212 protein-coding genes and 1 tRNA gene (2 of these 213 cut by a window edge) are annotated in these 230686 nt (G+C 43.1%); 123 read left to right on the top strand and 90 right to left on the bottom strand.

Annotated features, from left to right (window positions below; genetic code table 11):
* On the top strand, positions 1-211 hold the 3' portion of the coding sequence (dacB, locus tag GPM24_RS12415; protein WP_233268819.1) for a D-alanyl-D-alanine carboxypeptidase/D-alanyl-D-alanine endopeptidase. Its footprint begins 1238 nt before the window's first position; the window shows 211 of its 1449 coding nt (coding positions 1239-1449); the start codon falls outside the window, past its left edge; it ends in the stop codon at positions 209-211.
* Between the two features lie 16 nt (positions 212-227).
* Positions 228-866 (top strand): hypothetical protein, encoded by a 639-nt coding sequence (locus GPM24_RS12410; protein WP_158827064.1) that lies wholly within the window; start codon positions 228-230, stop codon positions 864-866.
* Positions 867-987: 121 nt separating this feature from the next.
* Here the strand turns inward: GPM24_RS12410 and GPM24_RS12405 are convergent, their stop codons facing one another.
* From GPM24_RS12405 to guaA, 3 genes are read right to left on the bottom strand one after another with little or no spacing between them, the layout of a single operon-like run.
* Positions 988-2172 carry an RsmB/NOP family class I SAM-dependent RNA methyltransferase gene (locus GPM24_RS12405; RefSeq protein ID WP_158827063.1) on the bottom strand — a complete coding sequence of 395 codons (1185 nt, stop codon included), beginning with the start codon at positions 2170-2172 and terminating at the stop codon, positions 988-990.
* Positions 2169-3437, bottom strand: a complete 1269-nt coding sequence (locus tag GPM24_RS12400) for an ABC transporter substrate-binding protein (RefSeq protein WP_158827062.1) — start codon at positions 3435-3437, stop codon at positions 2169-2171. Before GPM24_RS12400 ends, GPM24_RS12405 begins: the two co-directional genes overlap by 4 nt.
* Positions 3394-4923 carry a glutamine-hydrolyzing GMP synthase gene (gene guaA / locus GPM24_RS12395; protein ID WP_158827061.1) on the bottom strand — a complete coding sequence of 510 codons (1530 nt, stop codon included), beginning with the start codon at positions 4921-4923 and terminating at the stop codon, positions 3394-3396. Before guaA ends, GPM24_RS12400 begins: the two co-directional genes overlap by 44 nt.
* 135 nt (positions 4924-5058) lie before the next feature.
* Between guaA and GPM24_RS12390 the strand changes: the two genes are divergently transcribed.
* Positions 5059-5655, top strand: coding sequence for a tetratricopeptide repeat protein (locus GPM24_RS12390; protein ID WP_158827060.1), 597 nt, complete (start codon positions 5059-5061; stop codon positions 5653-5655).
* A 495-nt stretch (positions 5656-6150) separates the two neighbouring features.
* On the opposite strand, the gene GPM24_RS12385 is transcribed toward GPM24_RS12390, so the two are convergent.
* Positions 6151-7110, bottom strand: coding sequence for an MBL fold metallo-hydrolase (locus GPM24_RS12385; RefSeq protein ID WP_158827059.1), 960 nt, complete (start codon positions 7108-7110; stop codon positions 6151-6153).
* A gap of 76 nt (positions 7111-7186) precedes the next feature.
* Here GPM24_RS12385 and GPM24_RS12380 point away from each other — a divergent pair, with 76 nt between their 5' ends.
* Positions 7187-7495 (top strand): hypothetical protein, encoded by a 309-nt coding sequence (locus GPM24_RS12380; protein ID WP_158827058.1) that lies wholly within the window; start codon positions 7187-7189, stop codon positions 7493-7495.
* A gap of 6 nt (positions 7496-7501) precedes the next feature.
* Here GPM24_RS12380 and GPM24_RS12375 read toward each other — a convergent pair whose 3' ends face one another.
* Positions 7502-8602 carry an AI-2E family transporter gene (locus GPM24_RS12375; protein WP_158827057.1) on the bottom strand — a complete coding sequence of 367 codons (1101 nt, stop codon included), beginning with the start codon at positions 8600-8602 and terminating at the stop codon, positions 7502-7504.
* Positions 8603-8696: 94 nt separating this feature from the next.
* Positions 8697-9575, bottom strand: coding sequence for a nucleoside phosphorylase (locus GPM24_RS12370; protein WP_158827056.1), 879 nt, complete (start codon positions 9573-9575; stop codon positions 8697-8699).
* Between the two features lie 207 nt (positions 9576-9782).
* Between GPM24_RS12370 and GPM24_RS12365 the strand changes: the two genes are divergently transcribed.
* Both GPM24_RS12365 and GPM24_RS12360 read left to right on the top strand, forming a co-directional pair.
* Entirely contained in the window at positions 9783-10445 is a 663-nt protein-coding gene (locus GPM24_RS12365) for a CatB-related O-acetyltransferase (RefSeq protein ID WP_158827055.1), read from the top strand.
* A gap of 54 nt (positions 10446-10499) precedes the next feature.
* On the top strand, positions 10500-10679 hold the full coding sequence (locus GPM24_RS12360) for a DUF6496 domain-containing protein (RefSeq protein ID WP_158827054.1): 180 nt from the start codon (positions 10500-10502) through the stop codon (positions 10677-10679).
* 52 nt (positions 10680-10731) lie between these two features.
* On the opposite strand, the gene GPM24_RS12355 is transcribed toward GPM24_RS12360, so the two are convergent.
* The 6 genes from GPM24_RS12355 to GPM24_RS12330 form a co-directional block, all read right to left on the bottom strand.
* Positions 10732-11250 (bottom strand): DUF2911 domain-containing protein, encoded by a 519-nt coding sequence (locus tag GPM24_RS12355; RefSeq protein WP_158827053.1) that lies wholly within the window; start codon positions 11248-11250, stop codon positions 10732-10734.
* Between the two features lie 23 nt (positions 11251-11273).
* Complete coding sequence (locus tag GPM24_RS12350) at positions 11274-12257, bottom strand: Gfo/Idh/MocA family protein (RefSeq protein WP_158827052.1); 984 nt, start codon at positions 12255-12257, stop codon at positions 11274-11276.
* Positions 12257-13255 carry an L-glyceraldehyde 3-phosphate reductase gene (mgrA, locus tag GPM24_RS12345; protein WP_199269733.1) on the bottom strand — a complete coding sequence of 333 codons (999 nt, stop codon included), beginning with the start codon at positions 13253-13255 and terminating at the stop codon, positions 12257-12259. Before mgrA ends, GPM24_RS12350 begins: the two co-directional genes overlap by 1 nt.
* 64 nt (positions 13256-13319) lie before the next feature.
* The gene (locus GPM24_RS12340) at positions 13320-14630 is read right to left on the bottom strand and encodes a bifunctional folylpolyglutamate synthase/dihydrofolate synthase (protein WP_158827350.1); all 1311 of its coding nucleotides are present in this window, start codon (positions 14628-14630) and stop codon (positions 13320-13322) included.
* An 84-nt stretch (positions 14631-14714) separates the two neighbouring features.
* Positions 14715-15047 (bottom strand): hypothetical protein, encoded by a 333-nt coding sequence (locus GPM24_RS12335; protein ID WP_158827051.1) that lies wholly within the window; start codon positions 15045-15047, stop codon positions 14715-14717.
* 441 nt (positions 15048-15488) lie between these two features.
* Complete coding sequence (locus GPM24_RS12330) at positions 15489-16166, bottom strand: class I SAM-dependent methyltransferase (RefSeq protein ID WP_158827050.1); 678 nt, start codon at positions 16164-16166, stop codon at positions 15489-15491.
* A 160-nt stretch (positions 16167-16326) separates the two neighbouring features.
* On the opposite strand from GPM24_RS12330, the gene fabG reads away from it, so the two are divergent.
* From fabG to GPM24_RS12315, 3 genes are read left to right on the top strand one after another with little or no spacing between them, the layout of a single operon-like run.
* Positions 16327-17070 carry a 3-oxoacyl-[acyl-carrier-protein] reductase gene (gene fabG / locus GPM24_RS12325; protein ID WP_158827049.1) on the top strand — a complete coding sequence of 248 codons (744 nt, stop codon included), beginning with the start codon at positions 16327-16329 and terminating at the stop codon, positions 17068-17070.
* A 24-nt stretch (positions 17071-17094) separates the two neighbouring features.
* Entirely contained in the window at positions 17095-17337 is a 243-nt protein-coding gene (locus tag GPM24_RS12320; protein WP_158827048.1) for a DUF3253 domain-containing protein, read from the top strand.
* Between the two features lie 56 nt (positions 17338-17393).
* Positions 17394-19484 (top strand): vWA domain-containing protein, encoded by a 2091-nt coding sequence (locus tag GPM24_RS12315; protein ID WP_158827047.1) that lies wholly within the window; start codon positions 17394-17396, stop codon positions 19482-19484.
* Positions 19485-19984: 500 nt separating this feature from the next.
* Here GPM24_RS12315 and GPM24_RS12310 read toward each other — a convergent pair whose 3' ends face one another.
* Together GPM24_RS12310 and GPM24_RS12305 are read right to left on the bottom strand one after the other, a co-directional pair.
* Positions 19985-20314, bottom strand: coding sequence for an FtsB family cell division protein (locus GPM24_RS12310; RefSeq protein ID WP_369409685.1), 330 nt, complete (start codon positions 20312-20314; stop codon positions 19985-19987).
* Between the two features lie 31 nt (positions 20315-20345).
* Complete coding sequence (locus GPM24_RS12305) at positions 20346-21647, bottom strand: DEAD/DEAH box helicase (RefSeq protein ID WP_158827046.1); 1302 nt, start codon at positions 21645-21647, stop codon at positions 20346-20348.
* Between the two features lie 233 nt (positions 21648-21880).
* Here GPM24_RS12305 and GPM24_RS12300 point away from each other — a divergent pair, with 233 nt between their 5' ends.
* On the top strand, positions 21881-22810 hold the full coding sequence (locus tag GPM24_RS12300; protein WP_158827045.1) for a hypothetical protein: 930 nt from the start codon (positions 21881-21883) through the stop codon (positions 22808-22810).
* A gap of 37 nt (positions 22811-22847) precedes the next feature.
* On the opposite strand, the gene eno is transcribed toward GPM24_RS12300, so the two are convergent.
* From eno to GPM24_RS12275, 5 genes are all read right to left on the bottom strand, one after another.
* Positions 22848-24146, bottom strand: a complete 1299-nt coding sequence (gene eno / locus GPM24_RS12295; RefSeq protein ID WP_158827044.1) for a phosphopyruvate hydratase — start codon at positions 24144-24146, stop codon at positions 22848-22850.
* Positions 24147-24301: 155 nt separating this feature from the next.
* Entirely contained in the window at positions 24302-24994 is a 693-nt protein-coding gene (locus GPM24_RS12290; RefSeq protein WP_158827043.1) for a DUF2490 domain-containing protein, read from the bottom strand.
* Positions 24995-25065: 71 nt separating this feature from the next.
* Entirely contained in the window at positions 25066-25266 is a 201-nt protein-coding gene (locus GPM24_RS22140; RefSeq protein WP_199269732.1) for a hypothetical protein, read from the bottom strand.
* 102 nt (positions 25267-25368) lie between these two features.
* Positions 25369-25581: a hypervirulence associated TUDOR domain-containing protein gene (locus tag GPM24_RS12280; RefSeq protein ID WP_158827042.1), complete on the bottom strand. Its 213-nt coding sequence runs from the start codon at positions 25579-25581 to the stop codon at positions 25369-25371.
* 96 nt (positions 25582-25677) lie between these two features.
* The gene (locus GPM24_RS12275; RefSeq protein WP_158827041.1) at positions 25678-26091 is read right to left on the bottom strand and encodes a hypothetical protein; all 414 of its coding nucleotides are present in this window, start codon (positions 26089-26091) and stop codon (positions 25678-25680) included.
* A 229-nt stretch (positions 26092-26320) separates the two neighbouring features.
* Here GPM24_RS12275 and GPM24_RS12270 point away from each other — a divergent pair, with 229 nt between their 5' ends.
* Positions 26321-27091, top strand: a complete 771-nt coding sequence (locus GPM24_RS12270) for a hypothetical protein (protein WP_158827040.1) — start codon at positions 26321-26323, stop codon at positions 27089-27091.
* 50 nt (positions 27092-27141) lie between these two features.
* Here the strand turns inward: GPM24_RS12270 and carA are convergent, their stop codons facing one another.
* Positions 27142-28248 (bottom strand): glutamine-hydrolyzing carbamoyl-phosphate synthase small subunit, encoded by a 1107-nt coding sequence (gene carA, locus GPM24_RS12265; protein WP_158827039.1) that lies wholly within the window; start codon positions 28246-28248, stop codon positions 27142-27144.
* Positions 28249-28533: 285 nt separating this feature from the next.
* Between carA and panB the strand changes: the two genes are divergently transcribed.
* A complete protein-coding gene (panB, locus tag GPM24_RS12260) occupies positions 28534-29349 on the top strand; it encodes a 3-methyl-2-oxobutanoate hydroxymethyltransferase (protein WP_158827038.1) in 816 nt (271 codons plus the stop codon).
* Positions 29350-29586: 237 nt separating this feature from the next.
* On the top strand, positions 29587-30333 hold the full coding sequence (locus tag GPM24_RS12255) for an RluA family pseudouridine synthase (RefSeq protein ID WP_158827037.1): 747 nt from the start codon (positions 29587-29589) through the stop codon (positions 30331-30333).
* A 6-nt stretch (positions 30334-30339) separates the two neighbouring features.
* Here GPM24_RS12255 and GPM24_RS12250 read toward each other — a convergent pair whose 3' ends face one another.
* The 6 genes from GPM24_RS12250 to yiaK form a co-directional block, all read right to left on the bottom strand.
* Positions 30340-30810: a hypothetical protein gene (locus tag GPM24_RS12250; protein WP_158827036.1), complete on the bottom strand. Its 471-nt coding sequence runs from the start codon at positions 30808-30810 to the stop codon at positions 30340-30342.
* Entirely contained in the window at positions 30807-31229 is a 423-nt protein-coding gene (locus GPM24_RS12245) for a DUF6010 family protein (RefSeq protein WP_158827035.1), read from the bottom strand. Before GPM24_RS12245 ends, GPM24_RS12250 begins: the two co-directional genes overlap by 4 nt.
* Before the next feature lie 158 nt (positions 31230-31387).
* A complete protein-coding gene (locus GPM24_RS12240; RefSeq protein WP_158827034.1) occupies positions 31388-31777 on the bottom strand; it encodes a RidA family protein in 390 nt (129 codons plus the stop codon).
* A 124-nt stretch (positions 31778-31901) separates the two neighbouring features.
* Positions 31902-32465: a Crp/Fnr family transcriptional regulator gene (locus GPM24_RS12235; RefSeq protein ID WP_158827033.1), complete on the bottom strand. Its 564-nt coding sequence runs from the start codon at positions 32463-32465 to the stop codon at positions 31902-31904.
* 24 nt (positions 32466-32489) lie between these two features.
* Positions 32490-33146 carry a TetR/AcrR family transcriptional regulator gene (locus tag GPM24_RS12230; RefSeq protein WP_233268818.1) on the bottom strand — a complete coding sequence of 219 codons (657 nt, stop codon included), beginning with the start codon at positions 33144-33146 and terminating at the stop codon, positions 32490-32492.
* On the bottom strand, positions 33122-34111 hold the full coding sequence (gene yiaK, locus GPM24_RS12225; RefSeq protein ID WP_158827032.1) for a 3-dehydro-L-gulonate 2-dehydrogenase: 990 nt from the start codon (positions 34109-34111) through the stop codon (positions 33122-33124). Before yiaK ends, GPM24_RS12230 begins: the two co-directional genes overlap by 25 nt.
* 147 nt (positions 34112-34258) lie before the next feature.
* Between yiaK and GPM24_RS12220 the strand changes: the two genes are divergently transcribed.
* The 10 genes from GPM24_RS12220 to rodA all read left to right on the top strand — a co-directional run bounded on the left by GPM24_RS12220 (position 34259) and on the right by rodA (position 45442).
* Positions 34259-35854 (top strand): FAD-dependent oxidoreductase, encoded by a 1596-nt coding sequence (locus tag GPM24_RS12220; protein ID WP_158827031.1) that lies wholly within the window; start codon positions 34259-34261, stop codon positions 35852-35854.
* Between the two features lie 109 nt (positions 35855-35963).
* Complete coding sequence (locus GPM24_RS12215; RefSeq protein WP_158827030.1) at positions 35964-36446, top strand: lipocalin family protein; 483 nt, start codon at positions 35964-35966, stop codon at positions 36444-36446.
* Between the two features lie 74 nt (positions 36447-36520).
* The gene (gene purN, locus GPM24_RS12210; RefSeq protein WP_158827029.1) at positions 36521-37099 is read left to right on the top strand and encodes a phosphoribosylglycinamide formyltransferase; all 579 of its coding nucleotides are present in this window, start codon (positions 36521-36523) and stop codon (positions 37097-37099) included.
* 19 nt (positions 37100-37118) lie between these two features.
* On the top strand, positions 37119-37961 hold the full coding sequence (locus GPM24_RS12205) for an alpha/beta hydrolase family protein (protein WP_158827028.1): 843 nt from the start codon (positions 37119-37121) through the stop codon (positions 37959-37961).
* 96 nt (positions 37962-38057) lie between these two features.
* A complete protein-coding gene (gene purH / locus GPM24_RS12200; RefSeq protein WP_158827027.1) occupies positions 38058-39584 on the top strand; it encodes a bifunctional phosphoribosylaminoimidazolecarboxamide formyltransferase/IMP cyclohydrolase in 1527 nt (508 codons plus the stop codon).
* A gap of 119 nt (positions 39585-39703) precedes the next feature.
* Positions 39704-40726, top strand: coding sequence for a rod shape-determining protein (locus tag GPM24_RS12195; protein ID WP_158827026.1), 1023 nt, complete (start codon positions 39704-39706; stop codon positions 40724-40726).
* An 85-nt stretch (positions 40727-40811) separates the two neighbouring features.
* Positions 40812-41645 carry a rod shape-determining protein MreC gene (gene mreC / locus GPM24_RS12190; RefSeq protein WP_158827025.1) on the top strand — a complete coding sequence of 278 codons (834 nt, stop codon included), beginning with the start codon at positions 40812-40814 and terminating at the stop codon, positions 41643-41645.
* The gene (locus GPM24_RS12185) at positions 41638-42153 is read left to right on the top strand and encodes a rod shape-determining protein MreD (RefSeq protein WP_158827024.1); all 516 of its coding nucleotides are present in this window, start codon (positions 41638-41640) and stop codon (positions 42151-42153) included. The genes mreC and GPM24_RS12185 overlap by 8 nt, the downstream gene beginning before the upstream one ends.
* Positions 42154-44184 carry a penicillin-binding protein 2 gene (gene mrdA, locus GPM24_RS12180; RefSeq protein WP_158827023.1) on the top strand — a complete coding sequence of 677 codons (2031 nt, stop codon included), beginning with the start codon at positions 42154-42156 and terminating at the stop codon, positions 44182-44184. It abuts the gene before it with no gap.
* Complete coding sequence (rodA, locus tag GPM24_RS12175; RefSeq protein ID WP_158827022.1) at positions 44177-45442, top strand: rod shape-determining protein RodA; 1266 nt, start codon at positions 44177-44179, stop codon at positions 45440-45442. The genes mrdA and rodA overlap by 8 nt, the downstream gene beginning before the upstream one ends.
* Before the next feature lie 73 nt (positions 45443-45515).
* Here the strand turns inward: rodA and mtgA are convergent, their stop codons facing one another.
* The 4 genes from mtgA to rpsF form a co-directional block, all read right to left on the bottom strand.
* Positions 45516-46202: a monofunctional biosynthetic peptidoglycan transglycosylase gene (mtgA, locus tag GPM24_RS12170; RefSeq protein ID WP_158827021.1), complete on the bottom strand. Its 687-nt coding sequence runs from the start codon at positions 46200-46202 to the stop codon at positions 45516-45518.
* A 105-nt stretch (positions 46203-46307) separates the two neighbouring features.
* Positions 46308-46751, bottom strand: coding sequence for a 50S ribosomal protein L9 (rplI, locus tag GPM24_RS12165; protein ID WP_158827020.1), 444 nt, complete (start codon positions 46749-46751; stop codon positions 46308-46310).
* A gap of 15 nt (positions 46752-46766) precedes the next feature.
* Entirely contained in the window at positions 46767-47030 is a 264-nt protein-coding gene (gene rpsR / locus GPM24_RS12160; RefSeq protein ID WP_158827019.1) for a 30S ribosomal protein S18, read from the bottom strand.
* 2 nt (positions 47031-47032) lie between these two features.
* Positions 47033-47395 (bottom strand): 30S ribosomal protein S6, encoded by a 363-nt coding sequence (gene rpsF / locus GPM24_RS12155; protein ID WP_158827018.1) that lies wholly within the window; start codon positions 47393-47395, stop codon positions 47033-47035.
* 243 nt (positions 47396-47638) lie between these two features.
* Here rpsF and GPM24_RS12150 point away from each other — a divergent pair, with 243 nt between their 5' ends.
* Together GPM24_RS12150 and GPM24_RS12145 are read left to right on the top strand one after the other, a co-directional pair.
* On the top strand, positions 47639-48622 hold the full coding sequence (locus GPM24_RS12150; protein ID WP_158827017.1) for a Kelch repeat-containing protein: 984 nt from the start codon (positions 47639-47641) through the stop codon (positions 48620-48622).
* Positions 48623-48744: 122 nt separating this feature from the next.
* Entirely contained in the window at positions 48745-50619 is a 1875-nt protein-coding gene (locus tag GPM24_RS12145) for a DNA polymerase III subunit gamma/tau (RefSeq protein WP_158827016.1), read from the top strand.
* A gap of 54 nt (positions 50620-50673) precedes the next feature.
* On the opposite strand, the gene GPM24_RS12140 is transcribed toward GPM24_RS12145, so the two are convergent.
* From GPM24_RS12140 to GPM24_RS12130, 3 genes are all read right to left on the bottom strand, one after another.
* Positions 50674-51135, bottom strand: coding sequence for a hypothetical protein (locus GPM24_RS12140; RefSeq protein WP_158827015.1), 462 nt, complete (start codon positions 51133-51135; stop codon positions 50674-50676).
* 171 nt (positions 51136-51306) lie between these two features.
* Positions 51307-52011, bottom strand: coding sequence for a hypothetical protein (locus tag GPM24_RS12135; protein ID WP_158827014.1), 705 nt, complete (start codon positions 52009-52011; stop codon positions 51307-51309).
* Positions 52012-52025: 14 nt separating this feature from the next.
* Positions 52026-52484, bottom strand: a complete 459-nt coding sequence (locus GPM24_RS12130; protein ID WP_158827013.1) for a lipocalin family protein — start codon at positions 52482-52484, stop codon at positions 52026-52028.
* Positions 52485-52658: 174 nt separating this feature from the next.
* Here GPM24_RS12130 and GPM24_RS12125 point away from each other — a divergent pair, with 174 nt between their 5' ends.
* The gene (locus GPM24_RS12125; protein WP_158827012.1) at positions 52659-53888 is read left to right on the top strand and encodes an NADP-dependent isocitrate dehydrogenase; all 1230 of its coding nucleotides are present in this window, start codon (positions 52659-52661) and stop codon (positions 53886-53888) included.
* A 186-nt stretch (positions 53889-54074) separates the two neighbouring features.
* Complete coding sequence (locus GPM24_RS12120) at positions 54075-55055, top strand: type I phosphomannose isomerase catalytic subunit (RefSeq protein ID WP_158827011.1); 981 nt, start codon at positions 54075-54077, stop codon at positions 55053-55055.
* A 53-nt stretch (positions 55056-55108) separates the two neighbouring features.
* On the opposite strand, the gene GPM24_RS12115 is transcribed toward GPM24_RS12120, so the two are convergent.
* The gene (locus GPM24_RS12115; protein ID WP_158827010.1) at positions 55109-55600 is read right to left on the bottom strand and encodes an ABC transporter ATPase; all 492 of its coding nucleotides are present in this window, start codon (positions 55598-55600) and stop codon (positions 55109-55111) included.
* Between the two features lie 48 nt (positions 55601-55648).
* On the opposite strand from GPM24_RS12115, the gene GPM24_RS12110 reads away from it, so the two are divergent.
* From GPM24_RS12110 to GPM24_RS12060, 11 genes are all read left to right on the top strand, one after another.
* On the top strand, positions 55649-56131 hold the full coding sequence (locus GPM24_RS12110) for a hypothetical protein (RefSeq protein WP_158827009.1): 483 nt from the start codon (positions 55649-55651) through the stop codon (positions 56129-56131).
* A 138-nt stretch (positions 56132-56269) separates the two neighbouring features.
* Positions 56270-56342 (top strand) — tRNA-Phe (locus GPM24_RS12105).
* A 196-nt stretch (positions 56343-56538) separates the two neighbouring features.
* Positions 56539-57846, top strand: a complete 1308-nt coding sequence (locus GPM24_RS12100; protein ID WP_158827008.1) for a phage integrase SAM-like domain-containing protein — start codon at positions 56539-56541, stop codon at positions 57844-57846.
* Positions 57847-58271: 425 nt separating this feature from the next.
* Complete coding sequence (locus tag GPM24_RS12095) at positions 58272-58601, top strand: ArsR/SmtB family transcription factor (protein WP_158827007.1); 330 nt, start codon at positions 58272-58274, stop codon at positions 58599-58601.
* A 55-nt stretch (positions 58602-58656) separates the two neighbouring features.
* Positions 58657-59214 carry a DUF6428 family protein gene (locus GPM24_RS12090; RefSeq protein WP_158827006.1) on the top strand — a complete coding sequence of 186 codons (558 nt, stop codon included), beginning with the start codon at positions 58657-58659 and terminating at the stop codon, positions 59212-59214.
* Positions 59215-59224: 10 nt separating this feature from the next.
* Positions 59225-59722 carry a GNAT family N-acetyltransferase gene (locus GPM24_RS12085; protein ID WP_158827005.1) on the top strand — a complete coding sequence of 166 codons (498 nt, stop codon included), beginning with the start codon at positions 59225-59227 and terminating at the stop codon, positions 59720-59722.
* A gap of 31 nt (positions 59723-59753) precedes the next feature.
* Complete coding sequence (locus GPM24_RS12080; RefSeq protein ID WP_158827004.1) at positions 59754-60173, top strand: arsenate reductase ArsC; 420 nt, start codon at positions 59754-59756, stop codon at positions 60171-60173.
* A gap of 2 nt (positions 60174-60175) precedes the next feature.
* Positions 60176-61261, top strand: coding sequence for an ACR3 family arsenite efflux transporter (gene arsB, locus GPM24_RS12075; protein ID WP_158827003.1), 1086 nt, complete (start codon positions 60176-60178; stop codon positions 61259-61261).
* Positions 61261-62019, top strand: coding sequence for a metallophosphoesterase family protein (locus tag GPM24_RS12070; protein ID WP_158827002.1), 759 nt, complete (start codon positions 61261-61263; stop codon positions 62017-62019). The genes arsB and GPM24_RS12070 overlap by 1 nt, the downstream gene beginning before the upstream one ends.
* A 1-nt stretch (position 62020) precedes the next feature.
* On the top strand, positions 62021-62701 hold the full coding sequence (locus GPM24_RS12065) for a metallophosphoesterase family protein (protein ID WP_158827001.1): 681 nt from the start codon (positions 62021-62023) through the stop codon (positions 62699-62701).
* 55 nt (positions 62702-62756) lie between these two features.
* Positions 62757-62951: a hypothetical protein gene (locus GPM24_RS12060; RefSeq protein WP_158827000.1), complete on the top strand. Its 195-nt coding sequence runs from the start codon at positions 62757-62759 to the stop codon at positions 62949-62951.
* 438 nt (positions 62952-63389) lie between these two features.
* Here the strand turns inward: GPM24_RS12060 and GPM24_RS12055 are convergent, their stop codons facing one another.
* The 23 genes from GPM24_RS12055 to GPM24_RS11945 form a co-directional block, all read right to left on the bottom strand.
* Positions 63390-63704 (bottom strand): YnfA family protein, encoded by a 315-nt coding sequence (locus GPM24_RS12055; RefSeq protein ID WP_233268816.1) that lies wholly within the window; start codon positions 63702-63704, stop codon positions 63390-63392.
* 43 nt (positions 63705-63747) lie between these two features.
* Positions 63748-65748: a heavy metal translocating P-type ATPase gene (locus tag GPM24_RS12050; RefSeq protein WP_158826998.1), complete on the bottom strand. Its 2001-nt coding sequence runs from the start codon at positions 65746-65748 to the stop codon at positions 63748-63750.
* Positions 65749-65790: 42 nt separating this feature from the next.
* Complete coding sequence (gene rseP / locus GPM24_RS12045; protein WP_158826997.1) at positions 65791-66990, bottom strand: RIP metalloprotease RseP; 1200 nt, start codon at positions 66988-66990, stop codon at positions 65791-65793.
* Positions 66968-67120, bottom strand: coding sequence for a site-2 protease family protein (locus GPM24_RS22295; RefSeq protein ID WP_158826996.1), 153 nt, complete (start codon positions 67118-67120; stop codon positions 66968-66970). The genes rseP and GPM24_RS22295 overlap by 23 nt, the downstream gene beginning before the upstream one ends.
* A 17-nt stretch (positions 67121-67137) precedes the next feature.
* Entirely contained in the window at positions 67138-68373 is a 1236-nt protein-coding gene (locus GPM24_RS12035) for an efflux RND transporter periplasmic adaptor subunit (RefSeq protein ID WP_158826995.1), read from the bottom strand.
* Positions 68374-68375: 2 nt separating this feature from the next.
* Positions 68376-72767: a CusA/CzcA family heavy metal efflux RND transporter gene (locus tag GPM24_RS12030; RefSeq protein ID WP_158826994.1), complete on the bottom strand. Its 4392-nt coding sequence runs from the start codon at positions 72765-72767 to the stop codon at positions 68376-68378.
* A 94-nt stretch (positions 72768-72861) separates the two neighbouring features.
* Complete coding sequence (locus tag GPM24_RS12025; RefSeq protein WP_369409684.1) at positions 72862-73182, bottom strand: DUF6660 family protein; 321 nt, start codon at positions 73180-73182, stop codon at positions 72862-72864.
* Between the two features lie 425 nt (positions 73183-73607).
* Positions 73608-73838: a hypothetical protein gene (locus tag GPM24_RS12020; protein ID WP_158826992.1), complete on the bottom strand. Its 231-nt coding sequence runs from the start codon at positions 73836-73838 to the stop codon at positions 73608-73610.
* A 14-nt stretch (positions 73839-73852) separates the two neighbouring features.
* On the bottom strand, positions 73853-75922 hold the full coding sequence (locus GPM24_RS12015; protein WP_158826991.1) for a copper-translocating P-type ATPase: 2070 nt from the start codon (positions 75920-75922) through the stop codon (positions 73853-73855).
* Positions 75923-75970: 48 nt separating this feature from the next.
* On the bottom strand, positions 75971-78163 hold the full coding sequence (locus tag GPM24_RS12010) for a multicopper oxidase domain-containing protein (RefSeq protein ID WP_199269731.1): 2193 nt from the start codon (positions 78161-78163) through the stop codon (positions 75971-75973).
* A gap of 41 nt (positions 78164-78204) precedes the next feature.
* Positions 78205-78687, bottom strand: a complete 483-nt coding sequence (locus tag GPM24_RS12005; protein WP_158826990.1) for a DUF3347 domain-containing protein — start codon at positions 78685-78687, stop codon at positions 78205-78207.
* Positions 78688-78814: 127 nt separating this feature from the next.
* A complete protein-coding gene (locus GPM24_RS12000) occupies positions 78815-79216 on the bottom strand; it encodes an HYC_CC_PP family protein (RefSeq protein ID WP_439650776.1) in 402 nt (133 codons plus the stop codon).
* Between the two features lie 219 nt (positions 79217-79435).
* Entirely contained in the window at positions 79436-80686 is a 1251-nt protein-coding gene (locus GPM24_RS11995; protein ID WP_158826988.1) for a type II restriction enzyme NmeDI-related protein, read from the bottom strand.
* Positions 80687-80776: 90 nt separating this feature from the next.
* Positions 80777-81235 carry a DUF305 domain-containing protein gene (locus GPM24_RS11990; RefSeq protein ID WP_158826987.1) on the bottom strand — a complete coding sequence of 153 codons (459 nt, stop codon included), beginning with the start codon at positions 81233-81235 and terminating at the stop codon, positions 80777-80779.
* Positions 81236-81308: 73 nt separating this feature from the next.
* Complete coding sequence (locus GPM24_RS22420) at positions 81309-81644, bottom strand: four-helix bundle copper-binding protein (RefSeq protein WP_158826986.1); 336 nt, start codon at positions 81642-81644, stop codon at positions 81309-81311.
* A 32-nt stretch (positions 81645-81676) separates the two neighbouring features.
* Entirely contained in the window at positions 81677-82294 is a 618-nt protein-coding gene (locus GPM24_RS11980) for a DUF305 domain-containing protein (protein ID WP_158826985.1), read from the bottom strand.
* Positions 82295-82322: 28 nt separating this feature from the next.
* Complete coding sequence (locus GPM24_RS11975; RefSeq protein ID WP_158826984.1) at positions 82323-82583, bottom strand: DUF305 domain-containing protein; 261 nt, start codon at positions 82581-82583, stop codon at positions 82323-82325.
* Positions 82550-82966, bottom strand: a complete 417-nt coding sequence (locus tag GPM24_RS11970) for a DUF305 domain-containing protein (RefSeq protein ID WP_199269730.1) — start codon at positions 82964-82966, stop codon at positions 82550-82552. The genes GPM24_RS11975 and GPM24_RS11970 overlap by 34 nt, the downstream gene beginning before the upstream one ends.
* Positions 82967-82987: 21 nt before the next feature.
* Positions 82988-84466 carry a hypothetical protein gene (locus GPM24_RS11965; protein WP_158826983.1) on the bottom strand — a complete coding sequence of 493 codons (1479 nt, stop codon included), beginning with the start codon at positions 84464-84466 and terminating at the stop codon, positions 82988-82990.
* Between the two features lie 25 nt (positions 84467-84491).
* A complete protein-coding gene (locus GPM24_RS11960) occupies positions 84492-85055 on the bottom strand; it encodes a helix-turn-helix domain-containing protein (RefSeq protein WP_158826982.1) in 564 nt (187 codons plus the stop codon).
* 73 nt (positions 85056-85128) lie between these two features.
* Positions 85129-85593, bottom strand: a complete 465-nt coding sequence (locus GPM24_RS11955; protein WP_158826981.1) for an HYC_CC_PP family protein — start codon at positions 85591-85593, stop codon at positions 85129-85131.
* 131 nt (positions 85594-85724) lie between these two features.
* A complete protein-coding gene (locus GPM24_RS11950) occupies positions 85725-85937 on the bottom strand; it encodes a heavy-metal-associated domain-containing protein (protein WP_158826980.1) in 213 nt (70 codons plus the stop codon).
* A 31-nt stretch (positions 85938-85968) separates the two neighbouring features.
* Positions 85969-88191 carry a heavy metal translocating P-type ATPase gene (locus tag GPM24_RS11945; RefSeq protein WP_158826979.1) on the bottom strand — a complete coding sequence of 741 codons (2223 nt, stop codon included), beginning with the start codon at positions 88189-88191 and terminating at the stop codon, positions 85969-85971.
* Positions 88192-88680: 489 nt separating this feature from the next.
* Between GPM24_RS11945 and GPM24_RS11940 the strand changes: the two genes are divergently transcribed.
* Both GPM24_RS11940 and GPM24_RS11935 read left to right on the top strand, forming a co-directional pair.
* A complete protein-coding gene (locus GPM24_RS11940; RefSeq protein ID WP_158826978.1) occupies positions 88681-89832 on the top strand; it encodes a DNA polymerase Y family protein in 1152 nt (383 codons plus the stop codon).
* A gap of 4 nt (positions 89833-89836) precedes the next feature.
* A complete protein-coding gene (locus GPM24_RS11935; protein ID WP_158826977.1) occupies positions 89837-92833 on the top strand; it encodes a helix-hairpin-helix domain-containing protein in 2997 nt (998 codons plus the stop codon).
* Positions 92834-92843: 10 nt separating this feature from the next.
* Here GPM24_RS11935 and GPM24_RS11930 read toward each other — a convergent pair whose 3' ends face one another.
* The 4 genes from GPM24_RS11930 to GPM24_RS11915 form a co-directional block, all read right to left on the bottom strand.
* Positions 92844-93851 carry an FRG domain-containing protein gene (locus GPM24_RS11930; protein ID WP_158826976.1) on the bottom strand — a complete coding sequence of 336 codons (1008 nt, stop codon included), beginning with the start codon at positions 93849-93851 and terminating at the stop codon, positions 92844-92846.
* A gap of 66 nt (positions 93852-93917) precedes the next feature.
* Positions 93918-94613 (bottom strand): SOS response-associated peptidase, encoded by a 696-nt coding sequence (locus GPM24_RS11925; RefSeq protein WP_158826975.1) that lies wholly within the window; start codon positions 94611-94613, stop codon positions 93918-93920.
* A gap of 128 nt (positions 94614-94741) precedes the next feature.
* Positions 94742-94993, bottom strand: a complete 252-nt coding sequence (locus GPM24_RS11920) for a hypothetical protein (RefSeq protein WP_158826974.1) — start codon at positions 94991-94993, stop codon at positions 94742-94744.
* A 30-nt stretch (positions 94994-95023) separates the two neighbouring features.
* Positions 95024-95404, bottom strand: coding sequence for a hypothetical protein (locus GPM24_RS11915; RefSeq protein WP_158826973.1), 381 nt, complete (start codon positions 95402-95404; stop codon positions 95024-95026).
* A gap of 324 nt (positions 95405-95728) precedes the next feature.
* Between GPM24_RS11915 and GPM24_RS11910 the strand changes: the two genes are divergently transcribed.
* Positions 95729-96997, top strand: a complete 1269-nt coding sequence (locus tag GPM24_RS11910; protein WP_158826972.1) for an aminotransferase class I/II-fold pyridoxal phosphate-dependent enzyme — start codon at positions 95729-95731, stop codon at positions 96995-96997.
* Positions 96998-97012: 15 nt separating this feature from the next.
* A complete protein-coding gene (locus GPM24_RS11905) occupies positions 97013-97678 on the top strand; it encodes a TetR/AcrR family transcriptional regulator (RefSeq protein WP_158826971.1) in 666 nt (221 codons plus the stop codon).
* A 90-nt stretch (positions 97679-97768) separates the two neighbouring features.
* Here the strand turns inward: GPM24_RS11905 and GPM24_RS11900 are convergent, their stop codons facing one another.
* Entirely contained in the window at positions 97769-98173 is a 405-nt protein-coding gene (locus tag GPM24_RS11900; RefSeq protein ID WP_158826970.1) for a helix-turn-helix domain-containing protein, read from the bottom strand.
* Between the two features lie 18 nt (positions 98174-98191).
* On the bottom strand, positions 98192-98581 hold the full coding sequence (locus tag GPM24_RS11895) for a helix-turn-helix domain-containing protein (RefSeq protein ID WP_158826969.1): 390 nt from the start codon (positions 98579-98581) through the stop codon (positions 98192-98194).
* Positions 98582-99003: 422 nt separating this feature from the next.
* On the opposite strand from GPM24_RS11895, the gene GPM24_RS11890 reads away from it, so the two are divergent.
* From GPM24_RS11890 to GPM24_RS11880, 3 genes are read left to right on the top strand one after another with little or no spacing between them, the layout of a single operon-like run.
* On the top strand, positions 99004-102330 hold the full coding sequence (locus GPM24_RS11890) for a SusC/RagA family TonB-linked outer membrane protein (protein ID WP_158826968.1): 3327 nt from the start codon (positions 99004-99006) through the stop codon (positions 102328-102330).
* Positions 102331-102352: 22 nt separating this feature from the next.
* A complete protein-coding gene (locus tag GPM24_RS11885; RefSeq protein ID WP_158826967.1) occupies positions 102353-103699 on the top strand; it encodes a RagB/SusD family nutrient uptake outer membrane protein in 1347 nt (448 codons plus the stop codon).
* A gap of 2 nt (positions 103700-103701) precedes the next feature.
* Positions 103702-105126 (top strand): TlpA family protein disulfide reductase, encoded by a 1425-nt coding sequence (locus GPM24_RS11880; RefSeq protein ID WP_158826966.1) that lies wholly within the window; start codon positions 103702-103704, stop codon positions 105124-105126.
* A 114-nt stretch (positions 105127-105240) separates the two neighbouring features.
* Here GPM24_RS11880 and GPM24_RS11875 read toward each other — a convergent pair whose 3' ends face one another.
* The 4 genes from GPM24_RS11875 to GPM24_RS11860 form a co-directional block, all read right to left on the bottom strand.
* On the bottom strand, positions 105241-105510 hold the full coding sequence (locus GPM24_RS11875; RefSeq protein ID WP_158826965.1) for a DUF6520 family protein: 270 nt from the start codon (positions 105508-105510) through the stop codon (positions 105241-105243).
* Between the two features lie 78 nt (positions 105511-105588).
* Positions 105589-106029, bottom strand: coding sequence for a MauE/DoxX family redox-associated membrane protein (locus GPM24_RS11870; RefSeq protein WP_158826964.1), 441 nt, complete (start codon positions 106027-106029; stop codon positions 105589-105591).
* A 5-nt stretch (positions 106030-106034) separates the two neighbouring features.
* Entirely contained in the window at positions 106035-108656 is a 2622-nt protein-coding gene (locus tag GPM24_RS11865) for a lanthionine synthetase LanC family protein (protein ID WP_158826963.1), read from the bottom strand.
* Positions 108657-108938: 282 nt separating this feature from the next.
* On the bottom strand, positions 108939-109424 hold the full coding sequence (locus tag GPM24_RS11860) for a Crp/Fnr family transcriptional regulator (RefSeq protein ID WP_158826962.1): 486 nt from the start codon (positions 109422-109424) through the stop codon (positions 108939-108941).
* 13 nt (positions 109425-109437) lie between these two features.
* Here GPM24_RS11860 and GPM24_RS11855 point away from each other — a divergent pair, with 13 nt between their 5' ends.
* Positions 109438-109620, top strand: coding sequence for a hypothetical protein (locus GPM24_RS11855; protein ID WP_158826961.1), 183 nt, complete (start codon positions 109438-109440; stop codon positions 109618-109620).
* Between the two features lie 124 nt (positions 109621-109744).
* Positions 109745-110926: a hypothetical protein gene (locus GPM24_RS11850; RefSeq protein WP_158826960.1), complete on the top strand. Its 1182-nt coding sequence runs from the start codon at positions 109745-109747 to the stop codon at positions 110924-110926.
* 12 nt (positions 110927-110938) lie between these two features.
* On the opposite strand, the gene GPM24_RS11845 is transcribed toward GPM24_RS11850, so the two are convergent.
* Positions 110939-111232 carry a hypothetical protein gene (locus tag GPM24_RS11845; RefSeq protein ID WP_158826959.1) on the bottom strand — a complete coding sequence of 98 codons (294 nt, stop codon included), beginning with the start codon at positions 111230-111232 and terminating at the stop codon, positions 110939-110941.
* A 432-nt stretch (positions 111233-111664) separates the two neighbouring features.
* On the opposite strand from GPM24_RS11845, the gene GPM24_RS11840 reads away from it, so the two are divergent.
* The 23 genes from GPM24_RS11840 to traN all read left to right on the top strand — a co-directional run bounded on the left by GPM24_RS11840 (position 111665) and on the right by traN (position 129563).
* The gene (locus GPM24_RS11840; RefSeq protein ID WP_158826958.1) at positions 111665-112561 is read left to right on the top strand and encodes an RteC domain-containing protein; all 897 of its coding nucleotides are present in this window, start codon (positions 111665-111667) and stop codon (positions 112559-112561) included.
* A gap of 76 nt (positions 112562-112637) precedes the next feature.
* Positions 112638-112943, top strand: a complete 306-nt coding sequence (locus GPM24_RS11835; RefSeq protein WP_158826957.1) for a hypothetical protein — start codon at positions 112638-112640, stop codon at positions 112941-112943.
* A 146-nt stretch (positions 112944-113089) separates the two neighbouring features.
* Entirely contained in the window at positions 113090-113467 is a 378-nt protein-coding gene (locus GPM24_RS11830; RefSeq protein ID WP_233268814.1) for a hypothetical protein, read from the top strand.
* A 35-nt stretch (positions 113468-113502) separates the two neighbouring features.
* A complete protein-coding gene (locus GPM24_RS11825; protein ID WP_158826956.1) occupies positions 113503-114477 on the top strand; it encodes a DUF8464 domain-containing protein in 975 nt (324 codons plus the stop codon).
* Positions 114478-115035: 558 nt separating this feature from the next.
* Positions 115036-115635, top strand: coding sequence for a hypothetical protein (locus tag GPM24_RS11820; protein WP_158826955.1), 600 nt, complete (start codon positions 115036-115038; stop codon positions 115633-115635).
* 194 nt (positions 115636-115829) lie between these two features.
* Complete coding sequence (locus GPM24_RS11815; protein WP_158826954.1) at positions 115830-116240, top strand: plasmid mobilization protein; 411 nt, start codon at positions 115830-115832, stop codon at positions 116238-116240.
* Positions 116241-116244: 4 nt separating this feature from the next.
* Positions 116245-117462 (top strand): relaxase/mobilization nuclease domain-containing protein, encoded by a 1218-nt coding sequence (locus tag GPM24_RS11810; RefSeq protein ID WP_158826953.1) that lies wholly within the window; start codon positions 116245-116247, stop codon positions 117460-117462.
* A 16-nt stretch (positions 117463-117478) separates the two neighbouring features.
* A complete protein-coding gene (locus GPM24_RS11805) occupies positions 117479-118114 on the top strand; it encodes a ParA family protein (protein ID WP_158826952.1) in 636 nt (211 codons plus the stop codon).
* Positions 118111-118500 (top strand): hypothetical protein, encoded by a 390-nt coding sequence (locus tag GPM24_RS11800; RefSeq protein ID WP_158826951.1) that lies wholly within the window; start codon positions 118111-118113, stop codon positions 118498-118500. Before GPM24_RS11805 ends, GPM24_RS11800 begins: the two co-directional genes overlap by 4 nt.
* Positions 118497-118844: a hypothetical protein gene (locus tag GPM24_RS11795; protein WP_158826950.1), complete on the top strand. Its 348-nt coding sequence runs from the start codon at positions 118497-118499 to the stop codon at positions 118842-118844. Before GPM24_RS11800 ends, GPM24_RS11795 begins: the two co-directional genes overlap by 4 nt.
* Position 118845: 1 nt before the next feature.
* Positions 118846-119175 (top strand): DUF4134 family protein, encoded by a 330-nt coding sequence (locus tag GPM24_RS11790; protein ID WP_158826949.1) that lies wholly within the window; start codon positions 118846-118848, stop codon positions 119173-119175.
* Positions 119176-119217: 42 nt separating this feature from the next.
* Positions 119218-119532, top strand: coding sequence for a DUF4134 domain-containing protein (locus GPM24_RS11785; protein ID WP_158826948.1), 315 nt, complete (start codon positions 119218-119220; stop codon positions 119530-119532).
* Positions 119529-119834: a DUF4133 domain-containing protein gene (locus tag GPM24_RS11780; protein ID WP_158826947.1), complete on the top strand. Its 306-nt coding sequence runs from the start codon at positions 119529-119531 to the stop codon at positions 119832-119834. The genes GPM24_RS11785 and GPM24_RS11780 overlap by 4 nt, the downstream gene beginning before the upstream one ends.
* Positions 119806-122274 carry a TraG family conjugative transposon ATPase gene (locus tag GPM24_RS11775; RefSeq protein WP_158826946.1) on the top strand — a complete coding sequence of 823 codons (2469 nt, stop codon included), beginning with the start codon at positions 119806-119808 and terminating at the stop codon, positions 122272-122274. The genes GPM24_RS11780 and GPM24_RS11775 overlap by 29 nt, the downstream gene beginning before the upstream one ends.
* 156 nt (positions 122275-122430) lie before the next feature.
* Entirely contained in the window at positions 122431-123126 is a 696-nt protein-coding gene (locus GPM24_RS11770) for a hypothetical protein (RefSeq protein WP_233268813.1), read from the top strand.
* Positions 123123-123779 carry a hypothetical protein gene (locus GPM24_RS11765; RefSeq protein ID WP_158826945.1) on the top strand — a complete coding sequence of 219 codons (657 nt, stop codon included), beginning with the start codon at positions 123123-123125 and terminating at the stop codon, positions 123777-123779. The genes GPM24_RS11770 and GPM24_RS11765 overlap by 4 nt, the downstream gene beginning before the upstream one ends.
* A 2-nt stretch (positions 123780-123781) precedes the next feature.
* Positions 123782-124453: a hypothetical protein gene (locus GPM24_RS11760; protein WP_158826944.1), complete on the top strand. Its 672-nt coding sequence runs from the start codon at positions 123782-123784 to the stop codon at positions 124451-124453.
* 5 nt (positions 124454-124458) lie between these two features.
* On the top strand, positions 124459-125250 hold the full coding sequence (locus GPM24_RS11755; protein ID WP_158826943.1) for a hypothetical protein: 792 nt from the start codon (positions 124459-124461) through the stop codon (positions 125248-125250).
* A gap of 12 nt (positions 125251-125262) precedes the next feature.
* Positions 125263-126378 (top strand): TraJ family protein, encoded by a 1116-nt coding sequence (locus GPM24_RS11750; RefSeq protein ID WP_158826942.1) that lies wholly within the window; start codon positions 125263-125265, stop codon positions 126376-126378.
* Between the two features lie 63 nt (positions 126379-126441).
* Complete coding sequence (gene traK, locus GPM24_RS11745; protein WP_158826941.1) at positions 126442-127062, top strand: conjugative transposon protein TraK; 621 nt, start codon at positions 126442-126444, stop codon at positions 127060-127062.
* Complete coding sequence (locus GPM24_RS11740) at positions 127040-127477, top strand: hypothetical protein (protein WP_158826940.1); 438 nt, start codon at positions 127040-127042, stop codon at positions 127475-127477. The genes traK and GPM24_RS11740 overlap by 23 nt, the downstream gene beginning before the upstream one ends.
* Before the next feature lie 20 nt (positions 127478-127497).
* Entirely contained in the window at positions 127498-128718 is a 1221-nt protein-coding gene (gene traM / locus GPM24_RS11735; protein ID WP_158826939.1) for a conjugative transposon protein TraM, read from the top strand.
* Between the two features lie 5 nt (positions 128719-128723).
* Entirely contained in the window at positions 128724-129563 is an 840-nt protein-coding gene (gene traN, locus GPM24_RS11730) for a conjugative transposon protein TraN (protein WP_158826938.1), read from the top strand.
* Here traN and GPM24_RS11725 read toward each other — a convergent pair.
* Positions 129543-130103, bottom strand: coding sequence for a hypothetical protein (locus tag GPM24_RS11725; RefSeq protein ID WP_158826937.1), 561 nt, complete (start codon positions 130101-130103; stop codon positions 129543-129545). The two genes, traN and GPM24_RS11725, sit on opposite strands and share 21 nt — an antisense overlap.
* Before the next feature lie 56 nt (positions 130104-130159).
* Between GPM24_RS11725 and GPM24_RS11720 the strand changes: the two genes are divergently transcribed.
* The 12 genes from GPM24_RS11720 to GPM24_RS11665 all read left to right on the top strand — a co-directional run bounded on the left by GPM24_RS11720 (position 130160) and on the right by GPM24_RS11665 (position 140226).
* Entirely contained in the window at positions 130160-132190 is a 2031-nt protein-coding gene (locus tag GPM24_RS11720; protein ID WP_158826936.1) for a TraM recognition domain-containing protein, read from the top strand.
* Between the two features lie 18 nt (positions 132191-132208).
* Entirely contained in the window at positions 132209-132643 is a 435-nt protein-coding gene (locus GPM24_RS11715; protein WP_158826935.1) for a hypothetical protein, read from the top strand.
* Between the two features lie 52 nt (positions 132644-132695).
* Positions 132696-133094 carry a hypothetical protein gene (locus GPM24_RS11710; protein WP_158826934.1) on the top strand — a complete coding sequence of 133 codons (399 nt, stop codon included), beginning with the start codon at positions 132696-132698 and terminating at the stop codon, positions 133092-133094.
* A 2-nt stretch (positions 133095-133096) separates the two neighbouring features.
* Positions 133097-133588, top strand: a complete 492-nt coding sequence (locus GPM24_RS11705; RefSeq protein WP_255459118.1) for a M23 family metallopeptidase — start codon at positions 133097-133099, stop codon at positions 133586-133588.
* Positions 133589-133601: 13 nt separating this feature from the next.
* Entirely contained in the window at positions 133602-133781 is a 180-nt protein-coding gene (locus GPM24_RS11700) for a hypothetical protein (protein ID WP_158826932.1), read from the top strand.
* Positions 133768-134982, top strand: coding sequence for an ArdC family protein (locus GPM24_RS11695; protein ID WP_233268811.1), 1215 nt, complete (start codon positions 133768-133770; stop codon positions 134980-134982). Before GPM24_RS11700 ends, GPM24_RS11695 begins: the two co-directional genes overlap by 14 nt.
* A gap of 10 nt (positions 134983-134992) precedes the next feature.
* The gene (locus GPM24_RS11690) at positions 134993-135772 is read left to right on the top strand and encodes a DUF4099 domain-containing protein (RefSeq protein ID WP_158826931.1); all 780 of its coding nucleotides are present in this window, start codon (positions 134993-134995) and stop codon (positions 135770-135772) included.
* Between the two features lie 8 nt (positions 135773-135780).
* Positions 135781-136392 carry a hypothetical protein gene (locus GPM24_RS11685; RefSeq protein ID WP_158826930.1) on the top strand — a complete coding sequence of 204 codons (612 nt, stop codon included), beginning with the start codon at positions 135781-135783 and terminating at the stop codon, positions 136390-136392.
* Positions 136393-136651: 259 nt separating this feature from the next.
* Positions 136652-137509, top strand: coding sequence for a hypothetical protein (locus GPM24_RS11680; RefSeq protein ID WP_158826929.1), 858 nt, complete (start codon positions 136652-136654; stop codon positions 137507-137509).
* 306 nt (positions 137510-137815) lie between these two features.
* Positions 137816-138016: a hypothetical protein gene (locus GPM24_RS11675; protein ID WP_158826928.1), complete on the top strand. Its 201-nt coding sequence runs from the start codon at positions 137816-137818 to the stop codon at positions 138014-138016.
* A 21-nt stretch (positions 138017-138037) separates the two neighbouring features.
* Positions 138038-138871, top strand: coding sequence for a DNA adenine methylase (locus tag GPM24_RS11670; protein WP_158826927.1), 834 nt, complete (start codon positions 138038-138040; stop codon positions 138869-138871).
* 119 nt (positions 138872-138990) lie between these two features.
* On the top strand, positions 138991-140226 hold the full coding sequence (locus tag GPM24_RS11665; RefSeq protein ID WP_158826926.1) for an IS110 family RNA-guided transposase: 1236 nt from the start codon (positions 138991-138993) through the stop codon (positions 140224-140226).
* A 145-nt stretch (positions 140227-140371) separates the two neighbouring features.
* Here the strand turns inward: GPM24_RS11665 and GPM24_RS22350 are convergent, their stop codons facing one another.
* From GPM24_RS22350 to GPM24_RS11645, 4 genes are all read right to left on the bottom strand, one after another.
* Positions 140372-140587, bottom strand: a complete 216-nt coding sequence (locus GPM24_RS22350; RefSeq protein WP_158826925.1) for a GDCCVxC domain-containing (seleno)protein — start codon at positions 140585-140587, stop codon at positions 140372-140374.
* A gap of 1 nt (position 140588) precedes the next feature.
* Positions 140589-141197 (bottom strand): mercuric transport protein MerTP, encoded by a 609-nt coding sequence (gene merTP / locus GPM24_RS11655; protein WP_158826924.1) that lies wholly within the window; start codon positions 141195-141197, stop codon positions 140589-140591.
* The gene (locus tag GPM24_RS11650; RefSeq protein ID WP_158826923.1) at positions 141194-141556 is read right to left on the bottom strand and encodes an ArsR/SmtB family transcription factor; all 363 of its coding nucleotides are present in this window, start codon (positions 141554-141556) and stop codon (positions 141194-141196) included. Before GPM24_RS11650 ends, merTP begins: the two co-directional genes overlap by 4 nt.
* A 62-nt stretch (positions 141557-141618) precedes the next feature.
* Positions 141619-142266 (bottom strand): ankyrin repeat domain-containing protein, encoded by a 648-nt coding sequence (locus GPM24_RS11645; protein ID WP_158826922.1) that lies wholly within the window; start codon positions 142264-142266, stop codon positions 141619-141621.
* 297 nt (positions 142267-142563) lie between these two features.
* Here GPM24_RS11645 and GPM24_RS11640 point away from each other — a divergent pair, with 297 nt between their 5' ends.
* Positions 142564-142818 (top strand): hypothetical protein, encoded by a 255-nt coding sequence (locus GPM24_RS11640; RefSeq protein ID WP_158826921.1) that lies wholly within the window; start codon positions 142564-142566, stop codon positions 142816-142818.
* A gap of 237 nt (positions 142819-143055) precedes the next feature.
* On the opposite strand, the gene GPM24_RS11635 is transcribed toward GPM24_RS11640, so the two are convergent.
* Genes GPM24_RS11635 through GPM24_RS22290 form a run of 4 tightly spaced genes read right to left on the bottom strand, consistent with a single transcriptional unit; the run spans position 143056 to position 147926 of the window.
* Positions 143056-144363: a patatin-like phospholipase family protein gene (locus GPM24_RS11635; protein ID WP_158826920.1), complete on the bottom strand. Its 1308-nt coding sequence runs from the start codon at positions 144361-144363 to the stop codon at positions 143056-143058.
* Positions 144364-144375: 12 nt separating this feature from the next.
* Entirely contained in the window at positions 144376-146751 is a 2376-nt protein-coding gene (gene cap2-3, locus GPM24_RS11630; RefSeq protein WP_158826919.1) for an anti-phage 6A-MBL system cap2_3 protein, read from the bottom strand.
* A complete protein-coding gene (gene mblB, locus GPM24_RS11625; protein WP_158826918.1) occupies positions 146642-147823 on the bottom strand; it encodes an anti-phage 6A-MBL system MBL-fold protein in 1182 nt (393 codons plus the stop codon). Before mblB ends, cap2-3 begins: the two co-directional genes overlap by 110 nt.
* Positions 147795-147926, bottom strand: a complete 132-nt coding sequence (locus GPM24_RS22290) for a hypothetical protein (protein WP_255459115.1) — start codon at positions 147924-147926, stop codon at positions 147795-147797. The genes mblB and GPM24_RS22290 overlap by 29 nt, the downstream gene beginning before the upstream one ends.
* Positions 147927-148486: 560 nt before the next feature.
* Here GPM24_RS22290 and GPM24_RS11620 point away from each other — a divergent pair.
* Entirely contained in the window at positions 148487-149740 is a 1254-nt protein-coding gene (locus tag GPM24_RS11620) for an AAA family ATPase (protein WP_158826917.1), read from the top strand.
* Between the two features lie 4 nt (positions 149741-149744).
* Positions 149745-150482, top strand: coding sequence for an RloB family protein (locus GPM24_RS11615; protein WP_158826916.1), 738 nt, complete (start codon positions 149745-149747; stop codon positions 150480-150482).
* 418 nt (positions 150483-150900) lie between these two features.
* Here GPM24_RS11615 and GPM24_RS11610 read toward each other — a convergent pair whose 3' ends face one another.
* On the bottom strand, positions 150901-151866 hold the full coding sequence (locus GPM24_RS11610) for a helix-turn-helix transcriptional regulator (RefSeq protein WP_158826915.1): 966 nt from the start codon (positions 151864-151866) through the stop codon (positions 150901-150903).
* A gap of 80 nt (positions 151867-151946) precedes the next feature.
* Between GPM24_RS11610 and GPM24_RS11605 the strand changes: the two genes are divergently transcribed.
* The 4 genes from GPM24_RS11605 (at position 151947) to GPM24_RS11590 (ending at position 156906) form a co-directional block, all read left to right on the top strand.
* On the top strand, positions 151947-153095 hold the full coding sequence (locus GPM24_RS11605) for an FAD-dependent oxidoreductase (protein WP_158826914.1): 1149 nt from the start codon (positions 151947-151949) through the stop codon (positions 153093-153095).
* Positions 153096-153236: 141 nt separating this feature from the next.
* Positions 153237-154727, top strand: coding sequence for a sensor histidine kinase (locus GPM24_RS11600; RefSeq protein ID WP_199269729.1), 1491 nt, complete (start codon positions 153237-153239; stop codon positions 154725-154727).
* On the top strand, positions 154724-156229 hold the full coding sequence (locus tag GPM24_RS11595; RefSeq protein ID WP_158826913.1) for a redoxin family protein: 1506 nt from the start codon (positions 154724-154726) through the stop codon (positions 156227-156229). The genes GPM24_RS11600 and GPM24_RS11595 overlap by 4 nt, the downstream gene beginning before the upstream one ends.
* On the top strand, positions 156229-156906 hold the full coding sequence (locus GPM24_RS11590) for a LytR/AlgR family response regulator transcription factor (protein WP_158826912.1): 678 nt from the start codon (positions 156229-156231) through the stop codon (positions 156904-156906). Before GPM24_RS11595 ends, GPM24_RS11590 begins: the two co-directional genes overlap by 1 nt.
* Before the next feature lie 20 nt (positions 156907-156926).
* Here GPM24_RS11590 and GPM24_RS11585 read toward each other — a convergent pair whose 3' ends face one another.
* Together GPM24_RS11585 and GPM24_RS11580 are read right to left on the bottom strand one after the other, a co-directional pair.
* A complete protein-coding gene (locus GPM24_RS11585; RefSeq protein WP_158826911.1) occupies positions 156927-157760 on the bottom strand; it encodes a helix-turn-helix domain-containing protein in 834 nt (277 codons plus the stop codon).
* Between the two features lie 4 nt (positions 157761-157764).
* Positions 157765-158736: an aldo/keto reductase gene (locus GPM24_RS11580; RefSeq protein ID WP_158826910.1), complete on the bottom strand. Its 972-nt coding sequence runs from the start codon at positions 158734-158736 to the stop codon at positions 157765-157767.
* Between the two features lie 369 nt (positions 158737-159105).
* Between GPM24_RS11580 and GPM24_RS11575 the strand changes: the two genes are divergently transcribed.
* The 6 genes from GPM24_RS11575 (at position 159106) to GPM24_RS11550 (ending at position 166253) form a co-directional block, all read left to right on the top strand.
* Positions 159106-161436 carry a GH92 family glycosyl hydrolase gene (locus GPM24_RS11575; RefSeq protein ID WP_158826909.1) on the top strand — a complete coding sequence of 777 codons (2331 nt, stop codon included), beginning with the start codon at positions 159106-159108 and terminating at the stop codon, positions 161434-161436.
* A gap of 300 nt (positions 161437-161736) precedes the next feature.
* The gene (locus GPM24_RS11570; RefSeq protein WP_158826908.1) at positions 161737-162252 is read left to right on the top strand and encodes an RNA polymerase sigma factor; all 516 of its coding nucleotides are present in this window, start codon (positions 161737-161739) and stop codon (positions 162250-162252) included.
* Positions 162252-163124: a HEAT repeat domain-containing protein gene (locus tag GPM24_RS11565; RefSeq protein ID WP_158826907.1), complete on the top strand. Its 873-nt coding sequence runs from the start codon at positions 162252-162254 to the stop codon at positions 163122-163124. The genes GPM24_RS11570 and GPM24_RS11565 overlap by 1 nt, the downstream gene beginning before the upstream one ends.
* Before the next feature lie 7 nt (positions 163125-163131).
* A complete protein-coding gene (locus GPM24_RS11560; protein ID WP_158826906.1) occupies positions 163132-163902 on the top strand; it encodes a DUF4097 family beta strand repeat-containing protein in 771 nt (256 codons plus the stop codon).
* Positions 163903-163912: 10 nt separating this feature from the next.
* Positions 163913-164725, top strand: coding sequence for a hypothetical protein (locus tag GPM24_RS11555; RefSeq protein ID WP_158826905.1), 813 nt, complete (start codon positions 163913-163915; stop codon positions 164723-164725).
* A gap of 310 nt (positions 164726-165035) precedes the next feature.
* Complete coding sequence (locus tag GPM24_RS11550) at positions 165036-166253, top strand: DUF4932 domain-containing protein (RefSeq protein ID WP_158826904.1); 1218 nt, start codon at positions 165036-165038, stop codon at positions 166251-166253.
* Positions 166254-166386: 133 nt separating this feature from the next.
* On the opposite strand, the gene GPM24_RS22210 is transcribed toward GPM24_RS11550, so the two are convergent.
* Together GPM24_RS22210 and GPM24_RS22205 are read right to left on the bottom strand one after the other, a co-directional pair.
* Positions 166387-166629: an SRPBCC domain-containing protein gene (locus GPM24_RS22210; RefSeq protein ID WP_233268810.1), complete on the bottom strand. Its 243-nt coding sequence runs from the start codon at positions 166627-166629 to the stop codon at positions 166387-166389.
* Positions 166630-166637: 8 nt separating this feature from the next.
* Positions 166638-166808 carry an SRPBCC family protein gene (locus GPM24_RS22205; protein ID WP_233268808.1) on the bottom strand — a complete coding sequence of 57 codons (171 nt, stop codon included), beginning with the start codon at positions 166806-166808 and terminating at the stop codon, positions 166638-166640.
* Positions 166809-167146: 338 nt separating this feature from the next.
* Between GPM24_RS22205 and GPM24_RS11540 the strand changes: the two genes are divergently transcribed.
* The 8 genes from GPM24_RS11540 (at position 167147) to GPM24_RS11505 (ending at position 182298) form a co-directional block, all read left to right on the top strand.
* Positions 167147-169504 (top strand): alpha-L-rhamnosidase-related protein, encoded by a 2358-nt coding sequence (locus GPM24_RS11540; protein ID WP_158826903.1) that lies wholly within the window; start codon positions 167147-167149, stop codon positions 169502-169504.
* Between the two features lie 194 nt (positions 169505-169698).
* Positions 169699-171960: a GH92 family glycosyl hydrolase gene (locus tag GPM24_RS11535; protein WP_233268806.1), complete on the top strand. Its 2262-nt coding sequence runs from the start codon at positions 169699-169701 to the stop codon at positions 171958-171960.
* 32 nt (positions 171961-171992) lie between these two features.
* Positions 171993-174188, top strand: a complete 2196-nt coding sequence (locus GPM24_RS11530) for a GH92 family glycosyl hydrolase (protein WP_158826901.1) — start codon at positions 171993-171995, stop codon at positions 174186-174188.
* Position 174189: 1 nt separating this feature from the next.
* Complete coding sequence (locus GPM24_RS11525; RefSeq protein ID WP_233268804.1) at positions 174190-175323, top strand: beta-1,2-mannosidase; 1134 nt, start codon at positions 174190-174192, stop codon at positions 175321-175323.
* Between the two features lie 127 nt (positions 175324-175450).
* On the top strand, positions 175451-176716 hold the full coding sequence (locus GPM24_RS11520) for a sugar MFS transporter (RefSeq protein WP_158826900.1): 1266 nt from the start codon (positions 175451-175453) through the stop codon (positions 176714-176716).
* Between the two features lie 133 nt (positions 176717-176849).
* Positions 176850-178238, top strand: a complete 1389-nt coding sequence (locus GPM24_RS11515) for an SGNH/GDSL hydrolase family protein (RefSeq protein WP_158826899.1) — start codon at positions 176850-176852, stop codon at positions 178236-178238.
* Positions 178235-180868 (top strand): glycoside hydrolase family 38 C-terminal domain-containing protein, encoded by a 2634-nt coding sequence (locus tag GPM24_RS11510; protein WP_158826898.1) that lies wholly within the window; start codon positions 178235-178237, stop codon positions 180866-180868. The genes GPM24_RS11515 and GPM24_RS11510 overlap by 4 nt, the downstream gene beginning before the upstream one ends.
* Before the next feature lie 32 nt (positions 180869-180900).
* A complete protein-coding gene (locus GPM24_RS11505) occupies positions 180901-182298 on the top strand; it encodes an SGNH/GDSL hydrolase family protein (RefSeq protein WP_158826897.1) in 1398 nt (465 codons plus the stop codon).
* 160 nt (positions 182299-182458) lie between these two features.
* On the opposite strand, the gene GPM24_RS11500 is transcribed toward GPM24_RS11505, so the two are convergent.
* On the bottom strand, positions 182459-183598 hold the full coding sequence (locus GPM24_RS11500) for a DUF5005 domain-containing protein (RefSeq protein ID WP_158826896.1): 1140 nt from the start codon (positions 183596-183598) through the stop codon (positions 182459-182461).
* A gap of 348 nt (positions 183599-183946) precedes the next feature.
* On the opposite strand from GPM24_RS11500, the gene GPM24_RS11495 reads away from it, so the two are divergent.
* From GPM24_RS11495 to GPM24_RS11440, 12 genes are all read left to right on the top strand, one after another.
* Entirely contained in the window at positions 183947-186577 is a 2631-nt protein-coding gene (locus GPM24_RS11495) for a glycoside hydrolase family 2 protein (RefSeq protein ID WP_158826895.1), read from the top strand.
* Between the two features lie 180 nt (positions 186578-186757).
* Positions 186758-189082: a GH92 family glycosyl hydrolase gene (locus GPM24_RS11490; protein WP_158826894.1), complete on the top strand. Its 2325-nt coding sequence runs from the start codon at positions 186758-186760 to the stop codon at positions 189080-189082.
* A 42-nt stretch (positions 189083-189124) separates the two neighbouring features.
* Positions 189125-189964 (top strand): alpha/beta hydrolase, encoded by an 840-nt coding sequence (locus GPM24_RS11485; RefSeq protein WP_233268803.1) that lies wholly within the window; start codon positions 189125-189127, stop codon positions 189962-189964.
* A 258-nt stretch (positions 189965-190222) separates the two neighbouring features.
* Positions 190223-191959, top strand: coding sequence for a RagB/SusD family nutrient uptake outer membrane protein (locus GPM24_RS11480; RefSeq protein ID WP_158826893.1), 1737 nt, complete (start codon positions 190223-190225; stop codon positions 191957-191959).
* A gap of 15 nt (positions 191960-191974) precedes the next feature.
* Positions 191975-192424 carry a DUF5004 domain-containing protein gene (locus tag GPM24_RS11475; RefSeq protein WP_158826892.1) on the top strand — a complete coding sequence of 150 codons (450 nt, stop codon included), beginning with the start codon at positions 191975-191977 and terminating at the stop codon, positions 192422-192424.
* Between the two features lie 22 nt (positions 192425-192446).
* Positions 192447-193451, top strand: coding sequence for a DUF4961 domain-containing protein (locus GPM24_RS11470; protein ID WP_158826891.1), 1005 nt, complete (start codon positions 192447-192449; stop codon positions 193449-193451).
* A 156-nt stretch (positions 193452-193607) separates the two neighbouring features.
* The gene (locus GPM24_RS11465; RefSeq protein ID WP_158826890.1) at positions 193608-196637 is read left to right on the top strand and encodes a SusC/RagA family TonB-linked outer membrane protein; all 3030 of its coding nucleotides are present in this window, start codon (positions 193608-193610) and stop codon (positions 196635-196637) included.
* Positions 196638-196666: 29 nt separating this feature from the next.
* Positions 196667-198376 carry a RagB/SusD family nutrient uptake outer membrane protein gene (locus GPM24_RS11460; RefSeq protein ID WP_158826889.1) on the top strand — a complete coding sequence of 570 codons (1710 nt, stop codon included), beginning with the start codon at positions 196667-196669 and terminating at the stop codon, positions 198374-198376.
* 34 nt (positions 198377-198410) lie between these two features.
* Positions 198411-201530 carry a SusC/RagA family TonB-linked outer membrane protein gene (locus tag GPM24_RS11455; protein WP_158826888.1) on the top strand — a complete coding sequence of 1040 codons (3120 nt, stop codon included), beginning with the start codon at positions 198411-198413 and terminating at the stop codon, positions 201528-201530.
* A 101-nt stretch (positions 201531-201631) separates the two neighbouring features.
* Entirely contained in the window at positions 201632-202804 is a 1173-nt protein-coding gene (locus tag GPM24_RS11450; protein WP_158826887.1) for a prolipoprotein diacylglyceryl transferase, read from the top strand.
* A 69-nt stretch (positions 202805-202873) separates the two neighbouring features.
* A complete protein-coding gene (locus tag GPM24_RS11445; protein ID WP_158826886.1) occupies positions 202874-204043 on the top strand; it encodes a DUF5005 domain-containing protein in 1170 nt (389 codons plus the stop codon).
* Between the two features lie 161 nt (positions 204044-204204).
* On the top strand, positions 204205-205320 hold the full coding sequence (locus GPM24_RS11440) for a substrate-binding domain-containing protein (protein WP_158826885.1): 1116 nt from the start codon (positions 204205-204207) through the stop codon (positions 205318-205320).
* A 161-nt stretch (positions 205321-205481) separates the two neighbouring features.
* Here GPM24_RS11440 and GPM24_RS22415 read toward each other — a convergent pair whose 3' ends face one another.
* From GPM24_RS22415 to GPM24_RS11425, 4 genes are read right to left on the bottom strand one after another with little or no spacing between them, the layout of a single operon-like run.
* Positions 205482-205727 carry a CBU_0592 family membrane protein gene (locus GPM24_RS22415; protein WP_439650763.1) on the bottom strand — a complete coding sequence of 82 codons (246 nt, stop codon included), beginning with the start codon at positions 205725-205727 and terminating at the stop codon, positions 205482-205484.
* 31 nt (positions 205728-205758) lie between these two features.
* Complete coding sequence (locus tag GPM24_RS11435) at positions 205759-206994, bottom strand: alkaline phosphatase family protein (protein ID WP_158826884.1); 1236 nt, start codon at positions 206992-206994, stop codon at positions 205759-205761.
* Positions 206995-207011: 17 nt separating this feature from the next.
* On the bottom strand, positions 207012-208811 hold the full coding sequence (locus GPM24_RS11430) for a RagB/SusD family nutrient uptake outer membrane protein (RefSeq protein WP_158826883.1): 1800 nt from the start codon (positions 208809-208811) through the stop codon (positions 207012-207014).
* A 13-nt stretch (positions 208812-208824) separates the two neighbouring features.
* Positions 208825-212061 carry a SusC/RagA family TonB-linked outer membrane protein gene (locus GPM24_RS11425; protein WP_158826882.1) on the bottom strand — a complete coding sequence of 1079 codons (3237 nt, stop codon included), beginning with the start codon at positions 212059-212061 and terminating at the stop codon, positions 208825-208827.
* Positions 212062-212196: 135 nt separating this feature from the next.
* Between GPM24_RS11425 and GPM24_RS11420 the strand changes: the two genes are divergently transcribed.
* Entirely contained in the window at positions 212197-212805 is a 609-nt protein-coding gene (locus tag GPM24_RS11420) for a TetR family transcriptional regulator (RefSeq protein ID WP_158826881.1), read from the top strand.
* 76 nt (positions 212806-212881) lie between these two features.
* Here the strand turns inward: GPM24_RS11420 and GPM24_RS11415 are convergent, their stop codons facing one another.
* Positions 212882-213421 (bottom strand): phosphatase PAP2 family protein, encoded by a 540-nt coding sequence (locus tag GPM24_RS11415; RefSeq protein ID WP_233268801.1) that lies wholly within the window; start codon positions 213419-213421, stop codon positions 212882-212884.
* 413 nt (positions 213422-213834) lie between these two features.
* On the opposite strand from GPM24_RS11415, the gene GPM24_RS11410 reads away from it, so the two are divergent.
* Complete coding sequence (locus GPM24_RS11410; RefSeq protein ID WP_158826880.1) at positions 213835-216978, top strand: PAS domain-containing protein; 3144 nt, start codon at positions 213835-213837, stop codon at positions 216976-216978.
* 30 nt (positions 216979-217008) lie between these two features.
* Here the strand turns inward: GPM24_RS11410 and GPM24_RS11405 are convergent, their stop codons facing one another.
* Positions 217009-218100 carry an acyltransferase family protein gene (locus GPM24_RS11405; protein WP_158826879.1) on the bottom strand — a complete coding sequence of 364 codons (1092 nt, stop codon included), beginning with the start codon at positions 218098-218100 and terminating at the stop codon, positions 217009-217011.
* Positions 218101-218418: 318 nt separating this feature from the next.
* Between GPM24_RS11405 and GPM24_RS11400 the strand changes: the two genes are divergently transcribed.
* The 3 genes from GPM24_RS11400 to GPM24_RS11390 all read left to right on the top strand — a co-directional run bounded on the left by GPM24_RS11400 (position 218419) and on the right by GPM24_RS11390 (position 222298).
* The gene (locus GPM24_RS11400) at positions 218419-219591 is read left to right on the top strand and encodes a TlpA family protein disulfide reductase (protein WP_158826878.1); all 1173 of its coding nucleotides are present in this window, start codon (positions 218419-218421) and stop codon (positions 219589-219591) included.
* 142 nt (positions 219592-219733) lie between these two features.
* Positions 219734-220051, top strand: a complete 318-nt coding sequence (locus GPM24_RS11395; protein WP_158826877.1) for a hypothetical protein — start codon at positions 219734-219736, stop codon at positions 220049-220051.
* A gap of 60 nt (positions 220052-220111) precedes the next feature.
* On the top strand, positions 220112-222298 hold the full coding sequence (locus GPM24_RS11390) for a TonB-dependent receptor (RefSeq protein WP_158826876.1): 2187 nt from the start codon (positions 220112-220114) through the stop codon (positions 222296-222298).
* Between the two features lie 73 nt (positions 222299-222371).
* On the opposite strand, the gene GPM24_RS11385 is transcribed toward GPM24_RS11390, so the two are convergent.
* A complete protein-coding gene (locus GPM24_RS11385; protein WP_158826875.1) occupies positions 222372-225227 on the bottom strand; it encodes a triple tyrosine motif-containing protein in 2856 nt (951 codons plus the stop codon).
* 366 nt (positions 225228-225593) lie between these two features.
* Here GPM24_RS11385 and GPM24_RS11380 point away from each other — a divergent pair, with 366 nt between their 5' ends.
* The 3 genes in view from GPM24_RS11380 to GPM24_RS11370 are tightly spaced (at most 21 nt apart) and all read left to right on the top strand, a layout consistent with a single transcriptional unit that may run on beyond the window.
* The gene (locus GPM24_RS11380; RefSeq protein ID WP_158826874.1) at positions 225594-228707 is read left to right on the top strand and encodes a SusC/RagA family TonB-linked outer membrane protein; all 3114 of its coding nucleotides are present in this window, start codon (positions 225594-225596) and stop codon (positions 228705-228707) included.
* A gap of 21 nt (positions 228708-228728) precedes the next feature.
* Entirely contained in the window at positions 228729-230240 is a 1512-nt protein-coding gene (locus GPM24_RS11375) for a RagB/SusD family nutrient uptake outer membrane protein (RefSeq protein WP_158826873.1), read from the top strand.
* Positions 230241-230257: 17 nt separating this feature from the next.
* Positions 230258-230686: the start of a hypothetical protein gene (locus GPM24_RS11370; protein WP_158826872.1), read on the top strand. The gene runs 1170 nt beyond the window's last position; 429 of the gene's 1599 nt are visible here — the first part of the coding sequence; the start codon lies at positions 230258-230260; its stop codon lies off the right edge, out of view.

Genomic DNA, 230686 nt, shown 5'->3' with positions numbered 1-230686 from the left:
CCAAGACTGGTACCCCGCTTTTTATGAAAGTTTGCCCCTGTACAATAACATGAAAATGAAAAGCGGCACCATTGGTGGTGTAGTGGCCTATGCCGGTTATCAAACCCACCAAGGCCGCAGGTTATGCTTTTCGGCTATTATTAACAACTATAACGGTTCTACCACTGCTGTAAGGCAAAAGCTGTTTAAGGTGTTGGATGAGTTGAAGTAGAAGCTTATATTTGGTTATGAAGCTGTTAGGCTATAAACCTCATCGCAAAATATATTATCCTGCCGGACTGATTAGTTTAGTGTTATTACCTGCACTTTGTATATGGTGGCTGCATCAGCACAAAGCTTTTGAGCCAATTCGTGCGATGGATATTGTATTCTTTGATTCGGTGACTAATAAAACGTTTCCTCCTGCATATAGGATACCGGCTAAGAAAAAGTATTTAGTTTTAGATCTTACCGGAAACGATGCTGAAGATAGTGTGAGTTTAAAATATGCTCAACTAATGTTAAAACGGTGGAAAGCAGCTAAGGATGATACTCAGGGTGTGGATATACATTTTGGCAAAAAAGCAAAATATTGGACTTTAGTAGAGGCCGTAAATAAGGTTAAAGAAATAGGTTTAAAAACATACATGCCTTACCAAGATCATTTTTATGCCTTTTGGGACTTTCATAAAATAGATAATGGACTGAAAATTAAAGTTTTAATGTGTGGTACAGGTCTTTTATATTCACAACCATCGGCATGTCAAAGGTATATGACATCGCTGCAAGTCACGCTTAAAGATTACTGGAGTCCTCTTTTGTTATTTACTATAATGTGCGTATCTGTTTTTAGCAAAAATCGTCAAATACAATTTCTGAGGAACTGACCAAGACGTTAAATCATTTTTAAAAAAACGTTATCTCGAATTATAGTAAGAAATTTTGAATGTGACTAGCTAACTAATCGCTCTCAAAAGATTTCTCGTATCACTCGAAATGACAGGGAGTTTATGGCTTATTTTCCACCTCACCCGGTGCAATCAACCTTGCCACAAACATAGTATCTGCCTTACGCTCATAGCCTTTCAATACCTGCATTTCTTCCAATTGCAAGCCTAATTCTTTGACCAAGAAGTCCACGTTCTCTTCATTCTCGGCTTTAAAGGCCGAGCAGGTAATATAGATAAGTGCTTTACCGGGCTTTAGATACTTAACTACATTGCGGGCAATGCTTTGCTGCAAACGCTGAAAGAAAGCAATGCGGTGTGGGTTGAATTGTGTTACCAGTTCCGGCGTGCGGCCCCAGGTGCCCGAGCCGGTACAGGGTGCATCCAAAATGATGCCGTCGAAGGCATAATTGTGCATAATGAAGTCAGGGTTTTGCGTCAGGTCCAGAATCTTTTTCTGGTAACGGTTAATGCCCGCTTGTCTAAAGCGTTCGTCCAGATTAGCCAGAATATTTTCCCGTACATCTGATACCACCAGTTTCAAATCCGGCTCCTGATCATGCAATAGCAGCGATTTACCGCCCGATGCGGCGCAGGCATCCCACCAGTTTTCCCAGCGACTTGGCTTGAAATAACGGGCGGTTTGTTGCGATGAATAATCCTGTACCTCAAACCAGTGCTGATTAGGAAAAATGTTTTCCAACCGTGTGCCATTTGGCAATGTTAGGCAGTTGCTGCCTTCATCTTTAAACGAAATTTCGGCTTTCTTTAGTTCTGCTTTTACCTGTTGTTCAAAGCCCTTGCGTACCCGTATGTATAAATCGGGCTGTATGAAAAATGATTTTAAAAATGCTTCTTTATCAATGCCTGCCGACAAATGTTCCAGCCAAGGATAAATATCTTCGAGCCTGAAAGCTGGATAGGCTGTTTTGATCATAGTGATCTTTTCATCTAATTCAAAACCTACACAGTTGGCCCATTCCGGTTTAAAATGCTGTAAAAAGGAGTTTACCTGATTATTACATAAAAATTCAGCTACCATCAAACGATCTTCGGCCGGCAAGTTAGCCAGCGCACTGCCTAATCGAAAATAGTTGTAAATTAACCTGCTGGCCACGCGGCGGTCGGTAGAACCCATTTGTTTGTTTTGCCTGAAAAAACCTGGCAAAAACTTACCCAATGGCGTATCGGCAGGGTATTCGCTTAAAATGCGTTGAAAGGTTTTTAATTGATTGAGCGCTTTCATTCTACTAGCCTTAATTCGTAATTAGCATATTTCAAAATGCTAACATGTGTATTTACCCAACCTAAGCCTGGCTTTTTTTCAAAACTGAAACCGTTATGCAAAGCCGTATAATTATGCCGGTCTAAATGGTTTAGTTCATTATTGTCCTGAGCCAGTAGTTGTCCAAAGTATAAGCCATCATCAAAACCTTTATAAGCATATGTGCTAGGCTCGCTGTTAAAATGCTTACGGTAAGCTTTTATAAAAGTTATGGTGGCCGGCGCACGGTAATTTACCCGTTCGGCAGCAGTGATATGTACTTTTAAGCGTTGTAACAAATCCGCTTTCAAAAAGGCAAATTTGTCCCAGTTAGGGTGTCCAAACACGGTAACCGGATAATTTTTACGCAGTGTGTCTAATGAACGCATGGTAACCATCAAAAATTGCTGGTTTACCGATGGTACCATAAATACGTTTTCTTCGGTTTTAGATAATTGTGCTAAAAGCGGTGTAAGTTTGCCACGTACCACATTCAGGTTGATTACCCTAACCTTTTTGCGGCCCAGGCTATCTATAAATTTTTGAAATGGAACAGTATACTTGTTATCTTCACTAAAGCCCGACTTTAATACAAAAACCCGCTTTGCCCTTAATACTTTACTAATATAGCGGGCAGCATGCCAGGCATGATATTCTAAAGGCGGATTAACTGTAATCAGGTTAGGGTTACCAAACTCGGCAGGCGACGCAGGGGAAAGGGGAGACAGTAAAGGTTTGTTTACCGATGCAGGCCTGCCGGTGAATGATTTAATACCTTCCGGAAAAACAGGGCCTACAATTAAGTTGCTATTACGAATGGCCGGGTTGGTAGACAAACTGTGCGTGTAGCCAGGTTCATCTTTGGTATCAAACAGCTGCAAGCGATAATTATAACCCAGGTTGGTTAAAGAATCGAGCGCCAGGCGGAAACCTTGGTAATAATCAATGGCAATATTCGCCTTTTTCAGGTCGGCCTTGTTATAGCCTTTTAACGAATTCAGTTTATCCAGGTTAAAAGGCAGCAACATAGCAATTGCCGAGGTTTTGCCAGATACGGTACCTGCAGGTTTTGCAGGTGTTGTGGCTGATTGGGGTACCGTTGTAACAGGCTGCGCCGCTTTTGGCGGCGCAGTTTTAGTAACAGGTTGCACTTTAGGTGAACAGGCGCTTACTATAAGCAAGCCTAGTACCCAAAACAGCTGTTTATTCCCACTCAATGGTAGCCGGTGGTTTCGAACTAATGTCATATACAACCCGGTTTATTCCTTTTACGTTGTTGATAATTTCGTTTGATATTTTGGCCAGCAGGGTGTAAGGCAAATGGCACCAGTCGGCTGTCATGCCATCCAGTGATTCCACTGCGCGTAAGCAAACTACGTTTTCATACGTACGCTCATCGCCCATTACACCTACCGATTGTACCGGCAAATAAATGGCGCCGGCTTGCCAAACTTTATCGTAAACACCTGCCGACCGCAAATTGTTGATATAAATTGCATCGGCCTGTTGCAAAATGTTTACCTTCTCGGGCGTTACCTCACCCAATATGCGGATAGCTAAGCCCGGACCAGGGAATGGATGGCGACCTAAAATGTTGTCATCAATACCTAAAGATTTACCTACACGGCGCACTTCGTCTTTAAACAAAGTATTCAGCGGTTCAACCACTTTCAACTTCATAAAGTCGGGTAAGCCGCCTACGTTATGGTGCGATTTGATGGTAGCTGACGGACCTTTTACCGATACAGATTCTATTACGTCAGGATAAATAGTACCTTGTCCCAACCATTTAACATCCTGTACCTCATGGGCGGCATCATCAAATACTTCGATAAATACACGGCCAATGGCTTTACGTTTTTTCTCCGGATCGGTTAAACCGGCTAAAGCATCGTAAAAGCGCTGTTTAGCGTCAATACCACGAACGTTTAGGCCCATGTGCTTGTATGAATCTAATACCGATTCAAACTCATCTTTACGTAATAAACCGTTGTCTACAAAAATGCAGTACAGGTTTTTGCCGATGGCTTGGTGCAGTAAAACAGCAGCAACGGATGAATCTACACCGCCTGAAAGACCTAAAACTACTTTATCATTCCCTAGCTTTTCTTTAAGCGATGCTACTGTAGTATCGATGAACGATTCGGAAGTCCAGTCTTGCTTACAGCCGCAGATGTCTACCAAGAAGTTTTGCAACAGTTGCTTGCCGTCGGTACTGTGAGTTACCTCTGGGTGGAATTGTATACCGTAGGTTTGTGTGCCTTTAATCTGGTAAGCCGCTACGCGTACGCTGTCGGTGCTGGCGATAATGTCAAAATCATCAGCTACTTGTTTAATAGTATCACCGTGCGACATCCAAACTTGTGATGATGCAGGCACTTCTTTAAACAACGGGTTAGCTTCATTAATGTATTGCAGATTGGCCCGGCCGTACTCGCGTGTGCTGGAGGCTTGTACATCACCGCCGTTGTGCTGCGCCAGGTATTGCGCACCATAGCACACACCTAAAATAGGCATCTTGCCATGGTAAGGTGCAAAATCAAACTGTGGTGCATCTTCCTGACGAACCGAGTAAGGGCTACCAGAAAGGATAATACCTTTTATAGTGCTGTCAATTTCCGGAAAATGATTGAAAGGATGAATCTCGCAATAGATATTGAGTTCTCTGACGCGACGGGCAATCAGCTGTGTAAACTGTGAGCCAAAGTCAAGAATGAGGATTTTTTCTTGCATGGGCAAAGATAGTTTTTTGCTGTGAGATGTAAGATAAGAGATTTGATATTGATGCGTTTACCAATAAACCATTGCTCATAATTACGCTCAAAACATTATTTTTAAGGAAAAATTCATCTACCAACTATGCGTATTATGCTCAAATATTTTTTGTCTGCTTTAACATTAATAACCTTTTCAGTTACAGTAAAAGCACAAACGGCCGATGCCGTGTATGATAAATACGTTGATTTTAACTTGGCCAGGCTAGAAGGACGCACCGAAGATGCATTTAAACTCGGTGCCGAGGTTTTGCCCGTAACAGACAAGTTGCCCGCTAAAAGCCAGATTAGTTTTAGTAACAGCATGGCCAAGCTTTATGAAGATGCCAATCAATTGGACAAGGCCCTGCCGCTTTATGAAAAAGTGGCTGTTGCCGTGCCTGATTTTTATGTAGTACACCGAGCTTTAGGATACATTTATGTAAGTAAAGCTAATGATTTGGCAAAAAAGCTAAACGCAAGTGCAGGAAATAAACAAGCTAACACTACAATTGCAGCTGAATACAAAGCTATGGTGAATAAAGCCTTGCCACATTTGGAAAAAGCCCAGGCCTGTGACCCAAGTGATGAAACGTTGGCATTGATCAAAACTTTATTCAAAAACACTCAAAATACTTCCGGCCTGGCGTCTCTAAATGAGCGGATAGCGCAGTTGAGCAAAAACTGCCTTACTATTTTGGATGAAAATTAAATATGAATGATGTAAAAAGACTGTGGTTAATAGTATACAACTTATAAGAGTATAGACAAAAATATACAAGTTGTAAATTTAAGTGGTTGAAATTGATGATAGGCTTTTATATATGATAAGATAGAATAATTAAAAATTTCACTTTGAAAAATGAACGAGGCACCAGCGTAGTACCTGGTGCCTGCAAGTTAGAAAATGCCAATAAAGCCTAAAATAACAACAATTACGCTTATTACGAGGAATGCAATTATTGTTAAAGTAGCAACTGTTTCTTTGTGAGTAACTTTAGGTAAGTCTTTGTTCATGTTTAGTAAATAGTATAATTTCTAAAAAAGGCTGGTTTAAAGACCATTATTTTAAAATAATATCAAAAATTAAGCCATGAAATTAACATTAACTTAAATTAAAATAAATTATTAATTAAAATAAAGGGGTGTAGTATGCCCTTCAACCAGACCTTTACGAATAGCAGGTGCAAATTGATACAATATTTTTTTAGAATAAAATAGGCTTTCCTTGTTTAGGATAGATGAGGTTAAGGTGCAATGAATTTATGTCTTTGAGTTGCTGTATAATATGATTGATTTGACTTTGTGGCGGTTTTACATGTGTAACAATTATTTTACAGCTTTGTAATGCCTTTACGCCTGTTAACTGGCTTAGGGTGCTCATCTCTTTCATGAGCCAGTTGGGTGTGAAATGCCCAAACAAGGTTTTATCGGGCTGTTCATTTGCAAACGAAACTTCAATCATTATCGCTTTAAGCTGCCCGGTTTTAATAAGCGGTGCAACTGCTTGCCACAAGTTTTGCAGGTTATGGCTTTTTTCAATTTCATCGGGCCCAGTATCGCCCAAATACAGCAGGTAGCTGCCGTTGTTGTTTACTAAAAAAGCGGTGCTTTGTAGGTTAGAATGACTAAGTGGAAAAGACTGCACTTTTAATGCTGTACCATTAACGCTTATTTCTTTACCCGGTGCAAGTACTTCATAACGGTATTTGCCAAGCTGCGGCTTCTCTCCATCGTTGGCAAAATTGGCCCAGCTTTTCCAGGTAAAGTAGTTGTTTTTAAAAACGTCAATACAATCCGCATTGGCATAAATGGTTTTGGCCGTATCGTCGGGTGAATTGATCAGCAAGCCACTCAGGTGGTCTAAATGTGAGTGTGATATAAAGTAAGCTTTGATGTATTTTTTAAGTACTTGTTCGGCCGGAATGCTGAAAACTTTATTGGCAATAGCTTTTTCAATGCCCGCATGCAAGGTTCCGGCATCTAAACATATATAGTTGCTACTGCCATAAGGTGCTACCAGGTAGGCTGATAGGTTACTTTCGTCGATGCCGCCTTTAACACCTAAGGGCACCAACTGAAAAGACCTGGTTTGCGCAAATGTTGTAGCTGCCATAATGAAAAGCAAAAAGCTAAGCAGGGCATTTTTATATAATACGGAAAGCATACCTGTTAATTGTACCGGCAAAAGTAAAGCAAACCGAGTATTTGCCGGTTATAGGGTTTAAAGTTAATTTAGCGGCATGATGAAAATGAACAGCGCACTGATAGCGAAATTGTTGGTAAGAGTATTCTTTTTACTGATAATACTCGCTTTTGCAGCAGCAATACACTATCAGGACAATCTGAAGCATTTGGGATCTATCCGGTTGGATCAATGGCCACTCATCTTCCCAATTCTGCTTATTTTAGGATTTATAACATTACTGGTATTGTGTACCATTAAAAAGTATCGCGAGGCAGATTTAAATTGGCTGCTGATAGTAAACACCGTAATGCTGATGATTTATGGCATGGCCATATTCATGCGAATTGCGCAATCGGTGGTCTAGTAAGTTCTATTCTGTTTTCATCTTTTTTTGCGCTTGCTCTTCATACTCATAATCGCCACCCAAAAGATAACCCCAAGGTTTTAATCCTTCAACATGATCAAAAATAATTTTCATGATGGCAATGGTAGGGATGGATAAGAACATGCCTGATAACCCCCAAAGCATTTCGCCCAGTACAATGCCTAAAAAGGTGATGAGGGCATTTAGCCGAACCTTTGAACCTACCACTAGGGGTAATAGCAAGTTAGCATCCAACAAGTGAATTACAATTACCGCTATAGCTACAATAACGGCCTTGGCAACTGCCCCGGTAGCAAAAGTAATTAAGCTGCTTAGTGCCAGTGCCGAAAAGATACCGATGTAAGGTATAATATTGAATAAGCCGGTAATAACGCCCAACAACACGGCATACTTAACACCGATGATCAAAAATACAATACAAGCTACTGCCGATACAATCAGCATTTCTAACAATAAGCCTACTATGTATTGTCTAAGTATGCGCTGTATGTTTTCTACAATTTCATATACTACACTGGTTTGGCCTTCTTCTTCGCCAAATACTTTCAATACGAACTTAAACAGCAAGCGGCGGTAAAGCAGTATCAAGAAAGTGAAAATCATGATGAAGGCATAAAACAGGAACAGGGACGATACAGCACCAAATGTAGTTCCCAGCACGGCTCCGCCAGATGCCATGATTTTGCTGGTAGTATCATCAATATATACTCTCTGCTTTTCGGTATTTACATGGAAGGTATCTTGCACCCAAAGCTGAATATCGTGCGATGATTTGCTGATCTGTTGTTTCAGTAGAGGCCAGTCATGTGATAATTGAGATATTTGTGACGCTACTAAATACATGATGCCACCAACGAAGGCTACCAGCAATAATATCGACACAAAGCCGGCCGCACTTCGCGGAAGTTTGAAACGTCTTTCTAAAAAGTTGCTTACCGGCAGCAATAAAATCGCGAATAAAAACCCGAACATCAGCGGGTCTAGCAGTTCTTTGCCTATCATGATTAGGTAACCCAGGGTAATCAGGCCAATAAGTACCAGAGCAAGTTTAGCATAAAAAGGTACCTGAGTTTGTTTTATAATCATAACGGGCTAAAATAAGGTCAATAACTTACAGTATTCAGGGGCTTAACATTAGGCTGACAGATATGTTTTTGCCGTTTTGAGAAAGCGCATATATTTAGAATGTACTTGTTACAATTCGTTCTAAAATTTGCTTGATGTAATGGTCCATTATTTGCAATGGTTGTTTACTGAACTGCTGTGTTATCCGGTTGGCCAAAATGATATTAAATGATAAAGCTTTATGCCCTAAATTACCAGCCAGGCCATAAATGCCGGCCGTTTCCATTTCTAAATTTGTTATTCGCTGGTGGCCTGCTTCAAATTGTTGAATGATATCCATTAAATCCGGTACGGCGTTTTGAGCTCTTACCTGCCGGCCTTGCGGGGTATAAAAGCCCGGGGCTGTAATAGTGACACCGTGCTGTAAGCCAATTCCTAAAGTTGACAATAGTTGCTGGCCGGCTGTTGCAAAGTAAGGGTTGAGTAAATAACTTTCGGGTAGCGTAGCTTTGAAGGCGTTCAAAAGCTGCGTTTCTTCGCTATTTAATGAATGAGTGTAATAATGCATCAACGGATCCAGGCCAATAGCGCTGGCCGATACCAGCAGGCTATCCACTTCAATATATGCTTGCACGGCACCCGATGTGCCGATACGAATGATGTTTAATGATTTTAGATCTGATTTTACCAGGCGCGTTTGCAAGTCTATATTTACCAGGGCATCCAGCTCATTCAAAATAATATCAATATTATCGGTACCAATGCCGGTTGAAATAACGGTGATACGTTTATTGCCGATGCGACCGGTATGCGTTACAAATTCGCGTTTGCCTTTTCTTATTTCGATGTGGTCAAAATATTTACTTACCTCGGCAACACGGTCCTGATCGCCTACGGTAATAACAGTGTCGGCCACTTCGTGCGGAAACAAGTTGATATGGTAGGCGCTGCCATCGGCATTTAAAATTAAGTCGGTTTCAGAAATGTAACTCATCTAGCAAAGGTATCAAAGTTGTATTTTGATGGTAACCAATTTTGCGTAGTTTTGTAACGCTTTAAACATAAAGCACTTACTCCAATGGTAATATAACCCGACCTGTCGGCTTTTATTTCTGCTTCATTATCTTCTGCGCTGTAAGATTACAGGTCATACCCATCCCTGCAAGCTATTAACATTAGTTTTCATGTTTAATTTCTTTTTATGACCAGTAATATTGGCCCTAACCCCAACATGGTGCATCCTATGCCGCATCAGGAAAAAATTGTATTCCTTAAAAATATTATTACTCGACCCAATATCATCGCGGGCGATTACAGTTATTATCACGACCTGGACGACCCGTATAATTTTGAACGGAATGTTGTTTATCATTACGATTTTATTGGCGATAAACTCATCATCGGTAAGTTTTGCGCCATAGCATCAGGTGTAAAATTTATAATGAATGGCGCCAACCATGAGCTTAAACCTATATCTACCTTCCCGTTCTTCATATTCGGTAACGGATGGGAACAAATGCTTGACGAGGTGGAGATGGATGGCAAATTTCCGTACAAAGGCGATACCATAGTAGGGAATGATGTGTGGATTGGCAACGGTGCCACCATTTTGCCTGGTGTACGTATTGGTAACGGCGCTATCATAGCTTCTGAAGCCGTAGTAACCAAAGATATACCCGACTATGCCATTGTGGGCGGTAACCCCGCGCGCGTTATCCGTAAGCGATTTGCGGATACAGATATTGAGCGACTGTTGGATATAGCCTGGTGGAACTGGACTGCCGAACAAATCACCACACATTTAAAGCTTATTAACAGCAACAATATAGATGCGCTTGAAGAGGTTGCCAAAAGCATATGGTAAACAAATAAGTTTGTGCTTTGTAGAAATATGTAACCATGCTTAAAATTAAACATTATGGCAAAGTACTCAGCAAAAGCACAAGATAAAGTAGGCGAGGCCATGCACGAAATGAAAGAAGGCAAGCTGAAAAGCGGAACCAGCGGTAAAAAGGTGACCAATCCAAAACAAGCCGTAGCTATTGGCCTCTCCGAAGCGCGTAAAGAAGGCGCTAAAGTGCCAAAAAAGAAATCATAAAATAGAAAAGCCCTGCATGTACAGGGCTTTTCTATTTTAATATGGTTATAAATTACTTAACAACAAAAGCTGCCATTTTATCGCCCCAGGCAAAGCTTACTTTGCCGGATGCATCAACCTTAAAAGTTAGTTTTTCGGTAAATGATGAAGCTTTTTGTGTTTTCACGGTTACGCGTGCAGCATCATCTTCTTCTTTGTAAACGGTACCCCAGTTTTTAACACCTTTATTGAACATAATGGTCCATTCTTTTTCGCCGGGGATAGTATAAATAGCATACTTGCCTGCTGGCAATGCTTTGCCTTCTACTTTTACATCCTTACTAAACTGAATGGTAGTTGCTTCGTTTGCACCGGTACGCCATACTTTGCCGTAAGTGGCAATATCAGTACCAATGGTGCGGCCTTTAACTGATGGTTGGCTGTAAGCTACTTCAATGGCTACGCCTTTGCTGGTAGTTGCACGTACAGTATCCGGCGGACTAGGGCGTTTGCTTTTATCCATTTGCGCCGAAGCGGTAAAGGCAGACAAAATAAAGGTAACAATAAAGGAAACTTTGATTAACTTTTTCATATTTGTTTTGATTGGGTTAAAACTTATAAAATTGGTGGCGTAGTAAAGGTATCAATAATTTTCATCAGCACTATAGCTTCCTCAATGGTGCAAGGGTTGGGTTCTTCGCCACGCAGGTAACCTACTACGCTGGTAATCATGGGTTGCTGTATATGTTCGGGCTGGGTAAACTCTGTGTTTTGCGTGCCGGTACTAGTTTCTACAGTAACGGCATTGCCGAATACTGAAAAGCTGATTTTGCCTTCGGTACCTACAATCTCGCAGGTATCCACGTTCTGGTTTTCGGCTACATCAAAACACCACGAGCCGTTAAACACCACATTGTTTTTAAATAAAATCTGTCCGCACACATGATCGTCGGCCTCATTAACGCCCGACTGATTTAGGCTGAACCCTTGATAAAAAGCCGGTTCACCGAAAAAGTAAAGCATCAAATCAAGCTGGTGCGGGGCCAGGTCATGAAAATAGCCGCCGCCAGATATTTCGGGATTGATGCGCCAGTTAGGTGCACCTTGTGTTACCAAGTTTGGTTTGCGGCTTTGCCATAGCCGCATTTGTACCGTGCGCACCTCACCAATGGTTTGTTTGTCTAACAGCTTTTTGACTTCTAAAAACATGGGAACCCTGCGGCGGTAATGGGCCACTACCAATTTGCCATTGTGTTTTTGCACAGCATCGGCCAGTTGTTGCGCTTCGGCAGCGTTACGGGTTACCGGCTTTTCAACATACACCGGTAATCCCTTTTCAAGCGCAGCCAGTGCATACTCCAAATGTGAAGATGGTGGTGTGGCTATATAAACAGCGTTAATCTCAGGGTAGCTAAGCAACTGCCCGGCATCGCTGTACCATCTGGCAACATTATGCCTATGCGCATAATCCGCAGCCTTTGCCTCGTCACGGCGCATAACAGCAACCAGCTTGCTGCCGGGTACCTTGTTAAATGCCGGGCCGCTTTTTTTTTCGGTCACATCGCCGCAGCCTATAATTCCCCAGTTTATGGTTTCCATCAGGCGTGTGCATTTAAAATATTTTCAATCTGCGTTAACTCATCTGCTGAAAAGCTCAGGTTATTTAACGATTTTAACGAGTCGGCTAATTGCTCTGATTTGCTGGCACCTACCAGTACCGAGGTTACGCGGCTGTCTTTCAATAACCAGGCAATGGCCATTTGTGCCAGTGTTTGTCCACGTTGCTGCGCCAGGTTGTTTAGTTGTTGTATCTGCCCAACCTTTTCAGGGGTGATTTGATTGGTTTGCAAATGCCCTGTTGATTTAGCCGCACGCGAATCTTCGGGAATGCCATGCAGGTATTTATCTGTCAGCATACCTTGGGCCAATGGCGAAAAAGGTATACAACCTACGCCTTCAGTTTGCAGCACATCCAGCAAGCCGCCTTCTACCCAGCGCTCAAACATCGAATATTTGGGCTGATGAATGAGGCATGGCGTACCTAGTTGTTTTAAAATGGTAATTGCTTTTTGCGCTTCTTCGGCCTGATAGTTAGATATACCTACATATAATGCCTTGCCCTGCCTAACAATTAAATCCAAAGCCGACATGGTTTCTTCCAGCGGTGTTTCCGGATCGGGGCGATGATGATAAAAAATGTCTACATAGTCTAACCCCATGCGTTTAAGGCTTTGGTCTAAACTGGCCACCAGATATTTTTTAGAACCAAAGTTGCCATATGGCCCGGGCCACATATCATAACCGGCTTTGCTGGATATAATTAACTCGTCGCGATATCTGGCAAAATCCTTTTTCATCAGGATACCGAAGTTCTCTTCGGCCGAGCCGTATGGCGGTCCGTAATTGTTTGCTAAGTCAAAATGAGTGATGCCGCTGTCAAAAGCCAAATGCAATATTTTGCGGTAATTTTCAAATACATCCACCCCGCCGAAGTTGTGCCATAAGCCCAAAGAAATAGCTGGTAGTTGTATGCCGCTGCGACCGCAACGGCGATAAGGCATGCTTTGATACCGGTTATCGGAAGCTATGTAAGTCATAATATAGGTATTCAGTTTACTAAACCGTAAATGTATCGATTTACCGAATACCTATGTGTTAATTTTAAACAATTTCGGCTACTACAAAGGTGCTGCCACCAGCAAAAACCAGGTCGTTTGGTGCGGCCGTCTGTTGTGCTGCTTGTAGTGCTGCGGGTACTGATGCATAAGTTTGTCCTGCTAAATTAAAAGCGGCTGCTTGTTGCTGCAACGCATCAGCATCCAAGCCGCGGGGGATATCGGGTTTACAAAAATAGTAAGTGGCATTTTTAGGCAACATGCTTAATACTTTGCTGCTGTCTTTATCATTTACCATACCTATTACAAAATGTAAATGCTGATAAGGTACTGCTTCAATATTCTTCAATACTTCTTCGATACCATCCGGATTGTGGCCGGTATCACAAATGGTTAACGGATTAAGGCTCAACGTTTGCCACCTACCTTGTAAACCCGTTAATGTTTTCACCTGACGCAACGCTGTTGTAACATCCTCGTTAGTAATGGCAAAGCCTTGAATCCGTAATTTACCTATAGCCGACAGAACAGTTTTAACGTTTTTAAGCTGGTAGGTTCCGGTCAGGTCCAAGTTGATTACTGGCGGATAATCAGTGTTGGTTGATGCAGTGCGATTTACCTGCAAAGCTATTTCTGAGTTTGAGACCTCTGCCTTCTCGCTATTAATGGGTGTAATCTCCCAGTCTTTAGATGCAAAGCTGATAGGTGCTTTTTGCTCTGCCGCTTTATCTAAAAATACCTGTGCAATTTTGGGTTGGTATTCGCCAATGATAACGGGAGTTTCCGCTTTAATAATTCCGGCTTTTTCGCTGGCTATTTCGGGCAGGGTATTGCCCAGCAAGTTCATGTGATCCCAGCCAATATTGGTGATGATGGATAGGAGAGGGCTGATGACGTTGGTAGAATCTAACCTGCCGCCCAAACCAACTTCAATAATAGCTATATCAACATCATGACTTACAAAAGCGTCAAAAGCCAAGGCTACCGTCATTTCAAAAAAGGAGGGTTGAATTTCTTCAAAGTCGGTTTGATGATGGGCTACAAACTCAACTACTTCCTGTTCGCTGATCATCTGCCCGTTAATGCGGATGCGTTCCCTGAAATCGCGCAGGTGCGGGGAGGTATATAAACCGGTTTTGTAGCCAGCCGTTTGCAGCACGGCGGCCAGCATGTGCGATGTTGATCCTTTGCCATTGGTGCCGCCCACATGTACGGTTTTAAATTTATGCTGCGGATTATCCAGCCGTTCGCACAAAGCCAGGGTATTGGTCAGGTCTTTTTTAAAAGCCGATGCGCCTATGCGGGTAAACATTGGCAGCTGGTTGTATAAATAATCGAGCGTTTCCGGGTAGTTCATGTTCATTAGTTGCAGTCATGCAACGTCGCAAAAGTAAGCACCCGTTATTATACCTGCATCATGTTAACCTCAGAATAAAGCTTATTATTCCTTAACATACACTTCGCCCTTGTAGGGGTGAATAGATGAATGGTAACGGTAGCCGGCTTCATGTAACAGATAAAAAGTCATAATATCACACCAGCAAATCTCATCATGAAAAAAAGGAACTTTAGGGAACTTGCCTTCCTGTTTGCTTTCGCTTTTGTTGTAATTGTATTCGCCGTCGTGCCGGGCTATCCACTCTTTAAATTTATCCATTTCGGCAGGTTCCGAAAACACAATCTTAAAATGCGTTTCTTCTGTAACCGATTTCAGGTCATCATTCAAATAATGATGGAATTTATGCCGATGGCGGATGATTTTAGCCGTATTCATGTTTTGCTATGGTGATGTTGCTTTACCGTAACAAAGAAAGAGTGTGGACGTTTGAAGGATGTTGAATTATAATTTTGAAGGAAACGTCACTGCGAGACAGCTATAGCAGGTGTAGTGGCCGTCGAAGTAATCTGGGCATTCGTTGCCGTAATTGCAGTTGTGTTCTTAATGTTGATTACTGCGTTTAGAACTTAGTGTTAGTGCTATTGAACCTCCTTCGTCTGCTCATTGCCGCAGAGGCTATTTCTTTTGTCATAGCCACAAAAGAAACAAAAGGGCCTAGCTGTTGCGATCACCTATCCGCCCCCTTATCCTACGCTGGCCCGGGCGCAACAGCGGGCCTCTGCGCTTCTTTGAAAAGCATGGTATTTGGCATAAGGAGCGAAGATTTCAATCTTGGTTCGTGGCTCTTGTTTCTTTGTTCTTATCTTTTACCTCCAACTACTTTCTCGCCCACATAACCGCCCACATGATGTTTTTCCAGATCAGGTCTACTTCATCAAAGCCGGATTGTTCCAGTTGGTTAAGGTGCCAGCTTACAGGGCTGTGGTAATCGTGGGCATCCTGGTGTTCCATCCAAAGCTGCCAGTCGGCCTCGGTTGAGCCTAGTTTAAAGGCTTCTTCTTTCCAGCGGCCAATGTGTTTTTGGTAAATTTCTTCGTTGATGCCTTGGGTTTGGTCGGCAAACACAAATACGCCACCGGGTTTCAGCAAGCTATGCACGCGGTCATACAAGTCGGTTTTCTCGTAATCGGGTATATGGTGAATGGCTATACTGGATATGATCAAATCAAAGCTTTCCAGCTCAAAATCCAGATCGCTGAAATCTTGCTGGTGATAGTATACATTGGATTTATCTGCAAAACGCTGCTGGCATTCCTTCAAGATATCAGCTGAAATATCCAATGCATGGATTTCGGCTTGTGGATAGTGTTGCAAGGCGGCCGCCGTTAAGTTGCCTGTACCGCAGCCCAGGTCCAAAATCTGAAGGGGTTCCAAGTCATCCGGTATATAATAGAACAGGTTATAAAATATTTCATCGTAACGCGGAACACAACGGCTAATTAATTCAGTATAGCGGTTGCTTAACTGATTGTAAAAGGCTTCAACACTTTGCATGGGTTGAAGATAACCAAATTAGTTATCTGTTTATACAAGAAACTTTTACGTTAACATAAAGTAGGTGAAAACACTATTATATTGAACTATACCCTACAAACTATGAACTCAATGTTAAAATCCCTACCTTCACAGCCTCGAAAATCATTCTGATAAAATTATGAAACTGTTAGAAGGAAAAACCGCGCTGATTACCGGTGCGTCAAAAGGTATAGGCCGTAAAATAGCCGAAAAGTTTGCCGAGCATGGTGCCAACGTGGCGTTCACTTATTTGTCGTCTGTTGAAAAAGGCCAGGCTTTAGAGCAGGAACTGCAAGCTTTTGGTACTCAGGTTAAAGGCTACCGCTCAGATGCTTCTAAATTTGATGAGGCCGATAAATTGATTAACGATATTGTAGCCGATTTTGGCAAGCTGGATATTGTAGTGAACAACGCCGGTATCACTAAAGATGGCCTGCTGATGCGTATGACCGAAGAACAGTGGGATGAAGTACTGGACGTAAATTTGAAATCCATATTCAATGTAACCAAAGCAGCATCGCGCGTGATGATGAAAGCCCGTAAGGGGGTGTTTATCAACATGAGTTCGGTGGTTGGTGTACAGGGTAATGCCGGTCAGTCTAACTATGCTGCTTCTAAGGCGGGTATTATCGGTTTCTCCAAATCAGTAGCTAAAGAGCTGGGTTCACGTAACATCCGTACCAACGTGGTTGCACCTGGTTTTATTAAAACCGAAATGACTGAAGTGCTGGATCCGAAAGTGGTTGAAGGCTGGACGCAAAACATCCCGCTGAAACGTGCCGGCGAAACCGATGATGTGGCCAATACTTGTGTTTTCCTAGCATCAGACATGAGCGCTTATGTTACCGGTCAGGTAATAGCCGTTGATGGCGGTATGTTATAGTGAGGCAAGGAGCTGGCAATCGGTATGCAAAATAACGAAGTTGCTAAAGTGATTATATCAATGGCAACCGAACGCGGGCTGGATAAAACTATTTGCCCGTCGGAAGTAGCAAGAGCCATGTTTCCCGACAATTGGCGAAAGCACATGAGCCAGATACGGGATGTGGCAATAGCGTTGCAGCAACAAGGCAAAGTAAGCATCACGCAAAAAGGTGCAGCCGTTGATGTTCAGCATATCAAAGGACCTATCCGCATTAAAATTATATAACTGGATGTTCTAATCTACATCCTTTCAAAATAAAACAGCATATTTGGAATACAAGTATGCTGTTTTTGTTTTCAATTACCTGGGGAACTGTTTCGGGCTGGTGGACGCCTGTATGCCTGTTATTAGGCATATTGTATGCCTGGTTAATGTACCGGCAGCCGGTAAATATCAGTCAGCAAATGCGGTATCTGCTATTCGCTATGCGTACCCTGGCTGTATTTGTAATTGCGTTTTTGCTGGTATCGCCGCTGATTAAGTCGGTTACTTATCAGCCACAAAAGCCATTGGTGCTGGTTGCACAAGATAACTCGTCATCCATACAAAATTTTAAACCGAAAGGATTTAGTGAAAGCCAGTTAATTAGCCAACTGGCCAACCTGAAAAAGGCATTAGGTGATGATTATGAAGTGCGCGAGTTTAACTTCGATCAACAATTGAACAATGGTTTGTCCAACCGCTTTAATGGCAAGCAAACCAATATCAGCTCGGCCATACGCCAGCTAAACGAGCGTTTTGTGAACCAGAATATTGGTGCTTTAGTGCTAGCCACTGATGGTTTATACAATCAAGGAAACGATCCGCAATATGAGGCACGTAATATAAAAGCCAGTATTTATACTATAGCCTTAGGGGATACCATCCCCCGGCGGGATTTAGTAGTTAGTAACGTAAACTACAATAAAACGGCATTTTTGGGCAACGATTTTATTATAGAAGTGCAGGCCGAAGCCCTTCAAAGCCGGGGCGAAAATATGCACTTGAGCGTTACAGAAGATGGAAGGCAAGTGTTCATCCAAAATATAGCCGTTAATGCAAATGCCTACCGCAAAACCATTCCAGTAAAATTAAGTGCCGAAAAAAAAGGTATTCACAAGTTTACCATTAGTGTAGCACCAGTAGCCAACGAGCTTTCTACAAAGAATAATACTGAAAGCATATATATAGAAGTACTTGATGCGCGCCAGAAAGTGCTATTGGTTTATGCTAGCGCACATCCGGATATACGTGCTATCAAACAATCTGTAGAGCATAACCAAAATTTTGAACTTAAGGCTGTTCAGGGCGATAAATTGGCAGGCATTAAACTGAGCGACTATAACCTGATTATGCTTTACCAGGCATCCGCCGCAAGTAACGCTGTACTAAGAGATTTTGTGAGTAAAAGCAAAGTGCCGGTTTGGTATATGGCCGGTGCACAAACTGATTTAACAGCATTTAACAACGAACAAAAAACTATACAAATAGCGGCAGGCCGTACCGAAATGCAGGAGGTGTTTGCCGAGCCGGTAACCGGCTTCTCGTTATTTACGTTGTCTGATTCCACATTGCGTAAAATTAACCAGTTTCCACCTTTACTGGCACCTTACGGTAATTACGGAACTGGCAACGAAGCCACAGTATTACTAAAACAAAAAATCGGTAATGTATCTACCGGCTACCCGCTATTAACTTTTGCCGAGGCAGATGGCAGGCGCACGGCTGTAATGGCGGGCGAGGGCCTATGGCGCTGGCAATTGGCCGAATATCAAAGCTATGGCAGTCACCAAGCCTTGGAAGAATTATTTGGACAAGCAGTGCAATTTTTAACAGCCAACGCCAACCGCCAGCGTTTTAGGGCTTATGCCAGCAAAAACGTGTTTGACGAAGGCGAAAGTGTATTACTGAATGCCGAATTGTATAACGATGCGCTGGAACTGGTTAATACGCCCGATGTTAATGTTAGCATTAAAAGTAATGCAGGTAAACATTACAGTTACCTGTTTAGTCGTAACGGAAAAAGCTATCAGCTGAATGCCAGTACTTTGCCGGTAGGCGATTACAGTTATATTGCTACAGCCAAACTAGGTCGTGAAACGTTTACTGCCAAAGGACAGTTTACTGTTAAACAGCTAAGTTTAGAAAGCCGCCAAAGCACAGCCAATCATCAATTGCTTTATACCTTAGCCAAGCAGTCGGGCGGGCAAATGCTGCAGCCCTCGCAGGTAAATCAGTTGGTTGATTTAATCCGCAAAAATGAAAACATCAAAACCATTGTGTATGATGATAAGCATTACAGTGATTTGATCGATGTGAAATGGGTATTTGTATTGATACTGGCGCTATTAAGTGGCGAATGGTTTTTGCGTAAAAGGGAAGGGGAAGTGTAAGTGAGTGTTTGTGCGTTTGGAGCTTGATTAGTGCGTTTCTTAATATTTTTTGGTGCCATTGAACTTACTTCGTCTGCTCATTGCCGCAGGGGCTAGATACTTTTGTCATAGCCACAAAAGTATCCAAAAAGGCCTAGCTCTCGCGAGCCCTACCCAACGCCGCAGGCAGCCGCCGGCCCGGGCGCGATAGCGAGCCTCTGCGCTTTTTTTCTTTTTTATAATGTTTTTTTCATTTAACGTAAAGCACTACCAGAACGAGCCAAACAAGAAAAAATCGGCATTCAGCTTCTTTCGGTAGCTACTGACTTAAGTACTGGTACTATTCTGAGTAGAAAGAAGGTGCGGCCGAGAGCTTTCTTTTTGGTTACTTTTTCTTTTGCGGTAAAAGAAAAAGTAACATCCACAGGCCGTGGTTAAATTACTTTACATATCCTAATGAAACACTAAAGGAAGTTAAAGTTCAAACAATAGAAGAAGTCGTTCTAAACAAAGAAAGAGGACTAATCCTCTTTCTTTTTCTCTTTTACAATCACAAAAACGTCTTCATCAGGCTTTTTCATGAGGTATTTTTCGCGGGCAAATTTTTCCAGCTTTTGTGGGTTGGAGTTTAACTCGTCGAGGTCTTTGGTTACCTGGGCAGTTTCTTTCTGATAAAAGTCGCGCTCCTGTTCTAGTTTATTGAGTTGCTGCTTGTACTCATATTGTGAATACAAATCGTTTTTATCAAAAAACAGCATCCACACTACAAAAGCGATTGTTACCAAAAAAAACTTGTTTTTGAGTAAGTCAAACACGCGTTTCATTCCGTCAGGCGTTAAATATTTCATCATAAATTTAAACGGATTAAATTTAACTCCCAAATTAATTTTTAGCGCCAGCTGAAGAACCTTTACCTGTCGGTTTACGACTGTTGCCAAACCTGCGATTACCACCACCGTTACGTTGGTTGGATGACGAAGGGCGCCTGTGTTGTTGTGCTGGCTTGCCCTTTAATTCCTCTTTTATACGTTCAACATCCGTTAGCTTGCGCATAGGGTAAGGATGCTCTTCGTTAACCGGAATAGTTTTGGCAATCAGTTTATGAATATCTTTTAGAAATTCTTTTTCTTCATGATCGCAAAAAGATAACGCTATACCGCTGGCGCCGGCACGACCGGTACGGCCAATACGGTGCACATACGTTTCGGGCACGTTAGGCAACTCGAAATTAATTACGTGTGTCAGATCATCCACATCTATACCGCGGGCAGCAATATCGGTAGCTACTAGTATGCGGGTAGTGCGGTTTTTAAAGTTAGTTAACGCACGCTGACGAGCATTTTGCGATTTGTTGCCATGAATGGCCTCGGCCGTAATACCAGCACGACTCAAATCTTTTACCACCTTATCGGCACCATGCTTGGTGCGGGTAAATACCAGCGCGGTTTCAATGCTTTTATCTTTCAGAATGTGATTGAGTAAAGCTTTTTTGTCGCCTTTCTCAACAAAGAATACTTCTTGCTGTATGGTATCAGCAGTAGATGATACTGGTGTAACTTCTACCTTTTCTGGCTTGTTTAATATGGTATTGGCCAGTTGCTGAATTTCGGGTGGCATCGTGGCCGAAAAAAATAAGGTTTGGCGTTTGGCCGGTACTTTGGCAATAATCTTTTTTACATCATGCACAAAACCCATATCCAGCATCCGGTCGGCCTCGTCCAGTATTAAAAATTTGATATGATCCAGATGAACGAATCGTTGGTTTACCAAATCCAGCAAGCGGCCTGGCGTAGCTACCAGTATATCAACGCCTCTTCTTAAAGCATCGGTTTGCGGGTTTTGCGATACACCGCCAAAAATTACCAAATGCTTTAAGCCGGTGTGGCGGCCGTAAGCAGCCAAGCTCTCATCTATTTGGATTGCCAGTTCGCGAGTAGGGGTTAATATAAGGGCCTTAATAGTTTTTTGCTCCTTATGATTTGTACGCTCCTGGTGTAAAAGCTGCAACAAAGGAATAGAAAAGGCAGCCGTTTTACCGGTACCGGTTTGCGCACAGCCCAAAAGGTCTTTGCGTTGTAAAATAATAGGAATGGATTGCTCCTGTATAGGGGTTGGCTGAGTATATCCTTCAGTTTTCAAAGCCTTCAGGATAGGCTCAATTAAATTTAAATCTTGAAATAACATTTATTAATTTATGTATGTTCCCGTACTGATTTGTACAGTATTATGAGGGGTTTAGCTGGGCAACTGGTATATAATCAGTGCACTAAGGCAAAGATACGATTAATTGTTGGGATATTTATTTTGAATATTAGACAGGGTGCGAAGCCCTAGCATAAACCTTTAATAGGAATGCCCGTTATTTGCATCAACCCAAATGCATTTAGCCGGGAACCGGTTACTGCTTGTAAAATTGTATGAGATATTTAAACTTGCTTCTACTTTCTATGTTAACAGCTTGTATTAACACATTTGCTCAGGAAAACGATTATGTCGGATCTTACAATGGTTCCAAACATGAGCTGGCTTTGCAGTTGTATATCATGCCGCAACACAATTTTGTTATAGCCATGAGTTATGGTGCGGTAGATCAGGTAATTATTGGGAAATGGGAGCGCAAAGGAGATGGTATTTATTTGAAGCAGGATACACCGCCGCAAAGTGACCCCTTTTTGGTTTACCAGCGTAAAGCAGGTGCAAATGAAAATGAATTCATTTTCCGCAACTTTGGCATGAACACAACCGTTGCTTTTCGCGTGCTGAATAAATTCAATGCCGACAGTTTAAAGTACCTGCATTTGCCAGGCGAAAACATATTTACCCGTTCAAGCACGTTGCAAGTGCCTGCAAATAAGTTGGGAAGTATTTTTATTAGCAGGCAAATAGCAGAAGGCAGGCACGAGATTTATCAATATAACTTAGCGCCCGGCTATAACGCAGCGTTGTTGTACTACAATCCCGCGCCCAATCAGCAGCTATTCGAGAGCCAGGCAGTACTGAAAGATGGAGTGCTGTATTTAATTAATGCTGATGGCAACCAGCAAGCCACCGGGCATAAATCACCGCTGCCCGACAGTTACGAACGTCAACTTGCGGAATTAAAAAAGAGCACTGCAGTGCCCGATAGTTTGGACCAGTTACAAAACGGCGTTTATCAAACCTATTACCGGCTTAAACCTACGCAGCACTTTGAAAGTAATTTGAAACTAAACACCGCAACGGCGTACTTTAAGAGCAAGGAAGAGGAGCTTAAACAGGATGTGATAGCTACGCCCGTGCCAACTTTGCATATTACACCTGCAGATACAAAAAAGAAACGTTCATCAACAAAAAAGCCGGCTCATTAAAGCCGGCTTTTATATTTACGTACTTGCGTAGTATAAATTATCTGTTTTTAACGTATTTAAAATCTTTACCGATGAATTTAGCGTTAGCGCCTAATTCTTCTTCAATACGCAATAACTGGTTGTATTTAGCGATCCGGTCTGAACGTGATGCTGAACCGGTTTTGATTTGACCGCAGTTTAAGGCAACAGCTAAGTCGGCAATGGTAGCATCCTCAGTTTCGCCAGAACGGTGGCTCATTACAGAAGTATAGCCGTTGGTTTGTGCTAAAGATACCGCGTTGATAGTTTCGGTTAATGAACCAATTTGATTTACTTTAACCAGGATAGAGTTACCAATGTGTTTATCGATACCTTGTTGCAAACGCACAACGTTGGTTACAAACAAGTCGTCACCCACTAATTGTACTTTGCTGCCAATGCGCTCAGTTAATAATTTCCAGCCATCCCAGTCATCTTCGGCCATACCGTCTTCAATAGAGATGATAGGGTATTTTTCTGCTAATTGAGCTAAATACTCAACTTGCTCAGCGCTGGTGCGAACGGCACCTTTGTCGCCTTCAAATTTAGTGTAATCGTATTTGCCGTCTACAAAAAACTCAGATGCAGCACAGTCTAACGCCAGGAAAATTTCTTCGCCTGGTTTGTAACCAGCTTTTTCAATAGCTTTCAGGATAGTTTCAGCCGCGTCTTCAGTACCGTCAAAAGTTGGTGCAAAGCCGCCTTCGTCACCTACAGCAGTAGATAAGCCACGGTCATGCAGAATTTTTTTCAGGTTGTGGAATACCTCGGCACCCCAACGCAAAGCTTCAGAGAACGAAGGTGCGCCAGCCGGCATAATCATAAACTCCTGGAACGCGATAGGTGCATCAGAGTGTGACCCGCCGTTGATGATGTTCATCATTGGGATAGGCAAAGTGTTAGCATTTACACCACCTACATAGCGGTACAAAGGCTGACGGCTTTCTTGAGCAGCAGCTTTAGCTACAGCTAAAGATACACCTAAGATAGCGTTAGCACCCAGGTTGCCTTTATTTTCAGAACCATCAATTTCAAGCATCAGCGCGTCAATAGCATTTTGCTCAAAAACGTCCATGCCCTGTAATTCTTTGGCCAGTTTATCATTTACGTTGGCAACGGCTTGTAACACGCCTTTACCCATGTATTTGGTTTTATCGTTATCGCGCAGTTCAACAGCTTCGTGTGCACCGGTTGAAGCACCTGAAGGTACTGCTGCACGGCCCAATGCGCCGTTTTCGGTTAATACGTCTACTTCAATAGTAGGATTGCCGCGCGAATCCAATATCTGGCGGGCATGTACATTAATTATTAAACTCATTTTGCTATCGTTTGGTAAGTGTATATAAGATTATACAATTATTTGCGCGCTAAGATAAGGGCAAATTGTTAAAATAGAAATTCTAAGTTGTTAAGCTTAGTGTTTTTTGTACAGCAAGAACTGCGTTTTTGTTTTAAGAAATTGGAAAATGGTTGTTATTTGCGCAGAATATTATAGGTTGCCGTTAAAATCAGATAGTTTTTGCTGTTATCATTAGTAATAGCATAGTTGTACTGATTAATAATACCAGCCTGTAAATTAAACGCTTTGGTAAATTGATAGCCCAGCGATCCTGCAAAGCGGCTGCGTTCAAAATGTGGTTCTTTATTGGTTAAAAAAGCTTCGCCGAAGCCACTAAAAAAAACAGCGCCTTTTTGCATTTTTGGGTAGTTAAATGGAACGGTGGCGGTAAGCCGGTACCTGAAACGGTTGCGGTAACCAGTGCTCAGCCAGCGCTGTTCTACCCGGTAGCGATGATCCAGTTTAATACGGCTGATGTATTGGGTTAGGTTAAACTGTTCCCACAAACGGGTTTCCGTAACCTGTGGACCTTCATCCAACTCGTCATAACCATAAGTAGTATACCGGCCAGTACCCAGCAATGCCGAGCTGTTGTTGTCAAAATTATAACTTACGCCTGCTTTGACCTCATAATAATAAAACTGTGTAGTAATACCGTAGTTACGATCTTGAGCTTCAAAATAACCGCCCCAACGGTGTTGGGTGTTGCCAGGCAAATTAATGGTGATAATATTCCATCCTCCCAATCCTTTATACTGGGCGCTAGCCGATAAAGTATAAATGCCTAAAATTACAATCAACAGACTGCCACGAAGAAAAACGCCCATGTTAATTTATTGTTAACAAAGGCGCAAAAATATAATTTTAAAGCAGTTTATATTAACATGATCACTCCCATTTAAAAGTTTTTATGGCTACCGCATAAATGGCAATTCCCCACGCTAACAAAATTAATAACTGGTGAGTCACATCGCTTAAGCCCCGTATAGGCCAGAAAATATTCGCCTTCATAAACATCAAAGCTGATGCCGCTTACGGCTTTAAAATCGCCGTATTGCTTATATAGGTTGTTTACTTTTATGATAGGTTGCGTTGTCATGCTTTAAAAATACAACAACGCAACTCTTATTCGTATACATTTTCGGTAAATGGACGAAAACGCAGGGCGAACGGCGGAAAAGTGCTTCTTAAAAAGCGAGGCTTACTTCTTACCCTTTTTTAATTCGCTTTCTGATTTGATTACTTTTGAACCGTTAGCTTGCTTAATTTCATAAGCTGGCTCGTCTTTGCTGGCGTTACGTTTCACGGTGCTGCCTTTAATTGTCTTTTTTACGGGTTTGTCGTGTTTGGCTTCAATCTTGCCCTCGGCTTCTGATTTCTCCCAATTCCAGTGGACGGTATCTCCTTTTTTCATGGCTTTAGATGTTTATAATAGAATAAACAAAAACGCAGCCAGATAACGTGCTTCACAAAAGCAGGTTGTGAAATAAATAAAACAGGTGAAATTTAACTAGTGTACTTTTATAGTATCGGCAATAGCTTTGGTAGTGTCTTTGCCGTAAAACTTTAGAAAGTAATTGCCCTTTTTGGCTGGTTTAAAAGTATAAACCGATGAGTGTGATGATGTATCGGGCGCACAATTGGCACAGCTACTGGCATCTACAAACAGTTTAATATTGAAAGTATATGGATTAACCGTATCTGTTTTGAAGCTGTTAAAGGCATGGTGTTCGCCGGTGTGCGGCCAGGATACCGTAAAGGCAACAGAATCATTAGCCTTTGCGGTGAGAGGCCCATTTACACTGGCAATATTGGCTTGCAGTAATTTTACGTTACCATTGGCAGACTCTACCTCCTGCATCTCTGCTTTTTTGCAGGACGCTATAGTAAGCACCAGAAGAAGTAAAGTAAGATATTTTGCCATAGGTGTAAGATAAGGTGATGATACCTTGTACGCCGAAAAAATACTAAAGTTAAGCCAAATCGTAAATCTTTTACCAAATCTAATGCTTTGTATTGGCTTTAACAATGAGTTAAGATGAAAAGGTAATTTCTATCGACGAATATTTCAATAAATTCAAGTTGTTTGTAATGTAAATTAAACCAATCAGGTGATTGATAGTCTGCCTGATACCAAACCTTTACTTGTTATCATGAAATTAATATTCAAATATTTACTTGTTGTTTTATTACCATTTGTATTAGCGGGTTGTAATAGTGCAAAGCTGGCCTTGCGTGAGCAGAATTGGAACAGTCAGCCGGAATATGTAGTGCAAGGCCGCCAAGGCTTCACCTTTAACCAGAAACTAAAGTTTGGCGAGTTTGCTACCGATAAAATTAAACGCTCGTGGACTACTACAAAGGCAGTAAGCAGGTATTACGATTTTTCCAATATCACTGCTGATTTTATCAAACGGCATCAGGCATATTCGTTCACCATTCAGGATACTGCAGGGCGGGCGCTTACTATAAGCAGCGCTATAAATGTTGCTAAAACCGACAGAACATGGACAAAGGGGCGTAGCGCCTCATCCAAGTTTACATCGTCAGATATATTGAAAAACAATCTCTATATCATCATCACCAACCCGGATGATGAAAGTGATTTGCCCTGGCAACTTACTTTAGATAATAACGCACATTATACAAACCAACGCCATGCTGGTACGCTGTATCAAACCGATCAGGACTATTACTATTTTGTGCCTGTCACCAAAATCAAAGGCAGCAATGGCAGCCATCAGGCAAGCACTTTCGATGTATCTGGTTACGAAATTTTCAATCAAGATAATCAGCCTGTAGCGGCGGTATCATTAATTGATAAAGGCGCTGTGTACTTTAAAACCCAGGCTCCGGCCGAGCGCTTGTTGCTGGCCGGTGTTTGTTCGGCATTGCTATTGCAACCGCATGATATAGAAGATTAAGTGATCTTCTTTCAACAAAAAAGGGTTAGCAAATGCTAAACCCTTTTTTATTATTTATCTTTCATCAAATCCACAAAGTCGTCAAATAAATAACGGCTATCATGCGGGCCTGGTGACGATTCTGGGTGGTATTGTACCGAAAATGCTTTTTTATCTTTAACACGGATACCTTCAATCGATTGGTCGTTCAGGTTTACGTGGGTAACCTCTACTTTATCAGATGCACGAACCGCATCTTGCACCACACCAAAACCGTGGTTTTGTGAAGTTACCTCGCAGTGGTCTTTAATAATATTTTTAACCGGATGGTTTAAGCCACGGTGACCATTAAACATTTTTTTGGTTGGAATACCGTTGGCCAGTGCTAGTAATTGATGGCCTAAACAGATACCAAACATTGGCTTATCAGCTTCCAGTACTTTTTTTACCGTATCAATAGCGTAAGGCATAGCCGACGGATCACCAGGGCCATTGGAAATGAAGTAGCCGTTAGGCTGAAAATCTTTTTCCATTTCTTCGAATGAAGTTTTGGCCGGGTATACTTTTGCATAAACATCACGGTCAGAAAAATTGCGCAGGATGTTTTTCTTTACACCTAAATCCAGTACCGCTACACGGTAAGGAGCATTCTCGTTACCAAAGGTGTAGGTTTCATTAGTTGATACCTGTGATGAAAGCTCCAGGCCGTCCATAGAAGGTACTTCGGACAGTTTCTTTTTCAGTTCTTCAATGTCCAGAATTTCTGATGAAATGATGGCGTTCATGGCACCTTTGTCGCGAATGTGGCGTACCAACTGGCGGGTGTCAATATCAGAGATACAGGTAATGTTCTGCTCCTGAAAATAATCCTGAATAGATTCATCAGCTTGTTTGCGGCTGTAAGCAATGTTGTAGTTTTTACAAACCAACCCTGCAATCTGAATTTTTTCAGATTCCGTTTCTTCTTTGTTAATGCCATAGTTACCAATGTGTGCATTGGTGGTTACCATGATCTGACCGAAGTAAGAAGGGTCGGTAAAAATTTCCTGATAGCCGGTCATACCGGTGTTAAAGCAAATTTCGCCGGTGGTTGTACCTATTTTTCCGGCTGCTTTGCCATGAAAAACAGTGCCGTCAGCCAGTAAAAGTACAGCCGGTAACTTGGTGTAATTCGTCATCTTACAATAAAATTAAAAGGATTAACATTGAGCCGGTTGGCTTGTGGTGCAGCTCCGTGAAAACAGCGGGTATAAAGAAGTAACAATGCTTCTGAATTCACGGTCGCAAATGTACAATAATTTTAAGTTAACTGAATGTAAAAACGCAATAATTTATACAAATCTGTTTCTACCTTTGCGGTGGTTTTAGAATTAGAATACAGAATCAGAAATGTAAATATTCTGTTTTATGATTTATGTAATAACAATTTTGATTCTTGACTATATAATCTTGATTCTACAAAGATGTCAGTAAATAAAGAGATAAAACGCGTTACCACCCACAGCCTGCAGGCCATGAAAGCCAAAGGCGAAAAAATAGCCATGCTTACCGCTTATGACTATTCAATGGCTACCATTGTAGACGACGCCGGTATTGATGTAATTTTAGTTGGCGATTCGGCCTCAAACGTAATGGCCGGGCATGAAACCACACTGCCTATTACTTTAGATCAGATGATTTATCATGCCTCGTCGGTAGTGCGTGCAGCTAAACGGGCGTTGGTAGTGGTTGATTTGCCTTTTGGTTCGTACCAGGGTAATTCAAAGGAAGCGTTGAATTCGGCTATCCGTATCATGAAAGAATCGGGCGCACATGCCATCAAACTGGAAGGCGGGGTAGAAATTGCCGAATCGGTAAGTCGTATTTTAACCGCAGGCATCCCGGTTATGGGGCACTTGGGCTTAACGCCGCAATCTATTTATAAATTCGGAACCTATACCGTAAGGGCAAAAGAAGAGGCCGAGGCTCAGAAGCTGCGTGAAGATTGTTTGAAATTGCAGGAACTTGGTTGCTTTTCGGTAGTGCTCGAAAAAATACCTGCTGCCTTGGCAAAAGAAGTTACCAGTAGCTTGCAGATACCTACCATAGGCATTGGTGCCGGGCAGGGCTGCGATGGGCAAGTACTGGTAATTCACGATATGCTGGGTATAAACAAAGGTTTCCGCCCGCGGTTTTTACGCCAGTATGCCAATTTATATGATGTAATGAACGAGGCCGTGCAACATTATGTGAGCGACGTAAAAGCACAGGATTTTCCTAGCGATAAAGAGCAATATTAAACCGGTTCAAATCTCAAAGCTTAGACCAGAGTAGCTTTTAATAAAACTGTCATTTCGAGTGATAACGAGAAATATTTTGAAGCGATTAGGTTAACACTGCCGCTTCGAAAAGATATTTCACTGTCGTTCGAGATGACGTTATTCTTAAAGTCCTCCCTGCCGGGAAGGTTTAGTTGGGGCTGAAACATTCTGCTTATTTAATCCGTATTTACAAATACCCCATTTACCTAATCTGAAATGCAAAATCAATATACTGAACTTACCGACGCTGATATTCTGTATGAAGATAACCACGTGATTGCTGTAAATAAGCGGGCAGGTGACATTGTACAGGTAGACGATACTGGTGATGAGCCACTGGACGAGAAAGTAAAAAAGTACATTGCTAAAAAATACGATAAGCCCAATGGCGCCTTTTTAGGCGTGGTACACCGGTTAGATCGACCGGTTAGCGGTGTTATTTTATTTGCCAAAACCAGCAAGGCGCTGGAAAGATTGAACCTGTTGTTTAAAAGTCGCCAAATGCATAAAACCTATTATGCAGTGGTGCGCAACCGGCCCGAGCCGCCTTTTGGTAACTTGGTACACTGGCTGGTGAAAAACCCGCAGAAAAATGTGACCAAAGCACATGGGCATGAGGTGCAGGGCAGCCAGCGCTCAGAGTTGCATTACCGCTTGGTGGGCGAGTTGAACGGCTATTACTTAATTCAAGTAAATCCCATTACTGGTAGGCCGCATCAAATACGCGTACAGTTATCTACCTTAAATTGCCCTATTGTGGGCGATAATAAGTACGGCTATCCACGCGGCAGTCTTAAAAAAAGTATTTGTCTGCACGCTCGCCGTTTGCAGTTTATGCACCCCGTTAAAAAAGAACCGGTAGATATTAAAGCGCCGTTGCCTAAGGATGGTTTCTGGGAAAAGTTTGCCTACATGATTCAGGATAAAGATCATGAAGTTAGTTTAAAGGGAACAGAAGATTAAATCTCATTAAAACCACCTGAAATATGGTCGGCTGATTAGTGGCGAGAATTGCCACGGCACAGACGATATAATTAAAACCATGGCTACGGTATACCATACAGCCATGGTTTTGTATTTTAACTGGTCGGTAGGTTTGCGTTTAGCCTTCGCCGAACCAATAGTAATCAACACTATGGCAACCAGCATTACCGTAACATGCTCCATCCCAAAAAAGCGTATCTGCCTTTCGTGTACTGCCGTTTTAAAGTTTGCCAGAAAATAATTGGTAATGGGGCTGATGAAGTACAGCCAAACGCCCAATACTAACTGTATGTGAGCAATAGTAACTGTAATATGCCTTACGCTGTTATCAAATTTTGAAAAAGGTTTGTCCTGCCGCCATCCGCTATAGCTGCGGTATATGGCGTAAATCAAACTTAGCAGAACCAGCCAGCGGGTTAAGGAATGAAGAGCTAATAAAATAGGATATAAACTCATGCAGTTTTAGCTTGATATTTAAACCGGTTGAAAACGGAAGGTGCTCCCATAAAAAACCAAACAGCCAATATACTATCACATATTGCACAACCAGCAGACGATGTGGGTACAAACGGAACAATAGGATGTGCATATAGATGGTGCACCACATCCCAACAGGTATGCAATAGCCATGCTATACCAATATAATAATAATGCTGTAACCCTTTGTAAGCAATATAGGTCATCAGGGTGCAAAAAGCGAATTCCCATAAACCCAATCCTCCACTTAAATAGGCAGCGCCTGCACCGCCAACCAGTATGGCGTTAAACTTTTGCCTTTCCGGCTCTTTAATTAATGAAGATAAGGAAATGAATAACCCCGCAATCCCAATTGCTGCTAAGGTGTTCGTTAACGTAAATTCTGCTGTTGCTGACATGTTCTCTGCTTTATCAACACAAAAATATATAAAACATACTAATTGGTATCTTTTTGCAGGAATTTATTTTTCGCTATTAAAGGCCATCAATGAATCTTTTCAAGTATTGGTTTAAAATAAGGTCCAGCTCTGATGGGCCTTATTAATCGTTTAAGTTTTTACTTTACTACGGTAGCTTCCAACTCAATGCTTAAAGTTTCAAAAAGCGTTTTTACTTCGCATAGGGTGGTAGCTTGCTGAATACCGTGCTTGGCAATCCATTCTTGCAGTACAGTGAAGTGTGGCCATAATTCGGCTGTAGAGGTAGTGAGGATGTTCAACCGCACAATATTCTTACATTCGTAATCAGCTTCAGTAATTACCTGTTCCAGATTTTGGATGGCCAACAGCAGTTGCGTTTTCATATCGGCATTGCTTGATGTACCATCGGCATGTACGGCTGCCTGGCCTGCACAATACAGCGTGCCTTCCACTTGCTTAACTTCAACGGCCTGTGCGTAGCTGCGCTCATTTTGCCAGGTCCACGGATTAATAATTCGTTTTTCCATTAGGATTTGCTTTAATAAAGATGCTATAGAACATCCTGTTCAATAAATTATAAAGCAAAATTCCGTATCAGGCGCGACTTGTTTGTGTGACAAACCGCACAATTTTAAATCCGTTCGGGGCAGATTAATAAGTAAGCCGGCTCAAGGTTTCGCGCGAAACACCGAGGTAGGAGGCCAGCAAGGTTTTGGGAACGCGTTGTAAAAGGGCCGGGTAACGTTTCAATAACTGCTCGTAACGCTGCTGCGCATTGGAGGTGATAAACGACAAGATGCGCTGTTGTGAGGCAATGTGCCCGGAGTTGGCCTTGGTAAGAAAAAAATGTTCCATTTTGTGCAACCTGGAGCATAACTGCTGGTAATTCTGCAGCGAGAGGCACAGTACCTCCGTATCTTCCAGGCACTGCAGGGCCATGGTGGCTTTACTTTGCGTATGATAGGCTAAAAAATCACTCTCCCACCAGTCTTCCATTGCAAAGGAAACAATATGCTGCCGGGCCGCTTCGTCGCGATAAGCCAGCATCAGCAGGCCCGATACCACCCAGTAGGAGTTGGGCACCAGGTCGCCTTCCTCAAAAATGAATTGTCGCTTTTTGTAATGCTTAACCGTAAAATGTGTAGTTACAAAGGCAAACTCATCATCTGTTAGCGGTACTACTTTTTCAATATGCGTTCTTAGTTTGTCGTACATATAAATTAATAACTGTAGCACGTTTTACTGCAAACCGCTCAAATAATTTTTCAATTCCTGTAAGTAGGTAATATAACAGGCGGACCCATAAAGTTTGCCCAAGTTGCGAATGCCGCCATAGCCCGATATGATGAAAAACGCTACCTGTTCGGCGTTCACATGTGGTTTTATCTTACCTCCTCGTTGGCCTTGTTCTATACAGGCCTCAATGGCTTTTTTCCACCGGGATGATAAGTGAGCCAGCGCCTGTTTAAATTCCTCGTTCAAAGGCGCCATCTCCTCCATCAGGTTAATTGCAGGGCAGCCATATCGCACTTCAAAAAACGGATTACCTATTAGCAAAGCTTTCATCATGTTGTAAAGCTCACTTACCGGGTTGGAAGCACTTTCGAGCGGCTGTATGAGAGCTGGGTACATGCCGGGATGCATCACTTCGTTAATCATGGCCAGCCCCATTTCGTCCTTATTTTTAAAATGATAAAAAAAAGCACCTTTAGTTACCTGTGTAGTGGCAATAATATCGTCAATACTGGTAGCCTGGTAACCTTTTCGGTAAACCAGTTCAAATGCTTTTTGCAGGATGATGAGCCTTGTGGCGGCGCCTTTCGACATGTAATTTAAGGAATGTGCTTGGGCAAAAATACCAAAAGCCGGCTTTATAAAGCAAGCATCTGCTGCCATATCTGTTCATCAACGGGTATGCCTTCTGTATTGTTTTTTTCTCGGGTACGCAGAGTGCTTTCGCCAGGGTAACGTATTTCCTGACCCGGTTCGGTAAGTCTGCTGGTTTTAGTGTAGTCCAGAATTTGTTCAACTAAACCGGCCGTGTGCCCGTCATGCTGCGGCTTAAGGCAAATAAATACCTGCGATACGCCCGACTCGGCCCCAGCCTGTGTAACCGCCGCGGTTGATTTGCCGTTGCTGAGCACCGTAGCCAGCAAATCCAGCATCAGCGAAAGTCCCGATCCTTTCCAGAAACCCACCGGTAGCAACCGTCTCGATTCCATGATATCGGCCGCGTTGGTGGATAGGTTGCCATCTTTATCATAGCCGCCCGGTAAAGGCAGTTCTTCGCCACTGGCTTTGTATTGCTGCAGTTTTCCAAACGAATATTGGGATACCGCCATATCCAGTACCACATGCCCGCATTTGCGAGGCACGGCAATAATTAGCGGATTGTTGCCCAAACGTGGGTCTACGCCGCCCCACGGTGGCAGGTTGGCTATTGTGTTGGTAAAGCAAATGCCTATGCAGCCAGCTTCAGCAGCCTGCCAGCCGTAAGTGCCGCCACGCATCCAATGGTTGGTGTTACAGATGGCTACACAACCTATACCATGTTGGTTGGCTAACTCAATGGCTCTATCCATACAAAAGCGGGCGTTTAACATGCCCGGCCCTAAGTGGCCATCCCAGCTCTCTAGAGCGCCAAACTGCTGATTGAGAGATGGTTTTGCATCTGGGTTAACCAGACCGTCTTTTACATGCTGCACAAAAACTGGAAAGCGGTTCAGGCCGTGTGTATATACACCGTCGCGACTGTTTTCAGCAAATATAGTAGCGCAGGCTTCAGCTTTGACTTCGGTAAAATGGAGTTGAAGCAGGATGCGTTTAAACTCGGCCTGCATTTGTTCAAAAGGGATACGCATAGATAGGTGGCTTTGTATGTAAATGGTAATGGTATTGAAAGTTATATCCGGTTGTTATTTAACAAATAGCTATAGGTTATAATTCTGTATAGTCTTAAAACCATATTACCAACGGCTGGTTTTTATTTAACTAAACATACTAACCAAATGGAAAACAATCAACCTAATGCTGATGGTGTAAAAACATCGGGCACACATATTACCTGTTGGACGGACACCGTTCAGCAACGCGAGTTTGAAACATTAAATCAGGATATCAAAGCTGATGTAACCGTAATTGGTGCCGGTATTGCCGGGTTAACAGTAGCCTATTGCCTGGCCAAAGCAGGCAAGCAAGTAGTGGTGTTGGAGGATGGCTTGGTTGGCAGTGGCGAAACCGGCCGTACCACCGCCCATATTGCCAATGCGCTTGATGATCGCTATAGTGAACTGGCCGAACTGTTTGGCGAAGAAGGAGCCCGACATGCGGCCGAAAGCCATACGGCGGCTATTGATTTGGTAGAAAAAATTGTAACCGAAGAACATATAGACTGTGATTTTAAACGGGTGGATGGCTATCTGTTTTTGCATCCGTCAGACGATAAAAAATCGCTGGATGAGGAACTGGAAGCTACGCATAAAGCAGGTTTGCAAACTGCCATGCTCGATGCCAGCGATATGCCAAGTATTGCTGCTGTAGATGGTCCGGTTTTAAAATTTCCGCAGCAGGCGCAATTTCATCCGTTAAAATATCTGAATGGCTTAGCTGATGCATTTACTCGATTAGGTGGTAAGATATATACTAAAACCCACGCCAATACCAAAACCATGAAAGATGGTTATATTGAAGCTAACGATCATAAAGTAACGGCAGAGTACACAGTGGTTGCAACCAATAGTCCAATTAATGATTGGGCTGCCATGCATACCAAGCAATCGCCTTACCGTTCATATGTTATTGTGGCCAAAGTGCCCAAAGACGCCATTACACCTGCCTTATGGTGGGATACCGGCGATCAGGATTCTGTTTGGCCAAGCATGCCTTATAATTATGTACGCACCCAGCCTTTTAATGAGCAGTATGATTTACTGATACATGGTGGTGCCGATCATAAAACCGGGCAGGCTAATAAAGAAGAGGAATTGGAAGAAGATCGCTACCAACGTTTGGAAAGCTGGCTGCGCAAACACTTTCCGCAAGCCGGCGAAATTGTGTACCGCTGGTCTGGCCAGGTAATGGAGCCGGTGGATGATCTGGGCTTTATCGGAAAAAATCCGGGTGATGAAAAAGTATATATTGTTACCGGCGACTCGGGCAATGGTATGACGCATGGTACGCTGGCTGGTATTTTAATTACCGACCTGATTACCGGCGTTGAAAACCCTTGGACTAAACTGTATGATCCAGGCCGGATAACTTTAAAAATGACAAGCCTGAAAACCTTTGTGCATGAACAATACAGCACCTTGTCGCAGTATGTTGACTTTCTGCTACCTTCGGACGTAGAATCATTGCAGCAAATTAAACCCGGCGAAGCCGCTATTGTAGGCCGGCCTAACAAAGTAGCCGTTTACCGCGATGATGCCGGCGCTTTCCATGCTTATACAGCCATATGCCCGCATATGGGTTGCGTAGTGCAATGGAACAATGACGAAAAATCGTTTGATTGCCCTTGTCATGGCTCGCGCTTTACCTGCGAGGGGAAGGTTATTAATGGGCCTGCATTGTCTGATTTGGCTCCGGTAGAAACGCCCAAACAATAGTTCTGATAAATTAACGTTATAAATCACATCCCGGATAAGCTCAATTTCCGGGATTTTTTATTTTTGCAACGTGCGTATCTCAAAGAAATCTTTTTTATTAATCATCCCGGTGCTGCTAATAACAGTCGCAGTAATTCATTCTTGCAAAAAAAACGATCCCAGCGAATCGCTTAATGTTTTTCTGCAAAAGCCATGGCAACTGGCATCGCTTAGGGTAGATAATTATAGGGGCGACACCGTTACGCGCGATACTTTGAATACGAATTGTAATTTGCGACAGGTACTGGAGTTTAGAGGAGATGGTACCTGTCATTATAGTAATTATAGCTGCTTGGAAGATAAAGTTTATGGTCAGTGGACACTAAGCGAAGACCGGTTAAAATTAAGTTCTGATATTCGATGTAAAGACACCAGTAAAGTTGGTAGCATACAGCCGTTTCTGCAAACAGATACATCATATACCAGTATCATAAATTTAGGTGAAAATTCACTGGTATTGGAAGTAAATCAAACACTGGATACCATACGCAAAACTCCGCTTGTTTTAAAACGCAAAGTAACACGCTACGCATTTATTGGATACGACCGTTAGCGCTAACACATAAAAGCAATTAAGCGGCATATTTCAAAAACGTTATATTTACCACAAATTAATATTGTACTGATTTGAAAACCCGTATTGCCATTTTTGCTTCAGGCTCAGGCTCCAACGCCCAAAAATTAATGGAGTATTTTAAAAATCACCCCGACGGCGAGGTGGTACTAGTACTCACTAATAATCCGCAGGCTTATGTGCTGCAACGGGCCGATAACTTTGAAATACCAACCCATGTATTTAACCGGCAAGCGTTTTACCAAACAGACGAGGTAGTAAAACTGCTTAAAAATATACAGGTAGATCTAATAGTGCTGGCCGGTTTTCTATGGCTGGTACCGCAGTCACTGCTTAAAGCCTTTCCTAATCAAATTATTAACATACATCCGGCATTGCTGCCTAAATACGGTGGCAAGGGCATGTATGGCGATCATGTGCATACGGCTGTACTAGCCAATGGCGAAGTTGAATCGGGCATCACCATCCATTTTGTGAATGAAAATTTTGATGAAGGTGAAATCATTTATCAAGCCAAATATAAAATTGAGCCCGGCGATACGTTGGAGATTGTCAAATTTAAAGGTCAGCAACTGGAACATCAGCACTTTCCGAAAGTAATTGAAGGATTGCTGAAAAAGGTTAGGGCGTAAATTAATAACCACAGCTGCCATGATAACCATAACCCATCCGGACGGTGCACAAAACAAGGCAGCTATACTTACATCAGCCAACGCTACTATAACATTCATCTTATTACCCGCCATGGGTGTTAAAGCCACTTTTTACAAACGGTTTGCCGAAAACCTGTGTAAAAGTGGCTTTAATGTTATAAGTGCCGATTGGCGGGGCATAGGCAGCTCGACCATGCGGGCCAGCAGGAATATCAATTTTGGCTATCAGCAGTTGATTGATGATATAAAAGATTTAGTATCATTAACCGAATCTCAATTTCCAAACACAAACAAATTCATAATAGGGCATAGCCTGGGTGGACAATTAGGAAGTTTGTTTGCCAGTCGTTTCAATGACGCCATATCCGGACTTATATTAATGACTACCTGCTCTGTGTATTATAAAGTATGGCAGGGATGGGATAAATTACGGGTGTTATGGGCCGGCTTAACATTTTATCCGGTTAGTTATCTGCTCGGCTATTTTCCCGGGAATAAAGTGGGCTTTGGTGACCGCGAGGCGCGGACTGTAATGAAAGATTGGTGCCGAAATGCACTCACCGGTAGTTATAGGTTAACTGCATGCGATTTTGATTACGATACTGCACTTAGCAATTTACAAATGCCGGTATTGGCTTTTTCTGTTGAAAATGATAAACTAGCCAGCAAAAGTTCTGTTTTGGACTTTCTTAAAAAATTGCACCCTGATACGCCAGTTAAGCACTTCCATTTATTAGCAAATGATATAGGTATTGCACCGTTAAATCATTTTAGCTGGGCTAAAAAGTCGGATGTGGTGGTTTTAATGATAAAAGATTGGCTGACAGGTTTATCCTGTTAGTTTATAGGTCTAAAATAAGCCTGTTGATAATTCACTATTCGCTAAGTAACTAATAAGTTAAAATAACTACCTTTGCGGCTTCAAAAACTTAGTTGCATGAGCCAGTCTGTTCAAATCAAAAATGCTTTAATTTCGGTTTATTACAAGGATCATTTAGAGCCTGTTATTCAGGAATTAAACCGCTTGGGTGTTAAAATATATTCAACCGGCGGAACCGAAACTTTTATCCGCAGCCTGGGTGCTGAGGTGATTGCCGTTGAAGATTTAACTTCTTATCCTTCCATTTTGGGTGGCCGGGTTAAAACGCTTCATCCTAAAGTGTTTGGTGGCATATTGTCTCGCAGGGGTTTGGAAAGTGATGAACAGCAACTGGCGCAATATGATATTCCGCAAATTGACTTGGTAATTGTTGACCTGTATCCGTTCGAGGAAACAGTTAAAGCAGGCGCTGCCGAAGGCGACATCATTGAGAAGATAGACATTGGTGGTATATCCCTGATTCGTGCTGCGGCTAAAAACTTTAAAGACGTAGTAATCGTAGCATCTAAAGATGATTACGGCGATTTGGAAAATATCCTGAAAACCCAAAATGGCGAAACCAGTTTTGATCAACGCCGCCGCTTTGCACAAAAAGCATTCAACATTACTTCACATTACGATACGGCTATTTTCCAGTATTTTAATCATGAAGAGCCTTTACCGGTATTTAAACAGAGCATCCAAACCAGCCAAACTTTGCGTTACGGCGAAAATCCGCACCAGCAAGGCACTTTTTATGGTAACCTGAATGCGATGTTTACCAAACTGCATGGTAAAGAATTATCATACAATAACCTGGTAGACGTGGATGCTGCGGTGGCATTAATTGATGAATTTACCGATCCAACTATCGCCATCCTAAAGCATACTAATGCCTGTGGCATTGCCACCCGTTCATTCATCAAAGAAGCCTGGGTTGATGCGTTGGCTTGTGATCCGGTATCTGCATTTGGCGGCGTTATCATTGCAAATGATGAAGTAAACGAGGACACTGCCATTGAAATTAGTAAGATATTTTTTGAGGTGCTAATTGCCCCTGCATATACCGATGAGGCACTTCGTGTACTAAAAGAGAAAAAAAACCGTATAATACTCATCCGTCAGGGCGTTGAGCTGGGCTTAAAACAGTTCAAGACTTTGTTGAACGGTGTGATAGAGCAGGATAAAGATTTGGTGATTGAAGGTCCGGATCAAATGACTACCGTAACCGATAAAGCACCAACTGAACAAGAGTTGAAGGATTTGTTTTTTGCTAATAAAGTAGTAAAACATACCAAATCAAACACGGTGGTACTGGCTAAAAATAACCAGTTGCTGGCCAGTGGTGTAGGGCAAACCTCAAGGGTAGATGCTTTGCGTCAAGCAATTGAAAAAGCCAAAAGCTTTGGTTTCGATTTAAATGGTGCTGTAATGACTTCGGATGCGTTTTTCCCTTTCCCTGATTGTGTAGAAATTGCAGCTGATGCAGGGATTACAGCGGTATTGCAACCGGGTGGTTCTATCAAAGATCAGGACTCGGTGAATATGTCTAACCAAAAAGGTATAGCCATGGTTACTACCGGGGTGCGTCACTTTAAACACTAAAAATAAATTTTATAATAAACCTAACCGATAGCGATTAAATTGCTTTGAAAAGCAGCAGGTAATTGATATAATTACACATATTTTTTAGAACTTTGCAGATTATTTGAAAAACTGATTAAATGGGTTTATTTAATTTTTTTACGCAGGAAGTTGCTATTGACTTAGGAACTGCAAATACCCTCATTATACATAACGATAAAGTTGTTGTTGACGAGCCATCCATTGTAGCCTTCGACCGCAAAACCAATAAGGTAATTGCCATTGGTAGGCAGGCTATGCAAATGGAAGGTAAAACACACGATAATATACGTACCGTACGTCCGCTTAAAGATGGTGTAATTGCCGATTTTGATGCTGCCGAGCATATGATTCGCGGTATGATTAAGATGATTAACAAAGGCAAGGGCTGGTTTTTTCCATCATTGCGTATGGTAATCTGTATCCCTTCAGGTATTACCGAGGTAGAAAAACGTGCCGTACATCAATCTGCCGAAATCGCCGGTGCCAAAGAGGTTTATCTTATCCACGAGCCTATGGCTGCTGCGGTAGGTATAGGTATTGACGTGGAGGAGCCGATGGGCAATATGATTATTGACATCGGTGGTGGTACTACCGAAATTGCGGTAATAGCCCTGTCTGGTATCGTGTGTGATCAGTCTATTCGTGTAGCGGGTGACAACTTCGACTCTGATATTGTTCAGTACATTCGCCGCCAGCACAACATTATGATTGGTGACCGTACTGCCGAGAAAATCAAAATTGAAGTAGGTTCTGCATTACCCGAACTGGCCGAGCCACCAGCTGATTTTGCTGTACAAGGCCGTGATTTAATGACCGGTGTACCTAAGCAAATCACGGTATCGTATACTGAAATTGCGCATTGTTTGGATAAATCAATCTCTAAAATAGAAGAAGCTATTCTGAAAGCTTTGGAGATTACGCCACCCGAGCTTTCGGCTGATATTTACCAAACCGGTATATACCTTACCGGTGGTGGTGCTTTACTGCGCGGACTGGATAAACGTGTGGCCGCTAAAACTAAACTGCCGGTACACGTAGCTGAAGATCCCCTTCGCGCCGTAGTTCGCGGAACTGGTACCGCTCTTAAAAATATTGGTAATTATAAATTTTTGATGCAATAAATGAAGTTGCAGGTTGTGAGTTGTAAGTTGTATGACATAAAACAGCACACAACTCACAACCCACAACTTACAACTATTTAGAACGATGCGTAACCTTTTGATATTTATCAGCAAGTACAACGCATTCTTCCTGTTTTTAATTTTCGAGATTTTTGCGCTGGCCATCTACATTCAATACAATTCTTTTCAAAAGGCCACTTACATCAACACAACTAATCAGGTTACCGGTACACTGTATGCGCAGGTAAATCAGGTAAAAAACTACTTATCGCTACGAGATATCAATGATAGTTTGGCACGTGAAAATGCCCGGCTGCATAACCAGCTCCGTTCGTCTTATTATATCGACAGTACGGTTAAGGGATCTATTTTAGACACCATTTACAAGCAGCAGTACAATTACATTGAAGCTAAGGTAATTAACAACACGGTTAATCATCGTAATAACTACATTACTATTAATCGTGGTAGTAAGGATGGTATCGCCAAAGATATGGGGGTAATCAGCAGCTCAGGTGTAGTAGGTATGGTGGTGGCAACGTCAGAACACTTTGCCCTGATCCGTTCCTTGTTGCATAAAGATACCCGCATCAGTGCTATGTTGATCAACTCGCGCGAAATAGGTTCGTTAGGTTGGGGTGATGATATGGATCCGCGTAAAGGATTGTTGGTAGACGTGCCCAATCATGTTAAAGCAAAAGTAGGCGAAATGGTGGTAACCTCGGGCTACTCTTTATGGCCCACAGGTATTGCTATAGGTAAAATAAGTAACCTGCATGCTAAGGGTGGCGGCTTTTTTCTGAACATGGAAGTAGCCTTGGCTGTAGACTTTAGCAAGCTGGAGTATGTGTATATAGTAAACAACAAGTTTGCCTTAGAGCAGGCGGGACTGGAGGCCCAGAAGAAAAAAGATGATTAGGGTTTTAATTGTAAACGCACTCCGGTTTTTGGCATTGGTTTTTTTGCAGGTTTTTTTGCTGAAGAATATCAGTTTATACAACCTGTCAATGCCATACCCTTACATCCTGTTTATTTTACTTCTGCCTTTTGAGGTGCCTAATGTGTTATTGTTTTTGCTGTCGTTTTTACTGGGATTAAGTATTGATGCTTTTTATGATACCCCCGGCTTGCATGCGGCATCATGTGTGTTGCTGGCTTTAGTGCGTATTATGTTTATCAGCATAACCGTACAAAAAGAAGGTTTTGACAACGAGCCTGAACCAACTTTGGGTAATATGGGGTTTAGGTGGTTTTTTGCGTATGCTGGCATATTAACTTTAGTGCATCACTTCTTCCTGTTCAACCTCGAAGTTTTTCATCTATCTGAAATACAATACACGCTTTTACGTTTCTTATTAAGTTCAGCTTTTACCTTATTTTTGATTTTAGTATCCAGCTTCTTATTTTTCAGAAGGAAAGAACGTTAGATGAATAATTATTTTGAGAGGCGCTACATAGTTACTGGTATCTTTATAGCACTGGCAGTGGTACTGCTGGCGCGTTTGTTTTATATCCAGATAGTTGACGAACGTTATACTGTTTTTGCCAACAAAAATGTTTTACGCCGAAGAATTAACTATCCGGCACGCGGCCCCATATTGGATCGTACCGGCAAAATACTGGTTCAAAACGTAGCGGTGTACGATGTAATGGTAACCCCTAATGATGTAAAGCCTTTTGATACATTGGAGCTTTGCCATCTACTGGGTATCACTAAAGCCGACTTTGATAAACGCTTTGTAAAAGCAGTCAAATATTCTCCTTACCGCGAGTCGGTTTTTGAAAAGCAGCTGTCTAAAGATATGTACGCTGCATTTCAGGAACGATTAGCCGATTTTCCAGGATTTTTTACCATTCAGCGTTCTATCCGTACTTATCCCGATTCGGTGGCTGCGCAGTTTTTGGGCTATATCGGCGAGGCTAACGATGCAGCCATTAAGCGTTCTGGCGGTTACTATAGCCCTGGTGATTACATCGGTATATCGGGCGTGGAACGCGCATACGAAAAAGAGCTACGCGGACAACGCGGCGTGGAGTTCCAAATGGTCGACTCGCGTAATATCAAAAAGGGTCGCTTTGCTAATGGTGCTTATGATACTATTCCGGTAGCTGGTGAGCGTTTGATCTCCTCACTGGATTTAAATATCCAAAAGCTTGGCGAACAGCTGATGCAAAATAAGGTAGGCAGTATAGTAGCTATCGAGCCATCAACCGGCGAAATCCTGGCTTTCGTGAGCAGCCCTACCTATGATCCAAACTTGCTGGTAGGTAAAGAGCGGGGCAACAACATTGCCAAGTTGTATAAAAATCCTTACCGTCCGTTCAACGTAAGGCCTATCCAAGCTAAATATCCGCCCGGATCGTCATTTAAGCCCTTGGATGCTTTGATTGCTTTGCAAGAAGGTATCATTACACCGCAAACCACATTCTTTTGCCCGCACTATTATATGGCCGGTAACCACCGTGTGGCTTGCGAGCACTTTGACGGGGTGACCGATTTGCGGAAAGGCATATCCCAATCCTGCAACCCTTACTTTTGTAACGTGTTCGACCGGTTGATGAATGTGAACGGCTCAAAAAACATCCGTACCACTTTAGCTAAATGGAAAACGCAGGTTAACCGTTTTGGCTTCGGTATTAAGCTGGACGTAGATTTGCCGTTCGAGGCGCGTGGTAACGTGCCAACACCATTGCGATATGACAATGTATTCGGTAAAAACAGATGGCGTTCTAGCTCTATCATCTCATTGGCAATCGGTCAGGGGGAGTTATTAGCCACGCCATTGCAAATGGCCAACGTAGAAGCTGTAATTGCTAACCGGGGCTTTTATTACAAGCCGCATTTAATTAAGGCCATCGGCGATAAGCAAGTAATTAAAACCGAATACACCATCAGAAACGACGTTGGTATTGATCAGAGATATTTTGAACCGGTAATTAATGGTATGCAGGATGTGGTAGACCATGGTACAGCAGCCGCATCGCGCATACCGGGCATCATCATGTGCGGCAAAACCGGTACAGTACAAAACCCGCATGGTAAAAACCACTCGGTATTTGTTGCATTTGCACCACGCGATACGCCGAGGATTGCTATTGCTGTAGTGGTCGAAAACGGAGGTTACGGTGCATCATGGGCTGCACCTATAGGCAGTTACATGATTGAAAAATATTTGCGTGGCTACGTTAGCCGGCCCAAAGCACAGGTTGATTACATCATTAATAAAAACTTATTGCCTCCGCCACCGGGATGGAAGCCGCCGGTTAAAAGAACCCTGCGCGACAGTGCAAAAGTGGATAGCCTGAAAAGGGATAGTACCAAAAAAGCAAAACGCTTTAAACGCGATAGTATACAACAGTCGCTACAACTCAAATCGGCCGCACGGCGTAATCCCAAAAAGCAAGACAGCGTCAATCAAATAACAGCAGCTTTAATTCAAAAAAAGGAAGATGAATAATCAGCAACGTGGCTTCTTTTTTAATGTAGACTGGTTAACCGTATTCCTGTACCTGGTTTTATGTACTATTGGCTGGTTTAACATTCATGCAGCCGTTTTTGATCCGGAGCATCCAAGCATCATCGATTTAAGTACAAATTATGGTAAGCAGTTTATATTTATCATGTCGGCTGTTGTGCTGGGGATCGTTATTTTGCTGTTAGACAGTCGCTTTTTTAGCGCCACTGCTCCGCTTTTTTACACCATAACGGTTATATTGTTGATGATAGTGTTGGTTGTTGGCCGTAACGTAGGCGGTAACCAAGCTTGGATTCCTATAGGTTCATTCCGTTTACAGCCGTCTGAATTTGCTAAGTTCAGTACTTGTTTACTGCTGGCGCGCTATTTAAGTGGTACCAATATCCGTATTACAGAGCTTAAATCATTTGGCGTAGCGGCAGCTATCATTGGCTTCCCTATGCTGTTGATTATGTTGCAACCCGATGCCGGATCAACCTTGGTATTTTGTTCGTTGGTGTTTGTGCTGTATCGCGAGGGCCTATCACCTTGGTTTTTAATAGCAGCCGGATTAGCAATTATACTTGGTATCTGTTCTTTGCTGCTTAACCTTTGGTATGTAGCTGGCGCTTTGGTTGCCATCACCGTTGCTATTTTGGCTGTAATGCGCCGTACACCAAAATTAATCATTACTGCTATAACAGTAATGGCATTGTGTATAGGTTACATAGTTACTGTTAAGCCTATTTATTTTAATGTACTGAAGCCCCACCAGCGCGCCCGTATAGATGAGTTGCTGGGCATCACTTCAGATTTAAGAGGTATTGGTTATAACGTAAATCAGTCAAAAATTGCTATTGGCTCCGGGCAATTATGGGGTAAAGGTTATTTACAGGGTACACAAACCAAATACTCTTTTGTACCCGCGCAAAGCACCGACTTTATTTTTTGTACCATAGGAGAGGAGTGGGGCTTTGTAGGTACCTCAGTGGTAATCTGTTTGTACCTGTTTTTGTTGTTGCGTATCATTTATATGGCCGAGCGGCAACGGGCACCTTTTGCACGGGTTTACGGCTATGGTGTAGCCTCCGTTATCTTTTTCCACGTCTTCATTAATATCAGCATGGCTATTGGGTTTATGCCCGTAATTGGTATACCGCTACCATTTATCAGTTATGGTGGCTCATCGCTATGGAGCTTTACCGTATTACTATTTGTATTGATTAAGCTGGATTCAAACCGATTGGGTGCATTGATTTAAATTACATAAAATCCTATTATAAAAAAGGTTTTAAAACACAAAAGGCAGCTATTGGATAGCTGCCTTTTGTGTTTTAAAAATCAAGCGGACCTAAGCGGTTCATATTTTTTATAATCAGATAACGGCGGTGTCTTAAAAACTTTGTAGGGTTAGTAGCCGACCGTTTTAAAGGACTCGGGAAAATCGCTGCAATGGCAGCCGCTTCACGTTTGGTAAGATTTGCTGCGGGCTTATGGAAGTAGTTTTGGGCAGCAGCTTCAGCCCCGTAAATACCGTCGCCCATTTCAATAATGTTCAGGTATACCTCCATGATGCGTTTTTTGCTCCACATGGCTTCTATAAGCATGGTAAAATAAGCTTCTAAACCTTTGCGCAGCCAAGAGCGGCCTTGCCATAAAAAGGCGTTTTTAGCGGTTTGCTGTGATATGGTACTACCGCCAATTATTTTATGGCTGTTTTGGTTTTTTTTAATAGCATGTTCAATAGCTTTAAAGTCGAAGCCATGATGTTCTAAAAAAGCTTGGTCTTCTCCAGCCACAGCAGCTTTTTTCATGTTAATGGATATCTCATCAAAGTCTTTCCAGTCTTTGTCTATCTTCCAGGTCTTTCCTGCGGCTTTGCGTTCAAAGCCACGTTCAATCATTAGCCAGGTAACAGGTGGATTGATGAAACGGTATAACAGTACCCATAGTAGCGAGATGCCTACAAAGGCGATAACAAAAATTTTAACAAAACGCAGAATCAGCTTAAAAATGCCCATGCTTTAAAATTATAAACAAAAAAGGTGTTCAGTATATACTGAACACCTTTTTATAAATTAGTTTGTTTCAAGTTCGAAATTTAACTTCCGAAAGCGAACTTATAATTACTCAGCTACTACTTCAAAAGGTACCTGAACTTTAACTTCTTTGTGCAGGTTCAAGTTTGCAGTGTATTCACCCAAAACTTTAGGATCCTGGTCAAAAGTGATACGACGACGATCAACTTCGAAGCCTTGTTTTTTCAGTGCGTCAGCCACTTGGATAGTGTTGATTGCACCGAAAATTTTACCGCTTTCGCCGGCTTTAGCACCGATGGTTAATTTAACGCCTTCTAAACGGGCCGCTAATTCGTCAGCATCCTTACGGATTTTGTCTTGTTTAAACTGAGCCTGTTTCAGGTTTTCAGCTAAAACTTTACGAGCTGATTCAGTAGCTAAAGTAGCATAACCCTTCGGGATCAAAAAGTTACGGCCATAACCTGACTTTACTTTAACGATTTCGTCTTTCTCGCCGAGGTTTTTAACATCTTGTTTTAAAATCAAATCCATTTTCTAAACCTCCTATTATTTTAACGAGTCAGTTACATAAGGTAATAAACCGATGTGACGGGCACGTTTAACTGCCTGAGCCACTTTACGCTGAAATTTCAAAGAAGTACCGGTTAAACGACGTGGTAATACTTTACCTTGATCGTTAACGAACTTTAATAAAAAGTTAGCGTCTTTGTAATCGATGTATTTGATACCGTTCTTTTTGAAACGGCAATATTTTTTACGGTTATCGTCCACTTTAGGAGCGGTAACGTATTGAATTTGTTCGTTTGCCATAATTAAGCTGCTGCCTCCTCTGTTTTAGGTTTTTTGTTGAAAGCACCGCTGCGTTTTTTCTCGTTGTAAGCAATGGCATGTTTATCCAAAGCAATAGTTAAGAAACGCATTACACGCTCATCGCGTCTGTACTCGATCTCCAGTTTGTTAATTAGTTCACCCGGAGCGCGGAATTCGGTGAGGTGGTAATACCCTGTTGATTTTTTTTCAATAGAGTACGCTAATTTTCTCAAACCCCAATTGTCCTCTTGAACAATCTCGGCTCCGTTATCGGTAAGAATCTTGCTAAATTTGGCGATTACCTCTTTAGCAGTCTCATCTGATAACAACGGGGTTAGAATGATGACGGTTTCGTACTGTTGCATTTTAATACTTATGTTTATTAATTATCCCGTGCAAACGGGGACGCAAATGTAGATATAATTGATAAAATATGCAAGTGATTGTCAGCTAATTATTTGATAATTGGCATAGCAATTATATCCTTGAACATGCTGAAAGCTGGTGCTTGTAAACACTTTGTAAAATATGTGTGATTGATTTGATTATTAAGGGCTTTTGAATAACTTTTCATCATAAAACCAGTTATTCAATTAAACCTTATATCTATGAAAAGCTTACTCCGAACTTTAGCAGTTGCCTTGTCGGTTTTCACAGTGCAATTGAGTGTAAATGCGCAAGATGCTGCAACACCGCCATCTACCATATTACATTTCGATAATTACGCTAACCTGCCACAACGGGTGCTTTATTCTGCTTACGCTAATGACGGGCAAAATTTGTACAGCCTAAGTGGGCAGCTTTATAATAAGCGCGTTTCTACGCAGGTGATGCGGTTTAATCCGGATGCTAACACCTGGCAGGTTTTGTCAGATAAACTAACTCCTAAAATACAATCTACCGCCGTATATGTGCCATCGGTGCATAAAATATATGTAATGGGTGGTTTAAAGGCATACGGCACCGGTTTATTTTATGAAGTAGAAACCGTAGATACCGAAACAGGCGAAGCGAAAGTGCTGAAAGTTTCTCATCCCGATCCTGGACTTAACGGTGGTATGGCGGTTTGGAATAATAAGGTTTATTGGTTTGGCGGCAGCAGCCGCGCGTATGGTTCCAGCCGGTTGTATGAATTTGATGTCATTACCGAAAAGTTTAAACGCCTGGCAGATATGCCACGCTCAGCTGAAACATCAGGTACTGTGGTAAATGGCGTGTTGTATACTTTTGGCGGATATAATCCTTTTAACCGTTTTGTTTACCGCGAAATTTATGCATATGATATTGCCAAAAATTCATGGAAGCAGGTAGGCAAACTGCCTGAGCAGGTATCGGCTACCAGTGTAACGCAAAGCGGTAATTATATTTTTTTAACTGGTTCTTATGGTAAACCTGAATTTGCCGGTTATTTTGATACATCAAACAATGCGTTTGTTAAGTTGAAAACCAATATGGTGGGACGCAGATACGGAAGTTCGGCTGTAATCAATAACAAACTATTTGTATACGCAGGTACATCCACCATTATTGATCCGGGGCAGGTTAGTGTACAAGGGGCTAGTATACAACCTTTATTATCAGCAAAAAACTAATCAAAAATTATAAGAGCCTCTTTACATAGAGGCTCTTTTTGTAGGTGCTTACTTCATCAGCACTCTGCAACTTTCATCCTTTCATCTTTATCCTTTCAGCAAATATCCTTACCTTAGTGGCTGTGGATAATTTTATTGTTTCGGCCCGTAAATACCGCCCGGTAACTTTTGAAAGCGTTGTAGGTCAGCAACATGTGACCAATACGCTTAAAAACGCGATTAGAAATAATCAGCTGGCGCAGGCATTTTTATTCTGCGGGCCACGTGGGGTGGGTAAAACAACATGTGCCCGTATTCTGGCCAAAACTATCAACTGTACCAACTTGCAGCCTAATGGCGAAGCTTGTGGTACATGCGATTCTTGCCGTGCTTTTCAGAACGGTAATTCTTTCAATGTACATGAGCTGGATGCAGCATCCAATAATTCTGTGGATGATATCAGAAGCTTAATTGAGCAGGTACGCATACCACCGCAGGCAGGCCGCTATAAAGTGTATATCATCGATGAGGTGCACATGCTGTCGCAGGCTGCTTTCAACGCTTTCCTGAAAACACTGGAGGAGCCGCCGCATTATGCCATATTCATACTGGCTACCACCGAGAAGCATAAGATATTACCAACTATTCTTTCGCGCTGTCAGATATTTGATTTTAACCGTATCAGGGTGGAGGATATGGCCAATCACCTGTCGTCAATTGCACAAAAGGAGAGCATTAGTTTTGAGCCTGACGGTTTGCACATCATTGCTCAAAAGGCCGATGGTGGTTTGCGCGACGCGTTATCGATGTTCGACCAGATTGTAAGCTTTTCGGGCGGTAAGGTTACATACAAATCGGTAATCGATAACCTGAACATTCTGGATTACGATTACTATTTTAACATCACTGATAGCTTGCTTCGCGAGGATACCGCTAAAACGTTGCTGCTGTTTGATGAAATATTAGCCAAAGGATTTGACGGTAGCCATTTCATTAATGGCTTATCGGGACACTTGCGCAATTTGCTGGTGGGTAAGGATGGTGCTACTTTAAAATTGCTGGAGGTAAGCGAAGGCATCCGCAACAAATATTTGCAGCAGGCGCAACAGGCCTCTACCTCATTCTTGCTTTCGGCGATGAATATTGCCAACCAGTGCGATTTAAATTACCGGCTAAGTAAAAATCAACGCTTACAGGTAGAATTGGCCTTGTTGAAAATCTGCCATCTGCCGTCGGTATTTAATTTAGCTTCGGGCCAAATACCCGCCGCCGCCAGTGATGGTGAAAAAAAAAAACCTGATGCAGTTCCAATAGCAGTTGCCGAGGCGCCTAAGCCGGTTAGTCAACCGGTAGCTGAAACGCCTAAAATACCAACGCCACCTACGGTTAAAATTCCTGAGCCGGTAATGCCTAAAGTGGCTCCGGTATTGCAGGAACCTGTTGGTAATTATAGTAATGGCACACTGCCTTCGGCTTCGCCGCAGCCTGTGGCTGTTAAAGAAGCGCCCACCGTTAAAACGGTTGGCATACCTAAAATATCTTTAACATCATCTCCGTCATTAACCCCATCTTTAACCGGTGGAGGTTTCGGTGCCTTAACTGCGGTAGAAGAAGAGGAAGAAGATCCATATGTAAAAGGTAATGACAATGAGCCCTTCACGTTAGATGTGTTTTTAGAAAGATGGCATGCTTACATCGCTAAAATTAAAGCCGAAGGTAAGCCGATGACACTGATAACTATTTTTACAGCTAACCCGCCTAAACAGTTGGGGCCTGCCGAGTTTGAAATTGTAGTAAATAACCGCACACAAGAGGCAGTGTTTAGAGACGGTAAGCCCGATTTGATGAACTACCTGCGTACACAGCTGCGCAACTTCAGCATTGAGGTGCACACACGAATAGATGAACAACAGGTAAGTAAACGCCCATATACGGCATCAGAAAAGTTTGCGCATATGGCTAACAAAAATCCGCAACTGGCCGAGTTGAGAAGGAGATTTAACTTAGAGTTTGAATAAACTAAATAAAGCGTGAAAACAAAAGCCCTCTCAAATTTTGAGAGGGCTTTTGTTTTATTTTAGAAAATCATCGTCCTTATCATCGCCGCTAATGTCGGCATCGTTTTTAGGATAACCTTCTTCATCCAGATCGTCGCGGTCATCTTCGGGTGTACGGGATAGTTCCTCGTCAATTGGATCGAGCTCCACAATGTTGCCACCCTCTATATGCATGCCCAGTGAGTCTGCATCTGTTTCCAGTGAGCGGTTTTTATCGTACTCGCCTTGCGTATCATAAGGGTTAGCCTCATCGTAGCTTGAGTCGAAGTCGCTTCCGTTGGGTGCAGCGGTATCAAACAATTGTGGCGGATCGTAATCCGGATCGTTGTTTTCAACAGCGATCTCATAGCTGTCTGTGTCCGGATCGTATTTTAAATCATGGGCAGCAGTATCGCCTTCCAAATCGTCTTTCATTTTTTTGTCTCTATCCAGGTTCTCGTCATTGAAACCGGGGTAGAAGGTATCGTCATTTTTCATAGGGTTTAAAATTTGTGCAATTAGTATACAGTAAAAATCCTGCCAAAAATAAAACGCCTGTAATGTGCAATCTGTTTGGGGTATGCCGTAAATCAGTGTACTAAATACTAAATAAAAAAGCCGTTGCAGTACAACTTTGCAACGGCTTTTTTTTATTCTTTGTTAAGGTATTTAATACTGATATCTTGAAATTTGCTTGCGGTATGAAGTGATACCACCAATGGCAAATTTTAATCCTAATATCCACTGACCGTATGCGTCGTTTTTTATACCGGCCTTAATGCCATCCATCTGATCGCCCAAAATAAAATTGTGCTGATAGCCCAGGTCAATTTTAAAGGATGGCTCATCGTATTTATTATATAGCTTAAATTCGTAACCAACTTTTACAGGAACAAAAAACTCGGTGCTGGTATTTAAGCCGGTGGCGGTGTAATCTTCAATATACAGTGAGTTACGCTCAATTTCTTTCATGTCGTTAAAAATCACACCAACGCCTGCACTGATGTATAAATTTTTAAATGCGTTGATGAAAGTACTGTTAGCATAATCTATAAACTCGCCGGCTTGCAGCTGTGGTCTGAAACTGAGGGCTACATACTGATTTTTAAACTCACGGCCCGACAGTGTGTTGAAGTGGTCGCCGCCAGCCAGTTTGCCAAATTGTAACTCGGCTACGTAGTTAAAAAACGGGGTATGGTTGTAAGTGAAATTAAAAAGCACTGCATTAGTCTTTTTGATAGTTTCGGCATCACTGTAGGCCGAGTTGATAGCGCCGGCAAAGCCTAAATCATATTGGGCATAATTCCATGCTATCTGTGCTTTGGCAAATAAACACAGCAGACAAATAGCAGAAGTAAATAATATTTTTTTCAAAACGTAATGGCTGATTAGTGCGAATAAGTATAAGTACTGGTTACTGTTGTGGTAACATCATTGTCATCAGTAATAGAACGGGTTTGATAAAGAACCAACTCATTTGAGCTAATGCTTTCTATAAAAAAGTTAATGTTAAAGTTTGCGCTTTTAAAGTTAAGCGTTTGTGGTGTTGCATCAGCACGGGTTGAATAATAACCTGTATATGTTTTTCCAATCAGGCTGGATGAATACATCGCTGCGTTGTTGTCTTTAAATTCAAAATAATCATTAGGCGTAAAATCAGAATAAAAGTCGGTTGGTAAATCGTCGATATCACTAACCTCCGTTTTTATTTCAACAGATTTCAATTGCCATTTGCCGATGAGTTGAGGATTTTGCAAATAAGGAGGAATAACGGCCGGGTCATTTTTACAGCTTGTTATTAATGCCGCACAAACAATAGTTAATACAATTAGGAAAAATTTTTTCATTAAATATAGCAGCTTAAAGATATGTCTTTTAACTTAAGCTTTCAAATTATACTGTTTTACTTAAACAAAGGTTACAGGTATTTATTTATTTAAACTCGTCTATATTCAAAATTTATATATTTGGGCGTTTTAAAACAGAACTACAAATTAAAACTGAACCACAAGCAACCCGATATGTCAAAAATTAAAGTAGAAAATCCGGTAGTAGAACTGGATGGGGATGAAATGACCCGCATTATCTGGCAGTTTATTAAAGATAAGCTGATTTTTCCATACTTGGATCTGGACGTAAAATACTTCGATCTGGGTATTGAGTACCGTGATGAAACTAACGATCAGGTAACTATTGATGCGGCTAACGCTATTAAACAATATGGTGTTGGTATAAAATGTGCCACCATTACACCAGACGAAGCTCGTGTAAAAGAGTTTGGTTTGAAACAAATGTGGAAATCACCCAACGGTACTATCCGTAACATATTGGATGGTACAGTTTTTCGTGAGCCGATTGTAATGAACAACGTGCCACGTTTAGTACCTAACTGGACTGCGCCTATCTGCATCGGCCGTCACGCATTTGGCGACCAGTACCGCGCTACCGATTTTATAACCAAAGGCAAAGGTAAATTAACCATCACCTTCACTCCTGAAGATGGCAGCGAAGAGCAATCATTCGAAGTATTCAACTTCAAGAACGATGGTGTGGCTTTGGCTATGTACAACACCGATGAGTCCATCCGTGGTTTTGCACATGCTTGCTTTAACCAGGCGCTGATGAAAGGCTGGCCATTATATTTGTCAACCAAAAACACCATCCTTAAAAAATATGATGGTCGTTTCAAAGATATCTTTGAAGAAATTTACCAAAACGATTACAAAGCTAAGTTTGACGAAGCAGGCATTGTTTACGAACACCGCCTGATTGACGACATGGTTGCTTCGGCCCTGAAATGGAACGGTAACTTTGTTTGGGCTTGTAAAAACTATGATGGCGACGTACAGTCTGACACCGTAGCACAAGGTTTTGGTTCATTAGGTTTGATGACTTCTACACTGGTTACCCCAGATGGTACCGTTATGGAAGCTGAAGCTGCACACGGTACGGTAACCCGTCACTACCGCGAGCATCAAGCTGGTCGTCCAACTTCAACCAACCCAATCGCTTCTATTTTTGCCTGGACCCGTGGTTTGGAATTCCGCGGTAAACTGGACAACAACCAGGAACTGATTGATTTTTGCCATACTTTAGAGCAGGTTTGTATTGAAACTGTGGAAAGCGGCAAAATGACCAAAGACTTGGCTATTACCATTAAACCAAAAGTGGAACACGGTACCGATTACCTATACACCGAAGAGTTTTTGGAAGCTATCGACGAAAACCTGAAAGCTAAATTAGGTAAGTAAACAATACTTATTAATTGTAAAAAGCCCCGCCAAACAGCGGGGCTTTTTGTGTAAAGCGGTTAGCTTAAATAAGCTTTCAATAAGTTGAATAAAATGGTATAGCAAGCCTGCTAAAAGGTTTTTTCAAACTATTTGTAACCGTTTGTATTTCTATCTGTAATTTAGCAATTCAATATCATACTTACTATGTCACAACTGTATCCTTTAAAATTCAAAACCATTTATAAAGACAAAATCTGGGGCGGCCAGAAAATTAAAACTTACTTGCATAAAGATTTTGGCGATTTGCCTAACTGTGGTGAAACATGGGAGGTGTCTGGCGTAAAGTCGGACGTATCGGTAGTAGCCGATGGCGAACTGGCCGGACAGTCATTAGCCGATTTGCTGGAACAATATAAAGGCGAACTGGTAGGAGAGGCTGTTTACAATCGTTTTGGCAACACTTTCCCGTTACTGGTAAAGTTTATTGACGCTGCAGACGATCTTTCCATACAGGTACACCCGGATGATACATTGGCTAAAGAACGTCACAACTCTTTTGGTAAAACTGAAATGTGGTATGTAATAGAAGCTGATCCAGGCGCTACTTTAATTGCGGGCTTTAATCAGGATGTGAACGAACAGGTTTATGTAGATAAGCTGAACAGCGGAAATTTAACTGATATTCTGAATAAAGAAGATATAAAAGCTGGTGATGTGTTCTTTTTACCTGCCGGTCGTGTACACACTATTGGTAAAGGCTTATTGATTGCCGAGATACAGCAAACATCAGACATTACCTACCGCATTTACGACTTTGACCGCGTGGATGATAAAGGTCAAAAACGCGAATTGCACACCGAAGAAGCTTTAGCGGCTATCGATTACAAAAAGTATCCGGAGTACAAAACCCAGTATCAGCCTAAACAAAACGAAACAGTACCACTGGTGAGCTGTCCTTACTTTACCACCAACGTACTAGATTATACCGAAAATGTATCTAAAGACTACAGTGCTTTCGATTCATTCGTTATTTACGTTTGTTTAGAGGGTGAATTCGAGATCAAATACAATGGCGGGTCTGTTTCAGTAAAAATGGGCGACTCTTTAGTGATACCAAACAGTGTTAATCAGGTTGAATTAACTACTACTAATGGGTTCAAAATACTGGAAAGCTATATAGCATAAGCTTTTAACACACTAAAAGAAAAGCCGGTAGTTTATTGCTACCGGCTTTTTTATTAAGCATTGGTTTTTATTAAGTTACCAAATAGCTGTGCATGCCAGCTGTTTTTGAACGGTACTTCCCATTTAGTTTCCAAATCATAAAGGGTTTGTACTACGTTGTTAAATACGGTGGTTTCGGGTGTAATACGACCTTGTTTAATCAGTTCTTCAAACTGAGTGCGCGGCGCCGACAGAACACGGCTGCCTTCCCGGTAAGCTAAGTTAAACCGGTCAAACAAATTAATGTTGTAGGCCTGTTCAATTTGCTTCATCACGTTTACCGATTTATCAATAGAACATCCGCTTGCACCTGCCTGGCTTTCGTCTACTATTAGTATAATAAAGCGATTGTATTTGATTAGAGCGGCGGCTTTAAGCTGATGGCTATGAGCGGTCCATTCTTGGGTAAAAGCATTTAATTGCTGTTGCAGCGAGGCGGTTTCTATGTCGGTTAATTCTCTGTCCGACTGGTAAATCCACACTCTAGAATTTTCTGGAAATTGCATAAAACAAATGTATGATTTTCTTAATTTAGGGTAAGTACAAATGTTGTCATGGTAAAATCAGCTTTATGGAATGCGCAACGCAAATCTCCGGTGTTAGGCGGAATCGTATGCGGGGTACTGAGTTTGTGCTTTAAGCCAACCGCTGATAAGCAGCAAGCGTTATTTTGGGGCAACCGTTGCCTTATCCAGGCCTACGATTCATCGGGCGACGGACGACTGAAAAACTGGAGCTTAAATATCACCGACGATTCTTTTCTGCGCTTGCGTAAAACCTATTACAACGGCAGGCAGGAGTACTTTTCTTTCAGCCTGCGCCGGTTCAATGATTTTAGTTATCTAGGAACTGAAACCAGCGGCATCATACGCATGTACACTAAAGCAGATGATATCATTGTGCAAACTTATCGCGATCCTAAAGGTGATATTGATTCGATGGCCCATACCTTAAATGTGCCTGTCCGCAATTTGAGTTCTGGCCAGTTAGACACATTAAGAAACACATTGCTGTTTTTAAAATCCCAACTACAGTAGTTGTACGAATTTAGATAAGCTGAATTGCAAAATAATCTTATTCATTATCAGTCAATTGAGAAAAACTTCATCTTTTTTCTAAAAATAGTTTCACAAAATCAAAAAACTGGCTACATTTGCAAACCCAAACGGAGAAACGGTATCATAGCTCAGTTGGTAGAGCAAAGGACTGAAAATCCTTGTGTCGCTGGTTCGATTCCAGCTGATACCACAAAAGCAAAAAAGGTCTTTTTCACTAGAAAAAGGCCTTTTTTTGTATATTTAGGCACTTTTTAGTAGTTAGCGCTACTTTGTCAGGAACGTTCCGTTCCGATAGCTTTTACATAATTTTTTGTTAAACTTCACGAAAAAAGGGCACAAATAGGGCACAAAACTATTTGGACTTTTTTCGCCAAGCAAATTATGTGATGGCAACAGTTGGTATTAAAATTCACAAACACCACAAAAAAGCAGACGGTACTTACAACGTAAAAATCAGAGTATCACACAAAGGGGACAAAAGGTACATTGATACACCGCACTTTGTTGTTGATAAACAGCTCACCGCTAAATGCACTTTGAAGGACGCTGTCTTAAAGCAGATATTGAACAAAACATTGGATGACTACCGTGTAACGATTAGCAGCCTTGGCCCGAGATTGGAATTTTTTAATGCCGAAACGCTCAGAAACTATTTACGGGATAAAGATGAACCCTTAGACTTCTTCAAATTCTGTCAGAACCATATAAAAGAACTTGAAGATGAAAAAAGAACTGGATCAGCTGGAACACTTAAAACCGTACTTTTTAGTTTGCAGGACTATTTCATTCAGCCTACCGTATCCCCACTTGAGATAAATGAATGGATGTTAGCGGCCTATGAAAAGTACTTGCGTGGCAAGCGGGAAATCAAACGCATGAATCAAGGACAGTTGAGGAAGCGTGTGGTAAAAGGAATGACAGACGGGGCAGTTCACAATCACTTCCGTGATCTCCGTATTCTGTTTAAAGCCGCGATGAAGCATTTTAACAAACCGCAAATAGGACAAATCCGCATCCCTTACTGTCCGTTCGATAACTACAAAATAGTGGATGCACCAGAGACGCGCAAAAGGAATCTGGATGTCGAAAGAATAAAGCTGATACGGGATTGTAAAGTTGAACCAGGGAGCCGTGCTGAATTAGCACGTGACTTGTTTATGTTATCCTTTTACCTATGTGGGACGAACGCAGTTGATATTTATCATCTTACACAGGATCATATCAAAAAAGGACGCGTTGAATACAATAGAACAAAAACCAAGCGCAGGAAGGATAATGCTTTCATAAGTCTTAAGTTGGTTAAAGAGGCAAAGCCGTTGCTTGAAAAATATCTTGGAAGACTAAACAACCGCTATCGCCATTCTCACGGCTTGGATAGGGCTATCAAAGAAGGTATGTCAACTATTAACGCGAGAACCGGTCTTAGCGGAATTACTTTTTACTGGGCAAGGCATAGCTTTGGTAACCTTGCAAGAAATAAATGCCGCATGAGCAAGGATGACGTTGCATTAGCACTTAACCATGTAGACCACGGTAATAAAATAACAGATATTTATATCGAGAAGGACTGGAGTATAGTTGATGAGGTGCAAGGTAAAGTCAATGCCTTATTAAATGACCATGAAGGCCGAAAGCCAAAAACAATGACTACAGCTGCTGAACAACGTAAAACCATGCGCTTGGTAAATGCATGAAAATTGTGATTATGAGAATTTTATTGTTATTATGTCTAACCTGTATCGTTAGTACAGGTGCATTTTTGTGTGCATTAACACTCGAGAATAAATTACCTGCATTCTTAATAGGTTTTGGAGTTTGGATATGGTTTGTAAGGCGGATTATAAAGAAGAGGTTATAGAAAAACGTACTAATACGTAACAAACAGTAAATTGGAGAACGTCGCATAAATAGTTACAATACTCATTTACATCTATATTTACTGATTTTGATTTCATAACGGAATTTCTTTACCGTATAAGTAAGTAATATATGACTAAGCTTCAATATAATAAAACAGTAACAAAAAAGAACGTTTTCGTTACTATATCCAATGCTTTGAAATTCTTTACAAAGTTTTGCATATCTAATACATTAATCGTAATATTGCAATGTATTAATTATGGGACTTACCAAAACAGAAATATTTACAGAAGAACAAAACAGGTTGGCGGTTATGCTTAAAGCTATCGCGCATCCTGCCCGTATCGCTATACTGGAACAGATCATCAAAGCGAATGCGTGTATCTGTGGTGATCTGGTCGAGGAACTGGGCCTGGCACAAGCCACCATTTCCCAACACCTCAAAGAACTCAAAAATGCAGGGTTGATACAAGGCACTATTGAAGGGGTAAGCGTTTGCTACTGCATCGAGCCGAAAGCCTGGGCGCTGTTGCAAGGTCAGCTTAACAGTTTTTTTAACCTGTACTCTGCACCCCAATCCTGCTGTTAAAAAAATTTAGATACAAACATCGCAATATTGCAATAAACCATTAATATAACACCTTATGGAAACGTTGAAATGGCAATCTTTTAAAGAACAATTACAGGCTAATCCGACTTTAGACCTGCAATTTCAATATGCCGAAAACACTTGGGTAGAGGCTTCCTACCATATCACTGAAATCAAACAAGCTCCCATCACCTCCGTTGATTGCGGTGGTGTCATGAATGCCTGGACTGAGGTTATTGTTCAATTATGGGTACCTGAAGAAGAACAGCAACTGCGCTCAATGAAAGTACGCAAAGCGTTGTCTATCGTTGAACTGGTGGAAAAAGCACTGCCGCTTAATCCTAACGCCATAGTGAAGATCGAGTTTGGCAACGCCCAGTTTGATACCCGACAGATGTTGCCAAAAGAATTAGTTGTAGACGGTGAAAATCTGATCGTAGATCTTCGTCCGGATGCTGTTGAATGTAAAGCGATCACTCGTGGCGGTAGCTGCGGCACCAATGAAAAAGGGGAAGAATGTTGTACGCCAGCAGTGGAAGTTAAGCCCAAAATTCAATTTAAGAATCTGGTAGCTGAAGCGCCAAGCTGCACGCCAGGTTCCGGCTGCTGCTAGTCAGGATGTAATGATAGACATCAAAATATTACAGCCTGAGCACTGGCCGGATGTTGAACGGATTTATCTGGAAGGTATCGCCACCGGTCAGGCGACCTTTCAAACTGATGCGCCATCGTGGGAAGACTGGAATAACGGTCATTTACCAACCCTGCGCTTTGTAGCTGCTACAGAGAAAGGTGAAATCGCGGGATGGGTGGCCCTTACGCCGGTGTCAGGTCGTTGTGTATATGCCGGGGTTGCTGAAGTGAGCGTCTATGTCGGCCAAAGTTTCAGGGGTCAGAAAGTAGGGTTAAAGCTGCTTCAGCATCTGATTACAGAAAGTGAAAGATCAGGCATATGGACACTACAGGCCGGAATTTTTCCTGAGAACGAGGCCAGCGTCAACCTGCATACAAAACTGGGTTTCCGTATCATCGGGTACCGCGAACGCCTGGCCAAACAGTATGGCGTATGGCGAGATGTTTACTTACTGGAACGACGAAGTCACGTGGTTGGCGTTGATTGATTAGCTAAGAATAAATAAGTAACAATATAACATGAAAAATATTTTAGTGCTCTGTACCGGCAACAGTTGCCGGAGCCAACTGGCCGAAGGTTATTTAAGGTACTTTGCAGGGGATAAAGCGGCTGTTTACAGCGCGGGTATAGAAACGCATGGCGTCAACCCAAAAGCGGTACAGGTCATGGCCGAAGATCATTTGAATATCTCCGGGCATACCTCCAATCACGTTGACGAATACCTGTCAATTCCGTTTGATTATGTAATTACCGTTTGCGATAATGCTAACGAGGCATGTCCTTACTTCCCCGGCAACGTAGAGCGGTTTCACCAGAACTTTCCTGACCCTGCCAACGCCACGGGTACACCCGAAGAAATCATGAGTAAGTTCAGAAGAGTTCGGGATATGATTAAAACCTACGCCGCTGATTTTGTCAGTCAGCATATTAATGTATAAATATGAGTGCTAACAATTGTGCCCCTGCGGCAGAACGCAAAAGGTTAGGTTTTTTAGACCGCTACCTTACTTTATGGATATTCCTGGCGATGGCGGTTGGTGTAGCCCTCGGCTACTTCCTGCCATCTTCCTCCGGCTTTATCAACTCTTTTTCCAGAGGTACCACCAATATACCATTAGCCATCGGATTGATCCTCATGATGTACCCGCCATTGGCGCGCGTGAAGTACGAGAAGATGGGCGAAGTATTTAAAGACACCAAGGTGCTCAGCGCTTCCCTGATACTTAACTGGATTGTCGGCCCCGTACTGATGTTTGTCTTAGCGATTACCTTGCTTCGTGACCATCCGGCTTATATGGTGGGCGTAATCCTGATCGGCCTGGCCCGCTGTATCGCGATGGTCGTCGTTTGGAATGAACTGGCGGAAGGTAACCGGGAGTATGCAGCAGGACTGATTGCTCTGAATAGTATTTTCCAAGTGTTATTGTACAGTGTTTACGCTTACCTGTTTATTACCGTGCTGCCTCCGCTATTCGGCCTGAAAGGACTGGCGGTTAATATCACCATTGGCGAGATCGCCAAATCTGTAGGTATCTACCTGGGCATTCCCTTTGCTGCCGGTATCATCAGCCGTTATGCCCTGATCAGCCTGAAAGGGGAACCATGGTTTCAACAAAAATACGTCCCTGTTATTTCACCCATCACCCTGATTGCGCTGCTTTTTACCATCGTAGTCATGTTCAGCCTGAAAGGTCACCTGATCGTTCAGATTCCGTTTGATGTGGTGCGGATCGCTATACCACTGGTGATTTATTTCACCATCATGTTCGTGTTGAGCTTCTTTATCGGCAAGGGGTTCGGCGCTGACTACAGCCGGAGTACTTCTATTGCTTTTACTGCTACCGGTAACAATTTTGAACTCGCAATTGCGGTCGCTATCGGTGTGTTCGGTATCAACTCGGGCGAAGCCTTTGCAGGCGTTATCGGCCCGTTGGTTGAAGTTCCTGCCCTGATCGCCCTGGTGAACCTGGCCTTCTATTTCCGTAAAAAATACTATTCCTCCAATCCCTTAACTGCTGCCGAATAATGAAGATTGCGCTTTTTTCCGACATACACGCCAACCTTCCGGCACTGGAAGCTTTCTTTGCCGATGTAGAAACCCGCAAGCCCGATGCCATTTACTGCCTGGGTGATCTGGTCGGCTACAATATCTGGCCGAATGAGGTCATTGATGAAATCCGTAAACGAGGCATTCCCTGCATTACGGGCAACTATGACTTTGGTATCGGCAGACATAGTGATGATTGCGGCTGCGCCTATAAAACCGATGAAGAAAAAGCAATGGGTAAAATATCCATCAGCTATACGAACGAGGTGGTGAAGGACGAGCAAAGGGTTTACCTGCGTACCCTACCTGCGCATATCCGTCTAGAATACCAGTTAAGCGGTGACAAGCTGAACGTGCTTTTGGTACATGGCAGCCCCCGCAAAGTCAATGAGTACCTGTTTGAGGACAGGGATGAAAAAAGCATGCTGCGTATTATGGAAGGTGCGGATGCGGACATATTATGCTTCGGGCATACCCATCAGCCCTATCACCGCATTTTAGCTACCGGCGACACATACCGCCATGCCATCAATATTGGCAGTGTAGGTAAGCCGAAGGACAAAGACCCTCGGGGCGGTTACGTGCTGCTTCATCTAGATGAAAACAGTTCGGTAAGAGATAAAAATAGTATTCAGGTAGAGTTTATCCGCTTTGATTATGATATCGAAAAAGCGGCCAAAGCCGTTGAGGAAAGTCCTCTGCCGAACGAATATGCGGACATGCTAAGAAACGGATGAAATGAGAATTGCATTATTTTCTGATGTACATGCCAACCTGCCGGCATTCGAGGCTTTCCTGGCAAATCTGGATCAGCAAAAAGTAGATGCGGTGTATTGCTTGGGCGATCTGATCGGCTATCATATCTGGCCGAACGAGGTGATCAACGAGGTGCGCAGGCGGGGTATAGCAATGCTGGCGGGCAATCATGATCTCAAGGTGAAAGGCTATGCTTACGAATTGATCTCGGATGACAACAGGGCTTATTTAAATACACTACCTGCGCATGTCCGGCTCGAATACCAGTTAAATTCCGATCACTTGAACATCGTACTTGCGCATGGCAGCCCCCGAAGCATAAACGAATATGTCATCGAAGATCTAGACGAGGATTATGTGCTTGGTATGATGGAGGAAGCCAATGCGGATATCTTATGCGTCGGGCACTCGCACATACCTTACCACCGTGTACTTGGAGGAAAGCAGGTAATCAATACTGGTTCGGTTGGTAAGCCGAAGGACAGTAACCCTGATGGGTGCTACGTTATACTTACACTTGGTGAGAAAAGTGTTGTAACTGAACCCGGCAGTGTCGGTATTGAGATTGTACGATTTCCTTATGACGTAGAGAGAGCGGCACGCGCTATTGAAGACAGCCCTTTGCCCAATGAACTGGCCGAGCAGTTAAGAAAAGCTTTTTAAAAGAGAAGCCCCGCACATTGGTACGGGGCTTCATCATTATTGCTTTACTTTTTATTTGCAGCAATCTGCTTTCGTGCAGGTTGTCTTGGCACATTTTTGTCCTTTAGGACAGCTGGTGCAAGTCGCCTGTTTTGCTTTCGCTACTTTAACAGGTGCATTACTGTTAGCCATTACTGAAGTTGCGGCAAAAGCGATTGCCAGTACACTCAACATTACTTTTTTCATCTTTGTATTTTTTGCTTTTAAATAATTCGTTAAAACTCAAGGTCAGGTTGTTTCGGATTATTTAACAAGCTTTAGGCGGCTTCCAGCTGGACGGATGGTAAGCGGACAAATCACCAATTATAACGGGTGCAACTGGTTTCGGCAGGTAACACGCAAACGTGCGCTGAAGTATAACGGCCGGCACGGGAATAAATCCGCACAAACTGCAGGAGAACATCATAGCACAACCTGGCTGACCACAATCACCTCTTTGCTTTTGATGATCCGAGCGGCAGCTCATGGCACCAGCCATCTTTTTACAACAGGAATGGCGATCAGTTTTCGAAGCTGCCTGAACCCACCCGCTCGAAGCAGAAAGGAAAAACAGACAGACGATCAGAAAAACTGATAAGACTTTCATTGCTGTAATCAACGTTATTATTGTAGTAAAATTATGTAAAACATACTGTTTTTTAAAAGTGGCCTAATGTTGACGGGGCATATATAAGATAATTCCGGCACCTAATACAGCAACAGCAGCGCCGATCATATCGTACTTATCCGGCTTAAAACCATCGACCTTCCAGGCCCAAACCAAAGCAAGCATGATGAAGATACCGCCATACGCGGCATACACTCTGCCAAAACTGGCTGTTTGTAGAGTAGCAACCACTCCATACAGCACGAGTATAAATCCGCCAGCTATACCATACCATAATGGCTTTCCTTCCTTTAACCATTGCCAGATCAGGTAACCACCGCCGATCTCGCAAAGACCAGCAACAACAAATAGAATCATGGACTTTATAACTGCTATCATAGGCTGAATATAGCAACATCCACTATAACTTCATCCGTTGTATCCGCACTGCGTTTAAAATAGCCAGCAACGCCACACCAACGTCTGCAATTACGGCTTCCCAAAGGTTGGCTACACCGCCTGCACCTAAAATCAGTACAATTACCTTAACCAGCATAGCAATCGTGATATTCTGCCATACAACCCCGTTGGTAATTTTTCCTGCCCGGATAGCGGTGGTAATTTTGGATGGCTGGTCATTCTGAATCACGATATCTGCCGTTTCAATTGTCGCATCACTGCCCAAACCGCCCATAGCAATACCGGCATCGGCCAAGGCCACCACAGGCGCATCGTTCACCCCATCACCGACGAAAGCAATCCGGCTGCCTGCATCTTTAAAACCCTGTACTTTCTCCACCTTACCATCCGGCAGCAAATCACCAAAAGCTTTATCAATGCCTAAAGACTTAGCCACTTTATCTACTACGGCCTGTTTATCACCTGACAGCATCACCGTTTGCAGTTTCAGGCTGTGCATCCGCTGAATCGCTTCTTTCGCATCTTCCTTGATCTCGTCCGCAATAGTTATGTAACCCGCATACTGGTTATCTACCGCCAGTACGACCACCGTATCCACCAAACTATCCACTTCGCCAGGATAAATGATATCGAATTTTTTGAGAAGTTTAGCATTTCCGGCCAGTACAGTTTTACCGTTTACCGTACCTTTTAAACCATGCCCGGATATTTCCTCGACGTTTTCTGTTTTCACATCTTTGGCCTTGTCGCCTGCATACTCCACAACGGCTTTGGCTATAGGGTGCGTGGAGTTAGCTTCGATGGCAGCAGCCATTTGAACCAGCTCGTCACTGCTTAAACTATCTGACTTCACCTCTTGCACCTTGAACACGCCTTTGGTTAGCGTTCCTGTTTTATCCATAATGACGGTGTTGATCTTGGTCATCACATCCAAAAAGTTAGAGCCTTTAAACAATATTCCATTTCGTGAAGCCAGCCCAATGCCACCAAAATAGCCCAGTGGAATAGATACGACTAATGCACAAGGGCAACTGATCACCAGGAATACCAACGCGCGGTAAAACCACTGGTGAAAGTTATAGGTATCGACAAAAAAGTAAGGCGCAAAACAAACCAGTAAGGCCAGGGCAAAAACAATAGGCGTATAGATTTTGGCAAAGCGGCTGATAAAAAGCTGCGTTTGAGACTTGCGCGCGGTCGCGTCCTGTACCATTTCCAGGATCTGGCTCAGCTTGCTATCCTTAAATAAAGCTTTAACTTGTACTTCGCTCACCTTATCCAGGTTGATCATCCCGGCCAGCACCTTTTCACCTTTACGCTTCGTGTCCGGCTTGCTCTCACCGGTCAGCGCTGCGGTATTAAAGCTGGCCGCATCAGAATAAAGCTCGCCGTCCAACGCGACCTTTTCACCGGCTTTGACTTGGATGATCTCGTCGAGCTGTACCGTCTTAGGGTCAACTTCACTGCTCTGCCCGTTGCGCATTACGGTTACTTTATCCGGCCTGATATCCAACAGCGTTTTGATGCTTTTCTTTGCGCGGTTCACCGCTGCATCCTGGAACCATTCACCAATCGAGTAAAAAACCATAACGGCTACACCTTCACTGTATGAACCGATGCTGAATGCACCGATCGTGGCCACGCTCATGAGAAAAAACTCATTAAAGAAATCAAAGTGCTTTGCCTTACGCCAGGCCATACCCAATACGTTGTAGCCGGAAAGCCCGAACGCAATCAGAAAAATGATCAGGTTTACCGGAAAAGGCGGCGGGTATTTAAAACCGTATTCCAGCGTCAGCATGACGGCCAGTATCAGTAAGGCGGTGAGCAGCGGCCAGTGGCTGAGCCAGCTTTCTGCCTCCTCGGGGGCTTCGGTCAGATTGAGGGTTTCGTCTTCCTCGTCATGATCATGGTGATGTTCACCTGCCGCATGCTGGTCGGCTTCGTGTGCTTCCTCGTTGTTTAGTTTCTTGGTGATATCGTTATGATTCGTGTTTTCCATTATCTTATTTTAAGTAGTTGTTTGCATTATTGTTTTTTTGCATCATGAAGCCAGGCTCCGGATATCATTATAAAAGACAAACGCCAAAATACCCATCATCAACAGAAAGCCGGTAATTTGCAGCATTTGCAATGTTTCCGGTTTCATGGGCTTGCCCCTTACCCCTTCAATGGCTACGAGCAGCACCTGCCCGCCATCCAAAGCTGGTATCGGCAGGATATTGATAAAGCCAATGCCGATAGAAAGCAGGGCAATCAAGCTCCAAAACCGTTTCCATTCCAGGTGCTCGCCAAACATGGTGGCAATTTTAACCGGCCCGTTAAGCGCTTCCTTCACGTTCACCTCGCCTGACAGCATTTGCCCGAACCCTTTGACGTTATCCGAAATGGAATTTAGGGTACGTGTAGTACCGGTAGCGATGGAAGCGCCTACGCTAACCGGCTGGGGCTGGTAGGCTGGCTTTTTGCTGCGCATACTAAACCCGATGTGACCGTCTTTATCCCGGTGTGCTTTGAGCCGCATGACCTGACCATCATGAATAACCGTGACAAAGAGCTCTCTTGCCTTGTTTTCCTGAAGCTTAATCAGAAATTCTTCATAGGAATGGATAGAATCACCAGTCATTGTGAATATGCCGGTATGCTTGAACTCCTTGGTGCCATACAAATTGAGGTTACTTAAAACAGAATCGGCCTTGTAGTCGGCATTGACCGAAAAGAAATCCGTTATGCCTTCATCGGCAATAGTCTGCATGACCTGTGGCGGGATAGCAATATGCAGGTGAACACGTTCTTTACCTTTTGAGCGAACAACCGACAGTACCGTCTTTCCCCGTATCAGGCGGCTGCTGGTGAGTTCTTCTTCATCCACCAGCGGCTCATCATCAACGGCGACCAGCTGATCGCCTGCCTGAAGGCCAGCAATTTTACCTAGTTTGCCCGGATCAATCCGGTATTCCTGTCCGAGGGATGCCATATAGCCTTTGCCATACCGGAGCGTTAAACCGGAAAAGACGATAACAGCCAGCACCAGGTTCATCAAAATTCCGCTAAGCATCACGATGATCCGCTGCCATACGGGCTTGTTATGATACCTGCGATGCGCAAAAGAACCTTCATTGCTTTCCTCGTCATCGTGGTTACTAAGCATCCCGGCCATTTTCACATAACCACCCAGGGGCAACCAGCCCATCCCATATTCCGTACCTTTATAATGGAACTTAAACAGGCTTAAACCAGGCATCGAAAAACAGGTAAAACTTCCGAACCCGTATACCAAACGCTTTTGCTGCAACGAAGTGGCCGAACTCGTGAACCAGCACGAGCAGTGACATACCGGCCACAAATTGCAATATTATTATCGCTATTTTCATTTTCTTTCCCTGTATCTTTATTCTTCCTCCTCGCCGGTGGCGTTCTCGGAAGAAAGAATGTAAAAAGCACCCTTGGTGACAATCTTGATGTCTGCCGGTAAAGCCTTCACCAATTTGATTTCGGTATACCCCAGGTCGGTTACGCCGGTCACCACCTCCGCTTTTTCAAACACATACGCTTTACCTGATGTGCCTTCTCCGGCTTCTGCTTTATCCGTATCCGCGCCAACTTTCGACAGGTAATAAACGTATTCCTTACCACCTGTTTTGACAACGGCTTCCGATGGTACAGCGGTGGCTAACTGCTGACCGACATCAATCAGGGCGGATACGTACATGCCCTGAATGAGGTTACTTTTAGTGGCCTGTTCAATCACTGCATGAGCAATGATCGCTTTGCTCTCGTTTTCAAAAGACTGGTTGACCCCGTAGATTTTACCGGTAATCTCCCGGTTATTTTGATTAGTTAGGGTAAAATATACCTGCTGGCCTGCTTTAACCTTAAACAGATCCTTTTCATATACCACCAAATCACAATGTACTTTGGAGTTATCTATAATATTCATCAGCGGCCTTGCCGGTTCGGCATAAGAGCCGGTTTGGATCACAATCTTGCCGATGGTACCACTGATAGGCGCGTATACCGGTATTTGGGTTATAAACCTGCCATGCGCCGCACTTTCCGGACTTACCCCAACCTGCCGGAGCTGGCGGCTCAGCGCGGACACCTTGGCCTGTTCGCTTTGCAGCGCGGTTTGCGACTGCTGGTAGATCTTACCGGTTCCGGCATTGGCTTCATTGAGTTCGCGTTGCCGCTCGTATTCTTTCGAGGCATAAGCCAGATTGGAAAGGGCCGACATGTAATCCTGCTGCAACTGAATAAGCTGGTTGTTCTCGATTGTCGCCAGTTTCTGTCCCTTGGAAACATGCTGGCCTTCCAGCACGAATACCTGGTTCACCACACCACCCATCAGCAGGGTAACTTCAGCCTTATTTTGCGGCGGTACTTCGAGCTGGCCGCTGGCTTTGACCACTGACTTCAGGTTTTTCTGTTCAATAGTGCCCAGGCGGATGCCTACCGCATCAAGCTGGCTTTGCGTGAGCGTAACACCTTCAGCTATCGCTTTAGGCTTCTCCGTTTTAGCATCTTCTTTTTCTTCGGCTTTTGGCTGCTGCGAACAGGAAGCCATGAGCACGCCTGCAATCAAAAGCATCAGGCATGATTTAAAAATATATGGTTTTAGAAATGTCATGTTTATTTTCCTCCGGTGGTCAGGTAAGTGAGTTCAATTACGGTTTGGTTATAGTCGCGCAAAGCGGAAAGGTAATTCAGGCGTATCGTCATTGCCTGCGTCATGTTCTGGATAAACTCCACGTAGCCAATCTCGCCCTTGCTGTAGGCAAACTGGGCAATGCGAATTTGCTCGGCTGCCTGCTTTAAGCCTGCTTCGTTATAATAGCGGAGCGCTTCGTCGGACTTCGCTAACTCCTGCAAACCCTGACTGTATTGCTTACGCAATAACAGCTCGGCGTTCTGCTGCTCAGCCTGGGCGATCTGCTGGCCCACCTGCGCGGCTCTAACCTTGTTTTTTTGCGCCCCAAAGAACAAGGGCACGGCAACGCCGACTTCGACGCCGCCTATACGGGTACCCGGATAATAGTTCCGGTTGATGTTGGCCGGATTAAATGCTCCAACCAATAACTGCTGGCGGTAGCCTAACGTCAGGTCAGGCAGATACCTGCTTTTTTCAGCTTTGAGCTGCGCGTCAGCAAGTGTTGTGCGCTGCTGATAATAAACTAATTGTGGGTGCTGATCAGCTGCGGCACTGTCCTTGGGTATAAAAGGTAATTTTTCAAGTGGTGCCACTACGATGACCGGCGGCTCATTCAACCCCAAAAGTTGCTGCAGTTCCTGCCTGGCAATCAGTACATCCGCTTCGGCCTGCTTCTTCGTTACGCAGATTTCCCGGTAAGCATTTACGGCTGATAACTGTTCGAGATATGAGGTCTCTCCGGTTTTATAGCGAAGTGCCGCCCGTTCGGAAAACCGTTTGTACAAACTGTCCTGACTATCGAGTTGCCGGAGCTTATTTTGCGCAAACCGCAATTGATAGTAGGCCAGCGTTACGGAACGTACCAGTTCTCTTTCGGTGATAGTCCTGGCTTTTTCGCTGAGCGATGTTTGTGCTTTCAGCACTTTGCCTTGGGCTTTATAAACGGTAGGGAAAGCAAAGGTCTGGGTAATGCCCAGACTATTGTCAATATTACCGCCCGACGTAGGGTCCTGGGTGAGGGTAATATCGGTTTTGGCCGGGTCAAATGCAGTTCCCTGTAGTACCTTATTCTGGCTGACCTCGAGGGTCGACCTCCTGAGGCCGGGATTATTCGTTAAAGCGGCCTGAACTGCATCTTCCAGCGTCAGCGGTTTAATCTGCTGCGCGCGAACAGGAACGCCTGCGAGTACGCCCCCTGTTAGCAGCACTAAAATAACGATGGTTTTATGAGGCATGGACATACCTGAACCCGCTTTGGGTGGATGATTTCTGGAAAATAAAATATACAATACCGGCAGTACCAGCAAGGTTAATAAGGTAGCTGATATCAACCCGCCGATTACCACGGTGGCCAGCGGCCGTTGTACTTCGGCACCGGCGGTACTGGATATGGCCATCGGCAGAAAGCCCAGCGAGGCGACCGATGCCGTCATGATCACTGGCCTTAGCCTGACATGCGTGCCTTTTTTGACACGTTCTATAATATCGGTGATGCCTTCTGCCTCCAGCTGGTTAAAGTAGCCAATCAGTACAATACCATTGAGTACGGCAACACCGAATAAGGCGATAAAGCCTACGCCTGCACTGATACTGAAAGGCATATCTCTGACGTATAAAGCAGCGACGCCACCTACAGCTGATAGCGGCACCGCAGAGAAAATCAGCAGCGTTTCTCTAATAGAACGGAAGGTAAAGAATAGGAGTACGAGGATTAAAAGCAATGCTACGGGAACGGCCACTGCTAATCGCCCTCTGGCTTCCTGCAGGTTCTGGAACTGACCGCCATAGGTGGTATAATATCCGGCAGGCATTTTCAGCTTTTGACGAAGCATCTGCTGAATTTCTTTGACCGTACTTTCTACGTCCCGGCCTCTGACATTGAAGCCTACATAAATCCTGCGTTTACCATCTTCCCGGCTGATCTGCGGCGGGGCGTCTTCTATTTTAATACTGGCCACCTGACTGAGCGGTACCTTGCTGCCGCTGGGCAGCGGAACGTACAGGTTTTCGATATTGCTGATATCCGCGCGAAGTTCCCGACTGAGGCGAAGTACAATTTCAAAGCGCTTTTCGCCCTCGAATACCACGCCTGCCACACGGCCGGCAAAAGCAGTACTCAGTGCTGTGTTTACGTCTTCGATATTCAGCCCATACTGCGCTATCTTGTGCCGGTCGTAGGTTACGGCCACCTGGGGCAAGCCGCTTACTTTTTCGACGATGGGTTCACTTACGCCCTTGACGCTACTGATTAGCCTCGCTGCTTTGTCTGCCTGCGCAGTAAGCACGTCCAGATCATCTCCGAAAATTTTAATTGCTACGTCTTGCCGAATGCCGGTCATGAGCTCGTTAAAGCGCATTTGCATGGGCTGCGTCACTTCGACATTGATGCCCGGAATGTTCTTAAGCGTCTCTTCAATCTTTTCCATCATTTCCGCGCGGTCACCGGCCGAAGTCCACTCGTCTTTTGGCTTCATGGACAGCATCATATCACCTCGCTCAAAAGGCATCGGGTCGGTGGGTACCTCCGCGCTGCCAATCCGGGTAACGGCCTGTTTGATCTCCGGAAACTTCTGTTTCAGCAACCGCTCGGCCTTGCCGAAGGTTTCCACCACCTGACTGAGCGAAGTACCCTGCATCATCGCAATTTCCACCGTCAGGTCGCCTTCTTCCAAGGTTGGGATAAATTCACCACCCATTTTAGCAAATGCCCAAACCGCCAAAACCAGTAATACAGCCGAAAGAAAAACAGTCAGTTTTTTTGCCTGGAGTACCGTGTTCAAGACTGGGGTGTAGATACGGTGCAGCAGGTCAATAATGCGGTCTGATATATTGCGCTTGTGGTGCGTCTTTTTACTCAGGAACAAGGCGCTTGCCATCGGTACGTAAGTGAGCGACAGAATAAAAGCGCCCAGAATGGCAAAGGCCACTGTTTCGGCCATAGGGCGGAACATCTTGCCTTCGATACCCACCAGCGCAAACAGTGGCAGGTAAACGATCAGGATAATGATTTCCCCAAAGGCAGCACTGTGCCTGATCTGCGAAGCCGCCTCATAAACCTCACCGTCCATTCCCTTTTGATTCAAGGCTTCCCGGTCCTGAAATTTGTTGGTTTCGGTAATCCGGTGAACGATGGCTTCCACGATGATCACGGCACCGTCTACTATCAAACCAAAGTCGATAGCACCCAAACTCATGAGGTTACCCGATACGCCAAACAGGTACATCAGCGTGATCGCAAACAGCATCGCCAGCGGAATAACGGATGCCACCACCAGACCGGCCCGCCAGTTACCCAACAGCAACACCAGCACAAATACCACAATCAAACCGCCTTCAATAAGGTTGCGTTCAACAGTGCCGATGGCTCTGCCGACCAGCTCAGTACGGTCGATAAAGGGTTCGATGACCACACCTTCGGGCAGGGACTGCTGCACCTGCGCCATGCGCTCCTTCACGCGCTTAATGACCTCGTTAAAGTTTTCACCTTTAAGCATCAGGGCAACACCAGCAACCACTTCACCCTGCCCGTTACGGGTGACGGCTCCATAGCGGTTAGCACTGCCAAACTGCACCTTGGCTATATCGCCAATCACGACTGGTGCATCTTCGCGGTTTTTCACCACGATATGTTCAATATCGTCCAGGGTTTTTACCTGTCCCAGTCCACGAATGAAGTAAGCGTTGCTGCGCTGTTCGATGTAAGAGCCACCGGTATTTTGATTATTTTTTTCCAGCGCGGTGTAGATATCGCTGATGGTAATGTTCAGGCTGTTCAGCCTTTCGTTATCAATGGCAATTTCGTACTGCTTCACATAACCGCCCCAGCCGCTGATCTCAGCAATACCTGGTGTACCAGCCAGTTGCCGACGCACAATCCAGTCCTGCATCGTACGCAAATCGGTTGCCGAGTATTTGTTTTCATAGCCTGGCTTGGTATGGATCACATACTGGTAGATTTCGCCCAAGCCTGTGGTGATGGGTGCTAACGTAGGTTCGCCGGTGTCTTTGGGGATTTGCCCTTCGGCTTCTTTCAGTCCTTCGCTGATCTGCTGGCGTGCCCAGTAGATATCTGCATTGTCTTCAAAGACAACGGTGACCACCGAAAGACCGGACCGGGATATGGAACGTTTTTCAATTACTTTCGGCACGTTGGCGATGGCCAGCTCGATAGGTGCGGTGATATACTGCTCCACTTCCTGAGCACCCAATGTGGTTGCCTGAGTAATAATCTGCACCTGGTTATTGGTAATATCGGGCTGCGCGTCAATGGGCAGGCGCGTCAGCGAATAAATGCCGCCTGCCACGAGTAACAGGATGAATGCACCCACAACCAGCTTATTGCTGATCGAGAATGCAATGGTTTTATCAAACATGAAGTTCTCGGATTAATACGTAACATTTCCTTCAGGGGCGAACAGCACAAGCTGAACTCCCGGACATGGAATCAATAAGAATAAAGTTTGCGTATTAAGCGAGCCGGGGCGGTTGCCAGATCGAAATGCTCTGTTCTCTGATAGCCGGAACGGGTGCTTCGGCATAAATCTTGGAAACAGGTTGAACAAATACCGTAATGAAGTTTAGCTGCGGCGTCAGTGTCCTGACCGTTGAGCAGCAGGCACAGGTGCAAAACGGTGGGCAGGTTTCCTGACCAGCCTTTTCGTCCGCGGTGTGACTTTTCTGAATGGAAGTGTAAGCCCTACCTGCAGCTGCAAAATCATCCCTGTCCCGGCATGGCATCACGGCCAGGATGATCATGTATAAGCTGAAAAGGAGTGCGAAATACTTCATTCCGTAGCAAAAGTATCATTAAAACGGATTACTGCAAGGAATAGTATTATAAATGACAAGAGGTCTGCAGCGATTGCAAGAGGCTGAAAGTACAAGTTCATCTGAATTATTTATATAAGCATATTCGTAAACAGCACTCCCGAACCCGACTTCCATCTATTTTTTTTAACAATTGCCAAAGAAACTTTGAGATCGAGATTGCGTCGCAAATGTCTTTTTAATATTCTTTGAAATCATGCATTTGCAAGTGTAAACGTGCTGACCACAGAAGCACTAGCTTTAATTAAATTAACAAAATTAGCGTTATGATCTGCATGTCGTTTACAATGTTTCACAATCAATATACAATAAGTCTACCTTTTAATATTCTCGCATCCAATGTGGTCAGTTTTTTGAAGAACCATTGTCGGGGTATTGCTGAACCATTACAATTTTCTGTAGTGTTTTTCAATTTCAGTGCCGATCAAGTTGACCACTAATTGGTCCAAATCCCCTTCTATAAGGCTCCAGGAATTATCGCCATTGTTAATGATAGAGATTTGCTGTCCGTTTCTAAAAAACGAAAAAGTTTCATCAGTATGTTTAATTAAAATTTCTTCAGTATTAGAATGATCGTCAAAACTAACATTGATCTTGAAGCTTCCATGAGTATCCATAATAAACCTTTGCTTTATGTTCTTACTTTTAATAATCCTGCATTTACAGCTACAACAACCGTGCTAACGGTCATTAATACTGCCCCGGCTGCCGGATTCAACAAGATGCCGTAATTATACAGTACACCTGCTGCAAGGGGGAGCGTAACCACGTTATAGCCTGTTGCCCAGGCAAGATTCTGAATCATTTTGCGATAGGTAGCTTTACCAAACAGGATTAAACTAACGATATCTTTAGGATTGCTGTTAACCAGGACTATTCCGGCAGTTTCGGCCGCAATATCGCTGCCTGATCCTACTGCAATGCCGATATCCGCTTGAGCCAAAGCGGGTGCATCATTGACACCATCACCGGTCATAGCGACAAACTCGCCATTTTGCTGCAGCTCCTTGACCTTTTCCAGCTTCTCGTGCGGTAACACCTCGGCAAAAAATCCATCCATCTTTAACTGCGTACTTACACTTTCGGCCACCTGCTTATTATCCCCGGTCAGTAAGATTGACTTAATACTATTTTCGTGTAATGTGGATATGGCGTTCGCTGATTCGGGTCTGATCGCATCGGCGAGGGCAACAAAGCCAGCCAACCGGTTATTGAGCAATACAAAAACAATGGTTTCATTACCGGCTACTTCAAAATTTTCGGGTTGTTGCAAATCATTTTCTTTAAGATAGCCTAGACTAACCACCTTAACGTTCTTTTGTTCCACAATAGCCTCTACACCTTTACCGGTAATTGCTTTAAAATTTTCTGCAACTGGCAATGTCAACTTTCTTTTCTTTACTTCGCTAAGAATACCGGTTGCAATGGGGTGTTCTGAATTAGATTCTAAAGCTCCGGCCAGGCGGATCAGTTCATCTTCATCCGAGACACCTTCACCAATAGTTATTAACCGTGATACTTCAAACTTTCCTTTAGTCAGGGTTCCTGTCTTATCGAAAACAACAGCGGTAATCTTCCGCGAGTTTTCAAAAGCAGTCCTGTTTTTGATCAAAAGCCCGTGCTTGGCAGATAAAGAAGTTGATTTGGCGACCACCAGCGGAACCGCAAGACCAAGGGCGTGAGGACAGCAGATAACAATAACAGTTACCATTCTTTCCATTGCAAAAGCAAGGTCCCGGCCCAAGCTTATCCACACCACAAAGGTTGTAATACCCGCAAAAAGGGCAATTATCGTTAACCAACATGCAGCCAGATCAGCTAACAATTGTGTGTTTGATTTTGCATTCTGCGCATTTTGAACTAAATCAACCACTTGAAAAAGATAGGAATTCTTTCCGCTGTGCGTTACGCGGACTTTCAGTGAGCCGTTTCCATTCACGGAACCGGCAATCACTTTTTCTCCCTTGATTTTTTGAACGGGGGTAGACTCTCCCGTCAGCATCGACTCGTTCAAGTAGCTGTCACCATCTTCAACGAGTCCATCCGCCGCTATCTTTTCACCAGGCTTCACAAGTATGAGGTCATTTTCTTTCAGGGTGTCCGTTTTCACATCTTCTGTCGAATCACCCTTAAGCAGGTGTGCCGTTGAAGGCATCAATTGAACCAGCAACTCCAGCTCCCGCGAGGCTCCGGCAACGGACTTCATTTCAATCCAATGCCCCAGCAGCATGATCAGGATGAGCGTATCCAATTCCCAAAAGAAGTCCATGCCTTTTAATCCAAAAACAGTTGCCGTACTATAACCATAGGCGACGGTAATAGCAAAACCGATCAGGGTCATCATACCCGGGTTTTTGGACTTCATCTCGGAAAGCCAGCCCGTTAGAAACGGCCAGCCCCCATAAAGAAACACCACTGTTGACAGTGCAAAAAGGACATACTGGCTCCCTGGAAAGTTAATTTGCAAGTGCAGCCATTGTTGTATCATCCGGGATAAAATCAAAACGGGCACCGTTATTACCAATACTACATAAAAACGCTTTCGGAAATCAGCGATCATCCCTTCATGATTATGGCCGCTATGACCCATGTGCTGATGATCTATACCACCATGCAGACTGCGTTCATTCGCTTCCATATGATTCATGTGCTCATGCCCTTTCATTTCCGGCATTTCGTGCCGATGATGCTGATGTTCCATAGTTGTCGGTTTTACCTGTTAGATATTTTTGTTCATTACAGACGTTGTTTAATAGGTCAGTGTTAAACCCGCCCCTAGTCCCATATCACTGTCGTAATGGCTGGACACGGAAAAATTCTTATTCACAATATACCTAAGCCCTATACTATATTCTTTATCTGTATTTCCCACGATAGAGAACCTTAAACGGCTTGTCAGAGCAATGTCGTCACGGCCTAGCTGAAATCTTAATTTGCCATTACCGTCTATACGGGCATCAGCCACAAATAGCATGGGCAACGTGTAGGCCAGACCAGCGACAACCGTATGACGATTATTTTTATTACTGATCTGCCCGAATAGGTTTTTCTCCTGCTCGTCCGTCTTTTTATAATGGTAATCGAACCCAGCGTAGGCATAGAGCCATTGCATACGGCCAAAGTAACGTCCGAACATCGTTTCACTTTCGTAGCCTTTTGTATCGTTTATTCCGAGGTGCCACATGGTAGAAAACTTCCAGCGGGTATTAGCTAACACAGCGTTGCCATCACTGCCGTTAGTTTCCAGTCCTAATTTTGCGGACGCATAAAACTTGCGGTCGTCAGCAGCTACCTTTTTGAACCCTGCAACTGGGTCGGGTACCTCGGGGTTGGCCGGAGAATTCTCGTAGCTGAATATGCGTCCCATACCGCTCATCATGTGGTAAAGAATATGGCAGTGAAAGAACCAGTCCCCGCTTTCCGTTGCGCGAAACTCGATGGTATCCCGCTCCATCGGCATAATGTCCAAGGTATTTTTCAAAGGCGAGTATTCACCCTGTCCGTTTAGCACACGAAAAAAGTGTCCGTGCAGGTGCATGGGGTGGCGCATCATGGTGTTATTGTAGAGAATGATGCGAACGTTCTCGCCCTGTTTGATCAATATTTTGTCTGTTTCCGAGACTGTTTTATTGTTGATCGACCAGACATAGCGATTCATGTTTCCCGTTAGTTCGAAATTGAGGACCTTGGTTGGACCAGTGGGCAGGGTTGTCGGGTGAATAGCTTTCAGCATACCGTAATTAAGAGTAACAGGAGATTCACCTTCTGAGAGCTCCTGGTACATCACGGTATTCATATCCATGACCTGGTTAGTCATTACCATGCCCTTCATCTCTTTCATATTTCCCTGCATGTCCATCATGTCATTCATCATTTTCATGCCGTCGAAATAGGTTAGTTTTGGTAGTTTCTTTGCCGGATGTTTTTGGCCGTCGCCTAACCAAAGTGAAGTGTATTTCGTCCGATCTTCCGGGGTGGCCAGGAATTCATAGCTACCATCGGCAGGAATAGTCACCACCACATCATATGTTTCCGCCACACCAACTATCATACGGTCTACATCCACCGGCTGCACATCCTCCCCGTCATTAGCTACAACTTTCAGCTTACCGCCTGCCCAGCCCAGCCAGAAATAAGTGGACGAACTGCCATTGATTACCCTCAGCCTTACCTGATCGCCCGCCTTGAATTGAGGTGCTGCATTTTCTGGTTTACCATTGCTGAAGAAGCGGTCGTAATAAACATCGCTCACATCCATGGCCGTCATCCTTTTCCATTCGTTGGTCAGCTTTGTTTTCAAATGGCCGGTTTGAATGGCCTGCAAGTAATTCTGGGTACTGCCTTTTCTGATTGCGTACCAATCAGATGCATTGTGCAACCGGCGCTGCACCTGCTCAGGATTCTCATTGGTCCAGTCACTCAGCACCAACGTATATTCCTTCATAGGAGAAGGCTGGCGCTCATGAATGATAAAAGCACCATATAACCCGCTTTGCTCCTGGGTCATGGTATGGGAATGATACCAGTAGGTGCCATGCTGCACCAGAGGAAACTTGAATAAATGGGTTTGTCCCGCTTCTATGGGGGACGTGGTTAAGTAGGAAACTCCATCGTAACGGTTAGGCAGAATTAACCCGTGCCAGTGAATGGATGTTTCCATCATCATTTCATTGTGGACATATATTTCAGCAGTATCACCCTCGGTAAAATTTAGTGTTGGCGCAGGAATACTGCCGTTAATAGCCATCCCAGTTGTTTTCTTACCGGTATAATTTACAGTGGTATCATTAATGTACAGATGATAAATCTCCCGATTCCCAACCTTAGTATAAAGCGGAAGATGTTTGCTCTTGTTGGTAGCGCCCATAGTCATCATAGGGTGCTGGGCAATGGCTACTTTAAAAAGCAGAAAAGGAACAATAAATAAAATTAACTTCTTCATCCTACAGTGATAGGCCGAAGCTAGCGCTCCGGCCCATATATTTATTTCGCTGCTGGTAAAGTTTCTTTTACCTCGCCACAGGTTAACATTTGATTTCCGTAATAAGGATTTTTAATAGCTGCTGATTCGCTCAACCAATAAGATTTTTTCATTGGGCAGTAATCACGATAGATCGGCGAGGAATTAAACTTACCTGCTTTTACCAGTGCATACAGGTTTTGCGACAGGTTTGCAAAATGTTCCCGCTGATGAGCGATATCATTGCTTTCCCCTATATGACGGGCATCAAACAATAATTTATCTTTTTGCTCCTCAGTCAATTGATCAGCCGGAACCGCGTTTACTGCGGTTTGGAATTCTTTGGCCTTGGCGTTGGTAGTGGCGGCGTTACTGGTGATAAGCGCATTCTTCACCCCGTAATAGGCAGAAAGAATAGCATCCTTTGAAGGGGCAGTTTGTGCTTTAACTTGAGAGAATGATAATAGCGCAATTACGGCGCATACGAGAATTTGAATCTTTTTCATGATTTTAAATAGTTATAAGTAATTATGAGTTCTGTCTAAGCAGAGAACTATAGAGTAAAGAAGTTGCGTATTAAGGGGAAACCAAAAGGTTACCACATTCTTCAGAGCTGAAGAAATCAGAGTAAGATCAGATACGGAAAATGCAATTACGCAGGAATACAGCCACACCCAGGCTCAAAGGAGGTGCCTGGCTTACTGGATATTGAACCATTAGTGGCACAAAAGGGGATGAAACTACGCCGAAAAACGGAACAGATGGAAGGATGACCGCACTTGTTCCTAAGGAAAGCTGGCTATGGGAGATTGAACTGCTTTTCTCAGATTTTAGCTGCTGATGCTTATCGGTGCAGCATTTTTTAGTAAGCTTAGCCTGACGCTCCATTCCGCAGGTGCGGCATTTCTTACTATCACCGTGCCATAGCGTAACCTTGATCAGTCTGCCCATGCAGTACTGATAATGCAATGTAGCACCGGAAGAAACTCCCAGGTACAACACGGCTAAAAAGGTTATGAGCAGCTTTTTAATCACAGTACAAATGTTATAAATATAACGGAGAGCAGCTTATATAATTTTCGCTTCTTTTTATATTTTACCGTTTTTTAGTTACTTCTATATCTCAGTTCGCCTGAAAATTGAAGTGATAACAACATTCCTTTTTAGATGCTGATGTACACATAGCTGGAAAGCTTCTTACGGACGGAAAATCAAGATGCTATACAGTTCTTAAAAAAATTTGCCCAGTATAGTCTAGACCACCTCACGAGCTATCTTCTTCATAATTGAATGGTCATCGCCAAATTTGCACAAAGCGTCACAATGCTGCCGTAGCTCAGAGAAGCAAATATATTTCATTTGGACATTAGCCCTTTTAATCGAGGGACGAGAAAGCTGCATGACCACATCTTTCTCCCGATTATCCGGAACAACCAGATAAAAAACTTCTTCCGAATTCGCCACACTAAAACTCAGATCCGATAGCCGCAGAATGCCGGAATAAATACTAGTGCTCTTTTCCACTTCAAAAGCTGCTATGACTTTTGATGTGCCTTTTTCGAACCAAAGCACGTCAATCAATTTAATGGTATTTAGCACTTCCTTATCCAGCTTAAGGTTTGGGAACTCTTGTAATGAAATAAAGGAGAACTTATGGCCGTTCCATGATTTTGAGCGGTCATTAGAAGCAGCAATCACATCGTAGCCCAGTGCCTGCCCGATCTTCAGGAGATGATATTGCATCTCATTATGCAAATGCTCATCTTCGGTTTCTTTGCTTTTTTCTTTATGGCGCTTCTCGATCAGTTTCTCGAGCCGGTTTCGTTCTATCTCAGATAAATATTCATCCTTGCCCAACAGGAGCTTTTGCATGCCAATTTCAAACAGCAAGCCTGCAAATGCACCTGTATCCAAAGAAAGCTCATTGCAATGTTTACGGTTCATATCCATAATTACCTCTCTGATTTTGAGGTATTCGCTCCAGCTGCCCAGCTTTTTTTTGTCTTTGAAAAGGTAGTTAAATCCGTTTATGATCGCTGTATTAAAAGGAGGAATCAAGGTGGGATGCAAAAAGTAAAGGATGCTGGCCATGGCTGGGCCGAGGCCTTTGATTTTCAACGAGTCCAAGTGCATGATCTCGCGAATCAATTGCTCTTCATTTTTTGCATTCAGACAGTTTTCTAAAAATTGACCAAATGCGACCTTATTATCCTGATTCTCGTAAATATCAGGGATGCGTAATTTTGGTTTCCAGTAAAAAGGATGAGATGCGCCTTCAAACACCTGCTTTTGCTCAGTAATGCACGTTAACACGAATTCAAGTGAAGTGCCTTTAAAGTCATTGGCGAACTTTTTATTTTTAATGTCCTCAATAACCTGTTGGACCCCACGCCTTATAGAACGAAAAGCTTTCAGCCGTTCCTCATTATTGATAAACCAGGTATTGTAAACCGATTCTTTATCGTTCTTATACTGATGAATAATAGATAGTAAATGCTCGCTCATACTTTAATTAGTAAGCTAAAATACGGGAATTATACCTATTATACAGACTAATCTGAGCGGATTTCACAAGGAAACAGGTAAGCTTTTGGCCTACCTGTTGTTCTGCAAACTGTCGATCATAGCCTTCATCTCGGCTATTTCTTTTTTCTGCGTTTTGATAATACCATCTGCCAGCTTTCTTACACGTGCATCTTTAATATGCGCATTTTCACTCGTCATAATGGCGATGGAGTGATGTGGTATCATTCCTTTCATGTATTGCACATCACCAATGCCCACCTGCTTATGAACGCCAAAAAAGGCCAGCACAAATACTACGATGCTTGAAGTAATGATGACTGCGTTCTTTCTTTTATTCGGATACATCATTGACATCATCGCCACCATCAATATAGCCATAGCACAAATCATCAATATGGTCATATAAAATCGGGTCATGTTAATATATACATGATCAGCCTCGTCCACGTTGAGAAACATAATGGCATACATCAGCAAGAAAGAAATGACGAGCATAATGCCAAACTTTTTATAATTTGAATTCTCCATGATTTTTAGATTCAAGATTTATTTAAAGCAGCTATAAGAACTAATTTGGCCCTATAGCTACTGCTTTATTATTCTAAACTGCTGTTGCCATTTGCTCACAAGCTTCAGCGCATTTTCGGCAAGCTTCAGCACAGGCTTGACAGTGTTCCATGTCATGCTTGGCGCATTCATCAGCACAAGCTTTGCATACGTCAGCACAAATACGGCAGAGATGAGTGCTATACCCGCTGCCCAATGTCATGACTTCTGCAGCCGCACGACAAATAGCGGCACATTCTAAATCGAGCTGAATACACAGAGTCATCATTTTAACATCTTCTTCCTGAAGACAGGATGTAGCACAGTGATTACAGCCTGCTGCACATGCTATGCAGGCATCGATGCATGTTTGAAATTGTTGATGTGACATAACCGATATATTATAGTTAGATATCTAATGCATTATTTATTGCCTCGCACTAAAAGCCAGTTTTGAAACTGATCTATTTCTTTCAGTTGTGCGTCAATTATATTGGTAGCCATGATTTTCATGCTGGTCTCCTGTCCGTGAAGCAATTCCAGCCGTGAATTCTCTACAGCGCTTTGATGGTGGCCAATCATCAAGATGGCAAAATCGTGGTCAATATCTCCGTTGATAATCTGCAGGTCAGCTTGCTTACCTGATTTGGACATATTGTCCATGATCATCATATCAAAATCAGGATCATTCAAGTGCGCCGTATGCGACTTCAAAAATGCGGTTAACTGCGTGATTTCCGCCTGCTGGCTTGTAATAATTGACTGAGCCATTTGTTTCATCGTAGCATCACTACCGCTTTTGAGTTCCAGGTTGGCCATGTCTATTGCACCCTGGTGATGCATGCGCATCATCATCGCAAAATCATTGTCCGGATCTTTGGTCATCTTCATTGTATCCATCTTGGCCATCATCTGGTGCATAATGCCCATCATTTGATTCTGGTCATGGGACTGAATCTTGATTTTATCATTATCCTTTTTACAGGCGGTAAATACGCTAGCTATTACGAGTGCCAGCAGAAGTTTAATTACATAGTTCATAAGAGTTTTATTTGAGTTACCAGTATAGTTATTGATGTGATTTCATCCAGGTTGTCATTTTACTGATGTCTTTGGTTTGTTCCGGTATGCCTTTCTGTGCCATTGACCGCAGTTTGGGATTTTTACAATAAGCCAAAATATTTTTTGACATCATGATCCCGTCTTTGTGGTGCTTCGTCATCATATCGGCAAATTCGTGATCAATAGAAGACATGGACATGTTGCCCATCTTCATCATACGCATCATGCCGTCGCTCATCGCTTTTCCAGCGCCGGAAGTCTTGCGCATAGGGTCGTATTTTTTGCATCGCTTTGGAGGGTCGGGATTAATTGATCTAGCTGAGCAGCCTCCTTAGTTTGCGAATCGATTATTTTTTGCGCTATATTTTTCATGACAGCGTCTTTTCCTTGCTCAACTTCCACTTTTGCCATATCTAGAGCGCCCTGATGATGGATGCGGAGCATTTTTGCAAAATCAAGATCTGTATTACCTTTCATTTGCTGTGCATGCATTTCTTTCATCATTTTGTTCATAGCAGCCATTAACGGATCATCCTGCATTTTTTGAATAGCTGTAGTTGATGGCTTTAAATAGGTGTTCTCGCTAACATCAGCAGTGAATCCCATTGCGCCTAGCGCAATAAAAGGGATGATTAACATTGAATTTTTCATAAGATTTTTGTATTGAAGGTTTTACATTTTCATTTTCATCAAGCGGGGATACAACCGTAAAAAGACTTGTCCGGCCATAGGATTACTACCATATAAGCTGTTCAGACGCTGATCTGCTCCGTAGTAGGTCAACTGCCCGCCAGCAGCAAGGTTGACAGGGCCTAAACGCATGTCATCATAATTAATACCCAGGGTGATCCCATTAACAGGAAAGATCGTATCATTTCCATAGGTCAATGGGTTAAGCACCAATTCTTCTGTGGTTTTCTGGACAAATTCGTAGCGGGTATACAATTCCAGTTTTTTTATTCTTACGTCAGCCTCTAACAACGCCGAATTATCCCCTTGTTGATCAGGGGATTTATTCAATCCCCATAAGGCTGTAGCGTTGAAGGTTCTTTCATCACCGAACGGCAAACTGTAAACGGCGGAAGCCGTGGTCCGGTAAACATTTTCCTCGGGGTTGAGCTCTTCCGGACTTTTGATAAAGCCATGGGAAACCTGCAAGGCCCAGTTTGCAGAAGGATTGTAATTTAAGCGGGTACTCCAGGAGTCAAATTTCGGCTTATCGAAATTGTACCGGTTTTCGTTAGGCTCTCTCCCGGTAAAAGACGATGCTTCAATTTTAAACTGGTCAAAACGAAAGCCAATCGTAGCAACGCCGAAGGTGATGTGTGTAGCGTCTGACCAGTGATGACTGATCGGTGCATCAGGGTTTCCCATAGCAGAAGGCCGGTGCATAAAGGCAACCGGCCCTAAAGCGGGTTCGCCAGGATAGCCAACATAAACACTTAGGTCAGTTCGTCTAGAAAACGCATAGGAATAGCTGGCAGACAATTCACTGAACAGGTCATGCGGGTGCTGGTGATCAATGAGTGGTGATCCTTTCCAACTTTCACCAGACTGGAACAGTAAGGGGTAACCTCCGCCACCCTCGGTTATTGGGTCAAGTGACATCATTAGGTTAAGATGAAGAAGCCCGTTTTTGCCAACCTGACGCTGCGCCATACCCATGAACCAGTTGGGAGCGTCGAACTTGTCACCCCCATGGCTGCCTTTATCAAAAAGGTCTTGCTTTGTATAGCGCACATCGATATTGCCGTGAAGCATGTAATTCCATTTGCCGCCTTTAAGCATGATTCCATACATCGGGGAGGCATCGGGAAGCCAGCTCGTACCCGAGCCACTTCGGTTCATGGGCAGGTTTCTAGATTGCGAGTTAGACATCATAGGCATTCCGTTCATGTCCATGCTGCTCATATCCATGCCATCCATAGCATGATCCATGTGCATACCTTTCATAGCGGTGCTATCATGCCGGGTTCCTGCTCCCATTTTAGCATGATCCATTTTTACCGGCTTTTTCGCTTTTTCTTTTCGGGTCGTGTCCATATGCATATGCTTCATGGACGAATCACTCATATTCATTTTTTGCTGTGCCTGCACAACAAGGTTCCACCCAGACAACAGGATGGCCATAATTAAAATCTTGTATTTCATAGGTAAGTGATTTCTAGAAGATGATTTAAATTTTATCTAACGGTTTGCGCTCCTGCTTTTCCGCTGCCCGGTATTGGCTGGGCGAAAGGCCGGTTATGTTCTTAAACTGGGCTGACAGATGAGCACTGCTGCTATAGCCCATTTTGTAGGCAATTTCATTCAGGTTCAGATCACCGTATTCGAGCAGTTCCTTGACCTTTTCTACTTTTTGCTGAATGATGAATTTTTCGATCGTGATATCCTCATTTTCTGAAAAGAGACGGCTCAGGTAGGCATATTCCCTATTCAGGCGGTCAGCGATGACCCGCATAATGTTCATGTTAGGCTCACTCAGGTCACTGTGATGTACCAGTTCAATAATGATAGTTTTAATCCGCTCAACGAGCTTGTCTTTATCTTTATTGATGAGTTCAAATCCAAGAAGTTTTAAGGCCGATGCGAGGCGGTCAAGCTGGTCTTCACCTGGCTCGGGGTGTACCTCAACGGTACCAAGGGTGATATCTGAAACCCCTAAACCGAGGTTTTCCAATTGCTGGCGCACAACCATTATGCAACGGTCGCAAACCATATTTTTAATATGTAATGTCATGTGTTAATTCAAGCTAAGAAGTAAAGACAATAAGTTGTCAGGCTGCTATAGGGAAATGCAGCGAAAGCTTGAATCAAATAAGGAGAGATCTGATTTTAATATAAATCGGCGGCTGAGAATTCTCCGGCGGCCCTGTCGCGTGTGGCCATGTTACCAATTCGTTAGAAAATTCAGGTGTAAACAAAAAATCGGTGTGCGGAGTAGGGTTTAAAGCCATAGCAAGGGCAGTTGCCGCGAACTCAAAAGAAGAATTAACATTCTCCTTCACAACATACATTCCATGTTTGTTACAGCATTTGCAATCCTTACCAGGGCCGCAATCATCCTTTTCCTTGTGATGATCTGCGTTGTGTGTGCCTGGCTTATCTTGTTTATCATGATGATCGGCATCCTCAGCATGAGTTTCCGCAAGCTGGGACGCAGACATTTTCGCCGTGGTGAAGAGAAAGGTCTCGGTGCAATGCAGCAGGCAGGCGAACGCACCTGTCGTTAACAACAGGTAGAACGCGGCCAGACTTATCGCACCTACTTTCCTCATTTATAAGTACTACACAGAAATGTTACAATTGTTGAAGTTAATTGAAAAAGTAATTCCACTATAAAACAAACATCTGATACTTCAACAACTAGTAAGAGCCCTGCGTGCCTTTAGCAGGCAGGGCTCACTTTTTAAATTTTTTCTGCGTTATAACCTTTTTCCTTCAAAACGCTAATTACCTGGTCTGCAGAAAGACTGCATTCCGTCTGCATGGTTAATATTTTATCAGGGCTTGAGGTATCTACATCCCATTTTTCAATGCCCTGTAAATTGTTTAAGGAAGGAGTGACAGCTGCAATACAGCCGCCACATTTGATATTGGTTTTGAATTTTAAAGTTTCCATGTTTTATAATAAATCTGTTAAATAATGCGAATTAATTGAGTTTTGCCCATTTCAGGCGAAGACTGTTGCTGACGACAGAAACCGAACTTAATGCCATAGCCGCACCTGCAATCATCGGGTTTAATAAGAACCCATTAAAAGGGTACAAGATGCCGGCGGCAAGCGGAATACCAATCAGGTTGTAAATGAATGCCCAGAACAGGTTTTGACGAATGGTTTGCACCGTCAGTCGGGACAGCTTTAATGCTTTGGGCACCTGAAGCAGGTCTGAGGACACCAAGGTCAGTCCCGCCACATCCATGGCGATATCTGATCCTTTTCCCATGGCGATAGAAACATTGGCCTGTGCCAGTGCCTGGCTGTCGTTGATACCATCACCTATCATGGCTACGGTTTTTCCCTGTGCCTGCAAGGTTTTTACAAATTCTGCTTTACCCGAAGGTAAGACATCGGCTTGGAAATGGTCGATACCGGCTTCACGGGCGATGGCCGCAGCGGTCGCCGCATTATCACCAGTAAGCATGTAAACCGCTATGCCCTGCCTTTTTAGGGCTTTGACCGCATTAGCAGACGTAGCCTTTATTTGATCGGTGATCGCCACAATACAAAGTACATTTCGGTCATCACCAAAATAAATGATCGTTTTTGCTTTCGACAAAAGTTCAGGTATCCAGCTTTGTAAGTCGGCAGGTATGGCGAGCCCGTTTTGCTCAACCATTTTATGGTTGCCAGCCTGATAGAGCTTTCCTTGGAACTTTGCTTTTACCCCCTGACCAGTTAAGCTTTCGAAGCTTTCAATTTGTACCAGCGTCCTTTCGTTTGGAAAATATTCTACGATTGCGCTGGCTAAGGGATGTTCCGATTGCTTTTCTATTTCGCGGAAAATTGCTCGTAGGTTTTCCGTTGCTAAAAGTTCAGTGGTCCAGATAAGGTCTGTCACCACTGGCTTGCCCTCAGTTAAAGTTCCCGTCTTGTCAAGGATAATGGCATTGACTTGATGCCCTTGTTCCAGGGCTTCTGCATCTTTGATCAGGATACCATTTTCTGCGCCTTTACCAATGCCTACCATCAAAGCGGTTGGCGTTGCCAAGCCTAAAGCACATGGGCAAGCAATCACCAGTACAGTTACCATGGCCAGCAAACCCTGGATGAAAGCATGATGCCCGCCGAAAATCAGCCATATCACTAAAGTGACGAACGCAATGCCCATCACCACCGGTACAAATATACCAGCGATCTTGTCGACCAGCTTCTGAACAGGCGCTTTAGAGCCCTGTGCATCCTGCACCAGTTGGATGATCTGCGCCAGCAGTGTTGCGCCGCCGACCTTTTCAGCGGTAAAGCGAAAGCTTCCTTTTTGATTGATGGTGCCCGCAAAAACCGAATCACCTGACTTTTTTTCAACCGCAACCGGTTCCCCGGAAATCATGCTTTCATCGACAAATGAATGACCATCGTACAGCGTTCCGTCTACCGGGATCTTTTCGCCTGAACGCACCAAAATCCGATCACCAATCTGAACGTCGGCGATAGGCGTTTCCTGCTCGCCCGAAGGGGTGACCAACAACACGGTTTTGGGCTGTAAGCCGATCAGCTTCTTAATAGCAGATGAGGTGTTGGACTTAGCCCTTTCCTCTAAAAGTTTGCCGAGCAGAATAAAGACGATAACTACAGCAGCAGCCTCGTAATAAACGTGCGCATGTAATCCTCGCTTATGCCAAAATTCGGGATATAGGGTATTGAAGAGACTAAAGAGAAACGCAATGCCGGTGGAAAGTGCAACAAGCGTATCCATGTTGGCTCTGGCGTGACGCGCCTGCTTCCAAGCACCCACAAAAAAGTTGCGGCCAAAAATGAACAAAACAGGTGCAGTTAAGGCTAACATGCAATAGTTGGCGTAAGGCAGGTCCATGAAAAACATACCGAGCAAAACGACCGGTACTGTTAAGGCAGCCGCCCAAAGAAGTTTTGTTTTTAAATGCTGATAATGCGTTTGCTGTGCCTCTTCCTGCAAGGCTTTACCATTTTCAGTATCTAGAATGAGATCATAACCAACAGATTGAACAGCTTTTTGAAACTCAGAAGGCTTTATGATTTCGGGATGAAAAGCGACTTTAACGGACTGACTGGCATAATTTACCTCAGCTTTTTCTACACCTTGCTGAGAACTGATCATGGATTCAACGCTTGCAGCACAACCAGCGCAGGTCATGCCGGTCACGGGGAAAGTAAGCGTTTGTGTGTCTGAGTACATAGTATTTTTATTACACTGCAAAACTACCATGCACCACCAGCCTAGGCGTTATAAGATTTCGGTTAAATTTTATAAAATTTAGTTATTCTACTCTCTTTACTACGTTGTCTTATAGGCATAAATTAAATCCACAAAAGGACATTTATAGCTGCAAATTCGAGCATATTGAACATTGCCACCATTATGTTCAATTGATTTCGATACTGTATAATCAACGTTAAATTCGTAATACATGCAGACTAATACTACGCTGGTTGAAGCAATGGCTACACCTGTAAGATCATAGTTGTCTGATTTAAAACAATTGACTTTTTTTCTAATTTATTTCCCGCTGCAAGAACCTAAACCTCTTTGATTTCACGATAACGTCTTGACAACGTCAAGCTCCGATTCCTTATTACAGGCAAACTATCCTGAAATTTATTTGTCAACACTAATAATTATACTAAAAATATTAGCATAATTTAGATGTTCCAAAATCACAGTTTTATGGATAAGAATTTGCGTATTGTACACATCAACCTTGACAACCTGCCTTTAGCCGTGGAGTTGCTCAAAAACAGGAATTTAAATGGAAAACCTGTAGTTATTGCGGGGAGCAGTGAACGGGGGATTGTGACAGCCTGCAGTCCTGAAGCCCGGCGCTATGGTGTCAGGCCGGGTTTACCGACAAAGATCGTCAGGCAGTTCTGCCGGGATGCCGTCATGATCCGTGGTAATGAAGATGAGTACAGCAAATACTCTGACACCGCGACGGAAGTTATGCTGGAGCAAGCACCCTTGCTGGAAAAGAGCACCATGCAGGAACATTATATTGATATGACCGGTATGGACCGTTTTCACGGGTGCCTGCAATGGAGCAGCGAACTCCAGCGATTTATAAAAAATGAAACCGGCCTTGGTGTGTCATTTGGTTTGTCAGTCAACAAGACTGTTTCGCGTATTGCCACCTTTGAAGCTCAGCCGCTGGGTTCCCTCGTGGTGGAGGAACCGGAAATACAACCCTTTCTTAACCCGCTTTCTGTTTACAAAATACCGGGTATAGGCGAAAAGACCGGGGCTGCACTGGAGCAGATGGGAGCCGAACGTATAGGCACCCTGGCGCAAATCCAGCTGGAAACCCTGGAAGAAGTCTTCGGCAAGCCCGGTCAGATCCTATGGCAGCGGGCACATGGGGTAGATAACAATCCGCTTATTCCTTACAAAAAAACTAAAGAACTGTACCGGGAACAGTTGTTCCAACCAAATACGATCAACTCTGACCTTTTACGGCGCGTGATGACCCGCATGGTGATGGAGATGGCTCATGAGTTAAGGCTGGGTAATAAGGTGACGTCCTGCATTAAAGTGAAGCTGACTTATACCGACTTTGAAACGGTAAGCAAACAAGCTGCGTTAGCTTGTACTGCTACCAATGAATTACTGATTGGCAAAACTCATCAGATTCTTGATGCTCTCTGGCAAAAACGAAAAATGATCCGGTTGGTAGCGGTTTCCCTGACTAAAATTATGTATGGTTACGAACAGGTTAATTTGTTCGAACATCCCGATAAAAATAAAAGCAGGCAGCAGGAAGCCATAGATAGAATATGGCGCAGGTACGGTAACCAGGCATTAACTATGGCCTCAACATTGAAATAAAGCTATGTACTTGAATGTTCACAGTCATTACAGCCTTCGTTACGGAACATTATCTATTGAAAGGATTGTCGCACTTGCCGCGCAATATGGCATTGAAAAGCTGGCCTTAACAGACATTAACAACACAAGCGCCGCCATGCCTTTTGTCAGTGCCTGCCGTGCTAAAGGTATTCAACCGGTGTTAGGTATGGAGTTCCGGGACAACAATCACCGGTTTTTATATACGGGTATTGCGAGGAATCATGAAGGCTTTCGGGAACTCAACGAGTTCCTGTCTTGGCATCAAATCAATCAAGCACCTTTACCGGTCCGGGCACCGCAACTTCCCAATGCCTGTTTTATTTATAGTTGGGAAAAGGCACCGGAAAACCTGCAAGACCATGAATACATCGGCATCCGGCCTCACCATGTGAACAAGCTTTGGGGAAAACCATTGAAAGCTATCCGTGAGCACCTGGTCATCTTTGCACCGGTAACGATCAACAGTTATGCGGAAATCCGCCTGCACCATTACCTGCGGGCGGTGGCGTTGAATACGGTCTTAACCAAAGTTCCTGAAGATCAGCGCTGCATGTCCAGTGAGTATATGCTGCCGTTACCACAGTTGCTGAAAATCTACGAACACTATCCCTTTTTAGCGACCAATACCCAGCGGCTTCTGGACGCATGCAGTATTGATGTAGAGCTGGGAACACCTAAAAATAAGAAAATATTTACCGGCAGCCGTGCCGGGGACAAGGAGATGCTGCACCGCCTGACCATGGAAGGCTATTACAGCCGCTATGGAAAAAACGAACAGGCGCTTGAAAAGATCAAATCAGAGCTAGCCGTTATCGAGCAACTGGACTTTATGGCCAATTACCTCATAGTCCATGATTTTGTGTGGGCTGGGAAAAACATGGGCTTTTATCATATCGGACGGGGCTCTGCCGGCAATAGTATTGTTGCTTATTGTTTATTCATCACCGATGTGGAACCTATTGAACTCGACCTGTACTTTGAACGTTTTCTTAATAACCAGCGTACCAGCCCGCCGGATTTTGATATTGACTTTTCCTGGGATGACCGCCCAAAGATGCATGATTACGTTTTCCGCAAATATGGTCCGGCGCATACCGCGCTGCTGGGAACCTTTGTAAGTTTTAAGCATCGCTCTGTTATCCGGGAGTTCGGTAAGGTACTTGGGTTGCCCGATAGCGAGATTACCAGTTTTACCGATCCGTCGCGGGAGTTACAGAACTGCAGTAACCCGCATTACCGAAAGATTATCCAACTGATGAACCTGATGGGCGAGATACCTAACGGCCGAAGTATTCACGCTGGCGGAGTCCTGATCTCCGAAGAGCCGATCGCCTATTACACGGCGCTGGATATGCCGCCCGTCGGCTTGCCCACCGTTCAATGGGATATGTACGTCGCTGAAGAAATCGGCTATGAAAAATTTGACATATTAAGCCAGCGCGGCATCGGGCATCTGAAAACAACCGTTCAGATGGTGGAAAGGAACCATGGTATTCAAATCGATATCCACGCGGTGGAGCGTTTCAAGAAGGATCCGGAGATTAATGCCAACTTCAAAATTGGGAATACCATCGGCGGCTTTTATACGGAAAGTCCAGGTATGCGGTCGCTGCTTTTCAAACTCTGCTGTTCTACTTATATTGGATTGGTGGCAGCAAGTTCACTTATCAGGCCGGGTACCTCTAAATCCATGCCTGATTATATTGCCCGATTTCATGATCCCTCGAAAACCACCTACCTGCACCCGGTGATGGAGGAACTGCTGAAGGAAACTTTTGGCATTATGGTTTATCAGGAAGATGTACTGAAGGTTTGTATTCATTATGCCGGTATGTCGGGTAGCGATGCGGATGTGCTGCGTCGCGGCATGAGCGGCAAATGGCGATCTCCTCAGGAAATGGAACGGGTCAAAAGCCACTTCTTTGATGGGGCTCAAAGGATGGGGCGACCTGCGGAGGTGTCGCAAAAGGTATGGGAACTGGTGTCCGCTTTTGCCGGGTACAGTTTCTCCAAGGCGCATTCTGCATCCTTCGCTGTGGAAAGTTATCAAAGTTTGTATTTGAAGACCTACTATCCGCGGGAGTTTATGGTCGGCGTACTCAATAATTACGGTGGGTTTTATGCCCGTTGGCTGTATGTGTTTGAACTACAGAAAGCTGGAGCCCATGTCCATTTACCTTGTGTGAACCATAGCGAGGCCGAAGTCTGTATCCATGGTTTGGATGCCTGGCTGGGATTCACCGGTATCTTAGATTTGGAAAAAAGCTTTATTGAGCATATTCCGCTCGAGCGGCTCCGAAACGGCCCTTATCAGGATCTGGAAGATTTTGTACGCCGTACCAAAATTACGCTGGAGCAATGCAAAATCCTGATCCGGGTCGGTGCCCTGCGTTTTACGGGCAAAAATAAAAAGGTGCTGCTTTGGGAGGTACACAAGTATATTTCCAATACTGCCGATACCAGCCAGCTGCAGCTGTTCGGCGTTCGTAAGAAGCATATTGTCATGCCTCCGGAGCTGGAACAGACGGAGATTGAAGATGCTTATGATGAAATCGAACTGCTGGGCTACTCCTTGACGCTGGATATGTTCGATTTGCTGCGCACCGATCACCGGGGCGACGTCATGGCCAAAGAGTTGAAAAAGCACGTGGGCAGGACGGTTCGTATGATCGGTAATTTTGTGACGGATAAACCTGTACATACGGTTAAGAATCAAACCATGTACTTCGCCGCCTGGCTGGACCATAACGGTGACTGGTTTGACACGGTGCATTTTCCGCAATCCTTTCAATACAGCCCCTTCAAAGGCCGGGGCTGTTACCTCATTAAAGGTAAAGTCATCGAGGAGTTTGGCTTTTGCAGTTTGGAGGTTGAACGCTGCGAAATCCTTCCCGTCAAAGACCGCAAAGACCGGCAAAGTATTGAAAAAGCTAAATCAGTACTGTTAAATTACCGTGGTGATGAGGCGATGGTTGCTTGAAGTTACGATATTATTTCAAAGACCTTTCAAATATATTCCAGGTTCTGTCATTTAAGTTGGGGTAAATTTCTTCTTTAGTTAACAATCCTTTCGACTGTATATAGGGTAAAAGTGTTTTGTTGATCTCGTAAGAGTTAATTATATTCTTTTCCAATCTTTCCTGAAAAGCTCTATTGCGTGGGAGCGTAACATTAAAATATTCGTCATTGATAGCCTGAGATTCAGGACCCACCAAATCGTCGTGGATGGAATACTGGAATCTGGCAGCGTCTTTAAAAAATTCCCTTAATGCTAATTCCAATGGTTTATCGGGATAACCGTTGTAAATGAACAATCCGCCCTGTGCAAGGATATTCACGTTATTCAATGCGTTGTAAACCGTCATGTTTTCCGGTTGATGGTCAACCAGAAATATCTTTTCAGTCGACATTTCTATATATTGATCTATATATTGTTCAAACATATCAGCACCCTGAAAAAAGCCAGACCATTGTTCCTGCATATTTTTGATGCCTTCAATGGCCTTATTATAGGATAACAGTTCAATATCCTCTTCAGCGATAAAGAACACGCTGAAATAATCTGAAATATTACCAGCTGGATGAAATGCAGGCAGTTTTTCAGTCGCAAAATAAAGGGCTACATCGACATTGCCAGTGAAATCAAGTAAAGTGGTTGGTGCACCATAATGCTGAAGAAAGCTGAAAAGTGCTGGGAAAGATTTGCTTAACTTTAATGCTTCAAAAAATTTGGAAAGTAAAGGATCGCTTTTAGTTTCCAGCAGGTATTTACGGACAAAAGCATCAAAGTTGTAATTGCCTGAAAGCTCTTTCTGTATCCACTGCCGCTGCAATGATGTGTAAATTTTATAACCGGCATCTCCAATTCCGCGATATAATCCCTTTCGCGACTTTGCAGACGCGTAAAATGCGTCATAATCTTCCTCAGTTTCAATTAAGTGAAGTTGAAAATTTTGTTTTTTTTCAGCATGATCTACATATTGCGGCAATGGTATCATAACAATTTACTTGAGGCGCAAAGATAAGCGAAACGCTATAAAACGTTATAAAACAGATTGTAGGTTTTATAACGTTAGATCCAACGCGGGAAGGTCTGCATATTCATATGGCTCTGTTGGGTCCAGCATAGCCTGAAACTCCTTTGTTATTGTGCAAGCGAACATGTCATTAGCTGGAAATTGTGATAAAGCAATTTCTTGTATTTTTTCGTCGGCAAGGTCCGTCATCATCCACTGCCAGGCCAGTTCATCATTCAAAATCGTAGGCATCCTGAGCTTTGAATTATGGACTTGTGCCATTAACGAGTTCGCCGAAGTGGTAGTTATGGCTAACGTATTAACATGCTCACCGGTTTCCTTGTCCGTCCAGGGCTGCCATATTCCTGCCATGTAAAAATAGTCTTGGTTCTTAACGTTAATGTAGTAAGGGAATTTGTCAGCTACTTTTAACGGTTGTCCCGTTTTCTTATTTAAACGGTTCACATGACGCCATTCGAAAAATCCTGTGGATAACACAAGACATCGACGCTGGCGCGCAGCATCCGCAAACATAGAAGCTCCGCCTCGTTCACTGATAAACAGGTTTTCCGCTTTGGCATTTTGTGTAGTATAACCCGTATGCCATTTACCTTGTGCGTCTTTATAGCCCGTACGGAATTTTTGAACGGCTTCGCGGTTTTGCAGGTAAGGCGGTAACATACCCCATTCCATTTGCACTATCTCAAAATTACTTCGGTCTTCATTGGGAACGAGTACCGCCACAGGGATATCACTAAATCCCGAAATCACACCTTTATCAAGAAAATCATATCTCCGTATTTCCTTTTCCAGGTCTTTTAACCTGATGAACTCAGCTCTCGTTACCTTTTGTCCGTTGTAATAACACATGTTTATTTCTGATTATTCTTGTAATACCAAGCGATTAACGGTCCGATATTTTCGGCTTCTTCTTGCCGGCCCTGCGGCATCGACGTCCAGAATTTCTTATGCTGGCTGTTCATCGCAACCACCAGCGTGAGCGGTTTTCGTTTGTCTTCAAATAACACCCTGAAAATTCGTTCCTCACCAATGTAATGCTCGGTTACTTCCAAAATTTTACCCTCCAGTTCTATTCTAAAAGGTTTTTTCCCGTCAATCACCATTATGATACCTTTAAAAATAAAAAAATAATTTCAATCAAAGTACTGGTCATCATCCCATTTGATTAACCGGCCATTCATAATTACAGCGAGTTCATGGTACTTCTTGTTTAAATGCTCATGGCAGTAGTAACTTATAGCCGATTTAAACAGATCATAATCCCAAAACTGGCGTTTCTCACTGTGCAGGTTTAGCAGTTGAAAATGAGTTTCCTTCGATGAATCTTTGTTTAATCCACCTTTCATTGTTTTTGCAAAAAACTTAGCAATAAAAATGATATGATCAGCGGGATAGCTGTCTTTTTGCAGGTAATCCGGTAACACTTTCAGGTAAAATCCCAATTCTTTCAGGCTGATAACTTCTGATGGATCAGCACCCGGTTCATTCATTAAAGTGAATTTTTGCTTTGCCATATCTTACAAAAAAAAGGACCTTAAAATTATGCTAAAAATATTAGCATAATCAACAGTGTTGAAAAATAGTTTTCAGGTAGCCTTATTTATAGTTATAGTTACGGAGTAAAGGAAATTGGGCGCAGTCTGTTGATGATTTTCATTATGAAAAACACAATGTAAAACCAATTATTTTGAAAAATATTTAATTCAGAATCACATGAAGTGTTGTTTTGACAATAATTGTCATCGTTCTGTAAAGTGTGTTTAAACATATAGTGGTTAATTATATCACATGTGCCAAAATTGTAAATTGTACAGTGTAAAAAAACAAACACACTATTTATGAAAACAAACATCAACTTTCAAAAAGCGAGTTTCAAGGACTTTGAAAACATTCCAGGGCTCAACGCTTTCGAACGTGCGGAAGCATTCAAAGAATTCACCGATTACATGGAAGAAAATAGACAGATGAACTTCCGGTTTATGACAAGTAAAAACGGCTGCGGCCCGGAAATGTGGGTGACATCTCCATTCAACAAAACTCCCCAAAAGTGTATCAGTTTGGTATCAAACGATTACCTCAATTTTACACAGCATCCGGCGGTGAAGCTGGCCGCCATTCAGGGTATTGAAAAATATGGTACTGGCGCCGGAGCGTCCCCTTTGATCGGTGGCCACCATGATTATCATGAGATGCTGCAAACTAAAATTGCTGGTTTCTTCGGACGCAGTTCGGAATCAGCGCTGGTTTTTACCACAGGTTATACGTCTAACAGTGCAGCACTCCAGGCCATATTAAAGCAGGAAGATGTTGCCATTTTGGATATGGCCGTTCACGCAAGTGTATACGAAGGGTGTAAAGAAACCAATGTCAAGATGTTTTTACATAATGATCTTGATGTTTTGGAGCGTATCCTTAAAGATGCCCAGTCTAAATACCGGACCCGTTTAGTCATTATAGATGGGGTGTACTCCCAGGACGGTGATCTCGCACGCATGATTGAAATCAATGAGATGACCAAGAAATACGGTGGATTCCTGATGGTGGATGATGCGCATGGCATCGGCGTCATTGGAAATAATGGCCGGGGTGCTATTGAGATATTCAACTTGCTTGACAAGGTAGATATTATCTCTGGTACCCTGAGTAAGGCCTTTGGCCATGTTGGTGGCTTTATCGTTTCCACACCTGAAATCATCAACTTTCTAAAATTCCAGTCCAGACAGCAGGTGTTTTCATCAACTTCAACTCCGGCAGCGGCGGGTCTGCTCAAAGCTATCGACTTGATTGATGAAGAACCAAAATGGCGGAAAATGCTTGCTGAAAATGTGACATATTTCAAAAAAGGGTTAACAGACATGGGCTTAAACATAGGCAATACTGAATCTGCCATCATACCCGTAAAGATTGGTGACGCTCATAAAACCGGTGATGCAGGCAGGCTGCTGCTTGAAGCGGGTGTGTATGCAAACACAATTGTATATCCGGGAGTGGCACGTAAAAATGCCCGCATCAGAACCAGTTTAATGGCTACACATACCCGTGAACATCTGGACAAAGCATTGAACGCGTTTGAATATGTAAACCAAAAATTGCATATTTCCCAGTAATCAATTACTGGAGTTATGATCAAGAAAACATATAACGGCGCTAAGAACAGTAAAGAACGTTCCATGCAGAAGCTGGTAGAAGCCGTTGGCACCATCATCAGAACACAGGGTTACACAGGCTTAAACGCACTTAACATTGGTAAGACCGCCGGAGTAAACCGTAACCTGATCAATCCCTATTTCGGGAGCCTGGACAAGTTGGTTGAAACATATGTCCGCAAAAAAGATTACTGGGTTGAGGCATCCGGAAATGCCGGGGAGTTACTGGAAGATAATAAAGAAAAGGATACCCGGAAAATACTGGAAACCTTGCTCACCAATCAACTGGATTACTTCCATAAGGAGGATGAAATGCAGAAAATTGTACTCTGGCAACTGAGTCAGAGAAGCGATATCATGTTTGAAATTGCAGAAGAACGGGAACGGCTGGGAGAATCATTTTTTAACCTGGCCGACCCGTTTTTTGAAAATACCGATGTAGATCTGCGGGGAGTGGCGGCACTTTTAGTAGGTGGTATTTATTATATGGTTCTCCATGCAAAAACAAACGATAGCCTGTTTTGCCAAATTGATGTTAACTCAGAGGAGGGGATGGCGCGGATAAAAAATGCGATTCACAACATTTTATCGGATACCTACAAAAGAGCAGAACTTTTTAAATTGTCCCACAAAAACAACTAAATTCAATCTCAATGTTCTTAAACTGTGGAGGTAAAAAATGTGTGGAGTTAATGTGGATTTGAAAGTGAATTGAACAAAACTTAGGATAAACTATCGTTTTGTTTTTTCTAATAAAATCTGAACTTTCTCCCTTTCACTTTTTAATAGGCTTTCATATAGTTCAATAATCCTCTCAATCGGATTATTAATTACTGTTGTACACTCATAGCCGTTATTTACTGAAGAGTTATTAACGGCTTCATAAAAATTATTTGTGTTATGGAGAATACTTTCTTCATTGAACTTTTTTAGTCCTTCTAAGGTAACACCCAACACGTTTGCTATTTGTTGCAGGCGTTCATCCTCAATGCTTTCACTTTGCTCTAATTTTGAGAACGCTTGTTTTGACATGCCCAATCCTTGTCCCACTTCTTCTTGAGTCAGCCCTCTCAGCTTGCGAACGCGCTCAATTTTTTTTCCGATTAATGGCGACTTTGTATTAGTAAATGATTCCATGAGTCAAATAAGAATAGTTTAAGATTGATTTTTCAATAACTCGTTTTTTTCCCGTTCACTGGTTAATAGCCTTTCGTATAATTCTGCTATTTTTTCCAAAGGGTTGAAGATGAAATTGTGCGTAGCATTGTCTTTTACCTCTGTATTATAGAAGTTATATTGATTATTGATAACCTGTGTGATTTTCTCATCATCGAAATTTTCAATTACTTCAGGAGAGACACCTAAGACCTCAGCAATTTGCTTTAGTAAACTTTCTTCAATTTCTTCTTGTTGTTCAATTTTAGATACCTGCTGTTGTGATACTCCTAGTTTAGCTGCAAGGTATTCCTGTTTGAACCCGCGATAGGTTCTTATTCTTTCAATTTTTTGCCCAATTGACAGTTTCTTTTTGCTGGTGAATTCCATTTTCCTATAAAAATCTAAAGTTAGTAAAAATCAATCTATTAATAGTAAAAGTCAATCATCAATTTTGGCACCTGTGCTAAAATTTAAGTTTATTCGTACATATTAACTATGTGCAATATAAACAAACGGCAACAGCAAACTTTAATCGACCTTAAAGGCTCACTCCGTCAAAATGTTGACCATACCAGTTTTCCCCTTACATATAGTCCGGTTAGGTTCATAACGGCTAGTGGCTTACCGGCAAATAGCTTTGTCATCCACAAAGCCTGTTCTTATTCACTTCAAGACCCGATTAAAAACTTAATAGGGCACCCGGAGTGAACAGCTAAAATGGCAGTCGAAAATCAGTTATAGTTAATTACTTCATCGGCTGCCGTTTTTATTCCTTTCCCAATTAATCACCCTCTCAAGCTTTTCTCAACATGAAAAATTTAGCGATAAAGGTCGCCGTGGAAATCTATTGCCCAAAGCGACGACCTTGCCTGAATAAACTTTTACATATTGTACTATTAACTCTTTTATTAAATAGTAATGCTCACCGTGCGAGCGCACAAGCACGCATCCAATTAACCGGATTTGTTTTTTCGGCCGAAGATAAAAAGCCGTTACCGGGAGCTGTCATCACAAATGGAAACTCCAGCAGCAGAACAGCCACCAGCCTGGACGGCAAATTTCAGCTCAGTACAGCCGATACAGCCGGCATTTTGAAAGTCAGTTTTATTGGATACCAAACCGAATACATCAACTTTTCATCCCGGGAACGCGGCACATTTTACATTTATCTCCATGCCAATGCCACACAACTAAATGAGGTTGTTGTATCTACCGGCTATCAGACCCTGCCCAAAGAAAGAGCCACCGGCTCATTCGTCCAGGTGGACAGCGTCTTGGTTAACCGGAGGGTTAGCACGGACATCTTAAGCCGCCTGGAAGGAGTTGTTCCCGGCTTGCTGTTTAACAGGAATACCAATGCATCATCCACCGGCATCTCCGACATCAGTATCAGGGGACATAGTACTTTATTTTCCAATGATCAGCCCCTGGTGATACTGGATAACTTCCCGTACGATGGCAACCTCAATAACATCAACCCTAATGATGTAGCCAGTATTACTTTACTGAAAGATGCCGCTGCTGCCTCTATTTGGGGCGTAAGGTCAGGAAATGGCGTCATTGTCATCACGACCAAAAAAGGCCAGGTCAACCAAAAACTGAATGTTGAATTTAACAGCAATCTTACCCTCGGTGAAAAGCCTGATCTTTTTTACGACCCCAATTTTCTGAACAGCAGTGACTACATCGACGTTGAGCAGCAATTGTTTAACGCAGGGTATTATACCAGTGCTTTAAATACCGGGTATCAAGTTGTATCACCAGTGGTTCAGCTTCTGGCGGATCAAAAGGCAGGGCGCATTTCGGCAGATGCTGCGACCAGTCAGATTAATGCCTTACGGAGCTTAGACGTCCGCAAACAACTACAGCAGTATTTCTATCGGTACTCAGCCAACCAACAGTATAATCTCAATTTTCGGGGCGGAGGTTTAAAAAGTGACTATTACCTTTCTTTAGGTTACGATCACAACCGGAGCAATCAGGTTGGAAATGCGAACAGCCGGATCACCCTCAACAGTAACTACAATTTTTATCCGTTTAAAAATTTTACCCTATCAGCCGGGCTGTATTATACCAAAACCAATGCTCAGAATAATTCTACTGTAGCGGATATCGACAGGGTTAATTCAAAAGGCGGAATTTACCCGTATGCCCAAATTGCCGATGCTAATGGTAACTCGCTTGCGGTCGTACACGATTTTTCCCAATCCTTTATCAACTCTGCCGCAAATACTAAATATCTTGATTGGAATTACCGGCCATTGGATGAATTGCGGAACGCCGATAACCGTTCCAAGGCCTTTGACAACCGGATTAACCTGGGCCTGAACTACAAGTTTTTAAGAGGTTTCAGTGCAGACGTTAAATACGTGTATGAAAACACCCAATCCACGAGCAATAATTATTTCAGCCAAAATACCTATTACGCCAGGAACTTAATTAACCGTTTCACCCAAAAGGCGTCGAATGGCACGCTGTCTTACCCTGTGCCACTGGGCGGTATACTGCAGCAGGCAGAAGGTTCACTAGCTTCCCATCATGTACGTGGACAGCTTAATTTTTCGCGCGACTTCAATACTGATAACTCATTTACCGCAATTCTCGGGTCAGAATGGAGTTCAGCCACCAACAAATTGAACGATCCGTCTCCGGCATATGGGTATGATAACAGCACTGGTGCAAGCTATGGGCAGATCAATTACCAGACATATTATACCTTGAATCCTGCACGTTTAGGTAGTTTACAAATTCCGAACGGGCAGCTTTATACCGGAACTACTGACCACTTCATCTCTTATTTTACGAATGCAGCTTATACATATGGTAACAAATATACTTTATCCGCAAGTGCCAGAATAGACCACTCCAATCTGTTTGGGGTTAACACCAATCAGAAAGCAGTGCCCCTTTATTCCGTAGGTTTATCGTGGAATTTAGCGAAAGAATCCTTCTACAAAATTGACTGGCTTCCCGTTGCCAAACTGAGAGCAACGTACGGCTACAACGGGAACATCAACAAAAGCGCTACCGCGGTAACGACCATACAACAACAAATAAACAGTTATTATTCGGGCACCCCTTATTCTATTATTGCCAATCCGGGCAACCCGGATCTCCAATGGGAGAAAAACAGGATAATCAATTTTGGTTTTGACTTTGCAATTAAGAATAACATCATCAGCGGCAGTGCGGAACTTTACTTTAAGAAGGGGCTTAATCTCTTTGGCAGTTCCTCTATCGCACCTTCAACAGGGTACACCACTTTTTTTGGTAATACGGCAGACACTAAGGGGCACGGCGTGGACATCACCATTAACACCAGAAACGTATCCACCAACCGATTTCAATGGTTAACCACGTTCCTCTACAGTTATGCTATAGATAAGGTGACGAGATATGGAGTTCAGTCTACAGCAACGTCCTATCTTTCCAATGGCGACGGTAATTCCGGTACCATTGTGCCGCTGGTGGGCGCACCCATATTTGGCATCTACAGTTTTCGCTCAGGGCCGTTAACCCATGATACCGGTGATCCACAAGGTTATCTCAATGGAAACCTGAGCACCAACTATGCGCAAATTCTCCAAAATACAACATTTAGTGACCTGAAATTTTTCGGATCATCCCGGCCCACCTCATTTGGCTCCCTTCGGAATACAGTGTCCTATCAGGATATCAGCCTGTCTTTGAACATTATATACAAGCTCGGATATTATTTCAGACGCTCTTCTATACAATACAGCGGATTATACAGCAGCTGGCTTGGGCATGCGGATTACACAAAACGTTGGCAAAAGCCGGGCGATGAGGCAACGACAAACGTGCCTTCCATTCAGTTACCCAACACGGATGCCAATCGGGAGCGATTTTACACCTATTCCGAATCGCTGGTAGATAATGGTAACCATGTCCGGCTACAGGATATTACGCTGAGTTATGATCTGAGCAGGCATGTCTGGAAAAACTCGCCCTTTATCAATTTATCAATTTATGGCTATATCAATAATGTAGGCATCCTATGGCGGGCCAACCATGACGGCCTTGATCCGGATGTGTGGTCATTACCAGCCGGTGGAACGACCAGTTTGCCGCTACCCAGAACTTACTCCATAGGTTTAAAAGCTAACTTAAAATAACATGAAAAGGAATACATGTTTTATGATCGTCATTCTACTGGCAACGGCTTTCATCGGCTGTAAAAAGCAGGACGACTTTTTGGATACCAAGCCTAATCAGGCTTTAGCAATCCCCAAAACGATTGCCGACTTACAAAGTCTGATCAACAATGAGGATGTGTTTAACAGAAACTACCCCTCATTGGGAGAGGTTTCCACGGATGATTATTTTAACTCGACCTCCCTTTGGGTTAGTAGTTACACAACTGGAAAGAATGCCTACATATGGGCCAAAGAAATATATCCAGCTAATACGAATGTTCAGGACTGGAGTGGATCCTATCAACAGGTTTATTATGCCAATATCATTTTAAAAACTTTGCCTACCATTTCCTCATCTGCAAACCAGCAGCTGCAGGTGAATACTATACAGGGTTCGGCCTTGTTTTTCCGGGCGATGGCTTTTTACAACCTGGTGCAAACTTTTGCGCTGCCTTATGATCCGGCAAGTGCTTCTAAAGACCTGGGAATTCCGCTGGTTATGGAACCTGACCTGACTGCAAAGGTTGGACGGAATACCATCAGCGAATGCTACAGTCAGATCATTACTGACTTAAACGCCGCTGCCCCTTTATTACCTGCAGTTCCAACCGTTAAAACCCAGCCCTCACAAGCAGCCGTATTCGGTTTACTGTCTCGGATTTATCTGGTGATGGACAAATTTAATGAATCGCTGACATTCGCGAAAAACTGCTTAGCCTTGTATAACCAGTTACAGGACTTCAACAAGCTTAATCCTTCAGCCTTTCCTGTATACCCTAAATTTTCACCGGAAGAAATTTTTCATGCCTCTCAATTAGGTTATACAAATACTAGCTTTCAGGCCCAGGTCGATTCCAACCTGTACAGATCATTCAGTACCTCAGGGGACCTCAGACCCTCCATCTTCTTTTATAACGACAACGGAGCTATCGAGTTCAACAGCCAATATGATTATAAGAACGCACTTTCAGCCACCATCTCCGTCAATGAAATCTTACTGACTAAAGCAGAATGTGAAGCACGCCTGAATGATATGGCCAGCGCCATGAATGATTTAAATAGTTTATTGACCACCAGATGGGCAACAGGAAAATATGTCCCGCTTACAGCGACTTCAGCAGACGATGCGCTGAACAAAATATTGGTTGAAAGAAGAAAAGAGCTGGTGTTGACGGGCCTGCGATGGAGTGATCTCCGGCGACTTAACAAGGAAAGTCGCTTCGCGATTACCCTATACCGGCACATCAATGGTCAAACCTACAGCCTGCCTCCCAATGATCCCAGGTATGCCTTACCTATACCTGACACTGAACTTAATTTTAACCCCATACCTCAAAACATCAGATAATCATGAAAAAAATAATTTTAACGTCTCTATTTCTTTACGTCTGTATTTTTGCGTTTGCAAACACCAGTGCTGAAAACATTCAAATTTCCGGCAAGGCCTATTTTCTAAATGAAGGCGATTCCGTAGGCCTTCGAATTTACAAATACGGGATATATAGCAGCGAAAAGCAGTTTTCCGATTTACAATATGTCCGGGTAAAAAACGGTCAGTTTAATTTCAGCTGGGCCGCAAAACCTTACCCGCAGTTTACCAATATTTATTTCAAACACCATCAGGGTACCACCCTTACCTACTATATTGTTGAACCCGGTGAAAAACTTCACTTACAAATCACTAAAGATAGCTTGATAGTTTCGGGTGAAAAGTCGGCAGGATTTCAGCTTCAATATCAATTACGCAAAATACAGGCAAAGTTTTTTAGCCGAAATAGAATGTCTGATATTTCCGCTACACGTTTGATAAATCGCTCTCTGATGGATGATTCTATTGCTGCGGAACAAAATGTACTCATCGCTAAGTACAGTCACCTGCTGGATGAAAGAATGAAAAACTTCTTACTGTTGAATACACATTCAATGCAAATCGGGGGGATCTATGAATTGCTTTCAATGAGAATTTATGGGAATGTGGATTCATCTAAATACGAAGGGTTGCCACAATTAAGAAAATACCTGGAGGCTCGTAAAAAGTTGTTATCCTGCCATTTTGAATTGGAACCGTATAACCTTTTTTATTTGCAATTCGTGTTGAATAAATACAAAGTAGATTCGTGCTTATTGACAAAAAATGCATTCCACTTGAAGAATTACCTTACTTATGTCATTGACCATTATTCCGGTGTAACCAGAGAGCAGCTATTGGTAGCTGCTATTGATGAGCAAAAGGATTTTACATCAGACGCAGTTGAAGCAATAAAAAATGCTTTGTCGTATGTATCCAATTTAGATCATCAGAAATATATCAAGAGTATATTAGCATCCAGGGTGGAAGGCGCGACGGCTTATAATTTTGCTTTAACCAATACCGCGGGAAAGCCCGTCAGGTTATCTGATTTCAAAGGACATGTAGTGGTACTGGACTTTTGGTTTACCTATTGTGGGAATTGCGTACGTCTTAAACCGTACCTGGAGAAAATTGAGGCGAAATTTAAAGGACAGCCGGTTGACTTCGTCACCATTTGCCTGGATGAAAAAATGTCAATGTTTTTAAACAGTGTTAAAGGCGGCCAGTATACTTCTGCGTCAACCATTAATTTATTTACCAATGGCAGAGGTTGGGATGACATTGTTGTACAAAAGTATCAGCTTAACGGTTGTCCTACACTGGTGTTAATTGATAAAGACAACAAAATCCGCAATGTGACAACTGATCCACGGCTGGATAATGGAGAACATCTGACAAAGCTAATTACTACCTATTTACAATAACTTTGCCTAAGGCTTTCTGGTTATAAAAGACAGCTTTGCAATTTATAGAGTAAACTAAATTCTTAAAGCAAATGAACGCCCATCCTGATTGTCACGATGGGCGTTCATGTGTTGCTACTTATAAACTTGCATAGTAGACGCATGACCAGCCGGAATTTGGCCGTTTACCGGTGCATTAGCGGTGGTAATCGTGCAAATAGCTGACGTGGCTGTTGGTAAACAGCTGAGGCGGCTTGGCTGTTGAGGTTGCCATACAAAACTACCGTTCGATTTCACCGCATAATAAGTAGTTGCATTTTTCTTAGCGGCAGGGCTAAAGGCAAATGCAGTTCCAATGCTGCTCAGTGCAGCTAGGGCCATCATGGCCAGTTTTACTGTTTTCATTTTTTTAAATATTTAAATTAAATAATGGCCGGTTTTACAGACGGGACCAGCTTTAACCCGCTTTCGCGCGAAATATCTTTAGTGGTTTGATCGGACGGTCAAACCAACAGCTTCCCTTTTAGATAGCAGGTAGCCCCAGCCGTCGATAATTAAAAAAAATAGGTTGAAATACAGGTGCTGATTCCAGGTGAGCAGCCGGATAACCCCGCCACAGGAACATGGAACTTTTGGAAAAAAGTGCAGCAATATGGCTGCGATATACAGCGTAAAGGCCGTCATCAATAACAGGCTGAGCATTAACCCTGCTTTCCTTGTTCTTTCCGGTAGCAAAAGGAACCCGGCTATAATCTCTACGGGAGGCAGGGAGACGATCAGCAAATGACTTAGCCATTCCGGAAAAGGCTGATTGTACATGGCACGCTTGAATGCCCCGTAATCAAAATATTTGCTGAAACCTGCGTACAGGAACATCATTAAGGTGATCATCACAATCACGTCGAGTATTACTTCCTTCTTCATATCGTTTAAATTGAGAATAGATGAAATCCCACCTTTTGAGGCTGGCTGATCCTTAACAGGAAATGCAGGATACCGCTACTGCCGTTCATAAATCCGGCTGCTGGCATCGTTTCACTGCCTTCCACCCAATACAGGCTTTGACCGAGTTCGTTCTTGGAACTATGGAGTAGCTGACCGGCAATATGGCTGGCCCGTTCCTGCCATTGCACGTCACCCGTGATCCGGTATGCTTCCAGGTATACTTCTCCTAAACCGGCGAGGCCGCCGGCCTGCCCCAGGTAGTTGCTGGCAATTTCCTGAGGGTGGCTCAGCAATGCTTCGGTGGCGATCTCCCGGTAAGCCGGTACTTTTAATACTTCGTAGGCTTTCAGAAATACAAAGGCAATCCCGGTAAATCCATTGCCGAGCCAGGGATCAATGACCTTACTTCTGGCATTAACCGTCCATACTCCATAGCCATTGCTGTTACACCTTTGCCTGCCTAGCCAGTCCAGTGCTTTTACAGCTGCGGCCTTGCTTCGTTCGCAATAATTAGCCTCGTAATTTGCCAGCAGGAAATAGATGATACCGCTAATGCCTTGGAAAAGACCGGTTACTTTGGCTTTGACATGCGAACCGGTTTTAGCGATTTCCCAGGAGCCATCCCTAAGCTGGCTTTTCATCAGATTTAGCGCCAGGGTTGCTGCACCTGCTTTCAGATTAGGAAAATTTAACCATTCTGCACAGATCAACAGGGCAACGCCCTGACCAGCCTGACCGTGAGCGATGTTGAGTTCATTGTTTGGCCGGTTCAATAGGATATTGATGAGGTGGTAATGGTTGATGGTATTTTCCAACAAGCCATTTTTGATTAATGCCGCTATTACCACCGCAAACCCTGCTGATCCGTATAGTAAACCACTGTTTATGGTGCTTTCAGGTGCTGAATAATACTCGAGGGCGGTATTATAATTAGCAAAAAACACTTGTTCGTATTCAGCGGTGTCGAATCCCAAATGATCAGCCCGGTTCAGTGTAAATAAAATGCCCGCTGATCCGTTATAGAAATCAGCTTCCCAGGATAAACTCTTTACTTCGTTGGATACATGTACTTCTTCCTCATTCGGCTTGGCGTACCATAACTGTCGCTTTCCAAGTAGCGGTGACTTCCAGCATGCCTCAAAACTTTTACCGATCGTCCAATGAAGCAGTTCATGGCCAGCCTCAGCAGGTTTTGAGCTTGCAACGGTCGCAGACGTTGTCAGCAATAAAGAATAGTAAACGGAAAGCGTATGATGGATAGAATCCAGTCCCGGCCTTTCAGCAGGGTTGTTATTCAAGCATTGATGAACCAATAGGACCAGCCGCTCATTTTTAATATGGTGCATGAGCTGACGAAAGAAGAAGCCGGTATCTGAATTGGAGAATTTGGTAGGTGCCAAACCTGTCAAGGCTTTCACCAGTAAACCGCCAATGCTGTATATATCATCTTCGAAACAGGGTTCAGCCTGTGCTGATTGGGATGGCGACATATATCCCGGCGTTCCCAAGTTAAAGGCAGGTTGTGGCTGTTGTGCGTTAACATCATAGCACAATTCAATATCAATTGCAAAAACCTGACTGCTATGTGTCACCATAAAGTTCATGGGGCTGATATCCCGGTGAATAATGCCATCATGATGGAAATCCGATATGATTTTGATGCACTGCATGATTAAGCTAAGCATGGTCAGCTTATTCCGAGACGTGATGGTGCACCAGGATTTTCCCTCCTGGAGCTCAGCAAGCACATCCAGCAATGATTTTCCCTCAATGAACTCCGTTACTAAAAAGGTTTCATAACCGGTCTCAAAATAATCGTAGGCAGCGGGTACAGCTATACTGCTGCTCAACCTGCTTTGCATGAGATATTGCCAATTCAGCCGTTCCCGGATGGTTCTTGCGTAATCATCGAAGCACTGGTTTACTTTTCCCTGCTTGATCAGGCAACTTTGCAGTTGGAATGGCTTTTTGAAATAAATACCTCTGAAAACGTTCCCTTTAACATCAGATTTCAGGGTCTGCGTGATTAAATATTTACCCGCCATAAATTTGGGCGACCTATGATCGGGTTCTTTTTTAATAGCGCCAAAGGGCCATTGCAAATCCAGAGTCCGCAAATCTCTTGGTCCGTAATATTCCGGATCCGGAGCGGTATACAGGCACCTTCCCAGGTGTTTCGCTGTGGGCACATCAACACCTGCATAGGCATCGGTAACTTCAATGAGACGTTTGGCAAGAGGCTGCAGATGGTTTGCACCAGTCAGGATCGTGATAACTTTTCCTGCTTGAGCATAACCGAAACCGCCCTCCAGAATCATCGTATGGATGTTGCTATTTTCAGGAATGATAATAGCCGCTTCCTGGGTTGGTAATAGAGATAGAACTTGCGGCAGTAAGGAATGGATCTGCTGCTTAACGACAGAGATGTAAAGAACCCAGGTCATGCTATGGGGTATTTCGCCTGACAGGAGGAATGAATTTGTATTCACAAATTTCAGATCTCTGAAAAACACATCATAATCAATGACCTGTTTCCGGGCTACCTGCTTTGCCGTTGCTTCGGTAATCGAAGTCCTCTCATTCTTGTTGAAAAAAACTGGTTCCATTTTACGCTGCTGACTACGATGTAAAGCTACATGCGGACTATGGCAGCAAGCGTTGACCTACAATATCAAAAACTTAGATTGCTGTATTAAAAATTGCAGATTGGATCAACAGCCAATTTGCGGAAAATCAACAATTATGGCAGTGGTGCTAAAATTGATGGAGCAGTGACAAACTAGTAAAGTTAAGGCAAGTATTATTCATCCTGATTGATATACCATCTCTAAATAACAATGTTGGTTATATTATTCAACAAAGAATATTAAGTCCAGCGTTGACTTAAATCAATAGGACAATCCCTTATGAAGGCGGCTGAACGTCTCCTTAGTAACGTTCAAATACGATGCAATCAAATAATGCGGAACGCGCTTAAGAATGTAATCTTCATGCTTGGCCAGGTAGTTATACCGGTCTTTTGCTGCCGGCATTCTAAGCAGCTTTTCACGTTGCTGTCCTTCTGCCAGGGATTCCAGCAACAGTAAGATGATGAGTTCCCGGAATTCCGGGGTCGTCTCCAAAACCTGATTGATATGTTTGAGGGGCAATTGCAGGACTGTGGTTTTGATTACGGCGTTGAAATATTCTTCGCTGGGATGCTGATTAAATAATCCTGCGGGAATGATCAGATCACCTTCTTTTTTAAACCAGGTGGTCATTTTGTCTGCCGACGCTTCTATGGAGCCCCTTACCAATCCGGTTTGTATAAAGTAGAGCGCTGACGCATAATTGCCGGGCGACAAAAAGATTTCATTGGTCTCAAACCTGTTCATTCTCATACCATCAATGAGCAGATTGGACAGTTTTAATGACAAGGCTTTGGTTTGGTTTAATCGCTGGATAAAGGCAGAAGTATTCATCATCATCATGGCAACTTTTCAACAAAGAACCGGAAATGAAAAACCAAGGTCAAGTGGCAACGGGTGGCTGAAAAAATGCCATCTCAACCAAACCGGCATTTTTCTGTAAAAATTAATTAATACAATAAATTAATTTTGGCACAAGTGCTAAAATTGGCAGCAACTTTGTAAATTAGTCTATAACGGCAATTACGAGACAGTTTAACTATTTGCACCTTTATTTATTAATTAATATGGCCGCTGCATTTACACAGATCAAAGCATTTATAAGCACGTATACAGGTTACAATTTTGACGAGATTTCCCGTCAGGAAATGGAAGACTTAAAGAATTTTGTTCAGCAATCCTTTCAGGCTATTCGCTGGGAAATATTAACAGATTTGGAAACGTTACCTGACGAAAGTTCGAAAAAACAGTACATCAGCAATCTTCAGGTTCAATTGGTTTACCTCAACAGCATACATCAGGGATATAATCACGAGATGATTGTTCATCAGCGAACGGCTGATTTTGCCGGATGGCTAACCACGGAGATTTTTCAATTGTTGGAGCATATCAGGGCTCATTTTTCGGCCTATTTTGATGATGGACAAAATCTGCCTGACAATTACATTAAAGCTTATAGAAATCAGCATCCGGAGATATGGGCAGATTTCGAGCAGTTCTTAAAGGAGCATCCCCTTGATTCCGAACTTAAACTCCTTTTAACGCAATTTGCAAATGCCACGGAGTCATCGGAAAAGTTTGTCATTAAAACGTGGCGGCAGTTTGATTATCTGCTGAACATGATCTGGTCGATCATCAAATGGAAAGAACTTACCGAAGAAGAAAACCGGGAACTGGCACTTTTAAAACTTTTTGTGTACAACGAGTTTAACAGCATCCAGATTTACGCCTATTTCATTAAATACATAGAAAAAATAACGCTTGGAGAGGCGAGCTATCAGGACCAGCAGCAGGAATTGCTTTACCTGCTGAAAGTGTTCCGGCAGGTTCGGGTAGATGCCTATTTACCCTATGATCCCAAAGTTCAGTCTTTAAAGTTATCTGTAGTTGAAAGTCTGGAAACTGAGTTAGCCTACCTGGAACAAATGGAAAAGCTGCAGGTTCAGCATTTCCAGGGAACCAACCCGGAAGCACCGTCCAGGTTCTATTTCAACGTGGCTGTGACTTTAGCAGAATTGATGTTTTTCTTTCGGGTGATGCTGGAGGTGAAAGTCATTTACACCAAGTTTAATTCTTACCTCTATGAATTTATCTCCAATCATATCCGAACGGAGCGGACCGATAATATTTCCAAAAAAAGTATGCGCAATCATTTCAGTAATAAGCCATTCCCCGACCGGGTTGTGCAAAATGTCAAAGCATGGCTTGAAAAAATGATTCAGCACATTAACCTTCATTACCATATCTGATGTAAACCCTGATTACCGGCTTTCCATTAAATGTAACAACCCCTTTTCATTGAGGAGCTTAATAACCTCATTGAAGTGCCTGTAATTGAACCCCGCCGTATCACGCATACTTTGCCAGCCTTTGTCAATAAATTCCTGAAGGCAGTACAATTTCATGTCGCGTAGACTTTCCAAGCATTCTTTGCTTAAGCCCAGTTGATCAAAGGGCATGGTCAATATCATGTCGCGTAGACTTTCCAAGCATTCTTTGCTTAAGCCCAGTTGATCAAAGGGCATGGTCAATATGTTTTCTTTAACCTGTTCCATAAAAAAAGTAGCGTGGGTCACCAGTTTTCTGTTACAGGAGGTACGGCTAAGAACCTACACACAGGGTAAACCAATGCCCACGCATAACGTGGACGATCAGTCTATTACCCCCTTGTGTTATTATTGAATTTAGCCGATTCCCTGTAACAAGGTTAATAGTATCGTTTTTACTATATTTTAATTTTCTTATCTGTCTATTTCATTACTGCAAAGTTAATCATTCCGTCTAAAACTCGCTCCCGTGTCTTCCGGATGAAAATTTTAAAAATTTATTCATCCAGCGTATGACTTGCAAATTGTGCCGTTCTATTGAGCCTACGCAGTTTTCTACCCTTCCATGGCACTTTGAGTAGCCACCTTTGCCACTTTACAGGTGCTGCCTTAAACCGGAAATTGCTTCAAAATTAAAATGCACCAAAAATAAGTAAAATTATGATCATTGAATTTAGCAAAGTACGATTGACGCAGCTGGAGGAAGATGTAGATCTATTTAATGAAATGGGCATCCCGGCAGTACAAAAAGTTACCGGCATTATTAACGCTGTCAGGCAGGCTGTGAAGGAATTAAAAGAACAGTTGAAATTATCTTCATTTACAAATGCCGGAGAAGAAATACAATTTTTCAAAGGCATAAAGCCTTATTTTATAGCTATTCAGCTGTATACTATTGAACTGTTTAAAATTGAAAACGACAAGCCTTCTATCGATTCTGATGCGATAAGCATTTATTACCAGCAGGAACTGCGTTATATCCGGCAGTTTTTTGACAAACACCAGTTCATTTACCAGTATTACTTGCTTGGTGGTAACGAACTGGATGCATCTTATTTTATCCGCGGCAAAGAAGTTTCCGGATTATTATTACCGGATGGTCCGGATATCGATCCTTTGTTTTCAACAGCCGCTGATTACCTGTTCGCCAAATTTATTGCCTATGAACGGCTGCAGGAATACCTGGTGGGTAAACTTAACGATCAAACTCATCAGGAAATCCGGTCCTCCGGCAAAGATCGTTCCCGGACTTTGAAGTGGACCGGGGATAAATCCAATCTGGTTGAATTCGCCTATGGTTTATACGACACGATGCAGATTAACGAAGGCGATTTAAGTATAGCCGAGCTGATCGGGTGGCTTGAAGAGAGTTTCAACATTAACCTGACCCGCCATTACCAGATCTTTTCAGAAATTAAGAACCGGAAATCAGTGAGCCGTACCCGATTTCTTGACCATGCGCGTATGATGTTGACCCAGCACATGGAGGAAGGTGACGCCTTTAAACCCAAACCGCCCAAGTCTGTATCCGGCTCAAAATCAGGCCCTAAGAAATAAATCTTTCAGTATACGGTACCGACTACGGAAAATAAAATCCGTGGTCCGGCCAATTTTGTCCTGTCATCTTGCTGCAATGGGGCAGCAGGAAAACTCTGACAGGATGAAGCTGAAAGAAATGATTTCGCTTTTTAAAGATGCAGCAACAGAAGGGGTTCAATATGCTATAGCCCAAACTTCTCAGGTATCTGAAAGCATCTCCAAATCCGAAGCTTACCGCCGTTACGGACGCGCCAGTGTAGACCGCTGGCTCAGCGAAGGATTACTCAAACCCCTTCCGGAAAATGGTGGAAAATCAACCGACAGAATCGACACTCAAGAACTGGAAGCTACAGCAGCCTCCAGTAACCGCCAGACTTACCTGCCCGTGGCAGAGCGGTAAATCCGGACACCAGCCGGAAAGATCGTTATTTGACATACAGAGATGAAGCATTACCCTCCTAGCACGGGGGAATCAGGCGAAGCTGAGATCGTATCAACATTGCGAAAGCGCCTGGGCAGGCGACGGCCCGGATCGTAGGATCTGACGTGAGTAATCTCGAAATCAGAAAAACCGGATGGCACTTTCATGCCAGGTTTTTAAGGGGCGCGAGCCCCTTTTTTTTGCCTCATATTTTCAAACTCAGCCACATGGACATGCAACTATCACCTCAGCAATTAAAATTGATTATCAAGGAAGCCGCTGAACTTGGCGCAGTCATCGCGCTGACCAAGGTGGGCAAAATCAAACCTTATCTGAAAAAATCAGAGGCCTTCCGCAAATATGGACGAGCTAACATTGAGAATTGGACTGAACAGGGCCTGATTACTTTACGAAAGGATGGCAATCATTCTGCTGCCTGGCGGATTGACCGGATGGAAGTTGAAGTGATCGTCAGATCCATCGAACTCCTGCGGTATTTATAGAACCTCATCTATTAATTCAATAACATCAATATCATATGACAGGAAATTACAGTGCTCAGGAGATCCGGGAGCAACTCTCTCCGGTTGACCTGCTGGCCAGGCTTGGCCATCACCCTGCTTACAAGTCCGGCAAGGAATTATTCTATCACAGTATGTTGCGGGTGGAAAATACGCCTTCTTTTTGTATAGACGATAACCTCGGCGTCTGGTATGACCATGGCGGTGCCAATCCATCTGGCATTAAAGGCGGCAACGTCATTGACCTTGCTTTGGCCTATTGGTATCCTTTGACGTTCCGGGAAGTGCTGGAAAAAATTAATGAAGTGTGCAATCTTTCCATAAAGAGTGAACACAGCATCAATAACGATTATGTCCGTCCGCGAAAAGCAACTAAAATTCCGCATTACCGCATATCTGAAATTAAAGCTCTAGGCAATAACCCGGCGATTACCGCTTATCTGCAAAAGCGCGGTGTTTGGCCGGTAGCACATGAATTGTTCCGGGAGGTGTACTATTTTGTTGAAGATGAAAAGAAACTTCGTAAGCATTTCTTTTCTGCCGGGTGGCAAAATGAGAATGGTGGCTGGGAGGTTAACAACCCTTACTTCAAAGGCTGTTTTGGCCCTAAAGGGCTTACTGTCATACCCGGTGATTCGGAGCGGCTGGTTATATTCGAGGCCATGATGGATTATTTGAGCTGGAAGTTTGAACAGGAAAATACATTGCAAACAGCCCTTATCTTAAATGGGGTGACCTTTGTCGAAGCGGCCATCCACAGAGCAGCGGACTATCCCGACATCACGGTTTTTTTTGATAATGATGACGCCGGCAAAATGGCCAGCCAGGCATTTTTGAAAGCCTTACCTGAGACTAACGATGGTTCAACGGCATACAGTGGCTTTAAAGATTACAATGCCATGCGGATGAATGAACTGGATGCTTTATATCGGGTTGTTCCCGAGCGGCAAACCGGCTTCTTCGACCAGGTGAAAGTCGGCTTTAGCAGATAGTTCTATAGGTAACTAAAGGTATAGCTGTATATATGACTATCCCGTTATACATCTAAACCCCTAAACGAATAGAGTGACAGTCCTCTAATCCTTTATAGAACTATTCAAATAGGCCATTAGCTTTATATTTCAATAATCCTCTAGATAACTATTCCGTTAACTGTATATTTAGATCAACCGTTAGACAACTATACCGATAATCGGCTATCTTAATAAACCAATATTCATCTATTCAACTATTCCCATATTCAGCTATGGATATGATTGTTTATACCGCTATGCACATAGACAAATATCCCGATAGCAGTATAAACAGCTAAGCCACTATTGGTAAATCGTCCATCACTACAACTAGACCATATCCTGATTCCACTTATCAGGTTCAATTTCCTGTCTGTTTTGCCGGCCGCTTTTCCTGCGCATGCTTTCTTTATAATGCAAAGGTATAGTGGTATGCCTTTTTGGCCTGTAAAGGGTATATAAACCCCGATTTCATCGTGTCCCTTGACAGGTCAGGCAACCACTTTTCCAATCAGCATTAAAAAAATCATGCACGCTATGGAAAATTTTACATTAAAACCGAATTCAAAAACAGACGTGATTACCTACATGGAAAACAACCATCTGGTGCAGTATGAGAAGCATCTGTTAATTGAAGTACTGGAAGCGATTGATGCTGCCGATCAGGTTAGGCTGAGCTGGTTTTCCAGCTTTGGAAAATCACTGAGACACCTGACGATGAATGTTCATGCTTACCGAAAAGGCCTGGAATTTGGCTTTACAGCAATTGCATTTGACGCTTATGGCTGGTTTAAACGCCCACAGTTTTTAGATTGTGAAGATATTGTATTAGGAAATCCCGACCTGTTTATGGAACATAGTATGGTTCGTTTAGGCCGTGGACCCAATCACATCTGGACCTATGCGCTGAACTACAGTTATGGTTTGGCAGGAGGTGGTTCACAGATCAGTGTTTATAATCCGCAACATACCAGCCGTCAGGAGGCATTAATGGCTGGATTAGCTGATTTAAAAGTAAGAATGACTGCAGTCATCGGCCATACCGATACGATCAATTACAAGCAGCCTGTTATCCTCTCTACACTGGCGGAAATTCAAAAAGTGCAGCGTCATACCGTTCAGCTGGCCCTGTTTTAACAGGGCTTACCAATTAACTGGTAATTACCTGTCTATTGATATAGCGGTATATACCGCCAGCGCTTTGTTTTCGATCCGGCAAGTTGTGTTTTTGGGTACCCCAAAAACTGACTTGCCCATTGCCGCAGCGCGGCATGGGAAGGAAAACCTGCGCAACTTGGTTTTCCCTGTTTCAATCAAAATAATGTTATCTCATGATTCCACCTAAAAAAAGGCCGGGCAGGCCAGAAATGCTGAGCGGTAAGCGGAATAAAATTATCAAAGCTAAACTGACGGAGGAGGAGTTTCAACAGTTGCTTGCCCTTGAAAAAGAAGTAGGAATCAACAGGACCGAACTCATCCGGATACGTGTGCTGCATCAATCCAACAAAGTTTTTTTAAACGCCAAGACCTTGTTACAGCAACTGGATGCACTTGGTGCCGAAATGGGAAGAAGCGGCAATAATATTAATCAGCTTGCCCGGCATGCCAATGCGCTGCATCATTACGGTAACCTTGACGAAACCATTGTCCGGGAATTTAACCTGCTCCTCCGGAATTATCTGCATCTCCGGAGCGAAACCGAAAAGACCCTCCGGCAGATTATCCGGTTGATACGCGGCTGACCCTATGATAGTAAAATTTTTACGGCCTTCAGCTTCCTTTAAAGGCGTCTCCTATAGTTTTACCAAGATATTGCTGGACAAAGGTGAACTGATGCAGGTTCAAAACTTTCATGCGCTTCAAGGCCTCGCCCGTCCCCGGCCGGAAGATTACGTCAACTACCTTGAGGCCCTGACCCAGCAAAGCAAACGTATTGTTTACCCCCAATTGCATGTAACCTTATCCACTAGTGGCCGGGATCACAGCAAGCACGAATTATCCCGCTTAGCCGTAAAATGGCTGGATGGTATGGGTTATGGACAACAGCCTTTCCTGATTATCTTTCATAAGGATACCCAGAACAATCACGTACACATCGTATCTACCCGGGTTGGGCGTGATGGTAAAAAGATAAAGGATAGCTATGAATGGATGAAAGGCTATGAGGTTCTGAACCAAATTTTGAATTTGGATGAGGGAAACCAGGTCAAAAAGGATATCAGCCATGCCTTAACCTACCACTTTAGCTCCAGAGCACAATTCATGATGCTGCTTGAAATAAAAGGGTATAGTTTATTGCTGAATGAAAATAATATTCAGATTTCCAAATTTGGCAAAGTACTCGACAACCTGTCGGTTCACCTGATTGACCAACGTATCGCTGATAACCGGCAAAACAAAGAACGCATACCGCAATTACGTGCCATCATCAATAAATACCGGCAGGAGTTAAACCCGGAATTGTATCCGGTACAAAGCCAACGCCCAGGAGGTAAAGAAGGGCCGGTTGATAGCTACACTTCTGATCTCGCCAAAGCACTTCACGAGCGCTTTGGTCTGCAGTTCTTCTTTCATGCCGGAAAAGGTAAACAACCTTATGGTTACACCGTGATTGACCATGCCCAGCGGACAGTATTCAAAGGCGGGCAGCTCATGCCCTTAGCTGAATTGCTTACCCTGGTTCCATCAGGTTCCACGCTTGCTAAGCGTGACCATATCCCGCTGGATGGCGGGACTATGGAACAACCAGCCGAAGTTTTGTTACCGGATCCAGGTTCCGCGCGGTATGATCATTTGGATGAACATGCTGGTTCTGCTTATGCTGCAGACACAGCCAGCGTATCTCATATGCCATCCAATTTTATCCCTACGCTGCGATTGAATATCGCTGATGACATCGATGACGAACAAATCAACGGCAGGAACCGCCGGCGAAAACGCAAGTCCAGAACCAATACACGTTAACCCTTTATTCCCACTTATGATCATTCTGATAGGCAACCAAAAAGGAGGCGCCGGTAAAAGTACATTTACCCTGCTGCTGGCCAATTACCTGACTACCGTACGCAAGCAAAAGGTTACCATCCTGGATATGGATTATCAGCAGTCCATCGCCGCTAAAGCTGAGAAAGCCAAAATACTGGAAAATGACCCTTTGTATGAGGTAGTGCCCACTGAACTCAAACAATTTCCCGATCTGCTTCAGGTCATTCTCAGCAAACGGGACGAGATAGCCCTACTCGATATGCCCGGCAAAATGGATGATGACGGATTAATTCCTGCGATTGCCGCAGCGGATTTTATTATATGCCCGTTTGCTTATGATGAATTTACCGTCGATTCCACCATTTTATTCGCGCTGGTGGTCAGACGTATCAACAACCGGGCCCCGCTGATATTCATTCCCAACCGCATCAAGCAGACCGTCAAATATGAAACGAAGACGGAGGTAGAGAAAGTGATCAGCGGATTCGGCACAATCACGCCGCCCATTCCTGACCGTATCGATTTTCAGCGCATCGGTATTTTTCAAACACCAACGACCGTTTACGCGGCTATCCTGCCCGTACTCGGATTATTATGCGACCAGTACCTGTTAAAAAAGGAGACCTTATGACTGCTATACGCTCAATGGCTGATGAATTAAGAGAGAAAATGAGGCAGCTTCCGGCAACAGAAAATTCAGAGCCGATTCCTAATGACCTTGTATCCGGCGAGCCGGCATCCAAACCTGTCAAAAAGAAAGCTGGTAAACCACCGCCGGAAAAACCACCCGCACAGATGGAAGCGCTTCTGGCCGAACTCACTAATTATGAGCTGACCGGTAATGAAAAATTACTGATCCGTCTCGATAACCGGACCGTCTTCCTGCTTAAACAACTGAAAGTGGCGAAAGGCATAGATATGAACAAGCTGATTGCCTATAGTCTCGACATTTTTTTCAAAGAACGGCCTGAACTGATTACTTACATCAAAGCAACCCTGCAAACTATAGATTTATGAACTGGCACCACTTCATTTTACTACTCACCGGCATTTACCTGGGGTATTACGCTGTTAATATCGTCGCTGACCTTTACTTGAAAAAGACACCCGTAAGGAAAACATTGGATCAGGATGTACTCTTTTTTTCCGAGGACGCGCAGCCCGAAATCATCCTATATGACGATTCACCTGAGCCGCTGGTCACGACTAACGACCAACTACCGAACGGGCTGGCTTTAGAGGGGCAGCCATCCGCCTATCCCGCTCCGGTGATCGAAGCGACAGGGGCAGTTTCATTAAGAGAGATAATACAGGTAGCCCAAGCCGGACTGGTTCAGTACACCAAAGCCATACCTTACTAAAATGAATCCTAAATTTTGGATGTTCAGGACGGCACTCGCCGTCCTTTTTTTAGCCCCTACTATGGATTTAAAAGCTCAGGGACCACCTGGTATTGCTGAATTTGATCAGGCTACCGGTCAGATGCACAGTGTTTATTTGAGCATGTCTGATCTGGTACTCGTCATCGGAGCTCTTACCGGCATCATTGGCGGATTACGCGTTTATACCAACTGGCAGATTGGCGGCCACCGCCATCGTAACCCCATCGACAGCCAGGTTATCGGCTGGTTCTCTTCCTGCCTGTTCCTCATACTGGCAGGTATTTTCATTAAAGCCCTCTACGGGGTCTGACAACCCACTTATTATTTATTCACCCTATTATTTTTAAGTTTTATGACAGTAAGAAACAAGAAACTGTTAGCATTAGCTGCATCCGTAACTTTCGCAGCGCAAGGTGCATTTGCCCAAGCAGGAGGCGGTACTACAGGTATTAATGCTGCTACTTCATCCCTGACCAGTTATGTTGATCCTGTGTCTACCTTATGTCTGGCGATCGGTGCCGTAGTCGGCATTATCGGTGGTGTACGCGTTTACATTAAGTGGAACTCCGGCGACCAGGATATCAACAAGGAAATTATGGGCTGGGGCGGTTCCTGCCTTTTCCTGGTTCTGGTTTCTGTGGTCATTAAAGCCTTTTTCGGTGTATGATACGCAGGTACGCAATTTATAAGGGGCTGCAAAAGCCCCTTATTTACCGTGGCTTTAAAGGCAAGTTCATCGCCTGGGGTATTGGCTCCCTTGTACTTGGCTTAATTGGAGGCGGGCTGATCGGCGCACTTACCAGCATGTATCTCGGCGGCGCTGTCACCATATTCACCATTGCCGGTGGGCTGCTCTATACTTTTCAGAAACAAAAGGGCGGCCTGCATTCCAAGATCCGCCACCAAGGCGTTTTTATTCACCCTGTACAGTTTCGATCCTATGGCATCTCATCAGAAAAACTCCTTTGAATTGCCCTACGCCGGAATAGACCAGCAAAATGGGCTTCACCTGCTTTACGGCCTTCGCGGTGATTATTCGGTCATTTTTAGAATCCAGAACCCTGTGCTGCAATATGCGGCTGATCCCGATGGCTACAACCATTATCATAGCCTGCTCCTCAACCTCGTCAAAATTCTGGGTGAAGGTCACATCCTGCAAAAGCAAGATGTGTTTTGCCGTAAACAGTACCATGGCCAGCCTGCGGATGAATTCCTCCAGCAAAAGTATCATGAACATTTTGCAGGACGGGAGTATACCGCATTAACCACTTATCTTGTCATCACCCGGCAGGTGAAGCGTAATGCCTTTTATGTCTTTGACCAGAAAGCCTTGAATGATTTTAAACAAGCCGTTTTAAAAACCCATGATCTGTTAAGCGATGCCGGCTTAAAGCCTGAGCTTCTCGGGGAACAGGATATCGGGCAGTATGTCCGGCGCATACTGGGTATGTCTTTTTCAGATGCCACCATCGCGCTGGATAATGTGTTATCGCTTGATGGGGAACTCAGAATGGGACAGCGCAGTATCCGGAGCATTAGCCTCATTGACACTGACCTGATAGACCTTCCCGAGCAGGTGTCCACCTATGCCGAAAAGCAGGAAGGGCGGGCCAAAACTATCCTGCCTGTTGATAATTTAAGTTTCCTGCACAGTGTACCGGGATATGATTGTTTAATCTATAACCAGGTACTGGAAATTCCGCAGCAGCGAATCACCCTTAACAAGCTGGAATTAAAACGTAAGCGCCACGCGGGTGTGCCGGATCCGGCCAACAACCTTTGCGTAGCGGATATAAATCAATTGCTTTCCGATGTAGCGCGGGACAATCAGTTGCTGGTTCACGCTCATTTTAACATCTTGGTCTGCGCACATATTGATAAAACCGGCCGTGCGGTGAACTTTATTGAAGCCGCTTTATTTCAGCAAGGAATCATACCCTCCCGCAACGCCTATAACCAAATGGAACTCTACCGTTCAGTCTTGCCTGGTAATGCGGTTGAACTGAAAACTTATGACTGGTTTTTGACCACGGCTGATGCTGCACTCTGCTTTTTTTTCAAGGAAGCCCTGCTGACCGATGACCCATCAGACTTTTTGGTCAGGTTCACCGACCGGCAGGGCGTTCCGGTAGCCATTGACCCCTCAGACCTGCCTATGCGAACCGGGCGGATCAATAACCGTAATAAGTTCGTCCTGGGTCCGAGCGGTTCCGGTAAAAGTTTTTTTATGAACGCTTTGGTCGAGCAATATATGCTTTACAATATGGATGTCGTCATCGTGGACGTCGGCCATTCATATTCCGGTTTGTGCGCTTACTACCGGGGAAAGTACATCACCTACAGTGAGGAAAAGCCGATCACTATGAATCCTTTCGCTATCAGCGAAAACGAATATAACCTGGAAAAAAAGGATTTCCTGGCTACTCTGATCTGCTTGCTTTGGAAAGGTGCAGAAGGCATTATCAACGGGGTGGAACGTGATGTCATTTCCCATGTGATCAGCGCCTACTATGCTTTCAGTTTCAGCCAGCCTGTGCCTGTCCTGAACTTTAACAGCTTTTATGATTTTGCCCTGGAAAAAATACCGCAGATTAAAACCGAAGAACGTATACCATTTGACCTTGATGAATTCCGGTATGTACTGAAGAAGTTTTATCATGGCGGTGAATACGGTACCATTTTGAACGAGGCTATCGATCAGTCATTATTTAATGAACGGTTTATCGTCTACGAGATTGATAATGTTCAGAACAATAAAACCTTGTTGCCGATATGTACCCTGATCATCATGGATGTTTTTATCCAGAAAATGCGACACAGGAAAAGTCAGCGAAAAGCTCTTATTCTTGAAGAAGCCTGGAAGGCACTGGCATCACCTATTATGGCCGGCTTTTTATTGTACCTAAATAAAACTGTACGTAAGTTCTGGGGCGAAATTATTGAAGTCACGCAGGAACTGGGTGATATATTAGGCAATCCCATTGTCAAAGACAGCATCATCAACAACTCGGATTCCGTCATATTACTCGACCAAAGTAAGTTCAAGGAAAACTACCAGGAGATTGCACGGCTGCTATCTATTACTGAGGTCGAACAGAAAAAAATTTTTACCATCAATCAACTGGACAATAAAGAGAATCGCGGCCGCTTCAAGGAAGTTTACTATCGGCGTGGTTCTGTCGGCGAAGTTTATGGTGTAGAAACCGCATTAACCCAGTACCTGACCTATACCACCGAAAAACCGGAAAAGAATGCAGTGGAAAAATATGTTACGCTATATCAGGATTACCCTGCCGCTTTAACAGCCTTTGTTGATGACCTTAACCGGTCGGGTTTGAAACTGGACGCTTTTGTTAGACAGGTAAATGCTGATGGACCGTCTACCGGCAGATCTAACGCAGTTGCTTAACTGATTCAACCCGCTTCTTGCATTTCAACGCAGAAATTCTCCGGCAACTACTCCGATTTGCAAATCTTCCAATTCTTACAGCAACTTTCATGCTTGATCGCTGCTCAGTTCCATCGTCAGTGTCGTCATACTCAAAACCACGAAAATCTTCCTTCATTGTTTAACCCCTTAATATTTCAATTTATGATCAAGCCTTTTCTGATACTGACAGCATTTTGCCTGCTTTATATAAGTGCCCGTGCGCAGACCGTATATGTAGACCCCGCTACCTCCGCAGCCATGGCTGTTCATTCCGGGATTATTGACGGACAGCTCAACACGACCAATAACAAATTAGCCCTGATTCAAAGCGGGCAGTTGGCGGTTACAGGCCAGCTAACTATAGTTAATGACCTGCAAGCCAAAATTTACAAAGGATTAAGCGAAGTTTCCTCCATCATGACCAATTTATTGGCCATTAAAGATGTAGCCGAAATCAGCAATGATATCGTCACTGATGTGGGTAAAGCGGCGAGCCTTGCCGGGCAAAATCCCGCACTTCTTCTTTTTGCTGAACAGGGCGCAAACGAGTTCAAGACCAGGGCGACTGCAGTGGCAGCCGAGGTGAGCACCTTCATTTTACAGGGTGGCCAGAATAATCTGATGGATAGCGGCGAACGGGCAAAACTTCTGAACCGGGTCGTCACAGAATTATCGATTATCCGTGGGGTCGCTTATGGTATGTACCGAACTTTATACTATGCCAAAATGCGTGGTATACTGAATTCACTTAATCCCTACGCCGGATTTGTCAATATAGACCGGCAAATCGCAGATGATATTTTACGGAACAGCAAAACTCTCAAACCATGAGCAAGCCCTTGATTTTGTTTGCTTTTTGCATACTAGGGATAGCTCAAACCGGCTTTACCCAGGTAAATGTGGTCTTGTTGCATCAACTGGTTAGTAACAGTGAATCTGAGTATGACCGTCAGACGAAGGCCCGTACCGCACAGGCGACCGTTACTGCAAACGAGGATGTAAACCGGTCGAAAATGACGACGCTGAAAACGACTTACCGGAAGATTTATGATCGCTTCCACACGCTTGGGCTGGTCATCAATGTTGCGCAAATCGGAATCGAAGCTACACCAATTATCAACGACATCATCCGTCAGCAGCAGCTGACCGTTAACCAGTGCCGGGATAAACCCATTCTGATCGCTTTGGCGGCTGGTGCAGAAATCGACCTGGTTAACCAGGCTGAATTACTGACGGATTACTGCGCCGGTTTGATCTTGACCATCGGTGACGTGAATCAGATGAAAGCCAATGACCGGAAGATGTTGTTTTCTTATGTCATTACTGAATTACGCCGGATCAATGGCGCATCTATAGGTTTGTTAACTACCATTACCAACTACAACCTGCATTCCCGTTCGGATAACCCGTTCAGCAGTTTTATTAACCAGGATAAAAACCTGGTAGACGAGATCGTCCGGAATGCCGGTGCTTTAAAAAAGTAACTATGAAGTTTATTTTAACGGCAACACTTTTCCTGTTGCTGACCTGCCATGTCAACGTTCATGCCCAGACCGTGATTTTTGATGCCGGCCATTTTGCTATTGTCAATGAAAACGGTCTTTACCGGACAGCAGCAGAGAACACCCATCAAAATTCACTACAAAAAATCAAGGAAGATCTGGATAATATCAACCTCAACCTTAGTTCTGTCGTGCTGGTACAGGATATGATCCACCAGTCTCTGGCAACTGTTAATGCCACACTTAAAAATGGCCTTGCTGTTAAACAAGTGGAATCGACCATCGGCGATATCACCACACAATGTGCGCAGATCACTGCTTTGGCGAGAGACAACCCCTTGCTGTTATTATTTGCCGAGGACGTTGCCAATCAGATGAAAAGAAGAGGTATCAACCTGGTGTCTGAAGTAGCGGCCTTTATTTTAAAAGAAGGGGACAATATCCTGATGAATTATGAAAAGCGGGACCTGCTGCTACGCAAGGTAATTCTGGAATTGCAGGTAATGCGGGCCCTGACGTACAGCATGTATAAAACCATGTACTGGACCCGGATGAACGGCATGCTAAAGACCGCCAATCCATTTCAAAATTTCGTTAATCAGGATTCACGCATTGCAGATCAAATTCAATTGCAGTATCAAATCTTAAAACCTTAAAAGTTATGACGCAAAAATTTTATTTTACCATAGCTACGTTTTTCAGCCTGGTGACAGTGGTCCATGCTCAGCTGCCGATCAACGATAAATCGATCCGCTACCAGCAGGAGCGCATGGTATTTAAACAATGGGATCAAGACAAGTTCACGCCCAGTCCCGGCTTTTTGTCTCTTAATCCATTGTATTGGCTGACCTGGGCATGGCATCCCGACTATCATAAAAAAGATCTGCGACCGCTTGGACCTGTTGGCCCTCAGACCCAGCGCCTTGCCTTGGTTGCTGCCATGCAGAATACAGATCAGGCCTATCACTCACAAGCCGATACGCTGCGTAATACAGCCGTTTCGGAAGCCTTAAATTATTCAGGTTTGGTCACCGGCGCTGACCCATTGTGGTTGCTGTATTATAGCAAAGCCTTCAAAAGTCTGCTGACACAACAGGACGACCAGTTGCTGAACGGCACTTCAGCCGAAGTGCAAAGTTATCTGGTTACCAGCGGATCTTATCACTGGTATCTGGAAGAATCGCAAAGTCTGGCAGAGCGGTTGAACACAGCACGGAACACCTTGCTTGACAGAGGCTCGCGCATCCTGACTTATCACCGCCTCTTGGCGGAATACCGCCGGCTAAGCGCCGCCTGGGATACCCAGAAGCAGCAGGCAGCCTTCCTGCTGACCTTGAACCGTCGGGCAAAAGCATTGAAGTCGCCTGAAACCGGCGCACCGTTGAGTCCATCTGCCGGTTACAGAACGGACCGGCAGATCGCTGACGAAATTTTAAGTAACTATAAACCATAAAAATCGCATGGTATGCTGAGTATACTCTTACAGGTCCAACCGGTCAATGTCACCGATTCGTTCAAGGACACTTTTAATTTCCTCCAGGGCAATGGGGTTTATGAAGATGGCATGATGCATTTTTTGAAAATCATGAAAGATAGCATCTGGTCCAGTTACGACACTTTCATTGCCGATGCCCAGGCACTAGCTGCCATTTTTATGATTATATTTTTTTCCATCAAAGCTTACGAGATGATGTCCGGAGATAAACAGCTGGAGATTATGCCGCTGCTTCGTCCCTTTGCATTAGTCATGGTTATCCTTTGGTGGGGCACCTTTACTAAAGTAGTTGCTTATCCCACCGATCTGATTGAAAACAAAACAAATGCTCTATTTAACGGCAGTGAAGTTCATCTGAACGACCTTAGAGTGCAACGGGCGCAGCTCATAGTCACCGTGGCTGATTCGCTGATGAGTATGCAGGCACAAACAGAGGTTGCCAGCCACGAAGCTGGAACCTGGTATGAGAAGGCTTGGGAATCCGTTAAGTCCGATGTGAAAGATGGCTTCGCGCAGATCTGGAACCCTATTATTGAACTTCGTAACCGTTTGCAGGTCGGCCTGCAATTGCTCGCCACCTCTCTGCTGGAAACCCTGGCGATCTGGATTTTGCGGATCTGTGTTTATATCGTTTTTTTTGTACAGATCATTTTTTCAACCATCCTGATTATCCTTGGCCCGTTTTCCGTAGCGGTGAGCATCCTTCCTGCTTTCCGGGATTCCTTTACGACCTGGGTTGCCCGTTTTATATCGGTCAACCTATACAGTGGCATTGCTTATCTGATTTTATACGTGGCCACACAGTTTCAGCAATTCGCGATGGAGGCAGAAATCACCCGCTTTCAGCAATTACTGGATACCTCCGGTAACACCATGGAAAAACTAGGCTGGTTCGCTTCCAATGGTATTTTATCGTTTGGCATGGTCATTATAACTTTTTTGATTGGCGGGCTGACCATGCTTACCGTTCCCAGCATCAGTACCTGGATCGTTTCCACTTCCGGTATCACCTCTGCATCCTCAACGATGGGGCGTGGCGCGTCCAGCCTGGGGGCAACCGTGACCCGGATGATCGGAAAAATGTAACCTCTTTAGATTTCAACAACACAGGGCTGCCGGGAACCGGTGGCCTTTTTATTTTCCTAAAAAATGATCATTAAAAATATAGAAACCAAAGTGAGGCTGGCCACCTTCTTGTCTGCAGGCAGCTTTGTATGTGCTTTAGGGATGGTTGGGCTGGTCAGCTTTTTTGCTTATCGTCAGGTCGCAGTTGCCCGGCAAAGTGTTTATGTGCTGGACGCCTCCAGCATGCCGCTGCTGGCCAGGCAAACGGATGTCAGTATGAACCGCGAGGCGGAATACCGGTCCGATATCAACCGCTTCCATTCTTTGTTTTTTACCCTGACCCCGGATGACAAGTATATTGAATACCAGATGAAACAGGCGATGTACCTGGTTGATGAAAGCGGTGTCCTGCAATACAATAATTTAAAAGAAAAAGGATTTTTTAACTCGATACTTTCTTCCAGCGCCGTGCTGACCCTGCAAACAGATAGTATTTATCTCGATATGCCACACCGTTATTTCAGGTATTATGGCAAGCAAAAAATTGACCGGCGCAGCAGCACGATTATCCGGTCCCTGGTCACGGAAGGCTACTTGAAAGATTTAGATGTTCGCTCGAACAATAACCCCAATGCTGTTCTGATTACCCGCTGGAAAACACTGGAAAACAAAGACCTTGACAATGTTCAGAAAAATAATCTCTAAGCGGGACCCGCATTCAACCATTGGTGGGGAGCTCCTGAAAGAACTGGCTCCCCAGTTCAAAAAAATAGGCTGTCGTTGCCGGTTGATCGCAGAGCGATACCCTAGATTGCTGTTTAGCGTAATGATCATAAGTATGTTATCCTCTGGCATACTGGCTTTTACCATTATGCGAAGCGGTAAGCCGGAGAACCAGCTTACCAAGTACTCCACTGGTGAAAGAACATCACCCGGCCTGGGTTCCATTGTAAATACAGCCCAAGCATTACAAATGATGTGGGCTTATCAATCTCAGGTTAACATCCTGCTGAAAAAGGATACGCTCACATCAGCGGACAGTCTTGTTCTCCAACGTGCTTTTGAAAATATTGAACTGGTTAAAAAGCAGGTTCACGCCCAACGCATAAATGCACCATGAATTATTAATCCATCCAAATCATGAAAGTAAATTTTAAAAGTCCCAGGTATGTTTTACCGCTGATCCTGCTGCCTTTCTTCCTGCTACTGTTTTATACATATAAATCCAGTTTTGGCAAATCCAAAGCGGTGGTCAAGGGTAAAGACTCTTTACAGGTCAATGTGGCCGATGTGTCCGATCAGGTCAAGAAAAGCACATTATCAGATAAATTGGACGCCTATCGTGAGCAGTATAAAAAGGCGGATGGCTACACGGCCATAAACCAGTTGCAGGATGAAGCCGTATCGACCTCACAGGCACCGGATTTATATAATAATGCGGAAAAAAGGAGACTGGATTCCATCCGTAAAGCGCTTGCGGTGAAATACAAAAGTAACAACCCTGAAGTTGGTTTAAACCCTAACCATTCCGGGTTCCCTGATGTGACGGTGAATCCTACTGCTTATCGAGGCCGGCAGCCATCTGACCAGGCATTGGCTGAGGCATTGAACAAAATGCGCAGTTCTCCTGGCTCACAAAACATCAGAGCGAGGACAACAGGTACCGATCCAATGCAGCTTTTCCGTCAGCAAATGGCATTGATTGACAGCATGGAGAAGACCCGTGATCCGGACTATAAAGCCCAGCAACGTCAAGCTCAAGCGGAAAAGGAACGTATTGCCCAACCTGTTGAGAAGATCTTGCCGGTAAGCAAGGTTAATGCTGCTTCAGAGGCATTTAACACCATTACACCGGAACATCATGACGGTATGATCAGGGCTATCGTTGATCAGAATATAACCGGGTATGCCGGATCAAGGCTGCGGATCCGGCTGTTAGATGATATGATGGCAGGGCTGTCTTTAATCAAACAAGGGACTTATCTCTATGCTGAAATTACGGGTTTTACCGGCCAGCGGGTCTTGTTATCCATTAGCTCGATCATGCAGGACGATCAGCTATTACCCGTAAAATTACTGGTTTATGATAACGATGGACTTCCCGGCCTGTACGTGCCTGCTTCTGCTTTCCGTGATTTTTCTAAAGAGCTAGGCAGTAGCACAAGCCAAGGCGTAACGCTTCAGCAATCCGCCGATAACAATAACCAAATGGTCATGAGCCTGGTGCAGCGCATGTTTGAATCTACCACCACTGCTGTAAGTAAACTGATCCGGAAGAACAAGGCAAAATTGAAATATAACAGCCTTGTATACCTGATCGACCCACAGGCGCTCCGCAAACAACAACAACAAATTCAGTAAAATTTATGAAAAAATTAATCTTGCTATTTACCGCCCTCCTAGGTGCGGTGCAAATCCTTTTTGCCCAGAACGAAGGTTATAGGAATTTAAATAACCTGCCTGAAATCCAGCTGGGTGCTCAAGCTGATATTCATTTCATTTCACCTGAACCTATTCAGTACGCCGATATTTCAAGCCATAGTATTCTCGGAGATATGCCGGTGAATAATTTACTGCGGTTGAAGTTAATTCCCGATTCTGTAAAACGTCTGGCTGATCAGACCAACCTTGGGGTGATTACCATCGTAGGGGAAAGTTTTATTGCACAGTATCGGCTAACTTATACTGTGGCAATAAATGGCAGTTTACCTGCTTCGATTACCATACAACCTGATCAGTGCATGCCCCTGGACTTTCCGGGTATAACCCTGACCACACCTGAAATGAAAAGGTATGCCCTGACGATTTTGGATAAAGGAGGGGAATCAGCAGTGAGAATTGCTAAGGCATATGGGCTTTCCGCTAGCCTCAACCATATTTATGCAATTGGCGATCACCTGTTTTTAGATATCAGGTTCCGTAATTCGACCAACTTGCCATACGATATTGACGAACTGCGTTTCAAAATTGAGGATAAAAAAATTGTAAAAGCGACTAATGTACAATCTTTGGAGATAAAGCCAGAATGGCAGCTTTATCCCAAGACGGGTTTTAAAAGAGAATACCACAATATATATGTATTTAAAAAGCTCACCTTTCCCGGTAATAAAATCCTGAGAGTTGAACTGACCGAAAAGCAGATATCCGGCAGAACACTCGCGTTGCCCATTAAATATAAGGATTTATTAGCGGCTGACCCTTTGTAATACTTTCGTGTTAAATGCTGTATCAGTTTTTGCATGTTCAATATGCTCGATTTGGTTCTTTATGACTGCCAAATCAGACCTGATGTCATTATTAGCATTAATCGCAATCAAATAACTAATAACCCCAGCAATAATCGTCGCAGCTGCAGCTACATAGGCAGCAGTAACGGCAGTCTTTGAAGAATCCCGCTGGTACCTTGCCAACTGTTTATCATGCAATGCGATAGCCTGATCGGTAAGTTTTTGCGTTTGGTCAATTGTCAAAGGTGGTCTTAGTTCTCCTTCTTGTACATCCCTTTGCATGAGATAGCGCATCAGCAAGATAATTGAGGTGTTTTCTTTATTGAATCTGAAGAACTCGGGATGATCCTTCGCTAGTCCCAACCAGGTTTCTGCCGAATTCGGATGGTCTTGAAGCGCTTTGAGTAAGCCGTCTTCAGTTCTAAAATTTGTCCTGTCAACCGCCAGGACAATGATCAACCTGATAACGTCAGACAATCGGTTCGGAATCAGGTAACTATTATCTGCTTGTGTTTTCATGATATGGAAAGGTTAACAACCAAAAATATCATTTATCAATCACATTTTTTATACTTATGGAAGAAAGCAAAGAACAGCAAAGCCAGCACCGGTTTTTGCAGGCCGCTATTTACTTGTCATTAACCCTCGAACTTTTTTGTTTCATCGTCGGACCGCATTTATTTGAAAGCCAGACCTACCAAGGCCTGGCTTTTTTCTTGAATCGCCTGGCCAGACTGAAAATTTATCAGGCGCCGCTATATAGCAAGTTGTTTACACTGGTCCTGATTTGCCTCGTATCTGTGGGGACATTGAGTAAGAAGCAGAAGGACTTTAACCCCCGGACTTCTATTGCGTATCCCTTGCTTACCGGCATCGTTCTTTTTTTTGGCGGACTATGGTATTATGGGCGGCATGGCATGCCCGTCATCTACTTATTCAGCTGGTACGATATCGGATACAGCTTTACCGCATTAATCGGAACAGTATTCATTCATGTGGCCATGGACAACGTTTCCAAAATGATCAGTGCCCGGCTGGGTAAAGACCGCTGGAATACCGAGGAGGAATCCTTCATGCAGCGCACCAAACCGCTTTTACGTACCAGCGCGGTCAACATACCCACCCTGTTCTATTTCAAAAAGCGGGTTCATAAAGGCTACCTGGTGCTGGAGAATCTATACCGTGGCATTCTTCTGCTGGGTGTTCCGGGCAGCGGTAAAAGTTTTGGAGTGGTCATGCCTGTCATCCGGCAGATGATTGCCAATGAGTTTACCCTTTGTGTTTATGACCTGAAATTTCCTGATTTGGGTAAGATCGCCTATTATCATTATCTGCTGGCCAAACAAAATGGCAAATGCAAGGGATATGAATTTCATGTGGTCAATTTAAACGACCCTGAAAAAAGTAGGCGGATTAACCCTTTTAAGCGCAAATACCTGAGAACGCTGGCTGATGCCTCCGAAAACGCGGAAGCTTTGGTTGAAGCGTTAAAGAAAGGCGATAAAAGCGGGGGCAGCGATCAGTTCTTTACCCAAAGTGCAGTGAATTTTTTGGCTGCCTGCATTTTCTTTTTCAGCAAGTACGAGGATGGCAGATATTCGACATTGCCGCATGTGCTGGCTTTTTTAAATATGCCTTATGAGGATGTATTCAATACCTTGTTTTCTGAACCGGAGCTGGCTTCCTTATTATCCCCCTTTGTAACTGCTTACCGTGCCAAAGCCTTTGAGCAGCTGGAGGGTCAGGTGGGCACCCTGAAAATCTTTATCAGCCGAATGGCAACGAAAGAAACATTTTGGGTGTTTTCGTCTGACGATTTCGATCTTAAGATCAGCGATCCCAAGCATCCCGGTATTCTGGTTCTGGCTAATGATCCGTCCACCCAAAGTATAAATTCGGCCTGCTATTCGGTCGTGATGAACTGTATCCTGCGCGAAATAAATTCCAAAGGGAATATTCCCGTTGGTATTGTGGTTGATGAAAGCCCGTCCCTCTACTGCCACCGGGTGGATGTATGCGTCAGTCAGGCACGTTCCAACCTTGTATCGGTTCTCCTGGGCATGCAGGAGTTACCGATGCTGAGGCAGCAATACGGTAAGGAAACCGCCGAAACGATTACCTCAGTCATGGGGAATGTCTTATCCGGCAGTGTAAGAAACAAGGACACGCTTGAATGGCTGGAGCGGTTATTCGGCAAGGTTAAGCAGACCGGTGAGAGCCTGAGCATTGACCGTAATAAAACGTCCCTTTCGTTAAATGAAAAACTGGAACCGCTGATTCCTGCCGGCAAGATAGCCTCACTCAAAGCCGGCGAGATGGTTGGTTTACTGGCCTCTGATGCTGTAGAAAAATTTACCGGAAAATACGAGACCTCAGCTGTCAACTGCCGGATCAACCTCGACCTGGAAGCTATTAAGAAGGAAGAAAAAGCTTACCGGGACCTGCCTCTGTTTTATGATTTTAAAGGAAGGAAGGAAGAAGTATTGCGCAGCAATTACCTGCGGATTACGGGCGAAGTACAAAGCCTTGTCCACCAGTTCAGGCCGGCTGAACCGGAGCAACCTATGCCGGTTACCAAGGCTTCCATGCGTCCTACCCATCAATAATAACCCCTACAAGAAAATATGAACCACGAAGAATTAAATGGCACTTATGTGCTTGTTAACCCTGGCTTATCCAATGACCCGGTGAAGCGGCAAGGCCAAATTGGCATGATAACCTATGCTGATACCCTTAATGATGATGTTTATGTAAGCTTTGAAAAAGGACAGCAGGGCCTATATTCCAGCGATGCTCTGCTGGTCATGAAAAAGTCTAATGATGTTTACCAGGAGGCCTTTCAAAATGTCAAGCTGCTTGATACGGCTGATTTCAAGCAAATGGTACAGATCAGTTTCCTTCAGCAATCCGCCTCGCGGCAGGACGCCAGGTCAGCTATTGAAATGGCTGCTGTCAATCCTGTTATTCGTAGCTTCACCATGGTATCACTCAAAGACCAACTGGGTATCGCCCAGAATCAAGCAGAATCCTATCACCATTCCGGCAGTATAGGCCGGTGATTCCCAGACCCGAAGCAATTCAACCATGAAGGAATTACGCGATAAAGTGGTTATGGTCCATCCGACCTTAACCTATGATCCGGTGCATATGCAGGGACATATGGGTACGATTGTTCATGTAGATACCGGTAAAGATGAAGTGCTTGTCCGTTTTAAAAATCAGATGCTGGGCCTGTATAGCAGTGATGCCCTACTGATGCTGGCTCCCGGCCTGGAGATTCTTGACAAGTTAAGGCAGGATCTTCATGAGCATATTGACGGAGAGGATGTTTTAGACATTTTAGGAATTTACCTGCTTGATGCTACCGGTAATTTGGATTACCAAAAAGAAGCACTGGACCAAGCCACCTCCCGTGCAAAACTGATGTTTGCCACCGTACTGAGCGTCCAGGACTACATCGAAATTCACTGGATAGACAGGCCGGATCAGCATCCCGGCAGGGGGCGATGATAATGCCCGGAAACCTTCTAAAACAAGCCTGGTTGATAAGCTTCTTAATTATTTGCCATAACGCCATATCCCAGAGCGCGCAAAACCCGGTAAATTTCAGCCTACCGCTAAAAAGCATACATCCTACTTCAGTGTATGGCTGGCGTATTCATCCTGTTACCGGAAAATTTCGCTTTCACCAGGGAATCGATTTGAAAGCCCGTCGAGAATTCATTTACACTATCCTGGATGGTACCGTCCTGCAGACCGGCTTTGATATGCACACCGGTAATTACGTGCTGATAGCGCATAGCCAGGAGTTGCAAAGCCTGTACGGCCATCTGTCCACGATAACGGTATATCCGGGTGAAATGGTTTTTGCAGGTCAGGTACTCGGCATTTCGGGTTCTACCGGACAGGTTACGGGTGAGCATCTGCACTTTGCTATCCGGTACCGGAGCAAATCTATACCTCCGCTGGCCTTTCTGTATGGATTGGCCAACCAACCCCCATAACTATATAAAAATTATGATGAGCAACACACCCCTCAGACAACCCTTACGGACGCTGCAGGAAAAACTGCAGCTGATCGCCGAAGGCGAAGAACTTGAATTAACACCGGCGGAAGCCCTGATTTATGGCGTAGATTATGCCGACGAATGGTCACCTGATTTCAGCGAGAACAAGGAGGCAGATGATGGCGAGTGATAAAAAAGCCCTCCATGTGGAAGTAGCTGAAAAGCTGATTGAGGCGTTAAAGGCTGGAACAGCACCCTGGCAAAAGCCATGGAACAGTAATGGCTTGCCGTCCTTTCAATTACCTTATAATGCAGTAACCGGCAACCGGTACCAGGGGATCAATACCTTATCACTGATCATGAGCGGCAGGAACGACCCGCGCTGGCTGACTTTCAAACAGGCTAGTGACCAGGGTTGGCAGGTGCGTAAAGGCTCCAAAGCTACCGGTATTCAATTTATCAAATTGACGGAACTGCGAACCAAACGCGACGACCAGGGCAAGGTCGTCAAAGACGATAAGGGTAACCCGGTAAAGATTACGGTTAAACTCGGTCGTCCGGTTATCACCAGCGCTGCCGTATTCAACGCCGAGCAGATCGACGGTATACCGGAACTCGTCAAGCCTGACCTGTCGAAGCTGGGCTGGGAACCGCTGGAAAGAGCAGAACGCCTGCTGCAAAATTCTGCCGCCAACATTCAGCATGTTGCCGGCAACCGCGCCTTTTACAGCCCGGCCACAGACGGTATTACCCTGCCGCTACGGGAGCAGTTTGACGAACCGGGTAAGTATTATGCCACCGCCTTGCATGAACTGGGGCATTGGACAGGGCATTCCAGCCGGCTCGACCGTAGCCTGATGAATACCTTCGGCACACCTAATTATGCACGGGAAGAGCTTCGCGCCGAAATCGCCTCCATGCTGATCGGTGATGAAATACGCATCGGCCATGATCCCGGTCAGCATGCAGCTTATGTTGAAAACTGGATCAGTATCCTTCAGGACCACCCGTTTGAAATTCATAGTGCGGCGGCGGATGCCGAGAAGATCTATACCTATTTATCAGACCTGGAAAGAAAACGTAGTATAGAACTGAGTGTCTTTGCAGACAGCAAGAAGCTAGCCCAACATTTTCTGGCCAATCATGATCAAATCAGTTATAATGGTACCATATACCAGGTAAATGAAAGTCTGAAAAATAACCGCTTTAAAATGGAAGATCTCGGCAGCGGCCAGCAGTTTATCCTTCGGAAGGACGACTTGCTTTACAAAAATTTATTGCAGGCCAAGCAGCAGCAACCGCCCGTATTATCAGTTAGTGAAGCGGTTACCACCCAGCGAGTGCCCGTCATTCCGTCCGAATCAAAGCCAACTCATCAATACAAACGCTAAATACTTTATTATGAAAAATCCATTTGGTATGCATGAGCTACCTTTAACTGACCTTAAAAATCTAGGGCTGATCGATAGCAGCGATGATCTTACCATTGACCGGGAGGATTTGGATGCTATCCTTGCAGGCCGGTTATCCAAACTCCTTCATATGACCAATCTGGAAGCGAGTGGTTCCCGGATCGATCAGCTTGATGCGAAACTATCGCTCTACCGTGAACCTGATGGTAAAGTCGCTTTCCGGCTGCACCCTATCTATCATGAACCTGTTATCCCTTCTTTACTCGATGATGAGGAGGCGGAGGCACTGATCAATGGCAATGAACAAAGTGTCGTCAAAACTCTGCCCGGGCCCGGAAAAAAAGAACTGGTGTTTGAGTATGATGCAGATACCCGCGCCTTTATTTCCTATGACCCCGCCCGACTTATTGCACCAGATCAGATTAACGGCTACCCGCTTCAGGATTGGCAGAAGGACGATTTTAAAAAAGGTTATAAAATTGAGCTGCCGGATGGCACAGCATTGCACCACCGTGCTACTGATCCTAAAGGGATTCGTGCTGACCGTGCTGCTTTAATTTTCTCTGTACTGATCGATGGCGGTGTTTCTTACCTGCTTTTACGCGGTATTCATCACCTGGCTAACAACAGTAAGCCACAGGAAGAAGGGCTGACGCCTGCTTTCCAAAAAGCTTATGCTGACATGGAAAAATACTTTGCCGCCAAAGGAAAGACCACTGCAACGAACAATGAGGAAAATCGAGGCTATTTGAAAACCCGTGCCCGGTAACTTTCTTCATGGTACATTTTAGACCAGAAGTTATCTCCTTTTTTCGCCCATTTCTGAACCTTGCTGGGGAGGACAAACTCATCATTCCCTACAGCACCCGCGTAAATGAAATATGGTCGCCTGAAATACATCTTTTACCCTCCACTACGGAAATCTGGCTGGCGGGTGAATTATCTCAGCTGGCTTCTGATCTGTACATCAGCTATTCCGCAGCCGAATTAATAAGTTTTGTATCAAGGCAACCGGGTATGTTGAATAATATTAGAGAACAACAGGCATTTGCCGCATTGGGATTATTGCCAGAGAGGTCACAGGTTGACCAATTGAAGGCAAGATATCCGCAGACCCACTGGCATTTGCTTTTTGGTTCCGACCTGATCGGTAAGATTACGGATGCCCGGGTTGCTTCCTGGTACAAAGCTCATCCGGCAAAATTCAGGTTGGAAGAACAATGGCTTGTAGCCAGTTTCCGTGGCAGGACATTCTATTTCAACCCGGATTTTTTTTCCTTACACCAGTTTGAAAAAGTGACAGGCCTCCGGTCCGGTATCCGCACGCATAAGCCTCCGCAAGGGCAATCTTCGTTTATTCATACCCTGATGAATACTGATGAATCCTGAGCTATCCAAACAACATGTTGACCATACTATCTGAGCATAGGTAGACAGATGGTCGGTTACCTGTAAATTAAGTCCAAAAGTTCTATCATCAGCAATGCAGGTATGACTTACAATTTTTTACCTAAACGAGTTGGCTGACACGGTATATAAAGCCCAGGCAGAACGAATTCTCACTTGGGAAAATATTTAGCCGGGAGAGCGGCTGTAAACCGGGAGCCATTCACCACCACATAATATTTTATCTATTCATTTATTATTTATGGCAATCAATCAGCAGAATTTAGAATACCTGCAAAAATTGCAGGGAAACCTCGGCTTTGGCGACAAGCTAAACGGTGTGCTGGAAACAGCGATCAGCCGCGAACTGCCTCAGTTTACCCTGGGCATCAACAACGTCCACCGGCCGCTGGACAATAAGGACATTAACGCCCTCAAAACAGATGTGGTCCAGTTTCAACTGCATTACAACCGGCAGAAAAACGGTGATACTTATTTCCTGAACGCGATGGATGTTACCCTTCACAAAACAGGTGAATCCGTTCCCCGGAAACAAACTTTTGATCTGGATAGGGATCACCGGATAACAGCTTTACAGGCTTATAAATTACTCTCGGGGTTGTCTCTCGAAAAGGATATTTATGTGCGTCCAAAAGGCAGCGAACCGGATGCTGCTAAGTCGGAGAAGCTCAAAGCCTGGTTCAAGTTGCAGCTGGATGTTACCGATGCTTTCGGCAACCATCCGCTGAAGGTACTCAGGCCGGAATATGGTTTCCAACTGGAAAACACCCTGGACAAGTATCCGATTAAAGCCCTGGCTAAGGAGGATTCACGCACCGAAGGACTGCAGGCGTTGCGCAGCGGTAATTACTGGTCAACAGAGATCAAACTAGGTAACAAGAGCATTCCGGTAAACATTGCTGCCAACCCGGTCATGAAGTCAATGGATATTTTTGATAAAAATGGCCGGGAAATCAGGGATGAAGATATCTGGCCTGAAAAAGCCGTGGAACGATCTGCGGTTAAAACAACAACAGTTTACCACCAGGAGGCGCCTGAACAGGATCATAACTTTGTGCAGGATCGTTCTGCAGACAATGTCGTTTCCAGAGGCCGGTAAGTTACCCCATCTTACAATTTTTTAAATAACGATGTGTCCATCTATACAAAAGAATTGAAGCAGTAACTAATAACCAATTTAAACAGATTGGCCTGTAATTCAAGCCCATTTCAACCCTTGTCCGGCAGGAATGCCGGCTAACCCTTTGCGCATACGTACCCGCTATCGCCGGGGACGCTTTTGCGCCGGATCGCCTGCATACCTTCCAGGCACCCGCGCCCGGAGTCGGCAGCCTACAGATCCCCGTTTTACAAACGGGCTGGCTGCTGACACCGGGCTTTTTCCCGTACCTCAATTTTTAAGACCATGAAACATATACTTGCAAAAGTCGACCGTATCCGGGCGGCCGGAACCGTTATGGTCCAGGTTGCTGATGATTCTCCCTACGCGGCTTACAACGGCAAAACATTTAAAGTACACAGTATCGGCACACCGGGTGTCAAATGCCGCATTTCCCTGGAGATGAACGAATCTGTAATTAATCTTAATTTAACGGAAGTGCTTTAAGCATAACCTAAATTTCTTAACATGAGTAACATATTAATTAAAACACCGATCAGTTACTATGGCGGTAAGCAGCAGCTTGCTGAAAAGATATTAACCCTGATTCCGCCGCATAATTTATACGGGGAACCCTTCACTGGTGGAGCCGCCATCTTTTTTGCCAAGCGGCCAGCCGAAGTGGAAGTGCTGAACGATACCAATGGTGAGCTGATGAACTTCTACAAAATTCTCAAGCAGGATTACCGGGCATTGTTTGAGGAAATCAAAGTCACTCTCCATAGCCGCGATTTACACCGCCAGGCTACTGTTATTTACAATAATCCGGATTTGTTCAGTCCTGTTAAACGCGCATGGGCCATATGGGTGCTGAGTCTTCAAAGTTTTGGATCAATACTCGATGGTGGCTGGGGTTATGACAAAATCACCAACACCGTTCCTCAAACTGTCGCTAACAAGATTGAGCAGTTTACCTTGCGCTTGGCTAAACGGCTACAGAATTGCCAGATTGAGTCCGCTGATGCCTTGTATATTATCCAGAGCAGGGATACCTTACAGAGTTTCTTTTATTGCGATCCGCCATACTTTAATTCAGATATGGGGCACTATAACGGCTATTCAGAGCAGGATTTTGAGAATCTTTTGTCTTTACTGGCTAAAATAAAAGGAAGATTTTTGCTCTCAGCTTATCCGTCCCAAGTGTTGGCCCGCTACGTCAAAAAATATTCCTGGGCGGAACTGCCGATTCTTCAGCCTATTGCTGTGAATGCCAAGCACCGGAAGAAAAAATTAAAAACGGAGATGCTGGTAGCTAATTACCCATTTCATCTGGCACAAAACTATAGTCAGTTGCTATTTTGAAATTGTGGTAAAAATAACGCCCGGCTTCACTTGCTGTAACCGGGCGTAACCTAAGGGATATGATTATGAGCAAACACCCAGGCTAATAAAAATGTCTTTTCTAAAAAGGAGGACATTAAATGAAGCAACAGAAATCGACCGACATGACCATTCTGCCACAACTTGACAAAGCTTGTGGGATTGACATTCATAAAGACAAGATCGTTTGTTTTATTGCGAACAAAGACGGCAGCGGCCAGGAGTTAAAAGAGTTTGGAACTTTCACCTGCGAGCTACAAAAGGCAAAAGCGTGGCTAAAGGCGAATGAGGTAGAACATTGCCTGATGGAAAGTACCGGCATTTATTGGATGAGTTTGTATTCCATTCTTACTGATTGTGGTATCTCTGTAATCGTCGCAAATCCAACGCACATCAAGCAGATTCCCAAGCGTAAGACAGATCGTAAAGATGCGCGATGGCTTTGCATGCTACTCATGCACGGGTTGGTTCGACCCAGTTTTATGCCAACATCCGAGCAGCGGGTTTTGCGTGATTATTGCCGAAGCCGATTGTTTTATTCACGGCAGCAAAACAAAATACAGAACCGTTTATGGAAGATACTTGAAAGTAACAATATCAAGCTGCGTTCGGTAATCAGTTCTATTTGTACGAAGACTGCTATGAGTATCATTAGATTATTATCGCTCGGAATAACGGATAAGGAACAACTTGCAAATTGCTCTTTAGGCCGGGCGCGTAACAAACGAGATAATATGTTACTTGCACTGGAAGGTACGCTGGCAGAACACCATCAAACACAGTTGCAGATGCTGCTACAGGATTTCGACCATATTCAGCAACAGATTAAAACACTAAACACATTGATCGATGAGAATATTGCCAAACACTATTCAGTTGCTTTCGAATGCCTGGACACCATTACCGGCATCGCACAACGTTCTGCCGAAATCATTTTAAGCGAGGCAGGTAGCGATATGAGCCGCTTTCCTACAGCAGATCATTTTACCGCCTGGTGCGGTTTAGCCCCCGGCAATAACGAAAGTGCCGGGCGACAAGGCAGTACATCGATAAAAAAAGGAAATTCCTATTTAAAGACTGCCGTTGTTAGTGCTGCATGGGCAGCGGTCAGAGTAAAGAACTCTTATTGGCACGCGCTATTTGAGCGTATGCGCAAAAGGATGAAGTCGCAAAAAGCGATCATCGCAATTGCCCGAAGAATGTTAAAGGTGGTTTACAATACGATACAAACGCTCACGCATTACAAAGAAAAAGGTGTTGCCTATTATCATGATATGCAGGAAAAAGCCGCAGCTTTTAGACAAGCTGGTAAACTGTGGCCATCCACTCAACAGTAAGCATAATATTAAAAGGACGGATAAGGTTTTAGAACACAATAGTCTGTAACCTAAGTTGCCAATACCAATCAGAATCCAGGCTTGTTCTCCGAGAACGCAGAGGAAACTTGTTAATTATTTGCCGGAAACTTTTCTATAGGTCAATTTATCCGCAGCATGATGTTCCTGCCTGTATGGGAGGGCATTTTACTGTGCCGAAACTACAGAAAACACAGCAATCGCCAGTATTGGGCTTCAGTACGGTATAGCAGTTCTCACATTCATAGAAGAACTGACATGCATCGGTCGGCATCGTTTCTTCCTTTATGTGTCCGCAGTGAGGGCAGGTGATAGCCGATTGCACTTGAATTTCTTTGGTCATGTTACTTAGATTGCGTGATAGTTGCCCGATAACCAATCTGATTAATCTTATTTTTCAGGCTATCTGGTGAAATTTTTCGAGAATCGTATCCAACGGTAGTTATAGCTTTATCAAATGATGTCGTCGCCTTAATAACACCGGACAATCGGGCTAACTCGCCATCAATATGCCTGGTGCAATCCGCGCATCCCATCCCTTTAACCGCAAACGTTGTCCATTTAATATTATCTGCCTGATTTGCTGGCATCGCTTGCTCTCGGGAAGAACCATACAGTAATGATGAATAATAAGGGAGCGCCATCAGGACAACGGACAACAAGGTTACGATCAACAGGAACTTTTGGGATTGCGGGAAAGATGCAGGCTTTTCTTCACAGTCACAGTCCGCTATCTTTGTTTTTCTGCCTAACTGCTGATACCACGCAAATGCGAATGCGACAAAGGTTAATCCAATCAGGTATGGCCTTGCCGGTTCTACCCAGGAAAAGGAGGAAGCTATGCCGCTGATGCCGCCTAAAAATGCAATTAATGGCGTAATACAACATAAGGATGCTGCCATTGCAGCGATTACTCCCGGTATCCAGCTTTTACTTGCGGTGGTTCTTATCATGTTGTTTCTAAAATTAGAGGTGTTTGCAATAAATTGAATAGAGGCATTAAAAGCACGGCATTAGAAAGTGAATAAAAAATAGTCTGGCCGCTCTTTCGGATTTTCACAATGTTCCCGTCTTTAAGCTTGCGCAGGTGCTGCGATACGGCGGGAATGGTCATTTCCAGTATATCGCTAAGGTCACACGGACAAAGCTCCTGCTCCTTGTATAACAGATATAGTATTTTGAGCCGCACTTCATTGCCTGCTAAAGCCAGCATTCGAGAAAGTTCGGTAAAGGTGGTTTGGTTGTTTTGGATGATCGTCCGGCAATTTTCGATCTGCCCAACATCTGCAAATATGCGACTGCATGCACTCATATATACTCAATTAAAAAGGCAAATATAAGTATTTAAGCAAATACTTAAATACTTATATTATTTTAATCGAGCAGTAACCCTTCTAATTCAAGGTCGTTTTGCGCAATGCGTCGAAGGTGTTTTTTGCTATCGGCATCCAAAATAGTTTGGTTAGCGCCTGCTTTCAAAAGAAGCTTCATGCAAGCCAACTGATTGTGCAAATTGTCGGTATCTTCAGACGATAAAGTATGTAGCGCCCAGCCAATTGGTGTACTTTGGAAATTGCGGTCTTGCAGATTGATGTCAGCATCGTTTGCAATAAGTTTGCCGACAAGTTTATCTCGTCCACAAAAAGCCGCCCAGTGTAATGCAGTGGCGCCTTCGTTATCGGCATAAAATACATCTGCTCCCTGTTCAATGTAAAAGATGCCCAACTGTTCAGCATGTAGACTTGCAGCCGCGATCAAAGGCGTGTTGTTATCGCCTGAAGCCTTGTTCCCGTCGATATTGGCACCAAACTCTAAAAGTATTTTTGCGATTTCTATAGCTCGTTCATCGGTAATATTACCTGCAAACACTGCATCACATACACGGTGCAGCGGATGACCTTTTTTAGCATCTGAATTGCCGCAAAGTGAAATACCTTCGTTTGTTAAACCGGGATTACGAAAAAGGGTATCCCTGATTTCCTGATCATTTGCGGTGCTGATTAATTCTAATAGATTAAGCATGCTGCTTCAATGGAATTATTGCAAAGTTACAACCAATTTATTTTTAGAGGAACCTTATCACAATTAAATTGGTAGAATTACCAATTTAGGTGCGCAATTTACAAAGTTTTGATTTAAATTTTAAACGACTGATGTTTTGACTTGACTAGCCATTTTTAAGCACCAGGCTTATCGATTTGTAGACCGGCTTTAGAATATAGATAATTGGATTATCAATAGAAACTGATAACTTATATTAATCGTAAAATCGTAATTGGTAATTGATATATTTACTGATCTCCAAATACAATATGTTTTATGAATTATCGTTACGAACCAGTAAGTCAAACCAAGGCTGTTATCGAACTTATTCCCGTAACCGATCAGGAAAAAACATTATTAAAGCAACTAAACATTAATAATCCTGAACACGAAATGACCTTTCACTATTATTTTGAAAAAGGACTTCAGTCAAGAAACGTTTCAGCAGTTTTACTCGGAATTGATAAAATGATTGAACCTCCAACAAAAGCGCTGGTTTCCTTTGAAGTAGTTATTGGCCTTGGATCCTAAGTTAAATTAGTTATGCTTATATGATTTCTGATCAATAATAAAATACTGTACAGGTAAATGATGAATGCGCAAACGGTTTTTATAGTTTAGTTGCCTCAAATTAAAGAGGTTGTCTTGTTGCAAAGCCTATTCCAGTTGAATCGTGATTGCTGTAATTAGTCGTAAAACCACATGATATGTCTAACATATTAAGTTTAGCAATCTGTTTTTCTATAGCTTACTCGAAGCTATTCAAATTTAATTCACCGACTTGGAAAATAATGACGGGCAGTATAAGCGTAATTGTAACTCAGTAAGATTTTCTGCATGAACAATCATATCCTTTATAAGTTCAGCTTTTAGCACTGTCAAGTTAGTCCCAATCTGGCGAATACAAGAAAGTCGTTCAGGAGATAATGAATTTGCTGATATGCTTTGCAAGTTGCAGTTGGCAGATAAATGCTTAATGATTGCTTCTTTATATAAATGCGGTGTATCAATCCATTCTTCTTGTAAGTTATGTGCAGATGCAAGCGCAGAAGATATGTTACGATTTTTAAGGTTATCGTAAAACCCCTTGACACACCCCTCTAAATCCCATCCAAGTGATTGATAAGCCACCTCTCGTTTATTATCAGCATTATAAATATTTTGAATCATCTGAAAATTCTTAATCCTGACCATGAAAGTTTCTACTGTTCTCAATAGTAAGGTAAATGTGTTGTTATAAGATTTGTCAAAAGGTACTTTGTTGCCCGCGTCACTAACCAGAACGATGTCGCAGGCATAAGAACTGTTGTTTTGAGTTATCTTATGCACACCTTGATTGTCGTAAACACCGCCATCTACTAACATTGGTTTGACTGTGCTTGCTAAATTGGGGTCTTTAAAGAATTCAGCATTTATGTACACTGGCGTAAATGCAAAAGGGACACAAGTTGAAGCCATTACAGCTCTTGAAATGGGAAAGCCTTTGTTATCAAATAATATGGGCTTGGGATAATATGCATAAACAGAGTCTTCCATCTTACGTTTCGAAAAAGTAAAATGGCGCATGGTTTGTAAGTTGGTAGATCCAATCGCCAATTCAGGTCGGTCACATAGTGCCTCTAAAGTCTCACCGCTGAAGAAAAACCTATTATAAGCTTTTTCAATTATACGGCTGAGGGGAAATAATTTAAACTGGAAACGGATTAATAAATAGAAAAATAATCCCAAGATGAAAATTGAACAGAAAGCCCATTTTGTGAATAACAAATAAATTGAAAGGAGTATGGTTATCAAAGATGGTAGAGCTGCCCTTAAAAACAGCCAGGATCCAAGTACATATTTTATAACGCTCTTAGTACTTAGAATTTCTATCATCTCGGCTTCAAAAGCCAGGAAGTTGCCTTGGTGAAGGCAATAGGCGGCCCCAGTTATGGAGCCGCCCGAAATTGTCGATAACACATCAACCTTGTCAAGTAATTGCAGCTTGTGAAGGGTTTTTAAAGTACCGATATGAAACCCAGCAGCACGATATCCTCCTCCGGAAAGTGCTACGCCAAATCTTTTTCTACCAACCATCTCCAGTCAATATCATTCGAAAACAAACGGTAATACCTCATCTGTCGTTACAATCAAAGCACAGGTTGGTATAGGTACCTTCCTGTTTAAAACTTTCAAGTCGTTTATGGTCTCCATGTCCTTTTGACTCAAGCGTTTCAGGTCCATTGGATGAGTATGCCATTCACCCACATATCCAATTACATCGCCTGTTACATTTTTTATAGCTTCCACCTCCTGCGGTAGTCCTTTAATCCCTCGTTTAAAACCCGTGCAGGTACCTTGGCTATCTTGGGGTTCAGTGAGGATATCGAATACATGAACAACTTTCGTCTTATAATTTGCGATTCCAATTAATACGCCACCTGTTTCTACAGGTGCATGATCATTAGATAATTTGAGAAGTCTTTCGCACGTGCCAGACAGCATTCGAACTGACCATTCACTACCGGATTGACATGGTAAAACCTCAAATGGTTGTACATCGAATGTATTACTTGAAAGCACTATACCTGTGCTCGCATTTTCTGCATGACAGGTAAAGATAATTCCGCTTTTTATTGCGTCCTGATGTTTAAGGCCAACGATAGTTCTTGAGAACGCGCTTGCATGTAAACTGATTTGATCATCAGCCATAATAGATGTTGCTGAACTGCAACCAAGGCCAATATTTAATGTTTCAATTTTCCTGCTTGCGTCAGCTCTTCGCCAATTAGCTAATTTTTGATCTTTTGTTGCCAGATAACATGTGTAATAAAGGAGATCATCCATTCGCGGGTTTCTATCAGAACCCTCTGCATACAACAGGCCTAATTTCCCCTCATCCGCAATTTCTGATTTGATATATCTAAGTTGAGAAGGCAAATCTGTTAAGGTCAGGTAATTACTTACCTGACGGCTTGCGGTAGTGTCAACGAGATATTTATAAGGCTCCCAATCGTCAGCTTTCATTAATACAACACTTTGCTCATATGCTTTAAGCCCATCCGTGCTTTCTGTGGTGTAAAAATTTTCTATAGTTTCGACAATTGCTTTAGCTTTATTCTGACCAACATGTTGCGCAAATAATTCGTGACGAACCAAGTTATGCTGTAGCAGCGGCTTATTGTCTTGAACACCTATATGTAAATTTCCTGCGCGTGCATCATGCATAATCATTTTTGAGCCTAATGACCCCGCTCCAACATATAAAGTTGAGGCGGACTTAGGTTTTCCTGAAATATAACCCGCAAGCATGGAGCCGAAAGGCTCTATATGGCTTTGAATGATGACCTCGTCTGTATCCTTAATCGCCGCTACTCCGCCTTGTGACATGATTAGCACAAAATTAAAGAACTCATACTCACCATTGTAACCAATCACTTTGTTGGGCCTTCGCATAGCATAAATAATAGGCACACCAAGCTTGATCAACACTCCTTGCTTTTCTAAGGTTGCCAAAATGTTTCCTATGTCTATACCCCTTATAGAAAAGAAAGTCTTCAAATGGGCGAATGTTGCCGGTTTTTTTGTAAGGTATAATTCCTCGACCTTATTGTCCGGATGCCAGAGCAACACTGAAAACAAAGGATTCTCTTTATTTTGCCCTTCATTTTGCTTTTCTGGGTTGTACACCTCGCTAACAGCTTCCAAAACTTTAGGAAGTACAATAAAGGGTACCGGCATCAGGGTTTTATAATACGGCCGCTTATTTGAGGCTTTTGCAAAGCCGGAAATTAAAATTGCCATAGGGTAATCTGGTAAAAGACGCTGGTCGCCTTTTACCACTTCGTAAAGCATATCGTATTTATAGACATGTTTTGCCAAAACATTACCTTCGACTCTGGTAGGATCAAACTCATCACCGTCCTCATTCAATAGTCCCGTACCCGCCTTGTACAGCCATTGTTGACCGACATCTAAAAAGTCGCTCATTTTAATTCTTGCAAACCACTCATTAGGCGTTTCACGCACCATGCAAAGTCGTGCCGGTTCACTTTCTTCTGTAAAATAAAGGTGGGATAGTTGGGATTTTGGAAAATCCTCGCGATCACTTAAGATGAACGGCGCAAAATTAGGGTAATCTTCTAATGATAACTTTATCAGCATCGGTTCTTCTGGTCTTATATCAATATTATTGACTGCACCATTGCTGGGTAAAGAAACCTCGTAAGTTACCGGAATAACAATATGCCATCTGTCAAAAGACAATACTTTGAGGTCCGACACCCCAAAGTATTGTTTTATATCAATAATAGCTTGTTCAACAGCAGGCGACAATGGACCGCTGTAAACTTCAAGTTTTTGGCTATACAACATATTACCCTTGCGTGATAATAGTGCCAGCAGCACCAAAGCCACCAGCCGAACCGCTGGCACTACCAGTTGATTTACGAGGTGCTCTAGCGGGACCATTTGCAGTAATGTCAAACACAATAGGCTCAGGTGCTGACTCTGAAGGTTCTACCGCGGTATTCAAAAACTTGCCTGATGATTCGAGTTTAGCAACATACTGTTTTTTCGCCTTGGCAGAAGGCGGATTGTCGTCATCATTTACAATTTTCTTGCTGGAGGCAATTATCCATGCACCTTTTTGCGCATAATCAAGTACTTCCAGCGAAGTGGATTGAGGTTCAGGATCCGATGTTTCATTAAAGAAAGTCCAGGAACAATGGTGAGGAGCCAAAAACAGGTGCCAATTTAATGCAACCTCCTTTTTATCATTGCCATACCGTTTAGTACGGTCCAAAATCTCAGCCCAAGTAGTATGGTCGGAATCGCCACCAAACATAGCAAGGCAGCAAAAATCAGTGCTCCAGCTGTAAGCTTTAAACCGGGCCTGAAAGACGATGCTTGCAGAATTTTTGTCCTTGTCAGGGGAGTCAAGCTTTATTTTAAATGGTGCATGTATGAAAATGGAGAAAGTAGTTTGGTCTCTATCGTTAAACCTTGTAACAATGTCTCCCGGAACGGCACGCATGTGATTCAAATCCTGATACTCTTTACTACTGTCATATCCGATAATCTTAATCCGATTCCCTGGTTTGTCTTTGTCAGGGTGATTCCTACGGTGTAGATCCAATCTGCGTTCTGCTTCCTGCTGATGAGCATCCTCATCATCATTAGTATACTGCTCGGCTATCATCGGGGAGAACCACATCGTATCCATAATAATCAGGTTTTTGTCGCGGTCTGCTTTGCTATACTTGGCAGGGTCCCCTTGGTAAAAGTTGTCCTTAAAACCATGGCAATGGTCTTTGTCCCCATGCGTAAGAATAAATACGTCTACATAGTAGTTATTATCCCTTTTTTGAATTGAATTGAGCAGGTCCTTTTTTGCATCGTGGATTTTTGGATCTTCACTCTCATCTGATTGCTTGGTGAGCTTGCAGTCAATCAGAATGCGTGTACCATCTGCAAGAGTTATCAATGACATGTCGCCATTATTCACAGCGTAATACTTAATAGACGGATTAGGCACTTTGCACCTCCGATCCAACATTCAGCTCAGTTGAGCTGGTTAAAAACAATGGTACTTTCGGCGACGGAAAGCACAATACAGCTCCCGGCCGGCTCGTATAGCCAACGGTAAACAATTTTTTCATTATTAATTGTTTTGGTGATAAAAAGGGGCAGGGTATACCTGCCCAACAATAAATTTTATCCAGAATCCGGCTATACGATGAGTTCTTTCGTGAAATGTAAAAAAAATTTGCTTATATTAAACTTTTAATACCTTTGCACCGTTAAAAAACAACCCTGTCATCGTAGTATGTCAGCAGTATCCTGCTTTCTGAATTGTGACACACATTATGAGCCTGAAGGCGTCGGACCCTTCGGGCTTTTTCCGTTTATAAAGAACGATTTGCAATTCGCTTTCGATAATTGTGCCATTTACTGTAAAATGTAACAATTTCGTAAAAAAGTGTACAATTTAATTTTCCATGTCACTTTGTCTGTTTTATTCATTCTGCCATGTCAGTAATCGGCATGACATAAAGACAAATTTAGCTATTTAACTTGGTATTCTAAATAAATTTCAACTAAAGTTATTAGTTAGACATTAAGTTGAAATATTAAAATTTGCACAATTATTGCAAATATAAAAAAACTATATTTATATTTAAATCAATTTTTCCAACATTTGCACAATTAAACAATTCCCATGTTAATTCAATTTACAGTCGGGAATTATCGTTCTTTCCACGAATTGCAATCCATAAATTTCAGGCCAACGGGATTAGTTTCTGAAGACAAGAAAGTGGATGCATGTAATATCGCTGGTAAAGGAGATAATTCAGTATTAAAAATAATTGGCGTATACGGCGCGAATGGTAGTGGCAAATCAAATCTGATTAAGGGTTTAAGCTTTTTCAAAAAACTCGTAGCAACTTCCTTGACCTCAGAAGAAATTCTTCGTCGTGAGCATAATTACTTTAAGTTATCATCTGCCCCTCTCGAACACCATGGTTATTTTCAATTGATTTTAACTATCAAAGATAAAAAATACAGGTATGGCTTTGCGCTTGATGAAAAAGCTGATGTGCAATCGGAGTGGTTATTTGGACCTGCAGAAAAAAACGAGACTTTCTATTTTACCAGGAAAAAAGGCAAAATTGATATCAATACCGAGCGATTTAAGGAAGGCTCACAATTGCCATTAAATAACCTGCGTAAGGATACCTTGTTTCTGACCTTTTGTTCTTCTTATGCAGGAAATATTTCAAGTTCCATTAAGGATTTTATTACTGATCAGATAATCATTGAAGGTGATAACGAGGCTGGGACTTTTTATGGAATGTTCGGCAAGGATCGAGGATTGACCGATACTTTGGTCGAGAAAGGGCAAAAAAGCACTGTTTTGGAATGGCTAACGGAAGCCGGGCTAAGTTTCACAGATGTAGAACTACACGAGATCGAAATAAATAAGCGCAAGTACGGCAACTACGTTATATTATCAAAAAACATTTATAACGAAAAGGGTGAAGTTACCGGACAGGCTTTAATGAACTTGGATTCCGATGAATCCGAAGGAACTAAAAAGTTTTATTCCTATATAGGTGGCCTGCATAGAGTTTTCACAAAAGGCGGTGTCTACATATCTGATGAAATTGATAGTAATTTTCATCCATCCCTTTTACGAAAAGTTATTAAATTATTTCAAAATAAGGCAGTTAACACTGCTAATGCACAATTGCTCTTTACTAGCCATGATGTAAATCTTATGGATCCTGACATCATGAGAAGGGATCAATTTTATTTTACCGAGAAGAATAGTATGGACGAAACCAAGTTATACTCGTTGGCAGACCTTAAAGGGATCAGAAATAATGCAGACTTTGCTAGACAGTACTTAGCTGGGTTCTATGGCGCGTTGCCAAAATTAGGTTCGTTTTTGGAACACCAGCATAATAGTTAATAAAATGGCTGAACAGTGGGAATTACAAACCAGTGATGAGCGAAGCGCTGACCAAATCCTGAACTTTATTATTTTCTGTGAGGATGAGGTTTCGGAGCCATATTATTTTAGTTCACTAGAGGTTTCTGGTAAATCCAAAATAAATTGCCTCCCAAATCAAAAACAAGGAAAGCTTAATTTGGACAATACTATAGCTTATTGCCGAGAGGGTGGCTTGATTGTATTTGACCAGAATGGCTATCGAGTAAATGCGGAAAGCACGGAAAATATTTGGTGTGTTTATGACCGCGATATGGAGGATACTGACTTTGAGAAAATCAAAGTAGCTAACCATATTGCATTTGATACTGCTATTCAAACAGCAGGCATTGCAGGTATTAATGTTGCATGGAGTAACGACGCCTTTGAGCTTTGGATATTACTTCACTTTGAAGAAGTTTCGACTGAAACTATGTTACATCGTGAATATATCTATGAGCGGCTGACAGCACTTTTTAAAACACTTCATCCAGATAATGAAGACTTTCAAGCAATGGTCGCCCACCCGCAGTTTTATTATAAAAATATTTTAAAGAAAAAGCAGCCGTTTATAACCTATGTGCTACCTGTGTTACATGATAGAACAGAACAGGCGATAGCTCGTGCTAATAACTTAGAAGCCAATTTTAATCATAATATAGCATTTCATCTTCGCAATCCTTGTACTCAAGTCCATCATCTTGTCAAGTTAATATTAAGTTGACATCCTTGCGGAATTTTAAAACGTTCCTTATTGTCAATCACATTACAAAAGGTGAATCAAGGGCTTCCTTTCATTTGCACTTTTTTTTTATCAGGAGAAGCGTAATCTTTCTTTCAGCAAAAAAAAGGGCACAAAAAGGGCACAAAAGATTTGCGCAAACCAATATTTTTTCTTAAAATCGCTTATTAGAAGCAATCAGGGCGGTTTTTGTGCCGTTACTGACAGCTAATGAAAAAGACTGAAAATCCTTGTGTCGCTGGTTCGATTCCAGCTGATACCACAAACAAAAAAGCCCTTTAGAGAAATCTAAAGGGCTTTTTTGTTTGTGTGAATGGTCGTTATAAGCTCTTTGCATAAGCTATTCAGTTTAGTGCATTTTTATGTTCATAACCGTATTCGCAATCTTTTTTAAGCTAGGCTAGCTATTTACCATCGCATATCTTTTGGGGTTAATACCAAAGTGTTTTTGAAAGACTTTGGTAAAATGGCTCAGATTAATAAAATTCAGCTGGTAGCCAACTTCAGATACGGTCAGCTTTTGTTCGCTGAGCAAGCGAGCGGCTTCCTGCATCCGGGCCCATTGGTAATATTCAAAGACGCCTTTTCCAAATATCTGCCTGAAAAGCTTGCGCAATTTCGGCTGGCTCATGTTTGCCGTTTCAGCAAGCTTGGCAATATCAGGCTGTTCCGTAAATCGAGATTGTAAACTAAGCTTAATCGCATAAATCGCTTTAATATCAGCTATATGTAAACCAGCGGCTGGTATAATTTCCCTTTGCATCAATTGGGCAAAAGTATGCGTAAGTAATTCTTCACACTTCAACTTGTAATATTGCTTTTCCAAACAATCTGGAACTGGTTGGCCAAGCATTTCAGCAGCCGTTTGAATAATTTGTGCTGATACCCTGCTTTCAAACACTAAGTTATCTTGAGCTGCCAAAACGGTGCTTACCACAGGATGTCTGATGTGTCCAAAAAGTTGGTTAAGGTGTTTTTTAGAAACCGCAATCGTGACGCTACCGAACAATGTGTCGCGGGGCATAGCCATCACGGAAGAAACGGCATGCCGGCAAATTAGGATATTTGCTTTTTCCAAAACTAAACTCCCATTAGGATTTGATGTTAAAGGAAAAATGCCGCTAAGCAGAAACACAACATCTTCTTGTTGGTCTGCCAGTTCATTTGTGCGTTCAATAGTTATATCTTCTATTAGATGATAGTTCCGGATCATCATCCGTATCTCCCCATCCCAGTTAAATCCGGTAATATAACCGGCACCTTTGCTTTTGGATATGTGTATAAAGCGTCCGTTAACTTCGGCACCAATTGCCTTGGCCAATTGTGCTGCAATGCCAGAACCGTTATCGGTAATTGATATTTTCATTTACGACTGTTTTTGTAATAAAGATGGTTATTTTAACTCATTTTAATGCCTGTACTTTGCAAATAACAAAGTGATGATATATGTTATTGCATAATAAGAAAGTAGCCATTATTGGTGCCGGGCCAGGTGGGTTAACATTGGCCCGGCTGTTACAAATGAAAGGCATCAGCGTAAATGTGTATGAAAGGGATTTTGATGAGAAAGCACGTGTGCAGGGCGCAACACTAGACCTTCACTTGGAGTCGGGTTTAAAGGCTATTAAAGCCGCTGGTTTGCTGGAAGAGTTTAAAAAAACTTACCGGCCTGGTGCCGACAAAGGTTTGGTGATGGATAAATATGGAAATATTATATTTAAAGATGATGTTGCCGCCGGAAACGAAGATTTTGACAGCCCATACGCACGGCCCGAAATTGACCGTGGACCCTTAAGAAATTTGCTAATGGATTCATTGCTGCCCGGAACAGTAATTTGGGATAGCCATCTGTTAAGTTTAGAAGAGGATGGAGACAGCTGGAAACTCGACTTTAACAATGGAACGTCCGCCACAGCCGATATCCTAATAGGCGCAGATGGCGCTAATTCCAAAGTACGTTCTTTTGTGGGTTCGGCCAAAAATCATTATGCTGGCACCATCATCATACAAGGCAACGTAGCCAGTTATCCCGAAATGGCAACGCTGCTTAACGGCGGAAAGATTTATGTTTTTGCGGATGAAAAGTACCTCCATGTATCTTCTAAAGGAGATGATTCTATTGATTTTTACATTAGCCTAAAAAAAGAAGAAAATTGGCATAAAACCAATAGTGTGGATTTTTCTGACCGCAATCAACTAATAAAATGGTCGAATCAGGAATTTTTTGGATGGAGCGAGTTGTGGACCGAATTGATAGCGCGAACAAATCTGCCTTTGTTGTTACGTCCGCAATACTGCATGCCTTTTAACCAAAGCTGGGAGCCGAAAACAAACATAACCGTTTTGGGTGATGCAGCACACTTGATGCCGCCATCTGGCGAAGGCGTTAACCTTGCTATGCTCGATGCGTTAGAACTGAGTGAAGCTTTGACAGACGATAGTTTTAAGAACATAGCGGATGCTATTGCCGCTTATGAAACAAGGATGCAGACAAGAGGTATTGCCGAAGCGCAAACTTCTATGGAAATGGTGACTTGGATGCACGCCGATGAGGCGCAGAATCAAATGGTAAAACTGCTTAGGGGAGAGGTTTAGGCTTGATAAATTTAGCCAGAGCCTTATTCAAGTCATCTGTATAAATTGCCCCTAATATTAAGTTTGGCACTTCCATCACATTTTTCAGGTGTTTCATCACATTTATTTTATGCTGCAGGCAAACTCCGCTAAGCTTGCAGCATGAAACTGAAATATCTGGAGATTGCAATAGCCACTCTTTTCCTTTTAACAAACACTTACGGGTTGCTAGGCACAGCCGACCTTTACTGGCGCGGCAATTTTTCTGCCGACTCCTTCGGTGCTCCGGAATTCAAAGCACACGGGCTGCAATTCAATTTCACAACGCATTATCTGATGCCCAATCTTATACTGTATTTTACCTACTACCTGTCCTTTATATGGATGGCTTGTGCATTGCCCAATCGCTATTTTGCTGAAAAAAAGTGGAATAAAGCTATTGCCGCAACCGCTTTTGCGTTTTTGATAACTTTAGGCCTGTTTACTTTAAAAAGGTACCTGTCATCGCCATATGGCGAAGCGGCATTGTGGCAGTCACTCAACGGTGCACTTAATCAGGCATTAATTTTATACACCGCGTTACTGTTTTACCAGGCGGCCCGGCAATCAGTACTTTGGTTAAGCAGGCATGGTTTAAAAAACGACTCAAAAAAGCCTGTCTTAGCCGAATCAGCTTATTTTATCATTACTTGGTTTGTTGTTCTATCAGGTTGCATCCTACTAAAAGCGTACTGGGGCGTAACCATGTTCGTGGGTTTTATATTGCCTTGTACTTTTGGCGTTTACTTGCTAAATGTATACTGGCTTTTTCCGGCGTATTTCAATAAAACCAACCGGCTTCCGTTTTGGGCAATGCAAATAGCAGCAACGCTTTGCCTAAACGTTCCATTCAATGGCTTTTACAGCTCACAAGCAACTTATTCCGGCACATCCTTTATGTTACTGTTCGTGCTGTTGTGGGGGTTACAGTTATGCCTGATTATACCCATTGCCTATTACGTATACAAACACAGGCAGGGTTTGGAATTAGAATTGACGGGACTCAAAAATCATCTGGACACCACCGACGCCAGCTTGCAGCTCTTGAAATCTCAAATCAATCCACACTTTCTGTTTAATGCCCTAAACACACTGTATGGTATGGCACTTACAGAAAAGGCCGAAAATACAGGCGACGGCATACAGCGGCTGGGTGATATGATGCGCTTTATGCTGCATGAAAATATGCAGGACAAGATTGAACTCAGTAAAGAAATTAATTACCTGAACAATTATCTGTCCTTGCAAAATATGCGCATTGCGTCCAATCCGGTTGTTGACATTACCGTGCACATTCAGGAAAGTAAGGCTTACCATTTAATATCTCCGATGCTGCTCATCCCATTTGTGGAAAATGCTTATAAGCACGGTATCAGTTTAAAAGAGCGCTCGTGGATTCATATCAATCTATATTTTACCGAAAGTAATCTTCATTTGGATGTGCATAACAGCATCCATCTTTCAAAAGATGATGATTTTGAAAAAGGGCGTTCAGGCATAGGGTTAAAAAATGTAAAGCAGCGCCTGGCTTTACTTTATCCGCAGAAGCATGAGCTGGTCATCCATCAAAATACTAAAGAGTTTTTTATACACCTAAATATTCAATTACAATGAAAAAGTTAATATTAATCATTATTTCAATCATAGCAACGGTAAATTGCTTCGCCCAGTTCCGCATAAGCGGCCAGGTATTAAACAAAGTTAGTGCAGGTACAGATTCGCTAACCATAAACCTGCCTTTTGTTTATGGATACAATCCTGAAGGCGATATTCGGGTCATTATAAACCGGCAAGGTAAATTCAGTGCTAATTTGCCAGTGTCAGAAAAAAAGCTGGCAACATTAACCTATAAAAAGCGGCAATATTTGCTGCTTCTAAGCCCGGAGAAAAGTCTGACTTTAGAATTAAATGCAGCCGATACGACTATAAGAAAGTTTTCGGGGCCAGAAGCCATAGAAAATAAGTTGTTATACAGTTTAAACTTATTGCAGCCACCTTTCTTTCGCGCTGAAGGTAGTAGCAATCTGTTTAGCAACTTATCCCCTGAAGCTATACAGGAAAAAGTTGTAAAGCCTTGGCTTGAAGTGCGTGATAGGCAGTTAACTATGATAAAGAATGCGCAAGGTGTTTCAAAATTTAATAAGCTCCTTATTAGTCAGGAGGTAAAAGCAAATACAATAATGCAGCTAAGCAGATTTGCCCGTATAAATGTGCGTATGAAACGGGATGACTTAGTAACCTTCATTATGTCAATATACAAAAATGTTGCTGTAAGGCCGGAAGTACAACCTGCAGGTCCGTTGTTTTATGAATTTGCCGACAGCTATGTTGGTTACATGGAAGCAGCAGCTTTTAGCGATTTTCAGAAAAGAGGAAGCAATACGAAAACGCCGCTTGTATATTTCGGTATTTCGCTTGATAGCATTAATCAAATAGCTCGCGAAAAAGGCAAAATGTATGTAAATTGGCTTGCCATTAAAAATAATTTCGACCCAAACGTTGCCGAAGCTATGCTGGCACAAGCTATTGCGGCCAAATCACGGGACAAAGAGTTAACAGAATTACGGCCTTTAATGGACGAATTTAAATCGGTTTATGCGCATAGTGGGTACACGGCGGGCCTGACGGATAAATTGCACAAATTGGAGACTGCACTTACTGCAAACAAAAACAACAAGGCTATACAAATTTTTAACGATTACCAGCAGCTTACCTCCATATATCAGGTAATAAATCAGTATAAAGGCAAAGTAGTTTATTTGGATATTTGGGGTACCTGGTGTGCACCATGCCGATACGAACTTGGTTTTACCCCTCAATTAAAGCAGCATTTCAAAGATAAAGACGTAGTTTTTATTTACTTGGATATGGATGATAACGGGAAGGATGCCCATTGGCGAGAATTTTTGCAGGTGAATAACTTAAGCGGGTTGCACTTGCGTAAAAGCAATCAGGATATTCAAAAAATTTGGGAAGAGGTGCAGCCGTTAAAGGACAAACAAGGAATGTATCCAAGTTATTTTATATTTGATAAAAATGGCAAACTCGTGCCCGAAACAGCCAAAAGGCCCAGCGAAGGTGTAGAACTATTTAAGCAATTAGAACAGTACTTGTAATGATTAAAGCCATAGCCATAGACGACGAACCCTTTGCTTTGGAAGTAATACGCTCACATGCTGGTAAAGTTCCGTTTTTGGATTTAAGCAATTGCTTTACCGAACCCCTTAAAGCAATTGCTTATTTGGCTAATGAGCCTGTACAGCTTTTATTTCTGGACATTAAAATGCCCGATATAACCGGCATAGAACTGATGCAAAGTTTAGCGCCTAAGCCACTGGTTGTATTTACTACTGCTTATGCAGAGCATGCCGCTCAAAGTTATGAACTGGATGCGGTTGATTATCTATTGAAGCCTTTCTCGTTTCCGCGTTTCTTAAAAGCATGCCATAAGGCCCATGAACTTTTGCAGTACAAAACCGGGCAAAAAGCCGACGATAGCAATGGTATCTTTATCAAATCTGGATACGAATCAGTTAAGGTTAACTTTCAGGATATCCTTTACCTGGAAAGTGCGGGCAATTATGTAACGTTTGTGATGGCTAACCGAAATACAATTCTTACCCGATTAACCATGAGTGAGGCCATGACGCTGTTACCGGCAACTACATTTGTTAGAGTACATAGGTCATATATTGTCAATAAATTTCACGTTGACCGGAAAGAGCGGCACCAAATCCACATCAAAAATTATTGCATACCCATAAGCAGTGCATTTGCAACTGACTTGGATTAACCATTACATAATAATTTATATTACGATGTTTGTGGGAGGGATAAGCAAACCAGCTCGTTAGGTGACATGCCAAACTTTTCCTTAAATGCGTAAGAAAAGTGCGACAAGCTTTTGAAGCCCAGGTAGAGATAAATAGCCGAAGGCTTTTGCTGCTTAATTTCTATCAGGTATTTGGCTGTGTCTAGCCGCTTGGCTTGTAGCCATTGACGTGGCGGTAGGCCAAAAGTTTTTTGAAAGTCCCTTTTAAAACCTGCCAGACTGCGACCGGTTAGTTGCGCAAATTTTTCAATAGGAATGTTAAACTGAAAGTTATTCAGCATAAATTTTTCCAGATCGATTTTATGCGGTTCGGAAAAATCAAACAAAAGGTTGCGAAGTTCGGGCAAGACAAGCAGTAGTAATTTAACGCATTCCTTCACTTTCAAAATACCGAGCTCGTCTGTTATTTCGGATCCGGCATTTCGGGCGTATGGAATAACCGAATGAAAATACCCTTGTATAAATTCATTGTATGGGATACTAACGTTGGGCGGACCGGTATATTTCTGGTCCGTTTCCAGCTTGCCTTCTAGAGCAATTTTACACAGCAAATCTTCCTGTAACGATAAGACGATAGTTTCATAATCTGCGCCGGGTGGTGGTATTTTGATAAGCGTACCCACTTGGTTTTTGCTAATCAATAATATTTCTCCGCTAGCTATTGATCTTTTTTGTGTAGTAGTTTGTAATACCATTTCTCCGGTTACCTGCAGTATCAAAGTATGATCTTTCCAGAAACACACTTTTTCTGTGCGCCTGGCAGCGTGGTAAGCGTAAAAAATTACACCTGGTATAATCTCTTCCGGGCTAAGCATGCTTTTACCGTTGTAAGTAGGTGCCACCCCATATGGCGCCTTTCGCAAAAGTAGTGTTTAACACGTTCATCTCTTCCTTGGTAAATACAATGCTCATGGCTGCAATGTTTTCGGGCAGGCGAGACCTGCGGCTCATACTAACTAACGGCATTATATGATCGCCCTGTTCTTTCACCCAGGCAATGGCAAGTTGTGTTGGCGTGCAACCTTTATTTTCAGCTAATTGCTTCAATACTTCAACCTTTTTCAGATTGTGACTTAAGTTTTCTTCTTGAAAACGGGTGAAATGAATACGGTAGTCGTCTGCTGGCAGCGGAGCTGTCATCTGGCCGGTCAAGAAGCCTTCAGCGGTATTAGCGAAGGCAACCACGCCGATGCCGAGTTGCTTGGCTGTAGGCAATAGTTCGTCTTCTACCTGCCTGTCGGCCAATGAATAGCCGATTTCCAGAGCACTTATTGGGTGAATGCTGTTAGCTTTACGAAGCTGCCCAGCACTAATTTCGGAAACGCCGATGTAGCGCACTTTACCTTCTTTCACCAAATCGGCTACTGTGCCAATAATGTCTTCCACCGGCACACTGTTGTCCATGCGGCTGGGTTGATAAAGATCAATGGTTTCAATACCCAAACGGGTAAGCGAGTAGTTAACAAAGTTTTTTATAGATATAGGGCGCAGATCCATACCGAGTGGTTGACCATTGTGAAAGATGGCGCCGAATTTTACGCTAATAAAAGCATCGTTGCGCCTTCCTTTAATGGCTTTGCTTATCAGCATTTCGTTATGACCGGCACCATAAAAATCACCCGTGTTCAAAAAATTGATGCCGTTGTCCAAGGCCTCATGAATGGTAGCAATACTCTCCACTTCGTTTGGTGTTGAACCGCCCCAGATAGATGACATACGCATACAGCCTAAACCAAGTCGGGATACGAACGGACCATTTTGGCCTAACTGTATTTTGGTGATGTTTTTCATGATACAAAGATCAGGGTTTAAAATACATCGTAGTTTCTTCAGTGGCTCAAATATTCGGCTTGTACAGCTCAATGTAATAGGCAAATTCAATTTTTTAAATTAAGAATCGGTGCATCCCGAAGAGTTAAAACTCGGAGGCTATTACTGAAATATTTATGCTCAAAGCCGCATGATCGGTAGGTAAAAGTCGTCCTGTATCTTGTAGCTAATTACAGTTTAACCTACGCCGCAAGCAAAGCTGTCTAAAGTTTAAGCACAGTTGTGCCAGCATGAATTATCAGAAACTATAACCGTTTCGGAAACAGACACAAATAAAAACTTATTACTTTAGCCGGCCTATTTAAATCCTTTTTGCTTAGTCAGAACGATATGAAATTTATTACACTCACCGTCATTATCAATGTTTTATTTTTTTTAACCACCATAAAAGCACAGGAACGCTCACAAACAAGCCTTTCAGCATTCGTTGATCCGTTTATTGGAACGCAAGGTAATGGCAATACGTTTCCGGGGGCAACGTATCCTTTCGGAATGGTAAAGTTAGGTCCTGATTGTGACGACTTGGGTACAAACATGGGATACAAAGAAAGCGGTAAGATAAGAGGCTTTAGTCACCTGCACGTTAGTGGAACCGGAGGTGGGCCCAAATATGGAAACATATTAGTTTATCCTTTTAACGGCGATATCAGGATTAATGGATATGGTTCGGATCGGGGAAAGGAAACCGCAACGGCCGGCTATTTTTCTGCCGAATTGAAAGAGCCGAATATTTTGGCAGAACTAACCGCTACACCTAAAACCGGTATTCACCGCTATACTTTCAATAAAGCCGGGCAAAGTGGGATGTTAATAGATGCCGGAAGTATACTGGGAAAGAATGCATGTTGCCATGAGGAGCAAAAATTATTAGGATCAGAAATTGAAATACGTTCAAATACAGAAATAACCGGATACAATCGCGTTAGTGGAGGATGGAATATTGGAGCGCCGTTTACGGTTTACTTTTATGCGCAGTTTAACACACCTGCCGAATCTTTTGGCACCTGGAAATCCGGCACAAAACATCCCGGTAATAAGATGGAATATGATTCGGGCGAACCTGTAGGCGCATGGTTTTCATTCAATAAAAATGCCCCTCAGCAGGTAGAAGTGCGTGTGGGTATTTCATTTATAAGTATTGGAAAGGCAAAAGAAAACTTTCAGAAAGAAGCCGCCGGTTTAACTTTTGAACAGGCAGTAGCAAAAGCTAAAGCGGAATGGGATAGCTATTTAGGCCGGATGGAAATAGCAACTAATGATAAAACCGAAAAAGTAAAGTTTTATACGGCTTTATATCATACCTTGATGCAGCCAACAGATAAAACCGGCGAAAACGCTTTATGGAAAAGTGACGCGCCTTATTTTGACGACTTTTATTGTATTTGGGATACCTACCGTACCAGCCATCCATTAATTACCCTTATTGCCCCCGAAAAGGAGTCGCAGATTGTAAACTCTTTGATTGATACCTACAAAAACGAAGGTTACTTGCCTGATGGCAGATCGGGTAACAGCAACGGTCGTACGCAAGGCGGAAGCAATGCAGATATGGTGTTGGCCGAAGCTGTTTTAAAAGACTTGAAAGGAATCAACTATGCGGATGCTTTTGAAGCTATGCTGAAAGATGCAGAAGTGCCTCCGGGTAGTGACGAGCGTAAAGAAGGAAGAGGAGGTTTGAAAGATTACAACACGTTAGGTTATGTGTCTACTGATTATGAACGTGCCGGTACCCGTACGGTTGAATACGCCGCCAACGACTGGGCGATAGCGCAAGTTGCACTTAAGTTGGGCAAAAAAGACGATTATAACAAATACGCTAAAAGAGCAGGCAACTGGGAGAATTTATGGAAACCAGTTGTATCCGACGGGGCAAAAGGGTTTATTATGCCTCGAAAGGCAGATGGAACATGGGATGAAACCTTTCACAATCGCACATGGCAATATTATCTTGATTTTTCACCCAGTCAAATAGGCATCATCCCCTACAAGCAACTGTCTGGTAAATATCTAGACAACAAGGATTTTACCGTGCTCTCTGCTGGAAACTGGTCTGATTTCTTTTATGAAAGTCATTCGTGGGAATATTCATTTTACGTACCCCATGACATGAGCCGACTGATTGAAAAGTCTGGAGGAAGAAGAGCGTTTGTTAATCGACTGGATACTTTCTTCTTGAGAAATTATTACAATATTGCTAATGAACCCGGATTCCTGACGCCTCACTTATACATTTATGCCGGACAACATCATAAAACAGTATCCCTAATAAATAAATTATTAAAAAAGTATTACACAGATAAAGCCGATGGCCTTCCCGGGAATGATGATTCCGGAGCCATGTCGTCTTGGTATGTGTTCAATAAAGCCGGAATTTTCCCTAACGCAGGTCAGGATGTTTATCTAATCACAGCTCCCGGTTTTAAAAAAGTTACTATTCACCTTGATAGCAAAACAAAACTAGATATAGTTGCAGAGAATCTTTCTCCGCAGGCAACTTTCATCAAATCCGCCGAATTGAATGGTAAACGCTGGAATAAGGCTTGGTTTAAACATGCTGACATCAAGAGAGGAGGTGTGTTGAAGTTGGTGATGAGCAACAACCCTTCTGACTGGAGTACAAAAGAACTTCCGCCTTCTCGTTCTGATGATAAGCAAGATTAAATAGATCAATTTGAATTGGTATCTGATGTGGGCGATGATCCAGAATGTCTCAATCGGTATCCCTGTTGAAATGTATAATTTAGTAGTTACGCATTTCCCATGAATTATTCGTTCCTGTTTCTATTAACAATGGGAGGCGTCCTTTACAGTATTATAAAGTAAATGCCGGAATCGATATTTGTATGGTGCATACACTAAATTTAGAACTATAAGCAAGCGATTGATATAGCTGGCCGAAAAATATTTTTATTTTTCTTGTGACCTTTTTGCGATTTCCTGATATACCATAGTAAATCAACCATGACCGACGAAGCCTTGATGATATGTATCAAAAATGACGACCTAAGCAAGGTGGCATTATTATACGAGCGTTACAAACAAAGGCTACTGCAATATTTTGCTTATCGATCATTCAGCGACCGGGACGTGAGCAAAGACTTGGTACAGCAGGTTTTTTTAAGAGTGATTGAGTATCGCAAATCATTTAAGGACGAGGGTAACTTCAAAGTCTGGCTTTATGCTATTGCGGCTAATGTAAACAGGCAGGAAATTAAATACCAGATGCAACGAAAGGATTCTTTATTTGCTTACTCTGAAGAGTATAGCTACGTGATGGAGAACGATGATTATAAAATAGTACATCAAATCTTGAAAAAATTACCCGAACAATACGGTGAGGTGCTGATGATGAGCAAGTTTTGGAGAATGAAATATGAGGAGATTGCTGCTTTAAAAGAATGCTCGGTAGGGGTGATTAAAACGCGGGTATACCGGGCTATGCAGTTACTAAAAGAAGCGTATTTTAAACTGACCTAATGATGACGGCAAGTGAAATAGAAAATCTGGCAACCGATTACCTCACCGGCAATCTGTCTGAAGAGGAAAAGGTAACCTTTGAGCAACTGCTGGAGCAGGATGAGCGCATAAGACAGAAAGTAAACGATCTGCGGTTGGTATGGAATGCTCTGGACATGACCCCTAAAAAGCAAATTATTGAGGTTATGGATGATAACTTTTATGCCATGCTCAATAAGCAAACCCATACACTACAGCCAGATAACATCATTTACCGGATACAACCTGTACTGTATTGGTGGGCTTCAGTTGCTGCGGTGATAGTTTTTGTAATCGCTTTTTGTTTAGGCAAGTATAATAGCGATTACCAGCAGATAGTTAAGTATAAAATCCTTCAAGTTGTAAAACAGGGCCCTGTTCAAACCAGATATGTAAAAGTTTATGTGGCGCAAAATGCGGAAAAGAAAAAAGCAGGTTTAGGCAGCTATCAATCGCCAGTTGTGACACAAAATCAATCACCGCTTATGGCGCAACTGCAATCACCTTATTCTTCAACGCGCATTTCGGCTGTGTTGGCTGTAAAAGAGGGGAAGTTGAGCGAAGCAGACTTAAAGGCATTAGGTTCGGCTTTGAAAAATGATCCTGACCCTAATGTTCAGCTGGCCATAGTGCAGACTTTGCAGCCAAAAGCAAGCTCAACCGGCGTACAACGCTTGCTGATCAACGCGCTACCATTTGTGCAGGGTACAGTACAGTCTTCTATGATTGATATCCTCTTCGCCAACAAATCAAAAGAAGCTATACCGCAAATGCTTGCGCTTTTACACAATGACAGCACCGCTTATCATACACAAGGCCAAATTAAGCAAGGCATTGAAGAATTTTTAAACTAAACAAATCATGAAACTAATTACCTGGTTTATCCTGCTTCCGTTAATAATATACCGCGCATACGGACAAAATACACAGCAGACAGTAAGGATTCAACTACCTAAATTGGATAAAGTTGTTCTGTATTCAGATGCGCCGTTCATTGTGTCGGAAGGGTATGACGGAAACGATATCTTGGTAAGCCCTCAACAGTCTTTAGCAGATACATTATTGAAATACCCTTTACTGGCAGACAATAGCAGCAGCGGGGATAGTTCAATTAAGTATCAAAGTCAGCTTAGAACTGGTGTTAACGGTTTTCTATTTAACGAGATTCGTATCAATACGAATTGCCGGTCAATTAAAATCCAAGTTCCTAACCATATGCCGCTGCTTGCTTTCGAATTTAAAACAACATTACCCGACGGATTAATTCAGGTAAGAAATTATGCAGGGCCTGTTCAGATAGCTGCTTATTTCTGTCGTTTGGAAGTTGAAAGATTAACCGGACCTTTCTGGATATCTAACGATTATGGTAAAGTAAGTCTTAAATATATCTCATGGAGCAATACTGCGAAATGGTCGTTGTACGATCATCCTTATATGGTTCGCTCAGCTTCTTCCAATATCGAACTATCTGTGCCTGATAGCTTAAAAGCTTACTTCTCTTTATCAAATGGTAAGGGCAGGGTATATTCAAAACTGCGTTTCGGGCCGGGCCTGCTTTTGAACGACGGGGGGATAGGAATTTCAGTTACAAGCACTACAGGAAACATCTATTTGAATCAGGAAAAGAATTAATCCTAAAATCATGAAAACACTTCGTATTGTACTGCTGCTGGCCTGCGTTTGTCTTGAAACTTTTGTGGTAAACGCTTCTTCCCCAATCCGGGTCTCTTTAAAAGGCAAAGAACAGAAGTTGTTAAAAATCATCATCCTTCAGGATGCATCCGTTGATGTAAGAGGATATAAAGGAAGCGATTTGACGATAACAGGAAAAGTGGATACTGTTGTTAAACTGCCAGATGGTTATACAGACATTTCTGCCCTGGCCGTGCCGGTAAATAAAACAGAGTCAACTGAATTTAGCCCGAGAAGCCGCGAAACAAACGAATTTATAGAACTGATTTTACAGCCTACAAACGACAATCATATCACGATACAAGTGCCTGAAAAAACACATTTCTCGTTGCAGTTCGTCTCCCACCTCCCTCAATCCGTATTATCCCTTACAAGCCTGACAGGTGAGCTTATGATATCAGCTAACGTTCCTTCGGTTGTCATCAGCGATATAACTGGTCCCGTATCACTAAATACAATGGGCATAAACCTTAAGCAAACAATCACGGTCAGACATGTTCAGTGGCGCAATGCCCAAGAAGGCAAGCCTCTTTTTTTTATCGGCGCATTTAACGCGGATGTTGTTTTTTACGTTCCGCGAAAATTAAAAGCATCCCTTAACTTAAACGCACCGCATAATCGGATATATTCAAACCTGCCCCCTGATCAATTTACACGGTCAAATACAGGAAAGGGCAGTGTTATGTTAGCGGCAGATCGGGGTGGCGCTCAGGTTTTCATTACAACCGAGTATGGTAATATTTTGCTGAAAGAAGAAATCTAAGCCTTGTTTTGCAATCATGTAAACTATCACGATTAAACTAATTATTGTAATAAGCTCAATTGCCTTATCATTGAAGTAAAGATTACAATCCATGGTTTAAGCAGATGTGCAAATGCTTAATCGAATTTTTATTTTTATTAAGATGTCAGCCCACTGAATACTTCATAAAAAGATTGGCTTACTGGATGCTGGAATATGCTATTTTGTAGTGCTTTACAAATTAACTACTTGAAAATGAATGAAACCTTGTCACGTTTCTGTTCAAGTGTGCGTCTTCGGTAAAAGATGCTTATTCACTAGATTGTTAGCAATGAAAAAAATCTACCTGTTTGTCTTTCTTTTCCTGTTTGTTTTGAATGCATTTGCACAGTACAAAGTACGTTTAGCTGAAAATGCTACTGTTGGCGTTAGCCCGAATGTAGAAACATATTTTTTTGCAGAAAAGTTAGCCGTTGAACATATAAGTAATTATGTTTTCGACATAAAAGGTACCGATTACTCACATCAGCCCATCGTGTACTATGGTTTCAAACACTTTAAACGTTTTGAAAATGATCCAATCATTATAAGAACAGCTGAAATACTCAAACAAATTAGAGATACGCTTTACGATAATGGGCCGATACTGACTCATTTATTAAATCAAAATGCGTTCCCGGCAAAAGGACAACGATTTATTAATGAAGGGAGTACATCTGACAAGCCTGTAGCTACGGATAAGCTGACTATGTTATTAACTGAGTTAACAGACAGCTTAATACAGTTTTACGTTAAGGCGGATGTCGGTAGCTTCTTGAATGAAAATAGTTCCTTCTATAAAGGTGCTCTTGCAGAAATTGCTAAAGATATTGACAAAGCTGCTTACCCGGCCATTGAAGAATGGTATGGCAAAAAGTTTCCTCGATATGAACTATACATATCACCTGCCATGCCCATAACTCCGGGCGAGGATAGTTATAGAGGCTTTGGCCCGAATATTTCATCGCCGCACGGTCAAATTCCCTCCATGGTAATTAGTTCCAGCAAAATGTTGAAGCTTCAAGGTAGTTTGCCTTTGTACCGGCAATACGGCTTTGACAATTCCAGTGTAACGCAATTTATTACGATTCATGAAATTTCCCATTCTTTTGTTAATCCATTGCTTGAAAAGTATGCACAGCAAATTAGAGCGGATTCCGGTTTATTTGTAAAAGAACTGAGTGATACACTGGCACCCTTGGGCATCAGAGACTGGTATGTATGCGTAACTGAGCATCTGGTTAGGCTGGGTGAGATACGAATAGCCATGTCTTTAAACAACACCAAAGAAGCAGATCGTTTGCGAAAACTCCACATCGGCGAATATCATTGCGTGTTGCTTCCCTTGTTAGAAAAACAAGTAGCCCGGTATGAAGTCAACAGGACTATGTATCCTACTTTTGAAAGTTTTCTTCCGGAACTGATAAAATTCCTTCACAGCTTGACGCCGCAAATTGTAAAAGATCAGGTATTAAAATATCATAAGTATACAAGCGCTTTTCAACAGTGATTGTTGCTTAAAACATAGGTTTTAAGAACACCTATTTAACGTTATGCTTCCACCAACGCCAATACCTTTTTGATTTATATGCAAAAAAACGAGTATAACCTCAAATCAACTTAAGGCTATACTCGTCGTTACGTTATGCTTCTGCCTGTTTTTTATAGTTGTTAAGAATGGCCTGCCAGCCGCCTTGCTGCATTTCGCGGGGATGGGTACTTTCAGGATCAAAAGTTTCAACAACTTTGGTGGTATTGCCTGTTGCTTCAAAGAGCACGTTTACTTTTCTTCCATCGCCAAGTATGTATTCAAGCAAACGGTTGGGTTCTACTTTGGTATAAGTGCCTTCAAAATCAAAGCTGAAGCTCCCGTCTTTGGCGGCCATGGTGGTTTTTATTTTACCCCCAACCCGCAAATCATTTTCGGCATGGGGGCATGCCAGTCGTCTGAGGCAAACGCCCATTGTTTAATATGCTCAGGCTCGTTAAATACTTTCCACGCTTTTTCTAACGCAACATTTACAGTGGTTTCAACAACGATAGGTGTTAGGTCGGGTGTTTCCATATTAATTTTAATTTATTGGGATTGATGTTTCAAAGTTAGCAGACAGGAGAAATGTTGAGTAGGGGCAAATGCGACTATTAAAAGGCTGTATTGACACAAATCTGGTTAAACATAAATATAGCACTATTTGCGTAGCGTTATTTATCGTTTCATCTAAGTCGTTAATAATTTCCATTGGATATTTCATCTTGTTTCCTTGCTTGGAGTGGGGTTTTATAAAATTTGTTATCAAGTAGCGAGTAGTAATATGATAAAAACTAAACTCATTCAAGAAATATAAAATCCGTTTGCTAAACCGGTTTATTATTTACTATCTTTCGCTCCGTAATTATAACCTGATGAGATTTTTTTATGTACTGCTGCTATGCCTTTGTGGTTTAGGTCCGGTTAAACATGCATGTGCTCAAAGTGCAATTTCTAAACCCCTGCAAAGGCAATGGAATTCGCAATGGATTGCTGCACCTGGCGACAACGGAAACAGTTACGGTGTTTTCTACTTCCGCAAAAACATTGATTTGGTCGCCAAACCTTCAGTTTTTATGGTTCATGTTTCGGCCGATAACCGGTACAAACTATATATCAATGGTACACTGGTATCATTAGGACCTGCACGGGGCGATACTTATTATTGGAACTACGAAACGGTTGATCTTGCCCCATACCTTTCTGCCGGAAAAAACACCATAGCTGCGCTTGTTTGGAATGAGGCCGAATATCGTCCGGAAGCACAAATAAGCTTTCGTACTGGATTTATTTTGCAAGGCGGTTCAGAAAAAGAAGAAATCTTAAATACCAATACTACCTGGAAATGTATACGCGACGAAGGTCATCAACCCGTTCCTGGGTATTTCTTTGCTGCTACCAAAGGCGAAATGGTAAACATGAATCAGACTATTAAAGGTGATTGGACTGCTAATGGTTATGACGATAGTAAATGGCCCAAAGCTACCACACTGCTCGACGGGAGGCTTAAGGGAACAGCTTGGGGGATTGACTGGGCGCTGGTGCCTTCAACATTGCCAGCTAGAGAAATGACGTATCAGCGTCTTCTTAAATTGCGTAGTGCGGTTGGTATAGATGTGCCGTCTGCTTTTCCTGCACAAAAAGCATCAGTCATTATCCCGGCTCACACTATGGCTACCATATTGCTCGATCAAACTTTTGAAACGAATGCTTATGTTACACTAAACTTTAGCGGGGGTAAAAATGCCGGTATATCCCTTGGCTACGCCGAATCGCTTTACAAGAAAGGAAGCAAAGGCGTTATAAAAGGTAACCGGAACGATGTTGAGGATAAAGAGTTTGTTGGACGAATAGACAGCCTGATTGGGGACGGAAGTAAAGGACAATCCTTCACCACATTAAATTTTCGAACTTATCGTTACCTGAAATTGATTGTGCAAACTAAAAATGATCCGCTGGTTATTGACGACCTGTATGGCACTTTTACCGGTTATCCTTTTAAACGCACGGCGGTGATTAACACTGATAATACCGAAATAAAGCAAATGCTGGATATTGGCTGGCGCACCGCAAGGCTTAATGCCTGGGAAACGTATACCGATTGCCCATATTACGAGCAGTTGCAATACATCGGCGATACACGCATACAAGCCATGGTATCTTATTACAATACCAGCGACGACCTGCTGGCACGAAATGCCATCACCCAAATAGATCATTCGCGCCTGGCCGAAGGTATTACTAAAAGTTGCTATCCTACCAAGGGTACCCAAATTATATCACCGTTTTCTTTATGGTACATTGGTATGGTGCACGACTACTGGATGTATCGGGGCGATAATAATTTTATTATAGATAAGCTGCATGGCATAAGAGGCGTGCTGGACTTTTTCAGCAAGTATCAGCAGGCAGACGGTTCATTAAAAGATACCCCGTACTGGGCGTTTGTAGACTGGTCTGGCAATATGGCCGGCGATGTAAAAGGCAAAGACGGCAGTGCAGCAATTTATGATCTGCAACTGCTATGGGCCTACCAGTGGGCGGCAGCAATGGAAGCCAGCGTTGGTTTGCAGGAGTATGCCAGTTTGTATAGAGCAAAAGCCGCACAGCTAAAGGCTACCATACAGCGTAAATACTGGGATGCAGCTAAAAAATTGTATGCCGATACAAAAGAAAAAACAGGCTATTCACAGCATGCTAATTCGTTGGCCATACTTACGGGTATGGTAAGCGCTGCTGATATGCCGGCTGTGGCCAAAAGCTTGCTGAATGATAAAAACTTAACGCAATGCTCGGTTTATTTTAAATACTACCTGAATCAGGCATTGGTTAAAGCCGGCTTGGGTAACGATTACATGAACTGGCTGGACATTTATCGTGAAAATATAGCCATGGGATTAACAACCTGGGCCGAATATTCTGACGTCAATACTTCCCGGTCTGATTGCCACGCCTGGGGTGCAAGTCCTAATATCGAATTTTTCAGAACTGTGTTGGGGATAGATAGTTATGCCCCAGGCTTTAGCAAAATTAGGATAGAACCTCACTTAGGTAAAATAAAAGCAATCAGCGGCGAAATGCCTCATCCAAAAGGTAAGGTTGCTGTTAATTACGCATTAAATAACAGCAATTGGAACATCAATATCCACCTGCCGGAAAAAACTACGGGCATATTTGTATGGAAAGCAAAGCAATATGTGCTGCATGCAGGCGAGAATGCGTTAAGTTTATAAATAGTGGTTTACTTATAAGGGTTTCATAGTGCTTTAATTGTATAAATAGATATGTTTAAAGCCGGATTAAATAAAGCAATATATATTTTGCTAAACCGGTTTAATTTTTATTTTTGCAATATAAACCTGAGTGTCTTCTGTACTCCTTAAATTTAATTTAGCGTAATATGCGGTGCCAGCTGAATCTGTTTTATGTGATTTTGTTTTTTGTTTTGCTGGGTAATGTGGTATGCGCACAAAAAAATGATCTGGTACATTATGTAAACACCCTGCAGGGAACTAACTCCGATTTTGCATTATCCCGCGGTAATACTTATCCGTTGGTGGCGTTGCCTTTTGGGATGAACAGCTGGGCTCCGCAAACCGGTGTTAACGGCGAGGGGTGGAAGTACCAGTACGCTAAAGATTCTATTCGTGGTTTTCAGCAAAGCCATCAATGCAGCCCTTGGGTTAATGATTATGCGGTATTTTCGCTCATGCCGGTTTCCGGGCAGCTAAAGATTAAAGAAAAGGAGCGTGCTGCAAAGTTTAGTCACCATAATGAAATAGCCAAACCGCATTATTACCAAGTGCGCTTTGAAAATCAAATCAATGCCGAAATGTCTCCCACCGAGCGTGGCGCACATTTTCGTTTTACCTATCCAAAACAAAAAAACAGTTACTTATTAGTGGATGGCTATACGCAGCTAAGCCATGTAGAAATTCATCCCGATAAGCGCACGGTTACGGGCTTTGTAACCAATTGCCGTTGGGCGCCCAAAGGCTTTAAAAACTTCTTTGTACTAACTTTTGACCAGCCGCTTACCGGTTATGGTACTTGGCGGAACAAAGGTGAAAAGATTACCGCCTCTGCCCAACAAGAAACCGGCGATAATATTGGTGCATACCTGCAGTTTAAGCCGGGTGTAGGTGTTCAGGTAAAAGTAGCATCCTCATACATCAGCGAAGAGCAAGCGGCGCTTACATTGAATCAGGAATTGGGCCGCTTTTATCGGCTAGAAGATACTAAACAAGCAGCAGCCAAGGTATGGAACAATTTGTTTTCGCGCGTTTTGGTAGACGGCGGCTCAGCAGAACAAAAAGCAACGTTTTATTCCTGCCTGTTTCGTGCAAATTTATTTTCGCACCAGTTTTTTGAATACAACAAGCAAGGTAAACCTTATTACTACAGCCCGTACGATGGTAAGGTGCACGATGGGTATATGTATACCGACAATGGGTTTTGGGACACCTTCCGCGCGCAATTTCCACTCAATACCCTATTGCATCCCAAAATGGAAGGTCGCTATATGCAGGCCTTGCTGGATGCACAGCAGCAATGCGGCTGGTTGCCGGCTTGGTCGTTCCCGGCCGAAACGGGGGGAATGCTGGGTAACCATGCAATATCCTTATTGACTGATGCCTGGGTGAAAGGAATCCGCACCTTTGATCCTGCACAGGCACTGGCGGCCTACTACCACGAAGCCACCAACAAAGGGCCGTGGGGTGGTGCCAACGGGCGTGCCGGGTGGAAAAGCTATTACCAGATGGGTTATGTGCCTTACCCCGAGTCGCAGGGCTCTACTGCACAAACTTTGGAATATGCTTATGATGATTTTTGTGGCTACCAATTAGCAAAACAAACCAATCAGCCATTTTATCAAGAAGCATTTGCACGGCAGATGTATAACTATAAAAATGTTTACGACCCAACCACCGGGTTTATGCGCGGCCGTGGCGCCGACGGAAACTGGGTTGCCGATTTTGATCCGCTGGCTTGGGGCGGCCCATACACCGAAGGCAATGCCTGGCACTGGCAATGGTCGGTGTTTCATGATGTGCAGGGCCTGATTGGGCTAATGGGCGGAGAAGAAAGATTTGTTACTAAGTTAGATTCTGTTTTTTCTCAGCCACCAACCATTCGGGTAGGGGAATATCATCAGGTAATTCACGAAATGAAAGAAATGGAAATAGCCGGTATGGGCCAGTATGCACATGGTAATCAGCCTATCCAGCACATGATTTATCTGTACAACTATGCCCGCCAGCCCTGGAAAGCGCAGTGGCATGTGCGCGAGGTATTGAAAAAATTATATAACGCAACGGAGAATGGTTTTCCCGGAGATGAAGATCAAGGCCAAATGTCGTCTTGGTACGTACTAAGCGCGCTCGGTATTTACAGCGTTTGCCCTGGTACAGATCAGTACGTAATAGGTAGCCCTATATTTCCAAAAGTTACGCTGACAATGGAAAATGGGAAAAAGTTTGTGATTGAAGCCATCGGTAACAGCGATCAAAACGTTTATATCCAGTCGGCGAGTTTAAACGGCAAACCTTATAATCATAACTGGCTTACCCATGCTGATATCACAAATGGTGGAAAGCTGCAGCTTATTATGGGCGATAAGCCCGCCATGCAACGCGGTACAGCCGATGAGGATAAACCTTTTTCGCTAACCTCTGCCAATAAGCATTAATCTTAAATCATTTATTAAGCACGAATTATTATATGCATCAACCTTCAACCAAACGTATTATCTGTGTCATAGCGGCAATGCTGCTTACAGGGGCAGTTTATGCGCAAAAGACGTCTGCGCCGGTAAACTACGCTGCTAAAGTAAATACGTTAATTGGAACCAAAGGCAAAGGCGCCAATGCTAATGAAGCTTACCTTGAAGCGGGTTATACCTTTCCCGGCGCTATGTTCCCGTTTGGTATGGTACAGTTTACACCTACTTTTTTTGCAGCTAACAAGGGCTTTGTGGTTAACCAGCTCAGTGGAGCAGGTTGCGAACACATGGGCAACTTCCCTACGCTTCCGCTTACCGGCCGCTTGGGCGCATCACCCAATGATATGACAGGTATGCAGCCTGGATACAAGATTGAGAATGCATCAGCAGGTAATTACAAAGTGAACTTGAAAAGCGGCATACGTTGTGAGCTTAGCGTAACCAAAAGAACCGGTATGGCACGCTACACCTATCCGGCAACTGAAAATGCGGCAACGGTAATTATAGGCTCTGGCGTCAACGGTACTCAAATTACCAATGCGCACATTCAATTTACCGACTCTGCCTCTTGCGAAGGTTATGCCGATGGTGGTTCATTTTGTGGCATTCGTACCAATTACAAAGTGTACTTTGTAGCAAAATTTAATCATAAACCGGTTGCTAAAGGTACATGGTCTGGCCAGCAACTAAATGATGGTGCTACGGGTGTCGATGGGCCGAATTCAGGGGCTTTTTTCACCTTTGATGTCAGCAAACAAAAAATGCTGGTTTACAAATTTGCTATTTCATATGTTTCTTTAGCCAATGCTAAAGCTAACCTAAAGGCCGAGAATCCGGATTGGAACTTTGATGGTGTGAGACAGCAGGCGGTGGCTGCCTGGAATAAATACCTCGGCAAAATAGAAGCATCAGGTGCTGGTAAGGATCAAACCACTCAATTTTATACGCATTTATACCATGCACTGGCCCATCCCAATATTTCTAACGATGTTAATGGCGATTATATAGGTGCCGATAGTGTGGTGCACCAAGCCAAAGGTTATGATAATTATACGTCATTTAGCAACTGGGATACTTACCGTACACAAATACCTCTCATGAGCTTGCTGGCACCAAAAGAAACCGGGGATGTCATCACGTCTACCGTTCGTTTTGCCGAGCAGTCGGGCGGCGGGTTACCCCGCTGGGTAATTGCCAATATTGAAACCGGCATTATGCAGGGTGATCCTACCAGCATCGTTATTGCCAATGCTTACGCATTTGGCGTTCGGAACTTTGATGCTAAGGCCGCCCTGAATGTTATGCGTAGAGGTGCAGATGTGCCGGGCACCCGCTCTCAAAAAGAATTTACGCGGCCTTATTTGGAGCAGTATCTAAAAAAAGGTTATGCACCTGCATCCATGAGTTTGGAATATAATTCAGCCGATTTTGCGATCGGACAAATGGGTTTGCAAGTCACCGGAAACAAAACATTGTACACGCCATATTTGAAAAGAGCTCAATATTGGAAAAATCTTTACAACCCCGAAAGGAGATGGCTGCAATCGCGGCAGGCCGATGGCAGCTGGAAAAAGTATGATGAAGATTGGCGCGAAGCGAGCTATAAAAATTATTTTTGGATGGTGCCTTTTAACCTGAAGGGATTGATTGATACCATTGGCGGCCAACAGGCGGCAGAGCGTCGATTGGATGATTTCTTTTCAAAGCTAAACGCCAGTTATAACCAGGAATGGTACGCCGCCGGTAACGAGCCGGACTTCCAGGTGCCATGGACGTACAACTGGGCCGGAGCACCTTACAAAACGCAAGCGGTCATCAGGCGCATTATAGCAGAGCAATATACTAATCGCGATAACGGATTGCCCGGAAATGACGATTTGGGTGCTATGGGCGCTTGGTATGTTTTTGCCAATATTGGGTTGTATCCCATGATTCCGGGTGTAGGTGGCTTCTCGGTAAACAGCCCTTCATTTACAACTATCAAAATTCATTTGCCGGCCAATCGTTTGCTAACCATTACCGGCGGATCAGTTCATCAGCCTTATATCAATAGTCTTTCTTTCAACGGTAAAGTGCTGAACACAACATGGCTGCCCTATAGTTTGCTTAAGCAAGGCGGCGTACTTAAATTTCAACTATCATCAAAACCTAATAAAACCTGGGGTACTTTAACCAATCCTCCATCATTTAATTAATATGGCAAAATGTAGATATACTGGTATAATTTTTACCGTTGGCTTTATGCTGCTGATGGGGCAGGTTTTAGGACAAAGCAAGGCAGATAAGCTGCCCGAGTGGGCCATGGGGCCATTTATACGCCCGGCACAGGTTAACCCCATTATCAGTCCCGATTCTAGTGCCATTTTCTTAGACCCGATGCGAAACCAGCATGTGCGGTGGGAAGCTAATGACACCTTCAACCCGGCTGCTACTGTGCGCAACGGTAAAATCTATATTTTATACCGGGCCGAAGATCGGTCGGGCAAAGGCATCGGTGAGCGAACATCCCGGCTGGGCCTGGCCGAAAGTAGTGACGGCGTACATGTTAAAAAGTCGCCGCAGCCGGTACTTTTTCCGGCCAGTGATGACCAAAAAGAATTTGAGTGGACCGGCGGTTGTGAAGACCCACGCGTTGCCGTTACAGAAGATGGTACCTACGTAGTATTGTATACCCAATGGAACCATAAGCTACCACGATTGGGAGCCGCAACATCTACCGATTTAGTACACTGGCGCAAGCATGGGCCTATCTTTCAACAAGCTTATAACGGGCGCTTTTTTAACATCGCCAGCAAATCTGCATCCATCATAACACGGTTGGTTAATGGCCGCCAGGTAATAGCCAAAATGAATGGCAAATACTGGATGTATTGGGGCGAAGAGCATGTGTATGCAGCTACATCTACCGATTTGGTGAACTGGACGCCGGTAATTGAAAAAGATGGTAATTTAAAGCAATTAATTTCGCCGCGTGAAGGATTTTTCGACAGTAGTCTTACAGAATGTGGACCGCCTGCTGTTATAACAGATGCCGGTATTGTGCTGATATATAATGGTAAAAACAGTGTGCAACACGGCGATAGCCGGTATACACCTAATGCGTATTGCGCTGGGCAAGTGTTATTTGATAAAAAAGATCCGCTCAAAACCATTAGCCGGTTAGATAAGCCATTTTTAAAACCCGAAGCCAGCTTTGAAAAAAGCGGGCAGTATCCTGCCGGAACTGTGTTTGTAGAGGGTATGGCTTATCTGAATCACAAGTGGTATCTTTATTACGGGTGTGCCGATTCAAGGGTAGCGGTTGCTGTTTATCAGCCCAAAACTAAATAGGAATGATACAGATAAAAGCTTCGTAGCTGGTAAAAAGGCTTGAGTAAAATATTAGATATTAAATGCATTTATATACAAAAGACTGACTATTTTACCCACGTAAACCAGTTAACCAACCAATTAACCCATGCAGGTAAAAGCCAAGCTTATAGAGCGTAAGTACCTTCTTGTTTTTGTATTTGTAACTTCATTATTCTTTTTGTGGGGTGTAGCCATTACCATTGGCGATGTACTGAATCGTCATTTTCAAAGCGTATTGCATATATCTAAATCCAGTTCGGGGCTGGTGCAGCTGTCTATTTTTGGTGCTTACGCGGTTATGGGTATACCGGCCGGTTTGTTCATGAAACGGTTTGGTTATAAGCGCGGCGTACAATTAGGCTTGTTTTTATATGCTGTTGGCGCTTTTTTGTTTGTACCGGCGGCTAATCAGCAGTCATTCACCTATTTCAGATTTGCACTGTTTGTTTTGGCCTGTGGTTTGGCTACGTTAGAAACGGTTGCCCATCCTTTTATTGCTGCGCTGGGCGACCAGCGTACCAGCGACCAGCGGATAAACTTTGCACAGTCTTTTAACGGATTGGGCGGTGTTATAGCACCGCTACTGGGTAGTTATTTTTTACTGCGTACAGGCCATGAAGGCGCAGGCGAGTTAACGGCTGTTAAAAACCTGTATATAGGCATTGGTTTGTTAATATCGTTTGTGGGAATAGCTTTTTCATTTATTAGGGTGCCTGCGCTCTCCAATCCGCATGTGGTTGTTACCGACAGTTATGCCACTGTAGGTGCGGTAACGGCAGACAAAAAGCTATTTCAGCACCGGCACTTTGTGTTTGCAGTAATTGCACAGTTTTTTAATACGGCGGCACAGGGTGGTACTTGGGCCTATTTTATAAACTATGGTCATGAGGTAATGCAGCTAACCGATGAACGGGCAGCGCATTTTTTTTCTTTAAGCATTTTTATGATGATGGTAGGGCGCTTTTTCGGTACTTTTTTAATGCGTTATATTGCACCTAGCAGGCTGCTTGCCATATTTGCGTTCGGTAATATTTTAATGTGTGCGCTGGTTGCACAAAAGCTGGGCATGGTATCTTTCGGCGCCCTGATTATGATCAATTTTTTTTTCAGTATCATGTTTCCAACCATATTTAGCCTCGGATTAAAGAATTTAGGAACTTATACTGAGCAAGGATCGTCATTTATTGTAATGGGTGTTGTTGGCGGTGCTATATTCCCAATCCTGATGGGGCAAATTGCCAACAATGATGTTGCCAAATCATATTACCTGCCTATCATTTGTTACGTGGTGATCCTTCTTTTTGGATTGAGCTTCAAAAAAGACAATAAAGGCGAATTGAAGCCATTGGTTTCTGAACAAGAGCTAACATAAAGTAATAAGTGCCAAACGGCGCTACATCAAGGTAAACGATTAATTAAAGATTTTTTAACTGTTTAAAAAAAGAATAAAAGAGTCCTAGTCTCTCATAGCTAAAGCGCTTTAGTAAGCGCATATTTTATTAATAATGAAAAGATTAAATCTATCAATCTTACTTTTTCAACTGGTGATGCTGGCTTCGGCACAAGGGGTAAAGCCTTTCCAGAAAGGAGACCGTGTGGTTTTTACCGGTAACAGCATTACCGACGGCGGCCATTACCATTCTTATATATGGCTGTATTACATGACCCGCTTTCCCGACAGGCGCATTGACGTTTTTAATGCCGGTATAGGGGGTGATGTAGCCAGACAAATAGCAGAGCGTTTACAAACGGATGTTTTTTCCCGCAAGCCGACCGTAGTTACCCTAACCTTCGGAATGAATGATACCGGTTATCAGTTGTTGAAAGGTTCAAAGGCGGATTCGGCATACCAGAAGGCCGTTACTACCGCCAATCAAAGTTTTAGCCAGATAACGCAAGAATTAAACCGTTATCCGCAGGTACGCAAAGTGATGATCGGCAGTTCGCCTTATGATGAAACCTCAAAGATTAATGGCTTGGTTCTGCCGGGTAAGAATGCGGCCATGCTTCGGATTGTAGAATTACAACAAAAAGCGGCGGCGAGCCATCAATGGGATTTTGTAGATTTTAATCGCCCAATGACAGCCATTAACCTAGCTCATCAACAGCAAGACTCCTTGTTTACGCTTCAAGGACAAGACCGGATACACCCTTACAATGACGGGCATATGGTAATGGCCTATCTTTTTTTAAAGGCACAAGGGCTTTCGGGTGTTAAGGTGGCCGAGATTGGAATTGATGCTAAATCTGAGAAAACAATTAAGCAGGAAAACTGCCGGCTATCTAACATACAGGCTAAGAAAGGCATAATTAGCTTTAACTATCAGGCATTTTCGCTGCCTTACCCGGTTGATACTGAACCCCGCGGTGGTGGCAAGCAGCTTCGCTCGCAAGCCGATGGTTTAAAATGGGTGCCGTTCACTGATGAATTTAATCAAGAACGGCTTAGCATAAAAAATTTGCCGTCAAAGCAACAATACCGTGTAAAAATTGATTCTGTGCTGATAGGTACCTGGACAGGGCAAAACCTGAACGAGGGTGTCAACCTGGCAACCATCCCGGCAACTCCGCAGTATCAGCAGGCATTGGCCGTAATGCATTTAAACGAAGAGCGCTGGAGCCTGGAAAGACGGCTTCGGGAATATTACTGGCTGCAGTATTCCATTTTAAAACCTAAAGGGCTTATGGGACGAAATGGTGCCGATATGGTAGATTCATTAACCACGTACGCACGCAAAGATTTTTTTGTAGGAGCCACCCTTAACACTTTTAAAACCGCTCGCTTTGAACCTGTCCGCATAGCCTGGCAACGCGAAATAGATGTTTTAACGGACGAGATTTATGACATAAATAAACCAATCGAGCATCAAATTACTATCGAACCTATACCATGACGAAGACTAAGAACGTAGCAGCACGATTTAAAATGAAACCGCTTGTTTTGCTTTGTCTGGCATTGGGTAGTTTAGCCGGCGGGCAGGCACTTGGGCAAAAAACTTACTATATAGACGGTTACCATGGCGGTGTATGGGGGCATTATCCCGATTGGAATACCCGTTTCATGGCCGATCAGCTTAAATCGAATCCTTACTGGCGAATAAATATCGAGTTAGAGCCCGAAACCTGGGACCGGGCTAAAATGGTAGACTCGGCAGCTTATAACGATTTTAAATCTTTATTTGCAGATCAGTCGGTAAACGGAAGAATTGAATATACCAACCCGTCGTACGCGCAAAGCTATCTGTATAACCTGGATGGTGAAAGCATTATCCGGCAGTTTTATTACGGTATTCAAAAAGTAAAAAGTCATTTTCCAACGGCTGCGTTTACTACGTATGCTGTTGAAGAGCCTTGCTTTACCAGCGCACTGCCGCAAATTTTACAATCATTCGGTTTCAAGTATGCTTCGCTTAAAAATCCAAATACCTGCTTTGGGGGCTACACCCGTGCCCACGGCGGCGAACTGGTGAACTGGATTGGACCAGACGGGACAGGTATCACCACAGTCCCACGATACAGCATTGAGTCGCTGCTTCCGGCATCTACCTGGCAAACCATCGCGTGGGATAATTCACCCGCATACATCAATGCGGCGTTAAAAGATGGCATTCAACATCCCATCGGCATGACCTATCAGGATGCCGGTTGGAAAGGTGGTCCGTTTTTAAAAGGAGGCCGCCAGCTTGCCGAAAAAAATATTTATACAACATGGCGCAATTACTTTGCAACTGTGGTTGCCGGAGATGCGGCACCCAACTGGCAGCTATCGCAGGAAGATATTCAGGTGAGTTTGGTTTGGGGGTCGCAAGTGATGCAAAACATTGCCCGCCAGGTTAGGCAAGCTGAAAACAATATTTTGCAAGCCGAAAAAATGGCAGCTATGGCAAGCATTTATACCGGTATGCCGTGGCCCAAAAGAGAGTTGGATGGTGCCTGGCGTACGCTGCTTCTTGCACAACATCACGACTCGTGGATAGTGCCTTACAATGGTCGGCCTGGTGATACTTGGGCTGATAAGGTAAGGCATTGGACTGACCATACTAATGCAGCAAGCGATAGTATAATTGCGCAGTCGACTTATCCGGGCATAGCAGGTAATGCAGCTGATGAAGCAATGCAAATTAGAGTATACAACACTTTGGGCCGAACCAGGCAGGAGGTGGTAATATTACCGATACCTAAAGCATGGATAGAAAAGGGGGTGCGTGTTGTGAATAGCCAAGGGCATGCTGTAAACGCACAGGTGCTTCAGGATACGTCCGCAAATAGACTGATGGTTGCTTTTACGGCTACTTGTCCATCAATGGGCTATAACACTTATCGAGTGGAAAGGCAGCCTACTGCACCAGTGCAAGGTATGGTTAAGGTTGACGCGCAAGGGCGTTATCACTTGGAAAGTGATTTGTACAGCATGACACTAGATCCTAAACAAGGTGGTGTAATTCAGCAATTGATAGCCAAAAAACTGGGCAACAAAGAGTTTGTAGATCAGCAAAGCAATAGGGGCTTTAATGAACTGAGAGGTAACTTTTACGAAGAGGGAGGTTTTAAATCCAGTCGCGAACACCCGGCAAGTGTTCAAGTGCTTGAAGATGGGCCATTGGTAGCCAAACTGATGATCAAAGGTATAATCAGCCAGTACCCCTTCAGCCAAATCATTACACTCACCAAAGGGCAATCCCGTATTGATATTGATTTAACTATCGACTGGAAAGGCAACCCGCGAATTGGTGAACCTACGCCGCCCGGCACCTACAAGATCGAAAATTATCATAAAGCATTTTATAATGACCGCTATAAGCTGTTGTCGCATTTTCCGCTGAACTTAAAAAGTCAAAAGGTTTATAAAAGCGCACCCTTTGATGTGACACTGAGCAAGCTCGATAATACTTTTTTCAGTACCTGGGATAGAATCAAAAATAATGTGGTAACCAACTGGGTAGATGTTACAGATGGAAACGAAAGCTACGGTTTAGCGCTGCTAACCGACCATACCACTAATTATGCACATGGCAAAAACTTTCCGCTAAGCTTGGATGTGCAGTATGCCGGTATGGGATTGTGGGGAAAGGATCACACCATCACCGGTCCAAGCCATCTGCGGTATGCACTAATCCCACACGAGGGCAGGTGGGACAAAGCCGCCATTTGGAGCCGGTCTGAAGCCTGGAATCAGCCACTGATAGCCAGTTTGATTACAGATAAGACAGCAACCGATGATGAAACGAAAAGTATACTGCAGTTTGATGGCACCGGTTTACAGGTTACTGCCATGCTGCGAGATGGCGATGATTTGGTTATCAGACTGTTTAACGCAGAAAGCCGTTCCTCACAACATACAATTAAGCTTAATTTAACAGCAAAACAGGCAGATATAGTGGAACTTGATGGTCGAATGAGGCAGCACCTGCAACCTGGCTTATCTAAAGGAGGGCAAATGGTATTGTCGCTGGATATACCTCAGTTCGGAATCCGCACTATCAAATTAACGTCGGCCCGGTACAATGGTACAACCAAAATATAAACACGATAATTAAACACTAACCAATACACATAATGAAATTAAAATTTAAACGACTATTAGCTCTTGCCGGTGGCTTGGCTGCTATGGCAACGGTTAATGCACAAAGCATCCCGGCATTTCGTGCCGGCGAGCGGGTTGCTTTTTTAGGTAATAGTATTACTGATGGCGGCCACTACCACTCGTATATTTGGCTGTATTACATGACCCGCTTCCCAGGGAGGCGCATTACTTGTTACAACGTTGGTGTGGGTGGCGATAATGTAAAACAGATGCATGATCGTTTCGAAAAAGAAGTAGTTACTAAAAAGCCTACGGTGATGACACTTACTTGGGGTATGAACGATTCGGGCTACTTTGAATGGTTTGGAAAAGACGCCGATCATTATGCCGTATGGACTGTAGATTCGGCCAAAGCCCGTTATAACAGGTTAGATAAAGACTTGAAAAGGCATCCTGAAATAAAGAAAATTTTTATTCTCGGGTCGCCATATGATGCCACCACTAAAAGTAACAAGCAAAATTACTATCCGGGCAAAATAACTGCTTTTCAGCAGTTGATAGATTTTCAAAAGAATATGGCGCAAACCAACGGCTGGTCTTACGTAGATTTTGATCATCCGATGATGGCCATCAATAAACAGTGGCAGGCCAAAGATTCGCTGTTCAGCTTAACTCCTAATGACCGTATTCATCCTGATAACGACGGCCACATGGTAATGGCTTATCTTTTTTTGAAAGCACAAGGTCTATCCGGTAAGCCTGTGGCCGATTTTAGTGTGAATGCGGCTTCTGGAAAAGTTATCAAAGCCGAAAACTGTACCATCAGTAAAGTGGCAACCACCAACAATGGTGTTCGGTTTGATTACTTGGCCGGTGCCTTGCCCTATCCGTTGGATACCGTGTCTCGCGGCCCTTTCCAGCGCAAAACCCAGGCGGAGGGCATGCGCTACGTGCCGTTTATGCAGGAGTTTAATAAAGAGCTGCTTACAATAAAAGGCTTAAAGCAGGGCAATTATAAGTTGCTGATGGATGGACAGGAAGTAAATGTTTGGACTGAAAAGCAGCTGGAAGCAGGCGTTAATCTGGCCGAACAGGTTTATACGCCTGAGTACCAGCAGGCGCTGGCTGTGATGCATCTGAACGAAGAACGCTGGACCATTGAAAATAAAACCAGGGGCTATTCATTTGTACAATTTAACGTGCTAAAGCCTAAAGGATTGCTGTATGCCGATAACAAGGCCGCTATGGATGTTGTTGAAAACGAATCTAAAACAAACCCCTTCGTGCGCGGCAACCGGGATACTTACATCAAAGGCCAGTATAAAGCTGTACGCGATGGCTGGCAACACGAGCAGGATGCACTCATTGATGCTATATATGCAGCCAATCAGCCAAAAGTGCATCAGGTAGAGTTAGTGCGTGTGCCGTAAGCTTCGGTTTTTTGCAAAAGAAATTTTTGATCCCGGCGGATAATATCGTCTAGCCTTGATAAACATGACGTATGATTTAAAGGGAAAAAAAATTGACAAAATACCTTACAATATAAAAAGCGGCCTTTTGAGCCGCTTTTTATATTGTAAGGTAACGTTATTAAAGTCCTAAAACGGTAAAAGGTACTCTTACACCTCTTGGGCGGTAACTGTCCGGATCAAATTGTCCGTTTACACATTCAGGTACACAGGGTTTGTAAGTGTTGATACAATAAGTCATTAAAAATTCGCTATTGGCGGTAAACTGCGGGTGGATTACAGGTGTGTAAAAGAATGGTGTGTGACCTTGGTTGCGGTCGGGAATATTATAAATAACCTGCTGAGATGAGAACGGGCCGGTTAAGCTGGTGCTTGTGCAACCATAAATGGCTGTTCCCTGGTCGCATTGCAAGTTAAATTGGGTACTAACCATTACCGCTTTGTTATTAACCCAAGACACAAACACACCACTTGAAGGCGCACTGCCTATTACCGATGCCGAAGTAGCCGAACTAACATACGACGAGCCATTCCAAAACGTCCATGAACCCGGATTACTGGTAGGGAACCGGGCCACATAAATATTAACGGCTACACTTGGTGAGCCCTGTGGTTTGTATCCATATACATAAACATAACCATCCGTGCGTTTGATCATGCCTACGCCGAAGTTGATGCCATTAAGTGCAGGTAACGTAGTGTAGCTTACTGCATTGGTTGATAAATCCAGTCGGCCCAATATTTGGCCTACGCCAGTAAACCCTAATCCGCCCGACGCTGCTGCAATTTCATTGCAGTATACGTAAGCTGCGCCATTAATTTCTACGCCGGTGGTAGTCCAATACCAGTGGCTACTGTTAAGCGGCGTAAATAGTGTAGGGCTACCTAAGTAAGTGAGGGTTGGTGTGTTAGCCGGGGCCCAGCTATGGTTGGCAGGTTGCAGCAACGTTGTGTTATGATTGTTAAAAATACAAGGTAAGGTATTGTTAGCGGTGTTTAGTTGATTATAAAACGAGTCGTTGTTCAGCCAAACATCTCGACCATCGGCCATACGTACAGAAAAAGCGCCATCAAAAGCATTGGCTCCCGTTGTTCGTTTAAAAAAGTTGGTTACAGTGTTGTCTTGATAGGCCGCAACTGCGGTAGTTTGTTTTTTTAGCTCAGGGTTTTCTTCATCTGATGTGCTTAAGGTTTTGCTTTTTTCGCAGCCCAACATCAGCAGCATAACAGCTGCTGCACTAATAAATAGGTGTTTTTTCATAAAAAAGGTTAGTATATGGTTTATAAATAAGAAACAATATATCCATAAGTAAAGCGGTTTAGCTTCACATCAATTGAAAAGTACTGTATATGGCATGTTTAAAGCCATAATTAATGGCAATAGTGCTAATAAGTTTAACTTAGAACGTATCTTCTATAAGATGTGCGGAGAAAAAGGTTTCTTCACAATTGGTATACAGTAAATATCACAACTATTATTTGTAATCTAAAATAAAAATCAAAATTTTCATCTTGTATATGTTAAACCGATTTAGCATACTTGTAAACGATCAATTATATCTCTTCCTTTATGTTTTGCAAGTGGAAATTTTTTGTTTTTCTGATAACGATGTTGTGCGCTTTGAAGCAAACTGATGCACAAAGCCAATCTTATATATTAAAATGGAAATTAGCACCACAGGAGGGAGCGTTCACTGATGCAGCAAAAGTTTCATCGCCCGGACTAAACACTAATTCTTGGATGTCGGCCATTGTGCCCGGAACTGTATTTTACGCTTATGTAGCAGTTGGGCAAGAGCAAAATCCAGATTACGGCGATAATATATATCATGTAGACCAGGCAAAATATAACCGCCCGTTTTGGTACCGAACCGAATTTACACCATCCCGCTTACCACATGGCAAAAGGTTATGGCTTAAATTTAATGGCATCAACAAAAGAGCGGAGATTTACATCAACGGCTATCATTTGGGAACTTTAAAAGGATTGATGCAGCGCGGTATATATGATGTTACTGACAAGTTGCTAACTGATAAGCCCAATGCTATTGCGGTATTAATTGTACCACCACGCCACGACCCAGAGCATAACCACCCGCTGGCCAATTGGGAAAGTCCTACATATCTTAGTAGTGGTAGCTGGGACTGGATGCCTGCCGTGCCCGGATTAAACAGCGGTATTACCGATACAGTTACGTTAAGCGCTACCGGCCCGATAAGTATGGAAGACCCTTACATACATACTAATTTGCCTAACCTTCATACCGCGCATCTTACGGTAGATGTAAAACTAAATAACGCAGGTTCAGAACCAATTACGGGTGTTCTTAAGTTAAGAATCAATCCAGGTAATATAAACATAGTAAGTAAAAGCATTACCATCGCTGCAAACAGCAGCCGGGTTATTAAATTGACTTCGAAAGAATACGTCCAATTAGAAGTCAAAAACCCAAAATTGTGGTGGCCCAACGGCTATGGCGGAAAGGCTGATGGTACGCAGCAATTGTATACCACCAATATACAGTTTGCCGTAAATGGTTCTGAAGCCTCCGATGTAGTAATCAAACAATTTGGTATACGCAAAATTGCATCTGATACCACTATACTCAACGGACCTATGCGGCTTTACGTGAACGATGTTCCTATTCTAGTAAAAGGCGGTAACTGGGGTATGTCTGATTATATGTTGAAGGTTAGGGGTAAAGATTATGATACCCGACTTCGGTTTCATAAAGAAATGAACTTTAACATGATTCGCAACTGGACAGGAGAGGTTACCGATGAAGCCTTTTATCAGTATTGCGATAAATACGGTATCATGGTTTGGGACGATTTTTGGCTGAATAATTTAGGTGGGATAGATAGTTTGGAGATGTTCAAAGCCAATGCCATCGAAAAGGTTAAAAAGTTCCGCAATCATCCATCAATTGTAATTTGGTGCGGTGCGAATGAGGGGGTGCCCGAAGGTAATTCGAACGGGCGACTTAGTAACGCCATCAAAGAGGCTATTGCCGAAAATGAGCAGGATACCCGTATTTACCTGCCCCGTTCAAACGCTGGTGTAACTAATCCTAATTTTTCTATTCATGGCGGCAGCAAAAACCTATCTGGGAGTGGTATTTGGGGTAATGTAGATCCTAAAACCTATTTTACTGATCCGCATAACAGCTACTTATTTTCGGCAAACAGCTACGGCATGCGCAGTGAACTGGGTGCAGCCACGTTTGTAAATATCGAAAGCTTTAAAAAATTTATGCCCAAAGATTACTGGGTGCCGCCAACCACAGACGCTGTAAATAGTAAAACCAACATGTGGGCACGCCACTTTTTTAGCACCGATCCGGCTTTGGGGGGCGGTGCCGAACCGGTGCGCTACATCAATGATATTAACCAGCGCTATGGTACAGCTACTTCTATCGAGGATTTTTGCCGCAAAGCACAATTGCTAAATGTAGAAACTACTAAAGCCATGTATGAAGCCTGGAATGACCATATGTGGAAAGATGCGACTGGGTTGCTAATGTGGATGAGTCAGTCGGCCTATCCAACCATGATTTGGCAAACCTATGATTACTATTACGATTTGACAGGTGCCTACTTCGGCGTAAAAGCCGCCTGTGAGCCTATTCATATACAATGGAATGCGGCTACCAATTCAGTGAAGGTTATCAACAACAAAAACTACGCTATTAATAATGTTACCGCACAGGCAGAGGTATACGCCAGTAATGGCAAAATTATGTCTGCATATAATTTGAAGAAAACGTTGAATGTAAACGCAACGGATATCAAAGAAGCATTCGTGATTTTTGATGATGCGGGCAAGAAGCTGCCTCCAGCGGGGGTTTATTATTTAAAACTGAAGCTTTACAGCAAAAGTGGTACACTACTTTCCGAAAACTTTTACTGGATTGGAGGCACATATCTCAATTATCAGGAGTTAAACAAGTTGCCATCAGTAAGCAGTAGTCTTCAAGTGAGCAGTCCGGTAATTAAAGTGACAAACAATGGTGTTAACAAGGTGCTAACATATACCATTACCAACAGCTCCAAACAAACAGCAGCCTTTGGTATTAGGGCGCAGCTATTAAACGGCAAAGGCGAACAGATACTACCAGCCATATTTAATGATAGTTATTTTGCACTAATGCGGGGCGAAAAAAAGACTTTGCAAGTAGAAGTTGATCCTAAAGCGTTAAGTCACGGTTATAAACTGGCTTTAGTGCCTTATAATAAATAGATTAGTTGTTTTGATTAACAACTATTATCCTGTTGTTTACTGTTCAATAAAATCAATAAACAAAATATTTCAATTCGTTTGCTAAACCGGTTTTATTAATTACTTTGCGATGCCAATTATTCAGATGAGATTTACAGATTTTATCTGTAAATAGGTTATTCAAATCACAGTCTTAAAAAAATGTTTCATCGTTTCGGTTTATTGCGTTTGCCTGCTATAATGTTGGTTATGTTGTTTATGGTAGCGTACGGGCAGGCCCAACAATTGTCTGCTTATGTTAACCCGTTAATAGGAGCCAGCAGCAGTGCATCGGCGGCAGGAATATATCATGGTTTAGGCAAAACCTTTCCTGGTGCCACTACACCTTATGGAATGGTGCAGGTTAGCCCCAATACCATTACTGGTGGCGACAATGGCTCGGGCTATAGCTATGAGCATACTAGTATTGAAGGTTTTGCTTTTACACAAATGAGCGGTATTGGCTGGTTTGGTGATTTAGGTAACTTTTTGGTGATGCCAACAACCGGCCCGCTTAAAACCTCGGCTGGCAAGCTGGATGGTAGTACCACTGGTTACCGGTCGGCATATGATAAAAAAAGTGAAAGAGCATCGGCTGGTTACTACGGCGTATTTCTGAACAAATATCAAACGAAAGCTGAAATGACCGCCGCACCGCATAGCGGCATGCTGCGCTTTACCTTTCCAGAAAATAAAGAATCGCGCATACAAATTGATTTGGCCCGCAGGGTAGGGGGCACCTCCACATTGCAATATGTAAAGGTGCTTAATGATCATACCATCACAGGCTGGATGAAATGTACACCCGACGGCGGCGGCTGGGGTAACGGCGATGGCAAAGCCGACTATACCGTATACTTTTATGCCCAATTCAGCAAACCGCTTAAGAATTATGGCGTTTGGGCCGCCGATATTCCCGACAACTGGAGCCGCAAACGCGAAGATATTGAGAGCGACCGTTATCAAACCCAAATTGCTCATGCGGCTGTATTAAAAAATGTAAAAGAAAAGCAAGGTAAGCACCTTGGCTTCTATACCTCGTTTGCCACCACCGGTAACGAACAAGTATTGATGAAGGTAGGTATCTCATTTGTAGATATGGCCGGCGCACGAAAAAATTTAAGTGCCGAAATTCAAGACTGGAACTTTGATGCCGCTCATCAACGAGCGGTTGCCTTGTGGGATAACGCCCTGGCTAAAGTTAAAGTGCAAGGCGGCACTGCCGAGCAAAAAACGGTGTTTTACACGGCCATGTATCATACCATGATTGATCCGCGAATTGTGAACGATGTAGATGGACGATACACAGCCGGTGATGGTACCATTAAAACCAGTTCGCAATTTAGAAAACGTACCATTTTTAGTGGTTGGGATGTGTTCAGAAGTCAGATGCCCTTACAAACTATCATCAATCCATCATTGGTAAACGACATGATTAATTCGCTGGTTACCTTGGCCGATGAAAAGCAGAAAGACTACTTGGAGCGGTGGGAATTGCTGAATGCTTATAGCGGTTGCATGTTCGGTAATCCTGCTGTTTCCATGATTGCCGATGCGTATGCTAAAGGCATCCGCAACTATGATATTAGCAAAGCTTATCAATTATCAAAAGGGTCGGTAGAGCGCTTTGGTAATGGCAACCGGGGGTATACGCCTCAAAGTATTGCTTACACGCTTGAGTATGGCTACACAGAATGGTGTGTATCGCAAATGGCCAAGTGGTTAAACCATCCGGATGACGTTGCAAAATACGCCAAGCGTAGTTTAAGCTATCAAAATATTTACGATAAAGATAAGGGCTGGTTTCGCCCTCGCGATAGTGCAGGTAAATGGGTGGCCTGGCCCGATTCGGGAAGGCTTACGCAATGGTATGGTACTTTTGAAACCAACCCTTACCAACAAGGATGGTTTGTGCCGCATGATATCAGCGGGATGGTACAACTGATGGGTGGCCAAGACAAAGTATTAGCCGACTTAGACAACCTGTTTGCCAAAACACCCGAAAATATGATGTGGAATGATTATTACAATCATGCCAACGAGCCGGTGCATCATGTGCCTTTCTTATTTAACCGGCTTAACCGGCCTTGGCTTACCCAAAAATGGACACGCGAAATATGCCGCCGAGCTTACCATAATTCAGTAGAAGGCTTGGTAGGAAACGAAGATGTGGGGCAGATGTCGGCCTGGTATATTCTGGCAGCAAGTGGCTTACACCCGGTTTGCCCTGGTGACACCAGGCAGGAAATTACCAGTCCGGTATTTAATCAAATTACGTTTCAGCTAGATAGCGCTTATGCTAAAGGGAAAGCCTTTACTATAGTTGCTCGCAACAACAGCGCCACAAATATATATATCCAAAGCGCACTGCTCAACGGCAGGCCTTACAGCAAATGTTACCTGGACTTTAAAGATATTGCCAATGGCGGTAAGCTCGAACTGGTAATGGGTAGTGAACCTAATAAGAACTGGGGAAGCACAAATTAATTCATCTTACGCAAAAAGAAACTACATAGAAACACGTATATCATGTTTAAATTTCTTCTACCTGCAAAGCTAATGTGTATGCTATTATTGCTGCTATGTACTAGGGTGCAGGCAGCCAAAGTAGATACTGTACTTACACACAGCAACAGCATGCATAAAGATATAAAAGCAGTTGTGATTACGCCGGCTGGTTATAAAAAGCATAGTAAGTATCCGGCTATGTATTTGCTGCATGGCTTCAGCGGAAACTATGCCGACTGGATAAGCAAAGTGCCCTCTATATCGCAATTGGCAGATGAGTATCACATCATCATCGTGTGCCCCGACGGGAATTATGCCGGCTGGTACTTCGATAGCCCGGTGAATAAAGAAATGAACTATGAAACTTACGTAGCAACCGAATTGGTGAGCTATATAGATGCACATTACGCCACCATTGCAAACCGGTCGGGTCGGGCCATAACCGGACTAAGCATGGGCGGCCACGGAGCGTTGTACCTCGCTGCACGGCATCAAAACACCTTCGGTGCAGCAGGTAGTATGAGTGGTTGTGTGGATTTAGCGCCGTTTTCAAAAAAATACGGCATTAGCCAGGTTTTGGGTGACTATGACAGCAACCCGCAGCGCTGGAAAGATAACAGTGTTACCTACATAATAGAAAATTTACAGCCTAATGCATTAGCTATCATATTCGATTGCGGTTACAGCGACGACTTTTATCCATCTAACCTGGTTATGCACCAAAAAATGGTAGAAAAGCATATACCGCATGATTTTATTGCCCGCAATGGTGGTCATTCATGGGAATACTGGGGAAACTCGATAGTGTATCAGGTTTTATTTTTTAGCCGTTATTTTAATCAAGCACCTTTATCAAACTGATAGGAACAGGGTTTGTAAACCAACAAAAAACTTAAAAACAGCGGTGTTTTATAAATAAAATCAAAAAAGATAAATAAAAGCTTATAAAACATTTGCTAAACCGGTTTTATAGATTAAATTAGCATAAAATTTAAACGTTGCCGATAAGGCGAAAATAACCAATTATATAAGGTGCAACTCAAACAGGGCTTTAACTGAAGTTGCACTGCGTTTACGTTCAGTTTTAAAACAGTAAATGATTATTATAAACCATATAATATGAGAAAACTTTACGCTTATTTTTTGGGTGTGATGGGTCTTTTTTTTGCAGCTTCGTGTAAAAAGGAAGGCTTTTTAGCCCAAACACAAACCACCAACCTGTCAGAAACAACGGTGTTTGCCGATAGTGCCAACACGGTAGCTTTTTTGTCAAACATTTATAGTAATACTGGTTTTAGTTTCAACCCCGGCAGGTTTACATATGGGCCTATCGGTTTCCAAACGCCAAACGGGGGCTTAGATGCTGCGTCTGACGAAGCCGAAGTAGCATCCTCAAACGGTACAACAGCATTGGCCTTTGAAACAGGCACCATTAACGCAGCCGTGGTTACGGATGACGCTTATTCTGTATGCTATTCCAATATTCGCGCGGTTAATCAATTGTTGAAAAACCTTCCCAAATCGCCTATCCGCGAATTTGTAAAAAACCAGTACAAAGCCGAAGCGCGCTTTTTGCGGGCTTGGTATTATGCTATATTATTAAAACACTATGGCGGTATCCATATAGTAGGCGATACCATTTACAACTATACCGACCGTATTCCGGCCAAGCGTAATACATATGCCGAATGCGTAAACTATATTGTTTCTGAATGTGATGCTGCCGGACAAGATTTGCCTTTAGTGCAGGTAGGGCTTAGTTACGGGCGTGCGTCAAGAGGTGCCTGTATGGCGCTTAAATCAAGGGTGTTGCTTTATGCTGCGAGTCCTTTATTTAATGGAAAGACCCTAGCATCAGGCGATGTGGGTGCGTTGGTAGGATACCCGGCTTATGACAAAGAGCGATGGAAACTGGCCGAAGATGCTGCTGCGGCTGTTATCGCCTCGTCGGCCTATAGTTTAAATATAGATAACAGTACACCCGGCATTGGCTTTCAGCAGCTATTTACCCTGCGGTACAATACAGAATACATTTTTGCCCTGATGCGAGGTTCAAATTCAGATTTTGAAAGCCTCTGGGATCCGCCTTCACGTACGGGTAAAAACGGCGCTTTCCCGTTACAAGGTTTGGTAGATGCATTCCCGATGCGCAATGGTTTGCCTATAACTGATCCGGCCTCTAACTACGATCCTAATAACCCTTATGCCGGGCGTGACCCACGTTTAGAGTATTCTGTAATTCATGATCAAACACCGTTGGCAAACCGCTTGGCGGCAGGGTTTTTGCCCGTAAATATTTATACCGGCAACTACAATGGTGTTGGTGAAGGGCCGGATGCTGTAAGGGTAGGAACGCGTACTGGTTATTACACCAATAAAATGCTCGATCCCAATGCTGTAGCCAGTGATATTACGCACGTTTCTAAACGCTGCTGGCCGCTAATGCGTTATGCCGAAATACTGCTGAATTATGCAGAAGCGGCCAATGAATATGAAGGGCCTACGGCACAAGTATACCAGGCAGTAGAAAAGATACGTGAACGTGCTGGTTTAAATCCATACCAACTGCCTTCTGGTTTAAGCCAAGATGCCATGCGTAAGGTTATTCAAAGCGAACGCCGTATAGAACTAGCATTTGAAGAACATCGTTTTTGGGATGTGCGCCGCTGGAAGATAGCCGAGCAAACAGATAACATTGCGAGTATGGGTATGGAGGTAAACCGAAATGGTGTTGCTGTATCATACAAACCGTTTGCCGTACGCCAGCGCAATTTCCGTACAGCCATGTACTTGTGGCCTTTTCCGCAAGCCGAAGTGGCAAAGTCACCCGAACTTATTCAAAACCCCGGTTATTAAAAATACAATACTAAGATGATGAAAATTCAAATGATACTTGGCCGGGCTTTCCTGTTGGCCATCATTTGTACAATGATGTGCTTTGGCTCTTGTAAAACCGAACAAATAGTGCCTTCGCAAGAAATGCCCAAAGATATTGGCGGCAGCTGGAAAGTAATCAAAGCTACACGGAACGGTACTGATATTACCAATCTGGTCGATTTTAGCAAATTTCAGGTAAGCTTTAACGATGGAAAATACACCTTAATTAATAAGTTGCCATTTCTGGTAAATCAAGACGGAACATATTCATTGGATAATCCGCAGTATCCTTTTCAAATTGTATTCAACGCCAACGGGGCGCAGCCCATACCCACTGCATTTAATTACCCGATTGTGAATGGTGTAAGGCAACTGAGCCTCACATTCAGTCCGGGATGCCCTAACAATACTTATATATACACACTAGAAAAAGCAACTAAATAAGCAACGCTTAATACCCGAAACGATGAGAATACCTCTACATATAAAGGGAGAAAAATTATGGAAGGTCTGTGCTTTCATCATCTTGTGCATCATCTTGGCCTGCTGCGGTGAAGAAATTGCCAGTGTTGAGCAGCCTTCGACGGCTAAAGTGGGTTCAACAGTGCCTATTACCGTTAATATTAATATTCCCACGGCAGGAGATGGCGGACCTGATTACCTGGTTTTTGGTTTTCTGGTACCTAAAGGCTGGCAAACATCCAAAAATACAACCATTACTTATAGCGGCCCTCGCGGGAATGGCAACATGACCCTCATTCCAAACACTACTTTGGCAAAAAATGGTGGTGGATTAAACTGGCCCGACCTTATGAAAAAAACATTTGGCATTGGTGCTAACCTGATTGACGACATGGAATGGGTAGCTTATCAATCCGACAAATCATTCACCCATGGCGGTAACGAAACAATAACTGGTAAACTGAACATTCAAATTAAAGTAGGTGCAGATAATAACAATACGTTGGTTAAGCTAGGTTATTGCATTACCGACACCGGCAACGGCTTTACCAGTAACGAGTTTGGTACCTACTACAGTGTAAAATTGATGGCGGACTGTTTTGAATTAACCGGCGGAACAGGAGATATGGTAGACTTTTGTAATCCACAGCTAACTACCGTAAACCCGCCCAAATCGCTGGATAATGATTTTGTGACGCTAACATTTGACGGAACGGTAACCTCTACACAGCTTTCGGGCGCACAAAACGTTTACCTGTGCGCTACTGCTTATACCAGTGACGGTAAAACGGTAACTGTGTGCGAACAAACCGATAAAACCAAAATGGTACAACTGCCCGCGGGCTCTAACAGGTATCAAATTACATTTTGGCCAAAGTCTTTCTTTGGCGCTACTGATGCACAAACGATTGTAAAAATGGAATACTTTATTACCAGCGCCAACGGTGCTACCAAAATAGGGTACGGCAATACATCAAGCCCGTTTGTGTACACCTTTAAGTGTAGCTAAATAGCTGATATAAAACTGATAATCAATATAAGCAAGTTCTGAGAATGGGTTTGCTAAAGGACCTTATTGTTTAATAAAATTAAAATCTCTGATTATATGGCCTACTGCTACTTGAAAAAATGTATTACCGCAGTTTGTGTCTTCATGTTGTTTGTGATGACAAACGGGTACGCAGCCATGCAGGATACAACCGCCAGAACAGCGCCTTATACCAATGGCCCCAAGGGTGTTGTGGTAGATGAGTATGGGGTGCCGCTAAAAGGCGTTAAAATAACCGTAAAAGCAAAGCCTGATGTTGTGACTACAGATAACAGCGGCAAATTTGCCATCAATGCTGCACAAGGTGATATATTGGTGTTTGCACTTAAAAACTTTTATGTGCGCCAAGTAAAGCTAAACAGGCAGGATACGTTACGGGTACGGCTGATACCGACTTACTTAAAATCTCCGGACCGGATTGATGTATTGTACGGAACGGCTGATCCCAAAAATACATTAGGTTCTATTGCCACCCTTTACACAAATCAATTAACTACTACGCCGTCTACTTTGTACTCTTATGCCTTACCCGGACAATTGCCCGGCTTGTATACGCAGCAATATAGTGGTTTTGCCTCGCCGAGCACCGCCAGCCAAACCAAGGCCGACTTGATTGGCAATGTGGTACAGCACAACAATTATTCGGCTAATGACAATACAGAAATTGGTTTGTTTTTACGCGGTAATACGCCCATCACCATAATTGATAACGTACAGCGCGAAATATCTTCTATTGATCCGGAAAGTATTGAATCCATATCGGTATTAAAAGATGCACTATCTACTATGCTATTGGGTAACAACAGCTCGAGAGGTGTATTGCTGGTAACTACCAAGCGCCCGGAAATGGGTAAGCCGCGTATATCATTTACAGCGCAAACCGCGTTGCAACAGCCACTTGGTTTGCCTACGCCACTGCCGGCTTACCAATATGCATACCTATACAATGAAGCACTGCAAAATGACAAACGTCAGCCTATTTACAGCAGTGCCGATTTTAGTGCTTACCGTGATCAGACCGATCCTTATCGCCATCCCGACGTAAACTGGTTTAAAACTCTATTGCGCGATTATTCGCCTTTAACCAGCTACCGGTTAAACGTAAATGGCGGCACGCAGGTAGCACGTTATACCATCTCTTTAAATTACCTGGACCAAGCCGGTATGTTTAAAACGGCTTCATCATCACCCTACAACACCAACAACGATTTAAGCCGTTACATGATTAACTCTGACCTGAGTGTAAACGTAACCAAAAACTTAAATGTTGATTTACAATTGTTTGGCCGTATACAGCAGTTTACGCAACCGGGTACAGGTTACGGCGGTATATTAAATGCGCTGTTTACTACGCCTAATAATGCTTATCCTGTTTACAATCCTAACAATACCTTTGGTGGAACAACGGTTTATACCAACAACCTTTTATCGCAAACACAGTATTCGGGTTACCAGCGCGTTAATAGTAATGATGTGCTGGCCAACCTGGATTTAAATTACGATTTAAGCGGCGTTACCCCCGGCTTATCGGTTAAAGGCAAAGGTAACCTGGCGTTTTCTTCACAAGGGCTTACTAACCGTTCGTTGCAAAACAATACCTACCTGTTTGGCGGCGGTAATGCCTACTCGCCAGTAGGTTCACCTTTTACACAATCTAATACTTTTGGTACCATTTCAAGCGCCCGTTATGCCTATGCGCAAGGTACCGTTAATTATGACCGTAGTTTCGGCAAGCATAATGTAAGCGGCTTGTTTTTGTATGATTATCGTTCGGTAGTACTAAACTACGATCTATCGCAGGGAACCACCAATCGTGCATTAAAAGGTGCTTATAATTACGACGGTAAGTATTTCATTGAGGCGGTTGTAAACAACAGCGGTTATAGCCGCTATCCGCCGGGTCATCAGTTCGGTATGTTTTATGCCGGTGGTTTAGGCTGGCAAATGGCACGCGAAAGTTTTATTAAAGATAATTTTGGCTGGATAAACAGCTGGAAATGGCGGGTAACCTACGGTCAAACAGGCAATGCCAACGTAGATAATTATGGTTACTTTAACTTTTTGCAAACCTATTCGCGCCCTATTGGCTACCCGTATACTACTGGTACAAACAGAAGCGGTGTGCAAATTTATGCAGAGGACTTGTTGGCTAACCCGAACATAAGCTGGGAAAAAGCGCATAAACTGGATATAGGCGCTGATATAGCTTTATTTAAAGACCACTTTAAAATAACTGCCGATTACTACCGCGACCGTTATTACAACCTGCTGCAAATTCGTGGCGCCAGCATTGCCTTACTTGGTACTAACTACGCTTACGAAAATATTGGCGTTAATCTGAACAAAGGCGGCGAGCTTTCGCTAACTTATCAAAACAACGCTGGTAACTTTAACTACTTTATTACCGGCAACGCATCTGTGCAAAGTACTAAAGCAGTGTTTAAGGATGAGCCGGCCAATCCTTATCCGTGGACACGTTATACAGGCCAGCGTACGGATGTTATTTTTGGCTACAAAGCCCTTGGATTTTTCCAGAATGCGCAAGAAGCTGCCGCAAGTGCTACCACACTAGGTTACACGCCACAAGCCGGTGATGTAAAGTATGCAGATTTGAACAATGATGGCGTGATTAATCAATTTGACCAAACGCCAATAGGCAATACTAAACCATTAATTTTTTACGGAACTACTTTGGGCTTTAATTACAAAGGTTTTAGCCTAAGTGTGATTTTACAAGGCGTAAAAAATCACGATATACTATTTAACAACGCCTTGGCCAACGGCTTTTCCGATTTTTCAGGATTAACCTATAGCGGGCAGGGATATGATTTATTGAACGCCCGCTGGACACCTGAAACGGCCACCACCGCCACACAGCCACGCTTATCTTTAGGTAATCCTAATAATACTGCCTGGTCATCGCTGTACATACGCTCCGGAAATTACTTCCGCCTAAAAAATGCCGAGGTTGGCTATAATTTGCCTTCTCAGTGGGTACGCAGGTTGCGAATTTCGGGCGTGCGGCTATTTGCTAACGGTGAAAATCTGCTTACCCTGTATGGCTATAAGGGTGTGGATCCCGAAGTGTACGGTGTAGCGTATCCTATCCAAAGAGTTTTCAATGCAGGTGTCAACATTAAGTTATAACCGTAATGCCTGATTTAAAAGCCTATAACATGAAAAGATATAGAAGTGCAATAATTGCCGTGGTTGGTATAGTAATATTAATTAGCGGTTGCAAAAAATATGAACAGTTTCCGGTAGATAAGGTCACGATAAATTATGTGTTCGACCCCAAAGATTCGGCCGGTGTAAATGCACAAGCCTTTTTATACGGCGTATATGCAAAGCTAAAAAACGGCCATAACCGTGTAGGTAATGATTATCTGGATGCTGCTTCTGATGATGCTGTGTCATCATCTATAAGCGCAACTGCCAGCGTAACCGTGCTATCTACCGGGGCATATAACTCCTACACCGTTCCGGGCGATGAAAATGTATGGGGTTATTATTACCAGGGCATACGCACCGCTAATGAATTTATTACCAATATAGATGTGGTGCCGGTTTTATCAAAATATAACGGCTACTCCATAAAATATTTATGGAAAAATGAAGCCCGCTTTTTGAGGGCTATGTTTTACTTTGAATTGGTTAAGCGTTACGGCGGCGTGCCGCTGTTGGGCAATAAAGTATTTACGCTTAATGACAATGTAAACCTGCCACGCAATTCATTTGCCGATTGTATTAGTTATATTGTTAGTGAATGTGATGCTATTAAAGACACTTTACTAACCTATCCGGTTCAATTTCCGAATGCTGATAGCCACCGTGCTACGCAAGGTGCAGCCATGGCTTTAAAGGCCCGTGTGTTGTTGTATGCAGCCAGTCCGCTGTTTAATGGTGGTAATATTGATGCTGCAAATCCGCTAACCGGTTATGCCGATTACAGCGCTACCCGATGGGCGCAAGCAGCTGCGGCGGCTAAGGCTGTGATGAATTTGCAGGCTTACAAATTGCTTGACAATTATAAAGACATCTTTTTAACACAGAATAACCCCGAAATAATCTTTTTCAGGCAAGGAGATTTTGGATCGGCCATCGAAAATGTAAACGGGCCGATAGGTTTTAACAATGCCGGCGGCAGAGGACAAACCAGTCCTTCGCAAGATTTAGCCAATGCTTTCCCCATGAGTAATGGCATGGCTATTACCGATCCGGCATCAGGCTATGATATAAATAACCCATACAACAACCGCGATCCGCGCTTTGCTTATAACCTCTTGTACAATGGCGCGCAATGGCTTAACACACAGTTGCAAACTTACGAAGGCGGCCAAAGCAAGCCCAATGGCAGCTTGCAGCAAACCCGCACGGGTTATTACATGCGCAAGTTTATGGGCAATTTTGAAAATACGAGTAACTATAGCACCCATAACGAAGATTGGATAATTTTGCGTTATGCCGATATTCTGTTGGCATATGCAGAGGCCCAGAACGAGGCTGTTGGCCCCACCAACGATGTATATGACGTTTTAACCAGCATCAGGAAGCGGGCTGGTATCCAGGCTGGTACCAATAATTTATATGGTCTTAAACCGGGCATGAGCCAGGAAGAGATGCGCACAGCTATTCAAAACGAGCGGCGTGTGGAACTGGCTTTTGAAGAAAGCCGCTACTGGGATATCAAACGTTGGAAAATTGCCCAAACGGTAATGAACCAGCCACGCACAGGTGTATCTATTTCAAAAGTAGGATCCAGCCTCACTTACAATTATATAACTGTTTTGGCCACTAAGTTTCAGGCGCCCAAAATGTACCTCAATCCCGTCCCATATGATGAGGTATTGAAAAACCCCAACATGAAGCAAAACCCTGGATGGTGATTTTTAACAGTTAAACCTTTATAACTAAGAAACAATGAGAAGAACATTACTTTTCTTTCTATCTATATGGTTGATGCTGCCGGTAGCATTGTACGCACAAACCAGAACGATAACCGGCACGGTAAGAGACGTGGGCGGTGTTTTGCCCGGCGCATCTATAGTAGAGAAAGGGGTGCCGGCCAACGGAACAGTAACCAATACCAATGGTAAGTTTACCATTACCCTGCGCGGTCGGTCTAACGTATTACTGGTACGGTTTGTAGGTTATGTGCAGCAAGAAGTTCCGGTAAAGTCAGACAAGGCACTGGATATCATTCTGCAAATAAACAGTAACGGCTTGGATGAGGTATCAGTGGTAGCTTATGGTACTAAAAAACGTATTACCAATACCGGGTCGGTTAGTTCCATATCTGCTGCCGATATTCGTACCGTACCCACCGCCAACGTGCAAAATGCCCTTACAGGTAAGCTGCCGGGTTTCTTTTCACAGCAAAGTTCGGGTCAGCCCGGCCGTGATGCTTCTGATTTTTTCATCCGTGGGGTTAGCTCGCTTAATCCGGATGGTAACCGTCCGTTAATTATTGTTGATGATATTGAGTACACTTACGAACAGCTGCAACAAATTAACGTAAATGAGATAGAAAGTATTTCTATTCTTAAAGATGCCTCCAGCACAGCCATTTACGGTATTAAAGGGGCCAATGGCGTATTAGTAGTGGCTACCCGTCGTGGTAAAGGTGGTGTACCGCAAGTTAATTTACGTGTAGAAAACGGTATCCAGGCGCCAACTAAAGTGCCTAAGTTTTTAGACTCATATAATTCTGCACTGCTTATTAACGAAGCAGAACGCAATGACGGTATCCCTGAAACTTTTACACAAGCCGATTTGGATGCCTTTAGAAACGGAACTGACCCTTACGGGCATCCTAACGTAAACTGGTACGATGCTATTTTCAAAAAGTTTTCCTATCAGGCTAACGCTAACCTGGATATATCGGGCGGTACCAATGCACTTAAGTACTTTATTTCTGGCGGTGCCTTAAGTCAGAATGGCTTAGTGAAAGATTTTGCAGATCCACAAAGCTTGGTGAATACCAACTATTATTTCAGAAGATACAATTTCCGGTCGAACCTGGATTTGAAAGCCAACAAGAATCTTGATTTTCGTTTAGATATTAGTACCCGGTTTTCTGATTTAAATCAGCCTTATAATCAAAATGCGGTAGGAGAGGTGTATAATTTTAGTAAAATTACACCGTTTACAGCGCCTTACATCAACCCTAACGGTACGTATTCATACGCCTATTCTTCTTTCAACCCCGAACACTTGCCTACGTTAAATGCCAGGCTGGCTACCGGCGGGTATCAGCACGCCAGAAGAACAGATTTTAACGTGTTGTTTGGTGCTACCGAAAAGCTAGACGATTTAACACCGGGATTATCTGCAACAGCACGCGTAGCTTACTCCAGCGTGGAGCAGTTTACGAAGCAAATTTTTAACAATGGTATCCCGGCTTATCATTACGATGCTGCCAATAACCGCTATACTCTGCGTCCGGGAGCTACTTACGTGTACGATACCTATGCGTTAACCGGTAACACAGATATCAATACTAATAACTATAACGTGCAGCTGTACGCCAACTACGACCGTACGTTTAGTAATACACACCACTTTAACGGTTTAGTGTTGTTCAACCAGCAATCGCAAACCTATTTTGCGAATGCATTTTTAGATGGTTCGCTGGTAGCTGTACCTCAAAAGTTTCGCGGGTTATCGGGTAAATTAGGCTATGATTATAAGCAAAAATATTTATTTGAGTTTAACATAGCGCGCAATGGTACCGACCGTTTTGCCGAAAACCACCGCTTTGGTGTATTCCCTGCATTAAGTGTTGGTTATAACCTGGCTAAAGAATCTTTCTTTTCCAAAATGTTTCCGGTGTTTAGCTTATTTAAGTTAAGAGGCAGCTATGGTATAGTGGGTTCAGATGCAGCACCAGGCAACCGCTATGTTTATAACCAAGTTTACACTCCAGGCTTTGGCTATAATTTTGGCGAAACTGTTCAAAACTACAACAGCTTTGCAGAAGGCTCTTTAAGCAATAGTAATGTAGTGTGGGAACGTGCCAAAAAGCTGGACATTGGTTTAGATGTGAACCTGCTGCATGATAAGGTTTCTGCTACTGTTGATTACTTTCATGATGTTCGGTTCGATCAGCTCATTAAACCGGGTAGTGTGTCCCAAATTTTGGGTGTAGATCTACCGGCTGTTAATATCGGCCGTACACTTAATCAAGGTATCGATGGGCAAATCGGTTACCATGATAATATTGGTAAACTGCAGTTCAGTACTTCGTTTGTGTTCTCGTATGCCAAAAACAAAATTTTATACTTTGATGAACCAACGCCTGCTTTCCCTAATCTGGCCAGAACAGGGCAGCCGATTAACCAGCCGTTCGGTTACCATTACTTAGGCTTTTACACAGCGCAGGATATTGCCGCCATTAAGGCTTACCAGGTTGCGCATGGAGGCTCAAATGCAGGTAACCCTATTGCAACGCCCCTTTCCGGTACACCTTTGCAACCCGGCGATTTAAGATATGAAGATTTAAACGGCGATGGTATAATTGATGCTTTTGACCAAAAGCCAATAGGGCATCCTAATTTAACCAATACAACGCTGGGCTTAAACCTGCAGGCGGGTTATAAAGGGTTTAGCGTAAGTGTATTATTACAAGGTGCATTCAATTATAGCTTTGCTGTAGTAGGCACAGGTATAGAACCGTTTCAAAGCCAGTTTCAACCCATTCACTTAGAAAGGTGGACGCCTAGTAATAGCGTAAATGCAACTTTTCCGAGGCTTACCATGGATAAAAACTCTATAAACAGCCCAAGTTTTTATATGTCAGATTTTTGGCTTATCAACGCGTATTACATCCGTATCAAAACGGTGGATATTGGCTACCAGCTGCCAACCAAATGGCTGCCTTTCCACATGCACAATGCCCGTTTGTATTTTAGCGGTTATAACTTGTTTACTTTTGATAATTACCGTAAATATCAGCAAGATCCCGAAGTATCAACCAATACTGCCGGCGATGCTTATATTAACCAACGGGTAGTTAACGTAGGTTTACAAATTGGGCTTTAAGGTAATAAGTTAAATTATGCAAAGGCTGACATCTTAACCGGTGTGAGCCTTTGTTACTTTGCAGCAATGTTTTATATTCACTTTTTCTGATGCTTTTGTAAATGTTTCCTACCATCAATGATTTGCTGGCGTATTTATTTCACATTCATGTACCATTCCCGGTACAAACATTTGGCTTTTTTGTAGCGGTTGCTTTTTTGGCCGCATACCAGGTGTTTACAGCCGAGTTTAAAAGGTACGAGGCGCTTGGTAAAATACATGCTTTCACCAAGCAAGAAATGATTGGCCAGCCAGCATCGGTAGCTGATATTATGGTTAACTTTTTACTCGGCTTTTTATTGGGCTATAAAGTGGGTGGCGTAATATGGCAGTATGCAGCTTTTCAATATAATCCTCGTAATTATGTACTTTCAGGGCAGGGCTACTGGCCGGTTGGTATAGTGGTGGGCAGTCTGTTTGCGCTTTGGGTGTATACCGACCATAAAAAGAAAATACTACCTGTACCAAAACTGGTTCAAAAAACGGTGCATCCCTACCAGTTGATGGGCAAAATTGTACTGGCTGTGGGCGTAGCCGGAGTATTAGGCTCAAAGCTGTTTGATGTGATTGAACATTGGGATTTGTTTATTTACAACCCGATAGATACCTTGTTTAACAGCACCGGCTTTGCTTATTACGGAGGGCTGATTTTTGGAGCATTAACGTACTTGTACATTGGGCAGGTGCATGGTATGAAACTGGTTCACCTGGCCGATATTGGTTCGCCAGGTATGATGCTGGCCTATGGTGTAGGGCGCATCGGCTGCCAGCTTTCGGGTGATGGCGACTGGGGTATTGTAAATACACGGCCCAAACCAACATTTCTAAGGTTACTGCCCGATTGGATGTGGTCGTTCCGCTTTCCGCATAACGCTATCAATGCCGGTGTACCCATCAGCGGATGTAACGGAAACTACTGCAACCAGTTGGTGCAAGGTGTATTTCCAACTTCTTTTTATGAAGCTGTATTGTGCATTGGTTTTTTTGTGGTGATGTGGATGTTCAGAAAAAGTATTATTACGCCAGGTCTCATGTTCTTCATCTATCTTGTTTTAAATGGTGCCGAGCGTTTTTTTATAGAATTTATTCGTATCAACCATAAATACACCATAGCCAATTTTAGCCTAACGCAGGCACAGTTTATTGGCGTGCTTATGATGGCAGGAGGGCTTACAGGATTGGGCAACTTAATTTTAAAGTATAAAGTTTTGCAAAACAGTAAGAAGCTATCTTAAATTTGATAACTATTGATTTTTAAAATGGCTAGTTTAATATATAGGGCGGTTTTAACTGTATGTACCAGTATGGGGATACTATGTTTAAACTCACCAGATCTTAAAGCTCAAACTACACAAGCAACCCAACACAAAGATTTAACCCATATTAAATTTACGGTTGAACGTGCCACCGATTGGTCCAATTTGTTTAAAAGGAATGAAGGTTGGTTTGGTGGCGACGGGATTTATAGCATCCCGTTAAACGGGCGTGAGCACGTTACTGCTGGCAATAATCAACAAACGCTATTTATTTTTAGCGATAGTATGATAGGGCAGGTAACCGATAGTACCATGTTGCCGGGCTATAAAATGATTCATAATTCTGTAGCTTACCTTACCGGTAATAAACCTGTGGCTTCGAAAATGAAGTTTTACTGGAATTTAGACCAGCATAAAGAACCTGACCCTGTATTTACACCCCGCACACCTAAAACAGAAGCTAAAGACTATTATTGGCTGGGCGACGGTTTTGTAAATACCGAAATGAACAATGCCATTTACATTTTTGGCTATCGGGTACGTAATGTAAGTGATGGTGCATTTGGATTTCGCGAGGTTGGTAATACCCTAATTAAAATAGCTGCAAATGAACCTGCGCCTTTTGCCAGCTACAAACAAATGGATACCCCATTTTATTTAGAACATGATGGGGATATAGGTTCATTTGGAGCAGGCATATATGTTAATACCGTTAAGGCGGGTGCTCCGTCGCCCGATGGTTACATTTATGTTTATGGCGTAAAGGGCATGGCAAAGCAACTTTTAGTAGCTCGTGTAAAACCTGTTAATTTTGAGCATTTTTCCAAATGGACATTTTGGGATGGCCGCAACTGGGTTGCCGATATGCATAAAGCGACCGCCCTTACTAATAGTGTATCAAACGAACTAAGTGTTACAGCACTGCCTGATGGGCGCTACGTACTAATCTTCCAGGAAGGAGGCATGGGGCAACATGTGGCCATGCGCCTAGGTGCCAGTCCGGCTGGCCCTTTTGGGCCTATCATCCGGATATGGGATTGCAGTATTGATTTGCCCGAGAAAACGCATGTTGTATATAATGCAAAAGCCCACCCTGGTTTATCAGCTCCGGGCGAACTGCTTATCAGCTACAATATCAACTCGGTTGAATTCATTAAGGACCTGAATAAAGACCCACACTTGTATCGGCCACGGTTTATCAGATTGAAATTAAAATAATGCTTTAGCTAACAATGAGTTGACGAGCTATCTTCAAAAGTTTATATATTGATGTTAATTTTGCGTTAGTTGGCGTTAGCATAAGTTCGAAATAAGGCTTGCTAAAGCGGATTATCTGAATAAAATTGTAACTTACCTTAAAATCAAAAAACAGCCCTTTCGTGAGTAAAAAATTGTCCATTGCAGATATAGCCAGTCGGCTGAATATTTCAAAAACGACGGTATCCTTTATTTTAAATGGACGTGCGCAAGAGAAGCGGATCAGTGAAAAACTGGTTAAGCAAGTAACTGATTATATTGCAGAAGTTGGCTATAAGCCTAGTGCGCTGGCGCAAAGTTTGGCCACCGGAAAATCCAATATCATTGGGCTGATGGTGGAGGATATATCCAATCCGTTTTTTGCCACCATAGCCCGTTTAATTGAGGACAGAGCTTACGACAATGGTTACAAAATAGTTTATTGCAGTACTGATAACGACACTGAGCGTGCCCGCGAACAATTAAAAATATTTCAGGACAGGCATGTAGACGGTTATATTATTGCCCCACCGCCCGATATAGAGGCAGACATAGAACAGCTAATAAAGCAAGGTTTCCCTGTAGTGCTTTTTGACAGGTATCTGCCTAAAGTTAATACCGATTATGTGGTAGTAGATAATTATTACAGTACGTACAATGCTACCCGTAAACTGATTGAAAGTGGCTACAAAGATATAGCCTTCATAACCTTTTTGTCTGAACAAACGCAGATGCAGGAGCGGCGTTCGGGATATGAAACGGCCATCAAAGAGTTTAAGCTGAAGCCACATCTTAAAGAGATTAAGTTTCACAGAAATGAAGAGTTGATTAATGAGCCGATTTTTGCCTATTTAAAAAAGAACCGCTCACTGGACGCCGTATTGTTTGGCACAGACCATATTGGCACCTGTGGCTTAAAAATGATTAAAAAGCTGGGCCTAAAAATTCCGGATGATTTGGCCGTAATATCGTTCGACGATTATTCATTGTTCGAATTGTATTCGGTAACCGCCATTGGACAACCTATTGTGGAAATTGCCGATCATGTCATTACACTATTATTAAAAAAGCTAAACAAAACGCAACCGTCATCTACCCAAAAAATGACCTTGTCTACCCACTTGGCTGAAAGAGAGTCTGCGCCGTTTACAAATGTTGGTATGGCTAAAAAGCAACCCAAAGTTAGCACGCAGCAAAATCACAACGATAACCTTGCCTCAGTTAGCACAAGTAACAGTGATACAAGCGATGAGTTGTAACCTGTAAGCATTTGATTGGTTACCAGAGGAACATTTTTTATCAACCAGTTTCTTTTTTGCCTGTCAGTCGAGAATACTGATTTTATGCGATAGCCAGCGGCGAAGCAACGGTTTTACCCTTGCGGTAGCGCTATAGGTAAAATAGCTAATTTTGTGAAGTTTTAAAGATTGATTTTCCGAAACTGATCGGTATACAAACCATACAAGGCTATGATTGCCCAGGCAAAATTGATAAATGCCGAAGGGTAAGAACTATCATAACAGGCGCTTGCGCCTACAAATATCCCACCCCAAATATTTGCCCAATGGAAGGCAGAAGAGGTTGGTCGCCACTTTTTTATAATCAGTAAAAAATAGGAAACCAAAAAAAGTAAAGCACCAAGCCAGCCTAAAATATCAAATAACATTTTGGGCAAGGCTTGGTGCATAGTTTTATTATTATTTACTGATTATCCAGCGGTTAACCGTGTTATACTTTCCTTCCAACACAACTTTATAAAAGTTAGAAGTTGCTTCACGGCTCAAATCTATATTAAATTTTCCATCCTTTACCGGTACCTCGCCTATCAGTTTGTAATGGTCGGGCCGGCCGGTTTGTTTATAATCATTTGTACTGGCCAGCCATACTTTTACCTTTCCTTCATTGTCAACCGGCATCCAGGTAAGGTTGATTTTATGATTTGCTGTAGAAGCAACAGGCTGTGCTAATGACACCTTGCCGATAAGCGGCACACCATCCAACTCACGTTGCTGATCGGCAGATAATTTGATGTTCAAAAAGCGGCATATAGTGGGTACAATATCTACTACGCTTACCTGTTGTGTTTGCTTGGCATAGTTGTTAATTGGCTTTGCGTTATTAACAATCCATGAAGCCCGCTCACGGTCTGACTGGCCGCCATGCCCGCGACCGGTTTTGGGGTCACGTCCATGGTCGGTGGTTATCACAATCAACCAATCTTCTTTGTATTTTTCTTTTCGTTGCTTAATGGCTTCCCACAACTGGCCTACACGCCGGTCGGCAGCTTGCACGGCGTTATGGAACTGTTCGCTATCACCGTACATATGGCCCATATCATCAGTAAATTCCAAATAAACCCATGACAGGTCGGGCGCATTTTGGCTGATGACACGTGAGGCCTCATCAGTAACGGCCTGATCGATATCTGACATGAATTTGCGGCCTTTGTCATGCGGATATTTAACGGTATCTAGCTCCAGGCCATCAAAATGATAATCCATTTTAATGTTACCGGTTTGTGCAAGGCCTTCACCTATCAATTTGGTGCGGTTATCTTGCCAACTCGAAAAGACGGCGGCTTTGCCTTCAGGAAATTGGTTTTTAAATAAGCGGAATATCGTTGGATAATTGTAGTTGGGGGCTTTGATATCATTATCAGGCACATTGTGCTTATGGTACCATACGCCGGTAAGTACGTTGTAATAGCCCGGTGCCGATATAGTTGGCGTTTGGTTAAATTCGTTACGCTCTCCGCCCTGGTATGCGCTCAATAAAGCTCCTTCCTGCGCTATAGCATGCAGGTTGGGCGTAGGTACGCTTTCCATCACATCTTTAGAAACGCCGTCGATAATTACAAATACAACTTTCTGTTTTTGGGCGGCGGTTACACCGGTAACAAAAATAAAAGCCGCTGCTATTAAAATTTTTTTCATGCTAATTGTTTGATGTTTTACCAGCCAAAAATTTGTTTTAAGTTGGGGTTCAATAATACTTGATTTTGCGGTACTGGTCTGTAATAATATTTAGGCTCCTGGAAAATACCATTATCGGCAATGGTTTGTACAGTACCGGAGCTGCCGTTTTTCAAAAACACACCGGCATCCTGCCCAATCGAACCTGCACGATAATAAATGAGGTCTCTACCTAAAGCGTTTTTCTCCTTCACTTCGGGGATAGATTCATTGTTGTTTAGCAGCATAATGTCCGGAACACCATCACCGGTCAAATCATGCCGCCCAATGCCCGAAAAATATATACCTTCTTGTTCTTTCTCTAGTAATTTACCGGCATTCCAACGCATCAAATCGTCAAAACGGTAACCTTCCAAAGCCATTTCAATGCGTCGTTCACGGCGTATTTCTAAAAGTACCGCTTTTTGTGCCGATGTAACGTTGCCATATTTAACCGCCTGAACCGCATCGGTAGCAGGAGCAAGTGGCATGTGTGGCATTCCAACACGATCGCGCAGCAGGTTTACACTTACATCCAAATCAGTTTGTGTAAGTTCGCCCAATTCTGCCTTTGCCTCTGCATAAGTAAGCAGTATTTCGGCATAGCGTAATACCGGCACATCAAGGTTTTGCTGTATAACAGAACTTTGATCATTCACAAAGCCTTTAATTTGGTGATAACCAGTAAAGTTTTTAGCCAGCTGTTGTACATATAAACCACCACCTTGTGAATAGGTGCTGGTGTTAAGCAGCACAAAACCAGGGTAAGCATAAGTTTGGCTTAACCTTGGGTCTCGGTTTTCAAATTCCTTTACAAAAGAGAATGTTGCATAACCCGGCTGATTAGTATAGGCAGAACCATCTTTCATCAGGTAATCTTGTAAAAGATCTTTAGCGGGTGATACTTCATAGTTGCCAAACACGGTAGAACTCCAGCCGCTGTTTCTTAAACCGTTTTCGTTGTAAGTTGCTAAAATAACTTCGCTGTTGCCATTCAGGTTTTCTCGGTTAAACAAATTTACATAGTCTTGATTGGGGTTGCCGGTGGTGTAAAGTTTAAACTTCCCGTTATCTATAATATCGCGTGATACGTCACGAGCCAGTTCCAAAAAGCGCGTAGCTGTAAAAGCCAAGTTCAGCTCGTTATGATATCGCCGGTAAGTACCTTCGTATAAGGCAAAGCGTGCCTGATAAGCTTTAACAACCCAGCGGTTAACCGCTCCGGCATCTGATGTTGTATTGACGTGCGCTGCTGCAAAGGCGAGGTCTTCCATAATTTTATCAACCACTAATGTGCGCGGATCACGCGCTTTCATCAGCAGGTCATTATCATTGGTGTTAATAACCTGGTCGTACCAGGGTACGTCAGAATATCGCTTTACTTTTTCAATGTAAAACTGCGCTCTGAAAAAGCGCGCTATACCTTCGTAATGGTCAAGAACTTCTTTGCTTAAAGGCGCTTTTTTAAAATTTGTCAAAAAGTAGTTTGCACTGCGCAACTGCTCCCAATTCCAGCCTGTTGTAATGGTAGAGGCACTTGGGGTTCCCACCATCATGGTTTTAATTTCTACAGTACCTGTTGTAGCGGCATTATCAGTTGCCCTGTCATTATTGTAAATGCCCCATCCCGGAAAGTTGTACAAATTATTTATATAAAGTTTCAGGTCTTGCTCACTGTTAAAAAAGTTATCAGTACCTAAAGCCGTTTGCGGCTGTCTGTCTAAAAAGTCTTTTTTACAAGCACTCAGGCTTATAGCTGCAAGCGCAAACCCTGTTATATATTTGGTAATATTTTTCATAATTAACTTGGTTTTAAAAATTGAAGTTAACGCCAACTGAATATCTTCTTTGCCATGGATAGGCATATCCATTACCGCCGCGCACGGTATTTGACGAGGGGTTGATTACCGTATTTAAGTTGATGGCTTCCGGGTCGAAAAACTTTTTAAGGGCAGACCATTCGTAGATGTTCTCGCCACTTGCATAAAAGCGCACATTGGATACGTGCCATTTTTTAGTAAGGCTTGCCGGTAATGTATAACCTATGGTTAAGTTTTTAAAGCGCAAATAAGCACCGTTAAGCATATAACCTGTTTGCGGAATGGCTAAGCCTTTAGCATTCCCCGGTGTGGTGCCCAGGTTCACGTCGGCCAACCAGGCTTGTAGTATTGGATATTTTGAATTAAGATTCTGGTTAGCCAAACCAGCATTGATATAAGCCTGCGAGTGTTTGGCCATGTCAACAGGGCTATCGTTATTAGGCCGGTAAAAATCAAGCAGGTGCGGGTAGCCACCGGCATAGGGCTGCTGGTAAAAACCCCAGTACAGGTAATCGAGCGGATAATAATCACGTTTGGCCACACCCTGGAAAAATGCACGGATATCAAATCCTTTCCAGCTGGTATTTAAATCAAGGCCGAATTGGAAACGTGGCGAAGTGTTTCCGATGATCGACATATCTTTCGGATCTGTTGCAGTAAGGCCTGTTTCAATTTTTCCGTTACCGTCACGATCCATATATTTTGGCCAGCCCGGTACAATTTGAAGTGCTCCCCACGGAATAATGGATGATTCGTCCAAAGCATCAATTTCGGCTTGCGATTGGAACAAACCATTGCTTTGCAGGCCCCATATTTCGCCAAGTTGCATACCGTTACGGTATTGCAACAGGCTTTGATTAGGATTGTCAAACTTAGTGATTACCGAACGGCTGTCTGACAGGACGAACCGTGCACCGAATGAAATTGGGTCTTTACCTGTATTGAAACTATTTTGATAGGCTATTGAAAGCTCCCATCCGCGGTTACGCAAATCGGCCGCATTTTCACGTGGTTCACTGGCACCTAAAACATCAGGCAAATCTCGTCCTAATGTTAACATGCCTTTGGTGTTACGCTGATATATATCAAAAGTGATGTTCAGCTTATTGTTAAACAAGCCTATATCAGTACCAAAATTGCGTGTAGTTACTTTTTCCCAGGTATAATCTGGGCTAACCAACCCAGGGGTTGATACCGCCAAGGGCAAGGTTCCGCCAATTAAGTAGCCCGAAGTGTAAGGGTTTAAGGTTGAGATATATCCATAATCTGCCACCGACTGATTACCTAATGATCCGTATGACGCACGCAATTTGAAATTACTTAAAACAGGCTCCGCCCACTTCATGAATTTTTCCTGGTCTACACGCCACGCTGCAGATGCTGATGGGAAAAAGCCAAAGCGTTTATCTGACGGGAATCTCGAGCTTCCATCATAGCGCCCGTTAAACTCTAGGATATACTTGTCGTTATAAATATAGTTCAACCGGTAAAACAGGCCTTGTATAGCCCAATCGCTGATAGACTGGCTGGCTGTAAGATCTCCGGTTGCCAAGCCAAGTGTTGGGTATGAGGCCGAGATTAGTCCATAACGACGAATGTCGTTTGCTTCGGTACGTGAATACTCCTGGTTATAACCGCCAAGCACACTTAAATCATGCTTGCCCCATTTTTGGGTGAATGTTGCGTAGGTATTAAGTACTGTATAATCATCAAATCCCGACCATTTGCGAGCATAGCTGGTTCCCTCTTCGCGAACATCATTTGGCCCAAAACCAATTTTATATGGGGTACTGTATTCATTGTAATTATCAGCTCCTCTGCGATAAGTAAAATCAGCATTTACCTTCAGTATATTTTTGATGATAGAAAGCTCGCCATTAAACTGCGTTTGCAAACTAAAGTACTTGTCACTGCTTTTACCACCTTCGGTAAGCATTGCCCCGGTACGGCCAACACTGGTATTAGCCCAGGTACCATCAGGGTTTTTGTCATAATCAGTTGGAAACAAATTATAAATGTCTGATATCGAATAATTTGTTGGATTTTCCCTGCGCGTCATGGTTAGGTAGGTATTGTTGCCAAAGCTTAACCACGGTGTAATTTTATAATCTACTTTACTGCGCAGACTATAGCGATCAAAGTAATCATCGGCAATTTTAAGGATACCATTTTGATGATTGTAATTGCCCGATAAATAATAATTTGCTTTATTTGATTTTCCGCTGATAGACAAGGCATGGTCCTGAGAGATTGTGTTATCGCTCAAAAAATAACGAGTCCAATCCTGGTTACCCATGTATTCCCACAGGCTGTTATCCGTTGGATTTACCCTTACCCCCGCAACGGAAGGGTTATCTGAACGCTCTTTGGCATATTGATAAAACTGGTCGCTGTAGTTAACATTGTCCCAAGGTGTATTGTTGGTTGATAACTCCAGCAATCTCGAAAAGATATAAGGATCTGTAATCTTTTTAGGAATTACTGTTGGCTTATTGAGCGAAGTATTAAAGGTGTAACTCACATTAACGCCATCCTGGGTACCAGTTTTGGTTTTAATCAGGATAACACCAAATGCAGCACGTGCGCCATATACAGCGGCTGCCGATGCGTCTTTGATTACCGAAATGGATTCGATATCCTGTGGCGCCAAACGGTTAAGCTCAACAGCGTCAGAGGGCACGGCATCAATTAAAATCAACGGGTTACCGCCGTTGATAGATGTAATGCCGCGGATATTAATGTTAGCAGCAGCACCCGGCTCTCCCGAACCAAAATCAATATTAAGGTTGGGCACTAGCCCCTGCAAGCCCTGTGCTACATTAGATATAGGTCGGTTTGCTAAAGCTTTAGCACTTACCTGGTCAACCGCGCCAGAAAGGTTTACCTTTTTTTGTGTACCATAACCTACAACAACTACTTCATTCAGTTCGGCATTGTCTTTTTTAAGAATAACATCCACCGATTTGCGGTCGCCAACAGCCGCTTCCTGCTTAACGTATCCCATATACGTAAATTCAAGTACGGCTGTAGGGCCTGATACATTGATGGTGTACATGCCCTTAATGTCTGTTTGAGTAGCAGTTGTTTTGCCCTTTTCTTTAACTGATACGCCTATAAGCGTTTCGCCAAGATCGTCTTTTACCGTACCCGTGACCTTTTGTTGTTGTGAAAAGGCAAGGTTGGTGTACAGCAAGAGACATGTAATCAATGCAATGTAAAGTGTCTTCATGTCAACTTTTTGTTTGCTGCAAAGGAATAGTTGCAATATTAAGCTGACGTGAAATATCTATTAAATAAACTGACCGTTCAGTAAATTTATTTTTTTTATGTTTTATTCGCGGCAAGTTTTAATTTTAAAGACGATATGGGCAGAAAAAGCTTAAAGGAAGATCAGCAGAAACGTATTATTGAAGCATTTTACGAAGTGGCTAAGCGCGAGGGTATTGAAAATACCTCATTTGGCAAGGTAGCCAAAGAGCTTAATATGCATCAAAGCTTGGTGGTGCACTACTTTGCCACCAAAGAAGATATGTTACTGGGTTTGATTGATTTTATTATGCTCCGTTATGAAAATATTTATCAGTCAGAAACGGAGCAGGTAGATGCTCTTGAAAAGCTGACAGATGTGATGCATAATATATTTTCAAGAAAGTGGAACAGTTATATAGATGATAGTATATTCTACAATTGCTTTGCGCTCATTTTTCGGAATGAAGTGATTAAGCACCGCTTTCGGGAATTACATCTTTTGCTTAGACGCTGGCTTCAAAACCTTATCCAGGCCTGTATAAATCAGCGTTTGATTATCTGCGACGATGCGGCAAAAGCTGCTGACCTCATTTTTGTAATCTCTGATGGTGCCTATTATTATTTGAGCATGATTCAGGATGCTGAAGTTTATGACATTCATCTTAACAGATATAGGCAACAGGCTTTTAAGTTGTTAGGATTGAATGAAACAGTGCCATTATAGAATAAGCGCTTATAGTCACTTTTCTAAATCAATAAAAGAATAGTAATAGGGTATAAAAACTTGTTAAATGGCTTGGCTATTTTCTCAAAAATAAAAGTGATGCAGCCGTACCGGCACCCAGAGCTACACCGCCAACCACATCTGTTGGGTAATGTTCGCCCAAATACATTCTGGAATAGCTAACCGTACCAGCCCAAAGATAAGCCGGTGCAATAACATACCATTTTGGATAAGCCAAGCTTAGTGCCGTAGCTGTTGAAAATGTAGATGTTGTATGGCCCGATGGGAAAGAGGTACTACCTGCACGGTATACCGGAATAATTTTTACGTTGCGAATAAATGGCCGGGGGCGCTTAACAAAATGCTTAATCAATGTCATTATGCCGGCTGAAACTGCCGTACTGCTGGCTACATAAAGAGCATTTTGGCGCATCTCTTTGTTGCCTGATGCGATGCCGCCAATAAGCAAACCGGCAGGTACACCAATGTCACCATACAGCTGCGTGTTGGTCATCCATCTAAGAAAAGCAGTTTTCTCGGGTGTGCGGTTATTAGCCATATTAATTAACACCCTATCGTCCCAGCGTGTTGGTGGCACCACTTCTTGCGCGTACAAACTGCATCCTGTTGATATGCAAAATACAAATGCAAAAATAAACCTTAGCGGTTGTTTAAAAAGCAAGGACATCATGCAGGTAAAGATAGGGGTAACCGTACAGTTTGTTGTTGTTATAAGTTAGTTTGCTGTCAAAATAAAACAGGGCTTCCTATATTTCTTTACAACAGAACGGAAAACAAGTTTGTATGACGAGTATATTTATAAAGTATCTTCTGCAAACCTGATGTAACAAGTCCACTTTTAGCAGATTAATACTTTCAAATTAAAATCAAGTGAGCTGCAAAAGAATTATTACCTGATCGCTTATGTTATGAGTGTTATTTAGGGTAAAATAATTTTCAACCTTTCAATTCAGGTTCTACTTATTTTATTTTATCCGTATTCTTGTATTTCTACTGAAATAAACGGATATGATGGAAGATTTAAGCAGTCCGACTTTGCCGGCAATTGCTTTACGCGTTTTTGAAACACTACCCATTTGCTGTGTGGTACTCTCTCCGGAGCTTACTATACTTACTGCTAGTGATGACCATATTAAACTCATCGGAAAGCCAAGAGTAGAAATTGTTGGCCGTTACTTTTTCGACGTCTTTCCAAGAATGCCCGAATGGTCGGCCGGAAAAGAAGGCGGTGTTGCCGAATCTTTAGAACAGGTTTTGGCCACCAAACAACCGCACCGCATACCCCTAACCCGTTTTGATATACCAGACCCTCATAGGCCTGGACATTTGAAAGAATGTTATTGGCAAACTATGCACAAGCCGGTGCTGGATGATGACGGCGGAATTAGCTACATTATACACGAAACCCAGGATGTTACAGACCAGGTTTTGAGTAAACGGCATTTGGCCGATAGTTTGGAAACGGAACGTAAGGCCAAAGCCAGTGCAAACAGCATGAGCCGGCAAATGGAAATGCTTTTTCATGCCATACCTGCACAAATTGCGGTGGTTAGTGGATCGGATTTGGTTTTTACATATGTTAATCCTCAATATCAAAAAGAGTTATTTCCGGGACGTGAAGTATTGGGTATGCCTTTGCTTGAAGCTTTGCCTGAAATAAAGGATGAGCCTATCTGGAATATTTTAAACACCGTTTATACAACTGGTGAGCCATTCATCGATACGGAAATAGGTGTACCCCTTGCTGGTAAAACCGGAGGTCAGCTGAGCGATCATTACTTTAACGTTGTATATCAACCCTTAAGAGATGATAATGGCGAAATTAACGCTGTTTTGAGCTTTAAATACGAAGTGACCGAACATGTAGCCGCCCGAAAGTTACTTGAGGAAAATGAGCAAAAGCTACAGCGACTGAACGAAGAATTACAGCAGGCTTATCAGGAACTTCAGGCAAGTAACGAAGAACTGATGTCGGGTAATGAAGAGCTTATTGTAACTAATGAGGAATTGAAGCGGACGCAGGAACAGTTTGCCGAGCTTAATGAAAATCTGGAACGTAAGGTAGAAGAACGTACCTCGGCTTTACAGGAAAGTGAAAGTGAGCAACAGGCGCTTAACGAAGAGCTAACCGCCATGAATGAAGAAATTCGGGTTACTAACGAAGAGCTTTACGAAAGCCGGAACCGGCTTGAGGAGTTGGTGCAGCAACTAGCTACCAGCGAACAGAAAGTACGTAGTGTAATTGAAAGTGCTCCCTTTCCGATAGGTGTATACATGGGTAGGGAAATGCGAATAGAAATGCTTAATCAGGCTATTATTGATGCATGGAACCGCGGAAGCGATTTAATTGGCAAAACTTATGCGGAAGTGTTGCCAGAACTGGCAGGTACTGGCGTTTATGAGCGTCTGGACGAGGTATACACCACCGGTAAACCTTACCACGCAACCAATCAAAGGGTTGACCTTTTGGTTAATGGCAAATTACAGCCGTTCTACTTCAATTACGATTTTACGCCGCTGTTTGATCAGCAAGGCAACGTTTACGGCGTAATGAATACGGCAGCTGATGTGACCGACCTGGCTACTGCCAAATTAGAGGTAGAACAAAGTCACAAAAGCCTTTATAACATTATTATGCGCTCGCCGGTTGCCAAAAGCATTTTGCTTGGTGCCGATTACACGGTAGATGTAGCCAATGATCGCATGATAACACTTTGGGGTAAACCGCGCGAGGTGATTCAAAACAGGCCTGTTTTTGATGCCTTGCCCGAGGCTAAAGGACAGGGGCTGGAAGAAATATTGCATAGTGTTTATACAACGGGCAATACCTTCGAAACCCAGGAACGGCCTGTGATTATGTTCCGTAACGGCAACATAGAAACCTTATATCTTGACTCTGTATACCAACCATATCGGGATGCACATGATAATATCGTAGGTGTAATTTTTACTGCTATTGATGTAACAGCTCAGGTAGTTGCGCGTGAAGAAGTTCAGCAGTTAAATGAGGAACTGGCCTCAACTAATGAAGAACTGAAATCAGCCAACGAAGAGCAGTCGGCCGTTAATGAAGAATTGGTTACGCTAAATGAAGCCTTAAAGGTTAGTCAGGACGAATTACAATTGGCAATTGACGCTTCTGGTCTGGCCACATGGGATTTGAACCCTGAAACAGGACGGTTTGTAGGTAATGAGCTTACTAAAGCATGGTTTGGCCTACAGCCGCAGGATGAGATAGAATTATCAGATGCCTTGGCGGCCATTGCCGAAGCAGATCGCGAACGTGTTATTCAAAATATCGAACACGCTATGAACTATGCATCGGGCGGAGATTATGATACTTATTATACTATTGTCAATCCGCTTGATCAGGTATCAAGGGTTGTTAGAGCCAAAGGCAAAGCGCTTTTTAACGAACAGCAACAGGCTATCCGCCTGAGTGGTGTTTTGTTGGATGTAACGGAGCAAAAGAAAGATGAGCAACGCAAAAATGATTTTATTGGTATTGTAAGCCATGAATTGAAAACGCCGCTTACCTCACTAAAAGCCTTATTGCAGGTAGCCGGTTTAAAAATGAAAAAAAGTGAGGACGCTTTTTTACAGGGAGCGGTTGAAAAGTCAAGCCTTCAGGTGAAAAAAATGGAAACCATGATTAACGGCTTTTTAAATATATCGAGGCTCGAATCTGGTAAAATGGCTATTGAAAAGACACGCTTTATTTTACAACACCTGATTATCAATGTTATTGAAGAAACAAAATTAACGGTAACTAACCATCATATCCAATTTGTACCTGGTAATGTAGTGGAAGTTTGTGCCGATCATGATAAGATCGAGTCTGTCATTTCAAATTTAATCAGTAACGCTATCAAGTACTCGCCCAAGGGAAAGCAGGTTGTAGTGCAGTGCCAAGTAATTGAAAACAGCGTTCAGGTGAGCGTTCAGGATGACGGAATAGGTATTAAGGAAGAAGACAAACAGAAATTATTTGAACGCTATTACCGCGTAGAAACCAGTAATACCAGGCACATTTCGGGATTCGGTATTGGCTTGTACCTATGTGCCGAAATTATTGAAAGGCATGGCGGTAAAATATGGGTAAACAGCGATGAGGGCAAAGGCTCGACGTTTACTTTCAGCTTACCCATCTAAGCAGCTGCAATAGCTGCTTAGATTTTATATCTAAATCTTTTTACTCATTTTATGCTTAAGATACTTACGAATAGGAAGATCTACAAAACGCATAATTAAATAAGCCAGTGCAATCAAAAACAAAGCCGCTATAGGGATCATAATTTCCATTTGTGTCATAGACGGTTTTTTTACCTCCAGGTAGCTTAAAAACAGCCACAAAAATGGATAATGAATCATATAAAGGGGATAAGACAAATCGCCCAAAAACCTGCAAAATTTGGTAAATTGGGAACCAAGGCCAGCACCGGCACCTAAAGCTACCAAAAACGGAAAATAGAAAAGCACAATCAGCGGATCTGTAAAACGGTTAAGTTTATCTACATAAGGTACTAAAAATGCAGCGAGCAACAGCATGCTCACCGCAACAAAACCAAGGCGCGATTTGATGATCCAGCCCGAACGGTACACCAGCATACCTATTAAAAACGAGTAAGAAACGCGGATGGTCCCGCCTACAATATTGTCGCCACCCCAGCCCACGCCTAAATAACCAGATTTAGATGCTTCATAACATAAGGCTAAGGCAGCAACTATGGTTAATATCCACAAAATATAATTACGCAGTTTAAAAAGTATAAGCGCGTAGAAAATGTTGGCTATATATTCCCAAAGCAACGACCAGCTTGGCGGGTTAAGGTGAAAAAGATTAAAGTACCGCTCCTTAACAAGTGGATAGGGTATTAAAAAACAAGATGTTATAAACATCAAAAAAGTTTTACCTACGCCGTAGCTCTGGTAAAGCGTACTAAAGGGATCAAAAACAAAGGTGAGTAAGCCCAGCACCGAGCCGATAATGACCAACGGATGCAAGCGGATAAGCCGAAGTTTAAAAAAAGATAATAAGCCTATGTTGGGCAATCGGTTATCATAAGCATAAGCAATTACAAAGCCCGACAAGCAAAAAAAGAAATCAACCGCCAAGTAAGCATGGGCAATAAAACTTTTGCTGTAATCGGGTACCGCAAATTCCATAAAATGGAAAATGATTACCGCCACAGCAGCTATACCTCTTAAGCCGTCTAAAATTTCAAAATGTTGCTTGGTTTTAAAAGGATTTGCACTGGAATCAGCAGAATTCATCTAAAAGTGGTTTAGGAATGTTCGAGATTGGTTAGCGTTAAAAGTAAAAAACTATTTCTAAAGAATGCACTTTCAATAAAAATTAGTAATTCAATGCATGGATTATGTTTTGTTTTTCTGTGATGAACTGCAAAATTTACGACTTAACCGTAGGGGCAATTACAGTCTTAATCTAATTTTAAAACGCCGAACCCATACATGTATTTATTGAGGCACTGGTGGTAGTTAAATTATTATTTGCTATCTTGGATTGTCTCTTAATTGTTTAAGATATACAATTACCTATCCAGATTATCACCAACCTGAACCAATTTATCCATGAAAATTACGAACAAACTTAATTTTGCAAAAGCTGCACTTCAATTTACTGCGGTAGTTTTGCTGACCATTATAGCAACGCCGTTGCTTGCTCAAGATGAACATATAAAGATTGACGGGAGCATATCTGGCAGTGCTTACAAAGCATATGTTTACGTGATTATAGGGTATGAAGAGCCCCAATTTCATAAAAGCGAAATTAAAAACGGACGATTCGAGCTTTCTCTTAACAAACCGCTAAAAGATACGGTGCTGCATGCCGGTCTGTTTTTAAGTGGGTTGGCCGAAATGAACAAAACCATTTACGAGCGGGAGCTTAAAGCCAAAAAAATTAATTCTCGTAAGGATCTGTATTGGTTTTTGATAGATAGCACAACCATGCATTTAACAGTTAACCCGGCTGTTAGCAAGATAAAAACTTACGGCGGGCAACTAAACAGAGAGCAGGCCCTTAATGACAGTATCATCACCCAGTATTACAAAGATGTTGACCAGCGTGGTACAGACTATGCCAACAAAAAAAGGATACTGGCAGAGCTTAAAGTGATTAACGACCATAATTCATCACTTCTTTCTGCCGAAAACTTAAGGAATCTGATTAATCTTCCATTGCCAGGAGGGGCTTATCCTTATAAAGACGAGATACTGGCAGTTTTAAAGAACATGGATGAGAAGGCAATAGGTAAAGACAAAATAGATAACATGCAAACGCTTTACGATAAAATGGTAAAGCGATACACACCAAAAGAAAATGTGATTTTTCCGGCGGTTAACTTTACAAACGCTCAGGGAGGTACACTTGCCTATAAAGACTTAACCGAAGGTTGTGACTATATATTGATAGATTTTTGGGCGACGTGGTGCGGCCCTTGCAGGCAGCAGCATCCCCAACTAAAGAAGATACAAGAACAATTTAAAAGCAATAAAAAGCTTAAGATTGTTGGTGTGGCTTTGGATAGGCAAATCAAGACTTGGCAGACTTACTTAAAAACAAACCCCTTCAATTATACCCAGTACTGGATTACCCCTGCTACTGAAGGGGTTTTGAAGGAAAATTTGGGTTATGAAGCTATTCCTTGTTATGTTTTAGTGAATACTAAAACCGGCATGGTTACAGATTTTAACATCGGTATTGATAATATCGTAGCCAAATTAAAAGAAAAAGGTTTGTAAGAAAGGGCAAAATTGCCGTACATAATCACTGAACCGAATTATATTTTATGAACGGTCTTGTTTCAATAGGTCTGTTACTGAACTGTTAAAACAAGACCGTTTTCAGTTTCATCATAGTCAAACAATTAACTATTTTTGCCGGATGAAACAGCTTTGCCTGATGTTTGCCGCCTTTGTGCTGATCCTATCGGCAAGGCCTTGTTGTGCAGACAGGGATTGTGAGAGCCGTATAGATGTAAAGCACGAACAGAGAGATAAACAGTCGTCCAAAGAAAAGGAATGTGCAGGTTGTTCACCCTTCTTTTCATGCGGTTCATGCATCGGTTTCATCATAGCTAAATCTGTTGTTCATACCATCAGCCTTATCGCAGAACAGCCCGAGCGTAGTTATACGCCTTACTGTCAGCCCGCCCATAAAGATATAGCGCTTGCTATCTGGCAACCGCCCCGGTTAAGTTAATTCTACTGCATAGCCATACGTGTGGCTAAAATTTCAGGTATTAACTTAATCATAAATTTAATGAAACATCTTTTGGTGCTCATTGCAGCACTGCTATATACTACCATATCTTTTTCTCAGAATACTTTAAAGGCTGTTGTTAAAGACGGAAAAACTAATGAACCCTTAGTAGGCGCTACCGTGCTTTTACAAGGCACCAACAAAGGTGCCACTACTGATACAAGCGGCACAATTACTTTAACAGCCATTCCCGATGGTGTACAGGTGCTGCAATTTCGCTATGTGGGATACATTACTAAGCTGGATACGATAATCTTTCCATTTCGTAGTTCTGACCCTGTTGTTGTACAGCTTATGCCTTTGGGTGATGATGAGGGCGAAGAACTTACCGAGGTTACCGTATCGGCAACACGCAGCAGCCGTACTATTGCTAACATCCCTACACGTGTTGAGGTGATATCCGGTGAAGAACTGGAAGAGAAAGGTAACATGAAACCCGGAGACATTCGTATGCTGCTTGCCGAAAGTACCGGCATTCAAACGCAGCAAACATCGGCTACCAGTGGCAATTCTAGCATTCGCATTCAGGGACTGGATGGAAAATACACGCAGATTATACGTGATGGCTTCCCATTATATTCAGGTTTTTCTGGTGGATTGGGCTTATTACAAATAGCACCGCTCGATTTAAAACAGGTTGAAGTTATTAAAGGGTCTTCCTCAACCTTGTATGGTGGCGGGGCAATTGCCGGGTTGGTCAATCTGGTTTCTAAAACACCAACAGACGAACGCCAACTAAACTTTCTGTTAAACAGCACATCGGCCAGGGGGCTTGATGCCAGCATGTTTTACGGGCAAAAGTTTAAAAAGCTAGGTACTACTATTTATGCCGCTTATAATCATGGGAGTCCTTATGATCCCTCTAATATCGATTTGACAGCCATACCTAAGTTTAATCGGTACACGCTCAATCCCAAACTGTGGTTTTACCTTAATGAGTATACTACCCTGAATATTGGCATTAATGCTACGGCAGAAGATCGCATAGGTGGCGATTTGCATTTTATTGAGGGCCGAGGCAATGCGCAGCATTCATACTTCGAAAAAAACAAGACTGGTAGGTACAGTAGTCAAGTACAACTTGATCATCAACTGAATGACAAGGAAAAACTAACCTTCAAAAATAGCATCAGTTATTTTGACCGCATCATCACTTTACCCGATTATCGCTTTTCGGGCGTACAGTCATCGTCATACAGTGAAGCCGATTATAGCCGTAATGGTGAAAAAGCTGACTGGGTAGTTGGCGTTAATTTTCTGACCGATCATTTTAGTGAAAATAAAAACAGCAATTTTCCTTTACGCAGCTATACGCATAACACGATAGGTGGCTTTGTGCAGAACACCTTTAATGCGGAAGAAAAACTTACCCTCGAATCGGGCATCAGAGGTGATTATCATAATGATTATGGTTTTTTCTTCTTGCCAAGAATTTCTGCGCTATGGAAAGTGAACGAGCATTTTTCAACCCGTTTAGGTGGTGGTTTGGGTTATAAAGCACCTACTGTATTCACCGAAGATGCTGAGCGAATACAATTTCGCAATGTATTACCTCTAGATGTGGCCAACACAAAAGCCGAGCGGTCATACGGTGCAAACTATGATATCAATTATCGAACCGGCCTGTTTAACGGAGCCGTTGGTTTAAGCATTAACCAGTTGTTTTTTTATACCCGTATAGATAATCCTATTTTACTTACCGCCCTTACTAATGGCAACCTACAGTATCAGCAGCCCAGGGCCGACTTGAACACCAAAGGCATGGAAACTAACGTGAAGCTTACTTATCATGACTTTAAGCTGTTTTTGGGTTACACTTTTGCCGATGTAACACAGCACGTATTAACAACTATTTCTGCTTACCCGCTCGTATCCAAACACCGGCTTAATAACGTATTGATGTATGAGGTGGAGGATAAATGGAAAATTGGTGCAGAGGCCTATTATTTTAGTCCGCAACGGCTAAATGACGGGGCAACAGGAAAAGGTTACTGGACAGCAGGCCTGATGGCTGAAAAGATATGGGAACGTTTTTCGGTATTTATAAATTTTGAAAACCTGACTGACACCCGCCAAACAAAGTTTGATGCCATTTATACAGGGAGTGTTACCAATCCGGTATTCAGGGATATTTATGCGCCCCTGGACGGTTTTGTAATTAATGGCGGAATTAAATTTAAGTTTTAATAAAAAAGTAAATATGTTGTTAAAGGTCGGCCTATCAAAAGCTTTACAAAAACGACCTTTAACAATATATTTACTATTTCATCAACTCCCGCTGAATGTTGAATAAGAACTCAAATAAGTTCATTTCAGTTGGGATCTGCAATTTTTTACGAAGTCGGTAACGGCTGATTTCAACACCGCGAACAGATATGGCCATCAGTTGTGCTATCTCTTTGCTGGAAAGGTTCATGATGAGGTATGCGCAAAGCTTAAGCTCCTGTTGGTTTACGGTAGGGTAGCGTTCTTTAACTACTGTTAAAAAGCCCGCATGCACTTTATCAAAATGAACCGAGAACTGTTCCCACTCTTCATTAATGTTGTGTTCTTCGTTAAGCAGGCGCAGTATCTTTTTGATTTCACTGGACGGAACTACATCGCCCGACTTTTGGAGCTTTTGCAATTCATCTTTCAACTTTAACAAAAACTCTTTCTTTTGTACTAGGTTTAAGCCCGAGGCTGCCAGTTCGGATGTTTTGTATTCAATTTCCGACTGTAGCTTTTCGTTCTTTAAATTGGCAAGCTCCTTTTCCGATCGCTCTAATTCCAATTGATGCAAATAGGCAGTTTGCCGCTGCTCTTCCTCATTCTTTTGTTGCTGTAGTATTAACTGCTGCTGCTGCCTGGCCAAATGCCGACGTTCCTGCCACAAGTAAAAGTAATAAAGTGCGCCTGCAATCAGGCAGATATAAACAAGATAGGCCCAGGTTGACTGATACCATGGCGGATTGATGCTAAACGCGTAAACCGCTACAGACGATTCATTGTTATGGTGATTTCTGGCCTTAACCTTAAACTTGTAATTACCTGCCGGAAGATTGGTGTAATCTTTTTCCGACTTTTTTGACCAGGCAGACCATTGTTCATCAAAACCTTCCAGCAAATAACTGTACTCTACATTTGATTGCTCTTCAAATACCGGCGATGAATAATCAAAGTGCAAAGAGTTGTAGGCGTAACCTAATGCAGGTGCATTGTTGGTTGATTTGCTGGCGTTAGTGGCAAAGCCGCCATATAGTGTACTGTCTTTAACCGATATAATTTTAATTTTACGAATGTAAGCCGTAAGCGGACGGATGTTGTGTTTGTAGGTAGCATAGTTGATGTGATAAAATCCGTTTTCGCTGCCCACAAATATATTGTTGGCATCAATAGGATAAACATTTTCAAATCCGCTTAAAATCTGATTGTCTAACTCGGGTATGTTGATGATGGTTGGCTTGCCCGAGTAATCGGCAACAGCCAGACTTTTGCCTTCTACAAACCAAATGTTTCCCGAGGCATCTTCTTGCAAATAGCGAATACTGCGGGTGCCAAATACATCTTTAAACTGAGGAGATGGCCTGAAACGATCGGCCGTGGCATTGTATTCGTAAATACCTTTTTCGGTAGCAATTACTACCTGTCCTTTTATTTTGAAAACAAAGTTGTTTAAGGCCGATGGCAAGCCCTGCTCTTTAGCATAAGTTTTGGCCATGCTATCGTTGGGGCTTATTTTATAAACGCCCCGGTAAGGATGCGAGGCCCAGATGTTGTTTTGTTTGTCGACCTCCAAAAACCTGGCCGATTCATAAAACTTTGCCGCATCGCCTTTATCTGCAAGCTTGGCGGGCGTATCTTCAAATAACCGTACCCCATAATAGTTGCCGGCAGCTAATAAGGGAGTACCGCCTTTGCCCGTCATGGGCCTGAAAAGCCAGTAGCCTGTATTGTTAAAAACCGGCACAAATTTATCCTGCTCAACCTCAAATATGCCATCGTCTTTACCCGCTAGTAACCGGCTACCCACAACATCCAAATGCCATGTTTGCCCGTAGGCAATGGGGCGGGCTTCGTTTTTCAGATAACTTAAATCCTTTGTTCCATCAACCGGAACGCGATAGGTGCCGTTTGACAGCGCGAGGTTGAGGTTGTTTTTGAACAAAGCTGCCGAAAAACCTGCTCCGTCATTAAACACAGATGGATTGATATGACGGACAGCGTTATTGTAAGCAACAAAGTCAATACCGTTGTCTAATCCCAACCAAACATTATTGCCGGCATCAGCATAAATACTATGCACATTCACATTTTGCAGGCCTTCTTTTTTACCAATGTTTTCAATCACATTACCGCTTTTGTCTATCTGGTAAATGCCATTTAAAAACGTGCTGATCAAATAAGTGCCATTGTTTAGCCGTACCGCACCCGAAAACTGCTGATACCCGTTTATGCCAAAGCCTTTTAACGGCAGTGGCTTAAAAGCATTGCCAGATAATAGCAACAATCCATCTTTAGTAGTTGTAACCAGCGATTGGTTGTTGTCAAATCCGGATGTGGAAGTGATATAAAAACCTTTAGGTAGTTCGTTGTTAGCAATAAGCGTTTGCCAGGCATTGTTTCGATACACAACAATGCCCTTTTGTGCATCATGGGCTATCAGCCGATTATGGTCTTTCCCTAAAAACAGCCATGAAAAAGACTGGTAAACAGTAATTTTGTTGTTCGAGTATTTGAATATTTTATTCTGCGAACGAAAAAAAACATCCTTTCCTAAAGTTACCACGTCCCATATGTCCGAGAACTTTTGATCTGCTTTAGGTATCAGATTTTTAATAGAAGTGAAAGTTAACTGCCCGTTTTTGGCCGGTACAAAATACCCTATTTCATCCTGCCCGCCAACGTACAGCTTTTTGTCGGCCCCAAATTCAAGTGAGCGTACAATGGTTTTATTAGGGAGCGGATAAAGCTGCCAGTAGGCACCATCAAAAACCAATACACCTTCATTATTGGCAAAATACATGCGGCCTTGGTCATCCTGCCGTATTTTCCAGTTTTGTGTACCTGCGTTGTACTGCTTTTTTTCATAATTAACGGTTTTGCGCTGGCCAATATAGGTTTGCGACAAAGCCATTTGCCATGAAAATAGCAAGTATATATTCAGTAATAAACTGAAAAACAATAGTTTAAGTCGGTAAATCAATTATCGGTTATTATTGGCTTATAACAGTGCTAATATCAACCATTTTTCTGATTTTTTCAATGGTGTGTAGTAGTGATGTAGTGCCATATTTGATTTATAGGGTGGTGATGCTATACATTTGACCCTTGTAAACCGAACGCTCTCTGCGTTTTTTAACCAATTATAAATTATTAACCGAATGAGTAAACCATGACTAAACAACAGGCACTGTTGTGCCTGAAAAGAAACTGTATGACGAAATTTTACAACTAACCAATTATCCCCCTCTGGGATCAAATTTTATTTATTAATAAACCTATGCAATTAAAACTTAAGTTTTATGTGGGGTTTGCTTTGCTGTTTTGTTTTATTAGCCAGGCATACGCCCAATCGCTCCGTGTAACGGGCAAGGTAACTCAAAAATCAAATGGTGAAAGTATACCGGGCGCCACTGTTGCTGTTAAAGGCACCACGTTAGGTACCGTTACAGACATTAATGGTAACTATGCACTTAACCTTCCGCAAGGTGGCGCAACTATAACCGTATCTTTTATAGGTATGACGCCGATTGAACGACGCGTGAACGAGCCTAGTGTACAAAACTTCGTATTGGAGGAAAGTACCAATAACACCTTATCAGATGTTGTGGTAACCGGTTATGGTACCCAAAAAGTAACTAAAGTATCGGGCGCTATTTCTACTATCAAAAGTGCTGATATCGAAAAATTAAGACCCGTACGTGCTGAAGAAGCTTTACAAGGCCGTGCTTCGGGCGTCACCGTTATTCAAAGCGGTTCGCCGGGTTCAACCCCAACGGTACTTATCAGGGGTATTCCTTCATTTTCTGGCACCGACCCAATTGTGGTAATTGATGGTGTGCCACAAACGCTGGCCGACCTTAATGCGCTTAATCCAGGCGATATCGAATCTATCAACCTGTTAAAAGATGCTGCTACCACAGCTATTTATGGTGTTAAAGGTGGTAACGGTGTAATTGTGGTGACTACTAAAGGCGGCAGAAAAAACCAGAAAACTGAAATTTCAGTTAGCGGAAACTACGGCGTGCAGGAAGTAGCCCGTACCATTGGCGTATTGAATGCTACCGAGTATGCTGCAATTATTAACGAAGGCAGTACATCAGCGGGTGGTAACATCATCTTTCCTGATCTTTCTATATTAGGTAAAGGTACCAACTGGCAAAAAGAAATTTTTAAAACTGCGCCTTTACAAACACACAGTTTGTCGGCACGGGGTGGCAGCGAAAGTGTTACCTATTTCCTTTCTGCAGGCTATACCAGCCAGGGCGGCGTTGTTGGCGGTATCGATAAATCCAGATTTGACCGTGGTAACTTTACCGCTAACCTGAATTTTCAGTTAGCGCCCAAAGTGAAATTCTTAGTGAATGCAACAGATGTAATTCTGTATTCAAAAGGTGTTCAGGAAAATTCTTTCAATAGTATCCTGGGTAGTGCACTAAATTTTGATCCAACAGTGCCGGTTTATAACTCTGATCCTTCAGTGAACAGTAAATATGGTTACAGTAACTTGCTGTTATCAGAGATATTTAACCCCCTAACCAAGCTGGATAATACCTACAATAAAAACAATGGTAACAAGCTTTACGGTAAGTTTGAGTTACAGTACGATGTGTTGAAAAACCTGAAACTGAGCAGTCGTTTTGGTTATACTAAATATGATGCTAACTCGAAAAGCTTTACGCCATTAGTATTTTACGGTCCGCAAAACGTTGAAAATACCATGAATGGCGATGGCTCTGCCATTACCGGTCGGTTCAACAGCGTATCACACGATAAAGTGAGCAACTTCAACTACACTTGGGAAACTTTTGCCAATTACAACTTCAAAGTTGCTAAAGATCATACCTTCGAAACCGTTTTAGGTTTCTCATTAGCCAGAACATCAGGTAACGCAGCAGGTGCCAGCCGTCAGGATGTGCCTTTTAACTCATGGGAGTTTGCTGATTTTAGCGCGGCAACTGGTACCAACTCCGCTACCAATACCAATGCGTTAACCGGTTACTATTACCAGTACTTCCGTCGTAACATCTCTTACTTTGCAAGGGTTAACTACGATTATAAAGAAAAGTACCTGGCATCGTTTACTGCGCGTCGTGATGGTTCCTATGCATTTGGTATCAATAACAAATTCGGTAACTTCTATTCAGGTTCATTGGGTTGGGTAGTTACACAAGAAGATTTCTTTAAACCCAAATTTATTGATTACTTGAAAATACGTGGTAGTTATGGTGTTACCGGTAACGAAAACGTTAGTCCGCAATTTGTGAAAATTGTAACCGGCGGACCAGATTATGGACCAACGGCTAACAGCAATGGTTATAATTTTGACAACATCTTCTATCCGGGTTCAACCGTAGGCTCTGCAGCTAATAACAGCCTGGCATGGGAACGTCAAAAGCAACTGAACATTGGTTTTGACATGAATTTATTGAACGACAAATTCACCATCTCGGCCGATTATTACGAAAAACGCGTAAACGGCTTGTTGTTTACCCCATCGGTATCCTTGTACTTGGGTACTGTGCCCATTCCAACTGCTAATATCGGTTCAACCAAAAGTAGCGGTGTGGATATTACCTTGGGCTACAATGAATCAATTGGTAAACTGAAGCTGAACAACTCGTTCACATTAACCACCAGCAAAAACATGGTAACGGCTACCAATACCGAAGGCACTGCCAGAATTTTTGGTGGCAGCTATTTCAACGGACAGTCGCAAACCGTAACTGTTTTTGAGAAAGGGCAAACCCCTGGTTACTTCTACGGCTATAAAACTGATGGTTTATTCCAAAATGCTGCTGAGGTTGCCGCTGCTCCTTCTCAGCCAGGTGCACAAGCCGGCGATATTCGCTTTGTGGACACCAATCACGATGGCGTGATTAATGCCGACGACCAGGTGAAAATAGGCGACCCATTCCCTGATTTTACTATGGGCTGGAACTTGAGCATCAGCTACAAAAACTTTGATTTTAACGCCTTTACTTATGCATCGATAGGCAATGATATTTATCGGGCCTATGAGCGTAATGCCAACTTTACCAATAAATACCGTGCGGTATTAGGACGTTGGACTGGTCCGGGTACTACCAATGATGCCCGTAATCCAAGATATTCTTTTCTTGATCCTAACAGCAACATTCGTGTGAGCGACAGATATGTTGAAGATGGTTCGTTTGTAAAAGTTAAAAACCTGCAGTTGGGTTACTTACTGCCCAAGTTTAGCGGCGTATTCAAGAGTGTAAGAGTATATGCACAGGTAAGAAACGCATTTGTGTTTACCAAGTACTCTGGTTTCGACCCGGAAATTTCTGGTGGTATTTTAAATACAGGTGTTGACCGTGGTGCCTATCCGCAGCCGCGTACTTACTCTTTAGGCCTCGACATCAAATTGTAATTCATTAATCTTAATAAAACGATGAATAAAAGATATATAAAGCTGATTGGTGTGGTGATGTTGGTTTCCACATTTACAGCGTGTAAAAAATGGGTGGACTATAATCCGCATGAGGATTTTGTGACTACCGAGCAGGATTACTTAAAATCTGAAAGTGATTATCGTAACATGATAATCAGTGCTTATTCACCATTGCAGTGGCTAAATCAAATGGTAGTTATTGGCGATATCGCTTCAGATAACTCGGTAGCCGGTGGTGAAAGTGCATCAGACGTACTGCCGTTGCAACAAATAGACGATTATACATTAACACCTATTAACTCTACCCTGCAAGACCTTTGGCAGGTAGCTTATGAGGGCGTTAATCGTACTAACTACCTGTTGCAGTATAAAAGCCAAAACCTTGCTGGCCAAACCGTCAATTTTGCGGGTAAGGATGCGCTTTATGGCGAAGTTAACTTTCTGCGTGCTTACTATTATTTTTCACTGGTAAGAATGTGGGGCGATGTGCCTTTATTTACAGACAGACGTCTGGGCGTGAGCGATTCAAAAAGTTTGAGCCGTTCGCCGAAGGCTGAAGTTTACAAACAAATTGAAGCCGATTTAAATACGGCTATAGCCGCTTTACCTGCTACGCAATCGCAAAAGGGCCGTATTACGAAATATGCTGCTCAAGCCATGCTAGGTAAAGTTTATTTGTACGAAAACAAGTTTACAGAGGCAGCTGCCGTTTTAGAACAAGTAATTAGCGCCAATGCATTTAGCCTGGTAGGTGATTTTAATTCCATCTTCTTGGCATCTGGCGAGAATGGCCCTGAGTCTGTTTTCGAAATTCAATACACCAATGGCTCGCCTTATTACAATTGGGGCGGTCAAACTCGTGGCCAGGGTAATTATTCTGTTCAGCAAAATGGTATCAGAGGTATAAGCGGCAGTGCAGCTATGCCATACGCAGCAGGTTGGAGCTCGAACTTACCTACGCAAAACCTGGCAGCGGCTTATGCAGCCGGCGATAAGCGCAAAGATGTTACCGTATTAAATATTGAGGCTTATAAGGCTGCCCATCCCGAATACGGTATTACTTACCAGGTTGCGCCTTATAAAAATACAGGTTTGTATAACCAAAAGTATCTGCCACGCAAAGGCGAAACATCAGGTCAGATTGAGTTGAACTACTTGAACAACTTCCGTACGCTACGTTATGCCGAAGTATTGTTAATGGCAGCCGAAGCCAATAACCGTGCAGCCGCCGCTAATGATGGTAAAGCACAAGGCTATTTGAACCAAGTGCGCCGCCGGGCTTTTGGTGATAATGCGCATGATGTAACCGCAACCGGAACTGCATTACGACAAGCCATTTGGGATGAACGCAGATTGGAGTTGGGTATGGAAGGCGACCGCTTTTTTGACTTGGTTAGAACCGGCCAAGCAGCTACCAAAATTACCGGCTTTGTAGCTGGTAAAAATGAAGTGTTCCCTATTCCGCAGCAGGAAGTGAACGTTTCTGGTTTAACACAAAATCCGGGATACTAAACCTTAAGAAAACAATAATGAAAGCGATAAAATATTTTTTGAGCATTACTTTGCTACTGGTCATCGTTACCGGTTGTAAAAAAGACTCATTCAACGATACATCTTTGGTTGAGGGTGGGGCTGATCCTGCTAAACTGTCGGTGATGTTTGATATCACCCAGGATAATACCGGTTTGGTTACCATTACGCCAAGTGGCGAAGGGGTGGCCAGCTATGATGTGTATTATGGCGATAGTGGTGCTAATTATATGAAAGTTACCCCAGGTAAAAGTATTCAACATACTTATGCCGAGGGATTATACAATGTAAAAATAGTAGGGCATAGCCTTACCGGAAAAACGGCTGAAATTACCCAGCCATTAACTGTATCGTTTAGAGCACCCGAAAACTTAAAAACAAGCATAACCAGCAACGGCTTAGCGGTTAATATTGGTGCAACTGCACTT

This window comes from Mucilaginibacter lacusdianchii (assembly GCF_009770985.1).
GTDB classification, from domain to species: Bacteria; Bacteroidota; Bacteroidia; order Sphingobacteriales; family Sphingobacteriaceae; genus Mucilaginibacter; species Mucilaginibacter lacusdianchii.
Note: the sequence above shows the minus strand (reverse complement) of the source record. Positions and strands in the feature narration are given on the sequence as shown.

Coding starts and splice junctions, on each gene's coding strand:
- GPM24_RS12410 (WP_158827064.1), top strand. CDS start 228: ATGAAGCTGTTAGGCTATAAACCTCATCGCAAAATATATTATCCTGCC.
- GPM24_RS12405 (WP_158827063.1), bottom strand. CDS start 2,172: ATGAAAGCGCTCAATCAATTAAAAACCTTTCAACGCATTTTAAGCGAA.
- GPM24_RS12400 (WP_158827062.1), bottom strand. CDS start 3,437: ATGACATTAGTTCGAAACCACCGGCTACCATTGAGTGGGAATAAACAG.
- guaA (WP_158827061.1), bottom strand. CDS start 4,923: ATGCAAGAAAAAATCCTCATTCTTGACTTTGGCTCACAGTTTACACAG.
- GPM24_RS12390 (WP_158827060.1), top strand. CDS start 5,059: ATGCTCAAATATTTTTTGTCTGCTTTAACATTAATAACCTTTTCAGTT.
- GPM24_RS12385 (WP_158827059.1), bottom strand. CDS start 7,110: ATGCTTTCCGTATTATATAAAAATGCCCTGCTTAGCTTTTTGCTTTTC.
- GPM24_RS12380 (WP_158827058.1), top strand. CDS start 7,187: ATGATGAAAATGAACAGCGCACTGATAGCGAAATTGTTGGTAAGAGTA.
- GPM24_RS12375 (WP_158827057.1), bottom strand. CDS start 8,602: ATGATTATAAAACAAACTCAGGTACCTTTTTATGCTAAACTTGCTCTG.
- GPM24_RS12370 (WP_158827056.1), bottom strand. CDS start 9,575: ATGAGTTACATTTCTGAAACCGACTTAATTTTAAATGCCGATGGCAGC.
- GPM24_RS12365 (WP_158827055.1), top strand. CDS start 9,783: ATGACCAGTAATATTGGCCCTAACCCCAACATGGTGCATCCTATGCCG.
- GPM24_RS12360 (WP_158827054.1), top strand. CDS start 10,500: ATGGCAAAGTACTCAGCAAAAGCACAAGATAAAGTAGGCGAGGCCATG.
- GPM24_RS12355 (WP_158827053.1), bottom strand. CDS start 11,250: ATGAAAAAGTTAATCAAAGTTTCCTTTATTGTTACCTTTATTTTGTCT.
- GPM24_RS12350 (WP_158827052.1), bottom strand. CDS start 12,257: ATGGAAACCATAAACTGGGGAATTATAGGCTGCGGCGATGTGACCGAA.
- mgrA (WP_199269733.1), bottom strand. CDS start 13,255: ATGACTTACATAGCTTCCGATAACCGGTATCAAAGCATGCCTTATCGC.
- GPM24_RS12340 (WP_158827350.1), bottom strand. CDS start 14,630: ATGAACTACCCGGAAACGCTCGATTATTTATACAACCAGCTGCCAATG.
- GPM24_RS12335 (WP_158827051.1), bottom strand. CDS start 15,047: ATGAATACGGCTAAAATCATCCGCCATCGGCATAAATTCCATCATTAT.
- GPM24_RS12330 (WP_158827050.1), bottom strand. CDS start 16,166: ATGCAAAGTGTTGAAGCCTTTTACAATCAGTTAAGCAACCGCTATACT.
- fabG (WP_158827049.1), top strand. CDS start 16,327: ATGAAACTGTTAGAAGGAAAAACCGCGCTGATTACCGGTGCGTCAAAA.
- GPM24_RS12320 (WP_158827048.1), top strand. CDS start 17,095: ATGCAAAATAACGAAGTTGCTAAAGTGATTATATCAATGGCAACCGAA.
- GPM24_RS12315 (WP_158827047.1), top strand. CDS start 17,394: ATGCTGTTTTTGTTTTCAATTACCTGGGGAACTGTTTCGGGCTGGTGG.
- GPM24_RS12310 (WP_369409685.1), bottom strand. CDS start 20,314: ATGATGAAATATTTAACGCCTGACGGAATGAAACGCGTGTTTGACTTA.
- GPM24_RS12305 (WP_158827046.1), bottom strand. CDS start 21,647: ATGTTATTTCAAGATTTAAATTTAATTGAGCCTATCCTGAAGGCTTTG.
- GPM24_RS12300 (WP_158827045.1), top strand. CDS start 21,881: ATGAGATATTTAAACTTGCTTCTACTTTCTATGTTAACAGCTTGTATT.
- eno (WP_158827044.1), bottom strand. CDS start 24,146: ATGAGTTTAATAATTAATGTACATGCCCGCCAGATATTGGATTCGCGC.
- GPM24_RS12290 (WP_158827043.1), bottom strand. CDS start 24,994: ATGGGCGTTTTTCTTCGTGGCAGTCTGTTGATTGTAATTTTAGGCATT.
- GPM24_RS22140 (WP_199269732.1), bottom strand. CDS start 25,266: ATGACAACGCAACCTATCATAAAAGTAAACAACCTATATAAGCAATAC.
- GPM24_RS12280 (WP_158827042.1), bottom strand. CDS start 25,581: ATGAAAAAAGGAGATACCGTCCACTGGAATTGGGAGAAATCAGAAGCC.
- GPM24_RS12275 (WP_158827041.1), bottom strand. CDS start 26,091: ATGGCAAAATATCTTACTTTACTTCTTCTGGTGCTTACTATAGCGTCC.
- GPM24_RS12270 (WP_158827040.1), top strand. CDS start 26,321: ATGAAATTAATATTCAAATATTTACTTGTTGTTTTATTACCATTTGTA.
- carA (WP_158827039.1), bottom strand. CDS start 28,248: ATGACGAATTACACCAAGTTACCGGCTGTACTTTTACTGGCTGACGGC.
- panB (WP_158827038.1), top strand. CDS start 28,534: ATGTCAGTAAATAAAGAGATAAAACGCGTTACCACCCACAGCCTGCAG.
- GPM24_RS12255 (WP_158827037.1), top strand. CDS start 29,587: ATGCAAAATCAATATACTGAACTTACCGACGCTGATATTCTGTATGAA.
- GPM24_RS12250 (WP_158827036.1), bottom strand. CDS start 30,810: ATGAGTTTATATCCTATTTTATTAGCTCTTCATTCCTTAACCCGCTGG.
- GPM24_RS12245 (WP_158827035.1), bottom strand. CDS start 31,229: ATGTCAGCAACAGCAGAATTTACGTTAACGAACACCTTAGCAGCAATT.
- GPM24_RS12240 (WP_158827034.1), bottom strand. CDS start 31,777: ATGGAAAAACGAATTATTAATCCGTGGACCTGGCAAAATGAGCGCAGC.
- GPM24_RS12235 (WP_158827033.1), bottom strand. CDS start 32,465: ATGTACGACAAACTAAGAACGCATATTGAAAAAGTAGTACCGCTAACA.
- GPM24_RS12230 (WP_233268818.1), bottom strand. CDS start 33,146: ATGGCAGCAGATGCTTGCTTTATAAAGCCGGCTTTTGGTATTTTTGCC.
- yiaK (WP_158827032.1), bottom strand. CDS start 34,111: ATGCGTATCCCTTTTGAACAAATGCAGGCCGAGTTTAAACGCATCCTG.
- GPM24_RS12220 (WP_158827031.1), top strand. CDS start 34,259: ATGGAAAACAATCAACCTAATGCTGATGGTGTAAAAACATCGGGCACA.
- GPM24_RS12205 (WP_158827028.1), top strand. CDS start 37,119: ATGATAACCATAACCCATCCGGACGGTGCACAAAACAAGGCAGCTATA.
- purH (WP_158827027.1), top strand. CDS start 38,058: ATGAGCCAGTCTGTTCAAATCAAAAATGCTTTAATTTCGGTTTATTAC.
- GPM24_RS12195 (WP_158827026.1), top strand. CDS start 39,704: ATGGGTTTATTTAATTTTTTTACGCAGGAAGTTGCTATTGACTTAGGA.
- mreC (WP_158827025.1), top strand. CDS start 40,812: ATGCGTAACCTTTTGATATTTATCAGCAAGTACAACGCATTCTTCCTG.
- GPM24_RS12185 (WP_158827024.1), top strand. CDS start 41,638: ATGATTAGGGTTTTAATTGTAAACGCACTCCGGTTTTTGGCATTGGTT.
- mrdA (WP_158827023.1), top strand. CDS start 42,154: ATGAATAATTATTTTGAGAGGCGCTACATAGTTACTGGTATCTTTATA.
- rodA (WP_158827022.1), top strand. CDS start 44,177: ATGAATAATCAGCAACGTGGCTTCTTTTTTAATGTAGACTGGTTAACC.
- mtgA (WP_158827021.1), bottom strand. CDS start 46,202: ATGGGCATTTTTAAGCTGATTCTGCGTTTTGTTAAAATTTTTGTTATC.
- rplI (WP_158827020.1), bottom strand. CDS start 46,751: ATGGATTTGATTTTAAAACAAGATGTTAAAAACCTCGGCGAGAAAGAC.
- rpsR (WP_158827019.1), bottom strand. CDS start 47,030: ATGGCAAACGAACAAATTCAATACGTTACCGCTCCTAAAGTGGACGAT.
- rpsF (WP_158827018.1), bottom strand. CDS start 47,395: ATGCAACAGTACGAAACCGTCATCATTCTAACCCCGTTGTTATCAGAT.
- GPM24_RS12150 (WP_158827017.1), top strand. CDS start 47,639: ATGAAAAGCTTACTCCGAACTTTAGCAGTTGCCTTGTCGGTTTTCACA.
- GPM24_RS12140 (WP_158827015.1), bottom strand. CDS start 51,135: ATGAAAAATGACGATACCTTCTACCCCGGTTTCAATGACGAGAACCTG.
- GPM24_RS12130 (WP_158827013.1), bottom strand. CDS start 52,484: ATGAAAAAATTTTTCCTAATTGTATTAACTATTGTTTGTGCGGCATTA.
- GPM24_RS12125 (WP_158827012.1), top strand. CDS start 52,659: ATGTCAAAAATTAAAGTAGAAAATCCGGTAGTAGAACTGGATGGGGAT.
- GPM24_RS12120 (WP_158827011.1), top strand. CDS start 54,075: ATGTCACAACTGTATCCTTTAAAATTCAAAACCATTTATAAAGACAAA.
- GPM24_RS12115 (WP_158827010.1), bottom strand. CDS start 55,600: ATGCAATTTCCAGAAAATTCTAGAGTGTGGATTTACCAGTCGGACAGA.
- GPM24_RS12110 (WP_158827009.1), top strand. CDS start 55,649: ATGGTAAAATCAGCTTTATGGAATGCGCAACGCAAATCTCCGGTGTTA.
- GPM24_RS12100 (WP_158827008.1), top strand. CDS start 56,539: ATGGCAACAGTTGGTATTAAAATTCACAAACACCACAAAAAAGCAGAC.
- GPM24_RS12095 (WP_158827007.1), top strand. CDS start 58,272: ATGGGACTTACCAAAACAGAAATATTTACAGAAGAACAAAACAGGTTG.
- GPM24_RS12090 (WP_158827006.1), top strand. CDS start 58,657: ATGGAAACGTTGAAATGGCAATCTTTTAAAGAACAATTACAGGCTAAT.
- GPM24_RS12085 (WP_158827005.1), top strand. CDS start 59,225: ATGATAGACATCAAAATATTACAGCCTGAGCACTGGCCGGATGTTGAA.
- GPM24_RS12080 (WP_158827004.1), top strand. CDS start 59,754: ATGAAAAATATTTTAGTGCTCTGTACCGGCAACAGTTGCCGGAGCCAA.
- arsB (WP_158827003.1), top strand. CDS start 60,176: ATGAGTGCTAACAATTGTGCCCCTGCGGCAGAACGCAAAAGGTTAGGT.
- GPM24_RS12070 (WP_158827002.1), top strand. CDS start 61,261: ATGAAGATTGCGCTTTTTTCCGACATACACGCCAACCTTCCGGCACTG.
- GPM24_RS12065 (WP_158827001.1), top strand. CDS start 62,021: ATGAGAATTGCATTATTTTCTGATGTACATGCCAACCTGCCGGCATTC.
- GPM24_RS12055 (WP_233268816.1), bottom strand. CDS start 63,704: ATGATTCTATTTGTTGTTGCTGGTCTTTGCGAGATCGGCGGTGGTTAC.
- GPM24_RS12050 (WP_158826998.1), bottom strand. CDS start 65,748: ATGGAAAACACGAATCATAACGATATCACCAAGAAACTAAACAACGAG.
- rseP (WP_158826997.1), bottom strand. CDS start 66,990: ATGCCTGGTTTAAGCCTGTTTAAGTTCCATTATAAAGGTACGGAATAT.
- GPM24_RS22295 (WP_158826996.1), bottom strand. CDS start 67,120: ATGAAAATAGCGATAATAATATTGCAATTTGTGGCCGGTATGTCACTG.
- GPM24_RS12035 (WP_158826995.1), bottom strand. CDS start 68,373: ATGACATTTCTAAAACCATATATTTTTAAATCATGCCTGATGCTTTTG.
- GPM24_RS12030 (WP_158826994.1), bottom strand. CDS start 72,767: ATGTTTGATAAAACCATTGCATTCTCGATCAGCAATAAGCTGGTTGTG.
- GPM24_RS12025 (WP_369409684.1), bottom strand. CDS start 73,182: ATGAAGTATTTCGCACTCCTTTTCAGCTTATACATGATCATCCTGGCC.
- GPM24_RS12020 (WP_158826992.1), bottom strand. CDS start 73,838: ATGGATACTCATGGAAGCTTCAAGATCAATGTTAGTTTTGACGATCAT.
- GPM24_RS12015 (WP_158826991.1), bottom strand. CDS start 75,922: ATGGAACATCAGCATCATCGGCACGAAATGCCGGAAATGAAAGGGCAT.
- GPM24_RS12010 (WP_199269731.1), bottom strand. CDS start 78,163: ATGAAGAAGTTAATTTTATTTATTGTTCCTTTTCTGCTTTTTAAAGTA.
- GPM24_RS12005 (WP_158826990.1), bottom strand. CDS start 78,687: ATGAAAAAGATTCAAATTCTCGTATGCGCCGTAATTGCGCTATTATCA.
- GPM24_RS11995 (WP_158826988.1), bottom strand. CDS start 80,686: ATGAGCGAGCATTTACTATCTATTATTCATCAGTATAAGAACGATAAA.
- GPM24_RS11990 (WP_158826987.1), bottom strand. CDS start 81,235: ATGGAGAATTCAAATTATAAAAAGTTTGGCATTATGCTCGTCATTTCT.
- GPM24_RS22420 (WP_158826986.1), bottom strand. CDS start 81,644: ATGTCACATCAACAATTTCAAACATGCATCGATGCCTGCATAGCATGT.
- GPM24_RS11980 (WP_158826985.1), bottom strand. CDS start 82,294: ATGAACTATGTAATTAAACTTCTGCTGGCACTCGTAATAGCTAGCGTA.
- GPM24_RS11975 (WP_158826984.1), bottom strand. CDS start 82,583: ATGCGCAAGACTTCCGGCGCTGGAAAAGCGATGAGCGACGGCATGATG.
- GPM24_RS11970 (WP_199269730.1), bottom strand. CDS start 82,966: ATGAAAAATTCAATGTTAATCATCCCTTTTATTGCGCTAGGCGCAATG.
- GPM24_RS11965 (WP_158826983.1), bottom strand. CDS start 84,466: ATGAAATACAAGATTTTAATTATGGCCATCCTGTTGTCTGGGTGGAAC.
- GPM24_RS11960 (WP_158826982.1), bottom strand. CDS start 85,055: ATGACATTACATATTAAAAATATGGTTTGCGACCGTTGCATAATGGTT.
- GPM24_RS11955 (WP_158826981.1), bottom strand. CDS start 85,593: ATGAGGAAAGTAGGTGCGATAAGTCTGGCCGCGTTCTACCTGTTGTTA.
- GPM24_RS11950 (WP_158826980.1), bottom strand. CDS start 85,937: ATGGAAACTTTAAAATTCAAAACCAATATCAAATGTGGCGGCTGTATT.
- GPM24_RS11945 (WP_158826979.1), bottom strand. CDS start 88,191: ATGTACTCAGACACACAAACGCTTACTTTCCCCGTGACCGGCATGACC.
- GPM24_RS11940 (WP_158826978.1), top strand. CDS start 88,681: ATGGATAAGAATTTGCGTATTGTACACATCAACCTTGACAACCTGCCT.
- GPM24_RS11935 (WP_158826977.1), top strand. CDS start 89,837: ATGTACTTGAATGTTCACAGTCATTACAGCCTTCGTTACGGAACATTA.
- GPM24_RS11930 (WP_158826976.1), bottom strand. CDS start 93,851: ATGATACCATTGCCGCAATATGTAGATCATGCTGAAAAAAAACAAAAT.
- GPM24_RS11920 (WP_158826974.1), bottom strand. CDS start 94,993: ATGGTGATTGACGGGAAAAAACCTTTTAGAATAGAACTGGAGGGTAAA.
- GPM24_RS11915 (WP_158826973.1), bottom strand. CDS start 95,404: ATGGCAAAGCAAAAATTCACTTTAATGAATGAACCGGGTGCTGATCCA.
- GPM24_RS11910 (WP_158826972.1), top strand. CDS start 95,729: ATGAAAACAAACATCAACTTTCAAAAAGCGAGTTTCAAGGACTTTGAA.
- GPM24_RS11905 (WP_158826971.1), top strand. CDS start 97,013: ATGATCAAGAAAACATATAACGGCGCTAAGAACAGTAAAGAACGTTCC.
- GPM24_RS11900 (WP_158826970.1), bottom strand. CDS start 98,173: ATGGAATCATTTACTAATACAAAGTCGCCATTAATCGGAAAAAAAATT.
- GPM24_RS11895 (WP_158826969.1), bottom strand. CDS start 98,581: ATGGAATTCACCAGCAAAAAGAAACTGTCAATTGGGCAAAAAATTGAA.
- GPM24_RS11890 (WP_158826968.1), top strand. CDS start 99,004: ATGAAAAATTTAGCGATAAAGGTCGCCGTGGAAATCTATTGCCCAAAG.
- GPM24_RS11885 (WP_158826967.1), top strand. CDS start 102,353: ATGATCGTCATTCTACTGGCAACGGCTTTCATCGGCTGTAAAAAGCAG.
- GPM24_RS11880 (WP_158826966.1), top strand. CDS start 103,702: ATGAAAAAAATAATTTTAACGTCTCTATTTCTTTACGTCTGTATTTTT.
- GPM24_RS11875 (WP_158826965.1), bottom strand. CDS start 105,510: ATGAAAACAGTAAAACTGGCCATGATGGCCCTAGCTGCACTGAGCAGC.
- GPM24_RS11870 (WP_158826964.1), bottom strand. CDS start 106,029: ATGAAGAAGGAAGTAATACTCGACGTGATTGTGATGATCACCTTAATG.
- GPM24_RS11865 (WP_158826963.1), bottom strand. CDS start 108,656: ATGGAACCAGTTTTTTTCAACAAGAATGAGAGGACTTCGATTACCGAA.
- GPM24_RS11860 (WP_158826962.1), bottom strand. CDS start 109,424: ATGAACAGGTTTGAGACCAATGAAATCTTTTTGTCGCCCGGCAATTAT.
- GPM24_RS11855 (WP_158826961.1), top strand. CDS start 109,438: ATGAGCAGATTGGACAGTTTTAATGACAAGGCTTTGGTTTGGTTTAAT.
- GPM24_RS11850 (WP_158826960.1), top strand. CDS start 109,745: ATGGCCGCTGCATTTACACAGATCAAAGCATTTATAAGCACGTATACA.
- GPM24_RS11845 (WP_158826959.1), bottom strand. CDS start 111,232: ATGGAACAGGTTAAAGAAAACATATTGACCATGCCCTTTGATCAACTG.
- GPM24_RS11840 (WP_158826958.1), top strand. CDS start 111,665: ATGATCATTGAATTTAGCAAAGTACGATTGACGCAGCTGGAGGAAGAT.
- GPM24_RS11835 (WP_158826957.1), top strand. CDS start 112,638: ATGGGGCAGCAGGAAAACTCTGACAGGATGAAGCTGAAAGAAATGATT.
- GPM24_RS11825 (WP_158826956.1), top strand. CDS start 113,503: ATGACAGGAAATTACAGTGCTCAGGAGATCCGGGAGCAACTCTCTCCG.
- GPM24_RS11820 (WP_158826955.1), top strand. CDS start 115,036: ATGGAAAATTTTACATTAAAACCGAATTCAAAAACAGACGTGATTACC.
- GPM24_RS11815 (WP_158826954.1), top strand. CDS start 115,830: ATGATTCCACCTAAAAAAAGGCCGGGCAGGCCAGAAATGCTGAGCGGT.
- GPM24_RS11810 (WP_158826953.1), top strand. CDS start 116,245: ATGATAGTAAAATTTTTACGGCCTTCAGCTTCCTTTAAAGGCGTCTCC.
- GPM24_RS11805 (WP_158826952.1), top strand. CDS start 117,479: ATGATCATTCTGATAGGCAACCAAAAAGGAGGCGCCGGTAAAAGTACA.
- GPM24_RS11800 (WP_158826951.1), top strand. CDS start 118,111: ATGACTGCTATACGCTCAATGGCTGATGAATTAAGAGAGAAAATGAGG.
- GPM24_RS11795 (WP_158826950.1), top strand. CDS start 118,497: ATGAACTGGCACCACTTCATTTTACTACTCACCGGCATTTACCTGGGG.
- GPM24_RS11790 (WP_158826949.1), top strand. CDS start 118,846: ATGAATCCTAAATTTTGGATGTTCAGGACGGCACTCGCCGTCCTTTTT.
- GPM24_RS11785 (WP_158826948.1), top strand. CDS start 119,218: ATGACAGTAAGAAACAAGAAACTGTTAGCATTAGCTGCATCCGTAACT.
- GPM24_RS11780 (WP_158826947.1), top strand. CDS start 119,529: ATGATACGCAGGTACGCAATTTATAAGGGGCTGCAAAAGCCCCTTATT.
- GPM24_RS11775 (WP_158826946.1), top strand. CDS start 119,806: ATGGCATCTCATCAGAAAAACTCCTTTGAATTGCCCTACGCCGGAATA.
- GPM24_RS11765 (WP_158826945.1), top strand. CDS start 123,123: ATGAGCAAGCCCTTGATTTTGTTTGCTTTTTGCATACTAGGGATAGCT.
- GPM24_RS11760 (WP_158826944.1), top strand. CDS start 123,782: ATGAAGTTTATTTTAACGGCAACACTTTTCCTGTTGCTGACCTGCCAT.
- GPM24_RS11755 (WP_158826943.1), top strand. CDS start 124,459: ATGACGCAAAAATTTTATTTTACCATAGCTACGTTTTTCAGCCTGGTG.
- GPM24_RS11750 (WP_158826942.1), top strand. CDS start 125,263: ATGCTGAGTATACTCTTACAGGTCCAACCGGTCAATGTCACCGATTCG.
- traK (WP_158826941.1), top strand. CDS start 126,442: ATGATCATTAAAAATATAGAAACCAAAGTGAGGCTGGCCACCTTCTTG.
- GPM24_RS11740 (WP_158826940.1), top strand. CDS start 127,040: ATGTTCAGAAAAATAATCTCTAAGCGGGACCCGCATTCAACCATTGGT.
- traM (WP_158826939.1), top strand. CDS start 127,498: ATGAAAGTAAATTTTAAAAGTCCCAGGTATGTTTTACCGCTGATCCTG.
- traN (WP_158826938.1), top strand. CDS start 128,724: ATGAAAAAATTAATCTTGCTATTTACCGCCCTCCTAGGTGCGGTGCAA.
- GPM24_RS11725 (WP_158826937.1), bottom strand. CDS start 130,103: ATGAAAACACAAGCAGATAATAGTTACCTGATTCCGAACCGATTGTCT.
- GPM24_RS11720 (WP_158826936.1), top strand. CDS start 130,160: ATGGAAGAAAGCAAAGAACAGCAAAGCCAGCACCGGTTTTTGCAGGCC.
- GPM24_RS11715 (WP_158826935.1), top strand. CDS start 132,209: ATGAACCACGAAGAATTAAATGGCACTTATGTGCTTGTTAACCCTGGC.
- GPM24_RS11710 (WP_158826934.1), top strand. CDS start 132,696: ATGGTCCATCCGACCTTAACCTATGATCCGGTGCATATGCAGGGACAT.
- GPM24_RS11705 (WP_255459118.1), top strand. CDS start 133,097: ATGCCCGGAAACCTTCTAAAACAAGCCTGGTTGATAAGCTTCTTAATT.
- GPM24_RS11700 (WP_158826932.1), top strand. CDS start 133,602: ATGATGAGCAACACACCCCTCAGACAACCCTTACGGACGCTGCAGGAA.
- GPM24_RS11695 (WP_233268811.1), top strand. CDS start 133,768: ATGATGGCGAGTGATAAAAAAGCCCTCCATGTGGAAGTAGCTGAAAAG.
- GPM24_RS11690 (WP_158826931.1), top strand. CDS start 134,993: ATGAAAAATCCATTTGGTATGCATGAGCTACCTTTAACTGACCTTAAA.
- GPM24_RS11685 (WP_158826930.1), top strand. CDS start 135,781: ATGGTACATTTTAGACCAGAAGTTATCTCCTTTTTTCGCCCATTTCTG.
- GPM24_RS11680 (WP_158826929.1), top strand. CDS start 136,652: ATGGCAATCAATCAGCAGAATTTAGAATACCTGCAAAAATTGCAGGGA.
- GPM24_RS11675 (WP_158826928.1), top strand. CDS start 137,816: ATGAAACATATACTTGCAAAAGTCGACCGTATCCGGGCGGCCGGAACC.
- GPM24_RS11670 (WP_158826927.1), top strand. CDS start 138,038: ATGAGTAACATATTAATTAAAACACCGATCAGTTACTATGGCGGTAAG.
- GPM24_RS11665 (WP_158826926.1), top strand. CDS start 138,991: ATGAAGCAACAGAAATCGACCGACATGACCATTCTGCCACAACTTGAC.
- GPM24_RS22350 (WP_158826925.1), bottom strand. CDS start 140,587: ATGACCAAAGAAATTCAAGTGCAATCGGCTATCACCTGCCCTCACTGC.
- merTP (WP_158826924.1), bottom strand. CDS start 141,197: ATGATAAGAACCACCGCAAGTAAAAGCTGGATACCGGGAGTAATCGCT.
- GPM24_RS11650 (WP_158826923.1), bottom strand. CDS start 141,556: ATGAGTGCATGCAGTCGCATATTTGCAGATGTTGGGCAGATCGAAAAT.
- GPM24_RS11645 (WP_158826922.1), bottom strand. CDS start 142,266: ATGCTTAATCTATTAGAATTAATCAGCACCGCAAATGATCAGGAAATC.
- GPM24_RS11640 (WP_158826921.1), top strand. CDS start 142,564: ATGAATTATCGTTACGAACCAGTAAGTCAAACCAAGGCTGTTATCGAA.
- GPM24_RS11635 (WP_158826920.1), bottom strand. CDS start 144,363: ATGGTTGGTAGAAAAAGATTTGGCGTAGCACTTTCCGGAGGAGGATAT.
- mblB (WP_158826918.1), bottom strand. CDS start 147,823: ATGTTGGATCGGAGGTGCAAAGTGCCTAATCCGTCTATTAAGTATTAC.
- GPM24_RS22290 (WP_255459115.1), bottom strand. CDS start 147,926: ATGAAAAAATTGTTTACCGTTGGCTATACGAGCCGGCCGGGAGCTGTA.
- GPM24_RS11620 (WP_158826917.1), top strand. CDS start 148,487: ATGTTAATTCAATTTACAGTCGGGAATTATCGTTCTTTCCACGAATTG.
- GPM24_RS11615 (WP_158826916.1), top strand. CDS start 149,745: ATGGCTGAACAGTGGGAATTACAAACCAGTGATGAGCGAAGCGCTGAC.
- GPM24_RS11610 (WP_158826915.1), bottom strand. CDS start 151,866: ATGAAAATATCAATTACCGATAACGGTTCTGGCATTGCAGCACAATTG.
- GPM24_RS11605 (WP_158826914.1), top strand. CDS start 151,947: ATGTTATTGCATAATAAGAAAGTAGCCATTATTGGTGCCGGGCCAGGT.
- GPM24_RS11600 (WP_199269729.1), top strand. CDS start 153,237: ATGAAACTGAAATATCTGGAGATTGCAATAGCCACTCTTTTCCTTTTA.
- GPM24_RS11595 (WP_158826913.1), top strand. CDS start 154,724: ATGAAAAAGTTAATATTAATCATTATTTCAATCATAGCAACGGTAAAT.
- GPM24_RS11590 (WP_158826912.1), top strand. CDS start 156,229: ATGATTAAAGCCATAGCCATAGACGACGAACCCTTTGCTTTGGAAGTA.
- GPM24_RS11585 (WP_158826911.1), bottom strand. CDS start 157,760: ATGCTTAGCCCGGAAGAGATTATACCAGGTGTAATTTTTTACGCTTAC.
- GPM24_RS11580 (WP_158826910.1), bottom strand. CDS start 158,736: ATGAAAAACATCACCAAAATACAGTTAGGCCAAAATGGTCCGTTCGTA.
- GPM24_RS11575 (WP_158826909.1), top strand. CDS start 159,106: ATGAAATTTATTACACTCACCGTCATTATCAATGTTTTATTTTTTTTA.
- GPM24_RS11570 (WP_158826908.1), top strand. CDS start 161,737: ATGACCGACGAAGCCTTGATGATATGTATCAAAAATGACGACCTAAGC.
- GPM24_RS11565 (WP_158826907.1), top strand. CDS start 162,252: ATGATGACGGCAAGTGAAATAGAAAATCTGGCAACCGATTACCTCACC.
- GPM24_RS11560 (WP_158826906.1), top strand. CDS start 163,132: ATGAAACTAATTACCTGGTTTATCCTGCTTCCGTTAATAATATACCGC.
- GPM24_RS11555 (WP_158826905.1), top strand. CDS start 163,913: ATGAAAACACTTCGTATTGTACTGCTGCTGGCCTGCGTTTGTCTTGAA.
- GPM24_RS11550 (WP_158826904.1), top strand. CDS start 165,036: ATGAAAAAAATCTACCTGTTTGTCTTTCTTTTCCTGTTTGTTTTGAAT.
- GPM24_RS22210 (WP_233268810.1), bottom strand. CDS start 166,629: ATGGCCGCCAAAGACGGGAGCTTCAGCTTTGATTTTGAAGGCACTTAT.
- GPM24_RS22205 (WP_233268808.1), bottom strand. CDS start 166,808: ATGGAAACACCCGACCTAACACCTATCGTTGTTGAAACCACTGTAAAT.
- GPM24_RS11540 (WP_158826903.1), top strand. CDS start 167,147: ATGAGATTTTTTTATGTACTGCTGCTATGCCTTTGTGGTTTAGGTCCG.
- GPM24_RS11530 (WP_158826901.1), top strand. CDS start 171,993: ATGCATCAACCTTCAACCAAACGTATTATCTGTGTCATAGCGGCAATG.
- GPM24_RS11525 (WP_233268804.1), top strand. CDS start 174,190: ATGGCAAAATGTAGATATACTGGTATAATTTTTACCGTTGGCTTTATG.
- GPM24_RS11520 (WP_158826900.1), top strand. CDS start 175,451: ATGCAGGTAAAAGCCAAGCTTATAGAGCGTAAGTACCTTCTTGTTTTT.
- GPM24_RS11515 (WP_158826899.1), top strand. CDS start 176,850: ATGAAAAGATTAAATCTATCAATCTTACTTTTTCAACTGGTGATGCTG.
- GPM24_RS11510 (WP_158826898.1), top strand. CDS start 178,235: ATGACGAAGACTAAGAACGTAGCAGCACGATTTAAAATGAAACCGCTT.
- GPM24_RS11505 (WP_158826897.1), top strand. CDS start 180,901: ATGAAATTAAAATTTAAACGACTATTAGCTCTTGCCGGTGGCTTGGCT.
- GPM24_RS11500 (WP_158826896.1), bottom strand. CDS start 183,598: ATGAAAAAACACCTATTTATTAGTGCAGCAGCTGTTATGCTGCTGATG.
- GPM24_RS11495 (WP_158826895.1), top strand. CDS start 183,947: ATGTTGTGCGCTTTGAAGCAAACTGATGCACAAAGCCAATCTTATATA.
- GPM24_RS11490 (WP_158826894.1), top strand. CDS start 186,758: ATGTTTCATCGTTTCGGTTTATTGCGTTTGCCTGCTATAATGTTGGTT.
- GPM24_RS11485 (WP_233268803.1), top strand. CDS start 189,125: ATGTTTAAATTTCTTCTACCTGCAAAGCTAATGTGTATGCTATTATTG.
- GPM24_RS11480 (WP_158826893.1), top strand. CDS start 190,223: ATGAGAAAACTTTACGCTTATTTTTTGGGTGTGATGGGTCTTTTTTTT.
- GPM24_RS11475 (WP_158826892.1), top strand. CDS start 191,975: ATGATGAAAATTCAAATGATACTTGGCCGGGCTTTCCTGTTGGCCATC.
- GPM24_RS11470 (WP_158826891.1), top strand. CDS start 192,447: ATGAGAATACCTCTACATATAAAGGGAGAAAAATTATGGAAGGTCTGT.
- GPM24_RS11465 (WP_158826890.1), top strand. CDS start 193,608: ATGACAAACGGGTACGCAGCCATGCAGGATACAACCGCCAGAACAGCG.
- GPM24_RS11460 (WP_158826889.1), top strand. CDS start 196,667: ATGAAAAGATATAGAAGTGCAATAATTGCCGTGGTTGGTATAGTAATA.
- GPM24_RS11455 (WP_158826888.1), top strand. CDS start 198,411: ATGAGAAGAACATTACTTTTCTTTCTATCTATATGGTTGATGCTGCCG.
- GPM24_RS11450 (WP_158826887.1), top strand. CDS start 201,632: ATGTTTCCTACCATCAATGATTTGCTGGCGTATTTATTTCACATTCAT.
- GPM24_RS11445 (WP_158826886.1), top strand. CDS start 202,874: ATGGGGATACTATGTTTAAACTCACCAGATCTTAAAGCTCAAACTACA.
- GPM24_RS22415 (WP_439650763.1), bottom strand. CDS start 205,727: ATGTTATTTGATATTTTAGGCTGGCTTGGTGCTTTACTTTTTTTGGTT.
- GPM24_RS11435 (WP_158826884.1), bottom strand. CDS start 206,994: ATGAAAAAAATTTTAATAGCAGCGGCTTTTATTTTTGTTACCGGTGTA.
- GPM24_RS11430 (WP_158826883.1), bottom strand. CDS start 208,811: ATGAAAAATATTACCAAATATATAACAGGGTTTGCGCTTGCAGCTATA.
- GPM24_RS11425 (WP_158826882.1), bottom strand. CDS start 212,061: ATGAAGACACTTTACATTGCATTGATTACATGTCTCTTGCTGTACACC.
- GPM24_RS11420 (WP_158826881.1), top strand. CDS start 212,197: ATGGGCAGAAAAAGCTTAAAGGAAGATCAGCAGAAACGTATTATTGAA.
- GPM24_RS11410 (WP_158826880.1), top strand. CDS start 213,835: ATGATGGAAGATTTAAGCAGTCCGACTTTGCCGGCAATTGCTTTACGC.
- GPM24_RS11405 (WP_158826879.1), bottom strand. CDS start 218,100: ATGAATTCTGCTGATTCCAGTGCAAATCCTTTTAAAACCAAGCAACAT.
- GPM24_RS11400 (WP_158826878.1), top strand. CDS start 218,419: ATGAAAATTACGAACAAACTTAATTTTGCAAAAGCTGCACTTCAATTT.
- GPM24_RS11395 (WP_158826877.1), top strand. CDS start 219,734: ATGAAACAGCTTTGCCTGATGTTTGCCGCCTTTGTGCTGATCCTATCG.
- GPM24_RS11390 (WP_158826876.1), top strand. CDS start 220,112: ATGAAACATCTTTTGGTGCTCATTGCAGCACTGCTATATACTACCATA.
- GPM24_RS11385 (WP_158826875.1), bottom strand. CDS start 225,227: ATGGCTTTGTCGCAAACCTATATTGGCCAGCGCAAAACCGTTAATTAT.
- GPM24_RS11380 (WP_158826874.1), top strand. CDS start 225,594: ATGCAATTAAAACTTAAGTTTTATGTGGGGTTTGCTTTGCTGTTTTGT.
- GPM24_RS11375 (WP_158826873.1), top strand. CDS start 228,729: ATGAATAAAAGATATATAAAGCTGATTGGTGTGGTGATGTTGGTTTCC.